General features: G+C 66.2%; 214 protein-coding genes and 1 tRNA gene (2 of these 215 running past the window's edge). 107 read left to right on the forward strand and 108 right to left on the reverse strand.

What is annotated here, in order from left to right; translation table 11 throughout:
• From ACZY0R_RS18315 to trpS, 4 genes are all read left to right on the forward strand, one after another.
• Nucleotides 1–528, forward strand: partial view of a peptidylprolyl isomerase gene (locus tag ACZY0R_RS18315; RefSeq protein ID WP_488866022.1) — the end only. Its footprint begins 963 nt before the window's first position; the window shows 528 of its 1,491 coding nt (coding positions 964–1,491); its start codon lies off the left edge, out of view; it ends in the stop codon at nt 526–528.
• 27 nt (nt 529–555) lie between these two features.
• Nucleotides 556–1,605 (forward strand): 4-hydroxythreonine-4-phosphate dehydrogenase PdxA, encoded by a 1,050-nt coding sequence (gene pdxA / locus ACZY0R_RS18320; RefSeq protein WP_045237868.1) that lies wholly within the window; start codon nt 556–558, stop codon nt 1,603–1,605.
• A gap of 20 nt (nt 1,606–1,625) precedes the next feature.
• Complete coding sequence (gene rsmA, locus ACZY0R_RS18325; protein WP_488860154.1) at nt 1,626–2,444, forward strand: 16S rRNA (adenine(1518)-N(6)/adenine(1519)-N(6))-dimethyltransferase RsmA; 819 nt, start codon at nt 1,626–1,628, stop codon at nt 2,442–2,444.
• A 153-nt stretch (nt 2,445–2,597) separates the two neighbouring features.
• Nucleotides 2,598–3,620, forward strand: coding sequence for a tryptophan--tRNA ligase (gene trpS, locus ACZY0R_RS18330; protein ID WP_045237870.1), 1,023 nt, complete (start codon nt 2,598–2,600; stop codon nt 3,618–3,620).
• Between the two features lie 85 nt (nt 3,621–3,705).
• On the opposite strand, the gene ACZY0R_RS18335 is transcribed toward trpS, so the two are convergent.
• The 15 genes from ACZY0R_RS18335 to ACZY0R_RS18405 form a co-directional block, all read right to left on the reverse strand.
• Entirely contained in the window at nt 3,706–4,575 is an 870-nt protein-coding gene (locus tag ACZY0R_RS18335) for a DMT family transporter (RefSeq protein ID WP_488866024.1), read from the reverse strand.
• A 40-nt stretch (nt 4,576–4,615) separates the two neighbouring features.
• Entirely contained in the window at nt 4,616–5,023 is a 408-nt protein-coding gene (gene gloA, locus ACZY0R_RS18340) for a lactoylglutathione lyase (protein WP_477120154.1), read from the reverse strand.
• A gap of 183 nt (nt 5,024–5,206) precedes the next feature.
• Nucleotides 5,207–6,088, reverse strand: a complete 882-nt coding sequence (locus ACZY0R_RS18345) for a M48 family metallopeptidase (RefSeq protein ID WP_488860157.1) — start codon at nt 6,086–6,088, stop codon at nt 5,207–5,209.
• Entirely contained in the window at nt 6,085–6,837 is a 753-nt protein-coding gene (locus ACZY0R_RS18350) for a lysophospholipid acyltransferase family protein (protein ID WP_045237874.1), read from the reverse strand. Before ACZY0R_RS18350 ends, ACZY0R_RS18345 begins: the two co-directional genes overlap by 4 nt.
• A gap of 17 nt (nt 6,838–6,854) precedes the next feature.
• Entirely contained in the window at nt 6,855–7,433 is a 579-nt protein-coding gene (gene gmhB / locus ACZY0R_RS18355) for a D-glycero-beta-D-manno-heptose 1,7-bisphosphate 7-phosphatase (protein WP_488860159.1), read from the reverse strand.
• Nucleotides 7,434–7,462: 29 nt separating this feature from the next.
• A complete protein-coding gene (glyS, locus tag ACZY0R_RS18360; protein ID WP_488860161.1) occupies nt 7,463–9,595 on the reverse strand; it encodes a glycine--tRNA ligase subunit beta in 2,133 nt (710 codons plus the stop codon).
• Between the two features lie 36 nt (nt 9,596–9,631).
• Nucleotides 9,632–10,279 (reverse strand): hypothetical protein, encoded by a 648-nt coding sequence (locus ACZY0R_RS18365; protein ID WP_045237877.1) that lies wholly within the window; start codon nt 10,277–10,279, stop codon nt 9,632–9,634.
• Nucleotides 10,276–11,235 carry a glycine--tRNA ligase subunit alpha gene (gene glyQ, locus ACZY0R_RS18370; RefSeq protein WP_488860163.1) on the reverse strand — a complete coding sequence of 320 codons (960 nt, stop codon included), beginning with the start codon at nt 11,233–11,235 and terminating at the stop codon, nt 10,276–10,278. The genes ACZY0R_RS18365 and glyQ overlap by 4 nt, the downstream gene beginning before the upstream one ends.
• Before the next feature lie 474 nt (nt 11,236–11,709).
• Nucleotides 11,710–13,293, reverse strand: a complete 1,584-nt coding sequence (lnt, locus tag ACZY0R_RS18375; RefSeq protein ID WP_488860165.1) for an apolipoprotein N-acyltransferase — start codon at nt 13,291–13,293, stop codon at nt 11,710–11,712.
• Nucleotides 13,290–14,162, reverse strand: coding sequence for a CorC family transporter (locus ACZY0R_RS18380; protein WP_035868036.1), 873 nt, complete (start codon nt 14,160–14,162; stop codon nt 13,290–13,292). Before ACZY0R_RS18380 ends, lnt begins: the two co-directional genes overlap by 4 nt.
• A gap of 440 nt (nt 14,163–14,602) precedes the next feature.
• Entirely contained in the window at nt 14,603–15,352 is a 750-nt protein-coding gene (gene ybeY / locus ACZY0R_RS18385) for an rRNA maturation RNase YbeY (RefSeq protein WP_488860168.1), read from the reverse strand.
• A gap of 14 nt (nt 15,353–15,366) precedes the next feature.
• Entirely contained in the window at nt 15,367–16,365 is a 999-nt protein-coding gene (locus tag ACZY0R_RS18390) for a PhoH family protein (protein WP_045237881.1), read from the reverse strand.
• Between the two features lie 69 nt (nt 16,366–16,434).
• Nucleotides 16,435–17,787 (reverse strand): tRNA (N6-isopentenyl adenosine(37)-C2)-methylthiotransferase MiaB, encoded by a 1,353-nt coding sequence (gene miaB / locus ACZY0R_RS18395; RefSeq protein WP_035868040.1) that lies wholly within the window; start codon nt 17,785–17,787, stop codon nt 16,435–16,437.
• Nucleotides 17,788–17,883: 96 nt separating this feature from the next.
• A complete protein-coding gene (locus tag ACZY0R_RS18400) occupies nt 17,884–18,258 on the reverse strand; it encodes a hypothetical protein (protein ID WP_488860171.1) in 375 nt (124 codons plus the stop codon).
• A gap of 177 nt (nt 18,259–18,435) precedes the next feature.
• Nucleotides 18,436–20,124 carry a ClcB-like voltage-gated chloride channel protein gene (locus tag ACZY0R_RS18405; protein WP_488860173.1) on the reverse strand — a complete coding sequence of 563 codons (1,689 nt, stop codon included), beginning with the start codon at nt 20,122–20,124 and terminating at the stop codon, nt 18,436–18,438.
• Nucleotides 20,125–20,436: 312 nt separating this feature from the next.
• Between ACZY0R_RS18405 and ACZY0R_RS18410 the strand changes: the two genes are divergently transcribed.
• Entirely contained in the window at nt 20,437–22,137 is a 1,701-nt protein-coding gene (locus ACZY0R_RS18410; protein ID WP_488860175.1) for a DEAD/DEAH box helicase, read from the forward strand.
• Nucleotides 22,138–22,161: 24 nt separating this feature from the next.
• Nucleotides 22,162–23,223, forward strand: a complete 1,062-nt coding sequence (locus ACZY0R_RS18415) for a serine/threonine protein kinase (RefSeq protein ID WP_488860177.1) — start codon at nt 22,162–22,164, stop codon at nt 23,221–23,223.
• 404 nt (nt 23,224–23,627) lie between these two features.
• Here ACZY0R_RS18415 and ACZY0R_RS18420 read toward each other — a convergent pair whose 3' ends face one another.
• Nucleotides 23,628–24,065 carry a universal stress protein gene (locus ACZY0R_RS18420; protein ID WP_035869485.1) on the reverse strand — a complete coding sequence of 146 codons (438 nt, stop codon included), beginning with the start codon at nt 24,063–24,065 and terminating at the stop codon, nt 23,628–23,630.
• Between the two features lie 275 nt (nt 24,066–24,340).
• Between ACZY0R_RS18420 and ACZY0R_RS18425 the strand changes: the two genes are divergently transcribed.
• Together ACZY0R_RS18425 and ACZY0R_RS18430 are read left to right on the forward strand one after the other, a co-directional pair.
• On the forward strand, nt 24,341–24,484 hold the full coding sequence (locus ACZY0R_RS18425; protein ID WP_200876788.1) for a hypothetical protein: 144 nt from the start codon (nt 24,341–24,343) through the stop codon (nt 24,482–24,484).
• 80 nt (nt 24,485–24,564) lie between these two features.
• Nucleotides 24,565–24,984, forward strand: a complete 420-nt coding sequence (locus ACZY0R_RS18430) for a carboxymuconolactone decarboxylase family protein (protein ID WP_488860180.1) — start codon at nt 24,565–24,567, stop codon at nt 24,982–24,984.
• Nucleotides 24,985–25,180: 196 nt separating this feature from the next.
• Here the strand turns inward: ACZY0R_RS18430 and ACZY0R_RS18435 are convergent, their stop codons facing one another.
• Together ACZY0R_RS18435 and ACZY0R_RS18440 are read right to left on the reverse strand one after the other, a co-directional pair.
• Entirely contained in the window at nt 25,181–25,402 is a 222-nt protein-coding gene (locus ACZY0R_RS18435; protein ID WP_488860182.1) for a hypothetical protein, read from the reverse strand.
• Between the two features lie 104 nt (nt 25,403–25,506).
• Complete coding sequence (locus ACZY0R_RS18440; protein WP_488860184.1) at nt 25,507–26,454, reverse strand: LysR substrate-binding domain-containing protein; 948 nt, start codon at nt 26,452–26,454, stop codon at nt 25,507–25,509.
• 264 nt (nt 26,455–26,718) lie between these two features.
• On the opposite strand from ACZY0R_RS18440, the gene ACZY0R_RS18445 reads away from it, so the two are divergent.
• The 3 genes from ACZY0R_RS18445 to ACZY0R_RS18455 all read left to right on the forward strand — a co-directional run bounded on the left by ACZY0R_RS18445 (nt 26,719) and on the right by ACZY0R_RS18455 (nt 30,110).
• Entirely contained in the window at nt 26,719–27,669 is a 951-nt protein-coding gene (locus ACZY0R_RS18445) for a Bug family tripartite tricarboxylate transporter substrate binding protein (protein ID WP_488866026.1), read from the forward strand.
• 103 nt (nt 27,670–27,772) lie between these two features.
• Nucleotides 27,773–29,023, forward strand: coding sequence for an aminotransferase-like domain-containing protein (locus ACZY0R_RS18450; RefSeq protein ID WP_488860186.1), 1,251 nt, complete (start codon nt 27,773–27,775; stop codon nt 29,021–29,023).
• Nucleotides 29,024–29,081: 58 nt separating this feature from the next.
• A complete protein-coding gene (locus ACZY0R_RS18455; RefSeq protein WP_488860188.1) occupies nt 29,082–30,110 on the forward strand; it encodes a DUF6352 family protein in 1,029 nt (342 codons plus the stop codon).
• 51 nt (nt 30,111–30,161) lie between these two features.
• On the opposite strand, the gene ACZY0R_RS18460 is transcribed toward ACZY0R_RS18455, so the two are convergent.
• Together ACZY0R_RS18460 and ACZY0R_RS18465 are read right to left on the reverse strand one after the other, a co-directional pair.
• A complete protein-coding gene (locus tag ACZY0R_RS18460) occupies nt 30,162–30,542 on the reverse strand; it encodes a hypothetical protein (protein WP_045237288.1) in 381 nt (126 codons plus the stop codon).
• Between the two features lie 101 nt (nt 30,543–30,643).
• Nucleotides 30,644–31,555 (reverse strand): DMT family transporter, encoded by a 912-nt coding sequence (locus ACZY0R_RS18465; protein ID WP_488860190.1) that lies wholly within the window; start codon nt 31,553–31,555, stop codon nt 30,644–30,646.
• Between the two features lie 161 nt (nt 31,556–31,716).
• Here ACZY0R_RS18465 and ACZY0R_RS18470 point away from each other — a divergent pair, with 161 nt between their 5' ends.
• Nucleotides 31,717–32,187 carry an Lrp/AsnC family transcriptional regulator gene (locus tag ACZY0R_RS18470; RefSeq protein WP_006158020.1) on the forward strand — a complete coding sequence of 157 codons (471 nt, stop codon included), beginning with the start codon at nt 31,717–31,719 and terminating at the stop codon, nt 32,185–32,187.
• A 9-nt stretch (nt 32,188–32,196) separates the two neighbouring features.
• Here ACZY0R_RS18470 and mdcH read toward each other — a convergent pair whose 3' ends face one another.
• The 7 genes from mdcH to mdcA are packed head-to-tail and all read right to left on the reverse strand — an operon-like array spanning nt 32,197 to nt 38,373.
• Nucleotides 32,197–33,135, reverse strand: coding sequence for a malonate decarboxylase subunit epsilon (mdcH, locus tag ACZY0R_RS18475; RefSeq protein WP_488866028.1), 939 nt, complete (start codon nt 33,133–33,135; stop codon nt 32,197–32,199).
• Complete coding sequence (locus ACZY0R_RS18480) at nt 33,132–33,785, reverse strand: malonate decarboxylase holo-ACP synthase (protein ID WP_488860193.1); 654 nt, start codon at nt 33,783–33,785, stop codon at nt 33,132–33,134. Before ACZY0R_RS18480 ends, mdcH begins: the two co-directional genes overlap by 4 nt.
• Before the next feature lie 32 nt (nt 33,786–33,817).
• Nucleotides 33,818–34,648 carry a biotin-independent malonate decarboxylase subunit gamma gene (mdcE, locus tag ACZY0R_RS18485; protein WP_488860195.1) on the reverse strand — a complete coding sequence of 277 codons (831 nt, stop codon included), beginning with the start codon at nt 34,646–34,648 and terminating at the stop codon, nt 33,818–33,820.
• Entirely contained in the window at nt 34,645–35,496 is an 852-nt protein-coding gene (locus tag ACZY0R_RS18490) for a biotin-independent malonate decarboxylase subunit beta (RefSeq protein WP_488860197.1), read from the reverse strand. Before ACZY0R_RS18490 ends, mdcE begins: the two co-directional genes overlap by 4 nt.
• On the reverse strand, nt 35,493–35,807 hold the full coding sequence (locus ACZY0R_RS18495; RefSeq protein ID WP_488860199.1) for a malonate decarboxylase subunit delta: 315 nt from the start codon (nt 35,805–35,807) through the stop codon (nt 35,493–35,495). The genes ACZY0R_RS18490 and ACZY0R_RS18495 overlap by 4 nt, the downstream gene beginning before the upstream one ends.
• On the reverse strand, nt 35,807–36,715 hold the full coding sequence (locus ACZY0R_RS18500; protein WP_488860201.1) for a triphosphoribosyl-dephospho-CoA synthase: 909 nt from the start codon (nt 36,713–36,715) through the stop codon (nt 35,807–35,809). Before ACZY0R_RS18500 ends, ACZY0R_RS18495 begins: the two co-directional genes overlap by 1 nt.
• Nucleotides 36,715–38,373, reverse strand: coding sequence for a malonate decarboxylase subunit alpha (gene mdcA / locus ACZY0R_RS18505; protein ID WP_488860203.1), 1,659 nt, complete (start codon nt 38,371–38,373; stop codon nt 36,715–36,717). The genes ACZY0R_RS18500 and mdcA overlap by 1 nt, the downstream gene beginning before the upstream one ends.
• A gap of 420 nt (nt 38,374–38,793) precedes the next feature.
• Here mdcA and madL point away from each other — a divergent pair, with 420 nt between their 5' ends.
• Together madL and madM are read left to right on the forward strand one after the other, a co-directional pair.
• Complete coding sequence (madL, locus tag ACZY0R_RS18510; RefSeq protein ID WP_488860205.1) at nt 38,794–39,204, forward strand: malonate transporter subunit MadL; 411 nt, start codon at nt 38,794–38,796, stop codon at nt 39,202–39,204.
• A 9-nt stretch (nt 39,205–39,213) separates the two neighbouring features.
• Nucleotides 39,214–40,002 (forward strand): malonate transporter subunit MadM, encoded by a 789-nt coding sequence (gene madM / locus ACZY0R_RS18515; protein WP_488860207.1) that lies wholly within the window; start codon nt 39,214–39,216, stop codon nt 40,000–40,002.
• On the opposite strand, the gene ACZY0R_RS18520 is transcribed toward madM, so the two are convergent.
• From ACZY0R_RS18520 to ACZY0R_RS18535, 4 genes are all read right to left on the reverse strand, one after another.
• Nucleotides 39,999–40,919 (reverse strand): LysR family transcriptional regulator, encoded by a 921-nt coding sequence (locus ACZY0R_RS18520; protein ID WP_488860209.1) that lies wholly within the window; start codon nt 40,917–40,919, stop codon nt 39,999–40,001. The two genes, madM and ACZY0R_RS18520, sit on opposite strands and share 4 nt — an antisense overlap.
• A gap of 110 nt (nt 40,920–41,029) precedes the next feature.
• On the reverse strand, nt 41,030–41,794 hold the full coding sequence (locus tag ACZY0R_RS18525) for an SDR family NAD(P)-dependent oxidoreductase (RefSeq protein ID WP_488860211.1): 765 nt from the start codon (nt 41,792–41,794) through the stop codon (nt 41,030–41,032).
• Nucleotides 41,795–41,834: 40 nt separating this feature from the next.
• Complete coding sequence (locus tag ACZY0R_RS18530; RefSeq protein ID WP_488860213.1) at nt 41,835–43,013, reverse strand: thiolase family protein; 1,179 nt, start codon at nt 43,011–43,013, stop codon at nt 41,835–41,837.
• A gap of 47 nt (nt 43,014–43,060) precedes the next feature.
• Nucleotides 43,061–43,858 (reverse strand): crotonase/enoyl-CoA hydratase family protein, encoded by a 798-nt coding sequence (locus tag ACZY0R_RS18535; RefSeq protein WP_488860215.1) that lies wholly within the window; start codon nt 43,856–43,858, stop codon nt 43,061–43,063.
• Between the two features lie 447 nt (nt 43,859–44,305).
• Here ACZY0R_RS18535 and ACZY0R_RS18540 point away from each other — a divergent pair, with 447 nt between their 5' ends.
• The 6 genes from ACZY0R_RS18540 to ACZY0R_RS18565 all read left to right on the forward strand — a co-directional run bounded on the left by ACZY0R_RS18540 (nt 44,306) and on the right by ACZY0R_RS18565 (nt 50,391).
• Nucleotides 44,306–44,767 (forward strand): MarR family winged helix-turn-helix transcriptional regulator, encoded by a 462-nt coding sequence (locus ACZY0R_RS18540; RefSeq protein WP_045237275.1) that lies wholly within the window; start codon nt 44,306–44,308, stop codon nt 44,765–44,767.
• Nucleotides 44,768–44,771: 4 nt separating this feature from the next.
• A complete protein-coding gene (locus tag ACZY0R_RS18545; RefSeq protein WP_488860217.1) occupies nt 44,772–46,835 on the forward strand; it encodes an FUSC family protein in 2,064 nt (687 codons plus the stop codon).
• 45 nt (nt 46,836–46,880) lie between these two features.
• Nucleotides 46,881–47,090 carry a DUF1656 domain-containing protein gene (locus ACZY0R_RS18550; protein ID WP_035869418.1) on the forward strand — a complete coding sequence of 70 codons (210 nt, stop codon included), beginning with the start codon at nt 46,881–46,883 and terminating at the stop codon, nt 47,088–47,090.
• Entirely contained in the window at nt 47,087–48,013 is a 927-nt protein-coding gene (locus tag ACZY0R_RS18555) for an efflux RND transporter periplasmic adaptor subunit (protein WP_488860220.1), read from the forward strand. Before ACZY0R_RS18550 ends, ACZY0R_RS18555 begins: the two co-directional genes overlap by 4 nt.
• Complete coding sequence (locus ACZY0R_RS18560; RefSeq protein ID WP_488860222.1) at nt 48,010–49,464, forward strand: efflux transporter outer membrane subunit; 1,455 nt, start codon at nt 48,010–48,012, stop codon at nt 49,462–49,464. Before ACZY0R_RS18555 ends, ACZY0R_RS18560 begins: the two co-directional genes overlap by 4 nt.
• 114 nt (nt 49,465–49,578) lie before the next feature.
• Complete coding sequence (locus tag ACZY0R_RS18565; RefSeq protein WP_441629244.1) at nt 49,579–50,391, forward strand: MetQ/NlpA family ABC transporter substrate-binding protein; 813 nt, start codon at nt 49,579–49,581, stop codon at nt 50,389–50,391.
• 118 nt (nt 50,392–50,509) lie between these two features.
• Here the strand turns inward: ACZY0R_RS18565 and tolA are convergent, their stop codons facing one another.
• Complete coding sequence (gene tolA / locus ACZY0R_RS18570) at nt 50,510–51,226, reverse strand: cell envelope integrity protein TolA (RefSeq protein WP_488860224.1); 717 nt, start codon at nt 51,224–51,226, stop codon at nt 50,510–50,512.
• Nucleotides 51,227–51,598: 372 nt separating this feature from the next.
• Here tolA and ku point away from each other — a divergent pair, with 372 nt between their 5' ends.
• From ku to ACZY0R_RS18585, 3 genes are all read left to right on the forward strand, one after another.
• Entirely contained in the window at nt 51,599–52,492 is an 894-nt protein-coding gene (gene ku / locus ACZY0R_RS18575; protein ID WP_488860226.1) for a non-homologous end joining protein Ku, read from the forward strand.
• A 7-nt stretch (nt 52,493–52,499) separates the two neighbouring features.
• Nucleotides 52,500–53,306 (forward strand): MerR family transcriptional regulator, encoded by an 807-nt coding sequence (locus ACZY0R_RS18580; protein ID WP_488860228.1) that lies wholly within the window; start codon nt 52,500–52,502, stop codon nt 53,304–53,306.
• Nucleotides 53,307–53,421: 115 nt separating this feature from the next.
• The gene (locus ACZY0R_RS18585; RefSeq protein WP_052685916.1) at nt 53,422–53,733 is read left to right on the forward strand and encodes a hypothetical protein; all 312 of its coding nucleotides are present in this window, start codon (nt 53,422–53,424) and stop codon (nt 53,731–53,733) included.
• Between the two features lie 75 nt (nt 53,734–53,808).
• On the opposite strand, the gene ACZY0R_RS18590 is transcribed toward ACZY0R_RS18585, so the two are convergent.
• From ACZY0R_RS18590 to ACZY0R_RS18635, 10 genes are all read right to left on the reverse strand, one after another.
• A complete protein-coding gene (locus tag ACZY0R_RS18590) occupies nt 53,809–54,048 on the reverse strand; it encodes a DUF2789 domain-containing protein (RefSeq protein ID WP_488860230.1) in 240 nt (79 codons plus the stop codon).
• A 151-nt stretch (nt 54,049–54,199) separates the two neighbouring features.
• Nucleotides 54,200–55,183 (reverse strand): tripartite tricarboxylate transporter substrate binding protein, encoded by a 984-nt coding sequence (locus tag ACZY0R_RS18595; protein ID WP_045237266.1) that lies wholly within the window; start codon nt 55,181–55,183, stop codon nt 54,200–54,202.
• Between the two features lie 117 nt (nt 55,184–55,300).
• Nucleotides 55,301–56,626, reverse strand: a complete 1,326-nt coding sequence (gene paaK, locus ACZY0R_RS18600; RefSeq protein ID WP_488860232.1) for a phenylacetate--CoA ligase PaaK — start codon at nt 56,624–56,626, stop codon at nt 55,301–55,303.
• A gap of 277 nt (nt 56,627–56,903) precedes the next feature.
• A complete protein-coding gene (gene paaN, locus ACZY0R_RS18605; protein ID WP_488860234.1) occupies nt 56,904–58,592 on the reverse strand; it encodes a phenylacetic acid degradation protein PaaN in 1,689 nt (562 codons plus the stop codon).
• Between the two features lie 45 nt (nt 58,593–58,637).
• Nucleotides 58,638–59,726: a 1,2-phenylacetyl-CoA epoxidase subunit PaaE gene (gene paaE / locus ACZY0R_RS18610; RefSeq protein WP_035869387.1), complete on the reverse strand. Its 1,089-nt coding sequence runs from the start codon at nt 59,724–59,726 to the stop codon at nt 58,638–58,640.
• Between the two features lie 23 nt (nt 59,727–59,749).
• Nucleotides 59,750–60,295, reverse strand: a complete 546-nt coding sequence (gene paaD, locus ACZY0R_RS18615; RefSeq protein WP_488860236.1) for a 1,2-phenylacetyl-CoA epoxidase subunit PaaD — start codon at nt 60,293–60,295, stop codon at nt 59,750–59,752.
• 6 nt (nt 60,296–60,301) lie between these two features.
• Nucleotides 60,302–61,105 carry a 1,2-phenylacetyl-CoA epoxidase subunit PaaC gene (gene paaC / locus ACZY0R_RS18620; protein ID WP_488860238.1) on the reverse strand — a complete coding sequence of 268 codons (804 nt, stop codon included), beginning with the start codon at nt 61,103–61,105 and terminating at the stop codon, nt 60,302–60,304.
• An 11-nt stretch (nt 61,106–61,116) separates the two neighbouring features.
• Nucleotides 61,117–61,401 carry a 1,2-phenylacetyl-CoA epoxidase subunit PaaB gene (paaB, locus tag ACZY0R_RS18625; protein WP_035869507.1) on the reverse strand — a complete coding sequence of 95 codons (285 nt, stop codon included), beginning with the start codon at nt 61,399–61,401 and terminating at the stop codon, nt 61,117–61,119.
• A 13-nt stretch (nt 61,402–61,414) separates the two neighbouring features.
• Nucleotides 61,415–62,419 (reverse strand): 1,2-phenylacetyl-CoA epoxidase subunit PaaA, encoded by a 1,005-nt coding sequence (gene paaA / locus ACZY0R_RS18630; protein ID WP_045237261.1) that lies wholly within the window; start codon nt 62,417–62,419, stop codon nt 61,415–61,417.
• A 222-nt stretch (nt 62,420–62,641) separates the two neighbouring features.
• Nucleotides 62,642–63,346: a TetR family transcriptional regulator gene (locus tag ACZY0R_RS18635; protein ID WP_488866030.1), complete on the reverse strand. Its 705-nt coding sequence runs from the start codon at nt 63,344–63,346 to the stop codon at nt 62,642–62,644.
• A 194-nt stretch (nt 63,347–63,540) separates the two neighbouring features.
• On the opposite strand from ACZY0R_RS18635, the gene ACZY0R_RS18640 reads away from it, so the two are divergent.
• Entirely contained in the window at nt 63,541–66,387 is a 2,847-nt protein-coding gene (locus tag ACZY0R_RS18640) for an AMP-binding protein (RefSeq protein ID WP_488860241.1), read from the forward strand.
• A gap of 178 nt (nt 66,388–66,565) precedes the next feature.
• On the opposite strand, the gene ACZY0R_RS18645 is transcribed toward ACZY0R_RS18640, so the two are convergent.
• Nucleotides 66,566–67,003, reverse strand: a complete 438-nt coding sequence (locus ACZY0R_RS18645) for a universal stress protein (RefSeq protein ID WP_488860243.1) — start codon at nt 67,001–67,003, stop codon at nt 66,566–66,568.
• Between the two features lie 239 nt (nt 67,004–67,242).
• Here ACZY0R_RS18645 and ACZY0R_RS18650 point away from each other — a divergent pair, with 239 nt between their 5' ends.
• The 6 genes from ACZY0R_RS18650 (at nt 67,243) to ACZY0R_RS18675 (ending at nt 73,661) form a co-directional block, all read left to right on the forward strand.
• Nucleotides 67,243–69,279, forward strand: a complete 2,037-nt coding sequence (locus tag ACZY0R_RS18650; protein ID WP_488866032.1) for a thioredoxin domain-containing protein — start codon at nt 67,243–67,245, stop codon at nt 69,277–69,279.
• 8 nt (nt 69,280–69,287) lie between these two features.
• Nucleotides 69,288–70,019: a protein-L-isoaspartate(D-aspartate) O-methyltransferase gene (locus ACZY0R_RS18655; RefSeq protein ID WP_488860245.1), complete on the forward strand. Its 732-nt coding sequence runs from the start codon at nt 69,288–69,290 to the stop codon at nt 70,017–70,019.
• A 16-nt stretch (nt 70,020–70,035) separates the two neighbouring features.
• The gene (locus ACZY0R_RS18660) at nt 70,036–72,537 is read left to right on the forward strand and encodes a spermine/spermidine synthase domain-containing protein (RefSeq protein ID WP_488866034.1); all 2,502 of its coding nucleotides are present in this window, start codon (nt 70,036–70,038) and stop codon (nt 72,535–72,537) included.
• A 21-nt stretch (nt 72,538–72,558) separates the two neighbouring features.
• Complete coding sequence (locus tag ACZY0R_RS18665; protein WP_488860247.1) at nt 72,559–72,894, forward strand: hypothetical protein; 336 nt, start codon at nt 72,559–72,561, stop codon at nt 72,892–72,894.
• 123 nt (nt 72,895–73,017) lie between these two features.
• On the forward strand, nt 73,018–73,260 hold the full coding sequence (locus ACZY0R_RS18670) for an antitoxin (RefSeq protein ID WP_488860249.1): 243 nt from the start codon (nt 73,018–73,020) through the stop codon (nt 73,258–73,260).
• Nucleotides 73,260–73,661, forward strand: a complete 402-nt coding sequence (locus ACZY0R_RS18675; RefSeq protein WP_488860251.1) for a type II toxin-antitoxin system VapC family toxin — start codon at nt 73,260–73,262, stop codon at nt 73,659–73,661. Before ACZY0R_RS18670 ends, ACZY0R_RS18675 begins: the two co-directional genes overlap by 1 nt.
• A gap of 483 nt (nt 73,662–74,144) precedes the next feature.
• Here the strand turns inward: ACZY0R_RS18675 and ACZY0R_RS18680 are convergent, their stop codons facing one another.
• The gene (locus ACZY0R_RS18680) at nt 74,145–78,080 is read right to left on the reverse strand and encodes an AfsR/SARP family transcriptional regulator (RefSeq protein WP_488860253.1); all 3,936 of its coding nucleotides are present in this window, start codon (nt 78,078–78,080) and stop codon (nt 74,145–74,147) included.
• A 399-nt stretch (nt 78,081–78,479) separates the two neighbouring features.
• Between ACZY0R_RS18680 and ACZY0R_RS18685 the strand changes: the two genes are divergently transcribed.
• The gene (locus ACZY0R_RS18685) at nt 78,480–79,421 is read left to right on the forward strand and encodes a hypothetical protein (protein ID WP_488860255.1); all 942 of its coding nucleotides are present in this window, start codon (nt 78,480–78,482) and stop codon (nt 79,419–79,421) included.
• Nucleotides 79,422–80,011: 590 nt separating this feature from the next.
• Here the strand turns inward: ACZY0R_RS18685 and ACZY0R_RS18690 are convergent.
• The 11 genes from ACZY0R_RS18690 to ACZY0R_RS18740 all read right to left on the reverse strand — a co-directional run bounded on the left by ACZY0R_RS18690 (nt 80,012) and on the right by ACZY0R_RS18740 (nt 90,535).
• Entirely contained in the window at nt 80,012–81,022 is a 1,011-nt protein-coding gene (locus ACZY0R_RS18690) for a CAP domain-containing protein (RefSeq protein WP_488860257.1), read from the reverse strand.
• 430 nt (nt 81,023–81,452) lie between these two features.
• Complete coding sequence (locus ACZY0R_RS18695; RefSeq protein ID WP_488860259.1) at nt 81,453–83,186, reverse strand: hypothetical protein; 1,734 nt, start codon at nt 83,184–83,186, stop codon at nt 81,453–81,455.
• Nucleotides 83,187–83,680: 494 nt separating this feature from the next.
• Nucleotides 83,681–84,367 (reverse strand): hypothetical protein, encoded by a 687-nt coding sequence (locus ACZY0R_RS18700; RefSeq protein ID WP_488860261.1) that lies wholly within the window; start codon nt 84,365–84,367, stop codon nt 83,681–83,683.
• Between the two features lie 51 nt (nt 84,368–84,418).
• Nucleotides 84,419–84,685, reverse strand: coding sequence for a hypothetical protein (locus ACZY0R_RS18705; RefSeq protein WP_488860263.1), 267 nt, complete (start codon nt 84,683–84,685; stop codon nt 84,419–84,421).
• The gene (locus tag ACZY0R_RS18710) at nt 84,672–84,812 is read right to left on the reverse strand and encodes a hypothetical protein (RefSeq protein ID WP_488860265.1); all 141 of its coding nucleotides are present in this window, start codon (nt 84,810–84,812) and stop codon (nt 84,672–84,674) included. The genes ACZY0R_RS18705 and ACZY0R_RS18710 overlap by 14 nt, the downstream gene beginning before the upstream one ends.
• A gap of 228 nt (nt 84,813–85,040) precedes the next feature.
• The gene (locus ACZY0R_RS18715) at nt 85,041–85,553 is read right to left on the reverse strand and encodes a ParA family protein (RefSeq protein WP_488860267.1); all 513 of its coding nucleotides are present in this window, start codon (nt 85,551–85,553) and stop codon (nt 85,041–85,043) included.
• 103 nt (nt 85,554–85,656) lie between these two features.
• Nucleotides 85,657–85,733 (reverse strand) — tRNA-Met (locus ACZY0R_RS18720).
• Nucleotides 85,734–85,922: 189 nt separating this feature from the next.
• Nucleotides 85,923–87,623, reverse strand: coding sequence for an MFS transporter (locus ACZY0R_RS18725; RefSeq protein WP_488860269.1), 1,701 nt, complete (start codon nt 87,621–87,623; stop codon nt 85,923–85,925).
• A 257-nt stretch (nt 87,624–87,880) separates the two neighbouring features.
• Nucleotides 87,881–88,198 carry a DUF4212 domain-containing protein gene (locus ACZY0R_RS18730; RefSeq protein ID WP_488860271.1) on the reverse strand — a complete coding sequence of 106 codons (318 nt, stop codon included), beginning with the start codon at nt 88,196–88,198 and terminating at the stop codon, nt 87,881–87,883.
• Nucleotides 88,195–89,751 carry a sensor histidine kinase gene (locus ACZY0R_RS18735; protein WP_488860273.1) on the reverse strand — a complete coding sequence of 519 codons (1,557 nt, stop codon included), beginning with the start codon at nt 89,749–89,751 and terminating at the stop codon, nt 88,195–88,197. The genes ACZY0R_RS18730 and ACZY0R_RS18735 overlap by 4 nt, the downstream gene beginning before the upstream one ends.
• A 97-nt stretch (nt 89,752–89,848) precedes the next feature.
• Entirely contained in the window at nt 89,849–90,535 is a 687-nt protein-coding gene (locus ACZY0R_RS18740) for a response regulator (protein ID WP_035869333.1), read from the reverse strand.
• Nucleotides 90,536–90,845: 310 nt separating this feature from the next.
• On the opposite strand from ACZY0R_RS18740, the gene recA reads away from it, so the two are divergent.
• The 7 genes from recA to ACZY0R_RS18775 all read left to right on the forward strand — a co-directional run bounded on the left by recA (nt 90,846) and on the right by ACZY0R_RS18775 (nt 98,665).
• Nucleotides 90,846–91,913 carry a recombinase RecA gene (gene recA / locus ACZY0R_RS18745; RefSeq protein WP_045237253.1) on the forward strand — a complete coding sequence of 356 codons (1,068 nt, stop codon included), beginning with the start codon at nt 90,846–90,848 and terminating at the stop codon, nt 91,911–91,913.
• 138 nt (nt 91,914–92,051) lie between these two features.
• Complete coding sequence (gene recX, locus ACZY0R_RS18750; RefSeq protein WP_488860275.1) at nt 92,052–92,519, forward strand: recombination regulator RecX; 468 nt, start codon at nt 92,052–92,054, stop codon at nt 92,517–92,519.
• Nucleotides 92,520–92,819: 300 nt separating this feature from the next.
• Complete coding sequence (locus ACZY0R_RS18755) at nt 92,820–93,494, forward strand: DUF2889 domain-containing protein (protein ID WP_488860277.1); 675 nt, start codon at nt 92,820–92,822, stop codon at nt 93,492–93,494.
• A gap of 68 nt (nt 93,495–93,562) precedes the next feature.
• On the forward strand, nt 93,563–94,729 hold the full coding sequence (gene sucC / locus ACZY0R_RS18760; RefSeq protein ID WP_488860279.1) for an ADP-forming succinate--CoA ligase subunit beta: 1,167 nt from the start codon (nt 93,563–93,565) through the stop codon (nt 94,727–94,729).
• Between the two features lie 81 nt (nt 94,730–94,810).
• Nucleotides 94,811–95,692, forward strand: coding sequence for a succinate--CoA ligase subunit alpha (gene sucD / locus ACZY0R_RS18765; RefSeq protein WP_045237250.1), 882 nt, complete (start codon nt 94,811–94,813; stop codon nt 95,690–95,692).
• Between the two features lie 305 nt (nt 95,693–95,997).
• Nucleotides 95,998–96,693: a TerC family protein gene (locus tag ACZY0R_RS18770; RefSeq protein ID WP_276291409.1), complete on the forward strand. Its 696-nt coding sequence runs from the start codon at nt 95,998–96,000 to the stop codon at nt 96,691–96,693.
• Nucleotides 96,694–96,817: 124 nt separating this feature from the next.
• On the forward strand, nt 96,818–98,665 hold the full coding sequence (locus ACZY0R_RS18775) for a PglL family O-oligosaccharyltransferase (RefSeq protein WP_488860282.1): 1,848 nt from the start codon (nt 96,818–96,820) through the stop codon (nt 98,663–98,665).
• Between the two features lie 77 nt (nt 98,666–98,742).
• Here ACZY0R_RS18775 and ACZY0R_RS18780 read toward each other — a convergent pair whose 3' ends face one another.
• Both ACZY0R_RS18780 and ACZY0R_RS18785 read right to left on the reverse strand, forming a co-directional pair.
• On the reverse strand, nt 98,743–99,276 hold the full coding sequence (locus tag ACZY0R_RS18780; RefSeq protein WP_045237247.1) for a YMGG-like glycine zipper-containing protein: 534 nt from the start codon (nt 99,274–99,276) through the stop codon (nt 98,743–98,745).
• An 81-nt stretch (nt 99,277–99,357) separates the two neighbouring features.
• Entirely contained in the window at nt 99,358–99,804 is a 447-nt protein-coding gene (locus ACZY0R_RS18785) for a hypothetical protein (protein ID WP_488860284.1), read from the reverse strand.
• Nucleotides 99,805–100,052: 248 nt separating this feature from the next.
• On the opposite strand from ACZY0R_RS18785, the gene ACZY0R_RS18790 reads away from it, so the two are divergent.
• Entirely contained in the window at nt 100,053–100,373 is a 321-nt protein-coding gene (locus tag ACZY0R_RS18790; protein WP_488860286.1) for a hypothetical protein, read from the forward strand.
• Nucleotides 100,374–100,475: 102 nt separating this feature from the next.
• On the opposite strand, the gene ACZY0R_RS18795 is transcribed toward ACZY0R_RS18790, so the two are convergent.
• Nucleotides 100,476–101,021, reverse strand: a complete 546-nt coding sequence (locus tag ACZY0R_RS18795; protein ID WP_488860288.1) for a Cache 3/Cache 2 fusion domain-containing protein — start codon at nt 101,019–101,021, stop codon at nt 100,476–100,478.
• 400 nt (nt 101,022–101,421) lie between these two features.
• Nucleotides 101,422–101,904 carry a cyclic pyranopterin monophosphate synthase MoaC gene (gene moaC, locus ACZY0R_RS18800; protein WP_488860290.1) on the reverse strand — a complete coding sequence of 161 codons (483 nt, stop codon included), beginning with the start codon at nt 101,902–101,904 and terminating at the stop codon, nt 101,422–101,424.
• A 345-nt stretch (nt 101,905–102,249) separates the two neighbouring features.
• Between moaC and ACZY0R_RS18805 the strand changes: the two genes are divergently transcribed.
• On the forward strand, nt 102,250–103,863 hold the full coding sequence (locus ACZY0R_RS18805; RefSeq protein WP_488866036.1) for a M48 family metallopeptidase: 1,614 nt from the start codon (nt 102,250–102,252) through the stop codon (nt 103,861–103,863).
• 37 nt (nt 103,864–103,900) lie between these two features.
• Here ACZY0R_RS18805 and ACZY0R_RS18810 read toward each other — a convergent pair whose 3' ends face one another.
• From ACZY0R_RS18810 to ACZY0R_RS18835, 6 genes are all read right to left on the reverse strand, one after another.
• Entirely contained in the window at nt 103,901–104,500 is a 600-nt protein-coding gene (locus ACZY0R_RS18810) for a DUF2946 family protein (RefSeq protein WP_488860292.1), read from the reverse strand.
• Nucleotides 104,501–104,623: 123 nt separating this feature from the next.
• Nucleotides 104,624–105,697 (reverse strand): YheT family hydrolase, encoded by a 1,074-nt coding sequence (locus ACZY0R_RS18815; protein WP_488860294.1) that lies wholly within the window; start codon nt 105,695–105,697, stop codon nt 104,624–104,626.
• Nucleotides 105,698–105,752: 55 nt separating this feature from the next.
• Nucleotides 105,753–106,193, reverse strand: coding sequence for a YybH family protein (locus ACZY0R_RS18820; RefSeq protein WP_035869293.1), 441 nt, complete (start codon nt 106,191–106,193; stop codon nt 105,753–105,755).
• 57 nt (nt 106,194–106,250) lie between these two features.
• Nucleotides 106,251–107,273 carry a lipopolysaccharide heptosyltransferase II gene (gene waaF, locus ACZY0R_RS18825; protein WP_045237241.1) on the reverse strand — a complete coding sequence of 341 codons (1,023 nt, stop codon included), beginning with the start codon at nt 107,271–107,273 and terminating at the stop codon, nt 106,251–106,253.
• A gap of 121 nt (nt 107,274–107,394) precedes the next feature.
• Nucleotides 107,395–107,589, reverse strand: a complete 195-nt coding sequence (locus ACZY0R_RS18830) for a zinc-finger domain-containing protein (RefSeq protein WP_035869287.1) — start codon at nt 107,587–107,589, stop codon at nt 107,395–107,397.
• Between the two features lie 58 nt (nt 107,590–107,647).
• Nucleotides 107,648–108,568 (reverse strand): branched-chain amino acid transaminase, encoded by a 921-nt coding sequence (locus ACZY0R_RS18835; RefSeq protein WP_488860297.1) that lies wholly within the window; start codon nt 108,566–108,568, stop codon nt 107,648–107,650.
• 1,081 nt (nt 108,569–109,649) lie between these two features.
• On the opposite strand from ACZY0R_RS18835, the gene ACZY0R_RS18840 reads away from it, so the two are divergent.
• The 4 genes from ACZY0R_RS18840 to ACZY0R_RS18855 all read left to right on the forward strand — a co-directional run bounded on the left by ACZY0R_RS18840 (nt 109,650) and on the right by ACZY0R_RS18855 (nt 115,161).
• Nucleotides 109,650–112,592 (forward strand): DEAD/DEAH box helicase, encoded by a 2,943-nt coding sequence (locus tag ACZY0R_RS18840; RefSeq protein WP_488866038.1) that lies wholly within the window; start codon nt 109,650–109,652, stop codon nt 112,590–112,592.
• A 177-nt stretch (nt 112,593–112,769) separates the two neighbouring features.
• The gene (locus ACZY0R_RS18845; protein WP_488860299.1) at nt 112,770–113,795 is read left to right on the forward strand and encodes a Bug family tripartite tricarboxylate transporter substrate binding protein; all 1,026 of its coding nucleotides are present in this window, start codon (nt 112,770–112,772) and stop codon (nt 113,793–113,795) included.
• Between the two features lie 227 nt (nt 113,796–114,022).
• Nucleotides 114,023–114,841 (forward strand): AzlC family ABC transporter permease, encoded by an 819-nt coding sequence (locus tag ACZY0R_RS18850; RefSeq protein ID WP_488860301.1) that lies wholly within the window; start codon nt 114,023–114,025, stop codon nt 114,839–114,841.
• On the forward strand, nt 114,838–115,161 hold the full coding sequence (locus ACZY0R_RS18855; protein WP_045237237.1) for an AzlD domain-containing protein: 324 nt from the start codon (nt 114,838–114,840) through the stop codon (nt 115,159–115,161). The genes ACZY0R_RS18850 and ACZY0R_RS18855 overlap by 4 nt, the downstream gene beginning before the upstream one ends.
• A gap of 40 nt (nt 115,162–115,201) precedes the next feature.
• Here the strand turns inward: ACZY0R_RS18855 and ACZY0R_RS18860 are convergent, their stop codons facing one another.
• Nucleotides 115,202–116,332, reverse strand: coding sequence for a helix-turn-helix transcriptional regulator (locus ACZY0R_RS18860; RefSeq protein ID WP_488860303.1), 1,131 nt, complete (start codon nt 116,330–116,332; stop codon nt 115,202–115,204).
• Nucleotides 116,333–116,687: 355 nt separating this feature from the next.
• Between ACZY0R_RS18860 and ACZY0R_RS18865 the strand changes: the two genes are divergently transcribed.
• The 8 genes from ACZY0R_RS18865 to ACZY0R_RS18900 all read left to right on the forward strand — a co-directional run bounded on the left by ACZY0R_RS18865 (nt 116,688) and on the right by ACZY0R_RS18900 (nt 125,629).
• A complete protein-coding gene (locus tag ACZY0R_RS18865) occupies nt 116,688–117,896 on the forward strand; it encodes a phosphoglycerate kinase (RefSeq protein WP_488860305.1) in 1,209 nt (402 codons plus the stop codon).
• Between the two features lie 32 nt (nt 117,897–117,928).
• The gene (locus ACZY0R_RS18870; protein ID WP_488860307.1) at nt 117,929–118,828 is read left to right on the forward strand and encodes a DUF4349 domain-containing protein; all 900 of its coding nucleotides are present in this window, start codon (nt 117,929–117,931) and stop codon (nt 118,826–118,828) included.
• A gap of 13 nt (nt 118,829–118,841) precedes the next feature.
• Nucleotides 118,842–120,278: a pyruvate kinase gene (pyk, locus tag ACZY0R_RS18875; RefSeq protein ID WP_488860309.1), complete on the forward strand. Its 1,437-nt coding sequence runs from the start codon at nt 118,842–118,844 to the stop codon at nt 120,276–120,278.
• Between the two features lie 124 nt (nt 120,279–120,402).
• Nucleotides 120,403–121,467, forward strand: coding sequence for a class II fructose-bisphosphate aldolase (fba, locus tag ACZY0R_RS18880; protein ID WP_045237234.1), 1,065 nt, complete (start codon nt 120,403–120,405; stop codon nt 121,465–121,467).
• A gap of 183 nt (nt 121,468–121,650) precedes the next feature.
• A complete protein-coding gene (locus tag ACZY0R_RS18885) occupies nt 121,651–122,559 on the forward strand; it encodes a phosphoribosylaminoimidazolesuccinocarboxamide synthase (RefSeq protein ID WP_488860311.1) in 909 nt (302 codons plus the stop codon).
• 167 nt (nt 122,560–122,726) lie between these two features.
• Complete coding sequence (gene purE, locus ACZY0R_RS18890) at nt 122,727–123,224, forward strand: 5-(carboxyamino)imidazole ribonucleotide mutase (protein WP_035869268.1); 498 nt, start codon at nt 122,727–122,729, stop codon at nt 123,222–123,224.
• Between the two features lie 59 nt (nt 123,225–123,283).
• Nucleotides 123,284–124,528, forward strand: coding sequence for a 5-(carboxyamino)imidazole ribonucleotide synthase (locus ACZY0R_RS18895; protein WP_488860313.1), 1,245 nt, complete (start codon nt 123,284–123,286; stop codon nt 124,526–124,528).
• A 114-nt stretch (nt 124,529–124,642) separates the two neighbouring features.
• The gene (locus ACZY0R_RS18900; RefSeq protein ID WP_488860315.1) at nt 124,643–125,629 is read left to right on the forward strand and encodes an L-threonylcarbamoyladenylate synthase; all 987 of its coding nucleotides are present in this window, start codon (nt 124,643–124,645) and stop codon (nt 125,627–125,629) included.
• A gap of 152 nt (nt 125,630–125,781) precedes the next feature.
• Here the strand turns inward: ACZY0R_RS18900 and dacB are convergent, their stop codons facing one another.
• The 5 genes from dacB to ACZY0R_RS18925 all read right to left on the reverse strand — a co-directional run bounded on the left by dacB (nt 125,782) and on the right by ACZY0R_RS18925 (nt 131,007).
• Entirely contained in the window at nt 125,782–127,326 is a 1,545-nt protein-coding gene (gene dacB / locus ACZY0R_RS18905) for a D-alanyl-D-alanine carboxypeptidase/D-alanyl-D-alanine endopeptidase (RefSeq protein ID WP_488860316.1), read from the reverse strand.
• A 36-nt stretch (nt 127,327–127,362) separates the two neighbouring features.
• Complete coding sequence (locus tag ACZY0R_RS18910) at nt 127,363–127,944, reverse strand: MarR family winged helix-turn-helix transcriptional regulator (RefSeq protein WP_082094809.1); 582 nt, start codon at nt 127,942–127,944, stop codon at nt 127,363–127,365.
• 31 nt (nt 127,945–127,975) lie between these two features.
• The gene (locus ACZY0R_RS18915) at nt 127,976–128,476 is read right to left on the reverse strand and encodes a DUF3237 domain-containing protein (RefSeq protein WP_488860319.1); all 501 of its coding nucleotides are present in this window, start codon (nt 128,474–128,476) and stop codon (nt 127,976–127,978) included.
• Nucleotides 128,473–129,627 (reverse strand): ABC transporter substrate-binding protein, encoded by a 1,155-nt coding sequence (locus tag ACZY0R_RS18920; protein WP_488866040.1) that lies wholly within the window; start codon nt 129,625–129,627, stop codon nt 128,473–128,475. The genes ACZY0R_RS18915 and ACZY0R_RS18920 overlap by 4 nt, the downstream gene beginning before the upstream one ends.
• Before the next feature lie 99 nt (nt 129,628–129,726).
• Nucleotides 129,727–131,007 (reverse strand): flavin-dependent oxidoreductase, encoded by a 1,281-nt coding sequence (locus ACZY0R_RS18925; protein ID WP_488860321.1) that lies wholly within the window; start codon nt 131,005–131,007, stop codon nt 129,727–129,729.
• A gap of 358 nt (nt 131,008–131,365) precedes the next feature.
• On the opposite strand from ACZY0R_RS18925, the gene ACZY0R_RS18930 reads away from it, so the two are divergent.
• On the forward strand, nt 131,366–131,575 hold the full coding sequence (locus ACZY0R_RS18930) for a YMGG-like glycine zipper-containing protein (protein ID WP_488860323.1): 210 nt from the start codon (nt 131,366–131,368) through the stop codon (nt 131,573–131,575).
• A 750-nt stretch (nt 131,576–132,325) separates the two neighbouring features.
• Here ACZY0R_RS18930 and ACZY0R_RS18935 read toward each other — a convergent pair.
• Nucleotides 132,326–132,790 carry a PACE efflux transporter gene (locus tag ACZY0R_RS18935; protein ID WP_488860325.1) on the reverse strand — a complete coding sequence of 155 codons (465 nt, stop codon included), beginning with the start codon at nt 132,788–132,790 and terminating at the stop codon, nt 132,326–132,328.
• Nucleotides 132,791–132,905: 115 nt separating this feature from the next.
• Here ACZY0R_RS18935 and ACZY0R_RS18940 point away from each other — a divergent pair, with 115 nt between their 5' ends.
• Nucleotides 132,906–133,808: a LysR family transcriptional regulator gene (locus ACZY0R_RS18940; protein ID WP_045237224.1), complete on the forward strand. Its 903-nt coding sequence runs from the start codon at nt 132,906–132,908 to the stop codon at nt 133,806–133,808.
• Nucleotides 133,809–133,842: 34 nt separating this feature from the next.
• Here the strand turns inward: ACZY0R_RS18940 and ACZY0R_RS18945 are convergent, their stop codons facing one another.
• Nucleotides 133,843–134,820: a tripartite tricarboxylate transporter substrate binding protein gene (locus tag ACZY0R_RS18945; RefSeq protein WP_488860326.1), complete on the reverse strand. Its 978-nt coding sequence runs from the start codon at nt 134,818–134,820 to the stop codon at nt 133,843–133,845.
• A 144-nt stretch (nt 134,821–134,964) separates the two neighbouring features.
• Between ACZY0R_RS18945 and ACZY0R_RS18950 the strand changes: the two genes are divergently transcribed.
• Nucleotides 134,965–135,663, forward strand: a complete 699-nt coding sequence (locus tag ACZY0R_RS18950; RefSeq protein WP_488860327.1) for a response regulator — start codon at nt 134,965–134,967, stop codon at nt 135,661–135,663.
• A complete protein-coding gene (locus ACZY0R_RS18955; RefSeq protein ID WP_488860328.1) occupies nt 135,656–137,083 on the forward strand; it encodes a sensor histidine kinase in 1,428 nt (475 codons plus the stop codon). The genes ACZY0R_RS18950 and ACZY0R_RS18955 overlap by 8 nt, the downstream gene beginning before the upstream one ends.
• Before the next feature lie 32 nt (nt 137,084–137,115).
• Here the strand turns inward: ACZY0R_RS18955 and ACZY0R_RS18960 are convergent, their stop codons facing one another.
• The 4 genes from ACZY0R_RS18960 to ACZY0R_RS18975 are packed head-to-tail and all read right to left on the reverse strand — an operon-like array spanning nt 137,116 to nt 146,600.
• Nucleotides 137,116–138,711 carry an efflux transporter outer membrane subunit gene (locus ACZY0R_RS18960; RefSeq protein ID WP_488860329.1) on the reverse strand — a complete coding sequence of 532 codons (1,596 nt, stop codon included), beginning with the start codon at nt 138,709–138,711 and terminating at the stop codon, nt 137,116–137,118.
• Nucleotides 138,712–142,008 (reverse strand): efflux RND transporter permease subunit, encoded by a 3,297-nt coding sequence (locus tag ACZY0R_RS18965; protein ID WP_488860330.1) that lies wholly within the window; start codon nt 142,006–142,008, stop codon nt 138,712–138,714.
• Nucleotides 142,008–145,148, reverse strand: coding sequence for an MdtB/MuxB family multidrug efflux RND transporter permease subunit (locus ACZY0R_RS18970; protein ID WP_488860331.1), 3,141 nt, complete (start codon nt 145,146–145,148; stop codon nt 142,008–142,010). Before ACZY0R_RS18970 ends, ACZY0R_RS18965 begins: the two co-directional genes overlap by 1 nt.
• 9 nt (nt 145,149–145,157) lie before the next feature.
• Complete coding sequence (locus ACZY0R_RS18975; protein WP_488860332.1) at nt 145,158–146,600, reverse strand: MdtA/MuxA family multidrug efflux RND transporter periplasmic adaptor subunit; 1,443 nt, start codon at nt 146,598–146,600, stop codon at nt 145,158–145,160.
• Nucleotides 146,601–146,919: 319 nt separating this feature from the next.
• On the opposite strand from ACZY0R_RS18975, the gene ACZY0R_RS18980 reads away from it, so the two are divergent.
• The 3 genes from ACZY0R_RS18980 to ACZY0R_RS18990 all read left to right on the forward strand — a co-directional run bounded on the left by ACZY0R_RS18980 (nt 146,920) and on the right by ACZY0R_RS18990 (nt 149,450).
• Nucleotides 146,920–147,651: a response regulator gene (locus tag ACZY0R_RS18980; protein ID WP_045242944.1), complete on the forward strand. Its 732-nt coding sequence runs from the start codon at nt 146,920–146,922 to the stop codon at nt 147,649–147,651.
• Entirely contained in the window at nt 147,648–148,925 is a 1,278-nt protein-coding gene (locus ACZY0R_RS18985; protein ID WP_488860333.1) for an ATP-binding protein, read from the forward strand. The genes ACZY0R_RS18980 and ACZY0R_RS18985 overlap by 4 nt, the downstream gene beginning before the upstream one ends.
• 231 nt (nt 148,926–149,156) lie before the next feature.
• On the forward strand, nt 149,157–149,450 hold the full coding sequence (locus ACZY0R_RS18990; protein WP_035861137.1) for a GYD domain-containing protein: 294 nt from the start codon (nt 149,157–149,159) through the stop codon (nt 149,448–149,450).
• Nucleotides 149,451–149,531: 81 nt separating this feature from the next.
• Here the strand turns inward: ACZY0R_RS18990 and plsY are convergent, their stop codons facing one another.
• The 4 genes from plsY to ACZY0R_RS19010 all read right to left on the reverse strand — a co-directional run bounded on the left by plsY (nt 149,532) and on the right by ACZY0R_RS19010 (nt 152,309).
• A complete protein-coding gene (gene plsY / locus ACZY0R_RS18995) occupies nt 149,532–150,149 on the reverse strand; it encodes a glycerol-3-phosphate 1-O-acyltransferase PlsY (protein ID WP_488860335.1) in 618 nt (205 codons plus the stop codon).
• A 204-nt stretch (nt 150,150–150,353) separates the two neighbouring features.
• Nucleotides 150,354–150,845 carry an aminoacyl-tRNA deacylase gene (locus ACZY0R_RS19000; protein ID WP_488860337.1) on the reverse strand — a complete coding sequence of 164 codons (492 nt, stop codon included), beginning with the start codon at nt 150,843–150,845 and terminating at the stop codon, nt 150,354–150,356.
• Nucleotides 150,846–150,882: 37 nt separating this feature from the next.
• A complete protein-coding gene (gene xerD / locus ACZY0R_RS19005; protein WP_488860339.1) occupies nt 150,883–151,833 on the reverse strand; it encodes a site-specific tyrosine recombinase XerD in 951 nt (316 codons plus the stop codon).
• Nucleotides 151,830–152,309, reverse strand: a complete 480-nt coding sequence (locus tag ACZY0R_RS19010) for a methylated-DNA--[protein]-cysteine S-methyltransferase (RefSeq protein WP_488860341.1) — start codon at nt 152,307–152,309, stop codon at nt 151,830–151,832. The genes xerD and ACZY0R_RS19010 overlap by 4 nt, the downstream gene beginning before the upstream one ends.
• Before the next feature lie 237 nt (nt 152,310–152,546).
• Between ACZY0R_RS19010 and ACZY0R_RS19015 the strand changes: the two genes are divergently transcribed.
• The 12 genes from ACZY0R_RS19015 to ACZY0R_RS19070 all read left to right on the forward strand — a co-directional run bounded on the left by ACZY0R_RS19015 (nt 152,547) and on the right by ACZY0R_RS19070 (nt 166,240).
• A complete protein-coding gene (locus ACZY0R_RS19015) occupies nt 152,547–153,806 on the forward strand; it encodes an ROK family protein (RefSeq protein WP_488860343.1) in 1,260 nt (419 codons plus the stop codon).
• Nucleotides 153,793–155,421 carry a sugar ABC transporter ATP-binding protein gene (locus ACZY0R_RS19020; protein ID WP_488860345.1) on the forward strand — a complete coding sequence of 543 codons (1,629 nt, stop codon included), beginning with the start codon at nt 153,793–153,795 and terminating at the stop codon, nt 155,419–155,421. The genes ACZY0R_RS19015 and ACZY0R_RS19020 overlap by 14 nt, the downstream gene beginning before the upstream one ends.
• Nucleotides 155,422–155,505: 84 nt before the next feature.
• On the forward strand, nt 155,506–156,519 hold the full coding sequence (locus tag ACZY0R_RS19025) for an ABC transporter permease subunit (protein WP_488860347.1): 1,014 nt from the start codon (nt 155,506–155,508) through the stop codon (nt 156,517–156,519).
• Nucleotides 156,520–156,558: 39 nt separating this feature from the next.
• Nucleotides 156,559–157,536 carry an ABC transporter substrate-binding protein gene (locus ACZY0R_RS19030; protein ID WP_488860349.1) on the forward strand — a complete coding sequence of 326 codons (978 nt, stop codon included), beginning with the start codon at nt 156,559–156,561 and terminating at the stop codon, nt 157,534–157,536.
• A gap of 67 nt (nt 157,537–157,603) precedes the next feature.
• Nucleotides 157,604–159,094, forward strand: coding sequence for a glucose-6-phosphate dehydrogenase (gene zwf / locus ACZY0R_RS19035; protein ID WP_488866042.1), 1,491 nt, complete (start codon nt 157,604–157,606; stop codon nt 159,092–159,094).
• A gap of 104 nt (nt 159,095–159,198) precedes the next feature.
• A complete protein-coding gene (gene pgi / locus ACZY0R_RS19040) occupies nt 159,199–160,830 on the forward strand; it encodes a glucose-6-phosphate isomerase (RefSeq protein ID WP_488866044.1) in 1,632 nt (543 codons plus the stop codon).
• Nucleotides 160,831–160,871: 41 nt separating this feature from the next.
• Complete coding sequence (locus tag ACZY0R_RS19045; protein ID WP_488860351.1) at nt 160,872–161,801, forward strand: carbohydrate kinase family protein; 930 nt, start codon at nt 160,872–160,874, stop codon at nt 161,799–161,801.
• 173 nt (nt 161,802–161,974) lie between these two features.
• Nucleotides 161,975–162,763 (forward strand): IclR family transcriptional regulator, encoded by a 789-nt coding sequence (locus tag ACZY0R_RS19050; protein WP_488860353.1) that lies wholly within the window; start codon nt 161,975–161,977, stop codon nt 162,761–162,763.
• A gap of 22 nt (nt 162,764–162,785) precedes the next feature.
• Nucleotides 162,786–163,490 (forward strand): dipeptidase PepE, encoded by a 705-nt coding sequence (gene pepE, locus ACZY0R_RS19055; protein WP_488860355.1) that lies wholly within the window; start codon nt 162,786–162,788, stop codon nt 163,488–163,490.
• A gap of 53 nt (nt 163,491–163,543) precedes the next feature.
• Nucleotides 163,544–164,467, forward strand: a complete 924-nt coding sequence (locus ACZY0R_RS19060) for a DUF1177 domain-containing protein (protein WP_488860357.1) — start codon at nt 163,544–163,546, stop codon at nt 164,465–164,467.
• Nucleotides 164,467–165,162 carry an AroM family protein gene (locus ACZY0R_RS19065; RefSeq protein ID WP_488866046.1) on the forward strand — a complete coding sequence of 232 codons (696 nt, stop codon included), beginning with the start codon at nt 164,467–164,469 and terminating at the stop codon, nt 165,160–165,162. Before ACZY0R_RS19060 ends, ACZY0R_RS19065 begins: the two co-directional genes overlap by 1 nt.
• Before the next feature lie 76 nt (nt 165,163–165,238).
• Nucleotides 165,239–166,240, forward strand: coding sequence for a Bug family tripartite tricarboxylate transporter substrate binding protein (locus tag ACZY0R_RS19070; RefSeq protein ID WP_052685877.1), 1,002 nt, complete (start codon nt 165,239–165,241; stop codon nt 166,238–166,240).
• 97 nt (nt 166,241–166,337) lie between these two features.
• Here ACZY0R_RS19070 and ACZY0R_RS19075 read toward each other — a convergent pair whose 3' ends face one another.
• Both ACZY0R_RS19075 and ACZY0R_RS19080 read right to left on the reverse strand, forming a co-directional pair.
• Nucleotides 166,338–167,306, reverse strand: coding sequence for a tripartite tricarboxylate transporter substrate binding protein BugE (locus ACZY0R_RS19075; protein WP_488860360.1), 969 nt, complete (start codon nt 167,304–167,306; stop codon nt 166,338–166,340).
• 140 nt (nt 167,307–167,446) lie between these two features.
• Entirely contained in the window at nt 167,447–168,073 is a 627-nt protein-coding gene (locus tag ACZY0R_RS19080) for a chalcone isomerase family protein (RefSeq protein ID WP_488860362.1), read from the reverse strand.
• 123 nt (nt 168,074–168,196) lie between these two features.
• On the opposite strand from ACZY0R_RS19080, the gene ACZY0R_RS19085 reads away from it, so the two are divergent.
• Nucleotides 168,197–169,090, forward strand: coding sequence for an AEC family transporter (locus ACZY0R_RS19085; protein ID WP_488860364.1), 894 nt, complete (start codon nt 168,197–168,199; stop codon nt 169,088–169,090).
• Here the strand turns inward: ACZY0R_RS19085 and queG are convergent.
• On the reverse strand, nt 169,083–170,306 hold the full coding sequence (gene queG, locus ACZY0R_RS19090) for a tRNA epoxyqueuosine(34) reductase QueG (protein WP_488860366.1): 1,224 nt from the start codon (nt 170,304–170,306) through the stop codon (nt 169,083–169,085). The two genes, ACZY0R_RS19085 and queG, sit on opposite strands and share 8 nt — an antisense overlap.
• Nucleotides 170,307–170,322: 16 nt before the next feature.
• On the opposite strand from queG, the gene tsaE reads away from it, so the two are divergent.
• Together tsaE and ACZY0R_RS19100 are read left to right on the forward strand one after the other, a co-directional pair.
• On the forward strand, nt 170,323–170,835 hold the full coding sequence (gene tsaE / locus ACZY0R_RS19095; RefSeq protein ID WP_488860368.1) for a tRNA (adenosine(37)-N6)-threonylcarbamoyltransferase complex ATPase subunit type 1 TsaE: 513 nt from the start codon (nt 170,323–170,325) through the stop codon (nt 170,833–170,835).
• Entirely contained in the window at nt 170,829–172,328 is a 1,500-nt protein-coding gene (locus tag ACZY0R_RS19100; RefSeq protein ID WP_488860370.1) for an N-acetylmuramoyl-L-alanine amidase, read from the forward strand. The genes tsaE and ACZY0R_RS19100 overlap by 7 nt, the downstream gene beginning before the upstream one ends.
• A gap of 77 nt (nt 172,329–172,405) precedes the next feature.
• Here ACZY0R_RS19100 and ACZY0R_RS19105 read toward each other — a convergent pair whose 3' ends face one another.
• Nucleotides 172,406–173,428 (reverse strand): bile acid:sodium symporter family protein, encoded by a 1,023-nt coding sequence (locus ACZY0R_RS19105; protein WP_488860372.1) that lies wholly within the window; start codon nt 173,426–173,428, stop codon nt 172,406–172,408.
• Between the two features lie 95 nt (nt 173,429–173,523).
• Between ACZY0R_RS19105 and ACZY0R_RS19110 the strand changes: the two genes are divergently transcribed.
• Complete coding sequence (locus tag ACZY0R_RS19110; RefSeq protein ID WP_035860810.1) at nt 173,524–174,429, forward strand: LysR family transcriptional regulator; 906 nt, start codon at nt 173,524–173,526, stop codon at nt 174,427–174,429.
• Nucleotides 174,430–174,448: 19 nt separating this feature from the next.
• Here ACZY0R_RS19110 and ACZY0R_RS19115 read toward each other — a convergent pair whose 3' ends face one another.
• Nucleotides 174,449–175,207, reverse strand: coding sequence for a class I SAM-dependent methyltransferase (locus ACZY0R_RS19115; RefSeq protein ID WP_488860374.1), 759 nt, complete (start codon nt 175,205–175,207; stop codon nt 174,449–174,451).
• 193 nt (nt 175,208–175,400) lie between these two features.
• Here ACZY0R_RS19115 and ACZY0R_RS19120 point away from each other — a divergent pair, with 193 nt between their 5' ends.
• Entirely contained in the window at nt 175,401–176,243 is an 843-nt protein-coding gene (locus tag ACZY0R_RS19120; RefSeq protein WP_488860376.1) for an MmyB family transcriptional regulator, read from the forward strand.
• 23 nt (nt 176,244–176,266) lie between these two features.
• Here the strand turns inward: ACZY0R_RS19120 and ACZY0R_RS19125 are convergent, their stop codons facing one another.
• Nucleotides 176,267–177,382, reverse strand: coding sequence for a porin (locus ACZY0R_RS19125; protein ID WP_045236640.1), 1,116 nt, complete (start codon nt 177,380–177,382; stop codon nt 176,267–176,269).
• 598 nt (nt 177,383–177,980) lie between these two features.
• Here ACZY0R_RS19125 and ACZY0R_RS19130 point away from each other — a divergent pair.
• The 9 genes from ACZY0R_RS19130 to ACZY0R_RS19170 are packed head-to-tail and all read left to right on the forward strand — an operon-like array spanning nt 177,981 to nt 186,814.
• Nucleotides 177,981–179,024 (forward strand): ABC transporter substrate-binding protein, encoded by a 1,044-nt coding sequence (locus ACZY0R_RS19130; RefSeq protein WP_488860379.1) that lies wholly within the window; start codon nt 177,981–177,983, stop codon nt 179,022–179,024.
• 4 nt (nt 179,025–179,028) lie between these two features.
• On the forward strand, nt 179,029–179,856 hold the full coding sequence (locus ACZY0R_RS19135; protein ID WP_488860381.1) for an ABC transporter ATP-binding protein: 828 nt from the start codon (nt 179,029–179,031) through the stop codon (nt 179,854–179,856).
• A complete protein-coding gene (locus ACZY0R_RS19140) occupies nt 179,856–180,695 on the forward strand; it encodes an ABC transporter permease (RefSeq protein WP_045236643.1) in 840 nt (279 codons plus the stop codon). Before ACZY0R_RS19135 ends, ACZY0R_RS19140 begins: the two co-directional genes overlap by 1 nt.
• Nucleotides 180,696–180,729: 34 nt before the next feature.
• Nucleotides 180,730–182,115 (forward strand): FAD-dependent oxidoreductase, encoded by a 1,386-nt coding sequence (locus tag ACZY0R_RS19145; RefSeq protein WP_488860383.1) that lies wholly within the window; start codon nt 180,730–180,732, stop codon nt 182,113–182,115.
• Nucleotides 182,112–183,287 (forward strand): CaiB/BaiF CoA transferase family protein, encoded by a 1,176-nt coding sequence (locus ACZY0R_RS19150; RefSeq protein ID WP_488860385.1) that lies wholly within the window; start codon nt 182,112–182,114, stop codon nt 183,285–183,287. The genes ACZY0R_RS19145 and ACZY0R_RS19150 overlap by 4 nt, the downstream gene beginning before the upstream one ends.
• Nucleotides 183,284–184,057, forward strand: a complete 774-nt coding sequence (locus ACZY0R_RS19155; protein WP_488860387.1) for an enoyl-CoA hydratase-related protein — start codon at nt 183,284–183,286, stop codon at nt 184,055–184,057. The genes ACZY0R_RS19150 and ACZY0R_RS19155 overlap by 4 nt, the downstream gene beginning before the upstream one ends.
• Nucleotides 184,057–184,392, forward strand: a complete 336-nt coding sequence (gene fdxA / locus ACZY0R_RS19160) for a ferredoxin (protein WP_488860389.1) — start codon at nt 184,057–184,059, stop codon at nt 184,390–184,392. The genes ACZY0R_RS19155 and fdxA overlap by 1 nt, the downstream gene beginning before the upstream one ends.
• Before the next feature lie 45 nt (nt 184,393–184,437).
• Entirely contained in the window at nt 184,438–185,352 is a 915-nt protein-coding gene (locus ACZY0R_RS19165) for a LysR family transcriptional regulator (RefSeq protein ID WP_488860391.1), read from the forward strand.
• A 31-nt stretch (nt 185,353–185,383) separates the two neighbouring features.
• Complete coding sequence (locus tag ACZY0R_RS19170; RefSeq protein ID WP_488866048.1) at nt 185,384–186,814, forward strand: aldehyde dehydrogenase family protein; 1,431 nt, start codon at nt 185,384–185,386, stop codon at nt 186,812–186,814.
• A gap of 47 nt (nt 186,815–186,861) precedes the next feature.
• Here ACZY0R_RS19170 and ACZY0R_RS19175 read toward each other — a convergent pair whose 3' ends face one another.
• The 7 genes from ACZY0R_RS19175 to ACZY0R_RS19205 all read right to left on the reverse strand — a co-directional run bounded on the left by ACZY0R_RS19175 (nt 186,862) and on the right by ACZY0R_RS19205 (nt 192,162).
• Nucleotides 186,862–187,620, reverse strand: coding sequence for a 3-hydroxyacyl-CoA dehydrogenase (locus ACZY0R_RS19175; protein ID WP_488860393.1), 759 nt, complete (start codon nt 187,618–187,620; stop codon nt 186,862–186,864).
• Nucleotides 187,621–187,806: 186 nt separating this feature from the next.
• Nucleotides 187,807–188,472 carry an adenylate kinase gene (gene adk, locus ACZY0R_RS19180; protein WP_488860395.1) on the reverse strand — a complete coding sequence of 222 codons (666 nt, stop codon included), beginning with the start codon at nt 188,470–188,472 and terminating at the stop codon, nt 187,807–187,809.
• Nucleotides 188,473–188,828: 356 nt separating this feature from the next.
• On the reverse strand, nt 188,829–189,638 hold the full coding sequence (gene kdsB / locus ACZY0R_RS19185) for a 3-deoxy-manno-octulosonate cytidylyltransferase (protein WP_488860397.1): 810 nt from the start codon (nt 189,636–189,638) through the stop codon (nt 188,829–188,831).
• Nucleotides 189,639–189,650: 12 nt separating this feature from the next.
• A complete protein-coding gene (locus tag ACZY0R_RS19190; protein ID WP_043344047.1) occupies nt 189,651–189,839 on the reverse strand; it encodes a Trm112 family protein in 189 nt (62 codons plus the stop codon).
• Entirely contained in the window at nt 189,820–190,929 is a 1,110-nt protein-coding gene (gene lpxK, locus ACZY0R_RS19195; protein ID WP_488860399.1) for a tetraacyldisaccharide 4'-kinase, read from the reverse strand. The genes ACZY0R_RS19190 and lpxK overlap by 20 nt, the downstream gene beginning before the upstream one ends.
• Before the next feature lie 177 nt (nt 190,930–191,106).
• Nucleotides 191,107–191,535, reverse strand: coding sequence for an ExbD/TolR family protein (locus ACZY0R_RS19200; protein WP_488860401.1), 429 nt, complete (start codon nt 191,533–191,535; stop codon nt 191,107–191,109).
• 6 nt (nt 191,536–191,541) lie between these two features.
• Nucleotides 191,542–192,162 carry a MotA/TolQ/ExbB proton channel family protein gene (locus ACZY0R_RS19205; RefSeq protein ID WP_488860403.1) on the reverse strand — a complete coding sequence of 207 codons (621 nt, stop codon included), beginning with the start codon at nt 192,160–192,162 and terminating at the stop codon, nt 191,542–191,544.
• A gap of 1,053 nt (nt 192,163–193,215) precedes the next feature.
• Here ACZY0R_RS19205 and xseA point away from each other — a divergent pair.
• Nucleotides 193,216–194,601, forward strand: a complete 1,386-nt coding sequence (gene xseA / locus ACZY0R_RS19210; protein WP_488860405.1) for an exodeoxyribonuclease VII large subunit — start codon at nt 193,216–193,218, stop codon at nt 194,599–194,601.
• Nucleotides 194,602–194,755: 154 nt separating this feature from the next.
• On the forward strand, nt 194,756–195,337 hold the full coding sequence (gene sodB, locus ACZY0R_RS19215; protein ID WP_006157940.1) for a superoxide dismutase [Fe]: 582 nt from the start codon (nt 194,756–194,758) through the stop codon (nt 195,335–195,337).
• A 148-nt stretch (nt 195,338–195,485) separates the two neighbouring features.
• On the opposite strand, the gene ACZY0R_RS19220 is transcribed toward sodB, so the two are convergent.
• Nucleotides 195,486–196,403, reverse strand: coding sequence for a LysR family transcriptional regulator (locus ACZY0R_RS19220; protein ID WP_045236655.1), 918 nt, complete (start codon nt 196,401–196,403; stop codon nt 195,486–195,488).
• A gap of 165 nt (nt 196,404–196,568) precedes the next feature.
• On the opposite strand from ACZY0R_RS19220, the gene ACZY0R_RS19225 reads away from it, so the two are divergent.
• The 3 genes from ACZY0R_RS19225 (at nt 196,569) to ACZY0R_RS19235 (ending at nt 199,736) form a co-directional block, all read left to right on the forward strand.
• Complete coding sequence (locus ACZY0R_RS19225) at nt 196,569–197,558, forward strand: alpha/beta fold hydrolase (RefSeq protein WP_488860408.1); 990 nt, start codon at nt 196,569–196,571, stop codon at nt 197,556–197,558.
• 39 nt (nt 197,559–197,597) lie between these two features.
• Nucleotides 197,598–198,581: a glutathione S-transferase family protein gene (locus ACZY0R_RS19230; RefSeq protein WP_488860410.1), complete on the forward strand. Its 984-nt coding sequence runs from the start codon at nt 197,598–197,600 to the stop codon at nt 198,579–198,581.
• A gap of 117 nt (nt 198,582–198,698) precedes the next feature.
• Entirely contained in the window at nt 198,699–199,736 is a 1,038-nt protein-coding gene (locus ACZY0R_RS19235; protein WP_488860412.1) for an alpha/beta fold hydrolase, read from the forward strand.
• Between the two features lie 138 nt (nt 199,737–199,874).
• On the opposite strand, the gene ligD is transcribed toward ACZY0R_RS19235, so the two are convergent.
• On the reverse strand, nt 199,875–202,475 hold the full coding sequence (gene ligD, locus ACZY0R_RS19240; RefSeq protein ID WP_488860414.1) for a DNA ligase D: 2,601 nt from the start codon (nt 202,473–202,475) through the stop codon (nt 199,875–199,877).
• Nucleotides 202,476–202,802: 327 nt separating this feature from the next.
• Here ligD and ACZY0R_RS19245 point away from each other — a divergent pair, with 327 nt between their 5' ends.
• Nucleotides 202,803–203,147 carry a hypothetical protein gene (locus ACZY0R_RS19245; protein WP_488860416.1) on the forward strand — a complete coding sequence of 115 codons (345 nt, stop codon included), beginning with the start codon at nt 202,803–202,805 and terminating at the stop codon, nt 203,145–203,147.
• Nucleotides 203,148–203,315: 168 nt separating this feature from the next.
• Nucleotides 203,316–203,510, forward strand: coding sequence for a hypothetical protein (locus tag ACZY0R_RS19250; RefSeq protein WP_488860418.1), 195 nt, complete (start codon nt 203,316–203,318; stop codon nt 203,508–203,510).
• A gap of 35 nt (nt 203,511–203,545) precedes the next feature.
• On the opposite strand, the gene ACZY0R_RS19255 is transcribed toward ACZY0R_RS19250, so the two are convergent.
• Both ACZY0R_RS19255 and ACZY0R_RS19260 read right to left on the reverse strand, forming a co-directional pair.
• Nucleotides 203,546–204,424: a lipid A biosynthesis lauroyl acyltransferase gene (locus ACZY0R_RS19255; RefSeq protein WP_488860420.1), complete on the reverse strand. Its 879-nt coding sequence runs from the start codon at nt 204,422–204,424 to the stop codon at nt 203,546–203,548.
• 158 nt (nt 204,425–204,582) lie between these two features.
• Nucleotides 204,583–204,822 carry a hypothetical protein gene (locus ACZY0R_RS19260; protein ID WP_045236662.1) on the reverse strand — a complete coding sequence of 80 codons (240 nt, stop codon included), beginning with the start codon at nt 204,820–204,822 and terminating at the stop codon, nt 204,583–204,585.
• A 308-nt stretch (nt 204,823–205,130) separates the two neighbouring features.
• On the opposite strand from ACZY0R_RS19260, the gene ACZY0R_RS19265 reads away from it, so the two are divergent.
• The 6 genes from ACZY0R_RS19265 to ACZY0R_RS19290 all read left to right on the forward strand — a co-directional run bounded on the left by ACZY0R_RS19265 (nt 205,131) and on the right by ACZY0R_RS19290 (nt 207,962).
• Nucleotides 205,131–205,334: a cold-shock protein gene (locus ACZY0R_RS19265; RefSeq protein ID WP_006157950.1), complete on the forward strand. Its 204-nt coding sequence runs from the start codon at nt 205,131–205,133 to the stop codon at nt 205,332–205,334.
• Between the two features lie 98 nt (nt 205,335–205,432).
• Complete coding sequence (locus tag ACZY0R_RS19270) at nt 205,433–206,284, forward strand: trypsin-like peptidase domain-containing protein (RefSeq protein ID WP_488866050.1); 852 nt, start codon at nt 205,433–205,435, stop codon at nt 206,282–206,284.
• A 60-nt stretch (nt 206,285–206,344) separates the two neighbouring features.
• Nucleotides 206,345–206,629, forward strand: a complete 285-nt coding sequence (locus ACZY0R_RS19275) for a hypothetical protein (RefSeq protein ID WP_035860860.1) — start codon at nt 206,345–206,347, stop codon at nt 206,627–206,629.
• A gap of 117 nt (nt 206,630–206,746) precedes the next feature.
• Nucleotides 206,747–207,070: a hypothetical protein gene (locus ACZY0R_RS19280; RefSeq protein WP_488860423.1), complete on the forward strand. Its 324-nt coding sequence runs from the start codon at nt 206,747–206,749 to the stop codon at nt 207,068–207,070.
• Between the two features lie 99 nt (nt 207,071–207,169).
• The gene (locus ACZY0R_RS19285) at nt 207,170–207,454 is read left to right on the forward strand and encodes a hypothetical protein (RefSeq protein ID WP_035860866.1); all 285 of its coding nucleotides are present in this window, start codon (nt 207,170–207,172) and stop codon (nt 207,452–207,454) included.
• A 133-nt stretch (nt 207,455–207,587) separates the two neighbouring features.
• The gene (locus tag ACZY0R_RS19290) at nt 207,588–207,962 is read left to right on the forward strand and encodes a hypothetical protein (RefSeq protein WP_045236664.1); all 375 of its coding nucleotides are present in this window, start codon (nt 207,588–207,590) and stop codon (nt 207,960–207,962) included.
• A 63-nt stretch (nt 207,963–208,025) separates the two neighbouring features.
• Here the strand turns inward: ACZY0R_RS19290 and ACZY0R_RS19295 are convergent, their stop codons facing one another.
• From ACZY0R_RS19295 to ACZY0R_RS19305, 3 genes are all read right to left on the reverse strand, one after another.
• On the reverse strand, nt 208,026–208,280 hold the full coding sequence (locus ACZY0R_RS19295; protein WP_035860870.1) for a hypothetical protein: 255 nt from the start codon (nt 208,278–208,280) through the stop codon (nt 208,026–208,028).
• A gap of 80 nt (nt 208,281–208,360) precedes the next feature.
• Entirely contained in the window at nt 208,361–208,582 is a 222-nt protein-coding gene (infA, locus tag ACZY0R_RS19300) for a translation initiation factor IF-1 (RefSeq protein WP_006157957.1), read from the reverse strand.
• A 73-nt stretch (nt 208,583–208,655) separates the two neighbouring features.
• The gene (locus ACZY0R_RS19305) at nt 208,656–208,883 is read right to left on the reverse strand and encodes an isochorismatase (protein WP_488866052.1); all 228 of its coding nucleotides are present in this window, start codon (nt 208,881–208,883) and stop codon (nt 208,656–208,658) included.
• A gap of 557 nt (nt 208,884–209,440) precedes the next feature.
• Here ACZY0R_RS19305 and ACZY0R_RS19310 point away from each other — a divergent pair.
• Nucleotides 209,441–209,641 carry a hypothetical protein gene (locus ACZY0R_RS19310; protein WP_045236665.1) on the forward strand — a complete coding sequence of 67 codons (201 nt, stop codon included), beginning with the start codon at nt 209,441–209,443 and terminating at the stop codon, nt 209,639–209,641.
• A 58-nt stretch (nt 209,642–209,699) separates the two neighbouring features.
• Here ACZY0R_RS19310 and ACZY0R_RS19315 read toward each other — a convergent pair whose 3' ends face one another.
• Nucleotides 209,700–209,942: a hypothetical protein gene (locus ACZY0R_RS19315; RefSeq protein ID WP_045236666.1), complete on the reverse strand. Its 243-nt coding sequence runs from the start codon at nt 209,940–209,942 to the stop codon at nt 209,700–209,702.
• A gap of 218 nt (nt 209,943–210,160) precedes the next feature.
• Nucleotides 210,161–210,430 carry a hypothetical protein gene (locus ACZY0R_RS19320; RefSeq protein WP_035860875.1) on the reverse strand — a complete coding sequence of 90 codons (270 nt, stop codon included), beginning with the start codon at nt 210,428–210,430 and terminating at the stop codon, nt 210,161–210,163.
• A 239-nt stretch (nt 210,431–210,669) separates the two neighbouring features.
• Between ACZY0R_RS19320 and ACZY0R_RS19325 the strand changes: the two genes are divergently transcribed.
• Both ACZY0R_RS19325 and ACZY0R_RS19330 read left to right on the forward strand, forming a co-directional pair.
• Nucleotides 210,670–210,807 carry a hypothetical protein gene (locus ACZY0R_RS19325; RefSeq protein ID WP_200876690.1) on the forward strand — a complete coding sequence of 46 codons (138 nt, stop codon included), beginning with the start codon at nt 210,670–210,672 and terminating at the stop codon, nt 210,805–210,807.
• A gap of 177 nt (nt 210,808–210,984) precedes the next feature.
• A complete protein-coding gene (locus ACZY0R_RS19330; RefSeq protein ID WP_035860877.1) occupies nt 210,985–211,206 on the forward strand; it encodes a hypothetical protein in 222 nt (73 codons plus the stop codon).
• Nucleotides 211,207–211,573: 367 nt separating this feature from the next.
• On the opposite strand, the gene ACZY0R_RS19335 is transcribed toward ACZY0R_RS19330, so the two are convergent.
• From ACZY0R_RS19335 to ACZY0R_RS19350, 4 genes are all read right to left on the reverse strand, one after another.
• Nucleotides 211,574–213,076, reverse strand: a complete 1,503-nt coding sequence (locus ACZY0R_RS19335; RefSeq protein ID WP_488860428.1) for a tripartite tricarboxylate transporter permease — start codon at nt 213,074–213,076, stop codon at nt 211,574–211,576.
• A 399-nt stretch (nt 213,077–213,475) separates the two neighbouring features.
• Nucleotides 213,476–213,742, reverse strand: coding sequence for a hypothetical protein (locus ACZY0R_RS19340; protein ID WP_045236668.1), 267 nt, complete (start codon nt 213,740–213,742; stop codon nt 213,476–213,478).
• A gap of 64 nt (nt 213,743–213,806) precedes the next feature.
• On the reverse strand, nt 213,807–214,580 hold the full coding sequence (locus ACZY0R_RS19345; RefSeq protein ID WP_488860430.1) for a molybdopterin-dependent oxidoreductase: 774 nt from the start codon (nt 214,578–214,580) through the stop codon (nt 213,807–213,809).
• 57 nt (nt 214,581–214,637) lie between these two features.
• Nucleotides 214,638–215,276, reverse strand: coding sequence for a cytochrome b/b6 domain-containing protein (locus ACZY0R_RS19350; RefSeq protein WP_045236670.1), 639 nt, complete (start codon nt 215,274–215,276; stop codon nt 214,638–214,640).
• A 401-nt stretch (nt 215,277–215,677) separates the two neighbouring features.
• Here ACZY0R_RS19350 and hisN point away from each other — a divergent pair, with 401 nt between their 5' ends.
• The 4 genes from hisN (at nt 215,678) to ppk2 (ending at nt 219,994) form a co-directional block, all read left to right on the forward strand.
• A complete protein-coding gene (hisN, locus tag ACZY0R_RS19355; RefSeq protein WP_488860432.1) occupies nt 215,678–216,469 on the forward strand; it encodes a histidinol-phosphatase in 792 nt (263 codons plus the stop codon).
• A 132-nt stretch (nt 216,470–216,601) separates the two neighbouring features.
• On the forward strand, nt 216,602–217,855 hold the full coding sequence (locus ACZY0R_RS19360) for an Hsp70 family protein (protein ID WP_488860434.1): 1,254 nt from the start codon (nt 216,602–216,604) through the stop codon (nt 217,853–217,855).
• A 118-nt stretch (nt 217,856–217,973) separates the two neighbouring features.
• Nucleotides 217,974–218,993: a transporter gene (locus ACZY0R_RS19365; RefSeq protein ID WP_488860436.1), complete on the forward strand. Its 1,020-nt coding sequence runs from the start codon at nt 217,974–217,976 to the stop codon at nt 218,991–218,993.
• Nucleotides 218,994–219,076: 83 nt separating this feature from the next.
• Complete coding sequence (ppk2, locus tag ACZY0R_RS19370; protein ID WP_045236673.1) at nt 219,077–219,994, forward strand: polyphosphate kinase 2; 918 nt, start codon at nt 219,077–219,079, stop codon at nt 219,992–219,994.
• Between the two features lie 97 nt (nt 219,995–220,091).
• On the opposite strand, the gene ACZY0R_RS19375 is transcribed toward ppk2, so the two are convergent.
• On the reverse strand, nt 220,092–220,472 hold the full coding sequence (locus ACZY0R_RS19375; protein ID WP_488860438.1) for a DUF1289 domain-containing protein: 381 nt from the start codon (nt 220,470–220,472) through the stop codon (nt 220,092–220,094).
• Here ACZY0R_RS19375 and ACZY0R_RS19380 point away from each other — a divergent pair.
• Both ACZY0R_RS19380 and ACZY0R_RS19385 read left to right on the forward strand, forming a co-directional pair.
• Nucleotides 220,454–221,767: a cation:proton antiporter gene (locus ACZY0R_RS19380; protein WP_488860440.1), complete on the forward strand. Its 1,314-nt coding sequence runs from the start codon at nt 220,454–220,456 to the stop codon at nt 221,765–221,767. The genes ACZY0R_RS19375 and ACZY0R_RS19380 overlap by 19 nt on opposite strands.
• A gap of 188 nt (nt 221,768–221,955) precedes the next feature.
• Nucleotides 221,956–223,192 carry the 5' portion of a M30 family zinc metallopeptidase gene (locus ACZY0R_RS19385; RefSeq protein WP_488860442.1) on the forward strand. Its footprint extends 461 nt past the window's final position, so 1,237 of the gene's 1,698 nt are visible here — the first part of the coding sequence; its start codon is at nt 221,956–221,958; its stop codon lies beyond the right edge, outside the window.

Here is a 223,192-nt window from a genome sequence, read left to right on the forward strand (position 1 = left end):
GCCAATGGCTTCCACGTGCTCAAGCTGCTGGCCAAGCGCGCCGCGCCGGCGGCATCGTCGAGCCCGGCCGCCGCCGACAAGATTACCCAGACCCAGGTACGCCATATCCTGATCCGCACCGGCCCCAACATGCCGGAGGCCGAAGCGCGCCGCCAGCTGGTCACGGTGCGGGACCGCATTACCCACGGCGGAGACTTTGGCGAAGCGGCCAAGCGATTCTCCCAGGACGGATCGGCGTCGAACGGCGGCGATCTCGGCTGGGTATCGCCGGGCGAACTGGTGCCGGAGTTCGAGCAGGCCATGAACCGGCTGCGCCCGGGCGAGGTGTCTGAACCCGTGGTCAGCCAGTTTGGTGTCCACCTGATCCTGGTGGTCAATCGGCGCGAGACCGAAGTTTCGCCGGAGAAGCAGCGCGATTTCGCCCGCGCCGAGGTACGCGAGCAGAAGCTGCGCGCGGCCTATGAAGACTGGCAGCGCCAGTTGCGCCAGGCCGCCTACGTGGAATACCGCGTTAACCGCCAGCGCTAAACACGCTAAACAGAAAGCATCGCCGCCATGTCAGAGCCGCTCGCGCTAGCCATCACCACCGGGGAACCCGCCGGCATCGGTCCCGACATCACCGTGGGTGCCTTGCTGCAACTTGCGGGCGAGCATCCGCAAGTGCGCTTTCACGTGCTGGGCGACGCGCGCCTGCTGGCTGCGCGCGCCGCGGCGCTGGGCGTGGCGCAGGCCTGGGCGCGCAGGCTGGCGGACGGCAGCGTGGTGAGCGAAGACATCGCACTGGACGTGCCGTGCGAAGCCGGCCGGCTCGATGCGCGCAACGGGGCCTACGTGCTGGCCTTGCTCGATGCTGCCATCGACGGCTGCACCGGTGGCGCGCACGGCACGCCGCGCTATGCCGGCATGGTGACAGCGCCGGTGCAGAAGAGCACCATCAACGATGGCGGCGTGCCCTTCACCGGCCACACGGAATACCTTGCCGAACGCGCCGGCGTGCCGCGCGTGGTGATGATGCTGGCCGGCCCGCAGCCCGCGCATGCCAACGCGATGCTGCGAGTGGCGCTGGCCACCACCCACCTGCCATTGCGCGCGGTGCCCGATGCGCTGACGGTGGCCATGCTGGTGGAGACGCTGACCATCGTCGACGCCGACCTGCGCCGCCATTTCGGCATTGTCCGCCCGCGCATCCTGGTGACAGGCCTGAACCCCCACGCCGGCGAAAGCGGCCACATGGGCCATGAGGAGATCGACGTGATCATCCCCGCGCTGGCCCACGCCGTCGACGCGGGCATCGACGCACGCGGCCCATACCCCGCCGACACGCTGTTCCAGCCCCGCCACCTCGACGGGGCCGACTGCGTGCTGGCGATGTACCACGACCAGGGCCTGGCGCCGCTCAAGTACGGTACCTTCGGCCACGGCGTGAATATCACGCTGGGCTTGCCTTTTATCCGCACATCGGTCGACCATGGCACTGCGCTCGACCTGGCCGCGAGTGGCCGGGCAGAGCACGGCAGCATGATCGAGGCGATCCGCAGCGCCATCGCCATGGCCGGCCACGCCAACGGCCGGCCGCGCGGCGCGCCGCTGGCGGCAACACGCTGACGCCCGAGCGAGACCTAACTATGCGTTCCAACGTACACCAGGGCCATGTGGCCCGCAAACGATTCGGACAGAACTTCCTGGTCGATGACGGCATCATTCACGGCATCGTCAGTGCCATCGACCCGCAGCATGGCGATATCCTGGTCGAGATCGGCCCCGGTCTCGGCGCGCTGACCCAGCCGCTGCTGGAGCGCCTGCCGCAGATGCAGGTGGTCGAGCTCGACCGCGACCTGGTGGAGCGCCTGCGGCGCCGCTACGGCGATCGCCTGGTGATCCATGCGGGCGATGCGCTGGCCTTCGATTTCGGCAAGCTGTGCGAAGCCGGCAGGCCGCTGCGCATCGTCGGCAACCTGCCGTACAACATCTCCAGCCCGCTGCTGTTCCATCTGGCCGAGTTCGCCGACCAGGTGCGCGACCAGCACTTCATGCTGCAAAAGGAAGTGGTCGAGCGCATGGTGGCCGTGCCCGGCAGCAAGGCCTTCGGGCGGCTGTCGATCATGCTCCAGGTGCGCTATCACATGGAGCATGTGCTCGACGTGCCGCCGGCGTCGTTCAATCCGCCGCCCAAGGTCGACTCCGCCGTGGTGCGCATGATTCCCTGGCCGCGGCAAGCCGACGGCCTGTTGCGCTCGCCTTATCCCGCCTGCAACCTGACGGTGCTGGGCGATGTGGTGGCCGCGGCTTTCTCCCAGCGGCGCAAGGTCCTGCGCAATACGCTGTCGATGCTGCGCGACCAGGTCGATTTCGACGCGCTTGGCTTCGACCTGGCCCGGCGCGCGGAGGAAGTCCCCGTCGCTGAATACGTTGGACTGGCACGGCAACTCGAGGCCACACCCTGATGATGCGTGCGCCCATGCCCCATAGGTGGCGCTGCTGAAGGCAGCGGCACGTCGTCATCCCCCGATCCCGACTCTAGCCGCCGCAGCCCGGTCGGCAGGCCTGTGCCCCCGCTGACCGGTGCCCGCGGCGCTTCTCTTACCGAAGGAAATGCCATGACTAGCGAAACGCAGGCGCCCCAGCGCAAGGTCATCCTCACCGGCGACCGCCCCACCGGCCAGCTTCACCTTGGCCACTACGTTGGCTCGCTCAAGAGCCGCGTGGCGCTGCAGGACACCCACAAGCAATATCTGCTGCTGGCCGACACCCAGGCCATGACCGACAACGCGCACGATCCGGAAAAGGTGCGGCGCAACGTGCTGGAGGTGGCGCTCGACTACCTGGCGGTCGGCATCGACCCGGCCAAGACCACCATCACGGTGCAATCGCACCTGCCGGCGCTGGCCGAACTCACCCTGATGTACCTGAACTTCGTCACGGTGGCCCGGCTGGAGCGCAATCCCACCATCAAGGAAGAGATCCAGGCACGCGGCTTCGGACGCGATATCCCTGCTGGCTTCCTGTGCTACCCGGCCTCGCAAGCGGCCGACATCACCGGCTTCAAGGCCCAGGTGGTGCCGGTGGGCGAGGACCAGGCGCCGCTGATCGAGCAGACCAACGAGATCGTGCGCCGCATCAACCACCAGGTTGGCCGCGAGGTCCTGCCCGAAGCCGCCGCGCTGATCCCGCGCTTCGGCCGCCTGCCCGGCGTCGACGGCAAGGCCAAGATGAGCAAGTCGCAAGGCAATGCGATCCCGCTCGCGGCCACGCCTGAGCAGATCAAGGAAGCGGTCATGCGCATGTACACCGATCCTAACCACCTCAAGGTGTCGGATCCGGGGCAGGTCGAGGGTAATATGGTGTTCACCTACCTCGATGCGTTCGACGAGGCGGTCGATGAAGTGGCCGAACTGAAGGAACACTATCGGCGCGGCGGACTGGGCGATATGGTGCTCAAGCGCCGGCTGGAGGGCGTGCTGCAGGCACTGCTGGCGCCGATCCGCGAGCGCCGCGAGGCACTGGCAAAGGATCCGCAGCACGTGTTCGATATCCTGAAGCACGGCACGGAGCAGGCCCGTGTCGTTACCCAGGCGACGCTGGACGAAGTGCGCGAGGCGCTCGGCATGTTCAGCTTCTAGCCCTGGCGCATCCGAGCGGGAGTAGTAAAAGAGCCGGCACATGCCGGCTCTTTTGCATCTTTTACGGTAAGCCGGGCGCGTTCGCTCAGGCCCGCCGGTTGACCAGCACGATGCCGGCCAGCACCAGCACCGCCGCCACGGCAAACCGCATGCCCACGGTATCGTGCATCAATACCACGCCGAATGCCACGCCGAACAGCGGCGTGAGGAACGAAAACACCGATAACCGCGACGCCAGATATTGGCGCAGCAACCAGAACCACGCCAGGTAGCTGGCAAAGGCAATTAGCACCGACTGGTAGAACAGGCTTGCCAGCACCAGGCCGTCAACGCGCGCGTGCAGGTGCTGGCCGGCGGCAAGCGCCATGGCCAGCAGCATCACCGCCGACACGGCCAGTTGATAGAGCAGCGTCTTGCTGGCCGGCGCCGATGCCAGACGGCTGGCACGTACCACCACCGTGGTGGCTGCCCACAGGAGTCCGGCAAGGATGCCCAGCGCATCGCCCAGCAGCGTGCTGCCGCCATGCGCGGCAGGCGCGGCGATGCCATCGGCAAAAGCCAGCGCCATGCCGCAGAAGGCCAGCCCCACGCCTATCCACTGCCCGCGCCGAAGCCGTTCCCCGGCGACGGTCATGTGCAGGCCGAGCGCGGTGAAGATCGGCGCGGTATAGAGGAACACCGCCATGCGCGAAGCGGTGGTGTGGCCAAGGCCAACGAAGATGCAGAAAAACTCAGCGCCGAACAACAGGCCGGCCAACAATCCCGCGCCCAGCGTGCCGTCGCGCTGCCACAGCGGCGTGCGGCGCCAGGCGGCGAAGCCGAACACCAGCAAAGCCGCCAACGCTGAGCGCACGCCAGCCTGGAGCACCGCGCCCATCAATGGCGCTGTCACTTTGATCACCACTTGCTGCAGCCCCCATGCCAGGCATAGCACGACCATCAGGGTGATGGCCATGCCGTCGAGCGGGCGCCGGGTGAGCGGTTGGGCGCTCACTTCAGGGGCGGCTGGCGTCGCGCGTGGAATTGCGCTCGATCAGTTCGATCTTGTAGCCGTCCGGGTCTTCGACGAAGGCGATCACCGTGGTGCCGCCCTTGACCGGGCCGGCCTCGCGCACGACATTGCCGCCGGCGGCGCGGATGCGCTCGCAGGTGGCCACCGCGTTGTCGGTCTCCAGCGCGATATGGCCATAGGCGGTGCCCATTTCGTACTTGTCGACGCCGTAGTTATAGGTCAGCTCAAGCACGGCCGTTTCGGATTCCGGGCCATAGCCGACGAAGGCGAGGCGGTACTTGTATTCGGTGTTGTCGCTTTCGCGCAGCAGTTGCATGCCGAGGATGCGGGTGTAGAAGTCGATCGAGCGTTGCAGGTCGCCGACGCGGAGCATGGTGTGGAGGAGTCGCATTTTGGGAGAGATATGATTTTTCTTGAATGGGGCGGATATTCTAAACGGGATGCGCAAGGCGGGTATGCCACTAGCGCGGATCGCCATTTTTCCGTTTTAAATCAAGGGCCTGATCCTCGCATTGCAGGGCTGCGCCTGCACCGTGCCGCTCGCCTGGCGGAGTGCCAGGCCAGGACGCTGGCCTCAGAACGTCGGCAGCAATTCCGGCGGATGCGCCCTCAATTGCGCCCGGGCATCCCGGAATTCCGGAAAGATCGATGCCACCGTATCCCAGAACCTGGGGCTATGGTTCATCTCCTTGAGATGCGCCAGCTCATGCGCCGCCACGTAGTCGATCATCGACAGCGGAAAATGCATCAGCCGCCAGTTCATCCGGATCTTGCCGTCGGCGGTGCAACTGCCCCAGCGCGTCGCGGCCGATGTCAGCGAAAACGCGCTGTGCCGCACGCCGAGTTTCTCGGCGTAGATATCGAGCCGCTGCGCCAGCAGCCGCTTGGCCTGGTGCTGAAGCCACCCCTGCACGCGATCCTTGATCTGCTGTTCATCGGCATGCACAGGCAGCGCAAGATGAAGAATGCGGGTGTCGGCGTCGAACACCAGTACGCCGGTGGGCGATTCGAGTTGCAGCGTGATGGGCTTGCCCAGGAAGGGCAGGCTCGCGCCTTCGCGCCATTGCACGGTGGGCAGCACGCGCCGGGCTTCGCGATGCTGCCATTCGCCCAGTTTGTTGAAGATCCAGCGCTGTTTTTCGAAGATGGCGGACTCGATGTCGGCCAGCGTCACCCAACGCGGCGCCGTGATGGACAGGCCGCGGTCGTCCACGGTGAAACCGATGGTACGGCGCGACGAGCGCTTGAGCGTGTAGTGCACGCTGTGTTCGCCCACCAGCAGCCGCCGCGCATTGGGCTGCGGCTGCGGCCACGGTTGCGAGGCTGGCGGGACAGGTTGCGCCGGCGTAAGCCCCGGTGCCATACCCGGTGCCATGTCGGCGCCGGCCAGCGCGTCTGACAGCGGCAGCTCCATCTGGGAGCCGGGGGCATCGGGGGACGGGCGCAGCAATTTCATGCGGGCGTTTTGCTCCGGTAGCTCTCGGCATCGATTCTACGCATATCTCGTTCGATCCACGCCTCGACCTCTTGGTTGACCTGGTCCGCGGTCTTGTTGGCCGAGGAAATCGGCGCGCCGACGGAGACCGTGATCATCCCGGGATATTTCAGGAACGAGTTGCGCGGCCACAGTCGCCCGGAGTTGACGGCCATCGGAATCACCCACGCGCCGGTTTCCACCGCGAGGCGGGCGCCGCCGCTCTTGTAGCGGGTCCTCTCCAGGCCGGACGGCGTGCGCGTGCCTTCCGGGAACATGATGATCCAGGCGCCTTCGGACAGCCGCTCCCGGCCCTGCCGCACGGCCGAGGCGAAGGCGCGCGTGCCTTCCTTGCGGTTGATATGCACCATCTTGAGCATGCCCAGCGCCCAGCCGAAGAAGGGCACCAGCAGCAGTTCGCGCTTGAACACGAAGCACATCGGCTTGGGCAGCGTGGCCAGGTAAGCCACCGTCTCCCACGCCGACTGGTGCTTGGACAGCACCACGACCGGCTTGTCGAGCATGCCGTCGAAATGCTCGCGGCCTTCGTAGCGGTAGCGAATGCCGCATATCACGGCGGCCGCGGCGGTTACCAGGCGCGGCCAGCCGCGCACGAAGCGGTAGCGGCGGTCGGCGTTCATGAAGGGAAAGACGATGAAGCACGCGCAGGCATAGGGCGGCGTCACTATCAGAAGGAACAACGCGAACAGCAGGGAGCGGAGAAAAATCATCGGTGCGGGAATTGGGTTCAGGAACCGGCCTGGCGCGGAGCGCCATCGCCGGTGAGCAGCCAGCGCGCGAAAGCGCGCAGGTCGTCGTGGATCAGCGTGCCGGGCGGCAGGCCGCCCTTTTTCTCGGTCTTGGCGCCTTTGCCGGTCAGCACCAGGTGCGGGGCGCAACCCACCGCCAGCCCCGCCTCGAGATCGCGCAGCGAGTCGCCTACCAGCGGCACGCCCTTGAGCTCTACGCCAAAGCGTTCGGCCAGTTGCTCAAGCATCCCGGCCTTGGGCTTGCGGCAATCGCAGCCGTCCGCCGCCGTATGCGGGCAGAAGAAGACCGCGTCGACGCGTCCGCCGAGATTGGCCAGCGCCTTGTGCATTTTCTCGTGCATGGCGTTGAGCGCGCTCATCTCGAACAGGCCACGGCCGATACCGGACTGGTTGCTGGCGATCACCACGCGATAGCCGGCCTGATTGAGCGCGGCGATCGCTTCCAGGCTGCCATCGATGGGGATCCATTCGTCCGGCGTCTTGATGAACTGGTCGCTGTCGAGGTTGACGACCCCGTCGCGATCGAGCACGACAAGCTTGGGCGGTGTCTGCGGCATGATGGCCTCCCGTTATGGTGCCCGGCCGCTCAGGCGGCCAGCTTGGAGATGTCGGCCACGCGATTGGCCAGCACGTGCAACGAGGCCAGCAGCGCCAGCCGGTTGGCACGCAGTTGCGCGTCTTCGGCCATCACCATGACGTCGGTGAAGAACTGGTCGACCGCCGCGCGCAGTTGCGCGAGGTCGCGCAGCGCGGTGGCGAAGTCGCCGTTGGCGAAGGCGGCGTCCACCTGCGGGCGCACGCTTTCCACCGCCTTGTGCAGCGCGCTCTCTGCGGCTTCCTGCAGCAGTGCCGGCTGCACCGTGCCAATGGGGTCGGTGTTCTTGCGCAGGATATTGGTGATGCGCTTGTTGGCCGCGGCCAGCGCTTCGGCCTCGGGCAGCGCGGCAAAGGTGCGCACCGCTTCCAGGCGGGCCAGGATGTCGTCCAGGCGCTGCGGGCGCAGGCTTACCACGGCTTCCACCTCATTGGTGGTGTAGCCCTTGTCCTTCAGGTAGCCGCGCAGGCGGTCGTACAGGAAGTCGGCGATCGCGGCTTGCGCGGGCTTGACCGCGGCGATGCCGGCGAAAGCCTGCTGGGTGAGTACCAGCAGTGCGTCGATCGACAGCGGCAGCGGCGTCTCGACCAGCATGCGCAGGATGCCGAGCGCGTGGCGCCGCAGTGCGAACGGATCCTTCTCGCCGGTGGGCGACAGGCCGATGCCCCAGATGCCGACCAGCGTCTCCAGTTTGTCGGCCAGCGCGACAGCCAGGCTCACAGGGCCGGCGGGCAGGGCGTCGCCGGCAAAACGCGGGCGATAGTGCTCGGAGCAGGCCAGCGCCACGGATTCGGCTTCGTCGTCGTGACGCGCGTAGTACGTGCCCATGGTGCCCTGCAGCTCCGGGAACTCGCCGACCATGTCGGTCAGCAGGTCGGCCTTGGCCAGTTCGGCGCCGCGCATGGCGGCCGCTTTTTCCACGGCAATGCCGGCGGCGCCCATCGCGTCGGCGATGTGGCCGGCGATCTGCTGCAGGCGCTGCACGCGGTCGAGCTGCGAGCCGATCTTGTTGTGGTAGACCACATTGGCCAGTTGCGGCACGCGCGAGGCCAGGCTCTTCTTGCGGTCCTGGTCGAAGAAGAACTTGGCGTCGGCCAGGCGCGGGCGCACCACGCGCTCATTGCCGCTGATGATGGACTCCGGCGTGTCCGTGGCCAGGTTGGAAACCACCAGGAAGCGGTTGCGCAGGTGGCCTTCTGCATCGGTCAGCGCGAAGTACTTCTGGTTGGTCTGCATGGTCAGGATCAGGCATTCCTGCGGCACTTCGAGGAAGACCTCCTCGAAATGGCAAGGATAGACCACCGGCCATTCCACCAGCGAATTGACTTCGTCGAGCAGGGCATCGGGCATGACGACCTGGTCCGCGCCGGCCTGCTCCAGCAGCGCGTTGCGAATGCGTTCACGGCGCTCGGTGTAGCTGGCCAGCACGCGGCCTTGCGATTCCAGCACGGCGGCATAGTCGCCGGCCCGGGCAATCTCGATCTCGCCGCCGGACAGGAAACGGTGGCCCTGGGTGGTCCTGCCTGCCTGGAGCCCCAATGCACTGACCGGCACCACTTCGGTGCCGAGAAGGGCCACCAGACGGTGCGCGGGGCGCACGAAATGCACGGTACTGCCGTCCGGACGCTGGTAGCTCATCACCTTGGGGATGGGCAGCCTGGCGATGGTGTCGTCCAGTGCCGCCTGCAGGCCCGCAACCAGTTCGGCGCCGCGCGCGGTGTAGCGGTAGAAGAAGGCATCGGCCTTGCCGTCGGAGGCGCGCTCCAGGGTTTGCCAGTCGATCGCTTCGACGCCCACCGATTTGGCCAGCGCCGCCAGCTTCTTGGCCAGCGGCGCCGTCGGCTCGCCGTTGGCGTCCAGCGCCACCGTCAGCGGCAGCACTTTTTCGCGCTGCTCGCGGTCGGGCGCGCTGCGGCGCACCCCGGTGACCTGCGCGGCCAGCCGGCGCGGCGTGGCGAAAGAGGTGACGGCGGCGCCGTCATCCAGCAGGCCACGCTCGGACAGGCCGGCGAACAGGCCCTGCGCGAAGGCGTCGCCCAGGCGCGCCAGCGCCTTGGGCGGCAGCTCTTCGGTGAACAGCTCGATCAGCAGCGTATCGTTCGAATCGGTCAGGGTTTGCGACATGAATCGTTTCCAACAAGTTGTGGCACGCGCTGCGCCTTAGCAGCGCGGTGCAATAGTAGGTTCTACGCCGGACAACAGCCACAGGCCGTTTTGCTGGCGGAATTGCAGCGTGGTCGCTACGCACTGGCTGTCCGTGCTGCCGCCGCTGCTTGCGCTGCTGCCGCGGGTGCCGGGGGCGGGACGCGGTGCGAAGAAGCGGGCATCGAGCCGGCGCAGGCGCTTGTCGTAGCGGATCTCGTCGATGCGGCCACTTACCCAGAAATCGATCTTGGGCGGCAGCTGCGCGGCCGAGTAGTACGTCTTGATCTGGCGGCGCACACGGCCGTTCACCGTCTCGGTCTCGGTCCACGTGAGCGGGTAACGGATCGCGCTTTCATAGGCGCGCAGCGGCACGCGGTGCCAGCCCAGATCCTTGGAGCCCGACAGGTCGCACGAGAACGTGCGCACCAGCTGGGTCCACTGGTCCAGCGAGTTGTTCGGGCCGAAGGCGCCGTGCCAGTGCCGGTCGATGGCCTGCTGCAGTGCCTGCGGATTGGCTTCGCAGATATTGGACAGGTCGGCCGGCAGGTACAGCGCCTGCGGGCTCGGCACGGGCGCCGAGGCCTGGGCGGCGCCGGACGCTCCCAGGGCCAGCATCGCCAGGGCAGCGCATCCGCGCAGCGCGCTGCGCGCTGCGCGGGTCATGCGGCGGCCTCGCGTTCGCACATCGGAAAGCCGAGCGACTCGCGCGAGTCGTAGTAGGCCTGGGCCACCAGCCGCGACAGGTTGCGGATGCGGCCGATATAGGCCGCGCGCTCGGTGACCGAGATCGCGCCGCGTGCGTCCAGCAGGTTGAAGGTGTGGGCGGCCTTGAGCAGTTGCTCGTAGGCGGGCAGCGGCAGGCGCCTGGCGGCATCGGCCGGCGCGGCCTGCCCGGCGTCCTGCTTCGCCTCGGCGGCACCCATCAGGCGCTTGGCTTCCGCTTCGTGTTCGGCGAAGTGGCGGAACAGGATCTCGGTGTTGCTTTGCTCGAAATTGTAGGTGGATTGCTCCACTTCGTTCTGGTGATAGACGTCGCCATAGGTCAGGCGGCGCGTCTTGCCGTTTTCTTCCCACTCGGTCCACACCAGGTCATAGATGTTCTCGACTTTCTGCAGGTACATCGCCAGGCGCTCGATGCCGTAGGTGATCTCGCCGGTGATGGGCTTGCAGTCGATGCCGCCCACTTGCTGGAAATAGGTGAACTGCGTCACTTCCATGCCGTTGAGCCAGACTTCCCAGCCCAGGCCCCATGCGCCCAGCGTGGGATTTTCCCAGTCGTCCTCGACGAAGCGGATGTCGTTCTGCTTCAGGTCCAGGCCCAGCGCTTCCAGCGAGCCGAGGTATAGCTCGAGGATGTTCTCGGGCGCGGGCTTGAGCACGACCTGGTACTGGTAATAGTGCTGCAGGCGGTTGGGGTTCTCGCCATAGCGCCCGTCCTTGGGGCGGCGCGACGGCTGCACATAGGCGGCGCGCCAAGGCTCCGGCCCGATCGCGCGCAGGAAGGTATGCACGTGCGAGGTGCCGGCGCCGACCTCCAGATCGATGGGTTGCAAGAGTGCGCAGCCCTGCCGGTCCCAGTAGGCCTGCAGGGTGAGGATCATTTGTTGGAAGGTCAGCATAAGCGAAGACTAGTAAGGGCCTGCACACAGGCCAGCAAGCAAGCAAGGGCGGGCGCCGGGCGGCAAAGTTGCCACGGCGCCTCACGAAGATCGTGCCAAACCCCGAATTCTATCGGTTTTTTTCGGGCTGCCCGCCATCGGCACGACCCTTGCATGAGTCACGGCATCCAATCCCGCCAGCGGGGCTGGCATGTGGTGTCGGCGTTTTGCAACGAATCGGGTAAACACCGAAGCCCGCTAAAGCTCTACCGGATACTGGCCGTTAGTGTTTTTGTATACAGTATTAAGTAGAGTTGTGCATAACAGCCGCAACCGTCCGAATCAATTCATCAGGGGGACACCGGTCATGTCGCTACTTTCTCGGAAGCCTTATCTCGTCGCCATCGCAGTGATGATAGCCGTCGCCTTGCTGTCGGCAGTGGCTGGCGTGGCAGCCTGACGCGCCTGCTGGCCTGTCTGCCGGCCCGGCCGCCGTCAGCGATGCTGGCGGCGGCGCCAGGCCGCCAGGGCCAGCACCAGCAGGCAGGCTGCCAGCGCCGGACTATTTCCCCAGCGCACATAAGGGGTGAACCCCTGTGTGCCCTGCACATTGGCGGTGAGCGTGCCGACCGTGAAGGCCGGCAAGCGTGCGGCCACCACGCCGTCCGGCGTCACCACGGCAGTCATCCCGGTATTGGTCGAACGCAGCATCGGCCGGCGCATTTCGAGCGCGCGCATGCGCGAGATCTGCAGATGCTGGTCCAGCGCAATGGTGTCGCCGAACCAGGCCAGGTTGGTCACATTGACCAGGATATTGGCCGGCACCGGCTGGCTGCGCAGCGTCTCGGCGATTTCCTCGCCGAACAGATCCTCGTAGCAGATATTAGGTGCCACCATGATGCCGCGCACCGGCAGCGGCGCCTGGTCCAGTCCGCCGCGGCGGAAGTCCCCGAGCGGCATCTTCATCATGTCCACGAACCAGTGGAAACCCAAGGGAATGAACTCGCCGAACGGTACCAAGTGGTGCTTGTTGTAGCGATACAGCCGTTCGGTCAGCGGACCCAGGCCGAAGACGCTGTTGGTGAAATCGACCGGCGAATCGGCGCCGGCGGCGCCAAACAGCACGGAGGTGCCGCTGGCCACGGTGAAGTCGCGCACCGCGATGGCAATATCGACGGGCAGGTCCTGCAGGATCACCGGGAAGGCGGTCTCGGGCGTGACCACGAGATCGGCCGGGGCGGCGGTGATCAGGTCGCGGTATAGCTCGATGGAGCGCTGCACGCCGGCCGGTTCGAACTTGATGTCCTGTGCCACATTGCCCTGCAGCAGCCGCACGGCAATGGGCTTGCCGGCCGGGGTAGTCCAGGCGACCGGCACCAGCGCGGCGCCGCCCAGCGGCAGCGCCACGGCTCCCGCCAGGGCGAGCGCGCCGGTGCGCTTGCCGCCCGGGCCGGCGCTGCCGAAGCCGCGCACCGCTGCCACCAGCAATGCAGCCACCGTGGCCGCCAGCGCGCCGATGCCGTAGACCCCGATCAGCGGCGCGAAGCCGGCCAGCGGGCCATCGGTATGGGCGTAGCCGCTCGACAGCCAGGGAAAGCCGGTGAACATCACGCCGCGCAGCCATTCGGACAGCCCCCAGGCCGCGCCGAAGGCGAGCGGCGCCAGCAGCGTCAGGGAGGCCGTGCGCGCCATCAGCCAGTGCCATGCGGCGGCGGCCAGCGCCGGAAAGAGCGCGATGAAGCCGGCAAGCAGCAGCACGGCAAGCAGCGCCATCCAGGCCGGCATCTCGCCATAGACGTGCATGCTGATATAGAGCCACCACACGCCGGAAAGGAACCAGCCCAGGCCAAAGGCGTAGCCGGTCGCGGCCGCGCCGCGGGTGCGGGGCGCGTCAGCGACCAGCGCCACCAGCCCAGCCAGCGACAGCAATTGCAGCCACCACCAGGTATGGGGCGCGTAGGCCTGGGTATGGGCGACGCCCAGGACGGCGGCCAGCAGCAGTCGGGGCAGGCTCACGCCGCGCGCGTTGTCGCGCCCGGCGCTGGCGGCGCCGGGCCATGCCTGGAGCAGGCGCTTCATGCGCCGTCCACTTCGGGCGGGTTGAGCGGGGCCTCGCGGCGCACCAGCAGCAGGTGAGCCTGGCGGGCGTCGGCGCGCAGGACTTCGAAGCGCATCGGGGGCAGTATCACCACTTCGCCGCGATGCGGCACGTGGCCGAGGTGGTTGCTCAGCAAGCCGCCCACGGTGTCGACGTCGTGATCGGAGAAGTGCGTGCCGAAGGTTTCGTTGAACTGCTCGATCTCGGTCAGGCCATGCACGCGCCAGCCGCCATCGGGCAGTTGCACGATCTTGTCATGGTCCTCGTCAAGGTCGAACTCGTCCTCGATGTCGCCCACGATCTGTTCCAGCACGTCCTCGATGGTGACCAGGCCGGCGACGCCGCCATACTCGTCCACCACCATCGCGATGTGGTTGCGGTTGATGCGGAAGTCGCGCAACAGGATATTGAGGCGCTTGGACTCGGGGATGAATACAGCCGGGCGCAGGGTCTCGCGCAGGTCGAACTCCTCGTCGGTGTAGTACCGCAAGAGGTCCTTGGCCAGCAGGATGCCGATGATGTTGTCGCGGCTGCCTTCGTAGACAGGAAAGCGCGAGTGCGCCGTCTGCCGCATGAAGGGGATGAAGCTCTCCGGCGCGTCGGCGATATTGACGGTGTCCATCTGGCCGCGCGGCACCATGATGTCGCGCGCGGTGAGTTCGGAAACCTGGAACACGCCCTCGATCATGGAGAGGGAGTCGGCGTCGATCAGGTTGCGCGCATGCGCATCCTGAAGCACCTCGAGCAATTCAGCGCGGGTATCGGGCTCGGGAGAGATGAAATCCGAGAGCCGTTCGAGCAGGGATCGGGGACGGTCGGCTGACTTCGAACTGGGGTAAGGGTCGTTCATGGCGCGGCGAGCGCGAGGTGGATATCGCTTGAAGGATACACTAAAAGGGTTTGGGATCTGTGACGGGAGGTGTTGGGGCGGAGTTTTTTGGCGGCGTTTGAAACTGCGACTTCAGCTTCAACTGCTTAACTTCAAGGTCAAAAGCAACTGCAGTTTCACCACCCCTGCGGGGCGGCGACCTACTTTTTTGTCTTGCCAAAAAAGTAGGCAAAAAAGGCGCGCCGGATGGGGCGACCCCCCCTCGTCGGCAGACAAAAAGAGCGGCCGGGGGCCAAACTCACATCGCCTTAAGGCGATGCTCAAACATGGCCCCCTCTTTTCCGCTCTTTTTGCCTGCCGACGAGGCGCCCCATACGGCCTGGTACACCTTGACGGCTCGCTTCGCATCGCGGGTGGGTGATTCCCGCCTTGGGGGCGGGAATCACGGCTACACCTGTCTTCTAGACTTTGTTTTTGACGTTGCCGTCGGCCAGGTACGGGTCCGCGAAGCCCAGGGCTTGCAGCGTTTCCGTCTCGATTGCTTCCATTTCCTCAGCCTCGGCGTCCTCTTCGTGCTCATAGCCCTGTGCATGCAGCACGCCGTGCACGATCAGATGCGCATAGTGCGCCTCAAGCGGCTTCTTCTGCTCGCGCGCTTCCTGCTCCACCACCGGGCAGCACAGCACGATATCGCCGCTGACCGGATCGGACTCATGCTCGGCATAGGCAAACGTCAGGACATTGGTCGCGTAATCCTTGCCCCGGTAGCTGCGGTTCAGGCCGCGGCCTTCTTCCTCGCCGACAAAGCGGATGGTCAGCGTGGCATCGGCGTACAGCGCCGACTTGGCCCAGGTCTGCACCTTGCGCTGCGTCGGCAGGCCGCGCCGTCCCTTGACAGCTTCGCCGTACTGCAGCGCGAGTTCCAGCGACGGCGGCGTGGCCGGGGTGCCGGTGGTGGTGACCACGGGCGTGGCGGTGACGGCCACGGATAGCGCGTCGTGGTTGTCCGGGCGCACCAGCAGGCCGGCCTGCTGGCGGTCGTCGGTGTGCTCGGCCAGCAGCGCGAGCACGCCGTCGGCGGCTTGCGAGAGGTCCACGGTGATGCTGCGGCCGTCAGGCAGCTGCACGCGCACGGCGTGCGCCTGGGTCTTGCGCGCGCGGCCGTCGGCGTCGAACAGGATCAGGCTGGCGGGGGAGGAGTTTGCGTTCACGATGTTGCGTTCAGTTAAGCGTCTCGGTGTTGAGCGTGATATTCGTCATAGGCATCGACGATGCGGGCCACCAGCGGATGGCGCACCACGTCGAGGCTGGTAAAGCGGGTCATGGCCACGCCGCGCACCTCGCGCAGCACGTGCTGCGCTTCCACCAGGCCGCTCTTCTGGCCGCGCGGCAGGTCGATCTGGGTGGTGTCGCCGGTGATCACCGCCTTGGAGCCGAAGCCGATCCGGGTCAGGAACATCTTCATCTGCTCGGGCGTGGTGTTCTGCGCTTCGTCCAGGATGATGAAGGCGTGGTTCAGCGTGCGCCCGCGCATATAGGCCAGCGGCGCGATCTCGATCATCTGGCGCTCGAACATCTTCTGCGTGCGGTCGAAGCCGAGCAGATCGTACAGGGCGTCGTACAGCGGGCGCAGGTAGGGGTCGATCTTCTGCGCCAGGTCGCCGGGCAGGAAGCCCAGGCGCTCGCCGGCTTCCACCGCCGGGCGCGTCAGCACGATGCGCTTGACCGAGTCGCGTTCCAGGGCGTCCACCGCGCACGCCACGGCCAGGTAGGTCTTGCCGGTGCCGGCCGGGCCGATGCCCAGCGTGAGGTCATGCGAGAGCACATTGCGCAGGTAGTCGCGCTGCATTGGCGTGCGCCCGTGCAGGCCCGTGCGGCGCGTGTGCAGTACGGGCGATTCGTCCTCGAAGGCGTCGGCCTCGGCGGCGCCGGCGCCGTCCGGCACATAGGCGCCGTGCGCGGCGACCTGGCGCGCTTCGACCAGGCCGAGCTGCACGTCGTCGATCGACAGCGCTGTGCGGGCCTGGTTATAGAAGCGCTCCAGCGCGGCGGCAGCGTCGCGCGCGTAGGTGCCTCGCACCGTCATGCGGTGGCCGCGGCGCAGGATGGTGACGTCGAGCGCCTGCTCGATCTGGCGCAGGTTCTCGTCAAGCGGCCCGCACAGGTTCTGCAGGCGGGGGTTGTCGTCCTTGGGGGCGACGAATTCGGCTGAGGGAATTTTCATCTGGGAACGAGTGGCGGCTTCTTGCGTTGCACCCGCCGGCGGCGGCCGGCAGGCGCAACCCGGCCTGGATTACTGGCGCACTACGATTTCGCCGCGCAGCGAGTGCGGGAAGGCTTCGGTGATGGCCACGTCCACCATCTCGCCGACCATGCGGTCGCGGCGGTCCTGGGGCACGCCCGGCAGCGCGAAATTCACCACGCGGTTGTTCTCGGTGCGGCCGTGCAGCTCGGTCGGGTCCTTGCGCGCCGGGCCTTCCACCAGGATGCGCTGGACCGAGCCAACCATGCCTTTGCTGATGCGCTGCACGTTTTCCTCGATAGTGGCTTGCAGGTGCTGCAGGCGCCGCAGCTTGACCTCGTGCGGCGTGTCGTCGGCTAGGTTGGCCGCCGGCGTGCCGGGGCGCGGGCTGAAGATAAAGGAGAAGGAGGTGTCGTAGCCGATCTCCTCGATCATCGCCATCAGCTTGTCGAAGTCCGCCTCGGTCTCGCCGGGGAAGCCGATGATGAAGTCCGACGACAGCGACATGTCCGGGCGCAGCGCGCGCAGCTTGCGGATGATGCTCTTGTACTCCAGCACGCTGTAGCCGCGCTTCATGGCCATCAGGATGCGGTCGGACGCATGTTGCACCGGCAGGTGCAGGTGGTTGACCAGCTTCGGGCAGCGCTCGTACAGCTCGATCAGTCGCGGCGTGAATTCCTTCGGGTGGCTGGTGGTGTAGCGGATCCGCTCGATGCCGGGGATCTCGGCCACGTACTCGATCAGCAGCGCGAAGTCGGCGATCTCGCTGGTGTCGCCCATGGCGCCGCGGTACGCGTTGACGTTCTGCCCCAGCAGCGTGACTTCGCGCACGCCTTGCCCGGCCAGCCCGGCGACCTCGGCCAGCACGTCCTCGAACGGGCGCGAGACTTCCTCGCCGCGGGTGTAAGGCACCACGCAGTAGCTGCAGTACTTGGAGCAGCCTTCCATGATCGAGACAAAGGCGCTCGGGCCTTCGACCCGCGCCGGCGGCAGGTGGTCGAACTTCTCGATCTCGGGGAAGGAGATGTCCACCTGCGAATGGCCGGTCTGGCGGCTGCGGTCGATCATGGCGGGCAGGCGGTGCAGCGTCTGCGGGCCGAACACCACATCGACATAAGGCGCGCGCTTGACGATGGCGGCGCCTTCCTGGCTCGCCACGCAACCGCCCACGCCGATCACCAGATCGGGCTTGAGCGCCTTGAGCGCCTTCATGCGGCCGAGTTCGGAGAACACCTTCTCCTGCGCTTTTTCGCGCACCGAGCAGGTGTTGAAGAGGATCACGTCCGCATCTTCGGGGTTGTCTGTCTTTTCCAGGCCTTCGGCGGCGTGGAGCACGTCGACCATCTTGTCCGAGTCGTACTCGTTCATCTGACAGCCGTAGGTTTTGACGAAGACTTTTTTCATGGTGCCGATCTCAGTGGTTGACCTGGGGGCATCAGGGTTTTATGGGGACTCAACAAATCCGGGAGCCACGGCACGTTGCCGCGGCCCGGACGACGATCATTGCGCGGTTTTCTGTTCCTGCTCGCTCAGCACCCAGGCCGTCAGCAACTGGCCGTAGAGGTCGAGCTTGAACCGCACCGGCAGCTTCTGGCCGGCCACCGCCGCGATGGGCAGCAACTGGTTGTCGGTGCCGAACAGCCGCAGGCCGGGCGCCACGCCAACGGTCTTGCCGTCCAGCGTTGCCGATTGCGGCGCGCCGGGCGACGGCGCGGCGAGCACCAGCCTGGCTTTCGCCGCGTCGGCCGGGATCACCCGCAACGGCTGCTGCGCCTGTGCCGTTGCCGGCAGCAGCACGGCGCATGTGGCGAGCGATGCGGCAAGCAGGGTTGCCCGCAGGAACAGGGCAGGGCGCGCGGCACGATTGGCTGACATGGAGGCTCCGGCGAAAAACGGTTCGGGAAACGAAGGCGATGCGGGTTGTCCGCGGCAAGCGGCGCACCAGCCAAGTCTACGCGCACCGTGCCGCCGCGCCTGGCGGACGGGCGCGGCGTGCGTGGCGCAGGCCGGGCAACCCGATATTCTACCCGGTCGCCCGCCGCCCGCGCTGGCCTAGAACAGTCCGGATGCTTCCTGCAGCACACGCCGCTTTGAGACCGTCCCCATCAGTTCGCGCCCGCCGTTATCGCGGATCACCGGGATGCGGTTGAGTGCGTGATGGGTGAACAGGCTCAATGCTTCGGGCAGGCGCGACTCCGGTGTGAGCGTGGGGAAATCGCGTTCGCACAGCGTAAGCAGGTCGGCATCCGGCTGCTCGCGCAGCGCGCGCTGCACGGCGTGGATCGACAGCGCGCCCAGCAGGTAGCCATTGGGCGCCACCATATACAGGTAGCGCGTGCCGGTCTCGGCGAACTTGTCGCTGGCTTGTTCCAGCGTCGCGTCCGGGCCGATCATGGTGTCGGTGGGCTCGCACAGCCCGGCCAGCGTAAGCGCCCGCGCGCGGTCCGCAGCGGCCGAGGCTTGCGTACGCTCGGCCACCACGCTGTACAAGGACAAGGTCTGGCAGCGTGAGGCGGTGTAGTAGGCCGCCGCCGCGCCGATCATGCCGGGCAGCAACAACGCTGGCGCCAGCGTCATCTCGAACACCATCAGCACCGACATCAGCGGCGCCTGGCTGGTGGCGGCCAGGAAGGCGCACATGCCCACCAGCGGCAGCAGCGGCGCGCCGCTGCCCCCCGGCACGGCGGGCGCCAGCAATTGCCCGAGCGCGGCACCCACGAACAGCGAAGGGGTGAACACGCCGCCCACCGCGCCAGAGCCCATGCTGAGCACGGTGGCCAGCAGCTTGGCCAGCAGCACGGCCGCCAGCGACACGCTCAGGGGATGCGCCATCAGGATCGACTGGATGGTGTAGTAGCCATTGCCCACCACCTCGGGCACCCAGATCGCCAGCACGCCCACCAGGGCGCCGCCCAGCGCCAGGCGCGGCACCATGCCGCCCGGCAAGCGGGCGAAGGCGCCCTTGGCCAGACTGGAGGCGCGCATGAAGAGGGCGCCCGCGACGCCGGCCAGCACGCCCAGCAGCACGGCGGCGAGCAGCATCGGCGCGTGCAGCATGTCGGACGGCACGTTCAGGCCCGGGTACAGCGGTTGCAGGCCGCCGTGCAGCTGGCTGACCACGGTGCCCGCCACCGAGGCCAGGAACAGCGGCATCAGGCGCTGCACCGCCACCGCGCCGAACACCACCTCGGCGACAAAGACCGCGGCCGACAGCGGCGTGTGATACACGGAGGCCAGCCCCGCGGCCGCGGCGCAGGCCGTGAGCATGCGCCGCAGGTTGGTGTCGCCATCGGGACCGGCTCTGCCGCGCGCCGACGGAAACAGCGAGCCGCACAGCGCGGCAAGCTGGATCATCGCGCCCTCTTTACCGACCGAGCTGCCGGTGACGATGGAGCAGAACGACGACAGCGCGCGCAGCAATGTGATGCGTACCGGCAGCCGCCCCGTGCCGCTGGCGACTGCTTCCATATAGTCGGAAACGCCGGGCTGTGCCGCATTGAGCCTGGCCGCGGCGGTCAGCAGCAAGCCCGCGACCACGCCACCGAGGGCCGGGATCAGCACCCGCCAGGCCAGCGCCAGCCCGGCAAACACGGTGACGATATCCGCATGCGTGCCAAACATCACATAGCCGCTGGCGTCCAGCGCTTCCTTGAACAGGGTGGTGACGATGGCAGCGGCGATCCCTACCGGGATGGCTGTAAAGAGAGTGACTTCCTGGTCTTCGATGAACCTGAACCGCATCGTGACGTCATCCGGGGGGGAGGATGGAGCCGGGCCGGGCGTGCCCGTGCCCGCGGGGGGGCACGGCCAGGCGGGACCAGGGCGTGGCTGGCCGCCATGATAGCGCAGCGCCACCCGGACCCATCGGGCCCATCGGGGCGCCTGGCGCGCGGGATAGCGCCAGGCTGGTACACTAGCGGCCTTTCCTCCTAAAGAAGCGGGGGCAGTCGCCTCGTTTCGCCGGTCGCTCTTTTCCGGTTTTCGGTTTTCTCACTCACGTCGCCCCCGCGATTGGCGCACCACATGCGCAAAGGGCGGCCGAAGCGTCAATTCATGTCTTTTTCCGATCTTGGCTTGTCCGACAAGCTTATGCGTGCCGTGGCCGAACAGGGCTATACCACGCCGACTCCGATTCAAGCGCAGGCGATTCCCGCCATCCTCAAGGGGGGCGACCTGCTTGCCGGCGCGCAGACCGGCACCGGCAAGACGGCCGGCTTCACGCTGCCGCTGCTGCAACTGCTGTCCGAATCCCCGGCTGCCCGCGAACCCGCGCGCGGACAGCGCCTGCCGGTGCGTGCGCTGGTCCTGACCCCCACCCGCGAACTGGCGGCCCAGGTCGAGGAAAGCGTCCGTAACTACGGCAAGTACCTCAAGCTGCGTTCGATGGTGATGTTCGGCGGCGTGGGCATCAACCCGCAGATCGAACAACTCAAGCGCGGTGTCGATATCGTGGTGGCCACGCCTGGCCGCCTGCTCGACCATCTGTCGCAACGCACCATCGACCTCTCGCACGTGGAAATGCTGGTGCTGGACGAAGCCGATCGCATGCTGGACATGGGCTTTATCCACGACATCCGCAAGATCCTCAACGTCCTGCCGCCGAAGCGCCAGAACCTGCTGTTCTCGGCCACCTTCTCCGACGAGATCCGTGGCCTGGCCGACCGTCTGCTCGACAATCCCGCTTCCATCGAAGTCGCGCGCCGCAACACCACGGCCGAGACCGTGGCGCAGCGCGTCTACCCGGTGGACCGCGAGCGCAAGCGCGAACTGCTGGCCCACCTGGTGCGCGAGAATGACTGGCACCAGGTGCTGGTGTTCACCCGCACCAAGCACGGCGCCAACCGCCTGGCCGAGCAGCTCGACAAGGAAGGCCTGTCGGCGCTGGCGATCCACGGCAACAAGAGCCAGTCGGCCCGCACGCGCGCGCTGACCGAGTTCAAGGCCGGCACGCTGCGCCTGCTGGTGGCCACCGATATCGCCGCGCGCGGCATCGACATCGACCAGCTGCCGCACGTGGTCAACTACGACCTGCCCAACGTGCCCGAAGACTACGTGCACCGTATCGGCCGCACCGGCCGCGCCGGCGCCGAGGGCGAGGCGATCTCGCTGGTCTGCGTGGATGAAACCGCCTTGCTGCGCGACATCGAGCGGCTGATCAAGCGCCAGATCGAACAAACCATCCTGCCGGGCTTCGAGGTCGATCCGAGCATCCCGGCCGAACCGATCCAGAAGGGCCGTCAGGCCCGCGGCCAGGGCCAGGGCCAGGGCCAGGGCCAGGGCAATGGCGGAGGCCGCGGCCGTGGCGCGCCTGCCGGCGGTGGCCAGCCGCGCGGCCGGGCACCGGCGGCGGAAGCCGGCGAGCGTCAGCAACGTCCGGCCCGCGCCCCGCAAGGCCGCGGCCCGGCGCCTGCCGATGGCGAACGCCGCGCGCCGCAGGCCCAGGGCCAGCGCGCTGGCCAGGGCAGCGGCCGTCCGGCCGCGGCCGGGCAAGGCAGCCCGCGCAACGGCCAGGTGAACGGCAACCGCGCCGCCGGCAACGGCAATCGCAATGGTGATGTCGACGGCAACCGCGCCGGCGGCAATGGCAGCCGCAGCCGCGCTAGCGACGTCAACGGCAATCGCGCCGGCGGCAGTGCCAATGGCAACAGCCACGCAGCGCAGTCGCGCACCGGACAGGATGCCGCCCCGCGCGGCCGCCGTCCGGCGCCGCAAGCCGCGTTGCTGGGCGGCCAGCGCGCCAAGCCCACGCGCTGATCAGCATCGAGGCGGCCGCACGCAATGTCCAGCCCTGGTCATGACCTTCCGGTTCCCGGCGATGGCGATGCGCTCGCCGATGACGGTGGTGTCCCGTATGCCACCCTCACGCCGGACCTGATGCTCGACGCCATGGAGGCCGCCGGTTTCGAACCCGACGGCCGCCTGCTGGCGCTCAATAGTTACGAGAACCGGGTCTGCCAGGTCGGGATCGAGGGCGGCGCGCCGGTGGTGGTCAAGTTCTACCGGCCTGGCCGCTGGAGCGACGCCGCCATCCTGGAAGAGCATGCCTTCGTGCAGCAACTGGCCGACGCGGAGATTCCGGCGGTGCCGGCCATCGCGCGCGACGGCACCACGCTGCTGGCGCATGGCGGCTTTCGCTTCGCAGTGTTTCCCCGCTGTGGCGGGCGCGAGCCGGAGCTGGACCGGGCCGATACGCTGACTTGGCTCGGGCGCTTTATCGGCCGCATCCATGCGGTCGGCGCCACGCGCCCTTACCAGGCGCGGCCCACGATCGACGTGGAGAGCTTTGGCGTGGCCCCGCGCGACTGGCTGCTGGCGCAGGACTGCATTCCGGTGGAACTGCGCCCGGCCTGGCAGGCCGTCGCCGATCTGGCCATCGAGGGGGTGCGCCGTTGCTATGAGCGCGCCGGCGATGTGTCGCTGCTGCGCCTGCATGGCGATTGCCATCGCGGCAATGTGTTGTGGATCGAAGAGTCCCAGGCTGGCTCGCGCCCGCCCGGGCCGCATTTCGTCGACTTCGACGACAGCCGCATGGGGCCGGCGGTGCAGGATCTGTGGATGCTGCTGGAGGGCGATCGTGCCGCCATGCAGGGGCAGATGGCGGATATCCTGGCCGGGTACGAGGATTTCGCGGAGTTTCAGCCGCGGGAGCTTTATCTGGTTGAGGCGTTGCGGACGCTGCGGTTACTGCATTACAGCGCTTGGCTGGCCAGCCGGTGGCGGGATCCTGCTTTTCCGGCGGCGTTTCCTTGGTTTGGGAGTGCGCGGTATTGGCAGGACAGGATTCTGGAGTTGCGGGAGCAGGTGGCTTTGATGGATGAGGCGCCGCTTTGGCCGGTATGAGGGGGGTTTGGGGTTTGACCGCTTAACTTCAACGGCTTAAAGCCTTAAAGGCTTAAAGTCAAAGGCAGTTTCACCACCCCTGCGGGGCGGCGACCTACTTTTTTGTCTTGCCAAAAAAGTAGGCAAAAAAGGCGCGCCGGATGGGGCGACACCCCCTCGTCGGCAGGCAAAAAGAGCGGCCGGGACCCAAACTCGCATCGCCTTAAGGCGATACTCAGACATGGGTCCCTCTTTTCCGCTCTTTTTGCCTGCCGACGAGGCGCCCCATACGGCCTGGTACACCTTCACGGCTCGCTTCGCATCGCGGGACGGTGTGGCCCGCCCATCGGGCGCTCCACACGGCTACACCGAATCCTTGATCGGGCGGTGGCGTTTCTGTCCTCGACCCTTCGGCCTTTCGGGCCTTACTTCTTTCCCGGTGCTTTCACCAGCACTACCGGGCACGGCGCGTGCGCCAGCACGCGTCCCGCTACCGAGCCAATCACCGCATCGAAGAATGAGCCGCGTCCGTGCGTGCCCATGACGATGGCGCGCGCGTCCACGCTGGCGGCATAGCCGACGATGCGTTCCGGCGCGAAGCCGTGCAGTGCGTGCTGCTCGAAGGCGATGCCCGCGGCGGCGAGGATGTCCGCTACGGATTTCATGGCTTTCTCGCTTTCTTCCTGGTGCCAGGCGTCGATGGTGTCCTTGCTGACGAAGGCGCGCACCTGGCCGGTGACTTCGGGCGTCACATGGACCACGTGCACGGTAAAGCCGCTTTGCAGCAGCTTGCCTTCGACGATAAAGCGGGCGGCTGCGTCGGCAAAGGGCGAACCGTCGGTGGCGAGCACGATGTTGGTCATGGCGGCTATCTCCTGGTATGGCTGCAATCGTTGTTGGAAAGGGCGGCGCCTGCATGTGTGTTGGGGGCGGCCACTGCGACCATCATGGCACCCGCGTGCCGGCCTTGCCAGGATCCAGATCAAATTGCGTGCATCTTTCCGCGCTTTGGCGATGTCGTCCCTTGCCGCTTTGACGGCTTCTTTGCACCGCGCCACGGGCATCTAAGCGCCTTTTTGATGTGCCGGAGCCTACCCTGCAGACAGGAAAGCTCTGCCGGTTCTTCCGGCTTGCCGCCATGTGGATCTACTATCGGCTGGCAATCGGCGCGCTGGCCATGCTCGCGCTGATCGTGCTCTTTGCCAGGGAATTCGGGCTGGCCAGTGCCATCGCGCGCCGCGAGGAGGGTTTTGCGCGGGAGCCCGACGAGCAAGGGCCCTGAGGGAGAGCCGGCGCGTGGACAAGTTGCCGGCCGCGGTTCAGACTGCCGGTGCACATGCCCACGGCAAAGGAGAACAGCAAATGACGCAAGCCAAGCAAGATCCCACCGCGTATACGCAGACACCGGCTTTCGAAGCCGGCCGGGAGGTACGTTCGGAGGTCATGGGGGCGCAATACGTGCAGCGCGCTTTCGAGGCCGCGCAACAGCAGGGCGATGTCGGCCTGCAGCAACTGGTGACGGAATTCGCCTGGGGCACGGTGTGGACGCGCGACGGGCTCGACCGCAAGCAGCGCAGCCTGGCCACGGTGTCGATGCTGATCGCGCTCAACCGGCCGCAGGAGCTCACCGGGCATTTGCGCGGGGCGCTGGCCAATGGCGTGACGCCGCAGGAATTGCGCGAACTGGTGGTGCACAGCGCGGTGTACTGCGGTTTTCCGGCGGCGCTCGATGCGGGCCGAAAGCTGACGGATGTACTGGAGGCGGCTGGCGCGAAGCAATGACGGGCGGATGGCGGCGATTGCCTGCCGCGCTTGTCAGCGCTGCAGTGCCTGCGCCGCGAAGCTCACGAGGTAGCCGCTGCCCAGGCAGGCGGCAATCCATCCGGCGAGGATCAGGGCAGTGTCTTTGATGGTCATGATGCGTTCCTGCTGTCTGTCAGTGCGTCCCGGACGGGGCGGTGCGCACCGCCGTCGCCCTTCATACCGCGAAGCCGAATGGATAGTCCTGGAATACCGTGCGGGCGCCGTCGCTGAAGGCGTCGACCTTGCGCGCGCCGTCGGTGTAGGCATCGGTGGCGCGGTGCACGTAGCCGTAGTCGTCCCCGGCGTGCGTGCCGGCGGCAAAGGCGGAGTTCAGCGAGAGCAGGGCGGTGCCGGCGATGGCGGCAGCGAGGAGCAGGCGGGCGGTGGTGATTTTCATGATCTATTTGTCTTGTTGAAATCGGGAGAACATGTTGCGTCTCCATGTGACAAAGGATAGATCTGGCACTGATCTGGCGCGAGGCCCTGTATCGTATTTGATGTTCAAATTTTTTGATTAATCGTCGCTTGCTGTTCCGGGCGTTCTGCCTGGCGGGCCGCAAAATCCTGCGCCGCGGCCAGCAGCCACGTACGCAGGCGCGACATGGCGTCGCTCACGGGCCGCGAGTCGGGCACGACGAGGTAGTAGGCGCGCTGCGAGCGCATGGCTTGCGCCACCGGCATCACCAGCAGGCCCAGCGCCAGGTATTCCTCCACCAGGAAACGCGGCACCAGGCCGACGCCCAGCCTGGCGCGGGCGGCGCTGATCACCATGCTATGGTGGTCGTAGCGCGTGCCGCGCATGGCGTTGACGTCACCGACGCCTGCCGCTTCCATCCAGTTCTTCCAGTCGAGCCGCCGCGTCGAGAGATGCAGCAGCGGCGCCTGCGCGATCCGCTCTGCGCTGACCGGCGCCTCGCCGGCGAAGAAGTCCGGATGGCAGATCGGCACGGATTCCTCGTCGAACAGGGGATCGGCGCGCCCGCCAGGGTAGTTGGCCTCGCCGTAGTGGATGGCGGCGTCATAGGGCGTGCCATCGAACAGGAACACATCCGCCTGCGCGCTGAAATTGACCACCACCTGCGGATGCTGCGCATAGAACGCGGGCAGCCGGGGAATCAGCCATTCCACCGCCAGCGTCGGCACGCACGCCAGTTCCACGATGCCGCCCACACCCTCGTGCGCCATGATGTCCAGCGTATCGCGCTGCAGCTTCTGCAGGCTTTCCCGCACCTGGTCGCCGTACAGGGAACCGGCCGGGGTCAGGCTGACGCGCTGGTTGGCGCGATGGAACAGCGCCACGCCGAGCTGGCCCTCCAGCGTGGCGATCTGGCGCGAGACGGCGCTCTCGCTCAGGCATAGCTCCGCCGCGGCGCGGCGCAGGTTCTGGTGGCGGGCGGCGGCTTCGAAGGCGCGCAGGCTGCTCAGGCTGGGAATGCGGGAGGCGCTCATGGTCTCAATGCTTTGGTGGGAATCCCCTGGCGGGAATGGGTACTGCAACCTGATGCAAAAAAGTCATCATCCTATGCGCAAATCTCGCTTGATGTAAAAAAGTTGATGACTAAAAATGCCGATCTCCGGGAGCCCAGCATCCTGGGTTCCCGCGTCCCCCGCCCCCCGAGAGACGGACCACGAGACGGGACATCACAACCATAAGGAAACGAGGAGACCGGCATGAATCGACTGCTTCGCATCATCAGCCATTGCGGCATTGCAATGGGCCTGCTCGCGGCGGCTACGGCCAGCGCGGAAGAATTCCCCAACAAGCCGGTGCGAATCATCGTGCCGTACCCGGCCGGCGGCACCACCGACATGGTGGCGCGCATGATCGGCGACCAGCTCACCGCGATGTGGAAGCAGCCGGTGCTGGTGGACAACCGTCCGGGCGCGGGCGGCATCGTCGGCACCGGCGTGGCGGCCAAGTCGCCGGCCGACGGCTATACGCTGCTGATGGGTTCGGTCGGCGAGTTCGGCATCAATCCCACGCTGTACAAGAAGCTGCCCTATGACGCCGCGGCGGACTTCACGCCGGTATCGCTGGTCGCCAAGGTGCCCAATGTGGTGGTGCTTTCGCCGGCGTTCGCCGAGCGCGCCCGCGTGCAGACGCTGGCGGAGTTCATCACTTACCTGAAGGCCAATCCCGGCAAGGTAAACATGGCTTCGGCAGGTAACGGCACCTCGACCCACCTGGCCGGCGAGTTGTTCCAGCGCATGACCGGCACGCAGATGAGCCACGTTGCCTACAAGGGCAGCAGCCCGGCGCTGGCCGACCTGATGGGCGGCAGCGTTGACGTGATGTTTGACAACCTGCCGGCGTCGATCCAGTTCGTCCGCTCGGGCAAGCTCAAGGCGCTGGCCGTGACCTCCGCCGGCCGTTCGGCGGCGCTGCCCAATGTGCCTACCGTGGCGGCGGCCGGTCCGGTCGAGGGCTTCGACGCCAGCCCGTGGTTCGGGCTGTTCGCCCCCAAGGGCCTGCCCGCCGCGCTGGCGCAGAAGATCAGCCGCGACCTGGCACGCGCCACCAGCGATCCCGCCATCCAGGCCAAGCTGCGCGAGCAGGGCGCCGAACTGGCGCCGAACACGCCCGAGGCGTTCGCCGAACTGGTCCGCAACGACCGCCGCAAGTGGGGCGAGATCGTCAAGCTGTCCGGCGCCACGGTCGACTGAGCGCGGCTCACGCCGGGCCCCGCGCATGCTGCCGCGCGGGGCTGGCCAGATTTCTCGCCGTACGCCGCGCAGCCCCGCCTTTGCCTCTCTCCGCCTGCATTCCATGAGCACGCCAGTCCATCCGTACGCCTTCGCGCCCGCCATGCGGGAGCCGCAGGGCTCGCCCATCCGCGAACTGTTTCCCTACATGAGCCTGCCGGGCATGATCTCCTTCGCCGGCGGCTATCCCTCCCCGGCCAGCTTCGATGCCGGCGCGCTGCAGGACGCCGCGGCCAGGGTCATGGCCAGCGACCCGGCACAATGCCTGCAATACGGGCCGACCGAAGGCATGCCAGCGCTGCGTCGCGAGTTGTCGGCATTGATGGCCGGGCGCGGCGCCCCCCTGCCGCCCGAACAGATCGCGGTGACATCGGGCTCGCAGCAAGGGTTCGAGCTGCTGGTGCAGGCCTTCGTCGCGCCCGGTACGCCGGTGTGGGTGGAGACGCCGACCTATCCCGCCGCCGTGCAGGCGCTGCGGCTGGCCGGCGCCGCGGTGCGCGGCATCCCGTCCGACCAGGGCGGGCTGTGCGTGCAGACCCTTGCCGCCATGCTGGCTGACTGCCGTGAAGAGGAGCGGCCACGGCTGCTTTACCTGGTGCCCACTTTTGCCAACCCGAGCGGCCGCACGCTGGCGCTGGAGCGCCGCCGCGCGCTGCTGGCGCTCGCCGCGCAGCATCGCATCGTGGTGGTGGAGGACGATCCATACGGCAGCCTGCGTTTCGACGGCGAACCGCTGCCATCGCTGTTGTCGCTGGCCGCGCAGGACCCCGCGCTGACGCCCTGGGTGATCTACCTCGGCAGTTTTTCCAAGACCATGGCGCCCGGGCTCCGGCTGGGCTGGATGGCGGGGCCCGCCGAGATCCTGCGGCGTGCCGTGATCGCCAAGCAAGTGTCCGATCTCTGCACGTCGCCGTGGCTGCAACTGGCGCTGGCAACCTGCCTCGCCGACGGCCTGCTGGCCCGGCAGACCGCGCGCATCATCGACCTGTACCGCCACAAGCGCGACCTGATGGTGCGGGCGCTGGCCGATGCCTTTGGCCCCGCGCTGCGCGGCGAAACCCCGCAGGGCGGCATGTTCCTGTGGTGCGAGATCGAAGGCGTGGCCGATGCGGCGAGCCTGCTGCCGCATGCCATCGCAGCGCGGGTGATGTATGTGCCGGGCGCCAGCTTCAGCGTGGACGGGCAGCGCTCGGGCGCGCTGCGGCTGTCGTTCGCCACGGCTTCGGATGAGCAGATCGTGCAAGGCGTGGAGCGGCTGGCGCAAGCGGTGCGCGCCAGCCAGGGCGGCGCGGCGGCGACGGCCGCGGCGGGCTGAGCCGGTTCCGCCTATGGGATACTGGGGCGATCTTCCAGCCCCGGTATCCCTGCTCACCATGCCCGCTTCCTGGCCCCGCGACGCCTGGCCCCATTCCGGTTTCGACCCCGCCGCCCGCGACAGCGACGGCAAGCTGCTCCCCGGCGATCACTTGCTTCGTACGTGGTGGTGCCGTCCCGAAGTGGTACCGGTGGAGGCGTCGTGCGACGCCGAGCGCGCGCTGCACGCCGCGCTGATCGCGGATCCCCGGCGGCCGGTGGCCGCAGGCGAGATCGCCGCGCTGGAGGACGCCGATGCCCGCGAGAACTACGGCGTGGTGCTGGCCATGCGCGAGCGCCTGCTAGCGGCGCCCACCGTCGAGGCGGCTTACCTGGAAATCTTTCGCCAAGGCAACGTGACAGTACCGCCGGTCTTTATCGACCAGCTCGCGCACCTGATCGTGCGCGGCATCCTGCATGACAACCCCGACCCGATGGAATGGCGCGCGGCGGAACTGTTCTCCCGCGCGCAGAAGGTGTCGTTGCAGGAGGGCGCGGTCATGCTGGCCGATGCCGAAACGGTCGAACTGCACGCATCGGGGAGCGTCTACGGCGAACTGGGGCGCGTGCTGGCGCAGGCGCAGATCCCGGCGCGCAAGGTCGAACTGGATGTGCTGGATCGAGACAACGCCCAGGCTTACTGGACCCGCAATGAACGCCACGACACCGTGATCCGCTTCGCCAGCGGCAGCGCGGCGCTGGGCGCGTTCGGCCGCGTGATAGCACGGTGGGTGCGGCATTTCTTCGGGGTGGAGGTGACGGTGATGCCCTTGAGCGCGATCGAGGATCGCCGCTGGGCCTGGCACATCGGGCTGGACGCGCAGGCCACGCAGATCCTCAACGACCTGTACCGGGGGGTGGAACTGGAACCGGAGCGGCAACGGCGCATCCTGTCGCTGTTCCGGCTGGATTTTGCCGATCCGTCCGTGGTCAGGCCGGACGTTGCCGGCCGCCCGGTCTATCTGGCCGCGGCGATGAACGAGGCCGGCGTCTTCAGGATGAAGCCGCAGAATCTGCTGCTGAATCTGCCGCTGGCCTCGGTGTCGTAGGCACTTGCCGCAATAGCAGCAGTGCCAGCAGAAGCAGCCATGTCCTCGCCATCAGCGGCGCCAGTCGCGATCACGGTCGCGCCATTCGTGCTCATGCTCATGGCGCTCGCGTTCGCGCCAGCGCTGCTCGCGCCATTCGCGTTCACGCCATTCGCGCTCGCCGCGGCCATAGTATCTGGGACCGTAGTAGCCAGGCCCCGCCACCACGACCGGCTGCGGCGCGACATATACCGGGGCCGCTTCGTAGACCGGCGCGGCGCGGTAGACCGGGGCCGGCTGGTAGACGGGAGCCGGCTGATAGACCGGGGCAGGGGCGACGAACACCGGGCCGGGCAGGCCGATGCCGATGTCCACGTCCACGCGCGCGAAGGCCGCGCTTGAAGCAAGGCCCGCGACAGCGGCAAAGGCGCAAAGGGTGGCAAGTTTCCGCACGGGTGACTCCGGTTAGTAGTTGCCGCCACTGTAATGCGGCGCGCCGTTGTCAGGTATTAGCGGGCCAATACAACTGTGTCTTCTTGTAACTCCGGTGGAAATCAAGCGCTGCGCCATGGCAGGCGCCGCCCCAGCCAGGGCGCCAGTGCGGAGGTTGCGACGCCCAGCGCGATCAGCGCGAGCCCGGCCGAAAGATCCGCCGAGATGCGCTCCTGGAACGCCACCGCCGACACCACCAGCCCGATTACCGGCACGCACAGCATGGCGATCGAGGTCGCGGCGGGCGGCAGGGTCTGCGTCATGTTGAGCACCACGATAAAGGTCAGCGCGGTGGCCAGCGGCCCGGTGTAGAACAGCAGCGGCCAGATCTCGGGCATCGACAGGAAGTGCGGCGCGCCGTCGGGCAGCAGCGCCAGCAGCACCAGCGGCACCGAGGCCACCGCGGTCTCCCACGGGATCATGTCGGCGCCCAGCCGCACCGCGCGGTTGGCGCGCAACTGGATGATGCTGAGCGACCAGGCCAGCGACGAGCCGAGCAGCATCACCAGGCCCACGGCGGTATGCAGCTGCCAGTCGCGCAGCGCCGGCGCGATCATCAGCGCGATACCGGCATAGCTCAGGCCGGTGGCGATCCATTGCGGGCGCGACAGCCGCTCCTTGAGCACCAGCGACGACAGCGGAATCACCCAGACCGAGGTGGCATAGGCAATCACCGAGGCGCGGCCCGGCGGCACGTACTGCAGCGCCCACAGCGCCAGCGCGGTGAAGGCCGCCATCTGCAGCAGGCCCACGCCGATCACCATCGGCCACTCCTGCCGCGTCGGCAGCCGCAGCCGGCGCAGGGCGCCCAGCACCAGGAAGCTGATCGCGGCGGCCGAGACAAAGCGCGCGGCGGCAAACCACAGCGGGCTGACGTGGGTCAGGCCCAGCTTCATGACCGGCCAGTTGCCGCCCCAGATCGCCACGGCGCAGGCGAGGGGAATAAACCGGCGCCATCCTTGTTGTGCTTGCATGCTTCTACTCGATTCCGTGACCAGATTGCCCCGCCGCCGCGGATGGGTGGGGGAGGCTGGAAAGTCTACGGTCTATTGCGCCGCAGCAAAAACCGAAGTCAACTGCAAATCCCGGTTGCTGCGGCATAGAATGCTGCTATTCGAAAAAGTGGGGGCGCAACGTGCTGGACATTGACCTGGACGCCACGGATATCCGGATTCTCAACGAGCTGCAGCGAGACGCCAGCCTGACCAATGTGGAGCTGGCCAGCCGCGTCAGCCTGTCGCCCTCGCCGTGCCTGGCGCGGGTCAAGCAGCTGGAAAAACAGGGCGTGATCTCGCGCCGGGTGACGCTGCTGGATGCGCGCCGGCTCGGCCTGAAGGTGGTGGTGTTCATCCAGATCTCGCTGGACAAGCAGCGCCGCGAAACGCTCGATGCCTTCGAGCGGCGCATCACCACCTTGCCGCAGGTGATGGAGTGCTACCTGATGTCGGGCGATGCCGATTACCTGCTGCGCGTGGTGGTCGCCGACGTGGAAGCGCTGGAGCGGCTGATCATCGACCAGATCACGCGCATCCCCGGTGTGTCCAGCATCCGTTCGAGTTTTGCGCTCAAGCAGGTGCTGTACAGCACGGCATTGCCGCTGGGCTGAAGCGCTGGCTCAGGAGGACGCCCGCAGGGCTTCGCGTGCCGTGAGCGCCACCACGCTGTCGATGCGCGTGTCGGCACAGGCCACGGCGATGCCGTCGGACAGCAGGGGCGCGGCCAGCCGCGTCAGCACATTGCCGGGCGGCATCTCCACCGCAAGGCGCACGCCGCATTCGCGCGCCAGCAGCATGGTCTCGTGCCAGCGAACGGGCACGGCGAGGTTGCGCGCCAGGTCGGCGCCGATGCGGGCGGGGTCGCGCAGCTCGCGCGCCGCGCTGGCGCTGAAGTAGCGCAGGCGCGGCCGGTTGAGGCGCACGTCGGCGAAGGCATGAACGAGCGCGTCCGCCGCGCCGTCGAGCAGGGCGCAGTGCGAAGGCACGCTGATGGCGATGGGTTTGGCCGCATGCGCGCCGCTGTCCATCGCCAGCTCCGCGACGCGCGCCATGGCCGGTGCGGCACCCGCGATCACGAACTGGGCGGGCGCATTGAGGTTGGCCAGGTAGACCGGCGACGCTGGCCCGTGCACGTGCGCGATCGTGCGCTCCAGCGGGCCGAGTTCTATGCCCAGGATCGCCGTCATGCCATAGCCGTCCGGATACGCCTGCTCCATCAGCTGGCCGCGCAGCGCAACCAGCCTGAGCGCATCGGCATAGTCCAGCACACCCGCGCACACCGCGGCCGGATAGGCGCCGATCGACAGGCCGGCCACGGCATCGGGTTTGGCTCCCTCGGCAAGCAGGCAGCGCGCCATGGCCACGCCGGCGATAAGCAGGCTGAGCTGCACGGCCACGGTGGAGGCGAGTTCGGCGGCACTGTCGAGCGCGAGCGCATCGCGCCCGAGTGCGTCGCCGGCTTCGTCGAGCGCGCCGCGCACGGTCGGATGAGCGGGCAGCGCGTGCAGCATGCCGGGACGCTGGGCGCCCTGGCCGGGGAAGGTGAACAGCGTGCTCATGGCGTGCCCATGCAAATCCGGGGGTGCCATGGATCTTCGCTCATGACGGGACCGTTTGCCGTCTTGAGCAGCACGCGGCCGCCCGTGCGTGCGCGTTCGCGCAGCGCGAAGGCGCCGAAGGGCGTGGATACCTGGATGTCGATGCGGGTATCGGTAGCGTCGAGCAGGGCGGTGAGCGCCCGTTCGGTGCCGGTGGCAAGCGGCACGGTGGCGGTGACGAGTAGATCGAGATCGCTGCCGGCATGCAGCACATCGATGCCCGAGGCGAGCGTGAAACCGGCTCCGCCCGTCACGCCCCAGTTCACCTGCGCATCGTCCAGCAGCGGCGCCACGCGAGCGAGCGCGGCCAGCGCCGGCAATTCCCGGCGGCGCGGATGGTCCCGCCAGCGCGCCTGCCGCGCGATCATGCCCGGCGTCACCACGCGCGCCACCTGCGTATCGGGCAGCCACGCCGCGTGGCGCTGCGCGCGCGTGGTGCCGCGCAGCCCGACCGGGACGCGGGCACCGTCAAGGCGGTCGCGCCGCACGACAAGCGGCGCGCGCGCCAGCCATTCGACCGTCGCCCAGGCAGGCAGCGCATTGGCACCGGCGAAGGCCTGCGGGTCGGTGAGCCACAGCAGGTCGTGCGGCAGCAGCGTGCGTGCGGTCATGTCGTTGCCCTGCGTTGCGGCATGCCCTGGCATCAGTCCTGCCACTGCTGCGCGAGTACTTCGCGCACGCGGCCGGAGGCCTGCCGGTTTTGCCCGCCGAGGCGGCTGCGCAGATCGGGCTGCGGGTCGGCCTGGATATCGGCCAGCGCCGCCAGCAGCGCGCCATGCACGGCGTCGAGATCGGCAGCATCCGGCTGCGCGGCGTGTTTCACGCCGATCCTCTTCCACAGCAGCCCCAGCGTGGCGTAGTTGCCGATGTCGTACGCCATCGGCGGCACGCTGGCGGCAAAGCTCTCCAGGTCCTCCACGCTGCGCATGGTGATGCGGGCGGCGGCCTGCTTGCCCATCGCGTGCACTTCCACGCCGGCATCGTCCAGCGCGATCAGGCGATTGGCCTGGTAGCCGTGCGCCAGGAAGGCCCCGGACATGGCGCGCCCGACCAGCAGCGCGATCACGGGATGCCCTTGCAGCCGCGCCGTGGCGTAGGCGCCGGCCGCGCCGGCCAGGGCCTGGTGGATGCCGAAGGCTTCCTCGCGCCGGCCATAGGCCTGGCTGGGTGTATCGACGATGGCGACGATGGGCCGCCTGATCGTGGCGTCGCGGTCGGCCTGCACGACTTCATGCACCGCCTGCGCGAGCGACCAGCCTTCGAGCAGGCCCACCTCGCCGCCGCGCACGCGCGGGTAGGCGTTGGCGGCGTCGGGCACCACCGCGATAAAGCGTGCCGGCCGGCCGCCAAGCTCCGCGTCGGCAACCTGCACGGTGGCGGGATAGCCGGGGCGGCGCGGGGCGTTGCGGGTCAGCGCCGCGAGCCAGGTTTCGCCTCGGCCTTGGGTGCTTGCTGTACTCGTGCTTGTACTCATGACTTTGCTCCGGGTGCGTAGATGGCGCGGACGGTCTCCGGCTCCGGCTGTCGTGCCGGATCGTATTCGGCCAGGCATTGCAGGTAGTGCGCGTGGCGTTCGCTGCGGTGCGCGGCCGGCACGCCGCCTGCCAATAGCGCTTGCACGGCGGCACGGATGGCATCGCTGTCGTCTTCGACGTAGCGGTCGGCCAGGCCGGTGGCGATGCGCTGCTCGCCGCCGGTAAAGCTCCAGATAAAAGGCCGGTCGCGCGAATCGTATTCAGCGACGCCCGCTTCCTGCTCGATCACCTGTGGGCCGTTGAGGCCCAGCCGCGCTTCGCGCGTCACCACCAGGTAGCTGCACAGCCCCGCCGCGATCGACATGCCGCCGAAGCAGCCCACCGTCCCGGCGATCACACCCACCACCGGCTGGTAGCGGCGCAGGTCGACAATGGCCGCGTGGATGTCGGCGATGGCGGCCAGTCCCAGGTTGGCTTCCTGCAGCCGCACGCCGCCGGTCTCGAACAAAATCACGGCGCGCGTGGGCACGCCGCGGCGGTTGTCCTGCGCGGCAAGTTCCAGCGCGCCGGCGATCTTGGCGCCGCCCACTTCGCCCAGGCTGCCGCCCTGGAACGCGCCCTCGATGGCGAGGACCACGGCGGGTTGTCCGCCGATGCGGCCCTTGGCCACCACAACGCCGTCATCGGCCTGCGGCACTACGCCCTGGCGTTCCAGCCACGGCGAGACCAGTCGATCGAACGGGCCCGCCAGTTCGCGGAAGCTGCCGGGATCGAGCAGCGCATGTGCCCGTGCGCGTGCGCCCAGCTCGACAAAGCTCTCGCGCGTCAGTAGCGATGCGTGGTTCATGATGGCTCCCCGCCATCGGCGCCGAGCGCTTCGAAGGCTTCCGCCAGCCGCATGCCCACCACCCCCGGCGTGGCGCCGAAATCGTGGATGCGGATGCGCATGGCGGCGCGCGGCCCGGCGCTGAACACGCGCGAGAGCTGCGCGTCCCAGACCTTGCCGTAGCCGTCCACCGAGGTGGTGACATGGATGGTGGTGGTGCCGGATGTACCGGGCTCGACCATCACTTCAAGGTCGCCGGAGCCAACCACGCCTACCAGCACGCGCTGGCTTGCCGGCGCACCGGCGGGATATTCGAACTGGAGCTGTTCCATTAGTTGTCTCCTTGCACGGGGCAATGGACCGGGGGCGTCGCGGACGGCAACCGGTCCAGGAAAAAAGTAGCGGCGAGCAGATCGGCCGCGCCGCCGGGCGAGGCGTTGCAGGCCAGCATGCCGGCTTCCAGGCGGCGCAGCAGGCGGCGTCCGGCGAGCGTGGCGATGCCGCCCGCCGCGAGCACCTGGCTGGCGCCTTCCTGCATCAGCGCGAGCCCTTCGCGGCCGGCGCGGGCCAGCACGCAGGTATCGTCGAGGCGGCGCATGATCGCCAGCAGCGCGTTGACGCGCGCGCTGGGCTCCGCGTCGCCGCGCGCGCGGCTGCGCTGCAGCTCAGGCAGGCCGGCGCGCAGCACATGCGGGAAGCCAGCCTGCGCCTGGCCGCGCGCGCCGCTGACGCCGTAGTCGATGCACGCGCGTTCGCCCTTGTTGCCGGTGCGCGCGGGGCGATGGCGGTCGGGCAGGCGCGCGATGGCGCCGGCGGTGCGTGCTACGGCATGCGCACTGCGCTTATCCCGGTGCAGGCCAGCCGCGCCCACCAGCAGGCCCAGGCTCCATATCGCGCCGCGATGCGTGTTGATGCCGCCGGTGGCGCGCAACATCGCGGCCTCGGCGTCCCGGCCGAGCGCGCCCAGCCGCTCGCGTAGCGCCACGCCGGGCCGCGCGGCGCGCATGCCCGCCGCCGCCATCTCGGCGAAGGCGGGGTGCAGCGCGCGCGCCGAGATGCGCATCAGGTCCAGGTTGAGATCGGCATGCGCGCCATTGCCGCGGCTATCGACCAGCCCGGGCTTGGGCGACAGCGCGGCCTCGTCGATCAGCGCGCTCACGGCGAGATCCGCCAGCGCAATCGCTTCCGGTTCGAAGGCGCCATCGATGCCCGGCCCGGCAAGCCATGCGGGGCTCGCCATCACCAGCTCCGGAACCGTGCGGGCGGCTCGTACAGCCCGCCCGACCAGTCGACCAGGTCGGCCATGCTCTTTGCCGCGAGCAGCGAACGGGTCGCCTGGCTGCGTTGCACGCCGAGGTCCTCCGGCAGCGCAATCAGGCCGTCGCTGCGCATGCGGCGCGTGGTGCCGGGGTCGTGCCGCAGGCCGACCGGCGTCACGCCGGCGACCGCTGCCAGCATGGCGCGGCGTTCTTCCAGCGAGCGCGCCTTGTAGAGATACGCGATGCCTTCCTCGGTCAGCACATGGGTCACGTCGTCGCCGTAGATCATCACCGGCGCCAGCGGCATGCCGCTGTCCTTCGCCACCTGCACCGCGTCGAGCGATTCGACGAAGGTCGGCTTGCCGCCGGCCTGGAAGGTTTCCACCATCTGCACCACCAGCTTGCGGCCGCGCGCCAGCGGATCGTCGGTCTCGATCAGGTCCAGCCAGGCGGGCGTGGGGTGACGCCGCCCGCCGGGGTTGTGGCCCATGTTTGGCGCGCCGCCAAAGCCGGACAAGCGGCCGCGCGTGACTGTGGAGGAATGGCCGTCGCCGTCGATCTGCAGCGTGGAGCCGATGAACAGGTCCACCGCGTACTGCCCGGCAAGCTGGCAGAAGGCGCGGTTGGAGCGCATCGATCCATCGGCGCCGGTGAAGAACACATCGGGCCGAGCGGCCACGTAGTTCTCCATGCCGAGTTCGCTGCCGAAGCTGTGCACGCTTTCCACCCAGCCGGATTCGATGGCGGGAATCAGCGTGGGGTGCGGGTTCAGCGTCCAGTACTTGCAAATCTTGCCCTTGAGTCCGAGCGACTCGCCGTAGGTAGGCAGGATCAGTTCGATGGCCGCGGTATTGAAGCCGATGCCGTGGTTGAGCGATTGCACCTGGTGGCGCTCGTACACGCCGCGGATCGCCATCATCGCCATCAGCACGTGCACCGGCTTGATCAGGCGCGGATCGCGCGTGAACAGCGGCTCGCAGAAGAAGGGCTTGTCCGCCTGCACCACGTAGTCGATCCACGAGCCGGGGATATCCACGCGGGGCAGGCCGGCGGGGTCGTCCACGATCTCGTTGACCTGGGCCACCACGATGCCGTCGCGGAAGGTGGCGGCCTCCACCAGCGCGGGCGTGTCCTCGGTGCTGGCGCCGGTGTAGAGGTTGCCGTCGCGGTCGGCCTTGTAGCCGGCGATCAGCACGATGTTCGGCGTCAGGTCCACATAGAGCCGCGCGTACAGCTCAATGTACGTGTGGATGGCGCCGACTTCCAGTTGCCCGTCTTCCAGGAACTGCGAGATGCGCAGGCTCTGCGCGCCGGCAAAGGCAAAGTCCAGCTTCCTGGCGATACCGCGCTCGAACAGGTCGAGGTGTTCCACCCGGCTCACGCTCGGGATGATCATGTGCAGTCCGTGCACCTTGGCCGGGTCCACCCCGGCCAGCGAGCGCGAGAGGAAATCGGCCTGCTTCTGGTTGTTGCCCTCTAGCACCACGCGGTCGCCCGGCGCGGTGATGGCTTCGAGAAAAGGGATGATGTCGGCGGTGGGCACGACGCGGCCGCTGGCAAAGGCGGCGCCGCGCTCGAGGCGGCGGCGCTTCTCCGTGCGGCGGGTGTCCCACTGTCTGTCCGTGGCTGGGTTCGGCATCGCGTCTCCGGTGTGCATTGATGCGGGTGATGGCATCAAGATACGTACGGCGTGCGGCACAAGCAATGACGCTGCCCGCGGCATCGTTACTCTAGGTGTAAGTGTTGGCGGCACGACATGCAAGCCGTTCACTCTCACTGCGTGCGCACCGCGCGCCGCCGCGCGGCGGGCAAAGGCCTGCCCGGTCACTGCGGGCATCCACATCTGCTGGCGCGACGTTAATCCCATGCTAACGATTCACTGCCCGGGTTGATTGATGCGCTGCGGCGGCTCGCCTAGATTGCATCCATACCGGACGGATGTGCGCGCGCAAGCCCGCTCCCGGCACCGGCGGACCCGCCGCCCATAGAGCGGGCCAACCCACAAACCTAGAACCAGCCTGCGCGCAAGCACGCGGACAGGCCATCAGGAGACAGCACCATGATCATCTACGGAACCGCCTTGCTGGCGCTCTGCCATCTCGTCGGCCTGTTCCTTGGCGAGTTGCTTGGCATGGCGATCGGCGTCAAGGCCAACGTGGGCGGCGTCGGCATCGCGATGCTGCTGCTGATTTCGATACGGCTCTACCTGCACGGGCGCGGCCTCTTGCCCAAGGAGACCGAAGCGGGTGTCGGCTTCTGGGGCGCGATGTATATCCCCGTGGTGGTGGCGATGGCTGCGCAGCAGAACGTGGTGGCCGCGCTGCGCGGCGGGCCGGTAGCCCTGATCGCGGCAATCGGCGCGGTGGTGGTGTCGGCCTGCTGCATCGCCGTGCTCAGCCGCACCGGCAACCACGCGCCCTTGCCGCCGCTGCCGTCACCTGAAGCCACCCCCAGCCACGCTTCGCACTGAGAGGCCGCCATGTCCATTTCCACCGCACAATCCATTCCCCACCTGCTGGATACCATTCTGCTGCAAAACGGCCTGGTCACCGCCTTCGCTGCCGTCGGCATCGTCATGTGGTTGTCCTCGCGGCTGTCGCGCTGGCTGACCTTCGGGCGTGTCCATGCCTCCGCCATTGCCATCGTGATAGGCCTGCTGCTGGCCTACTACGGCGGCATCGCCACCGGCAAGGAGAAGGGCCTGGCCGACATCTCGCTGTTCTCCGGCATCGGCCTGATGGGCGGCGCCATGCTGCGCGATTTCGCCATCGTCGCCACCGCGTTCGAAGTGCAGGCCACCGAGGCGCGCAAGGCGGGGTTGGTAGGCGCCATATCCCTGCTGCTCGGCACCATCCTGCCGTTTATCGTGGGCGCCGCGGTGGCGCGCGCGTTCGGCTACAGCGACGCGGTCAGCATGACGACCATCGGCGCCGGGGCGGTGACGTATATCGTGGGGCCGGTGACCGGCGTCGCACTGGGCGCCAGCTCCGACGTGATCGCGCTGAGCATTGCCACGGGGCTGATCAAGGCCATCATCGTGATGGTGGGCACGCCCATGGCGGCTGGCTTCCTGGGGCTGAACAACCCGCGCGCGGCGATGGTGTTCGGCGGGCTGGCGGGTACTGTCAGCGGTGTATCGGCGGGGCTGGCGGCGACGGATCGCAGGCTGGTGCCTTATGGCGCGCTGGTGGCGACGTTCCACACCGGGCTGGGGTGCTTGCTGGGGCCGTCGTTGTTGTTTCTGGCAACCAAGGCGGTGGTGGGTTAGTCCGGCTGCGGCGCCCGCATCGCCAACCTGCACACCGCCGCCAGCGCCAGCAGGTTCGGATCCCGCTCGCGCCGCCGCAAGAAGCTCAGCCCGATGGTCTGGCGCAGCCGGTATTGCGAGGACAGCGGGATCAGCGTCACCTTGTGCGGGAACACGTCGCGCACGCGGCCGGGAAGCAGGGCGTAGCCCACGCCGCCGCTGACCAGGTTCATCAGCGAGAAGATGTCGCCCACCTTCATCACCACATTGGGCGTGAAGTCGGCAATGCGGAAGGCCTCCATGAAGCCTTGGTAGGTGATGAAACCTTCGCTGAGGCTGACGAAGGATTCGTCCCGGCATTGGCGCAGGTCGATGGATGCCTGCCGCGCGTAGGGCGAATCGGCCGGCGCGGCGAAGTAAATGTCGTCTTCGAACAAGGGAATGGACTCGATCTCCGGATCCGGCTCTGGCATGGCCATCAGCGCCGCGTCGATGGCGCCTTGCTTGAGCTTGAAGAGCAGGTCCGCGTTGGAACCCAGCACGAGTTCCGCCTGCAGTTCCGGCCGCCTGACCTTGATGCCGATCACCACGTCCGGCACGGTGCGGATGGTCAGCGAATAGAGCGAGCCGATTTTCATGTGATCGGCCGAGTACCCGGCGGCCTGGCGCGTGGCGCGGATGCCGTCGGCCATGGTCTTGATCACATCGTCGGCCACATCCGCCAGCACATGCGCGGCCTCGGTCGGCAGCAGGTTGCGCCCTTCGTGGCGGAACAGGGCGCAGCGCATGCCTTCTTCCAGCGAGTGCAGCGCGCGATGCACGCTGACGGTGCTCACGTCCAGCGCCTCGGCGGCTTTGGCGAGGTTGCCGGTCTCCATATAGGCAAGCAGGACTTCCAGCTTGCGGAAGGTGATTTCTTCGTTGATCCGGTTTCGCATAGGAGGCGCGGCGTTCGTGCGGGCGGTGGCGGTGACCGGAGCATGATAACCAGATTCGAAGCCGCGCGGCCCCGTGGACAGCACCGGGGCCTCGCAAGCGGCGCTTTGGTTCAGCGCGGCGTCATGCGGATCGCGCCGTCCAGGCGAATGGTCTCCCCGTTCAGCATGGCGTTCTCCAGGATATGCAGCGCGGTCGAGGCGAACTCATCCGGCATGCCCAGCCGCGCCGGGTGCGGCACCGACGCGCCGAGCGAGGCGCGCACGTTCTCCGGCAGGCGCGCCAGCAGCGGCGTATCGAACAGGCCGGGCGCGATCGTGCAGACGCGGATCATGCGCTGTGCCAGGTCGCGCGCCGCCACCAGCGTCATGCCGACGATGCCGGCCTTGGCCGAGGCGTAGGGGATCTGCCCGATCTGCCCTTCGTAGGCGGCTACCGACGCCGTCAGCACGCAGGCGCCACGCTCGCCGTCGACCGGTTCGTTGCGGGCCATGCGCGCCGCCGCAAGACGCAGCGTGTTGAAGGTGCCGACCAGGTTGATGCGCACGATCGACTCGTACTTTTCCAGCGAGCCGGGCTGGCCGTCCTTCTCGACCAGGCGCACCGGGCCGCCCACGCCGGCGCAATGGATCAGCGCGCGCATGGTGCCGAGCGCGTCCGCCGCGTCGAACACGCGGGTCATCTGCGCGGTATCGCAGACATCGGCCTGGACAAAGCGGGCCAGCTCGCCGAGTTCCCGCACGGCGGCGGCGCCATTCTCTTCGGACAGGTCGGCGATCACCACGGCCACGCCGCGCTCGGTGAGGCGGCGGGCGCAGGCGAGGCCCAGCCCCGAGGCGCCCCCGGTGACGACGGCGGACATATTGGCAAGTTTCATCTGGTCTCCTCGTTCTTGGTATGGATGCACAGGTGCCGGCTCAGAGCCGTTCGATGATGGTGGCGTTGGCCATGCCGCCGGCCTCGCACATCGACTGCAGGCCGTAGCGCTCGCCGCTGTCTTCCAGCGCGTGCAGCATGGTGGTCATCAGGCGCGCGCCCGAGGCGCCCAGCGGATGGCCAAGCGCGATCGCGCCGCCGCGCGGGTTCAGGCGCGCGGGATCGGCGCCGAGCGCGCGCTGCCAGGCCAGCGGCACGCAGGCAAAGGCTTCGTTGATCTCGTAGTGGGAAATCGCATCGAGGCCAAGGCCGCTCTTTTCCAGCGCGCGCTTGCTTGACGGGATCGGAGCGGTCAGCATGGTCAGCGGGCTGTCGCCGCACGCATCAAAGGCCACGAAACGCGCCCGCGCATTCAAGCCCAGGCGCGAGGCGGTGCGCTCGCTCATCAGCAGGATGGCACAGGCGCCGTCGCTGATCTGCGAGGCATTGCCGGCGGTCACGTGCCAGCCGATCTGCGGGAAGCGCTGGCCCAGCGCCTCGTCGCGAAACGACGGCGCCAGCGTGGCAAGGCGCTCGGCCGTGGTGGCGGGGCGGATGGTTTCATCGTGCTGGACCAGGCCGGCGGCGGTGCGGATCGGCAGGATCTCGCGGCGGAAGGCGCCAGCTTCTTGCGTCTGGTGTGCGCGCTGGTGTGATTGCGCGGCGTAGTTGTCGAGGTCGCCGCGCGACAGTTCCCACTGCGCCGCGACCAGCTCCGCCGCCACGCCCTGCGACACCAGCCCGGGCGCGTAGCGCGCCTCGAAGGACGGCCCGTAGGGGTTCTGCCCGATGCGGCCGGAGCCCATCGGCACGCGGCTCATCGATTCGATGCCGCAGGCGATCACGATATCGTAGGCGCCCGCCATGATGCCTTGCGCGGCAAAATGCACGGCCTGCTGGCTGGAGCCGCATTTGCGGTCGATGGTGGTGGAAGGCACATGCTCGGGAAAGCCGGCCGCCAGCCACGCGACGCGGCCCGGCGTGGCGGACTGCTCGCCCACCTGGCTGACGCAGCCGGTGATGACGTCTTCCACCAGCCCTGGGTCCAGCTTGTTGCGTTCCACCAGCCCGGCCAGCACCTGCGCCAGTAACTCCGTGGGGTGCAACTCGGTAAAGGCCGAGCCGGGCTTGGACCGGCCCATGGGGGAACGGATGGCGTCTACGATGACGGCTTGCTGCATGGCGGTGCTCCGGATGTGTGGTGGATGGAAGTTGGTGTGGTGCCGGATCAGCTGCCGGTGAACGCCGGCTTGCGCTTGTCCAGGAAGGCGGAGACCGCTTCCCGATGGTCCGAGGTCTGGTGCGACAGCGCCTGGAAGCCGGCTGACAATTCCAGCAGTGTATCCAGCCGCGTGTGCAGCGCTTCGCGCAGCAGGCGCTTGGCCAGCCGTACCGCATGCGGCGGATTGGCGGCGATGCGCTCCGCCAGTTCATTGGCCGTGGGCAGCAACTGCTCCGCCGGCACGACGCGCGAAACGAGATTCCACTCCAGCGCCTGGCGCGCATCGATGACCTGCCCGGTAAAGGTCAACTCCGCCGCTCGCGACAGCCCGATCACGCGTGGCAGCAGCCACGCGCCGCCATCGCCCGGAATGATCCCCAGTTTGACGAAGCTCTCGGCAAACTGCGCCTGCTCCGAGGCAATGCGCATATCGCACATGCACGCCAGGTCGAGGCCCGCGCCCATGGCCGCGCCATTGACGGCGGCAATCACCGGCACCTCCAGGTTGAACAGCGCCAGCGGCAGCCGCTGGATGCCCAGGCGATAGTCCTGGCGAATCTCCATGCCTGGCACCTGGCCGGAGGCCTGGCGCTCCATGTCGCGGATATTGCCGCCCGATGAGAACGCGGTGCCGGCGCCGGTGATGATCACCGCGCGCACGCTGGTGTCGCGGTGGATGCGGTCGATGGCATCCAGGAAGTCGGCCACCGCGGTATTGCCGGTGAGCGGGTTGCGCCGGTCGGGCTCGTTCATGGTCAGGGTCACGATGTGGCCCTGTTGTTCGTAGCGCAGGAAGCTGGTCATGCGGAGTCTCCTAGTTGGCGTGTCAGGGGTGTCAGGCGTGCCTGGTTGGCCTTGCTCTGGTCACGAATGTCATGGCATTGGGAATGCCGGCGCGATCGGTGCCGGTGTCGGGTGGGAACGACACCACCAGCCTGATGGGCCGCTGCGGGTTGCCGGCGCGCGCGGCGCCGGTTCCCAGCACGAGTGCGCTGGCGGCGGACAGGGTGCATCGGGTCTCCTCTTGTACCCCGGCTCCGGGGCCGGGTTTATCCCAAAAGGCTAAGGGAGCGTGCCGCTGGGTGTCCAATATTCATTTCAGCGGCAGTGATATCCCACGGATATCGGTGGCAGCATGCGTGCACCGCCACCTGGCAGCTCATGTGATGCATTCTTCGCGTGACGCAATACGATATTGCTTCGCATGGTGATCATTTGCATCCTAACTATATGGCTGCTATCATTTAGTCCATGCCTCCTATCGACGCCCTCCGTTTCGCCTTTACCGGGCAGCTCATGCTGGCCGGCCGCCAATGGCGCCAGATCTCACAGGGCGCCGTCACTGCCTACGGCATTTCCGCCGCGGCCGCCGGGCCCTTGTTGTTTATCCGCCGCCTTGGCGGCGGTGTGCGCCAGGTCAGGCTGGCCGACTATGTGGGGCTCGAAGGCGCATCGCTGGTGCGCTTGCTCGACCAGCTCTGCGCCGCCGGCTTGGTGCGCCGGGAAGTCGACGCGAACGACCGCCGGGCCAATACGCTCTGGCTGACCGACGCCGGTGACGCGCTGGCCGAAAAAATCGAGATCGAACTCAAGCAAGTGCGCGCCACGGTTTTCGCCGACATCAGCGAACAGGATTTCGAGGGCGCCATGCGCGTTCTCGACGCACTTGCACGCGCCGCCGAGTCCGCGCCCAATACCGCTTCCGGGTCCTGAGAACATGTTGAGCTGGCCAACCGGAAGAGACTGGATCTTTTCCTTTAAAGCCTTTGCAGCGGCCATGCTGGCGCTGTTCATCGCGCTGTACCTCGGTCTGCCGCGCCCCTACTGGGCGATGGCTTCCGTGTATATCGTGGCGCATCCGCTCACCGGCGCGACCCGCTCCAAAGCGCTGTACCGCGTGCTCGGCACGCTGCTGGGCGCGGCCGCGGCGGTTGCCATGGTGCCGCCGCTGGTCAATGCGCCGGTCTTGCTGATGGCCGCGGTTGCGTTGTGGATCGGGGTCCTGCTCTATATCGCCCTGCTGCACCGTACGCCGCGCAGCTATGTGTTCATGCTGGCGGCCTATACGCTGCCCATGGTGGCGTTGCCTGCCGTGGGCGATCCCGGCAGCGTGTTCGACATCGCGGTGGCGCGCGCCGAGGAAATCTGCCTGGGCATCCTGTGCGCGAGCATCGTCGGCTCGACCGTCTTCCCGGCCAAGGTGGCCACGGTGCTCGGCCAGAGATCCGCGCAATGGCTGGCCGATGCCGCGTTGTGGGCCACCGATATGCTGTCCGCGCTGCCGGCCGCCAAGGTCTCGCGCCATCACAGCCGGCACAGGCTGGCCGCCGACATCCTCGCGCTCGACCAGTTGATCAGCCAGCTTTCTTACGACGCCGAAAGCGCCGCGCGCGTGAAGCACGCGCAGGAGTTGCGCGGCCGCATGACCATGCTACTGCCCGTGCTGTCGTCGCTGGCCTCTGTGGTGGAGGCGCTCCACCAGCACGCGGCGGGCGTGCCCCGCCGACTGTCGCAGAACATGGCGCTGGTCTCGGCGTGGATCAGGGAGGGCGCGCGAGCGCCGCTGCCCGCGTTGCAGTTGTCTGCTGCCGCGCCTGTCGATGACGCGGGTCTCGATGCCGGCAGCGCCGGCCCGGACTGGCACGCCGCGCTGGCCGCCACCGCCGAAGGCCGTTTGCTCGAACTGATGGAGCTATGGCAGGACTGCGTCTCGCTGCAGCGCCGCATCGGCGAGGCCGCGCCGCAGGGCGACTGGACGCCAGTGTTCCAGCGCTGGGGCGTGGGCGCGGCGCGGCACTACGATCACGGCATGCTGCTGTTCTCCACCGCCACGACCGCCCTGGCCATCTTCTGCATGGGCCTGGTCTGGATCTGGACGGGCTGGGCGGACGGCGCCGGCGCCGTCGCGCTGGGCGCGGTGTCCTGCTGCTTCTTTGCCGCGATGGACGAGCCGGCGCCGATGATCCGCTCCTTCTTCCGCTGGAACGTGGTCTGCCTGGTGCTGGCAACGGTCTACCTGTTCGTGGTCCTGCCCAACGCGCATGACTTCGAGATGCTGGTGCTGATGTTCGCGGCGCCTTACCTGCTCATCGGCCTGATGATGGCGCAGCCGCGGCTTGCGCTGATCGCCATGCCGCTGGCGGTGGTCACGGCCAACGATATTGGCCTGCAGGGCGCATACAACGCCGACTTCAATGCCTTCTTCAACGGCAACGTGGCGGGTATCGCGGGCATCCTGTTCGCATTGGTGTGGACCCTGGTGGCCCGCCCCTTCGGCACCAGGGCGGCGGTGCGCCGGCTGGTGCGCGCGAGCTGGGGCGACATTGCCCGCAATGCCACCGGCCGCGAACCCGGCGAGCACGCCAACCTGCGCGCCCGCATGCTGGACCGGCTGGCGCAGATCGTGCCGCGGCTGGCCGCCAGCGAGGATGAAACCACCAGCGACGGCTTCACCGAAGTGCGCGTCGAACTCAGCACGCTGGCGCTGCAGCGCGAGCTGCCCGCGCTGGCGCCGGAACACCAGCGCGCCGTGCGGCGCGTGCTGCAGGGCGTGGCCAGCTACTACCAGGCACGCCTGGATGCCAGGGCCGAAGTCCCGCCGCAGGTGCTGCGCGACAGGATGGGCAACGCGATCCGCAAAGTGGCCTCGCGCGCCGACCAGGCCTCGCGCGAGGCGTTTGCGGCGCTGGTGGAAATGCACGTCGCCTTGTTTTCGGCAGCGCCCCTGGCCATGAGCCCGGCCGTGGCCCAGGCCGCAAGCCCGGCCGGAATCGAGAAATGAGCATGGAATCGATCAATAAAGCGAGCAATACAGCGAGCAAGAGCTATGAGCGGTGAAGTCGACGTCTATGGTGTGTTTGTCCCGAGCCTGCTGGCGTGGATGCTGGTGGCTTTCCTGATCACCGCCTGCACGCGCGCCGTGCTGGCGCGTGTGGGTTTTTACCGGCTGGTCTGGCACCGGTCGCTGTTCAATCTGGCTTTATACGGGATCGTCCTGGGTGGCACCGTCTACCTGGCCTATCGGCTGCAGTCATGAAACTCAATCTTCGTACGCTTGGACCCATCGTCCTCACCCTTGTCGTCACCGCGGTCGCGGTCGTCGTCGTCAAACACCTGTGGGACTACTACACGGTCGCGCCATGGACGCGCGACGGCCATATCCGCGCCGACGTGGTGCAGATCGCGCCTGACGTGTCCGGCCTGGTGACCAAGGTCCTGGTCAAGGACAACCAGCGCGTGCAGCGCGGCCAGCCGCTGTTCGAGATCGACCGCGACCGCTTCGCGCTGGCGCTGCAGCAGGCGCAGGCCACGGTGGCCGCGCAAAGCGCCACGCTTGCCCAGGCCCGCCGCGAGGCGCGGCGCAGCCAGACGCTGTCCGAGGTGGTTTCCAAGGAAGTGGTGGAAGAAGGCCTGGCCAAGGTCCAGCAAGGCGAAGCCGCGCTGGCGCAGGCACAGGCGGCGGTCAACATCGCCAGGCTCAACCTGGAGCGCACCATCGTGCTCAGCCCGGTGGATGGCTACCTGAACGACCGGCTGCCGCGCCTTGGCGACTACGTCAACACGGGCCGCCCGGTGCTGTCGATGGTCGATGCGAATTCCTTCCACGTGGAAGGCTATTTCGAGGAAACCAAGCTGCACGGCATCCATATCGGCAATCCGGTGGAGATCCGCATCATGGGCGAATCCGGCGTGCTGCATGGCCATGTGCAAAGCATTGCCGCCGGCATCGAGGACCGGGACCGCAGCAACGGGTCCAACCTGCTGCCGAACGTGAACCCGACCTTCAACTGGGTCCGCCTCGCGCAACGCATCCCGGTGCGCATCGTGCTGGACAATCCGCCCGCCGACCTGCGGCTGGTAGCGGGCCGCACCGCCACCGTATCGGTGCGCGAGCTGGCCGGCAAGGACAAGATCGCGGCCTCGGGCCAGGGTGCCGCAACCCACGGAGCCGTGCAGTGAACGCCTTGCGCCTAGCCTTGCTGCCGGCCCTGGTGCCGCTGCTGTTCGCCTGCACCACCGTCGGCCCCGACTACCACGTGCCGGAAAATGCGACCGTAAACGCGCCCGCCGCCAATGGCCCCTTGCTCGGCACGGACAACCCGGCCGTGTCGATCGGCGCCGTGCCCGACGGCTGGTGGCGCCTGTACGACGACCCCAAGCTCGACAAGCTGGTGCAGGAAGCGCTGACCGCCAATACGGATCTGCGCGTCGCCGCCGCCAATCTCAAGCGCGCCATCGCGGTCTATCACGAGGTGGAGGCGGAGAACCTGCCCGAGGCCCATTTCCTGGCCGGTGCGCAGCGTGGGCAGATCGCCGGAGAGCCGCTGCTCAAGGAAGAGAAGATTCCGGTGATGAACTTCGGCGACGTCGGCCTTAACGTCTCCTACCTGATCGACTTCTTCGGCAAGCTCGCACGCGCGGACGAAGCGGCGCTGGCCGGCGCGCAGGCCAGCCAGGCTGCGCTCGACCAGGCGCGTGTGGGCGTGGTCGCGGAGACGGTGCGGGCCTATGTGCAAGGCTGCGCCGCCACGCATGAACTGGAAGTCGCCGAGCACCAGCTCGAGTTGCAGCGCCGCGGCGTCGAGCTGGCGCGCAAGATGGTCGACGCGGGGCGCGGCCAGCCGGTCGACCTGTTGCGCTCCCAGGCCCAGGCCGACACGCTGCGCGCTGCATTGCCACGCTTCAAGGCCGAGCAGGAAGGCGCGGCGTACCGCCTGGCGGTGATGCTGGGCAAGCCGCCCACCGCGGCGTCGCTGACGGAGTACGCCTGCCATGAAGAACCCAGGCTGAGCCAGGCCTTGCCCGTGGGCGACGGCGCCGCGCTGCTCAAGCGCCGGCCCGACGTGCGCCAGGCCGAGCGCGAACTCGCATCGGCCACGGCAAAGATCGGCGTCGCCACGGCGGATCTCTATCCGTCCATCCGTATCGGCGCTTCCGCTGGCTTTACCGGCATCCTGGACCATCTTGGCCAGGCGCCGACCGCGCATTGGGGCTTTGGCCCGCTGATCACCTGGAACATTCCGACCAGCGGCACCCGCGCGCGCATCCATGGCACCGAAGCCGGCGCCGAGGCGGCGCTCGCACGCTTCGACGGCGTGGTGCTCAAGGCACTGCGCGAAACGCAGTCCGCGCTGAGCAGCTACACGCGTGAGCTGGAGCGCACCGCGGCCCTGCGCGATGCCCGCGACAAGGCCGACGAGGTGGCGCGGCAAAACCGCCAGCTCTACCAGGCCGGCCGCTCGCCGTACCTGTCCAGCCTCGATGCGGACCGTACGCTGGCCAGCACCGAAGCCTCGCTGGCCGCGTCGGAAAGCCAGGTCGCGCTGGATCAGATCAACCTGTTTCTCGCGCTTGGCGGCGGCTGGCAGGATGCGCCGAAAGTGAAGACGCAGGCGATGGGCGGGGATTGAGCGCACGGCGAGCGCCCGTTTACACTCTCATGCCCGGCATATTGCCTGGCCGAACCCGCCGGATCAGCCGAACCAGTACAAAGCGTACAAAGAGTACAAAGGAATAGCAGCACCATGTTTTATCCCTCGATCCAGAAAACCCTGTCCATCGCGATCGCCACGCTTGGCATCGTGGCCTCGGGCGCCGCGCCGGCGCAGGAACAGACCTTGCGCGTCGGCACGGTCAGCGGTCCGGATGCGCAGGTCTGGCAAGTGGTCCAGAAAGTCGCCAAGCGCGAAGGGCTGAATATCAAGGTCGTGGAGTTCAACGACTATGTGCAGCCCAATGCCGCGCTCGACGCCGGCGACCTCGACGCCAACAGCTTCCAGCACCAGCCCTATCTCGACAGCCAGGTCAAGCAGCGCGGCTACAAGATGGTCAGCGTGGGCTACACGTACATCTCGCCGCTGGGCATCTACTCGCAAAAGCTGAAGTCGCCCAAGGACCTGCCGCAAGGCGCCAGGGTGGCCGTTCCCAACGATCCCTCCAACGAGAACCGCGCGCTGCTGCTGCTGGCTGCGCAAGGCGTGATCAAGCTCAAGAGCGGGGTGGGCACCAATGGCGTCAACGCGACGCCGCTGGACGTCAGCGACAACCCGAAGAAGCTGAAGATCGTCGAACTCGACGCGGCGCAACTGGCGCGTGCGCTGCCCGATGTGGCGGCGGCCGTGATCAACACCAACTACGCGCTGGCCGCCGGCCTGCAGCCGACCCGCAACGCCATCGCGCTGGAAGACATCCACAGCCCGTACGCGAACATCATCGCGGTGCGCACCCAGGACAAGGACAAGCCGTGGGTGAAGAAGCTGGTGGCTGCCTACCAGTCGGAAGAGGTGAAGCAGTTCATGAAGAACGAGTTCAAGGGCGCGATGGTGCCTTCGTTCTGAGTGCGCGGGCGATGCGGGGGCTTCCTTAGTCCCGCGCTGGCTTGCCAGGACAAAACCCCCTCCGGATCCTGCGATCCGGAGGGGGTTTTTCGTTGGGCCTTGCAGTCTGGCTGCCTGCCTATTCCCTCGGCATAAAGGTGATGATGACCTTGGCGGGCGCCAGGCCGTTCTCGTCGCGCGGCAGCGGATCGGATCGCTCCACCGCGCGCAGCACCGCGTTGTCCCAGCCGGCATTGCCGCTGGACTTGGTCAGGCGGGCCGACAGCAACGAGCCATCCGGCGCCAGTTGCACCGTAACCACCGCGGCCGGGTTGCCGGCCACCTCTTCGGCGAAGATGATGTTCGGCTTGACGCGGCGCCGCACGCGGTCCGCGTAGCCGGGCGACGCAGCGCCGCCCGCGCCGGCGCCGGTGCCCGCACGGTTGCCCACGCCACCGGTGGTGGGGGCGCTGTTGGCCATGGCTTTCAGCCGTGCCAGTTCGCTCTGGCGCTGTTGCTTGAGGGCCGCCTGACGCTCGCGCTGCTCGGCCTGTCTGGCTTCTTCCGCCGCCGCGGCCTGGCGGCGCTTCTCCGCCTGCAGCGCGATATCGGCGTTATCCTCTGGCGCCGGCTTGACCACGGTTTCGGGATTCGGCTGGACCACCGGCTGGGGTTGCGCAATGTCGGGAACACTGTCCCACAATTCGGCTTCCACGCCCGCTGGCGTGCGGCTTTGCCAGTGCACGCCGTAGTAGAGCAGGATGCCCAGCAGCAGATGCATGAACAGAGCCAGCAGGAAACATTTCAGCGTTCCCCGCTCCTGTACCAGTTGATACGGATAGGCGTTGGGCTTCATGGTGCGGGCTGGCCAGAGGCCGCCGGTGTTCCAAGCGGTGTTTCTCTGGCATCACTCTGCGATCAATATGAAAGGAGTCTTCGCGATGGTTTGTGCACGAACCCGCGCATAGGATCCTCTGCATGGAGCTTAGGTCGGCATTGGCTGCCTAGGCAAGCGCGATTCCGTGGGGCTGCTGCCGCCACTGCCGGACTCCGTCCATTGCAGAATCTACATATCCAGGCCGCTGAGCTTGCACGTCGAGACATCGTGTCCACGCCACAAAAAGTGGCGAGTCTGCCGCCACGTGCATTCGTGCTTTCAACCCTTTGCCGGGCACGGTCTAAGCTATATGCGAAAGATCCCGCTCCCGTCCTCGCAGGGTGATCCATCATGGCCGCTCGTTCCATCGCTTCCCTTTCCCTCAGCTTCGGGCTGGTCTCGATTCCGGTCAAGGTGTACACCGCGACGGAAAGCCAATCCGGGGTGAGCTTCAACCTGCTGCACAAAGGGTGCGGATCGCGCCTGAAACAGCAGTACATCTGCCTGCGCGAAGATGTGGTGGTGGAGCGCTCCGAGATGGTGAAGGGGTACGAGTTCGAGAAGGATCACTATGTGGTCTTCGAGCCGGAAGAGCTGGATGCGCTGGAGGCGGAGGCCCGCCATACGATCGACATCGTGGCGTTCGTGCCGGCCGGCGCGATCGATCCGATCTACTTCGACAATGCCTATTACCTCGGCCCGGACAAGCGCGGAGCGAAGCCATATGCCTTGCTGACCGAAGCGATGCGCCGGACCGGCACCTGCGCGCTGGCCCGATGGGCGTGGAAAGGCAAGCAGTACATGGTCCAGGTGCGGCCCGGCGACGATGGCCTGATCCTGCAGCAGTTGCTCTATGCCGACGAAGTACGTCCCATGGCCGACCTGCATGTGGAGAAGGCGGATGTACAGCCCGCGGAGCTGGCGCTGGCGCAGCAACTGATCGAGCAGAATTCGGTGGGCAGCTACGACCCCGCCGCCTACGCGGACGAAGAAAAGGCGCGGGTCCTCGCGGCCATCGACAAGAAGATCGCCGGCAAGAAGATCACCGTGACGGAACAACGCGAAGCCACGCAGGGCGCGGAAGTCATCGACCTGATGGCAGCGTTGCGCGCCAGTGTGCAGCAGCGCAAACGCGCAGCCGGGAAAGCGGCCGCGGCGCCGGATGCGTCGAAGGCACGCAAGACCGCGCGCCGCGCCACCGCGCCCGCGCCGGCACCCGCGCGCCGCGCGGCAGGCAAGAAGTGACCGGCAGATGACGCTATATACGTTGCGCGAGGTCCAGGCCATGCTCGGCATCCCGCGCTCGGTTGCCGCCAGGCTGATAGCGGATGGCGTGGTCACGCCAAGCCGCGGTGCGCGCCGCGAATACCTCTTCACCTTCCAGGACATGGTGATGCTGCGGACCGCGAACTCATTGCGCGAGGCGCAGATCCCGAGCCGCCGCATCTCGCGCGCGCTTTCGAAACTGAAGGCCTCCAGAGGACAGGAGGCACCGCTGACCGGCGTGCGGATTCGCGCGATCGGCAACGAGGTGGCGACCCGCGACACCGTCAGGCAGTGGCGGGCGGAATCGGGCCAGCTGCTGATGGATTTCGAGCCGGATGAGGCTGGCGCTGCCGCCGTCCATTCCCTGCATCAAGCCCCTTCCGCCGAAGCGAGCATCTGGTTCCAGACCGGTTGCAAGCTGGAAGCCGAGGCGCCTGGCGAAGCGGAGCAGGCATATCGCCGTGCGCTCTCAGCCGATGGGAGCTATCTCGAACCCTATCTCAACCTGGGGTGCATGCTCTGTGCCGCCGGCCACTTCGGAGAGGCGATCGCGCTCTACCGCTGCGGGCTTGCGCATCTGCCGGACGAACCGCTGATGCACTTCAACCTGGCCGTCGCGCTGGAAGACGATGGGCTGCAGGCAGAGGCGCTGGCCAGCTATGGGCACTGCATCGAACTCGCCCCGGAGTTCGCGGATGCCCACTTTAATGCAGCGCGGCTGTATGAAACCTTGGGGGACGATATGCGTGCGATCCGGCATTTCAATGCATACCGGAAGCTGCAGCCGCGGTGAATGCCCGCCGCGCGTGGCGCCGGCGGCGCTCGCCATCGGATGCTTCCGCACGGTTCCCCGCTTTGAAAAAGCGGCGGCCATTTTGTAGGATTAACGCAAAGGAGGGGCTGGGACCATGAATCACGAAGACATGGCGAGCGCACCATACCCGGCAGGGCAACCGGTCGTCGGCGACGTGGTTGCGGTTGGCGCCATCCGCCCGCAGGCGGGCGACCTTGTGACAGTGCGAAGCCGGATCGATCCCCAGGTGGAATTCAATACGCGCCTGACGCTCTCGGTGCCCGACGGCACCTGGAAGGCTGTGGTCTTCAGTATCGAGCGAGCCGGCCAGCGGCTTGCGGAATTCGGCGGAGTCAGGCTGGAGGACGAGGTCGAGATCTCGATGGATCACTTCGCCTCCGTGCTCAGGTGCATGCCTGCGCATTGAGAGGCCGCCAGCGCCGCACTGCCACGGGCCGTACGCATCCTTCAGGGTAGATTCGCCCCGCGTGCCGGGATGTTGTCATTTCGAGGATCGCAGGGCCACATTCAGCTGGTCAACCACTTCCGCCCAATCGGCGTCCTCCAGGATTTCGTCCTGCAGCAGCGCCGCCTGGGCGGGCGTCCAGAACGGTGCGTCCGCGAGCGGCACGTCGTCGGCTAACGGGGAATGCGTGGCGATGAAGATCCGGATCTCCGCTTCGCTGGCCGGCAATCCCAGTTGCGCGAACAGTTCGGAAAAGTGATGAAAGCCCTGGTCCATGATGGTTGCCCCTTCTGCTCAAGAGATCGATATCCGTGCAACTCGGAGAGTGCATTGCCACCATGCTATGCGACAACGCAGCTTTTGTGCGCAACATCGAACGGTACAGTCTACTGGCGGGCAACGGGCGGCGGCACCGCTCGACTCCGCCTTAATCCAGCTTGATCTTCAGATCCCGGATGAGCTTGTGCCAGCGAGCGGTCTCGCTGCGCAGCAGATCGGCAAACTGCGCCGGCGTACTGCCCACGGGTTCCACCCCGAACTCCACCAGCCGCTTGTTGACTGCCGGCTCCCTGATGGCAGCCACGACCTGTTTGTTCAGGATGGCGATCACCTCGGGAGGCGTGGCCGACGGCGCTACCATTCCGACGAGCGCGGCGGCCTCCACGTTCTTGTAACCTGCCTCTGCGAAGGTCGGCACATCGGGCAACTGCGGCAGGCGGGTGGGATTGGCCACGGCCAGTGCCTTGACCTTGCCGCCCTTGATGAAACCGGCGCCCGAGGCAAGATCCACCATCATGGCCGGGACCTGCCCGCCGGCAACGTCGGCCAGCGCAGGCGCCGCGCCGCGATACGGCGCGTGGACCATGGTCAGGCCAGCTTCCACCTTGAGCAGCTCCATCGCCAGATGATGGGGGCTGCCTGCACCCGCGGAAGCATAGTCGATGCCGCCCGGCTTGGCCTTCGCCGCGGCAATGAACTCTTGCACGTTGTTTGCACGTATCCCCGGACCCACCACCAGGATCATCGGGAAGCGGCCAAGCAGCGTAACCGGCGCCAGGTCTTTTAGCGGATTGTAGGAAAGGGACTTGTACAGCGCGGGGTTGAACACCAGCGTGCCGTTGTCCGCCGACAGCACTGTGTAGCCATCCGCCGGCGCGCGAGCGGTTTCCGCCGCGGCGATGGCGGTGTTGCCGCCGGGTTTGTTGTCCACCACGACCGGCTGGCCCAGGCGGGTCGAAAGCGGCTGCCCGATGGAGCGCGCCAGGAAGTCCGAACCGCCTCCGGCGGGGTAGGGCACGATCCAGCGCACGGGCTTGCTCGGGAAGGCGGGTTCCGCGGCAGCCGTTGCCGCGGTCCAGGGCAGGGCAGCCAGGCCGAGGCCAACTGCCATCAATTTGCGGATGGTGATCATCTTGTCTCCTGTTTTGAATTTTGCTTGCGGCGTTGTCTTCCGCTTTTTTGCTTTCTTTTTTATCTGCCGGGCCGCCTGCCGCCGTTCATCCGGCGCGGGCGGCACCGCTGCCCGGACTCAGGCGCCAACTTGGCGCAGGTCAAGTACGCGCTGGGCCTTGCCGGTGGCCGTTGTCTTGATCTCACCGGCGTTCAGCACGCGCACCGCCGTGGAAACGCCCACCATGGTCTTCACCCGGTGCTGCAGTTCGCGTTCCAGCTGCGCACGGTCGCTGTCGGTGAGCGCGTCGCAGACCCCGGCGCGCGCTTCGACCGAGACGGACAGGGAGTCCATATGCCCTTCGCGGGTGATGCACAACTGGTAGTTGCCGCTCAGGCGGCCGATGCCCAGGATCAGCTCCTCGATCTGGCTCGGGAACACGTTGACGCCGCGGATGATCAGCATGTCGTCCGAACGCCCGGTGATCTTCGCCAGCCGGCGCATCGAGCGCGATGTCGGCGGCAGCAGCGTGGTCAGGTCGCGCGTGCGGTAGCGGATCATGGGCATGGCCTCCTTCGACAGCGAGGTAAATACCAGCTCGCCCTGGCTGCCGTCGGGCAGCACTTCGCCCGAAACAGGGTCGATGATCTCGGGATAGAAGTGATCTTCCCAGATGACCGGTCCATCCTTGCTTTCAATGCACTCGCACGCAACGCCGGGGCCCATGATTTCCGAGAGCCCGTAGATATCGATGGCCTGGATGCCCGCGCGCGTCTCGATCTCGGCGCGCATGCCCTGCGTCCACGGCTCGGCGCCGAAGATGCCGATCTTCAGCGATGACTTCGCCGGATCCATGCCCTGGCGCGCCATCTCGTCGAGCAGGTTAAGCATGTAGGAGGGCGTGACGAGAATGATCGACGGCTCAAAGTCGCGGATCAGCTGGACCTGCTTCTCGGTCTGTCCGCCGGACATCGGCACGACCATGCAGCCGAGGCGCTCCGCGCCGTAATGGATGCCCAGGCCGCCGGTGAACAGTCCGTAGCCGAATGCGTTGTGCAGCGTATCGCCGCGGCGGCCGCCCGCCGCGCGGATGGAGCGGGCCGTTACGTTGGCCCAGGTGTCGATGTCCTTCGCGGTGTAGCCCACCACGGTCGGCTTGCCGGTAGTGCCGCTAGATGCATGCACGCGCACGACCTCGTCCCTGGGGACGGCAAACAGCCCGAACGGATAGTTGTCGCGCAGGTCTTTCTTCGAGGTGGTGGGGAATTTCGCCAGGTCGGACAACTGGCGCAGATCGTCCGGGTGCACGCCGGCGGCGTCGAAGGCGCTGCGGTAGTGCGGCACGTTGTCATACGCATGGCGCAGCGACCATTTGAGCCGTGAGAGTTGCAGCGCCTGGAGCTCATCGCGGCTGGCGAGTTCGATGGGCTCGAGTTCGCCCGGTTGGGGAATTGGCTGGACCACGGTTGTCTCCTGAGGGTGAAGCGACTGAATAGGATTGAACGGTGGCGGGATTGGGGGCGCCACACGACGGCTCGGCAACCCGGCTATGCGCGGCAACGGTCTTCGCCGTGGTGCCGTGCCAGGTCGTCAAGCATCCGGGATTCCATAGCGGCGCCCACCCGGCCGACGCTTGCGCGCCGGCCGGCCAGATAGCGGGCACCCTGGCTTGACTGCGGATGACGATGCGAAGCCACCTGAACGCCCGGGACGGGCGCATCCGCGGCTTCGTCAGCGACGCTTACGAGGGCTCACGTTGCGGGACATGCCGGCGGCTCTGCACGACGCGGAAGCGGTTGGCGACAAACGCGGTATCGGCAAGGCTGGCGTTGGCCGCGGGGTTTGCGCCCGTTGCGTGGAAGTCCGAGAAGGCCGCGGACTGGTTCACGAAGACGCCGCCCGTCAGGTTGACGGACAAGGCGACACCTCCGTCCACGGCGGCCTCCCCGGCGGCATCGAGCACCGCCTCGTCCGTGCTGTAGACGGACAGCGTCAGGGCACCGCGCGTGCGGGCGATGCGCGCCGCGAGTGCCAGCGACTGCGCGCTGGAGTCGGTCGCGATCACAAACGCGATCGGGCCAAACCATTCCTGCGTGAAGGTAGCTTCGTCGCGGCTGGCGTCGAGCTGCAGCAGGATCGGGGTTGCGATCGTTGCGTCGGGGAATTCGGGATGCACGAGGCGCTGGCTGGCGAGCAGCGGCGTGCCGAGCGCGGCGACCTGGTCGATCCGGGCGAGCACGCCCTGGTTCTGGATCGCGCCGGTGAGTTCGACGGCACGGGCCGCATCGGCAGTCAGCTTCTGCACGGCGCCGGCGATGGCCCGGGCGACCTCTTCAAACGGGACGGTGCCTTCGGCAGTCTTGATGCCGCCGCGCGGCACATAGATGTTCTGCGGCGCGGTGCACATCTGGCCGGAATACAGCGCGAGAGAAAACGCGATGTTGCGGGCCACCGCCTTGAGTTCGTTCGCCGAATCGATCACGATCTGGTTGACGCCGGCCTTCTCCGTGTAGACCTGGGCCTGCGGCGCATGTGTCTCGAGCCAGTCGCCATTGGCGGTGCTGCCGGTGAAATCGATCAGCCGTATCTCGTCGCGCGTGGCCAGCGACTGTACAAGCGGGCCGTCGTTGGGCGCGGTCGCCAGCAAGGTCACGACGTTGGGGTCGAAGCCGGCGTCCTGCAGCACTTGCCGCGCGATACGCACGGTGATGGCGAGCGGCAGGATCGCAGCCGGATGTGGCTTGACGATGACGGCATTGCCGGTTGCAAGGTCGGCGAACATGCCCGGATAGCTGTTCCAGGTGGGAAACGTGCAGCAGCCAATCACCAGGCCGATGCCGCGCGGCACGACGGTGAAGCGCTTTTCCATGGCGAGCGGCGGATTCTTGCCCTGCGGCTTTTCCCAGTAGGCCGTCTCCGGAATGCCGCGCATCGCGTCCCACGCGTAGGCGATGGCCTCGAGCGCGCGATCCTGCGCGTGCGGGCCGCCAGCCTGGAACGCCATCATGAACGCCTGCCCGGTGGTGTGCATGACGCTGTGCGCGATCTCGAAGCTGGCCTGATTCAGCCGCGCCAGGATTTCCAGGCTCACGCCCACCCAGGCTTTCGGACCCGCCTTGCGGTACTGTGCCTGCGCCTTCTGTGCCGCCGCGATCAGCGCGTCCGGATCCGCTTTGGGATAGCCGATATGCAATACCTGGCCGAATGGCGAGCGCTCTTCGCCGACCGTGCCGTTGCTGCCGGGTTGATCGAGTGTGAAGGGCTGGCCAAGCTGTGCCTTGAATGCCGCTTCGCCGTCGGCGGCGGCCGTTTCACCATAGGCGCGCGGGCTGGGCGTCTCGTTGAAGGGGCTCCAGTAGCCGCGCGTCCGGATGGCTTCCAGGGCGCGCTCGAGCGTCTTTTCGTGTTTGCTGAAGAGGGAATGATTCATTGCGGGGGGCGTATTTTTTAGAGGTTGCAGGACTTCGATTACCGTTTACCGTTCGTCGTAGCTGACGACAACCCGATCCGACACCGGATGGCATTGGCAGGTGAGGACGAAGCCATCGTCGATTTCATGTTGTTCGAGCGTGTAGTTCTTTTCCATCTTCACTTCGCCTTCGAGGACTTTCGCGCGGCACGTGCAGCACACACCGCCCTTGCAGGCATAGGGCAGGGCAAGGCCCGCTTTCAGGCCGACATCGAGCACGCTGACCCCCACATAAGGCAGCCGCAGCTTGCGCCGCTTGCCGTCGATGATCACTTCCAGGTCCGCCGCGGGCATGTCGTCGGTGATTTCGATGGGCGGCACGCCCGCTTGCGGCAGCGGTGTGCCGAAGCGTTCGACGTGCACCTTCTCCGGCGCCACGCCGGCTGCCTTGAGCGCGGCTTCGGCGGCGTCCATCATCGGGCCGGGGCCGCAGATGAACGCCTCATCGATTTCGTCGGCCGGCGTGAGCGTTTCCAGGAATGCCCGGCATTTCTCCTGATCCAGCACGCCGTTGAACAGTTCGACTTCCTGCAAATCATCGGACAACACGTGATACAGCGAGAACCGGCTCATATAGCGGTTCTTCAGGTCTTCCAGTTCCTCGGCGAACATGATCGCGTCGACGCTGCGGTTGCCGTACACCAGCGTGAACCGGCTGGTCGGCTCCGTCTCAAGCGTGGTCTTGATGATCGCGAGCACGGGCGTGATGCCCGAGCCGCCCGAGAACGCCACGTAGGTTCGCGACAGGTCGGCGTTCAGGTGCGTGAAGAAGCGGCCATCGGGTGTCATCACCTCGATCTCATGGCCAGGCTGCAGCGTGTCGAACGCGAAGTTCGAAAAGCGCCCGCCGCGCACGCGCTTGATGCCGATGCGCAGTTCGCCATCGCGGTCGTAGTCGGTGACGCCCACGCAGATCGAATACGAGCGCCGGGTCTCCTCGCCATCGAGGTGCGCCTTCAGCGTGACGAATTGTCCTTGCGTGAAGCGGTACGCGTCGCGCAGGTCCTCGGGCACCTCGAAGGAGACGGTCACGGCATCGGCGGTTTCGGGCCGTACCTCGCGGATACGCAAAGGATGGAATTGTGGAGTCGCCATAATGTCGGTCCAGGTCAGTACGGTCAGTACGGTTTGAAGTAATCGAACGGCTCGCGGCAATCGATGCAGCGGTACAGCGCCTTGCATGCCGTCGAGCCGAACTGCGCGAGGAGTTCGGTGTGCACCGAGCCGCATTGCGGGCAGGCTGGCTTGTCCGGGGCAGCTGCGCGAGGCACGAAGCGGATGGTCTTTTCTTGCGGGGCATCGCCGCTGCCGCAGTTGCCGGCAGGTGGCGCGATGCCGTAGCGGCGCAGCTTGTCGCGCGCTTCGCTGGTCATCCAGTCGGTGCTCCACGCAGGGGCAAGCACGGTGACGATGCGATGGGGGACGATCCCGGCGGCGTCCAGCGCCTGCCCGATATCCTCGGCAATCTGCGACATCGCCGGGCACCCCGAATAGGTTGGCGTGATGACGACTTCGACGGCGTCGTCGGCGCCGCGGCGCACGTCGCGCAGGATGCCCAGCTCGCGAATCGATACCACGGGGATCTCCGGGTCCGGTACCGCCTCAAGTACGGTCCAGGCGCGTTCCAGCGTGGTGTCGGCATGCATCAATGTGGCTGCGGTCATCGCGATCTACCAGGTAGCGCCGGGATGCTGGCGTGCCAGGGACTGCATTTCGGCAAGCAGGAAGCCCATGTGTTCCGAATGTTCGCCGTGCTTGCCGGTCGTAACGTGTTTCACCGGGGACGGCAGCTTGAGGGTCGCCTGGGCAATGACCTGCTCAACGTCTGCCTGCCATGCGGGTTCGAGGCCCGCCACCAGGGGGCCGACGCCGGCCTCGGCCATCGCGATCTCCACCGCATCGGTTGCAAAGAACTCCCGCGTGTATGGCATCAGGTAATCCAGTGCCGCCTGTGCGCGCCGGTGCGACTCCGCCGTGCCGTCGCCGAAACGGATCAGCCACTCGCTGGCATGGCTGAGGTGATAGCGCGTCTCCTTCAGCGATTTCGCGGCGATGGCCGCCAGTTGCGCGTCGGTGGACGATTGCAATGCCGTCCACAGATGGGCCATCAGCGCGGAGTAGAGGAAGTTGCGCACTATCGTGACGGCATAGTCGCGCTCGGTGCGTGCGGTGCCGGCGAGCGGCCCGAAGTGCGGCAGCTCCACCATCGTGTAGTTGGCGAACTCGCGCTCGGAGCGGAAGTAGGCGTAGCTGTCTTCGGTTTTCTTCGCGCCGCTCAGCGCTTCGTCGAGCGTAGCCGCGTGCGAGTACAGCAGCCGCGCCTGGCCGATCAGGTCGAGGCTGGTATTCGCCAGCGCGATGTCCTCCTCGAGCGCCGGGCCATGGCTGCACCACTCGCTGTTGCGCTGGCCGAGGATCAGCGCGTTATCGGCCAGGCGCAGCACGTACGACAAATGTTGGGGCGTGTTCATCATTGCGTCTCGTCTTACATGTGGTCGATTTCGGCAGGCAGCACGAAGAAGGTCGGATGGCGATAGATCTTGTCGCCGGCCGGCTCGAAGAAAGACTCCTTGTCGGCAGGATCGGACGCCGTGATTGCCGCCGACGGCACCACCCAGATGCTCACGCCTTCCTGCCGGCGCGTATAGACGTCGCGCGCCATGCGCAGTGCCGCGCTTGCATCGGATGCGTGCAGGCTGCCGCAGTGCTTGTGGTCCAGGCCCTGCTTGCTGCGCACGAACACTTCCCAGATCGGCCATTCCTTGTTCATCTTCATCTCCTGTTCAAGCGGCTTGCTTGTGAGCCCGCGCGGCCTGTTTTTCGGCATACGCCAGCGCGGCTTCGCGCACCCACGCACCATCGTTGTGCGCCTTCACCCGGGTGGCGAGGCGCTCCTTGTTGCAAGGCCCGTCGCCGTTCACGACGCGCCAGAATTCTTCCCAGTCGATCGCACCGTAGTCGTGCGCCTTGCGCTCTTCATTCCACTTCAGGTCCGGATCGGGCAGCGTCACGCCGAGGATGCGGGCTTGTTCGACGGTCGCATCGACGAACTTCTGGCGCAGGTCATCATTCGAGATCCGCTTGATGCCCCATTGGAACGACTGGCCGCTGTGGATGGAGTCCTTGTCGCTCGGGCCGAACATCATCAGCACCGGCCACCACCAGCGGTCCACCGCCTGCTGCACCATGTCCTTTTGCGCCTGGGTGCCCTTCATCATCGACAGCAGGGCGTCGAAGCCCTGGCGCTGGTGGAAGGACTCCTCCTTGCAGATGCGGATCATGGCGCGGGCGTACGGGCCGTAGGTGCAACGGCACAGCGGGATCTGGTTCATGATCGCCGCGCCATCCACCAGCCAGCCGATCACGCCCACGTCCGCCCAGGTCGGCGTGGGGTAATTGAAGATGCTCGAGTACTTGGCTTTGCCGGCGTGCAGGGCGTCGACCAGTTGGTCGCGCGACACGCCCATCGTTTCGGCTGCGCTATACAGATACAGGCCATGCCCACCCTCGTCCTGCACCTTGGCGAGCAGGATCGCCTTGCGCTTCAGGCTCGGGGCCCGGCTGATCCAGTTGCCCTCGGGCTGCATGCCGATGATTTCCGAGTGCGCGTGCTGGGAAATCTGCCGGATCAGCGTCTTGCGATACGCATCTGGCATCCAGTCCTGCGCCTCGATCTTGCCGTCAGCCGCCATCAGGGCGTCGAAATGCGCTTGCTGCGGCGAGGTATCGGCCGGCGCAGTGCCGGGCGGTTGCGCGTTGCCCGGGAGATCGAGAGATTGGGTGTACATGGAGATTTCCTGTGAGGCGATGCCGCAGTATATTTATAAACCGACCGGTCGGTCGATGAATTGTTTGGATGACTTTAATCAAGCGATAGTTTTGAGGGGTGAGTGTGGAGGGTTAGCTACGCGGCGTAGAGCGGGTGTGCGCGAGGCTGCCTGCAGCGGGGTTGATCCGTCGTTGGCATTGCCGGATTTGACGGTTTTCGTTCGCTGCGGCTGGACCACCCGCTAGGAGCGGGGAAACGACCTCCAGGGCGCATGTGGACCGGTCGGAGTTTGCCGAATGGTCATCGCAATTGGGCGGGCGCCCCCCGCGCCGCCGGGCGTGCGCAAGGCCAGCCGCTCGGCAAGCCGTAGTTGCCGGTCCAGCCAGGCCTGCGTGCGGCTGGCCTCCGGTGACGGGTCGTGTAGCCAGACGCCAAATGTGGAGAGAAAGATCCCGGTCAGCACGACCTCTTCCGCCTCCCGGCGCAAGCCGGCCGCCGGCAGGCAGCCGGCCTCCCGGATCCATTGCACGGTGCGGCTGATATGCAGCAGGCCTTGCGCCTGCAGATGCAAGTGCTCCGGCTGCAGCTTGTAGCGCAGCATCTCTGCGGTGAGCCGCCGATGCGGCGCCAGGGCCTCCAGCCAGGCGAGGATGGCTAGCGAGAGGCGCTCGCGCGTGGACAGGCCATGCCAGCCTTCGCGCTGGGTTGCGCAAACCAGCGCGAAGTCGGCCCGGCCGAACCAGGCCTCTGCCAGGTCGTCCTTCTGCCGGTAGTGCCGGTAAATGTCGGCCAGACCGATCTCCATGGACGCGGCAATCTCATGGAGATGCAATGCATCCCATCCGCCGCGCTCGGCGAGTATCAGCGCGACCTCCAGAATCCTGTCGGCCAGATCGGCGTGCTCCTTCATGGCTCGCACTTCCTTGAGAATCCGTAACTGCGCCACTTCCAAGGATAGCGAGCCGGCGCCGGAGTGGCCAAGCGCGCCGGGTCCGGCCCTGCCCGCCTCGACAAAGCTGGCAGGCGGTCTATCTTAAGGGTGTGTCACTCTGTGCCGCTATCCGAGCACCCTGTACGCCACATTTGCCGCATTCCCTCAGTAGCGGCGGGCGCGCCGCCGGCTTGGACGGAACGGCTGCCATGCGCATGGGACCAAATTCACCCTCCCGGGAAAGCTACGACAACGCGCTGCTCGACATTGTCCGGGAGATGTCGTCGGCAGTGCAGCAGCAGGGGACCGCCGAGATGCCGGTCTCGCTGGACAGCACGCTCGAAGGCGACCTGGGCTTCGATAGCCTGACGCGCGTCGAACTCCTCACCCGCGTCGAGCAGCGGTTTGGCGTCAGCCTGCCCGAGCAAGTCCTGGCCCAGGCCGACACGCCGCGCGCCCTGCTGCGTGCCTTGATGGCCGCCAAGGATCTGCCCCCTGGCACGGGCGGATCGCTCCCGCGGCGTGCCCGCCCGCTGCCGGCGGCCCAGGCTCCGGAGAGTGCCGTCACCTTGACCGATGTGCTCGGCTGGCATCTGCGCCGCCATCCGGCCCGCACTCATATTATCCTGCAGGACGGCAGCAGCGACGACATCCCGATCAGCTTTGCCCAACTGCACCAGCGCGCGACGGCCATGGCCACGGGGCTGGCCGAACGGGGTCTGCGTCCGGGCACGGCCGTGGCCATCATGCTGCCCACCAGCCCTGAGTACTTCTACAGTTTCTGCGCCGTGCTAATTGCCGGTGGCATCCCCGTTCCGCTCTATCCGCCGGCGCGGCTGGCGCAGATCGGCGATCATCTGCAGCGCCATGCCGGCATCCTGGCCAATGCCCAGGCACCCATCCTGGTCACCGTCGCGCAAGCCAAGCCGCTGGCCGCACTGCTCAAGGCCAGCACCGGTACGCTGCACGACGTGGTGACGCCGACGGAACTGGAGGCTTGCACGGGCGGCGGCGCGCCGGTGCACGCGATCGTGCGTGCGCACGATATCGCCCTGCTGCAGTACACCTCTGGCAGCACCGGCTCGCCCAAGGGCGTCGTCCTGACCCACGCCAACCTGCTGGCCAACCTGCGGGCCATGGGGCAGGCCCTGGGCGTTGGCTCCCAGGATGTCTTCGTCAGCTGGCTGCCGCTGTACCACGATATGGGGCTGATCGGGGCGTGGCTGGGCAGCCTCTACTACGCCTATCCCCTGGTCGTGATGTCGCCGCTGGCTTTCCTTGCGCGGCCAGAGCGCTGGCTCTGGGCGATCCACAAGTATCGGGGCACGCTGTCGGGCGGCCCCAACTTTGCCTATGAACTCTGTCTGCGCAAGCTGGCCGATGCGGCGCTGGCCGGACTTGACCTGGGTAGTTGGCGCTTCGCCTTCAATGGTGCCGAGCCGGTAAGCGTGCAGACCATGCGCGCCTTTGCGCAGCGCTTTGTACGCTACGGCCTGCGCCCGGAGGCCATTTCCCCCGTGTATGGGCTGGCGGAGGCCTCGCTGGGCCTGAGCTTTCCCCCGTTGGACCGCGGCCTGCTGGTCGATCGCATCGGCCGGACCGAATTCATGCGCGCCGCCAGGGCAGTCGCCGCGGCGGAGCAGGATAGCGATGTGCTGGAGTTCCCCGCCTGCGGCCGGCCGCTCCCCGGCCATGAAGTGCGCATCGTCGATGCCAGCGGGCGCGAGTTGGCCGAGCGCCACGAGGGGCTGCTGCAGTTCCGCGGCCCGTCGGCTACCAGCGGGTATTTCCGCAATCCGGAGCAGACGCGCCTGCTCTTTGATCACGACTGGGTGAACACCGGGGATTACGCCTATGTCGCCGGCAATGATGTCTTCATCACCGGCCGCGCCAAGGAGATGATCGTGCGCGGCGGCCGCAATATCTACCCGTACGAGCTCGAGCAGGCGATCGGCGCCATCGCGGGCATGCGCAAGGGCTGTGTCGCCGTTTTCGGTTGCCCGGACCCCAGCAGCGGCACGGAACGCATCGTGGTGATGGCCGAAACCGCCGTGAAGGATCTACATGCGCGCCGGATGCTGCACGGGCAGGTGCTGAAGACGGCCATCGACGTGCTGGGCCTGCCTCCCGACCACATTGCCCTGGTCTCGCCGCACAGCATCCTGAAGACCTCGAGTGGCAAGATCCGCCGCGCCGCCTGTCGGGAGCGCTTCGAGCAAGGCCGGCTCGGCCGGGGGCAGGGCGCTCCCTGGCTGCAGATTGCCCGCTTCGGATGGCAGGCGATGCTTCCCCAACTGCGGCGCATCCGGCAGACCGGCGCAGGCCTGGCCTATGCCTGCTACGCCTGGGCCTTGTTCGCCGCGCTGACCCCGGCGACCTGGCTGGCCTCGGTTGCACTGCATCGGCCGCAACTGGGCTGGGCCGTTAGCCACCGTGCCGCAAGGCTGCTGCTCAGGCTGAGCGCGATACCCTGGTTCGTGGACGAGGCCGAGCGCCTGCCGCGCGACCAGCCGTGCATCCTGGTATCGAACCACGCCAGCTACCTGGACGGTATCGTCCTGGTGGCGGCCCTGCCCAGGCCGATCTGCTTCGTGGCCAAGCGCGAGCTTCAATCCCAGCGCATACCCGGCGCCTACCTGGCCAGCATCGGCGCGGATTTCATCGACCGCCTTGATCCGCGGCGAGAGCACGAGGACGTGGAGCGGATCGTGGCGGCGGTGCGCGCCGGGCACTCTGTCCTGTTTTTCCCGGAGGGCACGTTTGGGCGCACGCCCGGCCTGCAAAGCTTCCGTACGGGCGCATTCCTGGCCGCCGCGCACGCCGGCGCGCCGGTGGTGCCGGTCGCCATCCGGGGTACGCGCTCCGTACTGCGGGACGGACAATGGCTGCCGCGGCGCGGACCGATCGGCGTGGTCATCGGCAGCCCGCTGTGGCCGGATGGCGACGACTGGCCCGCCGCCGTGCGCCTGCGCAATACCGCGCGCACAGAGATCCTGCACTATTGCGGCGAGCCGGATGGCTTGCGCGCGACACACCGGGGTTCCAGGCGGGTATAGAACCATAGCCCATGCCCGGCGATCGCCATCTTGCGCCAGGCCATGCTGCTGGCTCGCTCAAGGCTCGGCGCGAACACCTTGGCTTGCCTGCGTTCAAACGAACCGAGCAGCGCGCTGGTGAAGTTCCACTCGGACGTGTCCGGCTCGCGCACGTGGGGCCAACGCGAAAACGCTGGTGTCAGCGGTACACCAGCACGGGGATCTTGCTGTGGGTCAGCACCTTCTGTGTTTCGCTGCCGAGCAGCACACCCTGCACGCCGCGCCTTCCATGAGACGCCATCACGATCAGGTCACACCCCCTGTCTTCGGCAGTCTTGATGATGGCTTCGTACGGGTGATCGTCGACCAGAAAGGTCGTCGCACAAGTCACACCAGCCTCGGCTGCCTCCAGCGCGACCCTTTCAAGATACTTCTTTGCCGCTTCCCCAATCTCTTCCGCGAACAGCTCCCGGCTGTCCGTCAGCATTTCGGTGTGATAGGCGAACAGGTGGTACTTGGGCCCGACTCGCAGCGCAGTGATCCGCGCTTCCATTTCCTGCGCCAACAGGAGCGCATTGTGGAATGCGGCGTCGGACAGGGGGGAACCGTCAACCGCCAGCAGAAGGTGCGTAAACATACTGCTCTCCTTATCCCCCCGCTTCGGGGCTCATGGAGCCGGTTGCGTTTTCGCGCCGGAAGGCGTGCGATGGCAAGGCGACAATCGAAAGCGCAAGGCCCCATTGGTTGCCTCCAGTCGCCCGCCACCTGAAGTGAGTATAGGTGCCGAAGGCCTCACGTCAAACGGCCCAAACACGCGCTTGCAGGACGCCTTGCTCTGCGCCACAGTTGTTCTATCGGATCAGGCTGGAGACGATGATGAGAAACCGGCTCGCCACAGAAACCTCTCCTTACCTCCGACAACACGCGGACAATCCAGTCGACTGGTATCCCTGGAGCGAAGCGGCCTTTTGCCGTGCGCGCGACGAAGACAAGCCGGTTCTGCTTTCCGTCGGCTACGCCGCGTGCCACTGGTGCCACGTCATGGCACACGAATCATTCGAGAACTCCCGGATCGCCGGCCTGATGAATGAACGTTTCATCAGCATCAAGGTAGATCGGCAGGAGCGTCCCGACATCGACGACGTTTACCAGAAAGTCCCCCTGATGATGGGGCAGGGCGGCGGCTGGCCGCTGACGGTGTTCCTGACCCCGCAAGGCGAACCGTTCTTCGGCGGCACCTACTTCCCGCCGGATGACCGCTACGGCCGGCCAGGGTTCGTGCGGCTGCTGCTGAGCCTGAGCGATGCCTGGACGCATCGCCGCGACGAGCTGCACGACATGGTCAAACAGTTTCAGTCGGAGTTCAGACGGCTCGACCAGGCGGACCTGCGCCGTGAAGCCGCTGAAGTCGAGGACCTGCCCGCAGAGACAGCTCGCGCCCTGGCACGAGGCACCGACCCGGTCCATGGTGGATTTGGCGGCGCCCCCAAGTTTCCCAACGCGAGCGGCTACGACCTCGTGCTGCGGATCTATCACCGTACCGGTGAACCCGCGCTGCTTGAAGCGCTGGAGCGCACGCTCGACAGCATGGCGGCGGGGGGCATCCATGACCAGCTCGGTGGCGGCTTTGCGCGCTACAGCGTTGACGAACGCTGGGGCGTGCCCCACTTCGAAAAGATGCTCTATGACAACGGCCAGCTCGTCGCGCTCTACGCCAACGCCTATCGCCTGACTGGCAAGCAATCCTGGCGCCGTGTCTTCGAGAACACCATCGCGTACATTCTGCGCGACATGACGCATCCCGATGGCGGCTTTTACGCTGGCGAAGATGCCGACAGCGAAGGGGCGGAAGGCCGGTTTTATGTCTGGACGCCGGCCGAGGTGAAGGCGGTCCTGGGCGACTCCGAGGGCGCGCGGGCTTGCCTGGCCTACGGCGTGACCGATCGCGGGAACTTCGAACACGGTACATCGGTGCTCCACCGTGCTGCCGCGCTGGACGCATTGGACGAGGCGCGCCTCGAAGACTGGCGCGAGCGGCTCCTGGCGGCGCGCACCCAACGCGCGCGCCCTGGCCGTGACGACAACATTCTCACGGGCTGGAACGGCCTCATGATCCAGGGACTCTGTGCGGCTTACCAGGCGACGGGCGCCGTTGCGTACCTCGCTGCCGCGAGGCGTGCCGCCAGCGCTATCGAGGAAAAACTCACCATGCCGGACGGTGGAGTGTACCGGGCCTGGAAGGACGGGGTAGCCAAGGTGCCTGGGTTCCTCGAAGACTATGCCTTCCTGGCAAACGCGCTGATCGACCTCTACGAGTCCTGCTTCGACAAGCGTTACCTGGATCGCGCGGTCGAACTCGTGGCGCTCATCCTCGACAAGTTCCGCGAGGACGGACTGTATTTCACGCCCCGCGATGGCGAGCCATTGGTGCATAGGCCCCGGGCGCCGCACGACAGCGCCTGGCCGTCAGGCATATCAACCAGCGTGTTCGCCTTCCTGCGCCTGCATGCGCTCACCGGCCTCGATTTCTATCGTGACATCGCCGAGCAAGAATTCGACAGATACCGGGCCGCCGCCGCCGCGGCCCCGGCCGGCTTCCCACACCTGCTGGCCGCCCGGGATTTCGCGCAGCGCGGCCCGTTCGAGATCATTCTTGCTGGCGACAAGGCGGCGGCAGCGGCTCTCGTGGAAAGCGTTCACCGCGCGTACCTGCCGGCACGCGTCCTGGCATTTGCCGAAGACGTCCCGATCGGCCAGGGGCGGCACCCCGTCAAGGGCCGGCCGGCAGCCTACGTGTGCCGGCATCGCACCTGTGCAACGCCGGTTACGAGTGGCAAGGCGCTGCTCGAACGCTGCGCGGAAGGCGCAGGCGCGAAGCACCCCGTGCGTGCGCAAGCAGGGAGGCCATTGTGAAACCAGCGATGCTCCTGCTGCACATCCTGATTCCGGCAATCGCGCTGGCGGTGGCGTCCGCCGGCGTCCGCGCCGCCGACGATTTTGCGTCGCTCCGGACCCTGATGGTCAAGGAAATCGCAGCGTTATCGGTTCATACCGGCGCCGAAACGGGCAGGCATGCCTTTGATGCGCGCGTCATGGCGGCCATGGAGAAGGTGCCCCGCCACCAGTTTGTTCCGCCGGAGCAGGAGGGCAACGCATATGAGAACCGCCCGCTGCCCATTGGCTATGGCCAGACCATCTCGCAGCCTTACATCGTTGCCCTGATGACCGACCTCATGAGGGTCAAGCCCACCGACGTCGTGCTGGAAATCGGCACCGGCTCCGGCTACCAGGCGGCGATCCTCGCAGAGCTGGCGCGAGCGGTCTATACGATCGAAATCATCGAGCCGCTGGGGGCACAGGCGCAGGAACGCTTGAAACGCCTCGCATACACGCAAGTGAAGACCAAGGTGGGCGACGGCTACTACGGCTGGGAGGACAACGCACTCTATGACGCCATCATCGTCACCGCAGCTGCAAGTCATGTTCCGCCCCCGCTCATCCGGCAATTGAAACCCGGCGGCAGGATGGTGATCCCGGTGGGCGCCCAGTTCCTGACCCAGTACTTGCTACTGATCGAGAAAGCGGGGGACGGCACGATTTCCACCAAACAGATCTTGCCTGTCAGGTTCGTGCCGTTGGTCGGTGGGCGCTGATGTCGTCCACGCCATCATGCTCTCCCCGCCGCTCTTCGCCCTTTCCCTGCTTTCCGCATCCGCGCTTGGCTACGAAATCCTGCTGATGCGCCTGCTCTCCATCATCCAATGGCACCACTTCGCCTACATGATGATCAGTGTCGCCCTGCTGGGCTACGGCGCGGCCGGTGCGATCGTGGCCCTGATGCAGCGCACGATCACGCCGAGGTTTGCAGCGGTGTTCGTGACCGGCGCACTGCTGTTCGGCGTTTCTGCGATCGCTTGTTTCGCGCTCGCCCAGCGCGTCGCATTCAATCCTCTGGAAATCTTGTGGGAACCGCGGCAGGCGCTGCGTTTGCTGTTGATTTATCTGCTCCTGTTCGTTCCCTTTTTCTGCGCTGCGACGTGTGTCTGTCTCACCTTCACGCGGTTCCATCATCAGGTCCACCGCATCTACAGCTTTGACATTCTGGGAGCCGGGATAGGCTGCGTTGCCATCATCGTTGCCCTATTTGGCTTGACGCCTGTGAATGCGCTCCGCCTTGTGGGCAGCGCGGGTCTGGCGGCGGCCGCGCTGGCAAGCATCGAGTGCCATTGGCATCGGCGCTGGTTGCCGGTACTGCTTGTGGCCGCAGCGGCCATTGTGCCGGCTAGCCTGCCAGGCGACTGGATCGCGCTGCGGCCCTCCGAGTACAAGGAGTTGAGTCAGACCCTGCGCATCAAGGGCGCACGGGTGGCCGCCGAAAGCTCAAGCCCATTGGGTTTCATCACGGTGGTGGAAAACGCTTCGATCCCTTTCCGGCACGCACCCGGGCTGAGCCTCAACGCGGCCCTGGAACCGCCGCCACAGCTGGGCGTGTTTACGGATGGCGACGGGCTCTCCGCGCTCAATCGCTATGACGGGCGGCGAGAGCCACTTAGCTATCTGGACTACCTCACCTCCGCGCTTCCCTATCACCTGCTGGAGCGCCCCCGGGTCCTGATACTTGGAAGCGGCGCCGGGGCCGATGTGTTGCAGGCGATTTACCACCAGGCGCGCGCCATCGATGCGGTAGAGTTGAATCCGCAGGTGATCGACCTGGTGCAGGACCGCTTTGCCGGTTTCTCCGGCAAGCCCTACAGCGCGCCCAACGTCCGTGTCTTCGTGGGCGAAGCGCGCGGCTTCATGGCTGGTCGCGGCGAACACTACGACCTTATCCAGGTCGCGCTGCTGGATTCGTTTGGTGCCTCGTCGGCCGGCCTCTACGCGCTTTCCGAGAGCTATCCGTACACGGTGGAAGCGTTCCAGGACTACCTCCGCCATCTCAATCCCGGTGGCCTGCTGGCAATCACGCGCTGGGTCACGCTACCGCCGCGCGATATCCCCAAATTATTCGGCACCGCGCTGATCGCGATGGAACGCAACGGCGTGTCGCAGCCGTCGCGCCGGCTCGCGCTGATTCGTGGCTGGAAGACGGCCACGCTGGTGGTCAAGAACGGGGACATCAGCGGTGCGGAAATCGCCGCGTTGCACGAATTCTGCCGTGCCCGTTCGTTCGACGTCGACTACTACTCCGGCATGGCGGCCGCGGAGGCAAACCGGTACAACCTGCTCGAGGAACCGTATTTCTTCGACGCGGCGCAAGCCTTGCAGGGCACCGATCGCGACGGATTCTGGGCGCGCTACAAGTTCGATGTCCGGCCCGCCACCGACGATAAGCCGTACTTCTTCCACTTCTTCAAATGGCGCTCGCTACCCGAACTCCTCGCCCTGAAGGCGCAAGGAAGCCTGCCATTGCTGGAGTGGGGCTATCCCGTGCTGGTCGCGACGCTGCTTCAGGCCGTACTCGCAACCCTGGTATTGATCGTCCTTCCGCTCTGGGTGATAAGACGCCGTCCCGGGCTGGTTCATGAGCCGTCGCCGCCGGCGACATCCCTTGCCGGCGATGGCACAGAAGCAAAGGGCCTGTCGGGCCGGCGCGTCGTGCTCTACTTCCTGGCGGTCGGCGCCGCCTTCATGTTCGTCGAGATCGCGTTTATTCAGAAGTTCATCCTGTTTTTGAGTCACCCGCTCTATGCGGTGGCGGTGGTGTTATGCGCCTTCCTGTCGTTTGCCGGACTGGGAAGCCGATACTCACAGCGCCTGCAAGCAGGTGGCCCGCCTTCACGCGGCCCCACGCCGGATCCGAGCCGGAGGACGGGGCGGTGGTACCCGCTCGGGTGGATCGTTTGCGCGATCTGTCTTATCTCGCTGCTCTACCTGGCGATCCTGCCAACCTTGTTTCGGCTGCTGATATCCCTCCCGGACCCGGCCAGGATCGCCATCTCCGCATTGCTGGTCGCGCCGCTCGCGTTCGCGATGGGAATGCCGTTTCCGCTGGGACTCGGGCGCGTTGCCTCCCGCGTTGAATCGCTCGTGCCATGGGCCTGGGGCATCAACGCCTGTGCTTCGGTGGTGGCCGCAGTCCTGGCCACGCTGTTAGCGATCCATCTTGGCTTTACCGCGGTGGTGCTGATAGCGCTTTTGCTGTATCTCGCCGCGGCATTCATTTGTCCATGATCTCCGGGCGTCGCATTCGCCGTGCGGTTCGCCGCGCGGCCGAAAGCGAAGACCCAATTGCTCAGTCGACATCGGTGGCGAAAACCTCTGCGACCACGGAGCGCAGCCATTTCGATTGGGGTCGTCTACCTGCTGCACCTGCTGCTGCAACGTGCCGAGCAACAGAGGCCCGGCAGCCTTGATGAACTGCTCCGCGGCGTACAGGCTGATCGCGCCGGGCTGTCGCCTAATATAGCTGGCCAGGACGAGACGCTGCGTGTCTTTGACGAAGCCCTGCGGATGCTTGGCCTTGCCAACGACCAGATGAAGGACGTTGGTCGCGCGGCAGCTAGCGGCTCGCCGGCATGTGATGAATAGGGCTACCCGCGGGCGGTTCTTTTGCCTGCGCGTCCTTGCCGATAACTGTTGTTGAGCGCAATGAATCGGCTTGCGTGACGATTGAAAGCGGCATATGCTTTGGCATATGCTAGGAGATCAATCGTGACCACCACTACCGAAGGCCGGCATGTCCGGCTGTTCCGCAATGGCCGCAACCAGGCCATCCGGATCCCGCGCGAGTTCGAGCTGCCGGGCGAGGAGGCCATCTTGCGTAAGGAAGGGAACAACCTGGTGATCGAGCCCATACCGACGACACCGCTGCGCGCGTTGCTGGCCCAATGGGCGCCGCTGGAGGAAGCCTGGCCGGACATCGACAATTTGCCTGCCGAAGCCGTGGACCTGTGATGCCAGTCTATCTGCTCGACACCAACATCGTTTCCGATGCCATTCGTAACACCCGAGGGACCTGTGCTGCCCGCATCGGCGCGGTCGATCCCGATTCGTTGTGCACGTCAATCATCGTGGCGGCTGAGTTGCGCTTCGGCGTGGCTAAGAAGGGCTCCGCAGTGTTGGCGCAGCGCGTCGACCAGGCCCTAAGCGGCCTGCGCGTGCTGCCGCTCGATGGCGACGCCGACTGGCGCTATGGGCAACTCCGCGCCGACCTGGAGCGCCGGGGGCAACTGATCGGCGCCAACGACATGCTGATCGCGGCGCATGCGATGGCCCTGGACGCTGTGCTGGTGACGGACAACACCGCGGAATTCTCGCGCGTCAATGGGCTGCAGTGCGAAAACTGGATCGCTTGAGCAGAAAACGCCCCCACGGGGGAGCAGAGAATAGCGCCAGTTGGGGCCAGGAACGTGTAAAGGAACGGCATGCGCCTGCAGCTTGTAATCAGCCCTTCGCACTTTGTTGACCGCTTTGGTCGCCGGGTTCTGACCGATGGTGGCCAGCCAGGCATGGACGGCAAGGAAGGCCTCGGCTCCACCACAGAGCAATCTCGCAATCGCGTTTTCCCAGCCTCTTAGCCGCAGCAATGCGACCAAATCTGGGGGAGAGAAAAATGCGGTCGAGATCGATCGGCTGGAGGCGCTTTATCGCCAGGTGTCCGCAGACGGCGCGACAGAGAGGCGAGCGGAGTTCATCGGGCGTGCTACGCAGCCGTACCATGACCACTAAGTCAATCGATTCTGCCAGATAATTGGCCGCTCTGAACCGCGGACCAGCCGCTCACGTTGCGTGGCTTCCCCTTAAGAGTCAACGCGCTCGCAGCGGCAAGCAGCCTTGCGCTAGCGATTCTTCAGATCAGCCAGGAGCGCTTGCGCCGTGCGAATATCAGTGAGTTCACTTCCTTCCCTTATGCTTTCGCAGGCGGGCTGCAGCACGGCGTATGCATTTTCAATGTCACCCGTTGCTGCCAACTGGCGTGCAAGGCTGATCGCCGCCCGAAGCCCGGGAAAACTGGCGCCCTGCCTTTGCGCAACCGCAATCGCCTCGCGAAGGGACGCGAGTGCTTCTTCTTGTCGCACGGGGCGCTGAGCTGCGAGCAATTCGCCTTTCAGACGCAGCATTTCCGAGAGCTGGAAGCGTCCGCCGTGCTGATTGACAGCGGCGAGCGCCCGATCGATCTCGACGAGCCCTGCCTCTGGTTTGCCCGCGCGGCCAAGTGCTTCGCCAAGCAGCGCATTGAAGTACGGCAGCCCCATTTCGGCACCCGTTGCACTGATTGCCGAAATGCCCTCCCGCATCCGTTCTATGCCCTCGTCGAGATCGCCCAGCTGCGCCAGCGCCCAACCCAGTTGAAATGTCCCTTGCGACAGCAGCAAGGGCAACACGTACTCCTCGCAAATTGCAATTTCCCGCGCCGCCCACTCTCTCGCCAGCTCCGGCTCGCCACGCAGGAGATGCGCGAAGCTACACGTCCAGTATGCCAATGCCGTCGTCAGTGGATGACCAAGTTCATGCGCGAGTTCCAGCGCCTCGTCGCAAATCGACAGCGATTTGTCCGGGTATCCGCGCAGGCACTGCACCAACGCGGTGAAGCATCGGCAGCAGACACCAGGATCATGTCCAGAGTATTTGAATGTCAGCGCGTGGTCTCGCTCGCGCTCGTAAAGGGCCATTCCGCTTGTGCTATGAAACTCTGCAGTAGCGTATTCACCCATGAAAAAACTATTCGTCCAGAAAAGATGATGCGTCTCGATTTGCATCCCGTGGTCATGCGAACCCGCCGTCAGGGCTGTGCAACGGTTGCCGAGTTCGCGGGCGATTTCCGACTCGCCACGGATCATCCGATACTGTCCTTCGCCCCGTAGCACGGTGAACAGTTCGCTCTCGTCTCCAAGCTCCTCGCAGAGCGCCCTCGCCTGCGTATACGCGTCAAGCACTTCTTTCGCCGCCCAGCCCTTCGCCGCCATCATGGTCACGCCCAGGACCTTTTGATAATCGAGTTCGTGCCTGAGCAGGGCAGGGGTTCGAGGCAATGTCCGGATGATCTCGAGCCCCCTGTTCAGGTGCTCAACCGCCTGCTGATACGCGGACCGCTGAAGCGCCTTGCGCGCGGACTGGTACAGATAATGAACTGCCTTGTCCCACAGTTCGCCAGCAAGCGCGTGATGCGCGAGGCGTTCGATATGCTCGTCGAGACGTTGCGCGTGAAGTCGCTCGATGACATCCACAAGCTGTACGTGCACTGAGCGTCGCCGCTCTTTGAGTACGCTTGCATAAGCGACACGATGCGTGAGCGCATGCTTGAAGGTGTATTGCTGATGCGGCAACAACCGGGTCTGATAGACGAATTCAGCCGCCTGCAGATCAGCCAGCAGATCGAGCACCTGTTCGCGGTCGAGATCGGCTATCGGCTGCAGAAGATCGACCGGAAACTCCTGACCGATAACGGCCGCCATCTGCAGCAGGATCTTCTGCTGCGCGGACAGGCGATCGATCCGCGAAGCAAGGACCGCATGCACGGTCGATGGAATATCGACCGTGTCGATGGCTCGAACCATCTGGTAGGCACCCATCTGGCCGACCAGTGCGCCCGCATCTGCCAGCGCACGAACAGACTCTTCCAGGAAAAGAGGCGTGCCTCCCGTGCACTCGATCAGGCGCCGGCGAAGCGCTGAAAGCCCGCCGTCGTCGCCGAGCAGCGACCGCAGCAGCAGTTCCGCGCTTTCGGCGCCGAGACTGTCCACGTGCAGTTGGGAAAAATAGCTCTTGCCAAACCAAGTGTGCCGATACTCGGGTCGATGGGTCACGAGAAGCAACACGCGCGACGCACCGATGAAGTCGACGAGATGATCGAGCACAGCCTGGGTGCCGTTATCGATCCAGTGCAGATCCTCGACAACGAGTATCAATGGACGGCGCTCACTCGCGCAGATCACAAGAGAGGCAACCGCTTCGAGCGTGCGCTTGCGCCTTTGCGGCGGACTCGCCATCTCCCATTGCGGATCGTCCGGCGGCAAGTCCAGCACTGCAGCCATCGCGGGACGCGTCGACGCGAGTGCCGGGTCGACCGCGTCGACGCCGCGACGAAGCTTGTCGGCTGCCTCGGCCAGTGTGTCGCGCTCGCCGATGCCGAACCATGTCCGCAGCAGATTGGCGAGCGGAAGATAGATCGCCCTCGTGTCGTGTGAGGTCGTGCCGGTCTCGAATATTGTCCAACCGGCCGCTTGTTCCGAGTTGACAAACTCGTGCACGAGGCGAGACTTTCCCACGCCCGGTTCTCCGACGATCGCGCATACCTGGCCTGCGCTGCGTCCGGCACGCTCGAGCATCCCCTGCAAACTGGCCATCTCCGCGTCGCGGCCGACAAAACGTGTGAGGCCGCGTACGGTGCGAGCGTTCCAGCGAAAACGCAACGCGGACTTCGTACGCAGCATGAAAATTCCGACGGGAGGCGTCGTGCCAGGAAGCGGCCTCGCGCGAGGATCCGAGAGTTCGATGAAGCCTTCGGCACACCGCACCGTGTCGGCGCTCACGCCGATCTCTCCGGCAGAGAGCGCGGCATCGATCCGATTTGCAAGCTGCGGTACGGAGCCAAGCGCGTCATAGTGTTGCGACCGGTCGTTTTCAATCGTCCGGACGACGGCCTCGCCAGAATGTATGCCGATGCGTACGTCGAGAGGCCGGTCATTGAGCGCCGAAATGCCTTCGCGCATCGCGAGCGCCGCATAACAGGCTTGGACCGCATGGTCTTCATGTGCGGCAGGCGCCCCAAACAGTGCCATCACACCATCGCTTCTGAACTGGGTGACCAAGCCGCCGAATCGCTGAACAGAGTCGACCATTGCTTTCAGCACAGGGTCGATGCGCTCAAGTGCCATTTCGGGATCCAAGTCGCTAATCGGCTCGCGCACGCGCGCGCAGAGCACACTTAGCTGTTTACGCTCCGCCGGCAATACCGTCGCATTGTCTGCTTCGTACTCAGCGCGCCACGCGCTCCCGGACTGCTCAGCCGGCTCCCCGACAGACACAGCTCGACCTGCAGGCCCTGAATCCTGCTGGATTCGGGCTGCCAGGCGTTGCGTGCCCTCTCCGGGGGCAAAACCAAGTTCGGTATTGAGTACACGGACGCATTCCTGATATTGGCGAACGGCAGCGTCCCGGCGTCCCGTCCTCGCATACAGCCTCATAAGCACCGCATGGGCCCATTCGAGTAATGGGTCCAAAGCCAGTACGCTGCTTGCCGCCGCAATTGCACGATCAAATTCGCCAGACTGCTCATAATGGCTGACGAGTTCGGCGAACACTTCCACAGCGCGCTCATGAAACCAGCGTCGCTCGACCATCATCCACTGCTCGAAGGGCTCTTCACGCAGGCCAAAACCATCGAGTAGTGCTCCCCGATAGAGCGCGACAGCCTTTGCCAGTGAATCCGGAGACCGCTCAGTCGCGAGGTGCGTGAATTGCAGCGCGTCGACTTCCACGAGATGTGCGTCGAGCCATATGGCATCCGGCTCCGCTTTCAACAGTGGCGGCGCGTTCGGCAGAATCCTGCGCAAGCTCGACAGTGTCTGCCGCAAACTGGCTCTTGCCTGCTCTTCAGCGCTGCGCTCCCAGAACACGCTTGCCAGTTGCTCTCGCGAGCGCAGCATGCCTGGCGACAAGGCAAGGTAGGCCAGGATGGCCTTGCTCTTCTTGGTGGGAAAGTCCAGCGGCACATGCTGCCCAGCAAGCCGGATGTGCAAGCCTCCGAGGATTTCGATCTTGAGCCGGGTCATGTCGTGCGTGAGGTGATGCGTCGCCCTCAAACAGTTTACTCCGCGCTGCACGACATTCAGGCATCCCATGCAGACTGCCCGCCCGCCTGTCCTTCATGAGTCTCTTTTTTTTTGACGGCGTTTTTACGCGGCCTCGCACGCTGTTCACGGATCGATGACGTCCGCCAACGATAGTTGGATCGTGACGATGCCGTACGCCCAACCTGGCTGACTCGTTCGAGGGGCTGGGAAATCCCGGGCGGCACCGGCACAGTACGCCAGGCGGCAACTCACGCACCCTAGAGCCTCCGAACCGCCGCCCGGCTGCCGAACACGTGCGGGGCGAGAGGACAGTCGTCGCTCGCGGCGGCCACGGGACGTGTGAGGTATCCGTGAATCGCAATTGAAGGAGATGTTTCAATGGAAATCATGACTGATGGGCATAAGCTCAACACCAACCGCTACGCCAAGTGCGTCGCTGCGTCCAAGCGCGTCCGCTGGGATATCGACCGTGACGTGATTCGCGGCCGATGCTTCGATTTCACGAAGAAGTTTCTCCCGGACGCACTATCGAAGGTCGATTCTCTCGCCTTTCTTGGTCCCGACGAGCAGCGCCTGCTCAGTCAGATTCAGGGCCGCACTTACGCAAACATGTTTGGCCTCGTCGAACGCTTCATTGCAGCGAAGGTACTGGAGATGAGCGGCCCATACCGCCTCGGCGACCAAAGCGCGTTCGAAGCGCTCGTTCGGTTCACCGATGAAGAAATCAAGCATCAGGAACTGTTTCGCCGCATCGAACGCATGTGCGCCGAAGGCATGCCAGCCGGTTACACGTTTTTGCCGGAAGCAAACAGCGTGGCGTCGTTCGTACTCGCGAAGTCCACATGGGCAGTGCTCGCTCTAACCTGTCACATCGAACTCTTCGTGCTCGCGCACTATCGGGGCAGCATCGACGAGGACCCGAATTCGTCTGAACTATGGAAGGATGTCTTTCTCTATCACTGGCGCGAGGAATCACAGCATGCGATTCTCGATGAAATCGAATGGCAACGCGAAGATGCGAGGCTTTCGCCTGAAGAACGTGACGCAGGTGTCAACGATCTGATCGAACTGATCGCCGCCGTCGACGGCATGGTGCAAACACAGGCTCGCGCGGACGCTGATTACTTTGCGATGATCTGCGGACGATCGCTGCCGATGGCTGACAAAGTATCCGTGCGCATGAGCCTGCTTGCAGCATACAGGTGGCAATACATCATTTCCGGAGTGCAGGAACCCCGCTTCAGTCAGATTCTCAGCGGCATGATCACCGGGAACCAGGTGTCTCGAATCGGAACTGCGATGGCACCAATCATGAGTTAGCGCGCGACAGCGCCGGCTGCAAACTTTCCCGTTCGCGGCCGGTAAGTATCAACATGCGCTTTGCGACGAAATGGCGGAGTCGCGGCTATGGGGGGGACAAGTTGCCGAACGCCACAATCTTGGGACATCGAAACAGTGAGCTAACGAACTACAACGGCGACAGCTTCGGCACATGGGAAGCGGCCAACGTCATCGACGCAAGCTGGATGAGCAAGTGAGCGCGAGGCTGAACTACCTGCCGCTGCCACGGCAGTATCCCTAGCTGCCACCGTCGCTCGCCTACATAGTTCGCTTGCTCAAAAAGGGACGCTCCGAACCGAAAGTCGAGCGATGAGGACGTCCGTAGTGACCTATAACGCGACGATGGTCATTCAGGGAGAATGACTGCTGCCGGAGTGGATCGGGTCGCTCGAGTGATAATTTTTGCACACGCATAAATGTCAGGAACTGGCCGGCAAGCGACGACCGCAATCGCCGGGCGACCTGTCGTACCGGGTATGAAAATCACGGGGTAGTCCACAAAACCCCCAAAGAAGACAGGGGGCAAAGTTTGATGCATTCTCGGCCTGCCTAGACGCGGAAGAGGCTGGTCAGTATGCCGTAAAACTCCAGGACTTGTTGATCGCCACATCATTTCGCGAGCCGACGAAAGTCGCTGTGTATGTGCCGGCAGCGATGGGCTGCGTGGGGAGCAGGAACACTACCCCTCGAAACAAGCTCGCGTCCTCGATAGCCGAAGCAACCGAGCCAGCCTTGGATTCGGCAGGCACCAGGATGCGAGCCGGTACGCGACTGCCGCCAGGCCCCGTCAGGATGAAGTTCGAGACCGTCAGCACGTCAGATGGCTTTTCAACGTTGACGCGGAACATGATCGGGGGACCGGCTCTGGCCAGATCGGGCGCTGGATTCGGGATCTCGTCGCCAGGAATGAACAAGCCGTGGACGTTGGCATTGTCGGCTGGGTAGTGGGCGCCAGTGCCGGGAGGCAGCTGTTGGCCGCCCCACTGGGCGAGGCCGTAGCCGCCGGTTCCGGCTGCGGTCACCACACCAAAGTTCGTCACGCAGTAATTGTCATGCATGGCGAGGCCGATGGTCTCCTGATTGCTGGTAATCCCTTGCAAGTGGTAGACCGAGTTCGCCATCGAGGCAAGACAGCGGCCAATCTCGCCGTTGTAAGCATTCTGTCCAACCCATTGCTTGTGCCAGCCGCCCACGGTGAGTACTTGCTGGTACGGATCGGGACTGGTGAAACCAGGATTCCCGGGGATCTCCGTGTGGCTCATCACCGCGTTGAGCTTCATATACTCCAGGTGGTTCTCGGCCGCGGCGTCCAGGGCGGCGTCTTGCCGCAACGCGCCTACACCCATTGCGATGCGCAGGGAGTTGAGCGCATTGAAGAATTCGAGGCGCGGGTCGGTTCTGGAGTAAGTGGATGTGAGCGCAATCACAATCGAAGCAGAAGAAGACGGTTCCTTCCTGATGGTCGGTGTGCGTGGCAGGTTTGAAGCAATCGTTGGAGGGGTGGCGCCAGCGCTACCAATGCTGGCGCAGACCGCGACGAAGGTAGACATCGCGGCAATTGCGAAGAGGCTCTGTTTCACGTTTTTCCGGTTATTTTAGGTCTGTACAAGCGGGGCTAAGGATCCGCGGGTGACCCTGGCAAGTCCGCTTCCAGAGGCTTAACGTGATATCGGGAAGATTCGTGCACAGGAGCATGCGCGCCTGGTGCGGCAAGCTGGGGGAGTGGGTAGGGCGCGCCGTCGGCGCCCATGCAGATGCAAGAACCTAGAGACTGTCCGGGTGCCCACGGAGAGGGATCTGAGTATTAGTGTTTGACCCTGCAATTGGGTGGCGGCACAGGAAAAGCAGCTTATCGCCAACCTGCGGGGAGAACGAAGGTCGCAGATCGACCCGTTGCAGTCCCTCAAGCTTACGCTTGCGAACGTCTGGAAGGGCAATGAGTCCAGTCGGTCAGCGCTCTACTCACGGTATCAGTTCCTTTCCGGTCATTGAAGCAGCCACGCGGCCCTCTCAGGCCTGCCTGAGCAGGTTCACGGACGCCGCCACGGTGGCGGAGCCCGCGGCGAGTTGCGCACAGAGGTCAAGCAGCGACCCCAGCCGCGTCATGCCGTCCGGACCCGGACGTGGCCGGGGAACGATGTCGAGGTCGATCACCGGGCGGCCAAGGCTGTCGAGGTCTTCGTCCTGGTGGCCACCCCCGCCGCCGGAAAAGTCGAATCCGGGGATCGGCGCGCCCAGGCTGTCCAGCTCCTCTCCCGTACTTCCGACCGTGCCGCCTGCCGCCACGACGGCCCTGAGTGCACCGAGCCAGCGTCCGTAGCGTGCATTCGTATCGCCCAGGCTGTCGATCCCTTCCTCGCCGCGCCACGCACGTCCGACTAGGGCGAGCAGCGTGTCCCGGTCCATCCCCGCCAGGCGGCCGTCCGGATTGCCCTCCTGGTCCCCGTCGTCCCCGTCGCCCGCTGGCAGGCCGGTCTGGGCATCCGCATCCGGGTCGGGATGGTCGTCGTCGTCGGGGGGGGGGGCGGAGTCGTTGGCGTTGTCCGCCACATTGCTATTAGCGTTGTCGTTGTCACCGCCGTCGCCGGAGTCATCCGAGTTCTCCGAGCCATCGGCATTGCCGGCGGTGGGGCCGGCCACGATCTTGCCGCCCTTGACGGTCTTCGGCTCGCCGTTCGTGATCTTGCCGTCCTTGTCCACCGAGTCCATCTGCTCCGTGCCGTCGCCGTTCTTGTCGACGGTACGCGTCTTGATGGTGTAGCTCCCGTCCGCATGCCTGGCCACTTCAGTCGTGGAGGTGTTTCCATTGACGTCGGTCGAACTAGCGGCGGACCCGGTGTCGCCGTTGGACGACCAGTCCGTCCTGTCCATGGACGACGAACCGTCGGGCTTCTCGTGCCTGCTGATGGTGTATTCCGTGCTTGTGCCGTCGGGATTGGACTCGGTGCCAAACTCCACCGAGCTGTGCCCGTCGTCGTGCTGCCCCATCGGATTTTCCTTGTCGTCGTTGACGTCGATCTTGATCCACGACTTCGCCGGATTGATCCCTTCGTCCGACACGCCCCTGGTGCTGCTTCCCGTTTCGTGGCCGCGTCCCGGAGTCGGCTCGTACGTGCGGACGATGTGGACGTGCGCGCCGTCGCGCTGGGTGTAGTCCTTGACCTCCACCACCGTATCGTCCGCGCCCTTGTAGGTCCGGGACGAGGTGCCTTGCGAGTCGGGCCCGGTCCATTGCATCGTCTGCTGGCCACCGCCTTTCACGCTGGCATCGCCCAGGGCCTTGCCGTCGCTGCGGAAGAAGGCGCCGTGCAGCCGGCCCCGCTTGCGTTGCCAATCGGCCGTCCAGAGTTCCTTGCCATCCGGCGCGGTCGCCACGGCGCGGAAGCTGCCGTTGCTGTGTCGGATATAGCGCGTGGTGCGGCCCGGCCGGACGTCCTCGCGCGTCCATCTGCCCGGTCCCACAGCAGGCGCCGACCAGACATCGGTGCGGGTGATGCGGGGGCTGTCGAGTCGCCGCTCCCACTCGACATTGCCGCGTGAATCGCCACGCAGCCGGGACCTGCGCATGACCACGCCGCCGGCCTCCACGTGGCGCCGGATAACCGTTTCCTCGAAGCCGTCCGGGCCGATATCGATCGTGTGCAGGGCGCCTCGTCCGTCATGCTCGACGAGGCTGGCTGTGCCGTCCGCGCCGGCAGAGGCCAGCGTGTAGGCGCCGGAGGTCCACATCCTGAGTCGAACCATTTTTTGCTCCATGTTCCGCTCCCTCGCCTGCCACTGACATTTGAATATACTGGCCCGCCGGCCTTATCCCAAGGCGGTGTTCGCCAATCGACGGTTCTGGAACCGACGGTCCCCGCCAGAGAGTGATCGGCCGTTCATCGGCCGTCTCCGTCATTGACGGTTCAAGATCGGCTGACTCAAACTGCCCGGGAAGAGCCGTCCGCCGTCTTGTCGGCCAACGGCGGCTTATCGGCCTTCTCGGCCATTCGGGCACTCTATGCTATGCCGAACGGCCGAAACGGGTAGGAGGCCGTTGGCGCACTGCTTGCCGAATGATCGAAACGGCCGAAATCCGTTCGTTCACGCGTAGTCTGGCGACGTCTGCTCCTAGCCGGATTGCTCACCTAACACGCTCACTATCAGACTCCATCCAACTCAGCAGGAGTCTGACATGGAGCGCATATCTACCCACGAACCGTGGAACAAGGGCAAGTTGATTGGCCAGAAGCCGCCTCTCAAGCGGTCTCGCGGCCATGGGCCTGCAATTCACCCAGGGTCATCTCCGGGAATTGCTCAAGCAGGCGCAGCATGCTGGTCATGCGCTCGGGGTCCACGCCGAGCCAAGGCGCGAGTCGCACCGCCGAGAGAGCGAGCAGCTGCGCCACGTCGATGGCCGTGCCTTGCTCAAGCGTGACGGCCAGATCCTGCTGAGCCGGTAAGAATACTTCGGAGACGAACTTGCTGTCATCGGCAACAAAGCGCGATGCCAGGCGTTTTTGCAGCGTAAAGCCCGGCTGGATCTGACGCACGCTCAGGCCGGTAAGAAAGGGGTCGAGGGCAGGGAGAACTGTGGCGGCGAACGTATAGTGACCGAGTGTTGTGCGATTGGTAGGCAGGCCAAGTTCCTTGAGCCGGCTCTCCAGTTCCCTGACTGAGATGATTGAACCAGTATCCGCTTGTAAGGCATCACGCAGGTCCAGGATGCCGGTAGCCTTGTCCCAGAAAGACATCTCGCCCCTGACGTCGTTCTCGATCAGGTGGCTGGCCAGCACATCGCTCTCGCTCTTCCATGTCCAGTAGAAACACATCACCGTCCCAAAGCGCGGATCCTCGGTTTCGTGCCACAACTCCTGCGTCGCGCGCAGCCGTGTGTTGCCGGCCTTGCCTAGCATGTAGCGCAGCGTATTGGGGCGCCGGGTCACGATCAGCGGGTTCTCCAGGCCTTTGGCACGGATGGACGCCTTGATGTTCTCTTACTCGGGGTTCGGCGTGGTGCGTGGATTCCGGTCATAAAAGTCGATCTCCATGACCGGGAGATCGATGGTGCTGGCGTCGGTCATCGCATACGGCGAGAGGCCTGTCACGGCCGGCGGTGGATTGGGGACCTGCAGGCTGTCGTGGACCATGGTCTTGAGGCGCTGGCGCACGTCGTCCTTGGAGACGGCCTTGAGGCCTTGCTTCTCGGCGAGTTCGACCGCGCTCATGCTGCGCGGCACGGGGATAGCCTTAGCCTTGCTCATGGCCGCTCTCCTCGACAGTCGGGGCGGCCGGCGCGGCGGTGACCGCAAAGCCACCGGCGTAGACGTCCTTCAGGCTGGGAATGAGTTCCCAAACCAGCTCGTGCATGACCTGTGAGGCGCTCTTCATGGTCCCCGGGTGGCGGGTCTCATGACGATGGACGGGGATACGCTTGGTGGAGGCCTCGGTGTAGGCCTTGGCGAGGGGGACGGGGGTATTGAGCAGGGTGACGCGCCCGCCCATGGGGATGAAGTCGTCGCGCAGGGCCTGGGCGACGTGCCTGGCATCGGCCGTGCGGCTTTGCTTGTAGAGGACGGCCCTGACAGGCCCCAGACGGAACCCGAACTCGGTGCCGACTTACAGGCGCTCGAGCAATTCCATGGTGCCGGTGGTGAACTCGCGGGCAGCGAGAGTCTCAGGGACCACAGGCAGAATGATCTGGGAGGCGGCCAGGGCGGCGTTGTTCTGAAGGTGGCCGGCACCACCCTGGGTGTCGATGATGACGACGTCGTCGTTGTCGTCGGACATGATGGGGGAGGCGAGGGCGCGTGAGAGCCGGAACATGCCGTCGGCGCGGGTAGCCAGCTTGTGCTGGATGGCGCCTTCGGGGTCATCGCTGAGTATGATGTCCAGGCCGTCGATCTCGGTGTGGGAGATGCATTCCTGGGTGATGGCCCCGTGGTCGATGACGTAGGTGAGGCCTTTGGGGGCTTGGTGAGAGAGGGGGTAGTACTTGGAGAGGGAGGGCTGGATATCGGCGTCGATGAGGAGGACGCGCAGGCCCATATCGGCAAGCAGGCCGCCGAGGGAGGCGGCGAGCGTGGTCTTGCCGACCCCGCCATTGGTGGACAACATGCAGAGCTTGATCATTTTTGGCGCTCCAAAAGTGGAAACTTCGGGAGGGCCAAAAGCAAAACCCCTTCAGGTCTGAGACCTGAAGGGGCTAGCAAGTACTGATTTCCTACAGAAATACTGGTGGCGAATCAGGGATTCGAACCCCGGACCTGCGGATTATGATTCCGTCGCTCTAACCGACTGAGCTAATTCGCCAACGAAGACCGCAATTATACATGCGGATTTGGACCTGTCAACACCCTCTCCTAAAAAACTTTGAGGGGGTGCAAGGCGCCTTCGCCGCGCCCACAAAAAAACCGGCGGACCTTGCGGCCCGCGCCCGCCGGGTGGAGCGACTGATTACCGGATCAGTCGTGCATGAGCTTGTCGCCCCGGATGCCAGGATCAGTCGTTGGCGTAGATGTTCACATCCTTGGTTTCGCGGATGAACAGCGAGCCGATGACCAGGGTGACGCCAGCGATGATGATCGGGTACCAGAGCCCGTAGTAGATGTTGCCGTTCTGGGCCACCAGGGCAAAAGAGATGGTGGGCAGCAGGCCGCCGAACCAGCCATTGCCGATGTGATACGGCAGCGACATCGAGGTGTAGCGGATCCGGGTCGGGAACATTTCCACCAGCATGGCCGCGATCGGGCCGTACACCATGGTCACGTAGATCACCAGGATGACGAGGATCACTAGCACCATGATGGTGTTCATCTGCGCGGGGTCCGCCTTGGTCGGGTAGCCGGCCGAGGCCATCGATTCGCCCACCTGCTTCTTGAACGCGGCGATCTGTTTCTTGCTGGCGTCGTCGAAGCTGTGGCCCGCCGGTACCAGCGCGGCGTTGAAGGAGGCAATCTCCTTGTCGCCGATCTTCACCGATGCCACCGTGCCGGCCGGGGCTTCCACGACTTCATAGCTGGCCGAGGCTTGTGCCAGGGTCCGCTTGACGATGTCGCAGGAGCTGCGGAAATCGATTTCGCGGGCGATCGGGCTGCCCTGGAAGGAGCATTGCTTCGGATCGGCGGTCACCACGATCTGGGCGCTTTGCTGCGCGCGCTCCAGCGCGGGGTTGGCGTAATGGGTGAGGGCCTTGAACAGCGGGAAGTAGGTCAGCATCGCCAGCGCGCAGCCGGCCAGGATGATCCACTTGCGGCCAACCTTGTCCGACAGCGAGCCGAAGAAGATGAAGAAGGGCGTGCCGATCACCAGGGCGCCCGCGATCAGCAGGTTGGCGGTGGTGGCGTCGACCTTCAGCACCTGGGTCAGGAAGAACAGCGAGTAGAACTGGCCCGTGTACCAGACCACGGCCTGGCCGGCGGTCAGGCCCACCAGCGCCAGGATCACGATCTTCAGGTTGCGCCACTGGCCGAACGATTCGGTCAGCGGTGCCTTGGAGGTCTTGCCCTCGGCCTTCATTTTCTGGAAGGCGGGCGATTCGCTCATCGACAGGCGGATATACACCGATACGCCGAGCAGCAGGATCGAAACCAGGAACGGAATGCGCCAGCCCCATACGTCAAAGTTCGGGCCGGTCAGGTTGCGGCACACCAGGATCACGATCAGCGACAGGAACAGGCCGAGCGTGGCCGTGGTCTGGATCCAGGCCGTGTACGCGCCGCGCTTGCCGTGCGGCGCGTGCTCGGCCACATAGGTGGCGGCACCGCCGTACTCGCCGCCGAGCGCGAGGCCCTGCAGCATGCGCAGCCCGATCAGGATGATCGGGGCGGCCCAGCCAATGGTGTTGAAGCCAGGCAGCAGGCCCACGATGAAGGTCGAGACCCCCATGATCAGGATGGTCACCAGGAAGGTGTACTTGCGCCCGATCATGTCACCCAGGCGGCCGAACACCAGCGCGCCGAACGGGCGCACGATAAAGCCAGCGGCAAAGGCGAGCAGTGCGAAGATGAAGGCCGCGGTCGGATCCAGCCCGGCGAAGAACTGCTTGGCGATGATGGCCGCCAGCGAACCGTAAAGGTAAAAGTCGTACCACTCGAACACCGTGCCGAGCGAGGAGGCAAAAATCACCTTCCTCTCTTCGGCGGTCATCGCCGAGCTCTGGGCGCTGCTTGCGGGCACCGCCACGTTCTGTGCATTAGCCATTGTCTCCTCCGTTTGTGATCGGAATCTTTCGGGGCTGCATGCGCGCTCTAGCTCTAGCACGCACGATTACCTCCGAAGTTGCAATGGATTGTGGGTGGTGAAACTTACTGCGTTCTGACAATTTCCGCGCCGTACACCGCAAAGTGCTCGGGGTATACGCTAGGCAAAAAACGGGCGTGGCATTGCTGCGCCGCGACGCGCGCGGCTGCGGAAAATCGCACCGAAACCAGTGTTAAGGGGTGCGCCTGTATTTCTTGCTATGCAGCATCGTCATGCTGCCGGGCGGGCGCGCCACCGTTGTCGGCATCTTCGTCATTGTCGCGGTTCATGCGCCAGGCATAGAGCGCTGCCATCAGGACGTAGACGAGCAGCGCCCCCTGTGCGCCGACCCAGAAGGAGAAGGGCCAGCCGAAGAAATCGAAGCGCAGGTCGCGGGCGAACCAGGCCACGCCGAAGGTGACCACGAACCAGATCGACAGCAGCACGGCGATCCAGCGCAGGTTGCGATGCCAGGCGCGCCGTTCGGACTGGTCGGCCTGGTCGCGCCCGCCGCGTGTGTGATCGGGATCGTTCATGCTGGCTCCAGGGTGGAGGGCCGGCGCAGCGTAATGCGGAAGCAGGCGCCGGCCAGGCGCGGCTCCGTCTGGTAGACGTGATCGAGAATGCTGACGTCGCCGCCATGCTGCTGCACGATCTCTCGCACGATGGCCAGGCCCAGGCCACTGCCCTGGGTCTTGGTGCCGAGTACGCGGTAGAACCGCTCCATCACGCGCTCGCGTTCGGACACCGGGATGCCGGGCCCGGTGTCTTCCACTTCGAGATACGCGAAAGGCTCGAATGCATCGGCGCTGACCCGCACGGTAGCGTGGCCATCCGCGGGCGTGTAGCGGATGGCGTTGTCGATCAGGTTGTTGAGCATCTCCGTCAGCATCAGGCGGTTGCCTTGCACCATCACGGGGTGGTCGTCGGCATCCACGCCCAGATCGATGCGGCGCGCCCAGGCCTGCGGCAACCAGTCTTTGACCACTTCGCGCGCCAGGGCCGCCAGGTCAAGCGGCGCCATGTTGCCCGCGCCGGCCAGGTTTTCCATGCGCGCCAGCGACAGCAGCTGCGTCACCATGTGGGCGGCGCGCTCCGAGCTGCCGGCGATCTGCGCCAGCGATTTGCGCAGTTCCTCCGGCGACTGTTCGCGCTGCGCCAGTTCCGCCTGCATGCGCAGCCCGGCCAGCGGCGTTTTCATCTGGTGGGCGGCATCGGCGATAAAGCGCTTTTGCGTCTGCACGGAAACGTCGAGCCGCGCCAGCAGGTCGTTGAACGAGGCCACCAGCGGCGTGATTTCCTGCGGCGCGGCGTGTTCGTCGATGGGGCTGGTGTCGCCGGGATTGCGTGCGCGGATGCGCTGCTGGATCGCGGTCAGCGGGGCCAGCCCGCGCGTCAGGCCGAACCACACCAGCACCACCGCCAGCGGCAGGATCACGAACTGCGGCAGGATCACGCCCTTGATGATTTCGTTGGCCAGGCGCGCGCGCTTGTCGAGGGTTTCGCCAACCTGCACCAATACCGGCTGCGCGTCGCCGCCCTGCTTGAGATCGACATAGGTGTAGGCCACGCGCACGTCGTTGCCCGCGATGCGGTCGTCGCGCAGCGAGACCAGCCCGGCATGGCCGCGGTCGTCTTCGCCTGGCAGCGGCATGTCGTTGTCGCCGGCGACGAATTCGCCATGCGTGCCCACCACCTGGTAGTAGATATTGTCGGTTTCATCGGCGCGCAGGATCTCGCGCGCGGACAGCGGCAGTTGCAGCGTGACGCGCCCGTTGACCTCGCGCACCTGCTGCGAGAGCACGATTGCGCTGGCCTCCAGCGAGCGGTCGAAAGGGCCGTTGGCGATCGATTTTGCCACCAGGTAGGTCACGGCAATGCTCATCGGCCACAGCAGGAGCAGCGGCGCCAGCATCCAGTCCAGGATCTCGCCGAACAGCGAGCGCGGCGACGGGTGGCCGGCGCTGTCTTCAAGGTGTGGCAGGGCCTCGGCCAGCGCTTCGTCGCTGACGATCTCGTCAGGCGCGGAGGGAGGAGGGGCGGCGCGCGCGGGCCGCTGGCGCCGCCGGGGCAGTCGCAGCAGGCTCATTGGGAAAAGGTGTGGCAGGGCCTGGCGGCGTGGCCGGCAGGCAATGAAGCAAGGATGGCGCGGGTTCTGTTGCTGATTCCGATTCTAATGGCGACTCCTAGTCGTGCGCCACGGCGGCCTGGAATTTCTCCAGGCAGTAGCCCAGCCCGCGTACCGTGGCAATGCGGATGCCACCCACCTCGATCTTCTTGCGCAGCCGGTGCACATAGACTTCGATGGCGTTGTTGCTGACCTCCTCGCCCCATTCGCACAGGTGGTCGACCAACTGCTCCTTCGACACCAGCCGCCCGGTGCGGGTGAGCAGGATCTCAAGCAATCCCACTTCGCGCGCCGAGAGATCCAGCATCTGATCGTTCAGGTAGGCGATGCGGCCGACCTGGTCGAAGGCGAGCGGGCCGTGGTGGGTCAGCGTGGCGCCGCCGCCCGTGCCGCGCCGCACCAGCGCGCGCACCCTCGCTTCCAGTTCCGACAGGGCGAAGGGCTTGGCCATGTAGTCGTCGGCGCCCAGGTCCAGGCCCTTGACACGCTCGTCGACGCCATCGGCCGCGGTCAGGATCAGCACCGGCAGCATGGCGCCGCGCGTGCGCAGCCGCTTGAGCACCTCCAGCCCGGGCATGCGCGGCAGGCCGAGATCGAGGATCAGCAGGTCGAAGGTCTGGGTCGACAGTGCGGAATCGGCTTCGACCCCGCTGGCCACATGGTCGACGGCATAGCCCGAGTGACGTAGCGAGCGCGTCAGGCCGTCTGCCAGCACATCGTCATCTTCGGCGATCAGAATACGCATGGTTGTCTCCACCCTGGCCCGGCTGTGTCGCCCCTTTCCATCAAATGACGCGGGCGGGACTTGCCAAGCATACTGTTTTTTTATACAGTACCCGCTTATGCCGGTCGCATTCGATTTGTCTTCGATGCAAACCGGGCTTTACCGAATTTGTACTGGTTTTTTACCGAACGTTCGCCCCAATGTTTGCCCCTGCTGCCAGGTTCATCGTCATCAGGAGTTCGCGGCGCGGCGCGGGCTGGGCGGTTGCCCGCAAAAAGCGGGTGGCGCGCCACATGCGGCCTATTTATACACCATTGACGGAAGGACGACCATGGATGACGGCAAGAAGGCGAGTGCTGGCGTAAGCGCCGAAAAGCAGAAGGCGCTGGCGGCCGCGCTGGCCCAGATCGAGAAGCAGTTCGGCAAGGGCTCGATCATGAAAATGGGCGATGCCGAAGTCGAGCAGGATATCCAGGTCGTGTCCACCGGCTCGCTGGGCCTGGACATCGCGCTGGGTGTCGGCGGCCTGCCGCGCGGCCGCGTGGTGGAAATCTACGGTCCGGAATCCTCGGGCAAGACCACCCTGACGCTGCAGGTCGTGGCCGAGATGCAGAAGCTGGGCGGTACCTGCGCCTTTATCGACGCCGAGCATGCGCTCGACGTCAACTACGCCAGCAAGCTGGGCGTGGCGGTTGGCGATCTGCTGATCTCCCAGCCGGACACCGGCGAGCAGGCCCTGGAAATCACCGATGCGCTGGTGCGCTCGGGCTCGGTCGACCTGATCGTGATCGACTCGGTGGCGGCCCTGGTGCCCAAGGCCGAAATCGAAGGCGAGATGGGCGATTCGCTGCCCGGCCTGCAGGCCCGCCTGATGAGCCAGGCGCTGCGCAAGCTGACCGGCACCATCAAGCGCACCAACTGCCTGGTGATCTTCATCAACCAGATCCGCATGAAGATCGGCGTGATGTTCGGTTCGCCCGAAACCACCACCGGCGGCAATGCGCTGAAGTTCTACGCCTCGGTGCGCCTGGATATCCGCCGCATCGGCTCGATCAAGAAGGGCGACGAGGTGATCGGCAACGAAACCAAGGTCAAGGTGGTCAAGAACAAGGTCTCGCCGCCGTTCCGCGAAGCCTTCTTCGACATCCTCTATGGCCAGGGCATCTCGCGCCAGGGCGAAATCATCGACCTGGGCGTGGACGCCAAGATCGTCGAGAAGTCCGGCGCCTGGTACAGCTACAAGGGCGAGAAGATCGGCCAGGGCAAGGACAACGCGCGTGAATACCTGCGCGAAAATCCCGATATCGCCGACGAGATCGAAAACAAGGTGCGCGAATCGCTGGGCGTGGTGCTGATGAACGGTACGCCGGCCGCCGCCGTGGCCACCGCCGAAGACTGAGCTTCGCCGGCCGGGGCGCTCCCGGCCGCGAACCCCGCCCGGGGCGGCACGCGCAGCGACGCGCGCCGCCCCGGTTTGCGTTTTTGAAGCGCATTTTCGTAGCTCGATGTCGAGCTCACACTACCGAGCTCCGTCTTCATGGCCACCCGTCCCCCACTTTCCCTGAAGGCCCGCGCCGTGGGCTTCCTGTCGCGGCGCGAGCACAGCCGGGCGGAACTGGCACGCAAGCTGGCCCCGCACGCCGACTCGCCCGAAGCCCTGGAGCAACTGCTGGATGCGCTGGAGCGCGAGAACTGGCTGTCCAACGAGCGCTTCGTCGATAGCCTGGTGCACCGGCGCGCCAGCCGCTATGGCGCCGCCCGCGTCATGCAGGAAGCCCGCACCCACCAGCTCGGCGGCGAACAGCTCGCCGACCTGCAGGAGCGCCTGCGCGGCTCCGAACTGGAGCGCGGCCGTGCCGTCTGGCAGAAGCGTTTCGGCACGCCACCCGCCACGCCCGAGGAAAAGGCCAAACAGATCCGCTTTCTGGTGGCGCGCGGTTTTTCCCGCTCGGTGGTGAGCCAGGTGATCAAGGGGGCGGATGAGTGGCTGGACGGCAGCGACTGATGCCGCCGGCGGACCTGTCGGATCGCGGTCCGAAGTGATGCCGCGATGGCGTCTTGCACTGGCGCGGTGCGCATACCTGTATTGCCAGTAGGCGTATTCCGCGCTGACCGCATGTGATCCGGGCACCGGTTCAGTCCCGCGCATCCGCGCATATTTGCGCTCCACAGCGCTTGCCCGTCACTCGACAATTCCCGGCAACAGCCCGGGGTGCAGTTTGTTCCCGGCCAAAGTTGGCCGGCATGTTAAAATCCTGCGGTTTTCCGGCCCAGCCGTCCTTTTCTCCCGCTCCTGCCTGGTGTTATGCCGCTTTCCCCGCCCGTCAATCGCGCCCTGCGCCACCGTCGTGCCATCACGGCCGAGGCCTATCTTAGGGACGATGGCCTATGGGATATCGAAGCGCGCCTGACCGACACCAAGCCCCGCGAGATCCCGCTTGCCGGTGGCGGCGTGCGCCCGTTGGGCGAGCCGCTGCATGATTTGTGGCTGCGCATCACCATTGACCTGCGCATGAACGTCGTGGACGTCGATGCCTGTTCAGACTGGGTACCGTATCCCGGCCAGTGCGACACCATCGGCCCGGCCTATCGCAAGCTGATCGGCCTGAACCTGATGAAGGGTTTCCGCAAGGCGGTGAAAGAGCGCTTGTCCGGCGTGTCGGGCTGCACGCACCTGACCGAACTGGCCGGCGTGCTGCCGACCACCGCGATCCAGGCCTTTGCCGGCGACGTGTTCAATATCCGTGACGCCGGCACCGAAGACACCAATCCCGAACCGCCTTACCAGTTGCACGGCTGCCATGCCCTGCATTTCGAAGGTGAGGTGGTGCGCCAGTTTTACCCGCGCTGGTATGGTCACCAGCCAAAGCCGAGGATCAAGACCGAAGGGTCGCAGATCCCGGCGGCGCAACCTTCGGAGGCGCTCGCCGCCACCGATGGCGGCGCCACGTCCCGCAGGCCTACCGGCACCTCCGGCTAAGCCAGGCCGGCCTGCTATCCGCCGAGATTCCATCTCCACTTTTTACGCCTACCCGAAAGGAAACACGCATGAATATCCATGAGTACCAAGGCAAGGAAATCCTGCGCAAATACAATGTGCCGGTTCCGCGCGGCATCCCCGCGTTCTCGGTCGATGAGGCCCTGAAGGCTGCTGAACAACTGGGCGGCCCGGTATGGGTCGTCAAAGCGCAGATCCACGCGGGCGGCCGCGGCAAGGGTGGCGGCGTGAAGGTGGCCAAGAGCATCGACGAGGTCAAGACCTACGCCACCAACATCCTGGGCATGACCCTGGTCACGCACCAGACCGGCCCGGAAGGCAAGAAGGTGAACCGCCTGCTGATCGAAGAAGGCGCGGACATCAAGAAGGAGCTGTACGTCAGCCTGGTCGTCGACCGTGTTTCGCAAAAGGTGGCCCTGATGGCCTCCAGCGAAGGCGGCATGGACATCGAGGAAGTCGCTGCCCACAGCCCGGAAAAGATCCACACGCTGATCATCGACCCGTCCGCCGGCCTGCTGGACGCTGACGCCGACGATATCGCCCGCAAGATCGGCGTGCCCGACGCAAGCGTTCCCCAAGCCCGCCAAGCCCTGCAAGGCCTGTACAAGGCGTTCTGGGACACCGACGCATCGCTGGCCGAAATCAACCCGCTGATCCTGACCGGCGACGGCAAGGTGATCGCACTGGACGCCAAGTTCAACTTCGACTCCAACGCCCTGTTCCGTCACCCGGAAATCGTCGCGTACCGTGACCTGGACGAAGAAGACGCGAACGAAATCGAAGCTTCGAAGTTCGACCTGGCCTACATCTCGCTGGACGGCAACATCGGCTGCCTGGTGAACGGCGCCGGCCTGGCCATGGCCACCATGGACACCATCAAGCTGTTCGGCGGCGAGCCGGCCAACTTCCTCGACGTGGGCGGCGGTGCCACCACCGAGAAGGTGACCGAAGCCTTCAAGCTGATGCTCAAGAACCCGAACCTGAAGGCCATCCTGGTCAACATCTTCGGCGGCATCATGCGTTGCGACGTGATCGCCGAAGGCGTGATCGCTGCATCCAAGGCCGTGTCGCTGTCCGTGCCGCTGGTCGTGCGCATGAAGGGTACCAACGAAGAGATCGGCAAGAAGATGCTGGCCGACTCGGGCCTGCCCATCATCGCGGCCGACACCATGGAAGAAGCCGCCCAGAAGGTCGTGGCTGCTGCCGCGGGCAAGTAAGCCAGACGCGAACACGAACGCCAGCAGCGCGCCGGGGCCAGGCCTTCGCGCGCTGCTTTGAGCCAAGCAAAGGATTACAGCATGTCGATTCTGATCAATAAAGACACCAAGGTCATCACCCAGGGCATCACCGGCAAGACCGGCCAGTTCCACACCCGTGGCTGCCGCGACTACGCCAACGGCAAGAACTGCTTCGTTGCCGGCGTGAACCCGAAGAAAGCCGGCGAAGACTTCGAAGGCATTCCCATCTACGCCAGCGTCAAGGATGCCAAGGCATCGACCGGCGCCACCGTTTCCGTGATCTACGTGCCGCCCGCCGGCGCCGCTGCCGCGATCTGGGAAGCCGTTGACGCCGACCTGGACCTGGTGGTCTGCATCACCGAAGGCATCCCCGTGCGCGACATGATGGAGCTCAAGGACAAGATGGTGAAGGGCAACAAGAAGACCTTGCTGCTCGGACCCAACTGCCCGGGCCTGATCACGCCTGACGAAATCAAGATCGGCATCATGCCGGGCCACATCCACCGCAAGGGCCGCATCGGCGTGGTGTCGCGCTCGGGCACGCTGACCTATGAAGCAGTGGGTCAGCTGACCGCGCTGGGCATGGGCCAGTCGTCGGCAGTGGGCATTGGTGGCGACCCCATCAACGGCCTGAAGCACATCGACGTCATGAAGATGTTCAACGACGATCCCGAAACGGACGCCGTGGTCATGATCGGCGAAATCGGTGGTCCGGACGAAGCCAATGCGGCTTACTGGATCAAGGAAAACATGAAGAAGCCGGTGGTTGGCTTTATCGCTGGCGTGACCGCGCCTCCGGGCAAGCGCATGGGCCACGCCGGCGCGCTGATCTCGGGCGGTGCCGACACGGCGCAAGCCAAGCTGGAAATCATGGAAGCCTGCGGTATCAAGGTCACCAAGAATCCGTCGGAAATGGCTCGCCTGCTCAAGTCGATCCTGTAATAGCGAACAGCAGCTTTTCCGCCTGCGGGCGGGAGAGATTGCCGGAGCCGGTGCGGCTGCATGACTGCAACCGCACATCGGATCTCGATGCCCCCGCCTCCGTGCGGGGGCATCTCATTCTGGAGCGCCAGTCACCTAGGGTATCTCCGGAGGCGCGCGACATGCCGATTGAAACCGAATCGAAAGCTTGATACGGTAAATCTTCATGTCTGAAGACTCAGACATCCGAAATTCCGTGAGCACCGGTGATAATCGGTACGCATGTGGCGTTCGAATCATAATTTAGAAACTCGAGGAGCTTTACCGTGGAACTGCTGTCCTCCACCGCGTTCTGGATCGCGTTGGGATCCATCATCCTGACCAACATCGTGCTCTCCGGCGACAACGCCGTGGTGATCGCACTGGCCTCCCGCAACCTGCCGCCCGCCCAGCAGAAGAAGGCCATCTTCTGGGGCAGCGCCGCTGCCATCATCATGCGTGTGGTGCTGACGGTGGCCGCGGTCAAGCTGCTGAGCCTGCCTTACCTGAAGATCGTCGGCGCCTTGCTGCTGGTCTACATCGGCGTGCAGCTGCTGACCGGCGAAGACGACGAGGACGGCCACGACGCCAAGGACAATATCTGGTCCGCGATCCGCACCATCCTGATCGCCGACCTGGTGATGTCGCTCGACAACGTGGTGGCCGTGGCCGCCGCAGCGCAGAAGGGACCGGAAGGCAGCCAGCTGATGCTGCTGATCGTTGGCCTGGGCCTGTCGATTCCCCTGATCGTGTTCGGCAGCACCATCCTGCTCAAGGTCATGGACCGCTTCCCCATCATCATCGTGCTGGGTGCGGCGCTGCTGGGCTACCTGGCAGGCGAGATGCTGGTGAGCGATCCGGTGGACGCTGCGTGGTTCGAGATGCATGTGCCGCATGCACACCTGGTGTTCGGCGCCATCGGCGCGGCGCTGGTGGTGGTGGTGGGCAAGCTGCTGCAGAAACGGTCGGTACAACCGGCCTGACGGGCGAAAGTCCGCCGGCAGACTGCCTGTCCAAATAGAAAAAGCGCCTTTGGGCGCTTTTTCTTTGCCTGCTCCCCGAGCTATCATCCGCCTTTTGCCAACGTGGCATAACAAGGCGCTCCGCATGCTGCCCTCCCGGTCAGCCATACCCCTCAGCTTCCTCGCCGTCGCACTGATTGCGCCGCTACTGGTCTCCCGTCACACGCTCCCGCTTGCCACTTTCTACGGCGAATGGGCCTCGGCATTATTGTTCGCGCTGGCCGTCATCGCGCTTGCTGCCGCGGCAAACCGGCAAGCCTCGGGGCTCGCCTATCGAGACGTTCCCGCTCAATTCCCCTGGATCGCCGCCTTTCCTCTTTGGCTGATCGCCACTGGCGTCACGCAAGGGCTGACCGGCATGAGCGACCTGTCGGGCAGCCGGCTGATCACCGAAATCGTGCTCGCGCTTGCCGCCGCGGTGATATGGGCAGCCTGGCGGCAAGGCCGGACAGCGTCCCCGCTGGAGCGCCAGGCGATGACCGATGTGCTCGCGATTGCCTGGCTGGTGGCCGGATTGCTCGGCACGCTGGCGCAGTGGGTCCAGGTCTTCGGCCTGGAGCCCGACACGTTCGGGATGGTTTCCACCTACTTCTACGACGACAACCGACGCCTGTGGGGCAACCTCAACCAGCCCAATCACCAGGCCACGGTTGATGGCCTGGCGCTTGCGGCGGCCGTGTGGCTGGCCGCGCGCGGCTGGCTGCGGCCACCAGCCTGGCTGGCGGCGGTGCTGTTGCTGGAGAGCGGTATCGTGTTGTCCGGATCGCGCACCGGTGTCCTCCATGTCGGGCTCGCCTCGGCCTACGCATTGCTCGCCGCATGGATGGCGCACGGGGCAGGGCGGGCCGGGCCGGGTGCGATGCAACGTCCGCGCTACGCCGGCCGCAACCCCATGAGCCGGCCAGCCGGGCTTACCTTCGCCGCGGTGGCGATGGTGGTGGTGCTGGTGATCCTGCAGCCGCTGATGAAGAGTGCGGGACAGGTCTTCGACTGGCGCCTGTTCGATACGCTGGCGCAGTTGCAGGGAGCGGACCAGGTGTCGGCGCGCGGGGCGCTGTGGTCCCATGCCTGGGCGATGTTCCGCGCGCATCCCTGGCTGGGGGTGAGCTGGGGCGAGTTCGGCTGGGCGCAGTTCCAGCAGTTGGCGCAAGTCGGCGTGACGGTGGAAATGTCCCTGCATGCGCACAATGCGCTGCTGGACCTGCTGGCGAAGACGGGCCTGGTCGGCACCGCCGGCGTCGTGCTCTCATTGCTGGCCTGGCTATGGCGCGTAGCGCACCGGCGGCTGTGGCTTGGCGACGGGCCGGACCGGGCGCAGACGGTGGTGGTGCTCACGTGGCTGGCGATGCTATGCGCGCATTCGATGCTGGAATACCCGCTGCACTACCTGTATTTCATGCTGCCGTTCTGCTTCATGCTGGGCTGGCTGGAGCCCTCGGGGTTCGGCCGCGTGCGCGCGCCGCGCTGGCTTGCAGTGCTGGCCGTTGGGGCGTTCATCGGCGTCACGGCCGCCATCCTTGCCACCATGTGGCAGGACTACCGGCGTGCCGAGGCACGCGAATATGCGCGCGCCGAAAACCGGGAAGCGCTGCCGATGCCGCATTTCTGGTTTCGCCAGGCGGCCGCGGCGGACGCGACCGAGGATGCCAGGATCACGCCGGAGAATGTAGCGCAGCTGCTGGCGCCCCATATCGCCGCCGTCCACCTGCTGCCCACGCCTACGCTGATTGCCCGCACCGCCTGGCTGCTGGCCTTGAGCGGCGATCCCGTCCAGGGCCGCGCATGGCTGGAGCGCTTGCATTTCTACTTTGCTGGCGACGAGGCAAACCAGTTCGCCGAACTGGCCCGCTTCTGCACCGAAGTCGACGCGGCGGCGCGGCCACGCGATTTCTGCGACTGGGTGAAGGCGCGCAATAAGGGCAAGCCGGAATAAACGCTCCACGTCAGGCGGATCGCGGCGCGCGGGGTCTGCCTACGCGGCTGCAGCACCACGGGCCGGGGCTCGCAGGGTTACTGCGGCGGGTAGTAGCCCGGAGGGGGCGGCGGATAGTAGTAAGTCGGCGCGGCAGGCCGCGGGGCCGCCGCCATATTGCCGTAGACCGGCACCCGATGACCGCTGGCGTACATGCACTGCACATAGGCAGCGTCGTACTGGCGCTGGCTGCCGTAGCCGGCGTATTGGGCATTGCTCGCGCCGATCGCCGCGCCGGTGAGCAGGCCGACGCCTGCACCCACTGCCGCGCCGGAGCCGCCATTGAACGCCGCACCCGCTGCCGCACCCAGCGCGGTGCCGACCGCGGCGCTGCCGACCGCGCTGTTGGTTGCCGCCTGGTTGGCGGTCACGCCACCCACCTGGCCGAAGGCGAACTGGCGGCAGGCATAGTCGTCGGCCCGGAACTGGTCGAAGTTCTTGCCGGTGCCTGGCAGCACCATCACGCTGGGACCGCTGGGCATCACGGCACAGCCGGCCAGAACAAGCGCCGCCAGCGGCAGGCTCAGCAAGATCGGGAGTCCAGGCAAGCTGGGGCGGTCAAAGGCATTCATCTCGGCACCTCGGTACCTCGGTCATCGAAACATTGCGCACAGCGGTACTGCTCGCCGCAGGTTGAAAACGCGCTCCAGGCGCTAAGCGGGTGGCTCCGCCGGAACCTTCTGCCAGCCGCCGGGGCAGGCCTTGATATACGGGTAGTAGCCATCCGGCCTGGCGCAGTGATACCAATACGCCTGCTGCTGGGGCGCCGGTGCCGCGACAGCGCCGCTGTTCAATTCCAGCGTGCCGTCCTGGCCCTGCTCTATGTATTGCGGTGGCGAAGTCGGCACTCCCACTGCCGCCGGCGGATAGTAGTAGCCAGGGGGGTAATAGTAGGGGTAGTAGGGGTAGCCCCAGCCATATCCATACCCAAAGCCGGGACCGACATAGATCCCCACGCTCCCATGCCAGCCACCGCCCCCGTGCCAGCCTCCACCGCCATGTCCGCCCCCGCCCCCGCCGTGGCCGCCTGCCAGGGCCGTCCCGCCCGAACCCAGTGCCGCCAACACCAGCAAAAGCTGGCCAACCCTACGCCCGTTCATGTTGCTCACCCTGGATCGACGCGGAACGATGTCCCGCGGGGGCTGCACCTGCACCCCCTTAACTGCATTGAATACCAATTTGACGCATGTGGCGCGGTGCCCCCTGCTGGCGAAATGCGGCGTTACGCTTGTTACAGCGGAAGGGGCCACGGCGTAAGCGTGTGTCGTGGCGGATAAGAGAGTCGGGGGGCGGTGATGTGGATCGGATACTTGCAGGCGCGCGCCAGAGATCCGGCGGGATCCCATCTTTGATTGCCGTGGGCCACTGCCCTGCAAGTGCAGAGGGGGAGAAATCCCTGGATGAAGTCGAAACCAAGAACGTAACGGGCTCCTGCGGTGCGTCAATCGTTCGTGTCTTGGGGATAACGGATGTTGTTGGTGATTTTCATGGCATCGAACTGGACGCCGGGAAAATCATTGTTCGATCGTGTCTGTCCAAGGAGATGGTTCTTGGATTTGATAACGGTATTTTGTCTGACCAAAATGGCGTCGCGTGGGCCCCGACAAAATCTGGAAATAGACCTGGGAATTTGGCTGAAAGCTTAGTGGATAACGCTTTTTCGGAGTAGTGTTCATACCATTGCCGGTAGTGTCGTCTACAGTGAACTGGCTTTCGGGGCCCCGCGTCGCCGGCGTGGCGACGCGGGGTATAAGGTAGAGCCTACGCAGACTCACTGCGCCTTGAGATAACCTACATAGTAGATGCCGATGACTCTGCCAAGGGGATCCTGTATTGGCTCATAGCCTGTGATATAGGACTTTCCGAGAATGTCGGCATCGCCATAGTACGCGCCACCGCCGCGAATTGCCGCGATAGCCTTGCCGTTGGGATCGAGTACGGTGCCAATGGCACGCGACCCATCGTCTTTCTGCACATTCGTTGCCACACGGATGAATTCCTCACCGCTCTTCACGAATAGCGTTGCGGTACCGCCCACCGTGTTTTTCACATCGTCAACCACGGTAAAATTATTGTTCATTTTGTTGGCGCCAAAATACAACGCCGGCGCGGGCTTTCCGGCAACGGCTTCTTCTCCTTTGATCGCCGGTGCGCCCATATTGAGCGCTTTCATCTTCAACAGCACCATGCCATACCTGACGTTGTCCACCGATTGCGCATGACCCATGGTGGGGAGAAAAATCGAGAATGCAATTCCATGTGCTGCCAGGACAACCCAGCGCAAAATGAAATTCATCCGCTTTACATTCGGCATCATGTCATCTCCGAACAGGATTGCCGATGCAACGGGGCGGCAACATCCCCGGGACAGGATCGATTGCCCATTCATCCGTTTGGAGTATAGGTTGCCGTGATTTGCTTACTAGCACGATGGCAAATAGCACTCCTGGAAACCATTACTTGGCGACAGCGGGAAATTCAACGAATTGGGGGCGATAAAAGTCGTTGCTTCCGGTGGAAATCCGTTGCGCGAAACCCGGCCCTGCCGCTTGTTCCCGATGCCGCATCGATCCCATCTCCCGTGTCCATTTGGAGAGAATTTGGGCAAAATCGATTCTGCGTCACCCCATGGCAGCCGTTGCTGTCAAGGCAATGAGGCAATTGGTCAGCGGGGCGGGCGATGACGTGCGTCAGGCTAAGGCTTGTCAAACAATCGCTTAACTGTCGCCGGCCACCCAGTCCCCGGACTTCCCCCCATGCTTCTCCAGCAGCTTCACATCCCCCATCACCATCCCCCGGTCCACCGCCTTGCACATGTCATAGATGGTCAACAGTGCCACCTGCACGCCGGTCAGCGCTTCCATCTCCACGCCGGTCTGGCCGTGCGTCTCGGTACGCACGGTGCAGCGGATGGTGCCGCTGGTTTCGTCCAGCGCATAGTCCACAGCTACCTTGGTGAGCGAGATCGGATGGCATAGCGGGATCAGGTCGGCGGTGCGCTTGGTGGCCATGATGGCGGCCACGCGGGCAATGCCGAGCACATCGCCCTTCTTGGCGGTGCCGTCCCGCACTAGCGCGAATGTGGCGGGCAGCATGGTGATGGTGCCGGTGGCCACGGCCACGCGGTGGCTATGGGCCTTGGCGCCGACGTCTACCATATGGGCTTGTCCGGCGGAATCGAAATGGGTTAGCTGGCTCATGGCGTGGACCTGCGGAGTCGAGAGGAAAGCGTGGCGGAGGCGTCTGCCGCATTTGCCGCGCTGGCCGGGGCAGGGCGTGGCAAGACCGGGCGATGCCCGATGGGAATGGCCTCCGGAGGCCGCTATCATAGCAATATGCGCAAGAACCAAACGCTCGCCGGAGCGCTCTCCTCGCCCGCCCGACAGGCGCGCCTCAAGTCTCGCATGGGCCCTGTGCGCCATACCGATGCCGATCCCGCCGCCGCACCCTTGCGCGTGCCCGCGAAACCGGGGCGCATCGTGCGCCGTTCGCTGGCGGCGCTGGTGGTGCTGACGATGGCGTTTCCCGCCTGGCCCCAGCAGCGCATGCTGCTGAACGATCCCGCGCGCACCGCCGCAGCCGCCACCACAGGGGCGGATAGCGGTGGCAGCGACCAGGTCTACGACAACCTGAACCGCAGCGTCAAGGCGGGCCAGAAGTCCGATTTCGGGCTGCGCAGCAACAACACGGTGGTGGAGACCAACGGCGCGCAGTTGCCCGACCTGGGAGACCCGTCCACGGCGTCGCTGACGCCGGATATGGAAAAGCGCCTGGGCGATCGCATCATGCGTGATATCCGGCGCGATCCGGACTATGTGTCGGATCCGCTGCTGGCCGATTACCTGAACATGCTTGGCTATCGCCTGGTTCAGGCGGCGCGCCGGCAGAACATCTCCGGCTCCAACGGTGCCGGCACCTTCGCGACCGGCTTCGAGCTGTTCGCGGTGCGCGACCGCACCATCAATGCCTTTGCGCTGCCCGGCGGCTACATCGGCGTGCACACCGGCCTGCTGGTGCAGTCGGATACCGAGTCCGAGCTGGCTTCGGTGCTCGGCCACGAAATCGGCCACGTGATGCAGCGGCATATCGCGCGCGGCATCACCACGCAGGACCAGTCGATGTGGATCGCACTGGCATCGATGGTGCTTGCGGGACTGGCGGCCACCAAGAGCGGCGATGCGGCCGCGGCGCTGGCCATGGGCGGGCAGGCGGCCGCCATCTCCAACCAGTTGTCCTTCTCGCGCGGAGCGGAGCGGGAGGCCGACCGGGTCGGGTTCCAGATCATGACCGCCGCCGGCTTCGATCCGCAGGGCATGCCTGACTTCTTCAAGCGGCTGCAGCGGGTGATGGGGATCTCGGAGAATTCGGTGCCGGCTTACGTGCGCACCCACCCGCTTACCTCGGAGCGGATCGCCGACATGCAGGACCGCGTGAGCCATGTGGCGGTGCGCAAGGTGCCGAACACCCCGGAGTACGAGTTCGCGCGCATGCGTGCCCGCATCATCCAGGAAACCACGCCTAGCGACCTGCAGAACGTGCGTGCCGCGCTGCAGACGCAACTGGCGGCAGCCTCGCCGGTGCGCTTGCCGGCACTGTATTACGGGATGGCTTTCGCCGAGCAGCGGCTGGGCCGCAACGCTGCCGCGGAGCAGTCCCTGGCCGAAGCCCGCCGGCTGTACGGCAATATTCCCGGCGCCACTTCCGGCAGCGCCATGCTCGATGTGATGGCGATCGAGCTGGCGCGCGCGCAGGGCCGGCAGCAGGATGCGCTGAATCAGGCCATGGTATCGATGAAGGCGTTTCCGCTGTCGCACGCGGTGGCGCTGAGCTACGCGGCGACCTTGCTCGGCGCCGGCCGGACGGACCAGGCGGTGACCTTCCTGCGCGAACGCACGCGCGAAGAGGTTGCGCGTTCCGAGTGGTGGGACATGCTGGCGCGGGCCTATGCCGCGCAGGGCCGGCGTGTGCAGCAGCACCAGGCGCTGGCGGAGAAGTACGCGGTCGATGGCGCCTACCAGGCCGCCATCGAGCAGTTGCAGATCGCGCGCAAGGCGGGCGATGGCGATTTCTACACGCTGTCGGAGGTCGACGCGCGCCTGCACCAGCTGGAGCGCCAGTTCCGCGAGGAGAAGCAGGACAGCAAGGGCATGCCTAACTGACGGCCACGCCCGCTACTGCTGTTCCCGCCGCCGCCGCTCAGGCGGCCTGCTCGCCCGCGGGCGGCAGCGGCTGGCGCACGAAGCCGTAGCGCGTCGGCACCTCGTCTTCGACAATCGGTTCGATCGCCACGTCGGCGCCGTTGAAATGAAACACGCCGAGATTGCCGCCGCAAGCCTCGCCGTGCCAGGTGCAGGCGCTGCTGAAGGCATCGAGGTCATGGTCGTGCAGCAGCGCGACCTGCGGCTTGCCCGCATCCCCGCTTTCTCCTTCCACCTCGCCGACCAGCAGCACATTGCCATGCTCGTCCGCATGGCAGGCGCGCAGCGCGAAGGTGTGCTGCGATGTGGTCCGCAACTGGCCCTGATGCAGCCGCGCGATCCACGGCGCGTAGGCCAGCGACACGAACACGCGCTGCGGGCCGTTCTGGAAGTACCAGGCGCCGCGCTCGTCGCGCTGGTAGTTGCGCTCGATAAACGCGATCAGCGCTTCGTGCCGGATTGGGTCGCCGGACAGGCCGTGCTGCTGGGCGTACTCGTTGCGCATGCGCCATTGCCCGCGCCGGTCCAGCGCCAGCCAGCCGTAGCAGTTGGGGACGTTGGGCCAGCGGGCCATTGCTTGCTTGACTGTGTCATCCATCGTCGCTGTCTCCTTGCGGGGCCGTTCATGCCGTCCATGAAGGGCATCCCGCTCGCATTCATTCAGGTGGCTGCCGGGGTTTGCCATCCGTTCGCAAGGGGTGCGCGGGGCTGCGCCGGCGCGCTAAGCCACGGCGTCGAAAAACCGCAGGATGCGCGCTGGCAGCCACTCGATATGCCCCGCATAGGGCAGTACCGGCAACACGCGCAGCTTATCTTCGCGCGGCGTCATGAAACCGACGTGACCACCGTGCTCTGGCTGCTCCAGCCAGACCTGCGGGCTGACGTCCGCCGGGCCCGGCAGGTGGCGCGCCGGCAGGAAGGGATCGTTGCGCGCGTTGAGCACCAGCGTGGGCACGGCGATGCCGTCGAGCACGGGCTTGCTGGAGGCGCGCGCCCAGTAATCGTCGGTGTCGCGAAAGCCGTGCAGCGGCGCCGTGACGATATTGTCGAAGGCGTACAGGTCGCGGCTGGCGAGCATGGCTTCCCGGTCGAACAGGCCGGGATACTGCTTTAGCTTGGCCAGGGACTTGCGCTTGAGGGTTTGCAGGAACATGCGCGTGTATAGCATGTTGAAGCCCTGCGACAGCGCCGCGCCACCGCCGGCCAGGTCCAGCGGCGCCGACACCGACGCCGCGGCGCTGATGAAGGCCGCGCCGCTGCCCTGTTCGCCGAGCAGGCGCAGCAGGGCATTGCCGCCCAGCGAGATGCCGACCACCAGCAGCTTGCGCCCATGCGCGCAATACTGCCTGTGCAGCCGTTCCAGGATCCAGTGGATCTCTTCCGAGTCGCCAGAGTGATAGAAGCGCGGCGCCAGGTTCAGCTCGCCCGAGCAGCCGCGAAAGTGCGGGATCACGCCCTGCCAGCCGCGCGCGGCCAGCGCATGCATCATGGCCTGCGCGTAGTGGCTGCCAGAGTCGCCTTCCAGGCCGTGGAACATCACCAGCAGCGGGGTATCGGGCGTCACCGGGTGCGTGGTCCAGTCGAGGTCGACGAAGTCGTCGTCGGGAGCGGTCCAGCGCTCGCGCTTGAAGGCCACGCGCGCAGGGCGCTGCGTGAAGCGCGCCGGGATGATGGTCTGGGCGTGGCCGCCGGAGAGCCACCACGGCATGCGGCGGCCGCCGCCGAACGAGGAGGCGGCCGGAGCGGGTGACACCGTCCCGGGGGGGCTGTGGTGCGATGACGGAAGCTGGCTCATGCCTGGATGCTTGGAGCTGGCGGGCTGCCGGGCCGTGGCGCCGCGCCGGATCCCGCTAGTGAAGGGCCTGGCCCGGCGCCGTGCTGACGGTGGCGACCTGGCTGGCGTTGGCCGGGCTGCAATGTATATGCGCCAGCCGCCAGCCCTCGTGGTTCTGCATCAGCACATAGGTGGTGTGCACGTAGAGGTCGGCTTCGATGCGGTCGTCGCCGAAGCGCAGGGCTTCGGTCACGTCGAAGATGGCGACACCCATCGAGGTATGGCTGCTGGTCTCGATCACGTCGATCAGCACCGGCTGCAAGGCCAGCAACTGCGCGAAGGCCTGGCGCAAATGCTCGTGGCCGATCAGGCGCTGGCCGTCGGGCATCACGCACGTCACCGAGTCTTCATCCAGCCACAGGCGCAGGGCGCCGTCCGCATCGCGCAGCTTCATCGCCTCGCGAAAGGCTTCTACGATGTCTTCGGCGGAATCGAACAGGCGGGCAAAACGAGGCATGGTGGACTGGGCTCAGGGATTCGTTGGCCGGATGATTACGAACGGCGGGTCAGCGCTTCAGGCCCGGTGCAGGAGCTTGCGCAGCTCCACAAACACCATTTCGGGCTCGATGTCCTTCAGGCACCGCAAGTGTCCGAGGGGGCACTCACGTTTGAAGCACGGACTGCATTCGAGCTGCAGCCACATGATACTCGCAGCCTGCGACAGCGGGGGAGTGTGGCGTGGGTCACTGGAGCCGAACACCGCCACCTGCGGCCGGTTCAGCGCAGCGGTGACGTGCATCAGGCCGGAGTCGTTGCATACGGCGCCTTCGGCCATCGCCAGCAGGTCGACGGCGTCGTCGAGCGAGGTCTGGCCGCAGAGATTACGCACGAACGGCGCGCCTTTGACGATCTCGTCGGCGATCTCGGCATCCTTGGGCGAGCCAAGCGTGATGATCTGCGCATACGGGAACGAGCGCTTGAGCATCTGCGCCAGTTCCGCGAAGTGCGCCGCCGGCCAGCGCTTGGCCGGGCCGAATTCCGCACCCGGGCAGAAGGCGATCAGGCGTGTCTGCGGCGCAATGCCAAAGCGCTCCGCGGTCTTGGCCATGCGCACCGGGTCGATGCGCAGGCGCGGCTCGGGCAGGTCTTCGGGCAGGCGCGCTCCTGGCTTGAGCGCCAGCCGCGCGTAATGCTCGACCATGGGCGGGCGGTGGTCGCGCGGCGGGTTGCCGTGGCGGATATTGAGCAGGCCGAAGCGCGCTTCGCCGCGATAGCCCACGCGCAGCGGGATGCCGGCCAGCCAGGGAATCAGGGCCGACTTGAGCGAATTGGGCAGCACGTAGGCCGCGTCGTAGCCTTCGTTCTTGAGCTGCTGGGCGAACATCAGCCGCGCCGAGAGTTGCAGCTTGCCGTGCGCCAGTTCGCTGGGGAATACCTGGTGGATCTCGGGCATGCGTGCCAGCACCGGCGCCACCCATTTAGGGGCGAGTGCGTCGATCTGCAGGCGCGGATGGCGCGCTTTCATCAGCGCGAAGAGCGGCTGCGCCATCAGGGCGTCGCCGATCCAGTTGGGGGCGATGACGAGGGCTTTTTTCATGAATGGGGCGCTGCCGGAAGAATGAGCGCGGCGCGGTCTGTGCGCGCCACGCACGCCAACGCTCCGGCGCGCCGCTTGGCGGGCCGGAGCATCGGGGTGGTGCGGTGAGACGCGAGACGTGTCAGTGGTGACCCTTGATGACGGTGCCTGGCTTGAGCTTGTAGACGGTACCGCAGTACGGGCATTTCACCTCGCCGGTGTCGGTCACGTCGAGGAAGACGCGCGGATGATAATTCCAGGCGGGCGTATTGCCGGTGGGGCAGTGCAGCGGAAGATCTTCTGCGCCGATTTCGATTACGGATGCGGTTTGCGTCATGGTGTTGCGGGGATGGACTTGGTCTTTTGTCAGGACTGGGTAGGTGGCTGGCCGGTGCTCAGACCAGGGTCAGCCAGTGCTTGTATTGTTCGCTGGTGCCACCGACGGCGGCGAAGAAGGCATCCTGGATGCGCTTGGTCACCGGGCCGCGCCGGCCTTCGCCGATGACGCGGCCGTCGAGTTCGCGGATCGGCGTGACTTCGGCGGCGGTGCCGGTGAAGAACGCTTCGTCCGAGCAGTACACCTCGTCGCGCGTGATGCGCTTCTCGCGCACCTCGATGCCGAGATCGTGGGCGATGGTGAGGATGGCGTCGCGGGTGATGCCGTCCAGGCACGAGGCCAGGTCAGGTGTATAGATCACGCCGTTGCGCACCACGAACACGTTCTCGCCCGAGCCTTCGCTCACATAGCCTTCGGTATCCAGCAGCAGGGCTTCGTCGTAGCCCAGGCTGGTGGCTTCCTGGTTGGCCAGGATCGAGTTGATGTAATAGCCGCTGGCCTTGGCCCGCACCAGCGAGACATTGACGTGATGGCGGGTGAAGGAGGAGGTCTTGACGCGGATGCCGCGCTCCATGCCTTCCTCGCCTAGGTAGGCGCCCCAGGGCCATGCGGCGATCGCCACGTGGATGGTGTTGCCCCGGGCCGAGACGCCGAGCTTTTCCGAGCCGATCCAGACCAGCGGGCGGATGTAGCAGGATTCGAGCTGGTTGGCTTTCACCACCTCGAGTTGCGCCGCGGCCAGCGTGGCCTCGTCGAACGGCATCTGCATCTGGAAGATCTTGGCCGAGTTGAACAGGCGGCGGGTGTGCTCCTTGAGGCGGAAGATCGCGGTCCCGGCCGGCGTCTTGTAGGCGCGTACGCCCTCGAACACGCCCATGCCGTAGTGCAGGGTATGGGTCAGCACGTGGATCTTGGCGTCGCGCCACTCGATCAGCTTGCCGTCCATCCAGATTTTTCCGTCGCGATCCGCCATCGACATGGTTCTTCTCCGTGAGCGCCGTCAGCAATGCAAAGGAGGCATTGTAAACCCCGGGACCCCTTGTGCCAACGCGGGCGCGGGCCCGCGGGGGTCTAAAATCGTCACATTGCGTATGCCGCCACCGCCGCCCGTGCCCCTTTCTCCATCACCACCACCCACCGCCTCTGATTCCGACCCGCTTGCCGGTTTGCGCGCCGAGCGCCTGTGCGGGATGCTGTTCTCCGGGGCGCCGGAGGCGGAGATCGACGAATTGCTGGCCTCGTGGGAGCCGGGTCCCGGCCTGCCCAGGCTGCTGGTGTCCGCGGCGCTGGGCGGTGGCGGGCCGGCGGCGCTGGCACAGGTGGTATCGCCCTGGCGCTGGCGCATGCTGCACGCGGTGCTGAATGCGCTGTATGCGGACTGGGAGCCGGCCCTGCGGCCCTATCTGGACTACCTGGCCGATGCGCAGGCGCGCGGCAACGGCGAATTCGCCACGGTGCCGGGGCGGCTGCGCGGGGTGCTGGCCGAAGGCTTGCTGTATGGCGGCGAGCGCCAGCGCGCGCTGGCGGTGCTGGCCACGGTGCCCGGCAGCGGCCAGGCACTGGCGCTGCATGCCTTTACGCATGCCGGGGACGGCGACTGGGCGGGGGCCCAGGCCGGTTTCGAAGCCGCGTTCAAGAGCCTGCGATCCGAGCGCGGCCAGCGTACCGGCTTGCTGTCGCCCGCGCTGGCGCCGTACTACCCGCTGTCCTTGCTCGCCCAGCGCACGCCCGCGCACCTCGAGCAGGCACGCAAGTTCTGCCAGGCGGAAGCCGGCTCGCGCACCCCGGCGCCGACCGGGCGCTGGGGGCTGTGGTGTCACGCGCTCGCGGTGCATCGCGGTGACGCCCGCCTGGACGAAGCCGCATTTGAATTGCGCCCGGAAGTCCCGCCGCTCGCACAATTCTGGCGGGTGATGCTGCGCGCCTGGCTGGGCGATGTGGCGCAAGCCAGCGGACGCCGCCAGCCGGCGGCTGCCCGCGCCGAAGCCATCGACGGCCTGCGTGCCCGTCTGCAAGCCTGTGGCCTGCCCTGGTTAGGGCAGCAACTCGATGCCGCCCGGATGCTGGAGGCCGGCGAGCCGGTGCCGGACGCTTTCTTCGCCGGCCAGCGCCAGGAGAGCTGGCGGCTGGCGCTCGAGGCGCTGCAGGCCCTCGCGGGCGAGGCGCGCGCGCCCGACGGCGCCAGTGCCAGCCGCATCTTGTGGGCGCTCAGCCTGGACGCCGACGGCGCGCTCGGCACCATCGAGCCGCTGGAGCAACTGCGCGGTCCGCGCGGCTGGAACAAGCCGCGCCCGCTGCCGCTGGCCCGGCTCGCCGAGGACGACCGCCTGGAGCCCTGGGATGCCCGCGTAGCCCGGGCGGTCCGCCGTGACCAGTCCTACCACCGGCGCTACGTACTCGATCGCGCCGCGGCCATGCTCGCCTTGGTCGGGCATCCTGGCGTCGTGCTGGCGCAAGCGCCCGAGCAGACGCTGGAAGTGGTGGAAGGGGCGCCCACGCTGGAAGTCGTGCGCCAGGGCGGGCGCTATACGCTGCGGGTCTCGCCGCCGGTGCGCGAGGCGCCGGCGCTGGACAGCTTCCTGCCCGCCGGCAGCCGCGCGGATGCCGAGGCCTTGCGCCAGATCACCGTGCTGCGCGAAGGCTCGCAGCGCCTGCGCGTGATCCGGCTGACGCCCGCGCAGCAAGGCGCGGCGCAACTGATCGCCGACGGGCTGGCGGTGCCAGCCGAAGCACATGCCCAGCTCGACGCCACGCTGCGCGCGCTGTCCGGCCATTTCCAGGTGCACTCTGACCACGACGGCAGCGCCCGCGAACTCGAGACCGAGAGCCGCCTGCGCGCCGAGCTATCGCCGCTGGGCGAGGGCCTGGCCCTGCGCCTGGTGGTGACGCCGCTCGGTCCGCTCGGGCCAAGGCTGGCGCCGGGCAGCGGGCGCGAACGGCTGATGGCGGCGGTCAAGGGGGAGAGCCTCGCCACGGTGCGCGATCTCAAGTCCGAGCTGACCCACGTGGCCGAAGTCTTCGACGCGTTGCCTTTCCTGGTGCCGCGCTCGCCCGAGAGCGGCGAATACGACTGGACCCTGGCCGACCCGGAGGAAGCGCTGTCGGTGGTCGAGCAACTGCCCGGGCTGCCTGGCGTGCTGGCGGTGGAGTGGCCCAGGGGCAAGGAAATACGCGTGGTGGGCGCCGACATCCCGCAATTGGCGGTGCATATCGAAACCGGGAGCGAATGGTTCAAGCTGGTCGGCGAGCTGAGCGTGGCCGAGGGGCTGGTGCTGCAGCTCGGCCAGCTGCTGGCGTGGGCCGGCAGCCATGCGGGGCGCTTCATGCCAATGGGCCAGGGCGTCTACGTAGCGCTCACGCGCAGCCTGCGCGCACGGTTGCGCGACCTCGCGAGCGTGGCGCACAGCGTGCCTGACGGCATCAAGGTGCCGCTGATGGCGGCGCCCTGGCTGGACGACGTGCTGGCCGGCGCGGGCATCGATCCCGACGCGCATTTCCGCCAGCGCGTGGCGCGCTTGCGCCGGGCGCGCGATGGCGATGCGCGGCTGCCGGCCAACCTTGCCGCCGAGTTGCGGCCTTACCAGGAGGACGGCTTCCGCTGGGCCATGTCGCTGGCCGAAGCCGGCTTCGGCGCCTGCCTGGCCGACGACATGGGGCTGGGCAAGACCCTGCAGGCGCTGGCGGTGATGCTGGCGCGGGCGGACGGCGGCGCCGCGCTGGTTATCGCGCCGACCTCGGTCTGCGGCAACTGGGCCGAGGAGGCACGGCGCTTCGCGCCGACGCTGCGCGTGCACATCTATGCCGAGGGCGAGCGCGCGGCCTTGCTGGAACAGGCCGGCCCGCATGACATGGTGATCGTCTCGTACACCTTGTTGCTGCAGGCGCGGGAAGCGTTCTGCAAGCGGGAATGGCACACGGTGGTGGCCGATGAGGCGCAGGCCTTCAAGAACGCCGCCACCAAGCGCTCGCAGGCGATGTTCGAGCTGCGCTCCGGCTTCCGCATGGCGCTGTCGGGCACGCCGGTGGAAAACCGCTTGGCCGAGTTGTGGTCGATCATGCGCTTCTGCAACCCGGGCCTGCTTGGCTCGCTGGTCCGCTTCAATGAACACTTCGCCGTGCCGATCGAGCGCAACGGCATGCGCGAGGCGGCCCAGCGGCTGCGCCGCATGATTGCGCCGTTCGTGCTGCGCCGGACCAAGGCGCAGGTGCTGGACGAACTGCCGCCGCGCACCGAACTGGTCTTGCGCATCGAGCCGGAGCTGGTGGAGGCGGCTCACTATGAAGCGCTGCGCCGGCAGGCGCTGGCCGAAGCCGAGGCGGCGGTCAGCGGCCCGAAGGCGCGCCGGACCGCCGCCGGCCAGCCCGGCGCCGAAGCGCGCATCCATGTGCTGGCGCAACTGATGCGGTTGCGCCGCGCCGCCTGCGACGCGCGCCTGGTCACGCCCGAGCTGGATCTGGGGCAGGAGGGCGCCAAGGTGCGCGCGTTCGTGCAACTGGCCGGCGAACTGGCCGCCAACGGCCACAAGACGCTGGTGTTCAGCCAGTTCGTCGACTTCCTGCAGTTGTTGCGCCGGGGACTGGACGAGGCCGGGCTGGCCTGGCAGTACCTGGACGGCGCCACGCCGGCAGCCGAGCGCACCCGGCGCGTCGCGGCTTTCCAGGCGGGGCAGGGCGATGTCTTCCTGATCAGCCTGAAGGCCGGTGGTTTCGGCCTCAACCTGACCGCGGCGGACTACGTGATCATCGCCGACCCGTGGTGGAACCCGGCCGCCGAGGACCAGGCCATGGGCCGCGCCCACCGCATCGGGCAGCAGCGTCCGGTGACGGTGTACCGGCTGATCAGCGCGGGCACCATCGAGGAGCGCATCCTTGCGTTGCACCACGGCAAGCGGGCGCTGGCCGACGGCATCCTGGAGGCCGGGGAGGGCGGCGGAGATGGTTTGATCGGCGCGGCGGCCGCGCTGCCGGACATCGACGAACTGGTGGGGCTGCTGCGCAGCTAGGGGAATTCTTGCCTATCGCGATTCCGCTCCATGTCTGCTTATACCAACATGGCATACCTTCAAGCGAACTCCATCGTTGGTAATGCGGCGGATCGTTGGTATCTTGCTGTTTTGGGCCGGGGCGCCAGACCCCGGCCGGCAGCCCCGACCCGCATTCATTTTTCCGACGGTACCCCCATGCTCCGCATTGCATCCCGCCGCATTTCCCTTGTTTCCCGTCCGGTTTCGCGCCTGGCAGCCGGTCTGGGCGCCCTGGCCGCGCTTTGCACGCTGGCCGCGCCGGCCCGTGCCCAGGACCCGGCGTGGCCCGCCCAGCCGATTACCATCCTGATGGGCTTTACCGCCGGTTCGGGCGTGGACATGGTCGGCCGCACCCTGCAGGAATCGCTGCAGAAGTCGCTCAAGACCACCATCATTTATGACTACCGCCCCGGCGCGGGCGGCAACGTGGCCTCCGAAGTGGTCGCGCACGCCAAGCCCGACGGCTACACGCTGCTGCTCGGCACCGCCGCCACCCACGGCATCAACCCGGCCCTGTACAAGAGCCTGCCGTTCGACGCCGAGGCCGATTTCACGCCCGTGGCACCGCTGGTGGAAGTGTCCAATGTCCTGACAGTCAACCCGTCCGTGATCGACGTGAAGTCGGTGAAGGAATTCATCGAGAAGGTCAAGGCCAGTCCGGGCAAGTACAACTACGCGTCCACCGGCAACGGTACTGGCACTCACCTGGCCTTCGCCGAGTTCAACGCGCGCGCCGGCCTGGACATGGTCCATGTGCCGTACAAGGGCGGCCCCGATGCGCTGCAGGCCGTGCTCAAGGGCGAGGTCTGCTGCATTTTCAACCAGGTACAGAGTGTGTTGCCGCAATACAGGGCGGGGAAGGTCCGGCTCCTGGGCGTGACCACCAAGAACCGCGTGGCGGTGATCCCGGAGGTGCCAACGATTGCCGAGAGCGGCCTGGCCGGGTTTAACAGCACTATCTGGTTTGGCTTCTTCGGACCGAGGGGACTGGACCCCAGGATCAGCAAGAAGATCAATGACGCGGCCCAGGTCGCGCTGGAAACGCCGGCGATCCGGCAGAAACTGGTCGAGGCCGGCAATTCGCCGCGGATCGAGACGGTCGAACAGTTCCGGTCCACCGTGAAGGCGGATCGCCAGAAATGGGCCGGCGTGGTGAAGAGCGTGGGCGCCTCGATCGACTGAATCCCGCACGGCCGTCCCCACTTGCAGGGCCCCCGCATGCGGGGGCTTTTTGTTTGCAGGCAGCCCAGCCAAACGCAACGGCGAATCTGTTAAGCGGTTGCTTACGAGTGGCCGGGGCTGGCCCTATAATGGGGCCTTGCCCGCACGCCCCGCCCTTCGGGCAACTCACATGCCCCAGGCTTCCCACTGTGGCGGAGCCGGCGCCGCTTCCCCCCATACCTTAGAACATGACATTCCGACCGCCCCAGGCCCTGCTGCGTCCCTGGCATCGTATCGCCCCGGCCGAGCGGGCCGGCTTTATCGAGGGCGCGCGCTATTTCGCCCCGTCCCTGCCCGCGGTGTTCTCCTGGGGGCTGGTGACCGGCGTGGCCATGAGCAAATCGGTGATGAACGTGCCCGAGGCGATCGGCATGTCGCTGCTGGTCTACGCGGGCTCGGCCCAGTTGTCGGTGCTGCCGCTGTTCGCGGCGGGTTTGCCGCTGTGGACGGTCTGGCTGACCGCCGCCATTGTCAACCTGCGATTTGTCATCTTCAGTGCGGGACTGCAGCCGCATTTCAGTTACCTGCCGCTGTGGCGCCGCACCCTGCTGGGATCCTTCAACGGCGACCTGCATTTCGTCTACTTCATGCAGCGCTATGCCACGCCGGGCCACGAGCCGGGCAAGGAGGGCTATTTCTGGGGCATGGCGCTGACCAACTTCGCCATGTGGCAGGTCTCGTCCATCATCGGCATCGTGCTGGCCAGCGCGTTCCCGGATAGCTGGGGCCTTGGGCTGGCCGGTACCCTCACGCTGATCCCGGTCATGGTCTCCACCATCAACTCGCGTTCCACGATGCTGGCGGTGGCGGTGGCTTCGACCCTGGCGCTGCTGTGCTTCCATCTGCCTTACCGGCTGGGCCTGGTGGCGGCAGTGGTGGGCGCCATCGCGGCCGGCATGGCCAGCGACGAACTGGCGGCCCGGGCGACCTTGCGCGGTATCCGCCGCCGCAAGCTGGAGCATGCGGCGGCGCAGGTGCCTCCCCAGTCTGCGGAGGAGCGTTCATGAGCCATCTCGAGATCTGGGTCGCGCTTGCGGGCATGGCGGTGGTGACCATCGTCACCCGCGCGCTGTTCCTGATGGCGGGCGAGCGCGTGACGGTGCCCGACCGCATCCAGCGCGCGCTGCGCTACGCGCCGGCGGCGGCGCTGGCGGCCATCATCCTGCCCGACCTGATGACGTGGCACGGGCATTTCACCATTGCACCGGGCAACTACAAGCTGGTGGCCGGGGCAGTCGCCCTGGTGTTCTACCTGCTGACGCGGCGCATGGTGGGCATGATCGCGGCAGGCATGGCCGTCTATACAGCGCTCCGATTGCTCGGTTGAGCGTCGGGCGCGGATTCCGGAGCAGGGGCTTCCGTGCCGGCTAACCCGGGTTGGCGGACCCGGCATCCGCGCCGGGCCCGAGCGCGCTACTCAACTGGGTCAGCATCCTTGCCAGCCGGGCCTGCGTGGTGGCGCCGGTCTTGAGGAATACCGCCTTGAGCTGGCTGCGCGCGGTCTCGTGCCGCACTCGCAGGCGCTCGCTGGCTTCGGGCAGGCCGATACCGGTGGCCAGCAGGGTGGCCAGGCGGATCTCGGCCGGGGTCAGGCCGTAGATCTCGCGCAGCAGGTGCGGGAGTTGCACTGGCGCATACGCGTCTTCATGGATCACCACCAGCGCACTGGGCTTTTGCCAGGGCAGCGCAAAGATGTGGGACGGCGGCAGCGGCATCACGATCAGCTGCGCGCTGCCACCATCGGCATGGCGTGCCATCGCGGCCTGTGCCGGCACCGTGCTTTGGAGCGAGCAGGCCGTGGCTATCATGTCCGGCAGCGAGCGCGACAGCTGCCACTCGCCGGTCTTGCCGGCGGGGTCGAGCCGCCGCACCCAGCGCTCGCCGATGCTGTTGCTCAGCAAGACGCGGCGCTCGGGCGAGAAGGCGATCACGCCAAACGACAGCCGTTCCAGGATTTGCGCCGATAGCTGCGCCAGCGTGGACAGCTCGACGGTACGGTCGCGCATGGCTATGGCGCTGCGCATATGGGGCAGCGCCCAGTCCAGCGCGCTGACGTCCGCCGCCGTGAACATGCCCTGCGAGAACGCGCGCTGCAGGGAGAAATACACTTCATAGTGCGGCTTTCGCTCCACCAGGCAGGCCGCATAGGAGCACAGGCCGAAGCGGTGGAAGAAGTCGCGGTAGAACGGGCTGCGCTGCATCGCGCCCTCGCCGAAATCGCGCACGTCGATGTACCACTCGCCGGGGCTCAGGTTGTGGGCGAACAGCTTGCCCGGGTCGATTTCGTGGAACTCCTTCTCGTAGGCGCTGAACAACTCCTGTACCGGTCGCACCATTTCGTTGACCGTCATCAGGTCGCGATCCGTGTCGCGCACGATCATCGATGCATGCGCGCTGCCGACGATGCCGCTCATGGTGTACAAGCTCTGCTGCCACGCCTGCGCGTCAAGAATCCCTTCGTACAAGCCACGGATTGCCCCGTGCATGTCTTCGTTCATGATTAACCCCCCTGCCTTCGCGACAACGGCATCTGCCGTGTGGCGCCGGCGCCGCTCATCGCTGGGCGTGCTCGGCTCCCGTGCCTTGGGTCCCGTCTGTAGCGGGCCTCCGGCTATGTTTTTGCGTGCATATTTTGTGCATGCATCGCTCGCTTCGACATGAGCGTACGAGACCCAGGCCGATTGGCGCACCCTTCCTTCAGGGGGTGCGTTGCAAGAGCGCGGCACGTTGGTCGTCGCATGTGGCTAATGCGGCACCCACAGGAGGGCGCATCATGGTTCCAATCACGCAAAATGGCCCTTGCGATCAGGTAAAATGCCGATTTTCCCCGATTTTCGCTCTCCAGCCACCGCCATGACCTCTGTCCTGCGTCTTTCCGATCTCATCTCCGAAGGCAAAATTGCCGGCAAGCGTGTTTTTATCCGCGCCGACCTGAACGTGCCGCAGGATGACGCCGGCAATATCACCGAAGACACCCGTATCCGCGCCTCGGTGCCCGCCATCGAGGCTTGCCTCAAGGCCGGCGCTGCCGTCATGGTGACGTCGCACCTGGGCCGCCCCACCGAAGGCGAGTTCAAGCCCGAGGATTCGCTTGCCCCCGTAGCCGCGCGCCTGGGCGAACTGCTCGGCAAGCACGTCAAGCTCGTGCAGAACTGGGTCGACGGCACCGGCGAAGTCAGCCAGGTCAAGCCCGGTGAAGTGGTGCTGCTGGAAAACTGCCGCATCAACAAGGGCGAGAAGAAGAACAGCGACGAACTGGCGCAGAAGATGGCCAGGCTGTGCGACGTCTATGTGAACGACGCCTTCGGCACCGCGCACCGCGCGGAGGCCACCACCCACGGCATTGCCAGGTACGCCCCCATCGCCTGCGCCGGCCCGCTTCTGGCCGCCGAGATCGATGCGCTGGGCAAGGCCCTGGGCCAGCCTGCGCGCCCGCTGGTGGCGATCGTCGCCGGTTCCAAGGTGTCCACCAAGCTGACCATCCTCAAGACGCTGGCCAGCAAGGTCGACAACCTGATCGTCGGCGGCGGCATTGCCAATACCTTCATGCTGGCGGCCGGCCTCAAGATCGGCAAGTCGCTGGCCGAGCCGGACCTGGTAGCCGACGCCCGCACCATCATCGACCTGATGGCCGCGCGCGGCGCTTCGGTGCCGATTCCCGTGGACGTGGTGTGCGCCAAGGAATTCAGCACCACCGCCACGGCTACCGTCAAGGATGCGAAGGAAGTGGCCGACGACGACATGATCCTCGACATTGGCCCCAAGACCGCGCAGATGCTGGCCGAGCAGCTCAAGGCCGCCGGCACCATCGTGTGGAACGGCCCGGTCGGCGTGTTCGAATTCGACCAGTTCAGCAACGGCACGCAGGTGCTGGCGCATGCCATTGCCGAGTCCAAGGCCTTCTCGATCGCCGGTGGCGGCGACACGCTGGCGGCCATCGCCAAATATGGCATCGCTGACCGCGTGGGCTATATCTCCACCGGCGGTGGCGCTTTCCTGGAATTCCTGGAGGGCAAAAAGCTGCCCGCCTTCGAGGTGCTGGAACAGCGCGCCGCGGGCTGAGGGTGACGGCTCTGCGGGGGATTGGCGGGGACATGGGCGGCAGGCGCGGCCTGGCAGCGATGCTGCTGGCCGCGATGCTGCTGGCCCTGGCCGCCTGCGGCCGCCCGGGCGGCGCGCCCGACGGGCGCACCCTGGCTGCCGCGCCGGCCGCGGGCATGGCCGCGGCGGAAATGGCGCGCGGGCAGGGTGGACAGGGAGAGCAGCAGGAAGCGTTGCGCCGCTACCTCGCGCTCAAGTACGCATTGACGGTGGAGAACACCGCCGATGCCCTGGAGGCCGGCTGGAAGAGCGTGGTGCAACGTTGCCAGGCGCTGGGCTGCGAGTTGCTGGAGGCGGGTTTCACGCGCAGCCGCGATGGCGCATCGCCGCGTGGCGAGCTGCGCGCGCGCATCGCGCCGAAATCCTTGCCGGACCTGCTGAAAGCGGCGGAGCAAGGCGGCACGGTGGTATCCAACGCCGTGTCGAGCGAAGACAAGACCGACCAGGTGATCGATGCCGAGGCCCGCATCAAGAACACCACCGAGCTGCGCGACCGCCTGCGTGCCATGCTGCAGAACGCGCGCGGCCCGCTGCGCGACGTGATCGAGCTGGAGCGCGAACTGGCGCGCGTGCAGGGCGAACTGGATACCATCCACGGCCTGCGCAAGATGCTGGCGGCGCAAACCGACCGCAACGAGGTCCGTATCGACTTCGTTGCGCGCGAGAGCTTTGTCAGCCAACGAAAGGTATCGCCGCTGCGCGACGCTTTAAACGATATCGCCGAGTTGTTCCTCGGCAGCCTGGCCATGCTGATCCGCGTGGCCGCCGGCGCGCTGCCGTGGTTGCTGGTTGGCGTGCCGCTGCTGTGGCTGGCGCTGGCCTGGCGCCGGCGCCGCGTGGCGCGCAGGAAGCAAGCCGTGCCGGCGTCGCCGGACGGCGCTGGCCCTCGATAAGGAAGAATTGCCAATGACCCGCTCGACCAAGATTGTCGCCACCATCGGTCCCGCCTCCAGCACGCTGGAAATGCTCACGCGCATGATCGCGGCAGGGGTCGACGTGGTGCGCCTGAACTTCTCCCACGGCGTAGCCGCGGACCATATCGAGCGCGCCCGCCTGGTGCGCGAGGCGGCCCGGGCCTGCGGCCGGGAAGTCGCCATCATGGCCGACCTGCAAGGGCCGAAGATCCGCGTCGGCAAGTTCGAGAACGGCAAGATCACGCTGCAGCCGGGCGACGCTTTCATCCTTGATTCCACCTGCACCCTGGGCAACCAGGAGCGGGCGGGCCTGGATTATGAAGACCTGCCGCGCGACGTGGGCCCGGGCGACCTGCTGCTGCTCAACGACGGCCTGATCGTGCTGGTGGTGGACCGCGTGCTCGGCCACGAGATCTTCACCACCGTCCGGATCGGCGGCGAGCTGTCCAACAACAAGGGCATCAACCGCCAGGGCGGCGGCCTGTCGGCGCCGGCGCTGACCGCCAAGGACATGGAAGACATCAAGACCGCCATGGCGCTGGGCGCGGACTATGTCGCGGTGAGCTTTCCAAAGAACGCCACCGATATGGAAATGGCCCGCCAGCTCGCCGCCGTGGCCGGCCAGCCGCACCAGCACAAGGCTCGCATGATCGCCAAGATCGAGCGCGCCGAGGCGATCCGCCCGGGCGTGCTGGAAGAGATCCTGCAGGCCTCCGACGGCATCATGGTGGCCCGCGGCGACCTGGCCGTGGAAGTGGGCAACGCGGCCGTGCCGGCGCTGCAAAAGCGCATGATCCGGCTGGCGCGCGAGGCCAACAAGCTGACCATCACCGCTACCCAGATGATGGAGAGCATGATCGTCAACCCGGTGCCGACGCGCGCCGAGGTGTCGGACGTGGCCAACGCCGTGCTGGACGGCACTGACGCCGTGATGCTGTCGGCCGAGACCGCCGCCGGCCGCTATCCGGTGGAAACTGTGGAAGCCATGGCCGCGGTCTGCGTCGAGGCGGAGAAGTCCGAGGTGGTCCAGCTCGACACCGATTTCCTCAACCAGACCTTTGGCCGCATCGACCAGTCGATCGCCATGGGCGCGCTGTTCACCGCCTATCATTTGCAGGTGAAGGCCATCGCCGCGCTGACCGATTCCGGTGCCACGGCGCTGTGGATGAGCCGGCACCGCATCCATGTGCCGATCTACGCGATGACGCCCAACACGGCCTCGCAGCGCAAGATGCAGCTCTACCGCAATGTGGTGCCGTTGCCGCTGGAAGCCAGCGCCGACCGCGATACCGCGCTGGAGCAGGCCGAGGAACTCTTGCTGTCGCGCGGCGTTGTGCAGCGCGGCGATTTTATCGTGCTGACCATTGGCGAGCCGATGGGCCAGCCGGGCGGCACCAATACGCTGAAGATTGTCCGCGTCGGCGCCTGAGTGTGCCGCGCCGGACAGAACGCCGGCCGCCGTGCGCGCAGGATCAGCCGAACACGCATAGCCAATATGCGAAGACGAATAAACGAATACCGAGACACCCCATTCTTTCTTTAGGAGTTTTGACATGCCACTCGTATCGATGCGCCAGCTGCTCGACCACGCCGCCGAAAACGGCTACGGTCTGCCCGCTTTCAACGTGAACAACCTGGAACAGGTTCAGGCCATCATGCAGGCCGCCGACGAGGTCAATGCGCCGGTGATCATGCAAGCCTCCGCGGGTGCGCGCAAGTATGCCGGCGAGCACTTCCTGCGCCACCTGATCGAAGCCGCCGTGGAAGCCTACCCGCATATCCCGGTGGTGATGCACCAGGATCACGGGCAGTCGCCGGTGATCTGCCAGGCCGCGATCGACCTGGGCTTCTCCTCCGTGATGATGGACGGCTCGCTGCGTGAAGACGGCAAGACCCCGGCCGACTACGAATACAACGTCGACGTAACCCGCAAGGTGGTGCAGATGTCGCACGCCATCGGCGTGACCGTCGAAGGTGAACTTGGCTGCCTGGGCTCGCTCGAAACCGGCGAAGCCGGCGAGGAAGACGGCATCGGCGCCGAAGGCAAGCTGGATCACTCCATGCTGCTGACCGACCCGGAACAGGCCGCCGACTTCGTCAAGGCCACCCAGCTCGACGCCCTGGCCATCGCCATCGGCACCTCGCACGGCGCCTACAAGTTCACCCGCAAGCCCACCGGCGACATCCTGGCGATCAACCGCATCAAGGAAATCCACGCCCGCATCCCCAACACCCACCTGGTGATGCACGGCTCGTCCTCGGTGCCCCAGGAACTGCTGGCCGAAATCCGCCAGTTCGGCGGCGACATGAAGGAAACCTACGGCGTGCCGGTCGAGGAAATTCAGGAAGCCATCAAGTTCGGCGTGCGCAAGATCAATATCGACACCGATATCCGCCTTGCCATGACCGGCGCGATCCGCCGCTTCTTTGCCGAGAACCCCAGCAAGTTCGATCCGCGCGAGTACCTGAAGCCGGCCCGCGAAGCCGCCAAGCTGGTTTGCAAGGCACGCTACATCGCCTTCGGCTGCGAAGGCCAGGCATCCAAGATCAAGCCGGTCTCGCTGGACGCCGTTGCGCAGAAGTACAAGTCGGGCGAACTCGCCCAGGTCGTGCAGTAAGCTGAACCCCGTGCCGTCCCCGCCCTGATCCCGTAACAAGGAGAGGCGCGGGGACGACGCTTTTCAGGCCCCGGCGCATGTTGCCGGGGCCCGAGAGGCGCTAACAAAATGATGCGCAGGATCACTCAGGATCACTCAGGATCACGCTGGATCATTCTGTTAGTGCCTCCTATCGGAACCACCATGTCGAACGCTCTCTATCAGTCCTCCATCACTTCGCTGCCGCTGCTTGGTCACGGCAAGGTCCGCGACAACTACGCCGTCGGCGACGACAAGCTGCTGATTGTCACCACCGACCGCCTGTCGGCCTTCGACGTCATCCTGGGCGAGCCGATCCCGGCCAAGGGCCGCGTGCTCAACCAGATGGCCAACTTCTGGTTCAAGAAGCTGGCCCACATCGTGCCGAACCACGAGACCGGCGTCACCGCCGAGAGCGTCGTGAGCCCGGCCGAGGTCGAGCAGGTGCAAGGCCGCGCCGTGGTGGTCAAGCGCCTCAAGCCGATCCTGGTGGAAGCGGTGGTGCGCGGCTACCTGGCCGGCAGCGGCTGGAAGGATTACCAGGCTACCGGCAGCGTCTGCGGCATCGAACTGCCCGCCGGCCTGCAGAACGCGCAGAAGCTGCCCGAGCCGATCTTCACCCCGGCCGCCAAGGCCGAGATGGGCGAGCACGACGAGAACATCTCCTTCGCCGAAACCGAAGCCCGCATCGGCACCGACCTGGCCCGCCAGATGCGTGACATCTCGATCCGCCTGTACAAGGAAGCGGCCGACTATGCCGCCACGCGCGGCATTATCATTGCCGACACCAAGTTCGAGTTCGGCCTGGACGAGAATGGCACGCTGACGCTGATGGACGAAGTGCTGACCGCGGATTCCTCGCGCTTCTGGCCGGCGGACTCGTACCAGGTCGGCACCAACCCGCCGTCCTTCGACAAGCAGTTCGTGCGCGACTGGCTGGAATCGGTGCGCATCGACGGCAAGCCGTGGCCCAAGACCGCGCCGGCACCGGCGTTGCCGGCCGACGTGATCGAGAAGACCGCCGCCAAGTACCGCGAGGCGCTGACGCGCCTGACCGGCGAGGAACTGCAGTAATTTTCGGGGTGGTGTGGGCGCTGGCCGGAGCCGGCAGGTGCGCCAAAGCCGCCTGAAATGCCCAATGCTGTTTACCCCCTCTCCCCTCAGGGGGGAGGGGAGCAAACCGCTGCAAAGCTAGGGTTGGCGCGTTCATCAGGCGCCAGATGGATTTTTAAGGATTTAACGTGAGCAATACAGCCAAGCCGCTGGTCGGCGTTGTGATGGGCAGCAGTTCCGACTGGGATGTGATGCAGAACGCGGTCGCCATGCTGAAGGATTTTGGCGTGGCCTTCGAAGCACGCGTGGTATCCGCCCACCGCATGGCCGACGATATGTTCGAATACGCCGCCACGGCGCGCGAACGCGGCCTGCGCGCCATCATCGCCGGTGCCGGCGGTGCCGCGCACCTGCCCGGCATGATCGCCGCCAAGACCATCGTGCCGGTATTCGGCGTGCCCGTGCCGTCGCGCTACCTGCGCGGCGAGGACTCGCTGCTGTCGATCGTGCAGATGCCCAAGGGCGTGCCCGTCGCCACCTTCGCCATCGGCGAGGCCGGCGCCGCCAATGCCGCGCTGCACGCCATCGCCACGCTGGCCACCACCGACGACGCGCTGGCCGCGGCGCTGGAAGCGTTCCGTGCCAGGCAGACCGAAGCTGCGCGCGCGATGACGCTGCCGGTATAACTCGCAAGCACCACCAGACCAGCCGACTAGCTTAAGCCCCGAATCCGGAAAGACGCGCAATGCCCACCGATATCCATCCCCACCTGGTCGAAGCCCACACGCCGGAGTCGCGTGCCGAGTTCGGCATCGACAACCCCAGCGCGCCGGTGCTGCCCGGCGCCTGGCTCGGCATGCTGGGCGGCGGCCAGCTCGGCCGCATGTTCACCCATGCCGCCCAGGCGATGGGCTACAAGGTCTGCGTGCTCGATCCGGACCAGGACAGCCCGGCCGGCACCATCGCCGAGAAGCATATCTGCGCGGCCTATACCGACGAAGCCGCGCTGGCCGAGATGGCTAGGCTGTGCCCGGCGGTGAGCACCGAATTCGAGAACGTGCCGTCGCTCTCGCTGGACCGGCTCGAACAACTGGGCGCCTTTGTGGCGCCGCGCGGCTACTGCGTGTCGATCGCGCAGAACCGCATCGGCGAGAAGAAGTTCTTCGCCTCCTGCGCCGAGCGCACCGGCGTGCCCACCGCGCCGCACTGGGTGATCCAGCACGACGCCGACGTCGACCAGTTGCCCGAAGACCTGCTGCCGGGCATCCTGAAGACCGCACGCATGGGGTACGACGGCAAGGGCCAGGCCCGCGTCAAGAGCCGTGAAGACGTGCGCGCGGCCTGGCGCGCCATGCAGCACGTGCCCTGCGTGCTGGAGAAGATGCTGCCGCTGGCCTACGAGGTCTCGGTGCTGGCCGCGCGTGCCGCCGACGGCAGCACCGCCACCTGGCCGCTGGCCGAAAACGTGCACCGCGACGGCATCCTCTTCTCCACCGTGATGCCCGCCACCAGCGTGTCCGACGAGATCGCCGCGCGGGCCCGCGCCGCCGCCGCCACCATCGCCACCGAGATGGGTTATGTGGGCGTGCTGTGCATCGAGTTCTTCGTGCTGACTGACGGCTCGCTGGTTGCCAACGAAATGGCGCCGCGCCCGCACAACTCGGGCCATATCACCATGGACGCCTGCGAAACCAGCCAGTTCGAGCAGCAGGTGCGCGCCATGGCCCGCCTGCCGCTGGGCAGCACGCGCCAGCATTCGGCGGGCAAGATGCTCAACCTGCTGGGCGATGTGTGGTTCGAGTTTGGTCTGGAGCGCACGCCGGCCTGGGACGAAGTCATGGCGCAGTCCGGCGCCAAGCTGCACCTGTATGGCAAGAACGATGCGCGCCCCTCGCGCAAGATGGGCCATGTGAACTGCGTGGGCGGCGAAGCTGCCGATGCGGGCCGTGCGTTCGACGCTGCCATGAAGGCGCTGCACATCGCGTCGTGAGCGCTTGCCTGGCCGGGTGCGCTGTCGGCGTGCCCGCCGGGTTCTCCCGCTTTCGCAGTCTTGTTGTTTCGTAGTTTTGAAGTTTCGTAGTGACGCCCACCCCAGAGATCCCCGATGTCGCGCATGCCCACGTCCGCCGAACTTGACCAAGCGGTCCAACTGCTGGAAGCCGGCGAGCTGGTCGCCTTTCCCACCGAGACCGTCTACGGCCTCGGCGCTGACGCGGAAAACCCCCAGGCCATCGCCCGTATCTACGCGGCCAAGGGCCGGCCGTCCAACCATCCGATCATCGTGCACGTGGTGGACGGCGGCGATATCAGCTACTGGGTCGACGACGTGCCGCCGGCCGCGCAGCAACTGATCGACGCCTTCTGGCCCGGCCCGCTCACGCTGATCCTCAAGCGCGCCAGTCATATCCCGGCAGCGGTGGCCGGCGGGCAGGACAGCATCGGCCTGCGTTGCCCCTCGCACCCCGTCGCTCAGGCGCTGCTCGCACGCTTCAAGCGCGGGCGAGGGGGCATTGCCGCGCCGTCGGCCAACAAGTTCGGCCAGGTCAGCCCGACCACCGCGCAGCATGTGCGGGATGAGTTTGGCGACGCCGTCTTTGTGCTCGAAGGCGATGGGGTGGAGGTCGGCATCGAATCGACCATCGTGGATCTTTCGCGGCTGGAGCAGGGCATTGGCCCCGTATTGCTGCGACCTGGCGCGATTACGGCGGCGATGATGGCTCAGGTGCTGGGCGTGACGCCCTTGCCGCCGGATGCCGCTGCGCCGCGGGCTTCGGGGACGCTTAAGGCGCACTATGCGCCGCATACTTCGCTGGCGTTGTCTTCCGCTGCCGATTTGCCGGCCCAGTTAGCGGATTTGCCTGCTGATGCCAAAGTGGCATGGGTGGGGGCCGAGGCGGCTGCCGATCCGCGGTGCGTTTGGGTGCAGGCGCCTGCCGGTGCTGAGGCTTATGCTCGAGAGCTTTATCGGTTGTTGCGGAGGTTGGATCGGGAGGGGTATTCGAGATTGGTGTTTGAAGCTTTGCCGGATGGGTATGAGTGGGATGGGGTTAGGGATCGGTTGCAGCGGGCTGCTGCTGCGTTTGGGGAGTGAGGGGGGGCTCTTGGGCCCTTGGTTTTGGCGGTGTTGGTTGTTGGGTCCAACAACCAACGCCGCATAAACCAACCCCCAAACCCGCAATCAAAAACCAACGGTTCTGCAGCAAGCACGCCGCCAAGGCCACCCGGCCCCAAAAAGCCAACCCCTTACGGCGCCCCCTGATAAACCCACTGCAACAACGCATCATGCGCATCCCGCGCCTGCGATGCATTCGCATGGTTGATATAACTCACCACCACATACCGATCCCCGTTCAGGGCATCCACATACCCCGCCAGCGCCCGGACATCGTTCAACGTCCCCGTCTTCATATACGCATTGCCGGCCGCCCCGGCCCTCGTCAGCCGGTTCCGCAACGTGCCGTCCACCCCGAGGATGGGCAGCGAATCGATCAACACCGGCCCAACCTCGCTGGCAAGCGCCTGCTGCAACAACCGCGACATATCGTACGCGCTGATCCGTTCTTCGCGCGACAGCCCTGAACCGTTGTCCAATACCAGGTCCGGCATGGTCAGCCCCTGGCGCGCCAGCCAGCGTTGCACCACTTTCTCCGAGCGTGCGGTGCTGGCAGGCCCGCTGCGATCCATCTCGGCGCCGATGGTCAGGTAGAGCTGGCGGGCCATCACGTTGTTCGAGAACTTGTTGATGTCGCGCACGATATCGGAGAGCGGCTGGCCGTAGTGGCGTGCGAGCAGGAAGGCGCCGCGCGGGGGGCGGCCCATGCGCAGCGCCGGCTGGTGGGTGAAGCGGCCGCCGGCGAGTTGCCATTCGGCGACGAAGCCGCCCCAGGCGAATTCGTTGTGCGAGAGGGTGGCGATATTGACGATGTGTTCGCCACAGTCGGCGGCGTAGCTGCCGTCGAAGGAGGCCAGCACGGTGCCGTCGGGCTGTTGCGTGACGGAGGGCCGGGCGCGTGCCGACCAGTCGCCGCATTTTCCGTTGGACAGCGCGAGGTGGTTGTCCAGCTTGAGCTGCGCCAGCGCGGGCGTGACCGATACCGCTACCGACTGGCTGGCCGGGTCGGGCGTAATGGTGAACGACAGCGTCTTGAAGGCATACAGCAGCGCGTCGGGGCTGACGTTGTAGGCGCGCTGGGTCTCGCCGTCGATGGTTGCGCCGCTGTCGAGCGCGGAATCGAAGTAGCTGCGGTCCAGCACCAGGTCGCCATTGATGGTGGTGGCGCCCGCGGCGCGGGCCTTGGCGACCAGCTTGGCCATTTCTTCCGGCACGAGCTTGGGGTCGCCCTGGCCGCGCAGGTAGACGTTGCCGTTGATGGTGCCGTCGGCGCCTGGCTGGCCGTCGCCGTAGAGCGAGGTTTGCCACCGGTAGCCGGGGCCGAGCAGCTGCAGGCCGGCAAAGGTGGTGACCAGCTTCATGGTCGAGGCCGGGTTCATCGGCTTCTGCGCGTTCCAGCTCGCGCGGGGCGCCGGCGCGCCGACCTTGATCACATAAAAGCTGGCGGCCGAGGCCGGCACGTGCGCGCGCTTGAGCGCGCCCGTCACGCTGGCCGGCAGGCCCGATCGCGGCTCCGCCTGTTCTGTCGGCGTGGTAGCGGCGTGGACGGCCTTGGCCTTGTGGACGGCGGTCTTGGCGGTGGCGGAGGGCAGGCCACCGATGCATAGCAGGCCGGCGACGCAAAGCGGCAACAGGCGGTGAAGGAATGGGGAGGGGCGTTTCGGCATGGTGCCCATGTTAACGCATGGGCATGAGCGCGGATGACGCGAAGTTCAGATTTCCGTGAGGCTCGCGGGTGGTGCCGGCTGGGCCATGCCGGTGGGACAGGGCGGCGCCAGCTTGCCGAGCAGCGCGCGCAGCGTATCCTGCTCCTGCGCCGATAGCGCGGCCGCAACGCGCGCATCGTGCGCACACACGGCGGTGGTGGCGGACACCAGCGTGCGGCGGCCCGCTGGTGTCAGCACCAGGCTGTAGGCCCGGCGATCGTGTGGCGCGGGACGGCGTGCAACCAGCTTCATGTCTTCCAGCGCATCGACCAGCAGCACCGCGCCGGAGCGCGCGATGCCCAGGATGCTGGCCAGTTCGGTCAGCTTGAGATGCGGGTTGCGCGAGATGATCACCAGCGCGGAGAAACGCGGCGGCGTGATGTGCCACTGCGCCAGCGACTGGACGAAGTCCTCGTAGATGCGGATCTGCGCGCGGCGGATGGCGTAGCCGACCAGGCTGTCCAGCACGCCGTAGTCGATGTTGGGGATATGTGGGTCGAAGCCGCCGATGGTGTCGGCCGCCTGGCTGGCGCCGGCGGGATCGGGGGCGTCGCGGCTGCGGCGCGGGCGCGCCTTTGCTGTGGTCATGGTGCCTTGGCGTCGGTCGAATGGAACTGAATCAGATGACGCGAAAATACCGCATTTCCACCCGGTCGGGATAGCGGGCGCCGGTGGCGATGAACAGGTGCTGCATGAGCCAGTCGTAACCGGGCGATGCCGTTTCGAAGCGCGGCGCGGTGCGGAAGTAGATCAGGCGCGGATCGATCACCTCGCCGGCGCCGAGCCGCGCGATCAGTTCGCCGGGGCCGCTGCGCAAGCCGGCGTTGACGATGTAGATGCGCGCGCCGTCGGTGGTCTCCAGCACGTAGCGCGCTTCGATATCGGCCACGACGATGCCGTTGCCCGTGTCATGCCGTACCAGCTGGAAGTCAGCGCCGCCAGGCAGGATGCGCCCTTGCAGGCGCGGTCCGCTGACCGCGCCGTCCAGGATGGGGATCACCCGGCGGTTGCCCAGCGCGCTCGCGCCCACCTCGGTGGCCGGCGCCAGCCGGAAGCTGAAGTCGGCCACATGTTCCAGCGTGGGGGCGGGCAGTGCGTCACTAACCAAGGGCGCGGTCATTTCAGCAGCTTCCAGTTGCCGTTGTCGATGGTCAGCAGCACGCGGCCGCGCGCGTCGAAGCCGAAATGATCCTGCGCCGTGTAGTTCAGCACCCCGTGCGAGACCACGATATTGCGCTCGCTCTCCAGCGCCGTCTTGAGTGCCTTGCGGAATTCCGGCGTGCCCGGCTTCGCCTGCTTGAGCGCCACCGGCACGATGCGCTGCAGCACCAGGCCGGCATCGTAAGGGTGCGCGCCGAACTGGGTGCGGCTCTCGGGGCCGTACTGCTTTTCATAGCGCCCCACATAGTCCAGCCCGGGCTTTTTCGCCGCGGCGTTGTCCGCCAGTTGCTCGGCCACGATCACCGGACCGGCCGGGAGGATGGAGCCGTTGACGGCCTTGCCGCCGATGCGGATCAGGTCCTTGGTGGCGGCGCCGTGCGTGTGGTAGACCGGGCCCGCGTAGCCGCGCTCGCGCAAAGTGGTGTGCGGCAGGGCGGCGCCGGTGCCGGCGCCCGCGATCAGCACCGCGTCGGGATGGGCGGCGATCAGCTTGAGCGTTTGCGCGGTCACGCTGGCATCCGAGCGCGCATAGCGTTCGGTGGCGACGAGGAGGATGCCGCGCGCGGCGGCTGCGGCGGTGAACTCCTTGAGCCAGGTCTCGCCGTAGGCGTCGGCAAAGCCGATGAAGGCAATGGTCTTGACGCCCCTGGCGTGCGCCGCTCCCGCCACGGCTTCGGCCATCAGCCTGACCGGCTGCGCCAGGCGATAGGTCCATTCGCCGCGGCCGGGCTTGAGTTCGATGGGCGAGAACGCCAGCTGCACGGTCTGGCTCTCGTCCGCGACTTCGGCGATCGCGATCGACGGCGCCACCGCCGACGAACCGAGGATGATGTCGACCTTGTCTTCGCTGACAAAGCGCCGCGCCACCTTGGTGGCCTGGGTGGGGTCGGAGCCGTCGTCCAGCACCACGTAGCGGATCTTCTCGCCGCCGATGCTCTCCGGCAGCAGGGGCATGCTGTTCTTCTGCGGGATGCCGAGCGAAGCCGAGGGGCCCGTCGACGAGATGCTGACGCCGACCGTCACTTCGGCCAGCGCGGGCGCGGCGGCAAGCGTGGCGGCAAGGGTTGCGGCCACGGCCAGCGCGAGGCGGACAGCGGTAGCGGGGCGGATAGGGCTGGGGCGCGGCAAGATGTCTCCTTTTTCTCTTTGGAATGACGCCGGCTTCTCAGGGCCGGTCGTCGGGCTTGATGCGAGGGACGAAGCAGTGGGCTAGCGCGCAGGTACCTGCAGCGACTGCCGGTCGAAGCCGGCGAGCTGCTTGTAGCGCAGTGCGATGGCTTCGAGTTCCGCGCGCGGTATCACGGCGTCGATATCGCTGAAGCCTTGCGGCGCGCGCTGCTCGGCTAGCTGCATGACCTGCTCGGGCCCGTTCAGGCGGTTGCGCAGCACGATGGCGGCGGTGCGCGGCAGCCGCTCCGCCTCGTACTCGCGCAGCGCGTAGCCGGCGCCGGACGCATCACGCGGCGCGCCGTTGGCCAGCAGGCTGTCCATCAGATAGCGCGCATCCAGGATGGCCTGGGCGCTGCCGTTGGAGCCGATCGGGTACATCGGGTGGGCGGCGTCGCCCAGCAGGGTCACCTGGTCGAAGGTCCAGCGCGGCAGCGGGTCCTTGTCGACCATGGGGAATTCGTAGATGGCTTCGGCGCCGTCGATCAGCGCGGGAATATCGATCCAGTCCCAGCGCCAGTTCGCAAAGGCCGCGCTGAACACGGACTTGTCGACCTGCTTGTTCCAGTCGCTGCGCGGTGGTGTGTCCGAGACGTGGTCGGGCACGCGCAGCTCGGCGATCCAGTTGACCAGCGAGCGCCCCTGGCGGCGCAGCGGTTCGGAGATCGGGTAGGCCACGAACTTCTGGTCCTGGTGGCCCGCCATGAACATCGAGCTGCCGTCCAGGTACGGCGGCGCTTCGGTGACGGCACGCCACAGCGTGCGGCGCGAGAAGCGCGGCGCGTCGCCCTGCGGATAGAAGTGCCGGCGCACCGCGGAGTGGATGCCGTCGGCGCCCACCAGCACATCGGCCCGGGCCGTGACTTCGGCGTTGTCGCTGCGACGGCGCAGCGTGAACGCCACCGGCTCGCCGGCGCGCGCACCGGTGCTCACCACCGATTCGAATGTATGCCCGGTGTGCACGCGATCGGCGCCCAGGCGTTCCACCGCGGTGCGGTAGAGCAGCATCTGGAATTCGCCGCGATGAACGGAAAACTGGGGCAGGTCGTAGCCCGCCGCGCGCCCGCGCGGTTCGTGCCAGACGCGCTGGCCCAGCTTGTTGTAGTAAGACAGTGACGAGGTCTGTACCGCCAGTTCGGCCAGCGCATCGAGCAGCCCCAGTTCGGCCAGCTCGCGCACGGCGTGCGGCAGCAGGTTGATGCCCACGCCGAGCGGGCGCAGCGCTTCGCTGGCTTCCCAGACCTCTGCCTCGATGCCATGCCGGTGGCAAAGCAGTGCCAGCGTCAGGCCGCCGATGCCGCCGCCGGCTATCGCGATCTTCATGATGTCGTCTCCACAGCTTGTTATGGATTGCCCGCGCCGGGTGGGCCCCTCATGCAGGGTCGGCGGCAAGCAGCAATATTGTTATGTAGTATAACTAAATGAATGGGCGCATCAAGCTCTGAAGCGTGCGGAGAAACCCGCAATACCGGGCATGCCGGAGGAAATTGCTGCACGGCGCGCGCAGACGGCCGGAGCGGCGCCAGCGGAAGCCTGTGTGGAAGCTTGTGGGATTCCTCTGACAAGAGGTTAGGCCCCTTGCCGGTCGCGCGTGACTTACCCGGCATCCATACTGGAAGCAACTGCCGCAATGCATGGGTGCATTGCCAGGCGCAAAGCTAATCCATCAAGGAGCCCCATCATGCGTACCGTGACCCTGTCCCTCCTGCTTGCCACCGTGCTTAGCGTAGCGGGCTGTGCCGACATGACTCCCAAGCAGCGCAATACGGCGATTGGCGCCGGCGTCGGCGGCGTCGCGGGTGCGGCGCTGATTGGTGGACCGGCGGCCACCATCGGTGGCGCGGCCCTGGGTGGCGTGGTTGGTAATGTGGCGACCCCCGACCGGAGGTAAACACGACTAGCAGCCGGCCGGTCTACGATCCAGACCGTTGCAATCGGGATAGGGGCGGTCAGGTAATCTGACCGGTCCCCTCCCACACCACCTGGCATGCGGGTCCGCACCAGGCGGTTGGAATGGTTGAGGTCGTCAGGCTTGTGTTGCTCCCGACCCGACGCCCAGGCTTGCCTTTGTCCGGTTCGGCGGAACTGATTCCTCGCTGCCGGGGCCTGTCGGGCTTCACCCTATCCACCCTACCGACGAGCTTCGCTCTCGCGAACATCTGAGGCGCTTCACTTCCGATAACCAGAGGGCTCCCCCTCCCATTCCTTCGGCCCTTCGCCGGCAGCTTTAGCTTTCCCAGCCACGCCGCCCAACTACTTTGGCCTCTGCTGACTCCTCGCTCCGACTCGACGTCGTTGCCCTTTCAGGCATGAGGCGAGGCCTCCCCAGGTAAGAACGCACTCCTTCACCGCACAGCCGCTGCATTTACGCCACTTCGCCTTGGTCACAAGAGCTTCGCGGTTTCTTGCCCGCTCGCCCTGCTCGGCAGCGCCTTCTATGCAGTTCTTGTCCATCGGCTCGCGATTTACGCTCCACGCTTCCTCCCCACACTCGGTCGCCCTCATGCGGTTGCGCTTCACTTCATTCGCCGTGACCAGCTTATGGCGGGACTTACACCCGCAGGAGTGCGCCCATGCTGGGCGCACAAAAAAAAAAGCGGATGCCGGTGGCATCCGCTTTTTGCATTCGGAGGGGCGCTGCTCAGGCGGATTCCCCGACAGCCTTTGTTTTCGTCCTGGTCCGGGCGCCGGCGCCAACGCCAACGGGGAACACTGCGTCATAAGCCCAGTTGTAGATGAAGGCATAGACCACGTAGAACGCCGCCACCGCGATATCCATGATGAAGGCATCGAGCAAGCTCATGTCCAGGTACCAGGCCACCATCGGCAGGAACACCACCAGCAGGCCCAGTTCGAACAGGATGGCATGCAGCACGCGCATGGCCACCGGCTTGCGCAACTGTCCGGTGAACCGGAGCATGGCCTTGTCGAAAAGCAGGTTGTAAAGATAATTCCAGCCGGCGGCGATCACCGATGCCACCACCGCGATGATGCCCATCTGGTGCAGGGTGAAGCCAAATAGCCAGCTGCCCACCGGCGCGAAGATCAGCAGGCCGATCAGTTCAAAGCCGATGGTGTGACGGATTCTGTCCTTGGTGCTGCGCATGATACTTCCTGTCTGGCGTCAATGCAGGCCATTCTATCTATAATCGTGGGATAGCCAAGTTGGTATCCATCGCTAAAAACGATGGATGTGACGGCGTCGCGCCATCAGGAATCCCATGAGCCTTTCCCTGGAACAATTGCAGGCCTTCGCGGCCGCCGCCGAATGCGGTTCTTTTTCCGCCGCCGCGCGCCGCCTGGGCAAAGCCCAGTCGGTGGTCAGCGCGGCCGTGGCCAACCTGGAAATCGATCTCGGCAATCAGTTGTTCGACCGTGCCGGGCGCTATCCGACCCTGACCGCCGCGGGCGAACGCCTGCTGGCCGAGGCGCGGGTGATCCTGGAGCGTTGCGAGCATTTCCGCGGTGTGGCCAAGAGCCTGGGCGAAGGCGTCGAGAGCCGCCTGGTGCTGGCGGTGGATGAGCTGTATCCGGAGGAAACCCTGGGCGTGCTGCTCGAGGAGTTCTCGGCGCGCTTTCCGGCGGTGGAACTGGAGCTGCTGTTTCCCTTGATGGAGGATGTCAGCCGGCTGGTGCTGGCCGGCTCCGCCGACCTGGGCCTGATGTGGCGCCAGGAGGTGTTGCCGCCGGAGCTGGGTTTCCGTGCGCTGGGCTGGGTGCCGATGCAGATCATCTGCGCGCCCGACCATGCGCTCGCGGACCAGCGCGTGGGCTGGGAGGAACTGAAACGCTACCGGCAACTGATGGTGGCGACCCGCAGCGATAGCGAGGAAAAAATGCGGCTGCGCGTGGCCGCCGAAGTCTGGTGGGTGGAGAGCCAGTGGGTTATCGTCGAGCTGGTCAAGCGCCGGCTGGGCTGGGCCTTCGTGCCCTGGCACGTGGCGGCCAATTCGCCGGCCGCGGCGCAACTGGTGTCGCCGGTGCTGGAGTTCGACGACCAGGACTGGCCGGTGGCGATGGAGCTGGTGTGGCACAAGCAGCGGCCGCTCGGCAAGGCCGCTACGTGGCTCAAGGAACGGGTGAGCAAGCAGCCGCTGCCGCGTCCGGAGAAGCGGCCGGCATAGGGCTGCTACTCCGGAGGCTCGCGCACGTCGCCGCCTAGCGGACCAGGCCGAACTCCTTCGCCAGCGTGCCGTAGCGTTGCACGGTGTCCTTCACATAGGCGTCGAGCGATGCCGCGCCGCCCAGATCGGCGGGGAACAAGCCCTGCTCCGAGCGCAGCCGGGCGAATGCCGGGCTTGCCTGCAGGCGCTCGAAGCGGACAGCCCAGCGCTGGTAGTCGGCCTGCGCGACCTTCGGGCCCATGTAGAAGCCGCGCAGGATGGGCCAGGTGATGTCGTAGCCTTGCTCGCGCGCCGTCGGCACGCTGGCAAGCCTGCCCGGCAGGCGCCGCTCGGCCAGCACGGCGAGGATGCGGATCCCGCCCGCGCCGAGTTGCATCGCGGCTTCCGAGACGTCGCCCGACACTGCCTGCACGTGCCCGCCCAGTAGTGCCGTGAAGGCCTCGCCGCCGCCTTCGAAGCCCACGAAGCGCATGCGCTTGTAGCCAACGCCGGCCTGCCTGGCCACCAGCGCGGCCTTCATCCAGTCCTGGTTGCCGATGGTGCCGCCGGCGCCGAACAGCACCTGGTCGGGATCCGACTTCAGCGCGGCCACCAGGTCCTTCAAGGTCTTGTAAGGCGAATCGGCGCGCACCGCGATCATGCCGTAGTCGGTCCCGAGCGCGCCGACCCAGCGCACGTCGGCCACGCCATACTTGCCGAACTTGCCTTCGGCCAGCGCCAGCAGCGAGCCGCCGGAGAAGGCGACGATGGTATCGGGCTCGGCGGGGCGCTGCGCCACGATGCTGTTGTAGGCCACGGCGCCGATGCCACCCGGCACGTAGACCAGCCGCATCGGTTGCCCGGTCAGTCCGGCTTCCAGCAGGGCTCGCTGCGCCAGCTTGCAGGTCAGGTCGAAGCCGCCGCCGGGCTTGGCGGGCACGATGCACTCCGGCGCGGGGGACGCATGCGCGCAAATCGCCGCCAGGGCGAGCGCGGCGCAGGCGAGACGCAGGGCGGCCGGGACGATGCTCATGGATTCTCCTAGGGTGAGGCCGGACGACGGGATAGAACGACAACGCGGCAGACAGCTTACCGGGAAATCCCGGGCAAATCCGCTGGCTGCCGGTGAGAAAATCAGGCATAACGGAGTGCCAGAAGCGCAGGAGAAGAACCTTCCATGAGAGTACTGCTGGTCGAAGACCACGACGAACTGGCCACCTGGGTGATGCAGGCGCTGCGCGCCTTGCATTTCACCGTGGAGCGCGCCGCCGACGCGGCCAGCGCCGAATCCCTGCTGTTCAGCACGCACGCGGGCGGCACCAGTGCCGGCAGCGACTACGCGCTGGTGCTGCTGGACCTCACGCTGCCCGACCGCGACGGCCTCGACCTGCTCGCCCGCCTGCGCGGCCGCGGTTGCCGCGTGCCGGTGATGATCCTGACCGCGCGCGGCGAAGTGGGCGACCGGGTCAAGGGCCTTGACCTGGGCGCCGACGACTACATGGCCAAGCCCTTCGATCTCGCCGAGTTCGAGGCGCGCGTGAAGGCCCTGCTGCGCCGCGCGCGCCAGACCGAGGCGCCGCTGGTGGTTTGCGGCGGCCTGGGCTTCGATACGGTGTCGCGCCATTTCCAGGTGGGCGGCGTGCCGCTCGCGCTGACGCCGCGCGAGCACGCGGTGCTGGAGATCCTGATGACGCCGCCCGGCAAGACCGTCAGCAAGGACCGGATCTACGCCGGCATCTTCACGCTGGCCGACGAGACCCAGCCCGACGTGATCGAGGTCTATGTGCATCGCCTGCGCCGCAAGCTCGAAGGCTCCGGCGCGGCCATCGTGACCTTGCGCGGGCTGGGCTACGTGCTGGAGCCCAGCGTTGGCTGAGCAGCGCAGGCGTCCCGCCAGCCTGCGCGCGCGGCTGCTGTGGTGGCTGATACCGCCCATGCTGTTGCTGCAGGCGGTGTACGGCGTGGTGGCGTATTCGAATGCGCTGGCGTCAGCCGACCTGGCCTACGACCGCACGCTGCTGGCCTCTGCGCGCAATATCTCCGAGCGCATCACGCTGACGCCCGAAGGCGTGCGCGTGGACGTGCCCTATATCTCGCTCGATACCTTCGAGGTGGGCATGAACGCCACCATGTTCTATCGCGTGAGCGGGGTGGATGGCGAGTTCGTCTCCGGCTACGACGACCTGCCGCCGTTCGACGCCAGCCAGCCCCGCACCAAGCTTTATCCCGCGCTGGTGAGTTTCTACGACCGCACTTACCGCGGCCAGCCGATCCGCATCGCCGCGCTGCGCCAGCCGGTGATGGACGCGAGCGGCACGCACGGCGGCATGGCGCTGATCGAAGTCGGCGAGACCCTCGACTCGCGCCAGGCGCTGACGCGCAACATCCTGTTCGATGTGCTGTGGGGCCAGCTGATGCTGGTGCTGGCGGTGGTGCTCGTGATCTGGCTGTTCACGCGGCGCGCGCTGGCGCCGCTCGATGCGCTGCGCGCCGAGGTGGCGCAGCGCCAGCCCGGCGCCACCACGCCGCTGCCTCTCGATAGCGCGCCGCGCGAAACGGCGCCGCTGGTGGAGGCGATGAACGGCTATATGGCGCGGCTGGAACAGGTGCTGGCCGCGCAGCGCCGCTTTATCGCCGACGCGGCACATCAGTTGCGCACGCCGCTCGCGGTGCTGCACACGCAGGCGCAACTGGCGGCGCGTGAGCACGATCCCGCCGAGCAGCGGCGCATCGCGCAGGGCCTGGCCGACAGCACCGCGCGCATGGCCGCGCTGGCCGACCGCCTGCTGTCGATGGCGCGCGCCGCGCACGGCGGCGCGGAGACACCGCGCGTGCTGGACCTGGCGGCGCTGGTGAGGGAAGTCTGCCTCGAACTCACGCCCGCCGCCCGCGCGCGGCGCATCGATCTGGGTTTCGAGGGCGAGGGCGCGCTGCCGGTGCTTGGCACCGACCTGCTGCACGAACTGGTCACCAACCTGGTCGACAACGCGCTGCGCTACACGCCATCGGGCGGCGTCGTCACGGCGCGCGTCCATCGCGCTGGCAAAGCGGTGGTGCTGGAGGTGGAAGACGATGGCCCCGGCATTCCGCTGCAGGAACGCGCGGCGGTACTGGAGCCGTTCTGTCGCGGCAACGCCGCCGGTTTGAGAGCCGCAGGGGAGGCGAACCCGGGCGGCTCCGGGCTCGGTCTCACCATCGTGCGCGACATTGCCGCCGCGCACGGCGCCACGCTGGCGCTGCTGGAGGCCGAGGGCGGCAATGGCCTGCTGGTGCGGGTGCGTTTTCCGCCGGCATAGGGCGGCGGAACGCCACCGGATGCCAGCGACGGCTACCGCCGCGCGGCCACGCTGGCGGCGGAGCGCGCCGGTGCGATCGCCGGTACCGGCGCTGCGCCTTGCGTCCCGGCGGGCGGCGGCATGCCGCCAGGGGCCGGCGCGGCTGGCACGGTACCTGGCGCAGCCGGCGCCGCGTTCGACGCATTGTCCGTCTCGATATGCCACCCGCCGCCCAGTGCCTTGATCAGCACCGCGCTGGTCGTGTACTGGCGGCCTACGATGGTCAGCGCGGTGCGCTCCGCCGTGTAGGCGGTGGTCTGCGCCGTTAGCACGTCCAGCAGGCTGGCGGTGCCGGCGCGGTAGCGGTTGTTGACCAGGGCCAGCGCGTCGCGCGCCGAACGCAGCGCGTCGTTCTGCACCACGGATTCCTGCTCGAGCAGGCGCGCGGCGGCGAGGCCATCCTCGACCTCCTGGAAGGCGGAGAGCACCGTCTGGCGGTAGTTGGCCACGCTCTGGTCGTAGGCGGCAACCGCCTGCGCCTTGGCGGCGCTGCGCAGGCCGCCGTCGAACAGCGTGCCGGCCAGCGCGGGGCCGATCGACCACACGCGGTCCGGCAGCGCCAGCCAGCGCGCCAGCGTGCTGGCGGAAAGACCGCCGGTGGCGGATAGCGTCAGCGTCGGGTAGTAAGCCGCCTGGGCCACCCCGATCTGCGCATTGGCAGCGGCCATGCGGCGCTCGGCCGCGCCGATATCGGGCCGGCGTTCCAGCAGCGCCGACGGCACCGCGATGGGCACGCGCGGCACGGCGGCGGCGTAGTCCTGCGGCGTGATGGCAAGGTCTGCCGGTGGCTTGCCTGTCAGGACGGCGATGGCGTGCTCCAGCTGCGCGCGCGTGATCTGGATATCGATCTGCTGCGCCTGCGCGCTCTTGAGCTGGGTCTCGGATTGCAGCACGTCGGAGCGCTGGGCGGTGCCGGCTGCGTACTGGTTGCGCACCAGCTGCAGCGATTTCTCGTAGTCGACCACCGTGCGGTCCAGCAAGGCCTTCTGCTGGTCGGCGATGCGCAGCAGGAAATAGCTCTGCGCCAGCGTGGACTGGGTTGACAGCAATATCGAAGCCAGGTCGGACTGGCTGGCCTGCGCGCTGGCTTCGCTGCTTTCCACCTGCCTGCGTACGCGGCCCCACACATCGATTTCCCAGCTGGCCGACAGCGTGGCCCTCTGCCCGTTGGCGACCTGGCCGTTGCTGCCGCGCGTGCGGTCGAGCCCGGCCGATGCGTTCACGGTCGGGAAGTAGCCCGCGCGCGCCGATTGCAGCGCCGCCAGCGCTTGCTGGTACTGCGCCTCGGACGCCTTGATGTTCTGGTTGGAGACCTGCACCTGCGCCATCAGCTTGTCGAGCTCCGGATCGGCGAACACCGCCCACCAGTTGCTGCGCTCGCTAGTGTCCTGCGGTTCGGCCGGCTTCCACTCGCCCCATTGCGAGGCGTCGGCTGGCGCCTCCTTGAAGGCCGGCGTGGACGGCGCATCGGGGCGCTTGTAGTCGGGCCCCACGGCGCAGCCGGCCAGCAGCAGGGCGCACGCCACCGTCATCGCGGTCGCCGGGAAGGAAAGGGTAGGGAGGCGGAGAAAAGCGTTCATGGATCGCATTCAGGGTTCGAGGCTGGCCGTGGCCGCAGGCACGGCCGAACGGCGCTGGCGCCAGGCTTTCACCTTCAGGCGCCAGCGGTCCAGCGTCAGGTAGACCACGGGCGTCGTGTACAGCGTGAGCAACTGGCTGACCACCAGCCCGCCGACGATGGAGATGCCCAGCGGCGCGCGCAGTTCGGCGCCGTCGCCACGGCCGATCGCCAGCGGTATGGCGCCCAGCAAGGCCGCCATCGTGGTCATCAGGATGGGGCGGAAGCGCAGCAGGCAGGCGCGGTAGATGGCATCGCGCGGCGACAGGCCCTCGCGCCGCTCGGCATCGATGGCGAAGTCGATCATCATGATGGCGTTCTTCTTGACGATGCCGATCAGCAGGATCACGCCGATCAGCGCGATGATGCTGAAGTCCGTGCCCGAGGCCAGCAGCGCCAGCAGCGCGCCGACGCCCGCCGATGGCAGGGTGGACAGGATGGTGAGCGGATGCACGTAGCTCTCGTACAGCATGCCGAGCACGATGTAGATGGTGATCAGCGCGGCCAGGATCAGCAGCGGCTGGCTCTTGAGCGAGTCCTGGAAGGCCTTGGCACCGCCCTGGAAGTTGGCCTGCAGCGTCTCCGGCACGCCGATGCGCGCCATCGCATCCTTGACCATGTCCGTGGCCTGCGATAGCGCGACGCCCTCGGCCAGGTTGAAGGAGATGGTGGAGGCCGCGAATTGGCCCTGGTGATTGACGCCCAGCGGCGTGCTGGTGGGTGCGAACCGCGCGAAGGCCGACAGCGGCACCCGCTTGCCGCCGCCGGTGACCACGTAGATATCGTTGAGCGCATGCGGGCCCTGCAGGTACTCGGGGCTGAGTTCCATCACCACCCGGTACTGGTTGAGCGGGTGGTAGATGGTGGACACCAGCCGCTGGCCGAAGGCGTCGTTGAGCACGGCATCGATCTGCTGGGCGGTGACGCCGAGCTTCGACGCGGTGTCGCGGTCGATGATGACCGAGGTCTGCAGGCCCTTGTCGTTGGTGTCGGTATCGACATCCTCCAGCCCCTTGAGGTTGGAGATGGCCGCGCGCACCTTGGGCTCCCACTCGCGCAGCACGTCGAGATCGTCCGACTGCAGCGTGAACTGGTAAGCCGAACTGCTTTGCCGGCCGCCGATGCGGATGTCCTGCACCGAGGTCAGGAACAGGCTGGCACCGGGCTCCTTGGCCAGCTTGACGCGCAGCCGGGCGACGATGGCGTCGGCCGAATCGCGCTCCGAAATCGGCTTGAGCGTGACGAACATCTGGCCGGTATTGCGCTGCGAGCCGCCGGTGAAACCCGTCACGTTGACCACCGCCGGGTCGGACTGCACGATCTTGATGAAGTTATCGAGCTTGGGCCGCATGGCCTGGAACGAAGTGGCCTGGTCGGCCCGGATAAAACCGATCAGGCGCCCGGTGTCCTGCTGCGGGAAGAAGCCCTTGGGCACGATCGTGTAGAGCCAGACATTGAGGCCGATGGTGGCCAGCAACACCAGCCACACCAGCGCGCTGTGGCGCAGCGACACGGCCAGGGTGCGCGCGTACAGGTCGTGCATCCAGGTGAACACGCGTTCGCTGGCGCGGTAGAAGCGGCCCTGCTGTTCCGGTTTCACCGACTTGAGCAGGCGCGCGCACATCATCGGCGTGGCGGTCAGCGACACCACCAGCGATACCAGGATCGCCACCGACAAGGTGATGGCGAACTCTTGGAACAGGCGTCCGACGATGCCGCCCATCATCAGCAGCGGGATAAACACCGCGATCAGCGACAGGCTCATCGACAGCACGGTGAAGCCCACCTCGCGCGAACCCCTGAGCGCGGCTTCGAGCGGCTTCATGCCCTCCTCGATATGCCGCGAAATGTTCTCCAGCACCACGATGGCGTCATCGACCACGAAGCCGGTGGCGATGGTCAGTGCCATCAGCGACAGGTTGTTGAGCGAGAAGCCGGCCAGGTACATCACCGAGAAGGTGCCGATCAGCGACACCGGCACCGCCACGCTGGGAATCAGCGTGGCGCGCGCATTGCGCAGGAACAGGAACACCACCATGATCACCAGCGCCACCGAGATCATCAGCGTGTGCTCCACTTCGCGCAGCGAACCGCGGATGGTGGGGGTGCGGTCCATCATCACTTCCATCTTGATGGCGGACGGGATCATCTGCTGCAGCGACGGCAGCACCTCGTTGACCCGGTCCACGGTCTCGATGATGTTGGCGCCGGGCGAACGGTTGAGCACCAGCAGCACCGAGGGCTGGCCGTTGGCGGAGCCGGCGTTGCGCACGTCCTGCACCGAGTCGGTCACCTTGGCCACGTCCGACAGCCGCACCGGCACGGCGAAGGAGTTCGGGCCGCCGCTGCTGGTGTTGCCGCCGGTGGCGCCGGTGCTGATGGTGGTGGTGCCGCTGCTGGTGGTCAGCGTGGTGGTGGTAACGCCGTTGACGGTCTTGGTGCTGACGCCGCCGCCCGCGGTGGCGTTGGCGGTGCTGGCGATCAGCGCGCCCGCCGAGGCCGAGGAAAATGTGCCCGGCGTGGCGTAGCGCACGATCAGCGGCATATAGTCCGCCGCCTTCATGGCCTGGTCGTTGGCGTAGACCTGCCAGTTGGTGGTGGCGTTTTCCAGCGAGCCAAGCGGACGGTTGGCGTTGGTGGCGCTGATGGTGTTGCGCACGTCCTCCAGCGAGATGCCGTACTTGTTGAGCGCGGTGGGGTTGAGCTCCACCCGCACCGCCGGCAGCGAAGAGCCGCCGATGGTGACTTGCCCGACGCCCTCGATCTGCGACATCTTCTGCGCCAGGATGGTCGAGGCCGCATCGTAGAGCTGGCCGCGCGTCATGGTGGGCGAGGTCAGCGCGATGATCATGATCGGCGCGTCGGCCGGGTTGACCTTGCGGTAGGTCGGGTTGCTCGGCAGGCTGGTGGGCAGCGTGGCGCGCGAGGCGTTGATGGCAGCCTGCACGTCGCGCGCGGCGCCGTCGATGTTGCGCGACAGCTCGAACTGCAGCGTGACGCGGGTCGAGCCCAGCGAGCTGCTGGAGGTGATCTCGGTGACGCCGGCGATGGCGCCCAGCGCGCGCTCCAGCGGCGTGGCCACGGTGGCGGCCATGGTCTCGGGACTGGCGCCGGGCAGCGAGGCGGACACCGAGATGGTGGGGAAGTCCACCTGCGGCAGCGGCGACACCGGCAGCAGCCGCAGCGCCGCCAGCCCCGCCAGCAGGATGCCGATGGTCAGCAGCGCGGTGGCGACCGGCCGATGGATAAAGGTAGCCGACAGGTTCATCACGGCCTCGGCTCGGCGGCGGGGCCGCCGGTCTGATCGCCATCGCCGGTGTCGCCATAACGGCGCCGGCGCCAGTCCTTGAGGCGCATTGCCAGGCTGTCGAACGCCAGGTAGATCACCGGCGTGGTGAACAGCGTCAGCACCTGGCTGACCAGCAAGCCGCCCACCATCGTGATGCCCAGCGGGCGGCGCAGCTCGGACCCGATGCCGGTGCCGAGCATCAGCGGCAGCGCGGCCAGCAATGCCGCCATGGTGGTCATCAGGATCGGGCGGAAACGCAGCAGGCAGGCCTGGAAGATCGCCTCGCGCGGCGCCATGCCGCCCTCGCGCTCCGCTTCCAGCGCGAAGTCGATCATCATGATGGCGTTCTTCTTGACGATACCGATCAGCAGGATGATGCCGATGATCGCGATGATGCCCAGGTCCTGGCCCGAGACCAGCAGCGCCAGCAGCGCGCCCACGCCGGCCGAGGGCAGGGTGGAGAGGATGGTGACCGGATGGATGGTGCTCTCGTAGAGCACGCCCAGCACGATGTACATCGTGATCACCGCCGCCAGGATCAGCCACAGCGTGTTGGACAGCGAGGCACGGAATGCCAGCGCTGCGCCCTGGAAGTCGGTCTGCATGGAGATCGGCAGGCCGATTTCGTGCTCCACCTTGGTGATCTTGTCCACTGCCGCGCCGAGCGATTCGCCGGGGGACAGGTTGAACGAGATGGTGGCGGAGGGGAACTGGCCCTGATGGTTGATCACCAGCGGGCCGGTGCGCTCGCTGATGCGCGCGAATGCGCCAAGCGGCACTTGCCCGCCCGAGGACGAGGGCAGGCGCAGCTCCGCCAGTGACTGCGGATCGGTGCGGAACTCGGGCATGGCTTCCAACACCACGCGGTACTGGCTCGACTGGGTGAAGATGGTCGACACCAGCCGCTGGCCGAATGCGCTGTACAGCGCGCTGTCGATCACCGCGGTGGTGATGCCGAAGCGCGCCGCGGCGTCGCGGTCGATATCCACGTAGGCGCGCAGGCCGTTGTTCTGCTGGTCGCTGGCCACGTCGCGCAGTTCGGGCTCCTGTTTCAGGCGCTCCACCAGCCTGGGCACCCAGGTGGCCAGCGTGACGGGGTCCGGGTCCTGCACGGTGAACTGGTACTGGGTGCGGGACACGCGGTCCTCGATGGTCAGGTCCTGCACCGGCTGGGTGTAGAGCGAGACGCCGCCGAGCTTGTCGACCGCGGCCTGCAGCCGGCGCGTCACGTCCTCGATGGAATCGCGGCGCTGGTCCTTGGGCTTCAGGTTGATCAAGAGGCGCCCGGCGTTGAGCGTGGTGTTGGTGCCGTCCACGCCGATGAAGGAGGACAGGCTTTCCACCGCGGGATCTTCCAGCACCACCTTCGCCACCGCCTGCTGTTTCAGTGCCATGGCGGGGAAGGACGTAGTCTGGGAAGCCTCGGTAATGCCCTGGATCACGCCGGTGTCCTGCACCGGGAAGAAGCCCTTGGGCACCAGCATGTACAGCAGCACGGTCAGCACCAGGGTGCCGACGGCGACCAGCAGCGTGAGTTTCTGGCGGTCCAGCACCCAGTCCAGGGCGCGCCCGTAGCTGGCGATCACGTTGTCGAAGAAGCGCCCGGTGGCCCGGTGGAAACGCGAGAGTTTCTCTTCGGGCACATGGTGCAGCAGGCGCGCGCACATCATCGGCGTGAGCGTCAGCGAGACTACCGCCGAGATCAGGATCGACACTGCCAGCGTGATGGCGAACTCGCGAAACAGCCGCCCCACCACGTCGCCCATGAACAGCAGCGGGATCAGCACGGCCACCAGCGAGAAGGTCAGCGAGATGATGGTGAAGCCAATCTGCCTGGACCCCTTGAGCGCCGCCTCCATGGGCGAATCGCCCTTCTCGATGTAGCGCATGATGTTCTCGATCATCACGATCGCATCGTCCACCACGAAGCCGGTGGCGATGGTCAGCGCCATCAGCGTCAGGTTGTTGATCGAGAAGCCCGCCAGGTACATCATCCCGAAGGTGCCCACCAGCGACAGCGGCACCGCCACGCCGGGGATGATGGTGGCCGGCACGTTGCGCAGGAAGACGAAGATCACCATCACCACCAGAGCGACCGCCAGCAGCAGTTCGAACTCCACGTCGCGCACCGAGGCGCGGATGGTGGTGGTGCGGTCGGTCAGCAGCTGCACCTTGACCGAGGCCGGCAGCGAGCTCTGCAGTTGCGGCAGCAGCCCCTTGATGCGGTCCACTACCTCGATCACATTGGCGCCGGGCTGGCGCTGGATGCTCAGCACGATGGCCGGCTTGTCGTTGGCCCAGGCGGCCAGCCGGCTGTTCTCGGGGCCGTCGACGATATTGGCCACGTCGGTGATGCGGATCGGCGCGCCGTTCTGGTAGCCCACGATGATCTGGCGGTACTCGTCGGCGGACTTGAGCTGGTCGTTGGCGTCGATGGTGGAGGCGCGCGCGGGGCCGTCGAAGCTGCCCTTGGCGCCGTTGACGTTGGCGCTGCCGATGGCCGTGCGCAGGTCGTCGATCGACATGCCGAGCGCGGCCAGCGCGGTCGGGTTGGCCTGGATACGCACCGCCGGGCGCTGCCCGCCGCTGATGCTGACCAGCCCCACCCCCTGCAACTGCGAAATCTTCTGCGCCACGCGCGTATCCACCATGTCCTGCAGCTTGGGCAGCGGCATGGTGTCCGAGGTCATGGCCAGCGTCATGATCGGCGCGTCGGCCGGGTTGACCTTGCTGTAGACCGGTGGCATCGGCAGGTCCGCCGGCAGCAGGTTGCCGCCGGCGTTGATGGCCGCCTGGACTTCTTGCTCGGCCACGTCCAGCGACAGCGTCAGATCGAACTGCAGTGTGATCACCGAGGCGCCGCCCGAGGACGACGACGACATCTGCTTGAGGCCCGGCATCTGGCCGAACTGGCGTTCCAGCGGGGCCGTGATCGACGACGTCATCACGTCCGGGCTGGCGCCCGGGTAGAGCGTGGTGACCTGGATGGTCGGGTAATCGACCTCCGGCAGCGCCGACAGCGGCAGCAGCCTGAAGGCCACCAGCCCGGACAGCAGGATGGCGACCATCAGCAACGCGGTGGCGACCGGCCGCTCGATGAAGAGGCGTGAGGGGTTCATGCTGAGTCCTTACTGCGGCCGCTGGGGCGCCGCGCCCGCCGGGGCGCCATCGCCGCCGGGAGCCGGGGCGCTTGCGCCATCGCGGTGGCGCCGTCCTTCGGCATGGGCGCCGGAGGCACCCGCCGCGCCGGAAGCCCCGCTGCCGCTGGCACCGCCCGGGCCACCATCGCGGCGGCGTCCGCGCCCGCGTGGCGCGCTGGCCGGCACCAGCGCGGCAGCGCGCGCTGCCGGGTCCACGGTTTCCACCGTCATGCCTTCCTTGAGCCGGTCCGCGCCGTCGATCACCACGCGCTGGCCGGGCTGCACGCCCTTGGTCACGACGGTGCGCTCGCCGTCGGACGGCCCCAGCGTGACCACCTGGACCTTGACCTTGCTGCTCTCGTCCACCACATACACGAAGGTGCCTTGCTGGCCGCGTTGGATGGCCGCCACCGGCACCACGGTGGCATTCTCGATGGTGTCCACGTGCGTGCGCATGTTGACGAACTGGTTAGGGAACAGCAGGCCGTCGGTATTCTGGAAGATCGCCTTGAGCTTGACCGTGCCGGTGGTGGTGTCGATCTGGTTGTCGGTGGTCAGCAGCGTGCCCTCGGCCAGGCGGTTGCGCGCCTGGCGGTCCCAGGCCTGGACCGGAATGGTCTCGCCGGCATGCAGGCGCTTGAGTACCGAAGGCAGGTTGTCTTCGGGGATGGTGTAGAGCACAGCGATCGGCTGGATCTGGGTGATCAGGGCGATGCCGTTGGTGTCGCTGGTGCTGACGATATTGCCCGGATCGACCTGCCGCAGGCCGATGCGGCCCGAAGCCGGCGCCACGATGCGGGTGTAGCCCAGTTGCAGGCGGGCGCTGTCCACGTTGGCCTGGTCGGTCTTGACCACGCCTTCGTACTGGCGCACCAGGGCATCCTGGGTGTCGACCTGCTGGCTGGAGATCGAGTCCTGCCCAAGCAGGGTGCGGTAGCGCTTCTGGTCCAGGCGGGCGTTTTCGAGCAGGGCGCGGTCGCGCGCCAGCGTGCCCACGGCCTGGTCCAGCGTGGCCTGGAACGGGCGCGGGTCGATCTCGGCAAGGACATCGCCGGCCTTGACCATCTGGCCCTCCTTGAACAGCACCTTGAGCAGCGGACCCGACACCTGGGCCCGCACGGTCACGTTGGCCACCGGCGTGACGTTGCCCAGGCCGTTGAGGATGACGTCCATATTACGTTGGGCCACGGTGCTGACCACCACCGGCGAGCGCTGGCCGCCGGGGCCGCCGGGACCGCCGCGGCCGCCCGGACCAACGGCTGCGCCGGGCGCCCCAGGGGCGCTGGCGGCGGGGGCACGGTGCTTGTACCAGTACCAGCCGCCGCCGGCCAATAGCAGGATCAGCGCGGCGACGATCAGTTTGCGGCGGCGCGTGGCGGCCTTGGGCGGCGGTGGCAGCTTAGCCTGTTGATGTTCTTCGGGTTTGGCCATGACCGGATCCTGGGAGCGACGCGAAAAAGAGAGCGCGTTCGGACAAATTTCGGGGTAAGAGAGGCAGCAGTATGCCGTAATGCCATCGGCACGTGCCGCAGGCAGCACGCGGCTTGTAGTGGCCGGGCGGCATCGGGGCGGGTCCGTTTGATCCGGCGACCGCCGGCAACGGCAAACATAAGCGAAGCATAATGCGCCTTGATGCCCTTGATGTTTCAACGCCGGCATCCATTCTTACAGACCATTACCAGCGGCTCGGGTGTAATGCCCTGAAACAATTCGCCCGGATTGCCGCGCCCAGCCTAGCTATCATCTGCCTATGCGAGCCAATCAGCCTACCCAGATACTGGTCGTCGACGACGATCCCGAACTCCGCGACCTGCTGCGCGAGTATTTAAGCCAGCAGGGTTTCGCCGTGTCCGTGCTGCACGATGGCGAAGGTTTGCAGGCGCGCCTGGAGCGAGAGCGGCCGGCCCTGATCGTGCTCGACCTGATGATGCCGAAGGTGGATGGCCTGACGGCGCTGCGCAACCTGCGTGCCAAGAATGACGACATTCCCGTGATCCTGCTGACCGCGCGCAGCGACGAGATCGACCGCATCGTCGGGCTGGAGATTGGCGCCGACGATTATCTCGGCAAGCCGTTTTCGCCGCGCGAGCTGCTGGCCCGCATCAATGCCGTGCTGCGCCGCAAGCTGGCGCGCCCGGCCGCCGCGCCGGAGGACCGCGAGGGCATGGCCTTCGGGCACTTCCGCGTCAACTTCCGCCAGCGCGCGCTGGCGCGCGCCGGCGAGCAGGTGGCGATCAGCGATACCGAATTCGCGCTGCTCAAGTTGCTGCTGATGCATCCGCTGGAGGTGCTATCGCGCGAGCGCATCGTGGAACTGATGTACGGCACCGCCAGCGGCATCAGCGATCGCGGCATCGACGTGCAGATCTGGCGTCTGCGCCGCCTGCTCGACGAGGACGCCCAGCGTCCCCGCTACATCCAGACCGTGCGGGGGCGAGGCTATACCTTCGTGCCTGACGAAGCAGACGACATACCGCAATGAAGCTGCGCATCGATACGCTGTTCGGACGCATCGCGCTGCTGATCGCAGCCGTGCTGGTGCTGAGCCATTTTTCCTGGCTTGCCATCCTGCGCATGGATCGCCGCCAGCAGCAGATGGATTACTCCGTCGAACAGATGATGTTCCAGTTCGAGAGCATCCAGCGCGCGCTTGCGGCGCAGCCGCCGGTCAAGCTGCCGAGCCTGGTGGAAGTGGCTAGCGAGGCCAGCGCGGCGGAGCATACCGTGGCGGCCAAGGGCAGGGCGCGCCGGCTGGTCGAGAAGTTCGCGCAGCGCATGCCGGCCGGTACCCAGGTGCGGCTCGAAGAAGAAGAGACGTCGCGCATCTGGATCAAGCTACCCCAGCGGCAGGACTGGATCGCGATGCCGGTGCTGTGGGTGGTCAACCCGCCGCCCGACAATCGCCTGCTGCCCGGCGTGATCCTGGTGGTCGGGGTGGCCATGGCGGTGGCCTTGCTGATCGCCTGGCAGATCCAGCGCCCGGTGCGCGACATGGCCGCGGCCGCCGAGCAGCTGTCGCGCCAGCACACCGTCGAGCCGCTGCGCGAACGCGGCCCGCACGAGTTGCGCCAGCTGATCGTGCGTTTCAATCGCATGATGGCCGACCTGACCCGTATCGACCAGGAGCGCAACACCATGCTGGCCGGTATCGCCCACGACCTCAAGACGCCGCTGGCGCGGCTGCGGCTGCGCGCCGAGATGCTGGCCGATCCCAAGGCGGCGGCCGGCGTGACGCGCGACGTCGAATCCATGTCGGCCATCGTCGAACAGTTCCTCACCTTTGCCCAGAGCGGCGAGCCTGCCGCCCGGCCGGTGCCGGTGGATCGCCGCATCGGCGAACTGGCCGCTTCGCTGGCGGAGCAGGACAAGTCGGTGGAAGTGTCGCTGATGGCAGGCGACGGATTCCGCATGATCGCCACCCAGCTCGACCGCATCGTTGGCAACCTGATCGACAACGCGTATGCCTATGGCGCTCCGCCGGTGCTGCTCAGTACCTCGCGCCAGGCCGATGGCTGGCACATGGTGGTGGAAGACCACGGCGAAGGCATTCCGCCGGAGGCGATGGACAAAGTGACGCTGCCTTTCGTGCGGCTGGATCCGGCGCGCGGCGGCAATGCGCATTCGGGCCTGGGCCTGGCCATCGTGGACCGGCTGGTGCGCCAGGCGGGCGGCCGGCTCGTGCTGGAAAACCGTGCCGAGGGCGGGTTGCGGGTGGAAATGGTGTTTCCGTTCGCGGCGCTGGCACAGGCGGCCTGAACGCCGCTTCAAATGCAGCTTCGGCGCCGCGCCGGATACTGGCCGCGGCGTCCCGGAGCGTCTCAATCCTGGAACACTTTCGGATAATTTCTCCCGCCGCGGGCGCTTCAGCCTGGTGTCATGACCACGCGGGCCAGATGATGTCTCGCATGGTACGCAGATTGCAGCACGTATTTGCTCTGTGCGCTTTGGCGACGCGTAGTGCCATTCCAGTTGATCAGGAGACGCATCATGGCAACTTTCGTAGCACTCTTAAACTTTACCGACCAGGGAATCCGTACCGTAAAAGACACAACCAAGCGTGCCGCTGCCGTTCGCGAATTAGCGAAGAAAAACGGCATCGACATGAAAGATATCTACTGGACGCTCGGGCAATATGATCTTGTAGTGACCTTTACGGCGCCAGACGAAGCTACCATGACCGCGTTCGGCCTGTCCCTGGGCATGGCGGGCAATGTGCGCACCCAGACGCTGCGTGCCTTCTCCGCGGACGAGATGAACGACATCCTCAGCAAGATGCCGTAAGCGCATTCCCTCTTTCCGCCTCGCCAAAAAGAAAGCCCGCTTCGCGCGGGCTTTCTTTTTGGCTTTGGAGGCTTTCCGCCTTCAGGCGCCGGGCACCTTCTTCTTTTCACCGATGCGGCTTTCCTTGCCCGCCAGCAGCTTGCCGATATTCTGGCGATGGCGAACCACCAGCAATACGCTGATCGCAAAGACCGCGCCGGCGATCACGTCCACGCCCTGCATCAGCACATAGAAGAAGGGCGCGAAGATCGCCGACACCAGCGCCGCCAGCGACGAATAGCGGAAGAAGAAAGCCACGATCAGCCAGGTGGCCAGCGTGCCGGCACCCAGCAGCGGGTCGATGGCGAACAGGATGCCGGCTGCGGTAGCCACGCCCTTGCCGCCGGCGAACCGGAAGAAGACCGGGAACAGGTGGCCCAGGAAGACCGCCACGGCCACCAGCGAGATGCCGGTGTCGTCGAGGCCGTAGGCCGGGCCGAAACGCTCCGCCAGCCAGACCGCCAGCCAGCCTTTCAAGGCGTCGCCGATCAGCGTCAGGACGGCGGCCTTCTTGTTGCCGCTGCGCAGGACGTTGGTGGCGCCAGGATTGCCGGAGCCGTAGGTGTGCGGGTCAGGCAGGTTCATGGCCTTGCTGACCACGACGGCGAAGGAAATGGAGCCGATCAGGTAGGCGGCGAGGGTGAAGATTAGGTTGGCCATTTGGGGGAACCGGGTATTTGAGGCTGGCGGGATTGTAGCGTGGAAGGGGGGTGGGGGGGCGGGCTATGACGGCGTGCAAAACCGTTGGCTTTTGATTTTGGTGGTGTTGGTTGTTGGACGCTGTTGGGTCCAACAACCAACACCGCCAACCCCAACCCAGCAATCAAAAACCAACGGTTTTGCCCCCAACCCCCAACCAGCCCCTCAATCCACCAACGCACACTCCACCACCTCCGCCCCCACCAACCCCGTCAACACCTGCGGATCAATACTGACCAGATACCCCCTACGCCCGCCATTAATATAGATCCGCCCCATCGCCAGCACCCCAGCTTCCACATACACCGGCATCCGCTTGCGCGTCCCAAACGGCGAAGTACCCCCCACCATATACCCGCTATGCCGCTGCGCCACCTCCGGCTTGCACGGCTGCACGCTCTTGCGCCCCGTCTGCCGAGCCAGGTTTTTCGTCGACACCGAACAATCCCCGTGCATCAGCACGATCATAGGCTGCGCCTTCTCGTCCTCCATCACCAGCGTCTTGATCACGGCGTGTTCATCCACGCCAAGCTGGCGCGCCGATTCCCCGGTGCCCCCATGCTCGACATAGTCATAGGCATGTTCGCCAAAGGCAACGCCATGCTGTTTGAGGAACTGGGTAGCGGGGGTTTCCGAAACGTGTTTGGACTTGCTCATGATGGAATGACTGTTCGCAATGACCGCGCGAAAAAACCTACCCGCGCGGATGATGCTGCTGATGCAGATCCCGCAAGCGCTCGCGCGCCACATGCGTATAGATCTGCGTAGTGGAAATATCGGCATGCCCCAGCAGCAACTGCACCACGCGCAGGTCTGCGCCGTGGTTGAGCAGGTGGGTGGCAAAGGCATGCCGCAACGTATGCGGGGACAACGGCGCGTAGATCTCGGCGTCGCGCGCGTGGCGCTTGATCAGGTGCCAGAAGGCCTGCCGCGTCATGCCCTCGCCGCGCTGGGTGACGAACAGCGCGTCGCAGGCGCGCTCGCCCAGCAGCGTGGGCCGGCCTTCGGCGAGGTAGCGGCGTAGCCAGTCGCCGGCTTCGGTGCCGAAGGGAACCAGCCGTTCCTTGTTGCCCTTGCCGCCGACCACGCGCGCCACGCCTTCGTTGAGGCCGACTTCGATGGTCTTCATCTGCGTGAGTTCGGACACGCGCAACCCGCTGGCATACATCAGTTCCAGCATGGTGCGGTCGCGCAGGCCGAGCGGGGTGGCGGTGTCCGGCGCTTCAAGCAGGGCTTCGACCTGGGCTTCGCTCAGCGTCTTGGGAAAGCGCGGCGGCTGCTTGGCCGGGCGCAGCAGCAGGCAGGGATCGGCCGTGATCATGTGCTCGCGCACCGCCCACTGGTAAAACCGCCTGAACACGGTGAGCCGCCGGTTGGCCGACGATGCGCGCGTCTCGAGGTGGCGCGATGCGAAGTAGCCATTGAGGGCGGTATCGTCCACCCCCAGCAGGGTGGACGTAGCCGTGGCATGCAGCCAGCGCGACAGCAGCGTCAGGTCGCGCCGGTAGGCGTCGATGGTGTTGCGCGCCAGCCCGTCTTCCAGCCACAGCGCATCGCAGAAACGATGGACCATGTCTAGGTCGGCAAGCAGCTCGGGGCTGTCCTGGGCTTCGGTGCCGCCTTCGACGGGGGCGATATCGTTCATGCCAGCATCACCCCTTCGTGGATCAGCAACCAGCGTTTGATGTCAAGGAAGAAGCCATCGCCCTGGTGGTTGGCAAAGCCGCCGATGCCCCTGGCGCCGACCACGCGGTGGCAGGGAATCACCACCGGGAAGTAATTGGCCCCACACGCCTGCCCGACCGCGCGCGGCGCGCTGCCGATCTGCCGCGCCACGGCGCCATAGGTGGTGACCTTGCCGCGCGGCACGCTCGCGATGGCTTGCCATACCCGGCGCTGGAAGTCGCTGCCGGCCGGCGCCAGCGGGATATCGAAGGGAGCATCCGGATCGGCGTAGTAGGCCTCGAGTTGCCGCGCCAGCCGTTGCGCGACCGCATTGGCGGGCTCGATGAGCTTCATGCTCTTGGGCAGGTAGACGATCTCGCGGATGGTTTCGCCGTCGGTACGCACGCCGATCTTGCCGAAAGGCGCGGGAAGGATGGCGTCGAAGATGGAGTCCATGGCAGGGTGCGGAAGGCGCGAGCCTGGATTTTAGAGCATGGCGGAGCCGGTGGGATGCCCGGTGGCGTGCGAGGCGCTCGGGCGGTGCTTTGGTGGTGGCATGCAACCGCTTGCCTGCGGGTTTCCCCTTCCTTGAGTTCTGTCTCTCCCTATTATTTAATTCAAACTGAATTAATTAATGCAGCGGCGAATCCTTCCTGTGACCCAGGCGGCGCCCAGAACAACAGCGGAGACGATATGAACAGTGCCAAGGCCGGCCGCGGCGTGAATTCCGCCAGCCTGCGGCTGTACAACGAGCGCGCGCTGCTGCTGGCGCTGCGCCGGGCCGGGGAGGCGTCCAAGGCCGATCTCGCCCGCATGGCCCAGCTCACCAACACGGCGGTGGGCAGCATCGTGCAGACGCTGACCGAGGATGGCCTGATCGAAGTGGCCGGCCGCCGGCAGGACGGGCAGCGCGGCCAGCCGGCCAGCCTGATCCGCCTGCAGCCGAAGGGGGCGTTCGGCATCGGCGTGCGGCTGGACCGCGCCAGCATCGAGTGCGTGATGGTGGATTTCGGCGGCGAGATCCTCGCCACCCGTGCCCACCAGATGATCCTGCCGCACCCGGATCAGGCGCTCGAGATCGTGCGCGGCGATGTGGCCGCGCTGCGCGCGCAGCTGACGCCGGCCGAACGCAAGCGCCTGCTCGGCATCGGCGTGGCCCAGCCCTACAACCTCGGCGCCTGGCTGCGCGAACTGGATCTGCAGGACGAGGCTTCGCAAGCCACCTTCCGCGCCTGGGATGCCGTGGACTTCGCCGCCGAACTGGCGGACGCCACGGCCATGCCGGTGTTCGGCGAGAACGACGGCACCGCCGCTGCAGTGGCAGAACTGTTCTACGGCCGCCACCACGCGCAGAGTTTCCTCTATGTCTTCCTCGGCCCGGCCATCGGCGGCGGCGTGGCGCTCAACGGCGACTGCGTGCGCGGGGTGTCGGGCAATGCCGGCGATATCGGCATGATGCCGGTCCAGCCGAGCACGCTGGCCTCGGCGCCGCGCACCGTCAAGCGGCGCGACATCCTGCTGGCACGCGCTTCGCTCAATGCGCTGACCCGGCACCTGCGCCATCACGGCGTGACCATTGACGGCCACGCGGATCTGGAAGCGCAGGTGCGCAACCAGCATCCGGCGGTGGGGGAGTGGCTGGACGACTGCATCGACGCGCTCGCGCCGGCCATGCAGTCCGCGCTGGCGGTGCTCGACGTGCCGCTGATCATCCTTGACGCCGACATCGATGCCGGCCTGGTGGCGGCGCTGATCGGGCGCCTGCAGGCCGAACTGGACGAGGGCGCGCCGGAGGCGCGGCGCCCGCCGCGCGTGGTGCGTGGTTGCTTCGGCGCCAACGCCGGCGCGGTGGGTGCCGCCTCGCTGCCAATGTTCATGAACTTCTCGCCGCGGGCTGAAATGCTCAGGGGCGCATCCGCCATGATTCCGGAGGCCAACCATGCCATCGTCTGACCCGTCCGATTTTTCCGGCGCGTGCGCCAGGCCGCCCTTGCTGGCGCTGCGCAATATCTGCAAGACCTTCCCCGGCGTGCGCGCGCTGCGCAATGTCGAGCTGACAGCCTATGCCGGCGAGGTCCATGCCCTGATGGGTGAGAACGGTGCCGGCAAGTCGACCCTGATGAAGATCCTGTCCGGTGCCTACACCGCGGACTCCGGCGGCGAATGCCATATCGACGGGCAGCGGGTGGAGATCGACGGGCCCCAGTCCGCGCGCGATCTCGGCGTGGCGGTGATCTACCAGGAGCTGAGCCTGGCGCCCAACCTGAGCGTGGCGGAGAACATCTACCTTGGCCGCGCACTGCAACGGCGCGGGCTGGTGGCGCGCGGCGAAATGGCGCGCGCCTGCGAACCGACGCTGGCCCGGCTCGGCGCGGATTTCTCGCCCGTTGCCTGTGTCTCCAGCCTGTCGATCGCGCAACGCCAACTGGTGGAGATTGCGCGTGCCGTGCACTTCGAAGCGCGCATCCTGGTGATGGACGAACCCACCACGCCGCTGTCCACGCACGAGACGGACCGCCTGTTCGCGCTGATCCGCCAGTTGCGCGGCGAAGGCATGGCGATCCTCTATATCAGCCACCGCATGGCCGAGATCGACGAGCTGGCCGATCGCGTGACGGTGCTGCGCGATGGCTGCTTCGTCGGCACGCTGGACCGCGATCACCTGTCGCAGGCGGCGCTGGTCAAGATGATGGTGGGGCGCGACCTGTCGGGCTTCTATACCAAGACGCATGGCCAGTCGCGCCAGGGCGAGGTGATGCTGTCGGTGCGCGACGTCGCGGACGGGCGGCGCGTCAAGGGCTGCAGCTTCGAGTTGCGTGCCGGCGAGGTGCTGGGACTGGCGGGCCTGGTCGGCGCGGGCCGCACGGAACTGGCGCGGCTGGTGTTCGGCGCCGATGCGCGTACGCGCGGTGAGGTGCGCATTGCAAGCCCGGCCGGGATGGTCACGCTGCCACCCGGCGGCCCGCGCCAGGCCATCGATGCCGGCATTGCCTACCTGACCGAGGACCGCAAGCTGCAAGGCCTGTTTCTCGACCAGAGCGTGCACGAGAACATCAACCTTATCGTGGCCGCGCGCGATGCCCTCGGGCTCGGGCGCCTGAACCGGCCGGCCGCGCGCCGGCGGACCACGGAGGCCATCGACACGCTCGGCATCCGCGTCGCGCATGCGCAGGTCAATGTGGGGGCGCTGTCGGGCGGCAATCAGCAGAAGGTGATGCTGTCGCGGCTGCTGGAAACCCAGCCGCGCGTGCTGATCCTCGATGAGCCCACCCGTGGCGTGGATATCGGCGCCAAGTCGGAAATCTACCGCCTGGTCAACGCGCTGGCCGAGAGCGGCGTGGCGATCCTGATGATTTCCAGCGAGCTGCCAGAAGTGGTGGGCCTGTGCGATCGCGTTCTGGTCATGCGCGAAGGCGCACTGGCCGGCGAGGTCCGCCCCGCCAGCAGCGCCGCCGAGACCCAGGAGCGCATCATCGCGCTGGCCACGGGCGCGGCGCAGCCGGCGGCCGGCTGGGTTGGCACGCCATTGGCCGCAGCCGGCAACGCAACAAGCAGCATGCTGCACTGAGACAGGGCGGAGCCTCTCCGCCACCCGCGAGAGATATTGACGCCGCCCGGCAGATTCCCGCAGCCGCCGGCGCAGGAGACAACCATGCACGAATCCATCACCCGTCCCGTTCCTTCCACCGGTCCGGCCGCGCCGTCGGCGTCCCTCGGCCGCATCACCACGCAGGAGCGCCTGCGCGCGCTCGGCATGCTGCCGGTGCTGGTGCTGCTGTGCATCGGCTTCACGGTGCTCACCGAGAACTTCGCCGGCTGGCAGAACCTGTCGATCATCGCGCAGCAAGCTTCGATCAATATGGTGCTGGCCGCGGGCATGACCTTCGTGATCCTGACCGGCGGCATCGACTTGTCGGTGGGGTCGGTCCTGTCGATCTCGGCGGTGGTAGCGATGCTGGCATCGCTGTCGCCGCAGCTAGGCATGCTGAGCGTGCCGGCCGCGTTGCTGTGCGGCTTGCTGTTCGGCATCGTCAACGGGGCCCTAGTCGCTTTCACGAAACTGCCGCCGTTCATTGTTACGCTCGGCACGCTGACCGCCGTGCGCGGGCTGGCGCGGCTGGTCGGCAACGACAGCACGATCTACAACCCGGATATCGGCTTCGCCTTCATCGGCAATGCAGAGGTGCTGGGCGTGCCCTGGCTGGTGATCATCGCCTTCGCCGTGGTGGCGGTGTCGTGGTTCGTGCTGCGCCGTACCGTGCTGGGCCTGCAGATCTACGCGGTGGGCGGCAATGCGGAAGCGGCGCGGCTGTCCGGCATCAAGGTGTGGGTGGTGTTGCTGTTCGTCTATGCGGTCTCGGGTTTGCTGTCCGGCCTCGGCGGCGTGATGTCCGCCTCGCGGCTGTACGCAGCCAACGGACTGCAACTGGGCCAGTCGTATGAGCTCGACGCGATCGCGGCGGTCATCCTTGGCGGCACCAGCTTCGTCGGCGGCACCGGCTCGATCGTCGGTACGCTGGTGGGGGCGCTGATCATCGCGGTGCTGTCCAACGGGCTGGTGCTGCTGGGTGTGTCCGATATCTGGCAGTACATCATCAAGGGCCTGGTGATCATCGGCGCGGTGGCGCTCGACCGCTACCGCCGCAAGGGCTCGGCACGTACCTGATGCGCTTGCGCTGAACACACCGGCTACTGGAGACACGACATGTCCAAGCATTACCTGGCGGTACTCGCGCTGGCGGCAATGAGCGTACTGTGCACCGGCGCGGCGGCGCAGGGCGCGCCGGACCCGGCATCGGCGCCCGCGGCCGCGCAAAAGCCGTTGAAGAAAGTCGGCGTCACGCTCGGCTCGCTCGGCAACCCGTACTTCGTGGCGCTGGCGCACGGCGCCGAAGCCGCGGCCAAAAAGATCAACCCGGACGCCAAGGTCACGGTGCTGTCCGCCGACTACGACCTCAACAAGCAGTTCTCGCATATCGACAGTTTCATCGTGTCGAAGGTGGACCTGATCCTGATCAACGCGGCCGATGCGCGTGCCATCGAACCGGCGGTGAAGAAGGCGCGCAAGGCCGGCATCGTGGTGGTGGCGGTGGACGTGGCGGCGGCGGGCGCCGACGCCACGGTGCAGACCGACAACACCCGGGCCGGCGAGCTTGCCTGCGGCTTCCTCGCCGAGCGGCTGGGCGGGCGCGGCAACCTGATCATCCAGAACGGCCCGCCGGTGTCCGCCGTGCTGGATCGCGTGAAGGGCTGCAAGACCGTGCTGGGCAAGCACCCCGGCATCCATGTGCTCTCCGACGACCAGGATGCCAAGGGCTCGCGCGAGGGCGGCCTGAACGTCATGCAGCTTTACCTGACCCGTTTCCCCAGGGTCGATGCGGTGTTCACCATCAACGACCCGCAGGCGGTCGGCGCCGACCTGGCCGCGCGCCAGCTGAACCGGCGCGGCATCCTGATCGCCTCGGTCGACGGCGCGCCTGATATCGAGGCCGCGCTCAAGGCCAACACGCTGGTCGAGGCCTCGGCCAGCCAGGATCCCTGGGCCATCTCGCGCACCGCGGTGGAGATCGGCGTGGGGCTGATGAACGGCAAGCCGCCCGCAAGCCGCACCGTGTTGCTGCCGCCTACATTGGTTACGCGCGCCAATGTGAACGACTACAAGGGCTGGTCCGCGCCGCGCTAGCGTGGCCAGGGGACACGCCAACCCGCTTCAAACCGATGAATCGAATAACCAACCGACTGGTGACATGATGCAAAGCAATGCTGTAGGCGCAGTACCCGAATTCGACTTCGTGCTGTTCGGCGGCACCGGGGACCTGGCCACGCGCAAGCTGCTGCCGGCGCTGTTCGACGCGCACTGCGTGGGCTCCCTGCACCCGCGCGGGCGCATCCTCGCGCTGGGCAGCCAGCCGCTCGGCCAGGAAGCCTACCTGGCCATGCTGGAGGCCAAGGTGCGTCCCGCGCTGCCGGCGGCCGCGGCCTCCGAGACATGGCGCTCGTTTGCCGAGCGCATCCTCTACCTGCAGGTGGATGCCAATGCGCCGGAGGGCTTTGATTCCCTGGCCGAACTGGTGCGCGCGCGCGCCGCGCCGGTGGTGGTGTTCTACCTGGCCACGGGGCCGCACCTGTTCGTGCCGATCTGCGACCAGCTGGCCCGCACCGGGCTGAATCACGCCGGCGTGCGTATCGTGCTGGAGAAACCGCTGGGCCATGACCTGGCCTCGTCCGACGCGATCAACTCCGCGGTGGCGCGCCATTTTGCCGAAGACCAGATCTATCGCATCGATCATTACCTGGGCAAGGAATCGGTGCAGAACCTGATGGCGATGCGCTTTGGCAATGTCCTGTTCGAGCCGCTGTGGCGGCGCGAATGGGTGCGCGATGTGCAGATCACCATCGCTGAGGAAATCGGCGTGGAAAAGCGCGGCGCCTTCTACGACGGCATCGGAGCGCTGCGCGACATGGTGCAGAACCACCTGCTGCAACTGCTGTGCATGGTGGCGATGGAGCCGCCCTCCAGCCTGTCCGAGGACGCCATCCGCGACGAGAAGCTGAAGATCCTGAAGGCGCTCAAGCCGATCGCGCTGAACGAGGTGGCCGAGAAAGTGGTGCGTGGACAGTACTGCCGCGGCGCGGCGAGCGGCGATGCGGTGCCGGGCTACGTGAACGAGCCGGCCGTCTCGCCCGACAGCCAGACCGAAACCTTCGTCGCCATCAAGGCGGAGATCGCCAACTGGCGCTGGGCCGGCGTGCCGTTTTACCTGCGCACCGGCAAGCGCATGCAGTCGCGCGTGGCCGAGATCGTGATCCAGTTCCGCGACGTGCCGTATTCCCTGTTCCCGCGCCCGCTCGACCACGAGCCCGGCAACCGGCTGGTGATCACGCTGCAGCCGGAGGAAAGCATCCGCCTGCATTTCCTGGTCAAGCATCCTGGCGACACCCAGGCGCTGCAGCCCGCCACGCTGGATCTGCAACGCATGTTGCCGCGCGGGCAGGGCGGTCGCCATGAGCGCAAGACCGGGGCTTACGAGCGCCTGCTGCTCGACGTGATCCGTGGCCGCCTCGGGCTGTTCGTGCGGCGTGACGAACAGGCACAGGCCTGGCGCTGGGTCGCGCCCATCCAGCAGGCATGGGCGCAGAGCAATCTCGCGCCCAAGCTCTACACCGCGGGCACCTGGGGGCCGGCCGCGTCGAGCGCGCTGCCTTCGCGCGATGGCGCGGTCTGGCATGAAGAGCTGTGAAGTCAGTTTGAGGCGTACCGCCGCACTGGCGATGGCCAATTGCCTATGGCCTATGGCCTGTTGCCCGTGCGGCGGCGAGTACAGGAGTTGAACCGATGTCCGATATGTCCCCTCACCTGCCCAGCTGGCAACGGCTGCAGGCACATGCGCAAGTCATCCGCGATGCCCACCTGCGCGACTGGTTCGACGGCGAGCAGGGCGAAGCCCGCGGTGCCCGCTTCGTGGCCGAGGCGGCCGGCCTGACGCTGGACTATGCCAAGAACCGCGTCACCGACACCACGATGGCGCTGCTGTTCGAACTCGCCAGCGAGGCGGGCGTAGCCGCGCGGCGCGATGCGATGTACCGCGGCGAAGCGGTCAATACCACCGAGCGCCGCGCCGCGCTGCACATGGCGCTGCGCGCGTGGCCGGAGGATGGCTTCCATGCGCAGGGCGTGCCGGTGGCCGGCGACGTGGCCGCGGTGCTGGCGCAGATGGAACGCTTTGCCGGCGCGGTGCGCGGCGGCACATGGCGCGGCTGGAATGGCCACGTGATAACCGATGTGGTCAACATCGGCATCGGCGGCTCGGACCTGGGTCCGCGCATGGTCTGCCGGGCGCTCGCGCATCTGGATAGCGGAGGGCCGCGCATGCATTTCGTCGCCAACGTGGACGGCAGCGATCTCGCCGCGGTGCTCGCGCGGCTGGATGCCGCCAGCACGCTGGTGGTGGTTTGCTCCAAGACCTTCACCACGCTCGAGACCATGGCAAACGCGCAGACCGCGCGCGCCTGGTGCCTGCGCCACGGCGTGCCGCAGGCGCAGCTGGCCAGCCATTTCGTCGCCGTTTCCACCAACCGGGAGGCCGTGGTGGCGTTCGGCATCGATCCCGACAATATGTTCCCGTTCTGGGACTGGGTGGGCGGGCGCTTCTCGCTGTGGTCGGCGGTGGGCCTGTCGATTGCGCTGGCGGTCGGTTTCGACCGCTTCCGCCAGTTGCTCGACGGCGCCCGCGCCATGGACCGGCATTTCGCCGAGGCCGACGCGCCGCGGAACATGCCGATGATCCTCGGCCTGCTCGATGTCTGGTATCGCAGCTTCCTGGGCACCGGCAGCCGCTGCGTGGCGCCGTACTGCGAGCCGCTCGAATTGCTGCCGGCCTTCCTGCAGCAGCTTGAGATGGAGAGCAACGGCAAGTCCGTGCAGCTCGACGGCGCCGCCGCCGCGCAAGGCACCGCGCCCGTGGTGTGGGGCACCACCGGCACCAACGGCCAGCATGCCTACTTCCAGATGGTGCACCAGGGTTCGCACTGGATGCCGGTGGATTTCATCGCCGCGCTCGAACCGGCGCACCCGATGCCCGGCCACCACGGCAAGCTGCTTGCCAACTGCTTCGCGCAGGGCGAGGCGCTGCTGCGCGGCCGCACCGCCGACGAAGTCAGGGCGCTGGGCGTGCGGGACGAGGCGCTGGTGCCGCACATGGTGTTCGAAGGCAACCGGCCCAGCAATACGTTGCTGCTGCAGCGGCTCGATCCCTGGCACCTGGGCGCGCTGATTGCGCTCTCGGAGCACCGTACCTTCGTGCAGGGCGTGCTGTGGAACATCAACTCGTTCGACCAGTGGGGCGTGGAACTCGGCAAGCAACTGGCTGCGCCGATCGCCTGCGAGCTCGACGGCGGACCGGTGCGGCCCCACGATGCTTCCACCGCCGGCCTGATCCGGCGCGCGCTGGCGGTGGCGTCGGCGTGGCAACGCTGAGGCGCGGCGCGCGGCGGCTATCCAACACAGTAGAGGATGCAATGACAACGACACCATGGCCTGCGTACGTCGTCTTCGGCGAAGCGTTGACCGATATGGTCCACCAGGGCGGCCGGGACTGGCTCGGCCTGCCCGGCGGCTCATGCTGGAACGTAGCCCGGGTGGGCGCGCGGCAGGGCATTCCCACCGCGTTCGCCGGCGCGATCAGTTGCGACACGCTGGGCGACCAGCTCGCCCTGGCCAGCGAGGACGCCGGCCTTGACCTGCGTTTCCTGCAGCGCGTCGAACGCTCGCCGCTGCTGGCCTTCGTCGGCGCGCAGCACCCGCCGCAGTACTTCTTCGTGGGCGACGACAGCGCCGATCTCTACTTCGATCCCGCGCGTCTGCCGCAGGGCTGGCGCCAGGCCGCGCGCACGGTGCACTTCGGCTCGCTCAGCCTGGCGCGCCAGCCGTTGGCCGCGCGCCTGTGCGAAGAAGCCACGCAGGCAGCGGCAGCGGGCAAGCGCATCGCCTTCGACCCCAATTTCCGCACGCCCATGCGCGCGCCGGCGTACCAGGCGGTCTTTGCGCATCTCGCCGGGCTGGCGGACTACATCAAGGTCTCGGACGAGGACCTGCGCGGCCTGTATCCGGCGCTCGACGAACACGCCGCGCTGGCCGCGCTCAGGGCGCTGGCCCCGCGCGCGAGCGTGCTGCTGACGCGCGGCGCCGATGGCATGACGCTGCTGCATGGGGATGAGGTTTGCGAACAGCCGGTCTTTGCCGTCGATGTGGTCGACACCGTGGGCTGCGGCGATGCCGCCATGGGAGGGTGGATGGCGGGATTGCTGCTGGATCCTGAGGCGACGCTTGCGCAGCAGGCGCGATGGGCGGCGGCTAGCGCGGCGGTGGCGGCTACGCGGGCGGGGGCGTATTCGCCCACGGTTGCGGAGGTGGAGGCGCTGCTGGGCAAGATGGCCGTTCCAGCCTGACGGGGCCGGAACGACAGCCATACGGCGCGGCATCTGTTGAATCTTTCTTTCAATACCGCTAGAATTTTTCCGTACAACCATTTAACGGAACCGAGGTTCCGAAAAACGGAACCAAAAATTCTAGCCGGCCGCACCGCCGGGTGACGGGTGCGGCCCGAAGGAAAAGATCCCGCATGAGCATTCTTGAAGGCGTCGAAAGCGTGCTGGGCCTGTTCGAACAGGGCCGCCACGAGATTGTCTTTAACGACATCACCGACGAACTCGGCCTGGCCAAGAGTTCCGCGTCGCGCCTGCTCGCCCAAATGGTGAAATACCGCCTGCTGGAGATGCATCCGGCCACGCGGCGCTATCGCCCTGGCGTACTGCTGATCCGCGCGGCGCAAGCGGCCACCCAGGCACATCCCTTCGACGAGCAATGCCGCGACCTGCTGGCCGCGCTCTCGGAATCCACCGGTTTTACCGCCTACCTTTCCATGCTCGACGGCACCGACACCGTGGTGCTGCAGCGCTTGAACGGCAGCAATCCCGTCCAGGTGCTGTCCCCGCCCGGTACGCGCCGCTCCGCCTTCACCACGGCGATGGGGCGCGTGCTGCTGTCGCGCCTGTCCGGCGAGGCATTCAGCGAGCGCTACGGCAAGTCGGCCGGCAAGAAGCTGTCGGATGCCCCCGCCGGTTGCCCCGCGACGGTGGGGGAATTGCGTGAGCGTGTGGCGGCCGCGCGCGCCGAGCGCAGCGCGATCGCCATCAACGAAGGGATGCCGGGCATCGGCGCGGTTGCCACCACGATTGCCGATCCGGCGTCGGGTGACTTGCGCGGCCTGTGCTTGTCCTTTACCGCCATGCAGGTCGGCCAGGCGCAGGCGCAGGCGCTGCGCGACGCGCTGGTGGAGGCGGTAGCTGCCCTCGGCCAGCGCATTGGCGATCCGCTGTGGCTCGAAACGTCGGCGCCCACATATGAATAACGCAGAAGATCCCCGAACTCCCATGGAATTACTGTTACTGAGCAATTCAAGCAGCGACGAGGGTTACCTCGTCCATGCACACGGCGCGATCGCCGAACTGGCCGGCGGACGCCGGCAGGCATGCTTCATTCCTTTCGCGGGCGTGACGCGCGAATGGGACGACTACGAGGCCCTGGTGCGCGATGCGCTGTCGCCGCTGGGCCTGGCCACGCACTCGCTGCATCGCGCGGCCGATGCGGGGGCCGCCATTGCCGCCATCGAAACGGCCGAGCTGATCGTGGTCGGCGGTGGCAATACCTTCCGCCTGCTGCAATGCCTGCGCGAGCGCGGGCTGCTCGCCGCGATCTCCGCGCGGGTTGCGGCCGGGCACGCCCGCTATCTGGGCTGGAGCGCGGGATCCAATCTGGCTTGCCCGAGCATTTGCACCACCAATGACATGCCGGTGGTCTATCCGGGCGGCTTCGACGCGCTCGGGCTGGTGCCGTTCCAGATCAATCCGCACTACTTCAATCTCACCGTGCCTGGTTTCCGCGGGGAAACGCGCGACCAGCGCCTGGCGGAGTTCACCACGCTGGCGCCACATATGCCCGTGCTGGGCTTGCCGGAGGGCAACTGGCTGCGCGTTTCCGGCGAGCGGTTCGACATGGGCGGGCCGCACCAGGCGCGCTGGTTCAAGGGGCCGTCCACCTGGGACGTTGCGCCGGGCGCACTGGTGCTTCCAGAGTAAGCAGGGCAGGTCCATTTGGAAATGAGCGCGCGAGTCGCGGGAGGTCAGGCAGGATGTCGATGAAGCAGGTTATTGAGTCGATCGAGTTGCTCTCGGCGGCAACGGTCGACGGCGAGACGGTCGCCGCGCTGCTGCGCGCGCGCGGCGTGGCCGATGTCACTGTCACGCGCGTGGAAGAGGGCGGGCTGTACACGGATTTCCTCGCCTGCACGCTGCCTGGCCGGGACCCGGGCCTGCCCGCGCTTGGCCTGGTCGGGCGGCTCGGGGGCGTGGGTGCGCGCCCGGCCGTGACCGGGCTGGTCTCGGATGCCGATGGTGCCATCGTTGCGATTGCCACCGCGCTCAAGCTGGCCGACATGGCTGCCACCGGCGACGTGCTGGCCGGGCCGGTGCGGATTCACACCCATATCTGCCCGCACGCGGCCACGCGGCCGCATCATCCGGTGCCGATGATGAAATCGCCTTTCGCGATGCGCAGGATGATGTCACATGAGGTGCATGCCGGGATGGCCGCCATCCTGTCGGTGGACACCACGCGGGGCAACCGCTTCGTCAACCGCCGCGGCGTGGCGCTCACGCCGGTGGCCAAGGAGGGCTGGCTGCTGCGCCTGCCGGAGCGCATGCTGGACGTGATGGGCTGGGTCAGCGGCGAACTGCCGGCCGTGCTGCCGCTGACCACGCAGGACATCACGCCGTACGAAAACGGCCTCTGGCACGTCAACTCCATCATGCAGCCGGGCATCGTCACCACCGCGCCCGTGATCGGCGTGGCGCTGACCGCGCAGACCACGGTGCCAGGCTGCGCCACCGGCGTGACCAACGCCTTCGACCTCGACGTGGCCACGCGCTTCTGCATCGAAGTGGCCAAACTGTTCGGCCCGGGCAACTGCGCCTTCTACGATGAAGCCGAGTGGGCCGAATTGCTGCGCCGCTACGGCTCGCTGGCTCATCTGCAAACGGTGGGGCGTGAAGCATGATGCCGGCCCGCCGTGAACCGCGCGTGGGGTTCGTCACCATCGGGCAGTCGCCGCGCGTGGATGTGGTGCCGCAGATGATGGCCGACCTTCGCATGCCGGTGGCGGCGGAGGAGTTCGGCATTCTCGACGCGCTGGACGCCGCCGGCATCGCGGCAATGGCGCCGGGCGCCGGCGAGTATCGCTTTGCCACCCGCATGCGCGACGGCAGCCAGGCGGTGATCGGCAAGCCCGTTGCGCAAGCGCGCCTCGCGCGGCTGCTGCAATCGCTGGACGACGGCCGCTTCGATGTGCTGGTGCCGCTATGCACCGGCACGGCGCTGCCACCGCTGAACACGCTGGTGGTGGAACCCCAGCAGGTGGTGGATCACCTCACCGTGGCGCTTGCGTCCGGTTGCAAGCGTCTTGGCATCGTGCTGCCGCTGGAAGCGCAGGTGAAGGACTTCCACCTGAGGGTGCCTTGCGAACTGCGCGTGACCCACGCCTCGCCCTATCTCGATGCCATGAGCGGACGCTTCGCGCAGGCCGGCGAAGCCCTGCGCGGCTGCGACCTGATCGTCATGCATTGCATGGGCTTTACCGAGGCGATGCGCCTTGAGGTGGCGCGGCATGCGCAGGCACCGGTATTGCTGTCGAACCGCATGGTGGCCACCGTGCTGGCGCAGGTGCTCGATCGCACTGATGCCGCGCGGGCATAAGCCGACTAACCGGGGTGCGGGCAACCCGGCAGACCTGTTACCCATTGCCCATGACATAGCTGGAGCGCGACTCAAGATGGAAAAGCTGGTGAAACGCATGCGGCCGCTGCTACGCGGCTTGCTGACGGTGGGCGTAGGCATGGCCGCGGTATCGACGGTATCGGTTGCGCAGGCGCAGGAGTGGAAGCCAGCCAGGCCGGTACGGCTGCTGGTCGGCTTTGCGCCGGGCGGCTCGGCGGACCTGCTGGCGCGGCTGGTGCAGGCGCCGCTGTCGGACAGCCTGGGGGTTCCCGTGGTGGTGGAGAACGTGCCCGGCGCCGGTGGCAATATCGCCGCCGACAAGGTTGCGAAGTCCCCGGCGGATGGCTACACCATCGGCATGGGTGCCGCTGGCGCGATGGCCGTGAGCCATCTGCTCAATCCCAAGGGAACGCCCTACAAGGTGGAGGATTTCACGCCCATCGTGATGCTCGCCACGCAACCCAATGTGGTGATCGTCGCACCCACCTTGCCGGTGCGGAACATGGCCGACTTCGTCGCCTACGTGAAGCGGACCCCGTCGGCCACCTTCGGCACGTCGGGCGTCGGCACGTCCAATCACCTGATCGCCGAGACCATGCTGCACCGGCTCGGGATCGACATGGTCCATGCGCCGTACAAGGGCGCCACCCCGGTCATCACCGACCTGATGGGCGGGCATATCGCCATGACCGTGGACAATATCACCACGGCAGCCAGCCTGGTCCAGGCTGGCAAGGTCAAGGCGCTGGCCGTCACCGGCAGCACGCGCTCCGCGTTGTTGCCCGGCGTGCCGACGCTGGCGGAAAGCGGGCTCAAGGGCTTCGACATGCCCACCTGGCAGGGCATTTTCGGCCCCAGGGACCTGCCAAAGCCGGTCGTGGAGCGCTTCAACAAGGAACTGGTGAAAGCGCTGGCGCGGCCGGAGGTGAAGAAGAAACTGGCGGAGTTCGGCTCCGAACCGGTGGGCGATACGCCTGAGCACTTCGCCAGCTTCCTGGCGCAGGACCGCAAGATGTGGGCGGGGGTGATCAAGTCCGCCAACGTCACGCTCGAATAAGCGGCACCGGGGCGCAAATGCCCGCCAAATAAAAAGGCCCCCATATCGGGGGCCAACGATGCGCTGAAGCCTGGCGTTCATGCAGGCAGGAGCGGTATCACTGCTCCAGCTTGATGTTCTGCACCTTGACCAGGTGTTTCATCTTTTCGAATTCCTTCTTAATCTCGGCCGAGTGCTCCGCCGGGGTGTTGCCCGAGGGTTCGGCGCCGGCGGCGCGCAGGCGCTGCTGGAAGTCCTTGTCCTGCAGTGCCTTGACGGCGGCTTCATTGAGCTTCTTGATGACGTCGTCAGGCGTGCCGGCCGGGGCCACCAGCCCGTACCAGGCCGGGTCGTTCGGCTCCTTCAGGCCCAGTTCGCCGAAGGTCGGCACGTTCGGCAGCGCGTCGATCCGCTTGTTCCATGCCACCACGATCGGGCGCAGCTTGCCGGCCTTGATGTAAGGCATCGAGGAGGGCAGGTTGTCGACAATGATGGGCACCTGGCCGGCCAGCACGTCGTTCAGTGCCGGGCCCGCGCCGCGGTAGGGGATATGGACCATGAAGGTCTTGGTCGAGACCTTGAACTGCTCGCCCAACATGTGGCCGAAGGCGCAGGTGCCGGATGTGGCGTACGAATACTTGCCCGGATTGGCCTTCAGCGCAGCCAGGAACTCCTTGTAGTCCTTGGCCGGGAAATTCGGGTTGACCGCGATCACGTTGGCTACGTTGGCCAGGTTGGTGATGGGCTTGAAGTCCTTGATCGGGTCATACGACAGCTTGGGATTGCAAGCCGGGTTGACCGCCATGGTGGACACGGTGGAGATGCCGATGGTGTAGCCGTCGGGCGCGGCCTTGGCGATGGCGTCGGCGCCGATCGAGCCGCCGCCGCCGGCGCGGTTTTCCACCACCACGGGCTGGCCCAGGATGCGGCTCATCTGGTCGGCCGCGCCACGGCCCACGATATCCGTGGTGCCGCCGGGCGCGAACGGGATAATCAGCCGGATCGGCTTGCTCGGGAAGCTTTGTGCCTGCGCCAGGGTGGCGGCGGCTGCCAGGCCCAGGGCCAGTGCGATTTTGCTGGATTGCATGAGATCGTGTCTCCCGTCAAAAGACCGGGCGGGGATATCCCGCCCTAGGTAAAGAACGCCGGCCAGGCATCCGCGGTGGCGGAGCGGCGAGGCCGGCGGCGTGAGTTCTGGCGGGCGGGCTCTTTAGCCGCCCTTGGCGGTCAGCCGCCCAGGAGTCCGCGCTTGAGTTCCCGGTCGACCGGATGCTCACCAAGGAAAATGCGCAGCACCGCCTGGTAGAAATCCTCGCCCGGGATCGGCTTGCCGCGCGGCGTGCCGTTGATGGCGACCATGGTGCCGCCATCGGGCGAGAAGTCGAAATTGATCACGTCGCCCTTGCGGGCCGTGCCCATCTGCTCCATGGTCTGCCTGAGCTGGAGCATGCGGTCGGATAGCCGCTGCAGCTGGATCTCGCTGTGGTTTTCGCGAAGCCCGTCGTTCAGCGCCTTGATAAAGGTATCGGGTGCGACTTCGCGCAGCGGCCGGATCTGCAGGCGCTTGGGACCGTGGCCGCCCAGCACCACAGTGGCGTTGCGCGCCTTTTCCGGCAGGTAAAGCGCGGCCACATAGCCCTTGAGAATGAACGCCGAGCGCAGCCCGGTGCCATTGAGCTGCAGTTCCTTGCCGCCGACCCGGATTGCATCGTCGATGCGCATCCCCTCGACAACGTTGGCGCGCGCGTGCCCCGGCGGCATGGCCAGGGCCGCGCCCACGCAGAGTGTGAGCGCCAGCTGGCTGGCGCGGCGGCGCAGCGATGCACGCGCGGACGGGGTACGACGGGAAAACATGGAAGCTGGACGGTACGACGGAACGTGCCATATTCGTCGATTTCTGAAACAATACCAATTGGTATCTGCCCTAGTCTGCACTTGGCGTGACGCGGCGGCCATCACAATAAATAAAACGAGACGATGTCTTCTGCTCTCCTGCTGGTGCCTGATTTCAGCCTGATCCTGATAGGCTGGCTGCTGGTGCGCTACACCGCGTTCGATCGGGCCTTCTGGTCGGGCGTGGAGCGCCTGGTGTACTTCGTGCTGTTCCCCGCACTGCTGCTGCAGTCCACCAACAGCGCCAAGTTCGATTTCTCCTCCACCTCGGCCATGCTAGGCCTGGCGCTGCTGACCACGGCATTCGGCATGGTGGGCGGCTATGCCGTCAAATGGGTGCTGCGGCCCGAACCGCTGGATTTCGCTTCCGGGCTGCAGACCGCATTCCGCTTCAATTCGTATATCGGGCTGGCGCTGGCCGCGCGCCTGGGCGGCAGCGAGGGGCTGGCCATGATGGCGGTGATCGTGGGCTGCACGGTGCCGCTGTGCAATGTGGCCGCGGTCTGGGCGCTGGCCCGCCACGGCGAAACCCGGCTGTGGCGCGAACTGGCGCGCAACCCGCTGATCCTGGCCACCGCGGGCGGCCTGCTGACCAACCTGATCGGCCTGCACCCGCCGGAAGTGGTGGCGATGACGCTGAACCGGCTCGGCTCCGCATCGACCGCGCTGGGGCTGATGACGGTAGGGGCCGGCCTGCAGATGAGCGGCGCCACGGGCGCGATGGGGCCGGTGGCGTGGTGGAGCGGGGTCAAGCTGCTGGCCATGCCTTGCTTTGCCTGGGCGGTGGGGCGGATGTTGCCGCTGACCGGGTTGCAGTCGCAGATCGTGGTGCTGTTTGCCTCGCTGCCGACCGCGTCGAGCGCTTATATCCTGGCCGTACGCATGGGCGGCAACGGGCCGATGGTGGCGGCGACGATTTCGGTCATGACCGTGCTGGCCATCGTCACCACGCCGTTCTGGCTGTCTCTGGTCAGCTAGCGCGGGCCTCGGCGGCGCGATCCTGCGCCAGCGCCCAGTCGATATGCTCGCGCACCAGCGGGCTGGCCTCAGGCTGGCGCGCCACCAGCGCGGCGCGTATGCGGGCGGCCAGCGCTGCGTCGCCGCTGGCACTTGCCGCGCGCAGGCTGTTGCCCAGCCCCACTGCCAGGTTGCGCAGCCAGCGTTCGTGGCCGATGCGGCGGATCGGGCTGCCTTCCAGCCGCTGGTTGAATTCCGCCTCGGTCCAGCCGAACAGCTCGGCCATGTCGGGCGCGTCGAAGCCATTGCGCACGTCGAAGTCGGGCAGCGTGGCGCGGTGGGCGAACTTGTTCCAGGGGCAGGCCAGCTGGCAGTCGTCGCAGCCATACACGCGGTTGCCCATCGGCGCGCGCAGCGCCTCGGGGATGGCGCCCTTGTGCTCGATGGTCAGGTAGGAGATGCAGCGGCGCGCGTCGATCCGGTAAGGCTCCAGGATGGCCTGGGTCGGGCAGATATCGATGCAGCGGCGGCAATTGCCGCAGTGGCCAGGCTCCGGCGCGTCGGCGGGGAAGGGCACATCGACCAGGATCTCGCCGAGGAAGAACATCGAGCCGCCTTCGCGGTCGAGCAGCAGCGTGTGCTTGCCGCGCCAGCCCAGCCCGCCCTGGGCGGCCAGCGCCACCTCCATGACCGGCGCCGAATCGGTGAACACGCGATAGCCGAACGGTCCGATGGCGGTCTCGATGCGGCTGGCGAGCTGCTGCAGGCGGTTGCGCAGCACCTTGTGATAGTCGCGGCCCCGCGCATAGAGCGAGATCACGGCGGTGGCGGGGTCATCGAGCCGGGCGAGTTCGTGTGCGCGCCAGTCGTCGCGGCCCGCGGCCGGCAAATAAGGCATGCGCGCCACGATGGCACGTACCGTGCCGGGCACCAGTTCGGCGGGCCGGGCGCGCCGCAGGCCGTGGTTCGCCATATAATCCATGTCGCCGTGGTAGCCCTGCGCCAGCCACGCCATCAATCCTGCCTCAGCCCGGCTGAGATCCACTTCGGCGATGCTGACCGCGTCGAAGCCAAGCTCCGCGCCCCAGGCCCGGATCGAGCGCGCCAGGTCCGCCAGCCCCGCGGCGTCCGTGCCCGGACGTGCAAGGGACGGCCCGGTGCCAGGCTCGCCCCGAGGGTCGGAGCCGCTGGCAGGAGGGGGCGAGGCGGCTGGCGCCTGGGCTGCTCGGTCGATCATTCCCGAATTGTACGCAATGCCCCTGCTCCAACAACGCACACTCAACCTGCTCGACGAAGCGGCCACCGCCCGGCTGGGCGCGGCGCTGGCCGATGCCGTGCGCAAGCTGCCGCCGCAGACCGTGCACCTGCAGCTCTCGGGCGACCTCGGCGCTGGCAAGACCACGCTGTCGCGCGCCATCCTGCGCGCGCTTGGCCATGCGGGCAAGGTGCGCAGCCCTACCTACACGCTGTGCGAACCCTACTCGGTCACGCGCGCCGATGGCTCGCCGCTGACTGCCTATCACTTCGACCTGTACCGTTTCGCCGATCCGGAGGAATGGGCCGACGCCGGTTTTCGCGATTGTTTTGCCGAACCGGCCGTTAACCTGGTGGAATGGCCGGAGAAGGCCGGCCGCCTGCTTGGGGAACCTGACCTGCACCTGTTGCTCCAATCGGACACAAGCGACGCCGACGACGCGGCCGAACGCCGTATCGTTACGCTTAGTGCCTATACTCAGACTGGACTTATCCTGCTTTGCGCATGCTGATCAAGCGACTCGCCACCGACCGCCCCGACGATATCCAGCTGGCCCGCCGTAAATGGTTGGCGCAGTGCCTCAAGGCGAGTGCCGGCACCGTGGTGCTGACAATGGCCGGACCGCAGATCGCCTTTGGCGCCGGCATTGTCGCGGTGCGGGTCTGGCCTGCCGAGGAATACACCCGCGTCACCATCGAATCCGATGCGCCGCTGGCCGCCGTCCACCAGATGGTCCACGGTCCCGACCGCCTGGTGGTGGACATCGATGGCCTGGATCTGTCGCCGACCCTGCGCGAGCTGGTGGCCAAGATCACCTCCAACGATCCCTATATCCAGACCGTGCGCGTGGGACAAAACCGCCCGCGCGTGGTGCGGCTGGTGTTCGACCTGAAGGAAGACGTCTCGCCGCAGGTGTTTACGCTGGCGCCGATCGGCAGCTACCGCAACCGCCTGGTGTTCGACCTGTATCCGGTCAACCCGCCCGACCCCCTGTGGAAGCTGGTGCGCGATACCGAAGACAAGCAGCGCCGCTTTGCCGCCACGCAGCCGCCGGCCGGCGCGGACGGCGTCTCCGGCGCGCCTGCCACCAGCGAGGAGGACGTTATCGGCGCGCTGGTGCGCAAGTTCGACGACAAGGGCGACAACCCGGTGCCCGCCTTGCCGCCGATGGCCGCCACCCGGCCCAAGCCGCCGGCACCGTCAGTTGCGCCATCCGTCCCGCCGCTGGCACAGAACAATCCGCCTCCGTCCCTGCCGGCCAACAACCCGCCGGCGGACCGTCCCTTCAAGATGCGCCGCCTGCTGACGGTGGCGATCGATCCCGGCCACGGCGGCGAGGATCCCGGCGCAACCGGCGCGTCCGGCTCGCGCGAGAAAGACGTGGTGCTTCAGATCGCGCACCGCCTGCGTGCCAAGATCGATGCGCAGCCCAATATGCGCGCCATGATGACGCGCGACGCGGACTTCTTCGTGCCGCTCAATGTGCGCGTGCAGAAGGCGCGCCGGGTGCAGGCCGACCTATTCGTGTCGATCCATGCCGATGCCTTCCTGTCGCCGGAAGCCAAGGGCGCCTCGGTGTTCGCGCTGTCCGAGCGCGGCGCATCGAGCAGCGCCGCGCGCTGGATGGCCAACAAGGAAAACGCCTCCGACCTGATCGGCGGCGCCAATATGGGCAACAAGGATGCCCAGGTGGCGCGCGTGCTGCTGGACCTGTCCACCACCGCGCAGATCAACGACAGCCTGCAGGTGGGCAAGGCCGTGCTGGCGGAGATCGGCGGCATCAACCGGCTGCACAAGGGCAGCGTGGAGCAGGCGGGCTTTGCCGTGCTGAAGGCGCCGGATATTCCCTCGATCCTGGTCGAGACGGCGTTCATCAGCAATCCGGAGGAAGAGCGCAAGCTCAACGACGAGAGCCACCAGGAGCAACTGGCCAATGCCATCCTGCGCGGCATCCGGAATTATTTCGCGCGCAATCCGCCGCTCTCGAAGAATCCGTCGGTGTAAGGGGGAAAGGGCGGGGCAAAAAACAAAACGGCCGGCAATCACTTTGCCGGCCGTTTTTCATCGGAGTGGGGTGAAACTCAGGCGCGGGCGGCAGCGCCTTCAGGCAGCGCGTCGCGGCTGGCGTAGCGCGAGGCGATCACCGAGCATACGATCAGCTGCAACTGGTGATAGACCATCAGCGGCAGCACCAGCAGGCCCAGCGCCGGGTGGCCGGCAAACAGGATCTTGGCCATCGGGATGCCGTTGGCCAGGCTTTTCTTGGAGCCGCAGAACACCGCGGTGATCTCGTCTTCCACCGAGAAGCCGAGGCGGCGCGCGGTAAAGGTGGTGGTGGCCAGGATCACCACCAGCAGCACGGCGGCGAGCGCCATCACGGCACCGATGGTTTCCCAGCTGTATTTGTGCCACAGGCCGGCGGCCGTGGCGTCGCAGAACGAGGAATAGACGATCAGCACGATCACGCCGCGGTCGATCTTGCTGGTGATCTGCTTCTTCTTGGCCAGCCAGCTGCCGATCAGCGGGCGGGCCAGCTGGCCCAGCGCGAACGGCAGCAGCAGTTGCAGCGCCACGCCGGTCAGCGCCTTGCCCAGCGGCATCGAAGAACCGCTGGCGCTGATCACCAGGCCCATCAGCAGCGGCGTGACGGCCATGCCGATCAGGCCGGAGATGGTGGCATTGAAGATCGCGCCAGGCACGTTGCCGCGCGCCATCGAGGTCATCGCCACCGAGGAGGAAACAGTCGACGGCAGCGCGCACAGGTAGAACACGCCCAGCAGCAGTTCGGCGGGCAGCGCGTTGCGCAGGCCGAACATCAGCGCCAGCCCGACCACCGGGAAGACGACATAGGTGAAGCTCTGCACGAAGGCATGCAGGCGCCAGTGGCGCGCGCCCGCCACCAGCTTGTCGCGCGAGAGGGCGGCGCCGTGCAGGAAGAAGACCAGGGCCACGCCCAGGTTGGTCACCATGCCAAGGTGCAGCGGGCCGTCGCCGGCGCCGAGTTCCGGTGCCAGCAGCGCGATGCCGATGGCGGTGAGCATGATCAATACGAATCCGTCGATCAGGTCGTAGATTTTCTTGAGGGGTGAGAGGATGGCGGACATGACTGCAAGGTTGGATTAGGGTTTCGCCTAGTATTGGACGCCAGCGAAGCCTAGAATGCAAATTCATTTATCGCATCCATTCATCTCATAGACGCATGAATTACACCCTGCGCCAGTTGCGCGTCTTTCTTGCCGTGGTCGGGCATGGCAGTTTCAGCCGTGCCGCGGATGCTGTCGGCCTGACCCAGCCCGCGGTCAGCCGCGGCGTGGCGGAGCTTGAGGAAGCACTTGGGGTACGTTTGCTCGACCGCACCACGCGGGAGGTGGTGGTGACCGATGCGGGGCAGGCGCTGGCGCCGGCGATCGAACGCCTGCTTGGCCAGCTGGACGACACGCTGGAAGAAACGCGGCAACTCGGCGAGCGCTATCGCGGCCGCGTCGTGATTGCCAGTGCGCCCACGATTTCGGCCCGCCTGATGCCGCTCTATGTGTCGGCCTGCGCGCGCCAGTATCCGGATATCCGCCTCAGCATTCGCGATAATGTGCAGGCCGACGGCCTGGAGCAGATCCGGGCGGGGGCGGTGGATTTCGGCGTGCTGATCGATCCGCAAGCACCCGAAGGGCTGACCATCGCGCCGCTGGCCACCGATCCGTTCTGTTTCGTGTGCCGGCGCGATCACCCGTTGGCGGACGCCGACTCCGTGCCGTGGTCGGCGCTCGATGGCATGCCGCTGGTGCTGCTCGATTTCGCCTCGGGCAGCCGGCCCCTGATCGACCGTATCTTCGCCAGTCACGGCATATCGCCCAACGTGGTGCAGGAGCTGGGGCATTCGGCCAGCGTGTTCGGCATGGTCGAGGCCGGCATCGGCGCCTCGGTGTTGCCCTCGTTCTCGCTGCCGCTGCCCGCCGCGTCGCCGCTGGTCTGGCGGCCGCTGACGCCGCGCGAGGAACGCCGCATCGTCATGGTCTGCCGGGAAGACCGCTCCCTGTCGCCATCGGCGGCGGCCGTCTGGCAGATGGTGCGGAGCCTGCCGCTGCCGGCCGAGCCCGCCATGCCGTAGCCTCCGGCGGCCGGCAGGCTTAGCTGCGCGAGGCCGTCAGCATCACCGCTTCCAGCGCAAAGCTGCCATCCTGCTTGACCAGGTAGTGGTCACGTACTTCCGCCGGCGCCAGTTGCCACAGGTGCTGGATCGCGGCCACCGCCACGGGAGGCGTGCGCATGCGCTGCACCCAGGTGGCGAACTCAAGCTCGATGCGCCAGACCGGGGACACGCTGGCGCTGAAGCCCGCTGCCTCCAGCATGGCTTGCCAGGCGGGCCCGGTGTAGTCGCGGATATGGGAAGGATCGCGCAGCAGTTCCACCGATTGCAGCCAGGTGTCGAGCAGCGGGTCTTCCGAGCCGGCAATGTCGATCAGCACGACCTTGCCGCCCGGCTTGAGCACGCGATGCATCTCCGCCAGCGCTGCCGGCACGTTGCGCCAGTGGTGGGCGCTCATGCGCGAGATCACCGCATCGAAGCTGGCATCGCCGAAGGGCAGCGATTCCGCCGCGCCCTGACGGGTGCGGATGTTGGCCAGGCCCTTGTCGCGGGCTGCGCCTTCCACCACCGCCAGCATTTCGGCTGACAGATCGTAAGCCGTCACTTCGGCTGCAACACTCGCCGCCGCGAAGCTCGCGTGGCCGGCCCCGCAACCCAGATCCAGCACCCGCGCCGCCGGCAGGCTTGCCAGTTCCTGCGCAAGCTGCTGCAGGTCGGCGCCCTGGGCGTGGACCGCGCTGGTGAGGTAGGCGCTGGCGGTGGCGCCGAACTGGGCGGCAACGAGTTCTTGTTGTTGCATGAGGCTCTCCTGGCGGCGATGGCCGCTGGTGAATTCTAGTGAAGGGATTTGCAGGGATTCGGTGCTTGCCCGCTTAACGGGTTCGACGTACTGTAGCAGGCTGTTCTCCCGGTACAAGTCAGGCTTTTATCCTGGTATAAAACGCACCAGTTTCCAACCTGGCGGGTTGCTTCCTGCCTGTTCCGCCCAGTCCATGATCAATCACGACACACCAGCCGGATCGTCCAGCCAGTCCCCCGGCGCGCCCGATGCCGCCAGCGCACGCGAAATCACGCGCGAGGCCGTGCTGGGCCGCTTCCTGCGCGCGCATCGCGAGCGCGTGGCCCCGGAAGACGTCGGGCTGGCGCCGGGCCGCCGGCGCCGCACGCCGGGCTTGCGGCGCGAGGAACTGGCGCAGCTGTCGGGCCTCAGCGCCACCTGGGTCACGTGGCTGGAGCAGGGCAGGCCCGTGGCGCTGTCGGCGCGCGCGCTCGCGAGCCTGGCCAGCGCCCTGCGGTTGTCGCGCGCGGAGCGGGCCTATCTGTTCGAGCTGGCCGGCCGGCGCGATCCGATGCAGGCGCAGGACGAACACGTGCCGGCCACGGTACTGGCCAGCGTGGAAGTCATCGCCGGGCCGGCCTATCTGCTGGACCGGCAGTGGAACGCGCTGGCTTGGAATGCCGCCGCGGCCGACCTGTTTATCGGCTGGCTCGATCCCGCCAGCGCCGAGCGCAATTTGCTGCGCAGCATGTTCCTGTCGCCGGGCTTGCAGGCGCTGGTGGAAGACTGGCCGCACCGGGCGGCACGGCTGGTGGCTGAATTCCGCGCGCACAGCATCCGCCATGCCGAAGACCCGCCGACGCGGGCGCTGGTGGAAGGCTTGCTTGCCGAGAGCCAGGTGTTCCGCGCGGACTGGCTGTCGCAGGACGTGGAAGAACGCCAGGGCGGCCGCCGCGGCTTTCGCCATCCGCGGCGCGGGCTGCTGCATTTCGAGCAACTCACGCTGGTGCCGGCTGCCGCGCCGGGGTTGACGCTGGTGATGCTGATGCCTGCCTGAGGGCCAGGCAGTGCGCAAGCGCCTTAGAACTTATGCCGGATCCCCGCCACGGCCGACACCTGGGTCTTGGTCGAGGACGGGGAGAGTGTGTAGATCTGGGCATACGTGGCGTCGCCTGCCGCGTGCTGGTAGATGCCGACCAGGAACAGGTCGGTGCGCTTGCTGAGGAAATAGTCTGCGCCGAGGTTGACCTGGTGCCATTTCGGGCTGTTGTCCATCGGGCGGTAGTCGCCCCACGTATAAATATAGGCCGCCCCCACCATCAGGTTTGGCGTGATGTAGTCGGTAATGGAGAGTTCACCGTTGTTGACCGTCAGGCTCGTATTGTCGAGATAGTTGAAACGCACGTTGGTGTACAGCACCGAGACGCCCACCGGACCGAACTGATAGGCGCCCCCCGCGCCCATGATCCGCTGCCGGTCAACCTTGGCCCCGGTCGCGAGGCTGGTGAGGAAGGGGGACGTGAAGCCGTAATCGCCAACTACCGCACCCGACTGGTTACTCGGGCTGTTCGGCGTGTTCAGCTCCTCATACGCCACGCCCAGCGAAAGATCGTTGCGCTTGAACGATATGCCGAAGCTATACGCATTGTTCGAGTGGAAGTCGCCAGGTTTCTCGCCAAGGCTGAACATGCCGGCAAACTGCAGGCCGCCGTATGAAGGGCTCTTGTAGGCGATCGTATTGTTGACGCGGAACGTGTTGAACACGTTGTCGCTGTCGCCAATGTGGGTGCCAAAGGCAGCGAACTGCGTCGCCGATTCATACGGCCACAGCGTTGCCGCCGAGAGATCGTATTGCCGGCCCAGCGTGACCGTGCCCAGATCCTGCGACGACAACCCGACAAAGGCTTGCCGGCCGAACATGCGCCCGCCCTGTGACGCGGTGCCGGTGTCGATGGCGAAGCCGCTTTCCAGGGTGAAGATAGCCTTGTTGCCATTGCCCAGTTCTTCCTCGCCCCTGATGCCCCAGCGCGGCGTCTGCATCGGACCATTGGCCAGCTGAAAGTTGGAATGGCCGTTCTGATTGTTGGCATACACAATGCCGGTCGAGATCAGCCCGTACAGATTGACCCCGCTCTCCGCGTGGGATGCCGGGCAGGCCAGCAATACCGTCGTAGCGACGATGGCACTTCGCTTCATAGTGATCTTCATGTCATTGGAAATAAAAGTAAAAAAGCGGTGCTCCCGCGCGCACCGCGGGTGCGCAGGGACCCGGAAGAAAGAGGGGCTGGATAGGAAGAGGTGCGGGCGACGCAGTCGCTAGGAAACGACCCGGGTCATGTCCGCGGGAGCGGGAGGCGCGCTGCGATGGCTAGCCGGCCAGGATGCTCGCCGGAACCGGCGTGGCGAGCCAAGGCACGCGGACCAGTTCCAGCGCGAAATAAACCGATTGAATTGCCTGTGTAACGGCGATGCATGCCTGCTCCCTGATTGATCTCTTTGTCGGCGAGATTTGAGTCGATTGTCGGTTCAGGAAAACCGCGGCGGGAAGCACAGATTTTGGCTACCGCCGAGCGAATTTTTCGCTCGACTCATGAACTGGCGTCCTTTTTTTTGCACCGCAATAAAGCATCGCCAGCACCCACGTTGGGCACACCGCACCTGTGTGGTGCGATCTAATTTCGGCATCGCCAATGCTCTAAAAACGGTTCTTGTTAGAGCACTCTCGCGTCAGCAAAATACAGCGGTCATGAGATTTGACCGCTTGCGGACAGGTCCGAATAACGAGAGGAGAACCATGGAAATCAATAAGTTACGGTTAGACGACCCGAGCCGCAGGCGCGTGCTGCAAGCGTCTCTACTGGCGGCCGGGCTGTCGGCCACCGGCACTCTGCTGTCGGTCAAATCCTTCGCCGCCGACCGCGCGGCGGTCAACATGCAATTGGGCTGGATACCCGGCGGCAACCAGGTGGGCGAGGTCGTGGCGAAGCGGCTTGGCTACTACGAGCAGGAGGGCATCGATTTCAAGATCCTGCCGGGCGGCCCCAACGTCGACGGGGTGGCCATCGTGGCCTCGGGGCGCGGCGAGGCCGGACAGATATCTTCCAGCCCGTCCGTCATGCTGGCGGTGTCGGAAGGACTGCCGGTCAAGTGTTTTGCCGCAGGCTTGCAGCAGCACCCCTACGCATTCTTCTCACTCAAGAAGGCGCCGATCCGCACGCCGCAGGACATGATCGGCAAGCGCATCGGCATTCAAGCCACCGGACTCGTGTTGCTCAAGGCGCTGCTGGTCAAGCACAAGATCGCCGAGAGCCAGGTCAATATCGTGCCGATCGGCACCGACATGATGCCTTTGCTGAGCGGACGGGTTGACGCCGTCGCGGGCTGGCAGACCAACGTGTCCGCGCTGAAGGCGCTCGGCGCGGACCGTGTCGACCTGAGCCTCTGGGACTCCGGTGTTCACCTCTACGCGCTGCCCTACTACGCGCATACCGACACGCTGCGCAAGCATCCGGAGGTGTTGCAGCGCTTTCTGCGAGCGACCGCGCGCGGCTGGCTCTATGCAAACAAGAACCGGGACCAGGCCATTGACTTGCTGCTCAAGGAATTCCCGAGCCTGAACCATGCGGACGAGCGCGCATCGATCGACGTCCTGATGGGCTATGCCCTCAACAATGCGAGCAGCACGCAAGGGTGGGGCAGCATGGACCCCGCCGTATGGCAGGAGCAGATTTCCATGTACGCGCAGCTCGGGCAGTTCCGCGCGCGCGCCCCCAAGGTGGAGGATGTCATGACGCTGGACATCCTGCAGGCCACGAAGACATCACGACTGGTGGTGTAAATCCATGCAAGCCACGCTACTCAATCCACGCCCGGACGCACGCGCAGGCGTCTCCGCGGCCGGCGGCACCGGACTCTCGATCAGTTGCCGCGATATCAACGTCCGCTTCTTCACCGACCGCCGCAGCACGACGGCCATCGAGGGCCTCAGCCTCGATGTGGCGACGGGGGAATTCCTCACGCTGCTCGGACCCTCCGGCTGCGGCAAGTCCACCTTCCTGCGCGTGGTGGCGGATCTGGTCCAGCCCAGCCGCGGCAACATCCGTGTACTCAACGAATCCCCGGCGGTCGCGCGGGCCCGCCGCGACATTGGCTTCGTCTTCCAGGATGCGGCGCTGCTGCCCTGGCGCACGGCTTTGCAGAACGTCGAGTTGCCGCTTGAAGTCGCCAACGGCAAGGCGCGCGCGGGCAAGGCAACGCCGCGCGAACTGCTGGAACTGGTCGGCCTGAAAGGGCGCGAGGACGCGCTGCCACACGAAATGTCCGGCGGCATGCGCCAGCGCGTTGCGATCGCCCGCGCCCTCGTCAGCGATCCGAAGGTGCTGCTGATGGACGAGCCGTTCGGTGCGCTGGATGAAATCACGCGCGACCGGCTTAACGAGGAATTGCGGCGGGTCTGGAGGGAGATGGGACTGACGATCCTGTTCGTCACCCACAGCATCCACGAAGCCGCATTCCTCGGCCAGCGCGTGCTCCTGCTGGCGGCCAATCCCGGCCGGGTCAAGGAAATCGTCCCTGTGGCGCTGCCAGAAGACCGCACCCTGGACATTCGCGAAAGCCCCGAGTTCGTAACACTATCCGCGCACCTGCGCCGCGTGCTGGAGACTTGCTGATGAGCACTTCGGAAATGAAGCTGAACTTGCCCGCAGTCGGTGCCGATGCCGAAGCGGACGCCTATTTCGCCAGCCGCAGGCGGCGCATCTGGCGCGCCCGCGTCTTGCCGGCGCTCGGGATCGCGGGGCTGTTGTTCACCTGGTGGGCCGTGGTGGCGGGATTTGACATCAAGCCCTTCATCGCGCCATCGCCTGGCCTGGTGTTGCAAACGTTCTTCGACAAGCGCGACGTTCTGCTGCAGAACCTGATCCCCACCGCCATCGAGGCGGCTGGCGGCTTCCTGCTGGGCAACCTGCTCGCGATCCTGCTGGCGACGGTGTTCGTTCACAACAAGACGCTGCAGGATATCTTCTACCCGGTCGCGGTCATGATCAATTCGATCCCGGTGGTGGCCAAGGCGCCGATCCTGGTGCTGATCATGGGCAACGGGATCGAGCCGAAGATCACCATCGCCGCCATCGTGTGCTTTTTTCCCACGCTGGTGAACATGGTGCGGGGGCTGGAGGCCGTCAATCCTCAATCGCTGGAGCTGATGCGGGTGCTCTCGGCCAGCAAGCGCGAGATCTTCTTCAAGCTGCGCCTGCTCAATTCGCTGCCTTATCTCTTCTCCGCGCTGCGCATCGCCGCGTCGATGTCGGTGATCGGCGCGGTGGTCGGCGAATGGATCGGGGCCACCGTAGGCATCGGCGCCATGATCATCCAGGCCACTTACGCCTTCGACTCCGCCTTGCTCTACGCGGCAATCATCATGTGCGCAGGCATGTCCGGCACCTTCTTCCTGGTGATCGCATTGGTCGAACGCTGGCTCATCACATGGCAGCCTGAAAGCGCGCATTGAGCGCCGCACGACAACAACTATTCCGAGGATGCAAATGAACAAGATCAATGATTGGGTGCAGCAGCCCGCACGCGATGTGCGCGTCGCGGCCCAGGCGAACGTCGTCGTGGTGGGCGGCGGCCCGGCAGGCCTGTCGGCCGCGCTTGCCGCGGCGAGGAACGGCGCTGAAACCATTCTGCTCGAGCGCTACAACCATCTCGGCGGCCTCGCCTCGGGCGGCATGGTGCTGGTGCTGGACGATATGTGGGACAGCCACCTGCAGGAGATTTCGGTGCGCGGCAACTGCATGACCATGATCGAACGCATGGCGGCACTGGGCCTGGCCAGATTCCCTCGTGCGAACGAGTGGGGCGAAGATCCTGCCGCTTATCGGCGCTGGGGCCGCTGGGGCACGTTCGATTTCCACAGCCAGAAGACGCCGCACCCGGTGTGCTTCGCCGCGGCCTTCGACCCGGACGCCTACAAGCGCGTCGCGCTCGACATGGTGCAGGAGGCCGGCGTCAAGCTGCGGCTGCACTCGTGGTTCTCGCAGACGCTGGTGGAAGACGGCCAGGTCAAGGGCGTGATCTGCGAAACGAAGAGCGGGCGTGAAGCCATCCTCGCCGACGTCGTGATCGACGCCACCGGCGACCTCGATGTCGCGGCCTCCGCGGGCGCGCCGCATGCCGGCGGCAGCTACATCACCACCACGGTGTTCCGCCTGGGCGGCGTGGACACCGAGGCGGCCGAGCGTTTCGAGCACGAAGAGCCGGAGGCCTACGCGCAGCTCGACCGCCAGATCAAGCGCATCCTCGGTGGCTCGTGGGGCCTGTGGTGGCTCAAGACGCCGCTGCCCGGCGTGGTGTGGTGCAACTGTCCGCACATGGCGGGCATCGACGGCCTCAAGGCGGAAGACCTGACGCGCGCCGAGATCCAGGGGCGCCAGCATATCCACGCGGTGGTCGAGTTCGTGCGCGAGAAGCTGCCCGGCTTCGAGCAATGCTACGTCATCGACGTTGCACCGCAGACGGGTGTGCGGCAGACCCGCCTGCTCGAGGGCGAGTACGTGATGTCCAAGGAGGACGTGGCGCAGCGTGTGCGTTTCGACGACAGCATCGCACGCGGACGTGACTACTACATGCCGTACCGCGCGCTGCTGCCCAAGCAGGTGGACAACCTGCTGGTGGCTGGCCGTCACTACTCGGCCACCTCGCAGGCACAGAAGATCTCCCGCGAGATCCCGCCTTGCATGGCGATGGGCGAAGCCGCCGGCGTCGCCGCCGCGCTGGCGCTCAGCGCCAACGTCTCCGTGCGCGACGTCGATGTGCTGGCAGTGCAGAAGACCTTGCGCGCCCAGGGCGCGGACCCTGGCGACCAGACCGGCCGCAACGCAGACATTCCCGCTCTGGCGGCCTATGTGCAGCAGGCGGCGGCAGCATGAAAATGGAGAACAACAACATGGCGCAAGACCTGCCGCTGAGCGGCATCCGGGTCATCGATTTCACCCAGGTCATGATGGGCCCGGTTTGCACGCAGACGCTGGCCGACTACGGCGCCGACGTCATCAAGGTGGAGCGCAAGGGTTCGGGCGATCTCAGCCGTTCCACCTTCGAGCCGGTTGCCGGCGCCGACAACCCGATCTTTTGCAGCCTGAACCGCAACAAACGAAGCATTGCGCTTGATTTGCGTGACCCGGAGCAGTTGGCGCACGTGAAGACCCTCATCGCAGGTGCCGATGTCGTCGTCAATAATTTCCGTGCGGGCGTGATGGATCGCATGGGCTTGAGCTACGAGGCATGCCACGCGTTGAACCCGCGCATCATCTACGCGGTCGGCACCGGCTTCGGCGAGTCCGGGCCGTATGCGCACAAGGGCGGGCAGGACGTGCTGGCCCAGGCCATCACCGGCGTGATGGCGCGCCGGGCCGACGATTCGGTGCCGGTCTCGGTCTACCCGACCGCACTGGCCGACTACTCCGCCGGCATGCATATGGTGCAGGGCGTGCTGCTGGCCTTGCTGGACCGCGCCCGCACCGGCGAGGGGCAGAAGATCAGCGTGTCGCTGTACAACTCCATGCTGGCCATGCAGATGCAGGAAGCGGCCATGATCATGATGGACGATTCCGAGGTCAACTGGGCGGCCATGCCCTTGTCCGGCGTGTTCGATACGCAGACGGGGCCGCTGGTGATGGTGGGCGCGTTCAAGCAGAACCCGCTGCGCGACATTTGCGCGGCACTTGGGATCGAGGACATGTCCGCCGATCCGCGCTACTGCGACCTGACCCAGCAATTCAGCAACAAGGCCGGGCTGCAAGCGGTGCTGCGAGAGCGTTTTTCCGCCAATACGCGCGACCACTGGCTCTCCCGCCTGGAAGCGCAGGATATTCTCTGCGCGCCGGTGCGAGACCTGCGCGAGGCACTGGTGGATCCGCAGACCTTGCACAACCAGCTGCTGCTGGAAGGCGCGGGCGAGGGCCGGCAAGTGAAGTTCGTCGGCAGCCCCATCAGCATGTCGCGCGCCCGGGTCAGCCTGCGCCGCGCGCCGCCGCGGCTCGGACAGCATAACGATGATGTGCTGCGTGAACTGGCGGGCATGCAGGGGGAGGCAGTATGAGCGTCCATCTGCGAGTCGAGAATTTTGTCGCCACGGTGACGTTGTCGCGGCCCGAGGTGATGAACGCGGTCGATCTGGTCACCGAGGCCGAACTGCAGCGCATCTGGACGGAACTGGAGCGCCGCGACGATGTGCGCGTCATCGTCCTGACGGGGGAGGGCGACCGTGCCTTCTGCGTGGGCGCGGATATGAAGAATCCCTCCACCACCGGCCTGGAATACTGGGGCGCCGCGCGTCCGGGCGGCTTCGGCGGCATCGCGCTGCGCGAGTCGCTCAACGTGCCCATCATCGCCCGCGTCAACGGCTTCGCGCTCGGCGGTGGCTTCGAGATGGTGCTGGGCTGCGACATCGTGGTCGCGTGCGAAGAGGCCAGCTTCGGCTTGCCTGAAGCGCTGGTGGGGCGCATGCCGCTCGACGGCGGCATGACCCTGCTGCAGCGTCAGATCCCATACCGCAAGGCCATGGCCATGCTGTTGACAGGGCGCCGCATGCCGGCCCGCGAAGCCGCCGAGATCGGCCTGATCAACGAAGTGGTGCCGCGCGCGCAACTGGACGCGGCCGTGCAGGTCTGGATCGACGCGCTGCTGGCGTGCGCGCCGCTGTCGCAGCAAGCCATCAAGCAGGTGGTGCGCCGCACGTCGACGCTCTCGCCGAGCGACGCGCAGGCATTGCGCCTGCCCGCCCTGGTCAGCGCGCTGCAGTCCGAGGACGCGCACGAAGGTGTACTGGCCTTCCAGCAGAAGCGCAAGCCGCGGTGGAGCGGGCGCTGATGGCCTACGTCATTGCCTCCGGCTGTATCGATGTCAAGGACGGCGCGTGCGTGAAATGCTGCCCCGTCGATTGCATCTACGAGGGCGGCCGCACGCTCTATATCCACCCCGATGAGTGCATCAGCTGCGGCATCTGCGTTTCTGTATGCCCGACCGAAGCCATCCATGACGAAGCGGAACTGCCGCCGGCGGAGGCGGCATTTGCTGCCGTGAACAGGGAGTTCTTCGCGACGCACGTGAGCGGCGTCGGTTCGCCGGGCGGCGCCGACTATATAGGGCCGCTGGCCTGCGACCATCCCGTGGTCGCGGGGTATCCTGTGCGCTGCGAACCGTAGCGCAGTCCGTCGGACGGCCGGTTCCATGAATCGATCGGAAAGAGCATGCACGCCAGCATTCTGAAGTATTTCGTCGAGGTCGCGCGGTGCGGGTCGATCCGCAAGGCGGCGCAGAACCTCTATGTCGCCTCCAGCGCCGTCAACCGGCAGATCCTCAAGCTCGAGGCCGAGATGGGCACCGAGCTGTTCGATCGGCTGCCCAACGGGATTCGGCTGAACGCGTCGGGCGAGCGGATGCTGCAGCACATCCGTGCGACGCTCAATGATTTCCACCTGATGCGCAGTGAACTCGATGAACTCAAGGACGAGCGCCGGGGTCACGTGTCGGTTGCGGCGATGGATTCATTGTTCGTCGATTTCCTCCCCGCCGCGGTGGAGGACTATTCCGAGCTGTATCCGGCGGTGACGTACTCCATCGCCGCCGTCATGCCCTGGGATGTCGCGCCAAAGGTGCTGGGTGGCGAATTCGATGTTGGTGTCACCTTCGTCGCCAAGTTGCCCGCGGGCCTGAATGTCGTGGCCCAGGTCGCGTTGCCGCCAGGCGTGGTGATGGCCTCCTCCCATCCGCTTGCGAAGAAGGAGCGGATCGGCTTTGCCGACTGCCGCAACCATGCCTTCCTGCGCCTGGAAGGACGCTCGCCGATCCAGGGCGTGATCTCTCCTAAGTTCATGGAATTCTGGGATCTGCTGACCCCCAGTGTTACCTGTAATTCCACGCTCCTGCTCAAGCGCCTCGTCGCCTCCGGGCGGGGCATTTCCTTCTTCTCCAAACTCGCCTTCATCGAAGAGATCGCCAGCGGCGAAGTGGTCTGGCGCCCGTTCGACGAACCCAATATCAACGCGCTGACGGTTGGCATCATCACGCCATCCCAGCGCGTGCTGTCCAATGTCACTCTGGAATTCGTCAAGGGGATCGTGCACCGCCTCAAGCAGGTAGAACTCGCGCTGTTAGACATATAGGCACACAGACACATAGACACCCGACATGACCCTGCATAAGAACTACATCGACGGCCAATGGCTCGACGGCGCGTCCAACGCCGCGAACGTCAATCCGTCCGACACCACCGACATCGTCGGCCGCTACGCCCAGGCCGATGCCGCGCAAGCCGCCGCGGCCATCGCCGCCGCCCATGCCGCCGCGCCGCGCTGGGCCGCCAGCACGCCACAACAGCGCGCCGATGCGCTCGACAAGATCGGTTCCGAAATCCTGGCGCGGCGCGAAGATCTCGGCCTGCTGTTGTCGCGGGAGGAGGGCAAGACCCTGCCGGAAGGCATCGGCGAGGTCGTCCGCGCCGGCAATATCTTCAAGTTCTTTGCCGGAGAGGCCTTGCGCCTGCGCGGCGACAAGCTGGCCTCGGTACGGCCCGGCGTTGAAATCGAAGTCACGCGTGAGCCGGTTGGGGTCGTAGGCATCATCGCGCCATGGAATTTCCCGATGGCCATTCCCGCCTGGAAGATCGCGCCCGCCCTGGCGTACGGCAACGCGGTCGTGTTCAAGCCCGCCGAACTCGTCCCGGGCTGCGCCTGGGCGCTGGCGGAGATCATCAGCCGCGCGGGGTTGCCGGCGGGGGCATTCAACCTGGTAATCGGGCGCGGTTCGCAGGTGGGGCAGGCTATGCTCGATGACCGGCGCATCACCGCGATTTCCTTCACCGGCTCCGTGGCCACTGGCGGGCGGGTGGCGCAGGCGGCGGCGCAACGGCAGGCCAAGGTCCAACTCGAAATGGGCGGCAAGAACCCGATGGTAGTGCTGAATGACGCCGATCTCGACCTCGCGGTGGAGTGCGCGGTGCAAAGCGCATTCTTCTCCACTGGCCAGCGCTGCACTGCATCGAGCCGGCTGATCGTGGAGGAGGGCGTCTATGGCCGCTTCGTTGAGCGGATGCGCGAACGCACGGTCGGGCTCAAGATCGGTCATGCCCTTGAGGCCGGCACCGATATCGGCCCGGTGGCCAGCGGCGACCAGCTTGAACAGGACCTGCGCTACCTGGCCATCGGGCAGGAGGAAGGTGCCCGGCTGGTATGCGGCGGGGAACAGGTGACACGCGCCACGCCAGGCTTCTACCTCACGCCGGCCATCTTCGCCGATTGCAGCAACGACATGCGGATCTGCCGCGAGGAGATCTTCGGGCCGGTTGCCGCCGTGATCCCAGCCAGGAACTACGAACATGCGCTGGCACTGGCCAACGACACCGAGTTTGGCCTCGCCAGCGGCATCTGCTCGACGTCGCTAAAGCACGTGCAGCACTTCAAGCGGCATGCGCAAGCAGGCATGGTCATGGTCAACGTGCCGACCGCCGGCGTCGACTATCACGTTCCATTCGGGGGCAGCAAGGGCTCCAGCCTGGGGCCGCGTGAGCAGGGCACCTACGCGGCGGAGTTCTACACCACCGTGAAGACGGCTTACGTGGCAGGCTGAGCGATGAAGCTGGCGGCGGCTGGCCGCCAGCACGGCCGCGGACGGCCTTACTTCGGCTGCATGCGGATGGCACCGTCGAGCCGGATCACCTCGCCGTTGAGCATGGTGTTGCCGACGATGGCGCCGACCATCTTCGCGTACTCCGCCGGGCGGCCGAGGCGCGACGGGAACGGCACCATTTTGCCAAGGGCGTCCTGCACCTCTTGCGGCATGCCCAGCAGCATCGGCGTCTCGAAGATGCCCGGCGCGATCGTCATGCAGCGCACGCCATCGCGCGACAGGTCGCGGGCAATCGCCAGGGTCATGGCGACCACGCCGCCCTTGGAGGCGGCGTAGGCGGCCTGGCCGATCTGGCCGTCGAACGCCGCCACCGAGGCGGTGTTGATGATCACGCCGCGCTCGCCTTCGGCGTCGGGCGTGTTGCGCACCATGGCCGCGGCAGCGAGCCGGATCATGTTGAAGGTGCCGATCAGGTTGACGCGGATGGTCTTGTCGAAGGCGTCCAGCGGATGCGGGCCGTTCTTGCCGACCGTCTTGTTGGCGGTGGCGATGCCGGCGCAATTGACCAGGCCGGCCAGGCGGCCCAGCGCGGTGGCGGCGTCCACGACGGCTTGCCCGTCGGCTTCGCTGCTGACGTCGCAGCGCACGAAGCGTCCGCCCAGTTCGGCTGCCAGCGCGGTGCCGGCGGCCTCGTTGAGGTCGGCGATCACCACCTTGCCGCCGGCGGCCGCCAGCATGCGGGCGCTGCCCTCGCCGAGCCCGGAGGCGCCACCAGTGACGATAAATACGTTGTCGCGGATTTCCATGCTTGTCTTCCTCGCTTGAACTTGAGTGTGTGGTTCTTTGATTTTCTGGTGCTGCGGATACGGCATGGTGACATAACGTTTACGTAAACGTCAATTCTGGCTCAAAGGACGGCCATCATTGCCCAGAAACAAAAAAGCGACCCGTAGGTCGCTTTTTTGTTTCATGCAGCGCTTGCGGCGCGCAGATTATTTCAGTGCGTCGAACACGCGCGCGGTGATGTCTTCCACGCTGCCAACGCCCGCGATCTTGCGGTACTGCGGCGGCGAAACCCTGGCCGACGCATCGCCATCGGCGGCCCACCTGGAGTAGTAGTCCACCAGCGGACGGGTCTGCTGGGAGTAGACGTCGAGGCGCTTCTTGACGGTCTCTTCCTTGTCGTCGTCGCGCTGGATCAGCGGTTCGCCGGTGATATCGTCCAGGCCTTCGGTCTTGGGAGGGTTGTACTTGACGTGATAAGTACGGCCCGACGCCACGTGGGCGCGGCGCCCGCTCATGCGTTCGATGATGGCGTCGAACGGCACGTCGATTTCCAGCACGTAGTCGATCGCCACGCCCGCTTCCTTCATGGCTTCGGCCTGCGGAATGGTGCGCGGGAAGCCGTCGAACAGATAGCCGCCCTTGCAATCGGCCGCCTGCAGGCGGTCCTTGACCAGGCCGATGATGATGTCGTCCGACACCAGTCCACCCGCATCCATCACCTTCTTGGCTTCCACGCCTAGCGGCGTGCCGGCCTTCACCGCGGCGCGCAGCATGTCGCCGGTGGAGATTTGGGGGATGCCGAACTTTTCGCAGATGAACTGGGCTTGCGTGCCTTTGCCGGCGCCAGGTGCGCCCAACAGGATCAAACGCATTACGGGTCCTCAGAGTTTTGAATCTGGTATGGCAGGGGGAATGGAAGGAGGGTAACGCCGAAACTTGACGCGAGGCTTACCGCGCCATCAGGTCGGCGCGCCCCGGATCGGAGTCTGGTCTGTTGACGGTCGGCACGCTTTAGCCACTACCTCTGGCGGCGGGCGGGTACCGAACGGGCTCACTCTTCATCTCCCCACCGAGCCTTGGCCGGGCGCCCGGGCGCCCGACGGCTCTGTATCGCCGAGCATTATGCCATGAGGCGGCGCAAAATCGGCTTGCCGCTGCGGTGACATCTGTCATGACTTATGTTGTGGCTTGCGGGATGGCCGTGGTGCCAGGCGGCCACCCCAAATGCTCAAGGTCCTTCTTGTGCCATGGCCTGCGCCCACAGCGCCCGCACGCGTTCCAGGTCGGCCTGCGTATCGACGCCCGGCGCGGGCGCGGCCGCGGTCTCCAGCACGCCGATCCGCTCGCCATGCCACATCGCGCGCAACTGCTCCAGCGCTTCCGTCTGCTCCACAGGCGACAACGCCAGCGTTGGGAAGCGCCGCAGGAATCCCGCACGGTAGGCATAAAGGCCGATGTGGCGCAGCACCGGCATGGCGGGCAACGCCACCTGCGCGGTGGCGGCCGCCGCGGCGGGCACGCCGGCCCAGGCGTCGCGCGCCCAGGGGATCGGCGCGCGGGAGAAATACAGCGCGCGGCCGCCGGCATCGCACACCACTTTCACCACGTTGGGATTGAAGACGTCGGCGATATCGCCGATCGGATGGGCGGCGGTGGCGATGGCGCAATCGGCGTGGTGCGCCAGATGCAGCGCCACCTCGTCGATCAGGCCCGGTTCGATCAAGGGTTCGTCACCCTGGACATTGACCACGATGGCGTCATCCGCCAGGCCCAGCAGCGTGGCCACTTCGGCCAGGCGGTCGGTGCCCGAGGGATGGTCGGCGCGCGTGAGCACAGCCTCGATGCCGTGCGTCGCGCAGGCCGACGCCACTTCGGGCGCATCGGTGGCGACGACCGTGCGCTGCGCCGAAGAGGCATGAGCCCGCTCGGCCACGCGCACGATCATGGGTTTGCCCCCGATATCGGCCAGCGGCTTGTTGGGCAGCCGGGTCGAGGCCAGGCGGGCGGGGATGACGACAGTGAAAGCTGGCAGCGACATGATGCGACCCGCTTATTCCGGCGAGACCAGCCTGCCGGGCACGGTCTGGCGTGCTTCATCGGCGAGCATGATGGGAATGCCATCGCGGATCGGATAGGCCAGTTTGTCGACCTGGCAGATCAGTTCCTGGGCGGCGCGGTCGTGTTCCAGCTTGCTCTTGCACAGCGGGCAGACCAGGATTTCAAGCAGCCGGTTGTCCATCTTGCGTTTCCTTGGTGTGGCCGGCGGCGATCGCGGCGCCCTGCGCGGCGGGCGCGGCCTGGGCGTGCGCGGCGACAGCGCGGCGAATTTTGTCGATCAGGCCCGCGTCGATCACGGGCGTGGTGGGGACGACCCAGATCCGCGGGTCGAGCGGGTCACTGAGGCGCTCGCATTTTACGGCATCCTTCTCGGTGATCAGGATGGCGTCGGCTGCGCGCGCGACGGGATCGCCGGCAAAGGGGTCTTCGGCGAAGTCGTAGTGGTCCGGCAGCGGCATGGTGTCGGGCGCCAGGCCGGCGGCCCGCAGGCTGGCGAAGAACCGTTCGGGGTTGCCGATGCCGGCGGCGGCGAGCACACGCTGCCCGGCAAACGCGGACAAGGGCCTGGCCATGGCCGGGTCGGCCAGTTGCCAGGCGTCGTCGAGCACCAGGCGCATGCCATAGACATCCGGCTTGTCCGGGCTGGCGTGGAAGTCGGGGTCATTGATCAGGGTGGCGTCGCGCCGGCGCGAGAGCGATTCGCGCAGCGGGCCCGCCGGCAGCAGCAGGCCGTTGCCGCCCATGCGCGTATCGAACATCACGATCTCGAAATCGCGCTGCAGCTTGTAGTGCTGCAGGCCATCGTCGAGCAGCAGCACGTTGACGCCGGGATGCGACACCAGCATGGTCTGCGCGCACAGCGCGCGGTCGGGGAAGACCCAGACCGGCACATCGGTGGCGCGGGCGATCAGCAGCGGCTCATCGCCCACGTCCTTGGCCTGCGAGGTTGGCTTGACCCGGCGCGGGTGCTTGAGCGTGACACCGTAGCCACGCGAAACCACGCCCGGACGCAGGCCGGCCTCGGCCAGCGCATGAGCCAGCGCGATGACCGCCGGCGTCTTTCCGGTACCGCCCACCGTCACATTGCCCACAACGATCACCGGCATCGGCAGCCGCGTCGAACGGTACCAGCCACGCCGATATGCCAGCCGCCGCCAGGCACTGATCAGGCCGAACAGCCACGACAGCGGCAGCATCAGCCAGGCGAACCAGCCGCGGCGCTGCCATTGGGCGGTCACGAAGTCGGCAAGGGCGTGGCGGGGAGCGGGCATGGGCGTGGTTGGCTGGGCTGGGCGGTAGTGTTGCGTTGTGAAGGGCGGGAGGCGAGCGCGCGGCGAACCGGCGCCCTGGGCGGGCCGCACCGGCGTGCTACCTAGCCATTATGGGCACCTTGCGGCGCCCCCCGCAAGCCGCGGCTTGCGGGAATCGGGTATTGGGTATCGGGCCGGTCAGTGCGTCTGCGAGCTTTGCGTGGCGAAGGTCAGGCGGGGCAGCCCGGCCAGGCGGGCGGCTTCCATGACATTGATCACGGACTGGTGCGTGGCCTGCGCATCGGCATTGACGATCAGCACCGGCGGCTGGCCGTCGGCCGGACCGGCAACCTCGCGCAGGCGCTGGGCCAGGCTGGTCACGTCCTGCTGGTCCATGACCTGCTTGTTGATCGAATAGACACCCTTGGCCGACACGGACACCACGATCTCGCCGGGGCGCTGCTGCGCCTTTTCGGCGTCGGCGGTCGGCAACTGGATCTGCAACTCGGTATAGCGCGAGTATGTGGTCGTGATCATCAGGAAGATCAGGATCACGAGCAGGACGTCGATCAACGGGATGAGGTTGATCTCCGGTTCTTCGCGCCGCTGGCGGGATCGGAATTGCATGGCGGGTCAGGCGCGGCGCTGCGGCAGGATGGCGTCCAGGAAGGCGGTGGCGCGGAACTCCAGTTCGGCCACGTAATCGTCCACGCGGCGGCGGAAGTAGCGCCAGAAGATCAATGCCGGGATCGCGATGATCAGGCCGAATGCCGTGTTATAGAGCGCCACCGAGATGCCGTGGGCCAGTTGTTCGGGGCTGGCGCCGGACCCGCCCTGGCTGCCGAAGATCTCGATCATGCCGATCACGGTGCCCAGCAGGCCCATCAGCGGCGCCACCGAGGCGATGGTGCCGAGGGCGTTTAGGTAGCGCTCCAGCTCGTGCGCCACCGCGCGGCCGGCCTCTTCCACCACTTCCTTGGCGGCATCGCGCGAGGTATGGGGCTGCAGCACCACATGGCGCAGCCCGGCGGCCAGCACGCGGCCCAGCGGGGAATTCTGTTCCAACGAATTGACCACCTCCGGCGTGGCACGGCGTTGCTGCGCCACCGACAGGGCTTCGTCGTACAGCTTGGACGGCAGCACCTTGCTGCGCTTGAGGCTCAGGAAACGTTCGACGATCAGCGCGAGAGCGATGACCGAAGCCAGCAACAAGGGCCAGATCGGCCAGCCGGCCGCTTGAATGATAGAAAACACGTGGGACCCCGATTCGACAGCTTGTCTCTCATGCCAGCCGCCGCGGCCGTTCGCGTGCTGGCTGTGTTCGAAAAAATCAGGCGCCACTCTAACCCGCAGCACCGGGCGCGGCAAGACGCAGCACGGTGTTGTATCGGAAGCGCATCGCTTGCGGTGGTGCCCGGGGCGTCGACTGGCGGGATGTCCACATGGAACAGGGACAGTGCTGTGGATGAATTGTGGACAGTGGGCTGACAAAGAGGTCAAGCTACTGATTTTAAATGATAAATTGTTTATCGCTTAAAAAATGAGCAGCCAGCGAGTGGCGAAGACATCCTCCGGCCGGCCGGGAAACGGCTAATGCTCAGGCGCCGGCTATCCACATTAAAACAGGACAGTGCTGTGGACCGGTTGTGGACAGAAGCCTGAAAGGACACCTAACTCATTGATTTAAAAGGGGGGTAAAGGGGCTGCTTAAATAATGTGCAGAGCACGCCAGATGGGGCCGCCAGAGAGCTTCCCGCGTCCGGAAAGGGAAAAATCCGACCAAGTCTCCCCCTTTCCACATTCCTCCGGGACAGTCTTGTGGACGGGTTGTGGAAAACTATCTGAGAAGCGGTGTAACTCGTTGATTGGAAAGCGCTTCATTGTTGTTGATTAAAAAATGGGCAGTGCTTGTTTGACGGGGCCATATCGGCAGCCCGGCCGAGTTCCGGGGTGTCGGAACGTGGAGCCTCGAAAAAGCGCTGCAAAAGGCGCGCTTAGCCAATCGGTGACACTGTGTAAGTGACTTGTAATGGGTTATCCACAAGCAGGAGACTTCCAGCAAGGTTGTCCAGAAAAAATGTGGATAACTTTGTGAACAAGCCGGGGGTGCTGCTGGTAAGTCGTTGACGCATAAGGGGTTTGCTTACATTGCCTAAAAAATAAGACGGCGGAAAGGGCATAAGAATCAAAGGCTTGTGTCAAGTCATGCGGTCTGGCGGGGTGGCTGCATTGCGAATGCAGGGAGGCTTGACAGACAGGTTATGCTGTGGACATGTCCATTCCACGCCGCTTGCCCGGCCGTGCGCCATGTCAGAACCGCTGAACTTTTCGCGTGAACCGCAGCCTATGGCGCCTCCCGGCGCACGCGAAGCGATCCCTGTCGGGGAGCTCAACCACGCTATCGCCCAGGTGCTGGAACGCAACTTTCCACTTACCTGGGTCCGGGGCGAAATCTCCAACTTCACACGCGCCGCGAGCGGCCACTGGTACTTCTCGCTCAAGGATGCGCGCGCCCAGATCCGCTGCGTGATGTTCCGCGGCCGCAACCAGCATGTCGGCTTCATGCCGCGCGAGGGCGAGGCGGTCGAGGTCAGGGCGCTGGTGTCCATGTACGAGGCACGCGGCGAATTGCAGCTCGGCGTGGAGGCCATGCGCCGCGCGGGTCTTGGCAATCTCTATGAAGCATTCCTGCGGTTGAAGGAAAAGCTGTCGCAGGCTGGGCTCTTCGCGCCCGAGCGCAAGCGGCCCGTGCCGGCCCATCCGCGCACCATCGGCGTGATCACCTCGCTGCAGGCCGCCGCGTTGCGCGACGTGCTCAGCACGCTGCGCCGGCGCGCACCGCATGTGCCGGTCGTGGTTTACCCTGTGCCGGTCCAGGGTGCCGGCGCGGCGGCCAGGATCGCCGCCATGATCGATACCGCCAGCGAGCGCGACGAATGCGACGTGCTGATCCTGTGCCGCGGCGGCGGCAGCATCGAGGATCTCTGGTCGTTCAACGAGGAAAGCGTGGCACAGGCGATCGCCCGCTGCGCCGTGCCCGTGGTATCCGGGGTTGGCCATGAAACAGACTTCACCATTGCAGATTTCGTGGCCGACGTGCGCGCACCGACGCCTACCGGTGCGGCCGAGCTGGTCAGCCCGGACCGCGCCCACATGCTGATGCAGGCCAACCGCGCGCGCGATGCGCTGGCCCAGGGCATGCAGCGCCAGCTCGACCGGCGCGCGCAGAACCTGGACTGGCTGGCCCGCCGGCTGCGCAGCCCGCAGGCCCAGTTGCAGGAGCGCCGCCTGCAGGTCGACAACCTGATGCGCCACCTGCGTTCCGCGCTGCGCGATACGGTGGCGGCCCAGCGGCACCGGCAGCAGGTGCTCGCCATGCGCTGGGCGGCCGGGCGTCCCGACCTTGCGCTGGCCCAGGCCGAACTGCGCCGCGCCGCCCTGCGGCTGCGCGACGCCACGCAGCGCCAGCACGAGCGCGCCGTCCAGCAGCTCCAGCGCGCCGCCGGCGCGCTGGAGCTGCTGGCGCCGCAGCGCACCCTGGAGCGGGGCTACGCCGTGCTGATGGACCAGCGCGGCCGCGCCTTGCGCTCGCCGGCCGAGTTGCATGCGGGCTCCACGATCGAAATCCATCTGGCCGAAGGCGTGGCCGACGCCGGCATCGCCAGCGTGCAGCCCCGGCTGGCCGAGCTGTAGGTGTGGCGGCGCGTCGGCGGGCCGCCGACAGCGCTTGCATATCGATCAAACTAATATGATCGAAGGGGCTTTGTTTGCCGCGTTTGCGCGGGTATGGCAAGTCCCCTACAATCGACAATTCCTGATCTTCAACCCCACAGAAAGAGACAGAACAATGGAACATACTCTCCCCCCGCTGCCCTACGCTCATGATGCGCTCGCCCCGCACATCTCCAAGGAGACCCTGGAGTTCCACCACGACAAGCATCACCAGACCTACGTCACCAACCTGAACAACCTGATCAAGGGCACCGAGTTCGAAAACTCGACGCTCGAAGAGATCGTCAAGAAGTCTTCCGGCGGCATCTTCAACAACGCCGCCCAGGTGTGGAACCACACCTTCTACTGGGATTCGCTCAAGCCCAACGGCGGCGGCCAGCCCACCGGCGCCCTGGCCGATGCCATCAACGCCAAGTTCGGCTCCTTCGACAAGTTCAAGGAAGAATTCACCAAGACCGCGGTTGGTACCTTTGGTTCGGGCTGGGCCTGGCTGGTGAAGAAGGCCGACGGTTCGCTGGACCTGGTCTCGACCTCCAACGCCGCCACCCCGCTGACCACCGATGCCAAGCCGCTGCTGACCTGCGACGTGTGGGAGCACGCTTACTACATCGACTACCGCAATGCCCGTCCGAAGTACGTCGAGGCATTCTGGAATGTGGTGAACTGGGACTTCGCCAGCAAGAATTTCGCCGGTTGATTTCGCGCTGCCGCCGAGCGGCGGCGGCTTGCGCACCGGACAACTCCGCTGCGTGAACCGCGCCACGGAACGGCAAGCAGAAAAAGGGCCCATCGGGGCCCTTTTCTATTGTTGCGCCGCGATATTTGCGTTCAGCCGTCCCGCCGGCTCAGGCGAACAGGTCCATGCCTTGCACAAGGCGCTTCGCCAGGCGCGGCTGCTTCAACTGATCCAGCCACCATTGCAGCGCGCGGCCCTCATGGTCGCCCCGCCAGGCCACGTAAAGCGTATTGGGCTCGCGCGGATCGGCCGTGCGTTTTTCCACCAGTTCGCCACGCTTGAGCAGCGACGCCACCCGGTACCGCGGCAGCCAGCCGACACCGAGCCCTTCGCGCTGCGCCAGAATCTTGGCGCGCATGCTCGGCACCGCCAGCGAGGCCTGCCCGCCGACCAGGCCGTAGGCGCGTCCCGCCGTGCCGCGCGATGAATCGGCTACCACCACCGCGCGGTGTGCCGAGATGCGTTCCCGCGTGAGCGGTCCTTCCACGCTGGCGAGCGGATGGCGTGGCGCCACGGCGAATACCCACTCCACCACGCCCAGTTCGAACCAGCGCAGTCCTGGAATGGCGGGCGGCTCGTTGGTCGCTCCCACGATCACATCCGCGCGGCCATCGCGCAGCGCTTCCCAGGTGCCGCTAAGGACTTCGTGGGTCAGGCGAATCGCCACGCCGGACTGCAACGCGTCGAAGCTGCGGATCACGGGCATCAGCAATTCGAACTCCAGCACCTCGTCGGTGACGATCCACAGGCGGTCTTCCCAGCCGCTGGCGACCTGCCGCACGCGCTGCGTCATGCGGGCTACGTCCTGCATCAGCCTTGCGGCCTCATCGGCCAGCAGGTGTCCGGCCGGTGTCAGTTGCAGCCGGTAGCGCCGGCGGTCGAACAACAGGGCGTCAAAGCGGCCCTCGAGTTGCCGCGCGGCATGTGAGATGGTCGATGGCGCTTTGCCAAGGCGGGCTGCCGCGCGGGACAGGCTGCCGCCTTCCCTGATGGCTTCCAGTAACGCCAGTTCATCTTCCGACAACATGTTCAATTCCGTCGAACGAGTTCATCGGGAAAATCGTACGGCAAAACGGCGCCGCCGGGGCACTATTCATGCACAGCATCTCATCGCATTCCCGAAACCCCTTTTGTTTGCGGTGCCATCGGCCGGGCAACCAGTCCTGCGGTGGCCCTGTCACCGGAGAACGTCATGACGCTCATCCACCGCATGGCACGCCAAATCAGCGTCGCGGTACTCATGTCCGGCGTAGCCGCGCTCACATTCGCTGCGTTCGCCTTCGTCGCGCCCGCCAGCGCGGCGGAGCGCGCCGGCAGCAGCGCGGTCCGGCCACATACGATCCACGCAAACGGCGTCGCGTTGCACTATCTTGAAACCGGGCAAGGCAGCGGCACGCCCGTCGTGCTGCTGCACGGCTACGCGGAAACCAGCCATATGTGGCTGCCGCTGATGACGCGGCTCGGCGATGAGCGTGTCGTGATCGCACCGGACCTGCGCGGCGCCGGCGCGTCGGAAGTCACGCCGTCGGGCTATGAGAAGAAGAACCTCGCGCAGGATATTCACGCAATGGTCCAGGCGCTTGGCTACCGCAAGGTCAACATCGTCGGCCACGATATCGGCCTGATGGTGGCCTACGCCTACGCGGCGCAGTACCCGGACGAAGTGGAGAGCGTGACGCTGATGGATGCGTTCCTGCCCGGCGTGGGCGACTGGCAGAAGATCTGGCTGCTGCGCGACAAGTGGCACTTCAATTTCTACGGCGATACGCCGGAGAAGCTGGTGAAGGGACGCGAGCGCACGTACTTCGAGCACTTCTGGAACGACTTCGCCGCCGACCCGGCGCACTCGGTGCCGGAAGCCAACCGGCAGCTCTACGCCGCGGCCTACGCCCGGCCTGGCCGGATGCGCGCGGGCTTCGAATTCTTCCATGCGTTCCCGCGGGATGCGGAGGATTTCGCAGCCCTGGCGAAGCAGCCGCTGCCGATGCCCATGCTGGTGCTGGTCGGCGAGAAGGCATCGGGTAATTTCCTGATCGACCAGGCACGCCTTGTCGCCACCCATGTGCAAGGCGTGATCGTCAAGGGCTCGGGACACTGGCTGATGGAAGAAGCGCCGGGGCAGACCATCCCGGCCATCGTGAGCTTCATTAACGCACCGTCGCAAGCGGTTAGCGCCGACTGAAAAAATCTGACGCATCATCGCGTCATCAGGAGTATCGAAATGGGACTGCTCGTCAACGGAAAATGGCAAGACCGCTGGTATGACACCGCATCCACCGGGGGCCGCTTCGTCCGCAAGGACGCGGCCTTCCGCAACTGGGTAACGCCCGACGGCGCGGCCGGCCCGAGCGGCGTTGGCGGCTTCAGGGCCGAATTCGGCCGCTATCATCTCTACGTGAGCCTGGCATGCCCGTGGGCACACCGCACGCTGATCATGCGTGCCCTGAAAGGGCTCGAAGGCATGATCAGCGTCTCCACCGTCCACTGGCTGATGCGGGGCGAGGGCTGGACCTTCGCCGAGGGCCCGGGCGTGGTCCCCGACACGGTCAACGACGCGCGCCTGCTGCACCAGGTCTATACCGCGGCCGCCCCGGACTACACCGGGCGCGTTACCGTGCCCGTGCTGTGGGACACGACGCGATCGACCATCGTCAGCAACGAGTCGTCGGAGATCATCCGGATGTTCAACGCGGCCTTCGATCACCTGGGCGCCAGGGACGGCGACTACTATCCGGAGGCATTGCGCAGCGAGATCGACGAGGTCAATGCGAGGGTGTACGACACCGTGAACAACGGCGTCTACAAATCCGGATTCGCCACCACGCAAGCCGCCTATGAAGAGGCGGTCGCGCCGCTGTTCGAGACGCTCGACTGGCTTGAGCAACGCCTGGGGGCGCGACGCTTCCTGACCGGCGATGCTCTCACGGAGGCTGATATCCGCCTGTTTACAACACTGGTCCGCTTTGATGCGGTCTATGTCGGCCACTTCAAATGCAACCTGCGCCGCATTGCCGACTACACGAACCTCGCGGCTTACACGCGGGATATCTACCAGCTTCCCGGCATTGCGGAGACGGTCAATATCGAGCACATCAAGCGGCACTATTACGAGAGCCATCTCTCGATCAATCCTTCCGGCGTAGTGCCGGCGGGTCCCATGCTTGATTTCGCCTCGCCGCCGGACCGGGCACGGCTGGCATCATAGCCATTCAGCGCGTGCGGCATCTGTTGCACGGCGCTTTCGTTCATACTTCGGGAGCTTGCCCGCGTGCGCGGGTGCCTGCGCTTTCCGATCTTCTCTTTGCCAGCGAGTCCAACCGCCATGATGCTCCATCGCCAATTCTTGTTCGCCGTGCTCATCGCCGCCACCGTCGCCGCGTCCCCGGCCGTGCTGGCCGCCGCGGCTGACGATGGGCCGGCATACGGGCCCGAACTGCAAGGTTTTGACTACCCGGCCCCGGTCCGGCAGTTCGCGTTCACCTCGCAGGGCGAGGCGATGCATATGGCCTACATGGACATCAAGCCGGAGCACGCCAACGGCCGCACCGCGGTTTTGCTGCACGGAAAGAATTTCTGCGCGGCGACCTGGGACGGCACCATCAAGGTACTCAGCGCGGCCGGCTATCGCGTTATCGCGCCTGACCAGATCGGTTTTTGCAAGTCCAGCAAGCCGGCGCGCTATCAGTACTCCTTCCAGCAGCTCGCGCGCAATACCCACGCCTTGCTCGAATCGGTCGGCGTCGGCCAGGCCACGGTCATCGGCCATTCGACTGGCGGCATGCTGGCCATGCGCTACGCGCTGATGTACCCGCAGCAAACGGAGCAGCTTGCGCTGGTCAACCCGATCGGCCTCGAAGACTGGAAGGCGAAGGGCGTGCCTTCGCTGTCGGTCGACCAATGGTACGCACGTGAGCTGGCCACTAGTGCCGACAAGATTCGCGGCTACGAGCAGGCAACCTACTATGTGGGCACGTGGCGTCCCGAGTACGAGCCGTGGGTGCAGATGCTGGCGGGCATGAACCGCGGTCCGGGCAAGCAGCAGGTGGCCTGGAATTCCGCGCTGATCTACGACATGATCTTTACGCAGCCCGTCGTGTACGAGCTGGGCGCGCTCAAGACGCAGACCCTTCTGCTAATCGGCGACAAGGACACAACGGCGATCGCCAAGGACGCCGCACCGCCCGAAGTCCGCGCGAAAGTCGGCAACTATCCGGCGCTGGCGCAGCTCACCCTGAAGGCGCTGCCGAATGCGAAACTGGTCGAGTTTCCGGAGCTGGGCCACGCGCCGCAGATGCAGGATCCCCAGGCCTTCCACAAGGCGCTGCTCGATGGTCTTTCGGCATTGCCCGCGAGCCGGTAGCGCGAACCGCGGGTGAGTGCCGGCAAGTCGCCGGCAGGTAAAGTGCCTCGGCCTGCTTGCGGCACGCGGGCTATGCCTGCTCAAACCATGGAGCGTTCACCGGCATGCTGGCCGCCAGGCAGGGACCGGCAAGGCCGCTCAGGGCATCATCAGCTTGATCGGCTTGGTCAGTGTTTGCCTGGTGGTGGCATAGCCGGCCCAGGGATCCTCTTGCTGCGCGCGGATGCGTTCGTGCAGATTGGTGACGGTCCACTGCGCGCTGGATTCGATGCTATCCAGCTCGGCCCAGTCCAGGGGCACGGAAACGCCAAGCCCGGGACGCGCCCGCGCGGAGAAGGCGGCCGCCGTGGTGGCGCCGAAGCCGTTGCGCAGGTAGTCGATAAAGGTCTTGCCGACGCGATTGCGGGGCCCGCTCCTGGCCACGAAGCGTTCCGGCACGATGCTGGCCATATGCAACACGACTTGCCTGGCGAATGCCTTGACGGTCTCCCAGTCGTGGCGCGCGGAGATCGGCACTACTACGTGGAGGCCCTTGCCACCGCTGGTCTTCAGGAAGCTGCGCAGGCCCAGCTCATCCAGCACGGTCTTCATCATCGCGGCGCCTTCGCGTACGTGGTTCCACGGCACCCCTTCGCCGGGATCCAGGTCGAAGACCACCCGGTCCGGCCTGGCGAGCGCGCGCTTGTTGGCATTCCATGTATGGAACTCGATCACGTTGAACCGGGCTGCCGCGACGATGCCCGCTTCCGTGGCAATTTCAAGCAAGGGCGGATGGTCCGGCCATAGCGCGGGATCGAGCGTGTTGATGCCGGGCATGCGCAATGCATCCCCGTGCTTCTGGAAGAACAGCTCGCCGCCGATGCCGCTGGGGCCGCGCACCAGCGCCACGGGCCGTCCGCGCAGATGCGGCAGCAGCAGCGGGGCGATGGCCTCGTAGTACCCCACGAGGTCGCCTTTGGTCAATCCGGTCGAGGCATCGATGACGCGCCCGGCATGGCTGATCCGCACGCGCGGTGCGGCAGATGGTTCGGGCGTTGCCTTGGCTGTCCCGGTGGAGCGTGTTGCAGGCTTGTTGTTGTGCTTCCGCTTGTCATCCGGCCCGATCTGCGCAGCGCGTTCCACCGAGACCGCGGCGCCCGGCTTGTCGGTGCGCAGGCCGTGGAATACGGCATGGCGCACACGGCCTTCCTGCGTCCAGCTGCCGAAGGAAATCTCGGCCACGAGCTTTGGTTTCACCCAATGCGATGGCATCCTGCCTGCCGGCTCGCCCTCGCAAGCGGATTCCAGCGGCGAGGCGTCCTGCCGCAGGGCAACGAGCTTGCGCGCAAGGCTGGACAACGTATCCGCATCGAAGCCAGTCCCGACCTTGCCGGCATAGCGCAGCCGCCCGCGCTCGTCATGCACGCCGAGCAGAAGCGCGCCGATCCCCTGGCGGGAGCCGGCGGGATCGGTATAGCCGACTACCACGAACTCCTGGCGCTGCGTGCACTTCAGCTTGATCCAGGAGCGCGAGCGGGCCGACACGTAGGGCGCATCGGCACGCTTGCCGATCACGCCTTCGAGCCGGAGCTTGCAGGCAGCCGGCAGCAACTCGGCGGCGCAGGCCTCGAAGCTCTCGCTAAAGCGCAGGTGATCGGAAGGCCTGGCTGTCAGCGCGCGGCGCAACATGTCCCTGCGCACGGATAGCGGCACCTTGCGCAGGTCGAAGCCGTTGCAATACGGCAGGTCGAACAGGAAGTACCGGATTTCGTCGAGTTGCGCGTTTTCAAATGCATTCTGCAGGGCCTGGAAATCGGTCCTGCCGTGCTTGTCGGCGATCACGATCTCGCCGTCGAGCCAGCCGGACTGCAGGCCAAGGCCTGCGACAGCCTGCGCCAGTCCGCGCAGCTTGCCGGTCCAGTCGTTGCCGTTGCGCGTAAACAGGCGCACCTTCTTGCCATCGACTCGGGCGAGCAAGCGGTAGCCGTCGAACTTGATCTCATATAGCCATTCGTCATCGGCCGCCGGTGGTTTGTCGACCAGAGTCGCCAGTTGCGGTGCCAGCAAGAGAGGCAGGGCGGCCGACCTGGCGGCGGGCGGCATATCGTCGGGACCCGGGGAGGCCGTGGCCTGGCTGACGGCGCTTGCGGCCTTGCGTTCCGCGTGTTGCGCCGATTTCCCCGCTGGCTTCGCGCTGGCTTTGCGCTTGCCGGGCAGCACACTGTCGGGTAGTGCTTCCACGATGTCGAATGACGACGCCGCGCGCGCTTCTTCGTCGCGCTCCTTGATCAGCAGCCAGGCGGGCTTGTCCGCATCCTGGTCGCGCCTTGCGTGCATGCGCACCAGCGTCCAGTGCCCGTGCAGTTTTTCTCCATGCAGGGAGAACTTCAGCTTGCCTTCGCGGTATCCCGCATGCGGGTCGCCGGTGGGCACCCAGGTGCCGCGATCCCACACGATGACCGTACCCGCGCCGTATTGCCCCGGAGGAATCACGCCCTCGAAGGAGCCATAGTCGAGCGGGTGGTCCTCGACCTGCACAGCCATGCGTTTGTCGGCAGGGTCCAGGCTTGGTCCCCTGGGCACCGCCCAGCTTTTCAGCGTACCGTCGAGTTCCAGTCGAAAGTCGTAGTGCAGGCGCCGGGCCGCGTGTTTTTGCACGACGAAGGACAGCCTGGCGGCAGGCTTGACCTTTGTCCCCCTGGGCTCGCTGGTGACGCTGAAGTCACGTTTCTGGCGGTATTTTTCCAATGGTCCTGGCATCTCGTACACCTTGGAAGGTAGGTCAGCGATAGTCCGCGCAAGGCGGCCGGGGGAGCGGGGGGAATCAGCCCGACCGGCAGGGTTGTGCGCAATGCGTCGCAGCAATCGTGCCCGGCACACCTGAAGATGTTAGCCAAGGGAATGAATCCTGCATGGAGACGGGGCACTTGCGCTTGTGCCGCGCCCAAGGCGCGCGAGCGGTCCCGCCTGCCGGGCCGCTGGCAGGCACCTACCGGACAAGGATCCCCCAATTTGTATTTTCTACGATCCCCGCGGGCCACGATTTGCAATATATGCCGCGCTGCCGCCGCTTTGATAATGTCCACGATGGGAAGGAAGCCATCGGCCCGCCAGGCATGGCAGGTAGCGCTCGGCCTTGCCGCCGTCGCACTCGGTCTGTGGGCAGGCGTCGCCTGCGCCGAGGTGGCCGAGCCGGCGTCTTCCGTGGAGGCGGCGCATTGCGGGGATCTGATCGCGATCGTGCGGGATAGCCTGGATAGGGAGGCGGCGGTGTCTTGTGCCCGTTCCGGCGCTTCATCGTGCAGCGAGCGCAAGCGTCCCCTGCTTGCCATCACGACGTATATCCAGCAGCGCACTGCCGCCGGCAGCGACGATTGCGAGACATTGCTCGAGGTGAATCGCCGGCTGCGCGCGTTGCCCGCAAGGCACTGACAAATCCTGTCCACGACAAGCTGTTGCGCGGCGGCCCGGGCGGTGCCGCATTGCCATGGCGGCTGGCCAGATGCCGGCAGAGGGCGTGGCGGTGCTACCATTCGCGCTGCTTGCCAGCGTGGGCATCATGCCCAGGCGGCGGACTTCGACTTTTGCAGGGGAATCTGGATGGATCCGACAGTAGTGATCAGCACCTTCGAGCGCATTGCCAATGACGAGACGGTCGAGCTATCGGTGGACGACGCCGTGGCTGGACTGGCAGCGCTGCTCGCCAGCGAGACGTTTTCCGACGCGGCGCGGGCGCTGCTGGAAAAGGTGGGCGCCACGCTCTATCGCGTGAGCGTGGACGGCCACCAGGACTAAACGGCGGCCGCTCGCACGGGTGGAGCGGTGCCGTCTCAATAGACGGGCGCCTCGCCATCCGGGCGGTGCTTGAAGCGGCGGTGCACCCAGTAGTATTGCTCCGGCATGGCGCGCACCTGGGTTTCCAGGAATGCGTTCATGCGCAGCGCGTCGGCCTTCTCGTCCCCCGAGGGATAGCCCGCCATCGCATCGAATATCTTCAGCTTGTAGCCGCGGTAGCCGGGCAGGACCGAGGTTGTGAACGGCACGACACGCGCACCGCTAAGCGCGGCGAGGCGGGATACCGAGGTAAGCGTGCAGGCCTGGACGTTGAAGAACGGCACGAATACCGAGTCGCGCAAGCCAAAATCCATGTCCGCGGCGAGCATCAGCGGCGTGCCTGATTTAAGTGCCCGCAGTGCCTGCCGCACGCTGCCGTTGCGCGGGATCATCTCGGTGCCGAACCTGCCGCGCTGCTGCCTCGCCAGGTGTTCCAGCAAGGGGTTGGACATCTTGGAGTAGAGCGAGGCCACCGGGTGCCTGGTCGAGTAGAACATGCAGCCGGCCTCGATCGCCACGAAATGGAACCCCAGGAAAATGGTCGGTCCGGCGTCGGCATTGCCGAGTTCGATGGCGGAGTCCAGTTCGACGAGGTCGTTCAGCCTGCCGGCGTCGCCATACCATTGCACGCCGCGCTCCAGATAGCTCCGGATCACATGACTGAAATGTGCCTCGCCCAAAGCATGCCGGTGCGACTCGCTTGCATCCGGAAAGCACAGCCGCAGGTTGGTCTGCACGACGCTGCGGCGCCGGCTCGGAATGCGATAGAGCAGGGCGCCAAGGCCCATGCCGATGCGTGCGCACACGCAGTAGGGTAGGGCGGCGAGCAAACGCAGCAGGCTGATGGTGAAAAAAAGTCCGATGCGCTGGATCATCCGGGTCCTGAAAGATTACCGCGCCGCGTGCTTCGCGCCGCCGTAGCGCGGTTTGCGCGGGCGTGCGGCATGGTCTCAGTGAGATAGCGGCAGTGAGTGGTGAGGGCCAGCGGGAGCAGTGTGCCGACGATGATGGGAAATGGCCCTGCCGGCCTATGTCACTGCAGGTCCTGCGCCAGCGTTTGTTGCAGGGCGAGTTGCCAGCCCTGCGTATCGACGTTCTTTTCGTCGCGGTAGATCCAGCTGGTGGTGCAAGTCTGGCACACGAAAGTGCTGATGGTGCTCGCGGGGCGGCGTGGCACCTTGATGCGCTGCGTGTCGGTGATCCTGAGCATGGCATGCCCCGGCGAACCACCTCGGTTGGCTTCGATGGCGAGGCAGGCTGGGCAAGGCGACATGCGGAATCCGGCAGCGGTAGGTGGGTGACTGTAGCACGTTCATGCGGCCACAAACCGTCACGGGCGAGGGTGCCTGGACGCTAAATCGGGCCCACCCGCCATCCTTGGCGCACTTTCTTTGACGCCACGTTGACATGCCCCTTCCATGCCTGTATAAATGTTGATGCAGGATCTTTCAAGCGGTTACTCAGATGTTATGGATCGTCCCTCCAAGCGGCGATTCGTTTGCTCCATGTTCCTTCCTTGATCGTCATGCCTGGTGAGCAATAGGCTCATCCAGAACTTTTAAGGTTTAAAGGATATCCAGCATGGAAACCGGTACCGTCAAGTGGTTCAACGACTCCAAGGGCTTCGGCTTCATCACCCCTGACGCAGGCGGCAACGACCTGTTCGCGCATTTCTCGGAAATTCAAGGCGGCGGTTTCAAGTCGCTGCAAGAAGGCCAGAAGGTGCGTTACGTTGCAGGCGTTGGCCAAAAGGGCCCCGCAGCGACCAAGATCGAGCCGATCTGATCGAGCCGAATCGAATCGCCTAGAAAAAGCCCCGCCTAGCGGGGCTTTTTTTTACCGACCGGGAATCAGCGAGGCGCCTGCGCCAAATCATCATGCCTGTGGTCGAATCCATCCTTCTTGCTGCCGTCCGGGTCTCGTCTTTCGACGGCCAGCAACCGCTCACCAATGCGAGTGGCTTTTTTTTCGAGCGCGACGGGCGACTCTTCGTAGTGACCAGCCGCCATGTGCTGCTCGACGAGCCGAGCAAACATCACCCCGACCGCATCGAGATCGAACTGCATAGCCAGCCGGAGAACATGGCCGACTCGATCGGCTTTTCGATTCCGCTGTACCGCGATGGCCTTGCGGTCTGGCGGGAAGGCGAGGATGGTGGCGGCCCGGTCGATGTCGGGGTGGTGGAACTGGAGCGCAAGGCGCTGCCGCCGAAGCTTGTCTACAGGGCTTTCACGCCGGAGCACCTGGCGCGGCCGTCGGACCACGTCGAGGTGGGCGATTCGCTGTTGATCGTGGGATTCCCGCTGGGTTTTCATGATGCGCTTCATCATTTGCCGGTGGCGCGCCAGGCGGTGGTCGCATCCGCTTACGGATTGCGTTTCCAGGGCCAGGGGTTTTTCCTCACGGATGCAAGGACCCATCGCGGCACGAGCGGTGCGCTGGTGGTCTCGCGCATGCGCGATGGCCGGGGTGAGAAGCTGGACCTGCCGTGGATGCTGCTGGGTATTCACTCTGCCCGCTTCGACGTGGGTTCGCGCGACCTGGCGGAGGACGAGGTGCTCGGACTGAATTCGGCCTGGTATGCGGACATGCTGCTGACCCTGACCGAGCCGGCGAAGGCGGCGCCAGCAAGGACGGCTCCGGGCGCGGCCGCGCCTATTGCCGCCACGCCAACCACGCCGTCCGCCGGGTCGTCTTCCCCGGCGCCTTCCACATCTCCAGAGCCGCCAAAATAAAGGTGATGATGCTGCGCCTATAGGAGTAGAGTGGGGATCAATGGAACTGCGGAGCGCATCATGGACGCCAATCCGATTGCCAGCTACAAAGGGTTCGATTTGTACCCGCTCGTGTTCAAGCATGCGGTGGTGCGCACCTGGCCGGAGCGCAGGCCCGACAGGACCTTCGATGCCGCCGTTGTGATCTGCCGCGAAGGTGGTGAACCCGAGGGCGAGAAAGCCCGTACTTTCCGCCTGGATACAGTGCCTTGGGACAATATCGGTGCCGCGCGCCGTGGTGTCGTCCGATACGCCGAGGACATCATCAACGGCGCGATCCCCGGGCAATCCGTCGTATCGCTCTGACGCCTGTCGCGATATGCGGCAGGGTCCGCTGTGGTGCGAGGGTGGAGCGGGTTCGCCCGCCGCGGCTGTATCACCCGTCGGCCAGGCGATGGGCCGCCTATCCACCTGGCCGGTGCCATGATTGATCTCGTTGCCTTCGTGAAGCCCGTGCTTGATGAGATCACCGGGCAAGATGTCAGGACCTGGATGACAGGACAGCGCGTAGTCACCGCGAACTGGCAGATCCCTGATGCCAGAAGCCTTGCCTGGTCCGACAGGACGCTTGAAATCGAGATGGCGCAGGAAGTCGCGGAACAGCTGAGCAGTGCCGACCAGCGCGCCTTATATCAACTGCAACGCAGCCTTGACCGGTTTTTGCGCGCACGCCTTGGTGTCCATTGCAAGCAGGACAGGCCAGGGAAAGCGATCGCGATTGTCGTCGATCGCCTGATAGCTCCCTAGCTTGCCCCGCGTGGTCGCGCAATGGGTCCCGGCATTGTCCAGTGTGTGCGAATCTTTACGAGGCCCGCATCGGCGGCATCCAGCCGCCTGGAGCACTACATGAACAATACGCCTTCCGCCAGCTACAAGGGATTCGACCTCTATCCCCTGGTGTACAAGATTCAACCCGCGCAATCGTGGCCCAGGACCAAGCCTGACCGCAGCTTCACTGCGTCAGTGGTCATTTGCATCGAGGGTCATCGGCCCGGCAGCGAACGCACTCGCGTGTTTCGCCTCGAAAGCACGCCGTGGGAGAATATCGGTACGGCGCGCAGGGGGGCCGTGAAGTTCGGCGAAGATATTATCAACGGGCTGATACCCGGTGAGTCGGTGACCACGCTGTAAGGGTTGTGCCGGAGATGATTCCGGCACAACGGTGCGGCGTTGCCCAGTGCGACGTCCGGAGCGATGCCAGTGGCGCGGGTCTACCTGTCAAATATTGCCGTGCGCATCGCGCCGGCCCGAGAGCGCATACGTCATGAACAAGGTTGCGACACCATCCAATTTCCTCTGCACGCTACCGGGGCAAGGCAAAGGCATCGCCTACCACGTGGCTGTCAGCTTTCTGGACTCCAGCCACCCGACAGGCGTTCGTTTCACCAGCTTCGTCGGCGACGGCAGGCGTTCGTTCGGGGTTCAGGCCAGGGAGGCAGCCCTGTCCGGCACGGCCGTCGACAGCTTCGAGGCGTTGTGCCGGCTGGCGATCGGGCAGGCGATTCGTGACAATTTGTATGACAAGGCCGGCGAGGGAGACTTCGTGCTGGACCTGGACGCGGAACCCTGGGAGGGCGAATTGCGCCCGGTCGGCTCTCGCGTTGGTGCCAGCGTCCCACGCATGCGTTTTCCCGGCTGAGCTTCCGCCGCTCGCGGCGAAGGCACGGGCGCGTTGCGCGCCGTGGCCAGGCGTAATCGGAGCTTAGACCCCGAACGCCGGACTGCCAAAGCGTGCCAGCAGCGTTTCGATCAGTGCCATATCTTCCGTGCGCGGCGTCCTGTCTTCGGTTGCGCGCGACGGGCCACAGTAGGTGGCGGCCACATGCCTGCGTACGGTAAGCACTTCATCGGCCGGGCGTTCCACCGTGACCTCGGGTCCCGGCACGTGGCGGTAGCTTCCGCCTACCCAGCCGCCCGGCGTCAGGTGCATCTCTTCCCATTCTTCGCTGATCGACATGTTTCTTCCTTTCATAAGAGAGTTGGGAGGGGGCCGCGGGTCTACAGCCTGACGGCGCGGCAGCGTGTCTGGCCTTGGTATCAATACTTGTGACGGTAGTTGATGCGGCCCTTGGTCAGGTCGTAGGGCGACATTTCCAGCGTCACGCGATCGCCGGCCAGGATACGAATGCGATTCTTCTTCAGGCGGCCGGACGAATATGCCCACACCTGGAAACCATTTTCCAGAATGACGCGGAAGCGGTTGTCCGGCAATACTTCCGATACTTGTCCACCAAATTCCACCAGTTCTTCTTTAGCCAAGGATGATCCTTTTGCAGCAAGTGCTGCTGCACATTAGGTTTAGACGCATGCGGGTTGCTTTTATGTGGCCGGCTTATTGCAGGCGCATGCCGGCAGCGACGCTCTCGGCCGCGCGTCGGGCGGCCTGTTTTGCCTGGGCTTCGGTGCCATGCGTGGCATGGCGCATCGAAACGTTGGCGACGATGCATTCGGAGCCGTTCTTGTATTCGGCGATCAGGTAGGTCGCAAACCACACGCCTGGCTCTTGTTGGATTGGGTACACCGATACGGTGTACGGATTGCTGCGGTTGCTGCGGTTGATGCCTTGATTGATGCTTTGATTCAAAGTGCTGCCCTTGTGCGGGCGGACGATCTGAGGCGACGTTGAGCGCATCTCATGGTGCGCCGCGTGCTCTCTTGGGGCGATCGGTCGCCGTGATTGAGTTGCCAGCCGCGTCAGGCCCTGCGCTGTTGCGCGAGGAAGGTGGCTGGTGATGAGTGGACCGTGCTTGCGCAGGCTGATGCGCCAGGTACATGCGCACAGGTTGCGGAGCGGACATGCCGCCGGGTCGGAAGGGTGATGGGCGGTTGCCGCCCTGAACGAATCGGGTGTACGCCCGACAGGCCGCCGTTAATGTTCTGATGATGTACGGCGACCGGCACGTTGGCGCCGATGACTAGATGCGGTCGGCAAACGGCCAAGATGGTCAATGATACCATTTTCCGTCTATCGGCGCTTGCGTCCGGATTTGGGCGTACGATAGGCAAGGTGTTGCGCGTGGCGCCGCTTGCGGCACTTTCGTGGCGACGCGCCGCCAATCGTATCCCAGGGATGCCGGGGCCGGGCGCCGGGCAGGCCGCAACAGCGCGAGGTGGACGATGCCGGAGAGTTTTTTCTATAGGGGGCACTACGTCAACTTCGAGCTGACGCAGCGCACCTTTGGTCAATGGCACTGGATCTACACCCTGGACACGCACGGCCGCTTCGAAAACCAGGGCAGCGCATTCGGCACGCGCGAACTGGCCAGGGCCGATGCGCTGGAAAATGCCAAGGCACGGATCGAGCGCCTGGTCGAATAATGTCCTGAATCCCGATTGCAACGCATCCCGGATTCAGCGCGCCAGACGCTCGCCCGCCTTATTTTCCTTCGTTGGGAATGTTGTACTGCTCGCGCAGCGCGGTCGTGAAAGGCCGGATCTTCTGCAGGCAGGCGGCGCTGTCGCCGCCTTCCATGGTCGAGAGGTCCCAGTTGCATCCGCCTGCATCCGGCGCATGCCAGCATACGTCGCCAAAGCAGGCACCGTTGCATTCCGTCCATTTTTGCTGCTCTGCGCGGATCATCGCGCGCAACTCCGCCTTGTTCTTGATTTGTCTTTCCATAGTCGTCTCCTGTGTTTTCGTGGGGAAGTGTTGCCGGGCGTGGCTGCGGCTGTGCCGGTCAGGGCGGCCGCGCGATGGACTGCAATTCCGGGCGAATCGAGGGGCCGGGGTGAAGGCCGTGCGTGGATGCCGGCGGATGCCGCGTCGTGGGAAGACGCCGGTGGGGCGTCGCTGGAGCGCGCGGGCATCGGACGGGAGAAACAAGCGCGGGGGCGGGATTACTTGCGTTTGACGAAGGTGGACATATCGTCGATGACGGTCCTGGCATAAGACACGGCCAGGTCGATGGCATCGTGCGGCGTTTGCGCGATATGCTGAAGCAGCGGGGGCACCAGCCTGAGCGAACCGCTGTCACCGCTGACCTGGGTGATGGTCACTGTCGCGAGAAATTTCGCCCGCGCGAGTTCGGCATCAGGGCTGTCGTCGAACGAGCGACGCACATTGGCCGAAACCTTGAACCCCTTGTAGATCGCATGATTTTGAGACATGTTGATCTCCTTTCTTCAACGAGCATACGCTGTTTGCCCGGTGGTGTCCGATTTACTTTTCCGCATAATGGAAGGCGATGCGGTTATCGCGCGATAGCCGATAGCGATAGCGAATGGCGATTTTCGTGGTGCGAAACGCTTCCCGCTGCGCGTGATAATTCCCTGAGTGCGGGAGTAAGCGGGTATGCTGGATCTGCCGCCTGGCAAGCAATGCAGTAACTCACTCGTGGAGCATCACCATGGCCAAAGGTCAATTACGCGGCAATCGCGAAACCAAGAAGCCCAAGCAACCCAAGAAGCCGGTCGCCCCTGCCGCCCCGTTCGGTGCAGTCCAGTCGCGTGTCGGCAATGATGGTGCAACGGGCAAGAAGAAGTAATCGAGGCAGGATTGAAGCGGTGCGTCAGGCCGGACCTTGCCATTCCTGCCCCTTGGCAGGAGGCCCGGGTGTCGCCGCTATGCGCGCGCCCAGCGCCTGGCATCGCTTGATGATGCGACGTTCGCTAGTCAGCCTTCAGGGCGTTCAAAATAGCGGGAGTGCAAGATGAGGCGTGACATGTCCTTCGCGGACCGGGTGCTGTCAGCACTACGGTCCGACAGCCAGGCGATGATGACGGATCTTCAACTCGCCAAGGCGCTGGGCAATGCCGAGGCATCCAAGCTAAGTCACCATTTGCTGCTGCTTCAGGATTCAGGCCTGGTGGCCAAGACGGCCACCTCCGGATGGCGCCTGACCTGGGCGGGACACGACCGCGCGGAAGCGCACAGCGCGTCGTAGCGGGAACATGACCGGCCATCCGGCCGGCCCGAGAGCATATTACGCGCGATAACACGACAAGGCCCGCAGCCATGGCGGCACGGGCCTGAAAACGCTATCGCATCGCTGATGCTATTTCTTGTCGGCGGGTTGCTCGGTTCGCGGATCGAACTGGCCGGGCTGGGAGGTCCGGCCTTTCTCGCCGGGTTGCTGGAAGTGCGTCTTCCAGGGCGTGGCCGGCGTTTTCCGCTGACCAGGCGGCCTGGGACAATAATTCATGAAGTACCCCCCTCGGTGACCGACAGTGCCGGACCGGCACCTCCTCAGTGTAGGCGCGTGGCTGTGCTTTCCCTAGCACTGTTACCGGTGAGGCACCCGCCAGCGCGTGTCATTCCTCCTGGAATGCTTCCTCGCGCTTGGCCTTGATCGACGGCAGCGCCACAATGCAGACCAGTAGCGCCGCGGCAATCAGCAAGCCCAGCGACAGCGGACGGGTCACGAATACCGTGAACTCGCCACGTGAAAGCAATAGCGCCCTGCGGAAATTCTCCTCCATCATCGGCCCCAGCACGAACCCCAGCAGCAGTGGCGCCGGCTCGCACTTGAGCTTGATGAACAGGTAGCCGATCACACCGAAGCCAGCCGCCGTAAATACGTCGAAGGTCTGGTTGTTGACCGAGTACACGCCGATGCAGCAGAACACCAGGATGGCCGGGTACAGGAAGCGGTAAGGGACCTGCAACAGCTTGACCCAGATCCCGATCAGCGGCAGGTTCAGGATGATCAGCATCAGGTTGCCGATCCACATCGAGGCGATCAGGCCCCAGAACAGCGCGGGGTTGCTGGTCATGACCTGCGGGCCCGGCTGGATGTTGTGGATGGTCATCGCACCCACCATCAGCGCCATCACCGCGTTGGGCGGAATGCCCAGCGTCAGCAGCGGGATGAAGGAGGTTTGCGCAGCGGCGTTGTTGGCCGATTCCGGACCTGCCACGCCTTCGATGGCGCCCTTGCCGAACTCATGCGAGTACTTCGAGGTCTTCTTTTCCAGCGAGTAGGCCGCAAACGACGCCAGCGCCGCACCACCGCCCGGCAGGATGCCCAGCGCGGAGCCCAGGAAGGTGCCGCGCAACACGGCAGGCGCCATGCGTCTGAAGTCGGCCTTGGTCGGCCACAGGTTGGTGACGTGATCGGTGAAGGTCTCGCGGTGCTCCTTCTGTTCCAGGTTGGCGATGATCTCCGCGAAGCCAAACATGCCCATGGCCAGCGCGACGAAGTCGACGCCATCGGTCAGTTCAGGAATGTCGAAGGAGAAGCGCGCCGCGCCCGAATTCACGTCGGTACCGACCAGGCCCAGCAGCAGCCCAAGCACGATCATGGCTACCGCCTTGGGTAGCGAGCCCGAGGCCAGCACCACGGCGCCAATCAGGCCCAGCACCATCAGAGAGAAGTACTCCGCGGGCCCGAACTTGAACGCCAGTTCCGACAGCGGCGTAGCGAATGCGGCAAGGATCAGGGTAGCCACGCAGCCGGCAAAGAACGAGCCCAGGCCGGCGGTGGCCAGCGCCACGCCAGCTCGCCCTCGCCGTGCCATCTGGTAGCCGTCGATGGTGGTCACCACGGACGACGATTCGCCCGGCAGGTTGACCAGGATGGCGGTGGTGGAGCCACCGTACTGCGCGCCGTAATAAATACCGGCCAGCATGATCAGCGCGGCCACCGGCGGCAGCGTGTAGGTCACCGGCAGCAGCATGGCGATGGTGGCCAGCGGCCCGATGCCGGGCAGCACGCCGATCAGCGTTCCCAGCAGGCAGCCGAGGAAGCAGTAGCCAAGATTTTGCAGTGTCAGCGCCGTGGAGAACCCAAGGGCCAGGTGTTCGAATAGTTCCATGAGGCTGTCTCCCTTGCCTGCAGTGAAACCCGGGCGGAGCATCCGCCGTAAGGCGGAGGCCGCGGACCAGGCCGCGCGCTGTGTTTTGAATTTGCGCGCGAATCGGAGGACGCCGGCGCAGCGGGTCGCTGTGCAGGTTTCCGCCGCAGATCGTCATCGACAGCAAGTGCGCGCATGTCGGGCGCGCCTCAATGGCTTACCAAGCACGGTAGGCTTGCGTGCTTTCATCCGGCTTTCAGCGGAGGGCGCTGCGGGTATGTCCTGATGCATTCCGATGTGCAGCGAGTGGCGCTTGCGGTTCGCGCGTGCCGGAAACACCGACGCCCCGCGCAAAAGACGGGGCGTCGTCACATTGCCGGCCGCCAGCCAGCCCGGCTGGCAAGCAGGCTGCCTTTCCGCTTACTGCTTCATTGCATCCTTGCCCATGGCATCCTTGCTCATGCTGTCCTTACTCATGCTGTCCTTGCCCGTCTTGTCCTTGCTCATCTTGTCGCTGCTCTTCTTCGTCTTGTCCTTGCTCATCGCGTCCTTGTTCATGGTGTCCTTTGCCATGCTGCTGTCGTTGGCCATGGGCGCGGCATCCTTCTTCATGGCGTCCTGGGCGAAAGCGTGACCCGCAAACAGCATGGCGGTTGAGAGCAGTGCGGTTGCGAACAGTTTGTTCATGGTGTTCTCCTTGGGTTGATAGCCAGTGTGCAAGCCGGCACCATGCCGGCCAATTTCAAGCGGATCAGGATCCGCCGAACCAGTTGTATCCCTGGTCTTCCCAGTAACCGCCGGGATACGTGTTGGTGACGTACAGCGCCATGATGTGCTTGGGGTTCTTGTAGCCAAGCTTGGTCGGCATGCGCAGCTTCATCGGAAAGCCGTACTTGGGCGGCAGTGTCTGCCCGTCGTAGGTAAAGGTCAGCAGCGTCTGCGGGTGCAGCGCGGTGGGCATGTCGATGCTGGTGAAGTAATCGTCGGCGCAGCGAAAGCCCACATACTTTGCGCTGGTGTCGGCGCTCACGCGATGCAGGAACTCGGAGAAGGGCGTGCCGCCCCACTTGCCGATGGCGCTCCAGCCTTCCACGCAGATATGCCGGGTGACCTGCGAGGTTTGCGGCAGCGCGTAGAGCTGGTCGAGCGTCCAGGACGCCTTGCGTGCCACCAGGCCGCCCACTTCCAGGCGGAAATCGCTGGCGTCGACCTCGGGCACTTCATCTTCGCCGTAGAAAGCATTGAACGGGAAGGGGCGCGTGATGCGGGATTCGTCGTAGGTAGGCGCGAGACGGCCGGGATCGAACAGCCAGCCTTGCACGCGATCGTTGAAGCGCGATACCGCGGTAAGGAAGCGTTCCACCGAGGCATCGTCGGTCAGGCTGCAGCCGGTCAGCATCGACAGGCCGCCCAGCGTGACGGCGCGCTTGGCGAACAGGCGGCGCGAGGGCATATCGAGTTCGCGCACGGCATCGCGCAGGATCAGGTTCCGGTCGAGCGTGACGATGGGTTTGGGTTTGTTCATGGCAATTCTCCGCGAGGCGGCTCTCTGGATTTGGCGGGATGGCGGGCGGGATGGCGTTCAGCGGCCGCGCAGCATGATCAGCAAGGTGCGCGGCACCAGCGCAACCATGGCCACATGCACGGCGGTGAACAGCACGATGGCGCTCATGCACACGAAATGGACCCAGCGCGCGGCGTCGTAGCCGCCCATCAGGTCACGCAGTAGCGGGAATTGCACCGATTTCCAGATCGCCAGGCCGGACAGCACCGTCAGCACGATGACCAGCACCACGCCGAGATACATGGCCTTCTGGGCCGCGTTGTATTCGGCCAGGTCCGGGTGCGCCAGCCTGCCACGCAGCGCCGCGGCCACATCGCGCAATGCCTCGCGCACCGACAGCGGCAGGAAGCGGCGGCGGAATCGTCCGGTAATGGCGTTCATCAGCAGGTAGAACAACCCGTTGGCGACCAGCAGCCACATGGCCGCGAAGTGCCATTGCAGCGCGCCGCCAAGCCATCCGCCGAGCGTGATGCCCTTGGGGAAGTGCAGGCCGAACAGCGGCGATGCGTTATAGATGCGCCAGCCGCTCATCACCATGATGATGATGGCTATGGCGTTGAGCCAGTGGGTCAGGCGCACCCATGCCGGCTGGATGGAGGCGGACGCATGTCCGTGGCGGCCGGGCGCGGGCCGCGATAGCTGGGAGGCAGTATCCACCGTCGTTCTCCAATGTTCCCGTGGCGGCAGCGAGTGCTGATGCAAACGGTTTGTGTGCCTTTGTCGACGGTGGCGGCACGAACTTACACGCGAAACGGAAAATCTTTCTGGCACGCGGGCGCGTCGGCAATGGGTATCCCCAAAGTCACTCAGCTGGCTCGGCGAAAGGAGGAACGGACTGTCGGGCGACGCATGGGCGGCTACCCTAGCTTCACAGTAGCACCGCGCCGGCGGGACACCAAAGGTAATCCCTGCCTGGCCACCCCAGCCTGGGCAGTCCGGCCACGGGTGCCGCTACAATGCTGGCGGGCAGCGCGCCCAACGCAACGCTGCGCGTGCTGGCTTCGGCCGCGCCGCGCCATCCGTCTCCCAGCCACCACCCACGGATCCAGGATCTCCGCATGCCTCTGACCGCCGAGCAGCTTATCGAATACATGGACTTCGCCACGGGCCTTGCGCAGGCGGCGGGCAACGCCAGCCTGCCGTACTTCCGTAGCGCGCCTGCGGTGGAGGACAAGGGCGGCCGCCGCTTCGATCCGGTCACCGAGGCCGACAAGGCCGCCGAGCGCGCCATGCGCGACCTGATCCGGGCACGGTATCCGGAGCACGGCATCCTGGGCGAGGAAGAAGACCGCGTGGCCGGCAGTTCGCCACTGACCTGGGTGCTCGACCCCATTGACGGCACCCGTGCCTTTATCACCGGGCTGCCGCTGTGGGGCACGCTGATCGCGCTCAACGATGGCCAGCGTCCGGTGCTCGGCATCATGGACCAGCCGTTCACGCGCGAGCGCTTCAGCGGCGACGGCCGGCAGGCCTGGCTTAACGGCCAGCCTCTGCGTACGCGGCCTTGCGCCGACCTGTCGCAGGCCAAGGTGATGTGCACCACGCCGGAAATGTTCGACGATGCAGCGCAGTTCGTCGCATTTCGCCGCGTGGCCGATGCCGCCAGGATGCAGCGCTATGGCGGTGACTGCTACGCGTATTGCATGGTCGCCGCGGGCCATGTGGATGCCGTGGTGGAAGCCGGCCTGAAGGCCTACGATGTGCAGGCGCTGATTCCCATCGTGGAAGGCGCCGGCGGCGTCGTGACGAGCTGGACCGGTGGCGACGCACAGCAGGGCGGCACCGTGGTGGCCTGCGGCGACCGGCAATTGCACCAGCAGATACTGGCGCTGCTGAATGCGCCTGCCTGATCACGTCGAAGGCCGCGGGTGAGGATGCCGGGCTTGCTATCATGCTGGCCGCGACGTCCGGCGCGGGAAAAGTCACCCCGGCCAGCCATCCCGGCCCGGACTTAACTATGCAGTAGGGAAGAAACCAGAAACATGATGTCAAACGCTTGCGGCCTCGATTTCGGCACGTCCAATTCCACGGTGGGCTGGTGCCGGCCGGGACAACCCACGCTGTTGCCGCTGGAAGATGGCAGGTTCACGCTGCCTTCGGTGATCTTCTTTCATTCGGAGGATCCGCTGGTCAGCTACGGCCGGGCCGCGCTCGGCGATTACCTGGCAGGCTATGAAGGCCGGCTGATGCGCTCGCTGAAAAGCCTGCTGGGCACTTCGATGATGGAAGACAGCACCGAAGTCATGGGCCAGGCCATGCCTTTCCGCAAGCTGCTGTCGCATTTCATCGGCGAACTCAAGCAGCGCGCGGAAACCTCGGCCGGCGCGAGTTTCGACAAGGTCGTGCTGGGGCGCCCCGTGTTCTTCATCGACGAAGACCCGAAGGCCGACCAGCTTGCCGAACAGACGCTGCGCGAAATCGCCGCGGACGCCGGCTTCAAGGACATCGAGTTCCAGTACGAGCCGATTGCCGCAGCCTTCGACTACGAAGCCACGATCTCCCGCGAGGAACTGGTGCTGGTGGCCGACATCGGCGGCGGCACCTCGGACTTCTCGCTGGTCCGCCTGTCGCCCGAGCGCGCCGGCAAGACCGACCGGCGCGGCGATATCCTGGCTAATGGCGGCGTGCACATCGGCGGCACGGATTTCGACAAGAGCCTCAGCCTGGCGAGCGTGATGCCGTTCCTGGGGCTGGGCAGCGAACTGCGCAACGGCAAAGCGATGCCTTCGGGGCAGTATTTCGACCTGGCCAGCTGGCACACCATCAACCTGGTGTACACGCGCAAGGCGTGGTCGCACGTGATGGACAACTATCGCGACGCGGCCGACAAGGTAAAGCTCGACCGCCTGATCAGCCTGATCAAGCAGCGCGCCGGCCACTGGTTGGCGATCCAGGTGGAAGCAGCCAAGATTGCCTTGTCGGGCGAAGCGCAGACGCAACTCGACCTGGGACGTATCGCGCCGGGAGAAACCATGGCGATCACCCGGGCGGACTTTGACCAGTCCATCGGCAGGCTGGTTGGCAAGACCGAGGTAACGGTGCAAGCGTTGCTGCGCGATGCGGGCGTGCAGGCGGACGCGATCGACACGGTGTTGTTTACCGGCGGCTCGAGCAGCGTGCCCTTGCTGCGCGAGCGGCTGTCCGAACTGATCCCGGGGGCGCAGCGGATCGAGGGCGATTTGTTCGGCGGCATTGGCTCCGGCCTCGCGCTGGATGCGCGCCGCAAGTTCGGCTAAGCGCCTCGCGTCCGGCAGTGACTCATTGAAGGCCGGCGCCGCGCGCCGGCCTTCATGCGTTCATCCCCTCGTGCTAATGTCCCATCTTCGCGAATACGCGCTATCGAAGAGGCACCACATGCATGCGGGTATCGTCGAAGCCAGCTACGGCTCCGATCCGGTCGGCCTGGTCAGCGGCTTCCGCTTCCTGCCCGGCGAGCCGGGCCAGCCCATGGATTCCGCCGCCGCGGCCATGTGGCTCAAGCAGCCCCCGTCGGGCGACGAGTTTCTCTGGCTGCACTTCAACCTGTCGCACACCGCCTGCGAACGTTGGCTGAAGAGCCAGCTCGACCTGCCAGAAGGGTTTTTCGAAGCACTGCGCGAAGGCTCGCGTTCCACCCGCATCGAGCGGCTCGACGTGGCGCTCCTTGCGGTGGTCAACGACGTGATCTACAACTTCGGCGTGAGTTCCACCGACATCTCCACGCTATGGGCCTGCGCCGACCGCCGCATCCTGGTGACGGCGCGCATGAAGCCCCTGCGCTCCGTCGACCAGTTGCGCGCCTCGGTGCGGCAGGGCGAGCTGTTCCACACGCCGCTGGCGCTGCTGGTGCATTTGCTGCGCGACCAGGCCGATGTGCTGGTGCGCATCGTGCGCGAAACCAGCGGCACCGTGGACCAGGTCGAAGACCGCCTGCTCTCGCAGCGCCTGCATGGCAACCGCGCCGAACTCGGCTCCATGCGGCGCGGACTGGTGCGCCTGCAGCGGCTGCTCGCGCCCGAGCCCGGCGCGCTGTTCCGCCTGCTCAACCGTCCGCCGGCGTGGCTGCAGGAGCAGGATATCCAGGACCTGCGCGACTCGACGGAAGAGTTCTCGCTGGTGCTCAACGACCTGGCCGCGCTGGTCGAGCGCATCAAGCTGTTGCAGGAAGAAATCGCGGCCAAGCTCAACGAGCAGACGAATCGCACGCTGTTCACGCTGACGCTGGTCACCGTGCTGGCGTTGCCGATCAATATCGTGGCGGGTTTCTTCGGCATGAATGTGGGCGGCATTCCGCTGGCCGATCATCCGCACGGCTTCTGGGTGCTGGTGGTGCTGGTAGCCAGTTTCACCGTGCTGGCCGGCCGCTGGGCTTTCCGCAAGCAGGGGGATTACTAGCGTCCCGGGGAGGGATTTCATGCGGGCGTCATAACCTGCTGCTAGCCTGCCCGTCACCGCGTTGTTGCGAACAGGAGTGAGCGATGAGACCAGACGAGAACGAGCTGATTCGGCGCATCCACCGCGAGGTGGCCGATCACTATGACGAAGAGCTCGAACTGGAGCTGGAAGACCACCATGTCGATACGCTGTTCGGCGAGGGCGGCGGCGGGCTGGACGATGAAGAGCGCGCCGCGCGCCGACAGTATTTCCGCGAACTGTTCCGCCTGCAGGGCGAACTGGTCAAGCTGCAGAGCTGGGTGGTGGAGACCGGCCACAAGGTCGTGATCCTGTTCGAGGGGCGCGACGCGGCGGGCAAGGGGGGTGTGATCAAGCGCATCACCCAGCGGCTCAACCCGCGCGTGGCCCGCGTGGCCGCGCTGCCCGCGCCCAACGATCGCGAACGCACGCAGTGGTATTTCCAGCGCTATGTCTCGCACTTGCCCGCGGCGGGCGAGATCGTGCTGTTCGACCGCAGCTGGTACAACCGCGCCGGCGTCGAGCGCGTGATGGGTTTCTGCACCGACGACCAGTACGAAGAGTTCTTCCGATCGGTGCCGGAGTTCGAGCGCATGCTGGTGCGCTCGGGCATCCAGGTCATCAAGTACTGGTTCTCGATCTCGGACGAGGAGCAGCACCTGCGCTTCCTGAGCCGCATCCACGATCCGCTCAAGCAGTGGAAGCTCAGCCCGATGGATCTAGAATCCCGCCGGCGCTGGGAGGACTACACCCGTGCCAAGGAAGTCATGCTGGAGCGCACGCATATTGACGAGGCGCCGTGGTGGGTGGTGCAGGCGGTCGACAAGAAGAAGGCGCGCCTTAACTGCATCCATCACCTGCTGCGGCAGATGCCTTACGAGGAGCGCGCGCAGCCGCCCGTGGTGCTGCCGCAGCGCGAGCGGCACGAGGACTACATGCGCCAGCCGGTGCCGGACACCATGATCGTGCCGGAAGTCTATTGATCATCCGGGCAGGGCCGCGCCAGCATTGCCCTGCCAGATCCCCGGCCCCCGGCGCCCGGTCCCCGGGCGCCGCCGAAGCCTGCGCTTCCGCCTCGCCTCAGTCTGTCTTCTTCGCGTGCCGCAACTCGGCCTCGCGCCGCGGCCTGGCTTCGATGATCTTCCGCCGCCGCTTCTTCTTGAGTTCCTTCCACGCCTTGCATTCCGCGTGCGTGCGCAGGCAGCCCTTGCATGGGCAAGGCTTCCTCGCAGGTGATTTTTTCGAGCGCTGCCGGCCATTCTTGCATATACCTTGCATAGACGTACGGTGTCCCCTTGTTGTAGCGCGCCGCGGGGCCTGGCGCCACGGGCTTGCCGCATGCACATGAGTGGGGCGCAGCAATATGGACGCCGCGCCAGCGTGCCCGCGCAGACCTGCGGCCGGCGTCCTTTCGTGAACGCGCTTGCCATGGGAGATATCGCTTGTTCGGCACCTGGGCATGGATCATCGGCGCGCTACTTGTCGCCATCGGGCTGATCGGCTCGGTGGTGAAGCGCCTGCCCATTTCGTTCTCCGCGCTTTACCTGCTGTTCGGCATGTTGCTGGGCCCGTTCGGCTTCGGCCTGATCCATTTCGACATCACCCGTCGCGAGCATATGGCGGTGCTGGAGATCATTACGGAAATCGCCCTGCTGGTCTCGCTGTTCGCGGTGGGCTTGCGCTTGCGCGCGCATCCGCGCGATCGCATCTGGCGCCTTCCGCTGCGGCTGGCCACGCTGGGCATGCTGCTCACCATTGCCATGCTGGCTGTCATCGGGGTCTGGGCAATGGGGCTGCCGCCCGGCGTGGCATTGCTGCTGGCGGCCATCCTGGCGCCCACCGATCCGGTGCTGGCTTCGGATGTGCAGGTCGACGACACGCAGGACCGTGACCGGACGCGGTTCAGCCTGAGCGGGGAGGGCGGGCTGAACGATGGCGCCGCCTTTCCCTTCGTCATGCTGGCGCTTGGGTTGCCGGGCGCGCACGAACCGGGCGCTGCCTGGCTGCGCTGGCTATGGCTCGACCTGCTGTGGGCCACGCTGGCGGGACTGGCGGTGGGCTGGGGGCTGGGCTGGCTGTGTAGCCGCGTGGTGCTGGCGCTGCGCAAGCGCCTCGGCGGCGCGCTGGGGATGGAGAGCTTCTTCACCATCGGCCTGATCGGGCTGGCTTACGGCGCCGCGCTGGCGGTGCATGGCTACGGCTTCCTGGCGGTGTTCGCCGCCGGCATCGCCATGCGTCATGTCGAGCACGAGGAGAACCAGGACGTCGCGCCCGACGAAGTGCTGGGCGCAATGACGCCTGCCGAACATGAGCGGGCGGCCGTGCACCAGGACAAGGCCGCCGCTTACCTGGCGCATACCGTCAGCGAGTTCTCGCTGGACCTGGAGCGGCTCGCCGAGCTTAGCGTGATGGTGGTGGTGGGCGCCTTGCTTTCCACGCGGCTGCTGCGCGGGGAATACCTGGCCCTGGGGCTCGCGCTGATCCTGGCCGTGCGTCCGCTTGCCGTTGCGATATCCACCATCGGGGTCGCGCTGCAGCCAGCGCAGCGGCGGCTCATTGCCTGGTTCGGCGTGCGCGGCATCGGCTCGGTCTATTACCTCGCCTTTGCCCTGGCGCACGGCGCCGATCCCCGCTACGCGGCCCTGCTGGCCGACGCCACGCTGTGCGTGGTGGTGCTGTCGGTGGCCCTGCATGGTTCATCGGCGACGCCGCTGATGGCCATGTACCGGCGCTGGCGCGGTGCCGCCAAGGCCTGAAGCCGCCGGCTTCGCGGCCACCTCCTGCACGATTGCGCGGTCTGCGCCGTACCCATGCCAGGACGGTTTGCACGCTCGGCAATGACGCCGGTTCCTAAAGCTCTTGTCCCCGGATGCCGATATTTGTTCTGGCCCCGGCATCGTCTGCCGGTGCCGGCAGCCAAAGAACAAAAATCGGAGTTTTCAGTATGACGGGAACCACTTTCCGCCCCCGCGCAGGCTTGCTCGCAGCATGGCTTGCCGCCGCCACGGTCGCCGCCTGCGGCGGCGGTGGCGATGCACCCGCTACCAGCCAGACGGCTGCGCCGGCCAGCAGCGCACCCGTTGTGCCCGTTGTGCCCTCTGTGCCCGCGGTGCCGGTCATGCCGGCCCTCGCTCCGGCATGCAACGGCTGCAGCGCCGCGGACGGCAGCAATTACTCGGGCTCGGGTGTCGGCGTCTGGTCGGCCTCCAATACCACCGGCGCCGCCGCCGATCTGCCGATTTCCATCGGTGGCGTGAGCGGAAAATCGGTGACGCTGCTCTACACCAATGGCGCGGCCGAGCAAGCCATGCCGGCGCTGTCGCTGTCGGTCATCCAGTCCGAACTGGCCAATCTCTCGATCCAGTCGGCCGAGTCGTTGTCGTCCACGCAGGACGAGCGCACGCGGCGCGATATCGCCGAGTTCAATCGCGCCGGCTGGGCGGCACTGGCCGGCGGCAAGCGCGTTGCCAGCCTGTCCGTGATGGCGCCGCCGCCGCCGCGCGCTTCCGTACAAGGCGACACCAAGAGCTGGTATCACACCGACGGCACGCGCCGCCTGGCTACGCTGACCCGGCAACTGCCGGCAGGCGATGGGACGGTCGTCAACATCTGGGTGGAAAACGCCGAAACGTCCAATATCGGCAGCACAATCGTCGACGAACTGCTCAGCAGTTTCATCGGCGCCGGCGGCATCTACGATATGCTGACCCAGGTCGGCGGCCCGCTGTGGGGCGCGCACAGCTACAACAACCTCATTGCCGCTAGTGGCCAGCCGATCGATATCGTCATCCTTAACTTTGACAAGAACGGCAGGCCGGGCGGTACCGTGGGCTATTTCTGGGGACTGCATAACCTGACGGCTGCCTCGGATGCGCGCAGCAACGAATCGCTGTCGCTCTATCTTGACTCCGAGACGCTCCAGCTGGCCGGCGCAGCAGGCATGAAGGCAATGAAGATGACCATGGCGCATGAGGGAATGCATATGCAGAACTTCTATCGCCGCGGTGTCAAGGCCGGCCAGAAGTATGCATTCGATACCTGGCTGGAAGAAATGTCCGCGATGATGATGGAGGACTTCGCCAGCTACAGCATCGATCCCGGCTATAACGCGATCCGTGACGTGCGCTTCCTCGACTACGTGTCGCAAGGCAATGGCAACTTCAACTGCAATCTGCTGCAGT

The organism is Cupriavidus sp. F041 (assembly GCF_057814235.1).

Coding starts and splice junctions, on each gene's coding strand:
- pdxA (WP_045237868.1), top strand. CDS start 556: ATGTCAGAGCCGCTCGCGCTAGCCATCACCACCGGGGAACCCGCCGGC.
- rsmA (WP_488860154.1), top strand. CDS start 1,626: ATGCGTTCCAACGTACACCAGGGCCATGTGGCCCGCAAACGATTCGGA.
- trpS (WP_045237870.1), top strand. CDS start 2,598: ATGACTAGCGAAACGCAGGCGCCCCAGCGCAAGGTCATCCTCACCGGC.
- ACZY0R_RS18335 (WP_488866024.1), bottom strand. CDS start 4,575: ATGGCCATCACCCTGATGGTCGTGCTATGCCTGGCATGGGGGCTGCAG.
- gloA (WP_477120154.1), bottom strand. CDS start 5,023: ATGCGACTCCTCCACACCATGCTCCGCGTCGGCGACCTGCAACGCTCG.
- ACZY0R_RS18345 (WP_488860157.1), bottom strand. CDS start 6,088: ATGAAATTGCTGCGCCCGTCCCCCGATGCCCCCGGCTCCCAGATGGAG.
- ACZY0R_RS18350 (WP_045237874.1), bottom strand. CDS start 6,837: ATGATTTTTCTCCGCTCCCTGCTGTTCGCGTTGTTCCTTCTGATAGTG.
- gmhB (WP_488860159.1), bottom strand. CDS start 7,433: ATGCCGCAGACACCGCCCAAGCTTGTCGTGCTCGATCGCGACGGGGTC.
- glyS (WP_488860161.1), bottom strand. CDS start 9,595: ATGTCGCAAACCCTGACCGATTCGAACGATACGCTGCTGATCGAGCTG.
- ACZY0R_RS18365 (WP_045237877.1), bottom strand. CDS start 10,279: ATGACCCGCGCAGCGCGCAGCGCGCTGCGCGGATGCGCTGCCCTGGCG.
- glyQ (WP_488860163.1), bottom strand. CDS start 11,235: ATGCTGACCTTCCAACAAATGATCCTCACCCTGCAGGCCTACTGGGAC.
- lnt (WP_488860165.1), bottom strand. CDS start 13,293: ATGAAGCGCCTGCTCCAGGCATGGCCCGGCGCCGCCAGCGCCGGGCGC.
- ACZY0R_RS18380 (WP_035868036.1), bottom strand. CDS start 14,162: ATGAACGACCCTTACCCCAGTTCGAAGTCAGCCGACCGTCCCCGATCC.
- ACZY0R_RS18390 (WP_045237881.1), bottom strand. CDS start 16,365: ATGAAAATTCCCTCAGCCGAATTCGTCGCCCCCAAGGACGACAACCCC.
- miaB (WP_035868040.1), bottom strand. CDS start 17,787: ATGAAAAAAGTCTTCGTCAAAACCTACGGCTGTCAGATGAACGAGTAC.
- ACZY0R_RS18400 (WP_488860171.1), bottom strand. CDS start 18,258: ATGTCAGCCAATCGTGCCGCGCGCCCTGCCCTGTTCCTGCGGGCAACC.
- ACZY0R_RS18405 (WP_488860173.1), bottom strand. CDS start 20,124: ATGCGGTTCAGGTTCATCGAAGACCAGGAAGTCACTCTCTTTACAGCC.
- ACZY0R_RS18410 (WP_488860175.1), top strand. CDS start 20,437: ATGTCTTTTTCCGATCTTGGCTTGTCCGACAAGCTTATGCGTGCCGTG.
- ACZY0R_RS18415 (WP_488860177.1), top strand. CDS start 22,162: ATGTCCAGCCCTGGTCATGACCTTCCGGTTCCCGGCGATGGCGATGCG.
- ACZY0R_RS18420 (WP_035869485.1), bottom strand. CDS start 24,065: ATGACCAACATCGTGCTCGCCACCGACGGTTCGCCCTTTGCCGACGCA.
- ACZY0R_RS18425 (WP_200876788.1), top strand. CDS start 24,341: ATGTGGATCTACTATCGGCTGGCAATCGGCGCGCTGGCCATGCTCGCG.
- ACZY0R_RS18430 (WP_488860180.1), top strand. CDS start 24,565: ATGACGCAAGCCAAGCAAGATCCCACCGCGTATACGCAGACACCGGCT.
- ACZY0R_RS18435 (WP_488860182.1), bottom strand. CDS start 25,402: ATGAAAATCACCACCGCCCGCCTGCTCCTCGCTGCCGCCATCGCCGGC.
- ACZY0R_RS18440 (WP_488860184.1), bottom strand. CDS start 26,454: ATGAGCGCCTCCCGCATTCCCAGCCTGAGCAGCCTGCGCGCCTTCGAA.
- ACZY0R_RS18445 (WP_488866026.1), top strand. CDS start 26,719: ATGGGCCTGCTCGCGGCGGCTACGGCCAGCGCGGAAGAATTCCCCAAC.
- ACZY0R_RS18450 (WP_488860186.1), top strand. CDS start 27,773: ATGAGCACGCCAGTCCATCCGTACGCCTTCGCGCCCGCCATGCGGGAG.
- ACZY0R_RS18455 (WP_488860188.1), top strand. CDS start 29,082: ATGCCCGCTTCCTGGCCCCGCGACGCCTGGCCCCATTCCGGTTTCGAC.
- ACZY0R_RS18465 (WP_488860190.1), bottom strand. CDS start 31,555: ATGCAAGCACAACAAGGATGGCGCCGGTTTATTCCCCTCGCCTGCGCC.
- mdcH (WP_488866028.1), bottom strand. CDS start 33,135: ATGAGCACGCTGTTCACCTTCCCCGGCCAGGGCGCCCAGCGTCCCGGC.
- ACZY0R_RS18480 (WP_488860193.1), bottom strand. CDS start 33,785: ATGACCGCACGCACGCTGCTGCCGCACGACCTGCTGTGGCTCACCGAC.
- mdcE (WP_488860195.1), bottom strand. CDS start 34,648: ATGAGTACAAGCACGAGTACAGCAAGCACCCAAGGCCGAGGCGAAACC.
- ACZY0R_RS18490 (WP_488860197.1), bottom strand. CDS start 35,496: ATGAACCACGCATCGCTACTGACGCGCGAGAGCTTTGTCGAGCTGGGC.
- ACZY0R_RS18495 (WP_488860199.1), bottom strand. CDS start 35,807: ATGGAACAGCTCCAGTTCGAATATCCCGCCGGTGCGCCGGCAAGCCAG.
- ACZY0R_RS18500 (WP_488860201.1), bottom strand. CDS start 36,715: ATGGCGAGCCCCGCATGGCTTGCCGGGCCGGGCATCGATGGCGCCTTC.
- mdcA (WP_488860203.1), bottom strand. CDS start 38,373: ATGCCGAACCCAGCCACGGACAGACAGTGGGACACCCGCCGCACGGAG.
- madL (WP_488860205.1), top strand. CDS start 38,794: ATGATCATCTACGGAACCGCCTTGCTGGCGCTCTGCCATCTCGTCGGC.
- madM (WP_488860207.1), top strand. CDS start 39,214: ATGTCCATTTCCACCGCACAATCCATTCCCCACCTGCTGGATACCATT.
- ACZY0R_RS18520 (WP_488860209.1), bottom strand. CDS start 40,919: ATGCGAAACCGGATCAACGAAGAAATCACCTTCCGCAAGCTGGAAGTC.
- ACZY0R_RS18525 (WP_488860211.1), bottom strand. CDS start 41,794: ATGAAACTTGCCAATATGTCCGCCGTCGTCACCGGGGGCGCCTCGGGG.
- ACZY0R_RS18530 (WP_488860213.1), bottom strand. CDS start 43,013: ATGCAGCAAGCCGTCATCGTAGACGCCATCCGTTCCCCCATGGGCCGG.
- ACZY0R_RS18535 (WP_488860215.1), bottom strand. CDS start 43,858: ATGACCAGCTTCCTGCGCTACGAACAACAGGGCCACATCGTGACCCTG.
- ACZY0R_RS18540 (WP_045237275.1), top strand. CDS start 44,306: ATGCCTCCTATCGACGCCCTCCGTTTCGCCTTTACCGGGCAGCTCATG.
- ACZY0R_RS18545 (WP_488860217.1), top strand. CDS start 44,772: ATGTTGAGCTGGCCAACCGGAAGAGACTGGATCTTTTCCTTTAAAGCC.
- ACZY0R_RS18550 (WP_035869418.1), top strand. CDS start 46,881: ATGAGCGGTGAAGTCGACGTCTATGGTGTGTTTGTCCCGAGCCTGCTG.
- ACZY0R_RS18555 (WP_488860220.1), top strand. CDS start 47,087: ATGAAACTCAATCTTCGTACGCTTGGACCCATCGTCCTCACCCTTGTC.
- ACZY0R_RS18565 (WP_441629244.1), top strand. CDS start 49,579: ATGTTTTATCCCTCGATCCAGAAAACCCTGTCCATCGCGATCGCCACG.
- tolA (WP_488860224.1), bottom strand. CDS start 51,226: ATGAAGCCCAACGCCTATCCGTATCAACTGGTACAGGAGCGGGGAACG.
- ku (WP_488860226.1), top strand. CDS start 51,599: ATGGCCGCTCGTTCCATCGCTTCCCTTTCCCTCAGCTTCGGGCTGGTC.
- ACZY0R_RS18580 (WP_488860228.1), top strand. CDS start 52,500: ATGACGCTATATACGTTGCGCGAGGTCCAGGCCATGCTCGGCATCCCG.
- ACZY0R_RS18585 (WP_052685916.1), top strand. CDS start 53,422: ATGAATCACGAAGACATGGCGAGCGCACCATACCCGGCAGGGCAACCG.
- ACZY0R_RS18590 (WP_488860230.1), bottom strand. CDS start 54,048: ATGGACCAGGGCTTTCATCACTTTTCCGAACTGTTCGCGCAACTGGGA.
- ACZY0R_RS18595 (WP_045237266.1), bottom strand. CDS start 55,183: ATGATCACCATCCGCAAATTGATGGCAGTTGGCCTCGGCCTGGCTGCC.
- paaN (WP_488860234.1), bottom strand. CDS start 58,592: ATGAATCATTCCCTCTTCAGCAAACACGAAAAGACGCTCGAGCGCGCC.
- paaE (WP_035869387.1), bottom strand. CDS start 59,726: ATGGCGACTCCACAATTCCATCCTTTGCGTATCCGCGAGGTACGGCCC.
- paaD (WP_488860236.1), bottom strand. CDS start 60,295: ATGACCGCAGCCACATTGATGCATGCCGACACCACGCTGGAACGCGCC.
- paaC (WP_488860238.1), bottom strand. CDS start 61,105: ATGATGAACACGCCCCAACATTTGTCGTACGTGCTGCGCCTGGCCGAT.
- paaB (WP_035869507.1), bottom strand. CDS start 61,401: ATGAACAAGGAATGGCCGATCTGGGAAGTGTTCGTGCGCAGCAAGCAG.
- paaA (WP_045237261.1), bottom strand. CDS start 62,419: ATGTACACCCAATCTCTCGATCTCCCGGGCAACGCGCAACCGCCCGGC.
- ACZY0R_RS18640 (WP_488860241.1), top strand. CDS start 63,541: ATGCGCATGGGACCAAATTCACCCTCCCGGGAAAGCTACGACAACGCG.
- ACZY0R_RS18645 (WP_488860243.1), bottom strand. CDS start 67,003: ATGTTTACGCACCTTCTGCTGGCGGTTGACGGTTCCCCCCTGTCCGAC.
- ACZY0R_RS18650 (WP_488866032.1), top strand. CDS start 67,243: ATGAGAAACCGGCTCGCCACAGAAACCTCTCCTTACCTCCGACAACAC.
- ACZY0R_RS18655 (WP_488860245.1), top strand. CDS start 69,288: ATGCTCCTGCTGCACATCCTGATTCCGGCAATCGCGCTGGCGGTGGCG.
- ACZY0R_RS18660 (WP_488866034.1), top strand. CDS start 70,036: ATGCTCTCCCCGCCGCTCTTCGCCCTTTCCCTGCTTTCCGCATCCGCG.
- ACZY0R_RS18675 (WP_488860251.1), top strand. CDS start 73,260: ATGCCAGTCTATCTGCTCGACACCAACATCGTTTCCGATGCCATTCGT.
- ACZY0R_RS18680 (WP_488860253.1), bottom strand. CDS start 78,080: ATGACCCGGCTCAAGATCGAAATCCTCGGAGGCTTGCACATCCGGCTT.
- ACZY0R_RS18685 (WP_488860255.1), top strand. CDS start 78,480: ATGGAAATCATGACTGATGGGCATAAGCTCAACACCAACCGCTACGCC.
- ACZY0R_RS18695 (WP_488860259.1), bottom strand. CDS start 83,186: ATGGTTCGACTCAGGATGTGGACCTCCGGCGCCTACACGCTGGCCTCT.
- ACZY0R_RS18705 (WP_488860263.1), bottom strand. CDS start 84,685: ATGAGCAAGGCTAAGGCTATCCCCGTGCCGCGCAGCATGAGCGCGGTC.
- ACZY0R_RS18710 (WP_488860265.1), bottom strand. CDS start 84,812: ATGAAGAGCGCCTCACAGGTCATGCACGAGCTGGTTTGGGAACTCATT.
- ACZY0R_RS18715 (WP_488860267.1), bottom strand. CDS start 85,553: ATGATCAAGCTCTGCATGTTGTCCACCAATGGCGGGGTCGGCAAGACC.
- ACZY0R_RS18725 (WP_488860269.1), bottom strand. CDS start 87,623: ATGGCTAATGCACAGAACGTGGCGGTGCCCGCAAGCAGCGCCCAGAGC.
- ACZY0R_RS18730 (WP_488860271.1), bottom strand. CDS start 88,198: ATGAACGATCCCGATCACACACGCGGCGGGCGCGACCAGGCCGACCAG.
- ACZY0R_RS18735 (WP_488860273.1), bottom strand. CDS start 89,751: ATGAGCCTGCTGCGACTGCCCCGGCGGCGCCAGCGGCCCGCGCGCGCC.
- ACZY0R_RS18740 (WP_035869333.1), bottom strand. CDS start 90,535: ATGCGTATTCTGATCGCCGAAGATGACGATGTGCTGGCAGACGGCCTG.
- recA (WP_045237253.1), top strand. CDS start 90,846: ATGGATGACGGCAAGAAGGCGAGTGCTGGCGTAAGCGCCGAAAAGCAG.
- recX (WP_488860275.1), top strand. CDS start 92,052: ATGGCCACCCGTCCCCCACTTTCCCTGAAGGCCCGCGCCGTGGGCTTC.
- ACZY0R_RS18755 (WP_488860277.1), top strand. CDS start 92,820: ATGCCGCTTTCCCCGCCCGTCAATCGCGCCCTGCGCCACCGTCGTGCC.
- sucC (WP_488860279.1), top strand. CDS start 93,563: ATGAATATCCATGAGTACCAAGGCAAGGAAATCCTGCGCAAATACAAT.
- sucD (WP_045237250.1), top strand. CDS start 94,811: ATGTCGATTCTGATCAATAAAGACACCAAGGTCATCACCCAGGGCATC.
- ACZY0R_RS18775 (WP_488860282.1), top strand. CDS start 96,818: ATGCTGCCCTCCCGGTCAGCCATACCCCTCAGCTTCCTCGCCGTCGCA.
- ACZY0R_RS18780 (WP_045237247.1), bottom strand. CDS start 99,276: ATGAATGCCTTTGACCGCCCCAGCTTGCCTGGACTCCCGATCTTGCTG.
- ACZY0R_RS18785 (WP_488860284.1), bottom strand. CDS start 99,804: ATGAACGGGCGTAGGGTTGGCCAGCTTTTGCTGGTGTTGGCGGCACTG.
- ACZY0R_RS18795 (WP_488860288.1), bottom strand. CDS start 101,021: ATGATGCCGAATGTAAAGCGGATGAATTTCATTTTGCGCTGGGTTGTC.
- moaC (WP_488860290.1), bottom strand. CDS start 101,904: ATGAGCCAGCTAACCCATTTCGATTCCGCCGGACAAGCCCATATGGTA.
- ACZY0R_RS18805 (WP_488866036.1), top strand. CDS start 102,250: ATGCTGCTGAACGATCCCGCGCGCACCGCCGCAGCCGCCACCACAGGG.
- ACZY0R_RS18810 (WP_488860292.1), bottom strand. CDS start 104,500: ATGGATGACACAGTCAAGCAAGCAATGGCCCGCTGGCCCAACGTCCCC.
- ACZY0R_RS18815 (WP_488860294.1), bottom strand. CDS start 105,697: ATGAGCCAGCTTCCGTCATCGCACCACAGCCCCCCCGGGACGGTGTCA.
- ACZY0R_RS18820 (WP_035869293.1), bottom strand. CDS start 106,193: ATGCCTCGTTTTGCCCGCCTGTTCGATTCCGCCGAAGACATCGTAGAA.
- waaF (WP_045237241.1), bottom strand. CDS start 107,273: ATGAAAAAAGCCCTCGTCATCGCCCCCAACTGGATCGGCGACGCCCTG.
- ACZY0R_RS18830 (WP_035869287.1), bottom strand. CDS start 107,589: ATGACGCAAACCGCATCCGTAATCGAAATCGGCGCAGAAGATCTTCCG.
- ACZY0R_RS18835 (WP_488860297.1), bottom strand. CDS start 108,568: ATGTCGATGGCGGATCGCGACGGAAAAATCTGGATGGACGGCAAGCTG.
- ACZY0R_RS18840 (WP_488866038.1), top strand. CDS start 109,650: ATGCTGGAGGCCGGCGAGCCGGTGCCGGACGCTTTCTTCGCCGGCCAG.
- ACZY0R_RS18845 (WP_488860299.1), top strand. CDS start 112,770: ATGCTCCGCATTGCATCCCGCCGCATTTCCCTTGTTTCCCGTCCGGTT.
- ACZY0R_RS18850 (WP_488860301.1), top strand. CDS start 114,023: ATGACATTCCGACCGCCCCAGGCCCTGCTGCGTCCCTGGCATCGTATC.
- ACZY0R_RS18855 (WP_045237237.1), top strand. CDS start 114,838: ATGAGCCATCTCGAGATCTGGGTCGCGCTTGCGGGCATGGCGGTGGTG.
- ACZY0R_RS18860 (WP_488860303.1), bottom strand. CDS start 116,332: ATGAACGAAGACATGCACGGGGCAATCCGTGGCTTGTACGAAGGGATT.
- ACZY0R_RS18865 (WP_488860305.1), top strand. CDS start 116,688: ATGACCTCTGTCCTGCGTCTTTCCGATCTCATCTCCGAAGGCAAAATT.
- ACZY0R_RS18870 (WP_488860307.1), top strand. CDS start 117,929: ATGGGCGGCAGGCGCGGCCTGGCAGCGATGCTGCTGGCCGCGATGCTG.
- pyk (WP_488860309.1), top strand. CDS start 118,842: ATGACCCGCTCGACCAAGATTGTCGCCACCATCGGTCCCGCCTCCAGC.
- fba (WP_045237234.1), top strand. CDS start 120,403: ATGCCACTCGTATCGATGCGCCAGCTGCTCGACCACGCCGCCGAAAAC.
- ACZY0R_RS18885 (WP_488860311.1), top strand. CDS start 121,651: ATGTCGAACGCTCTCTATCAGTCCTCCATCACTTCGCTGCCGCTGCTT.
- ACZY0R_RS18895 (WP_488860313.1), top strand. CDS start 123,284: ATGCCCACCGATATCCATCCCCACCTGGTCGAAGCCCACACGCCGGAG.
- ACZY0R_RS18900 (WP_488860315.1), top strand. CDS start 124,643: ATGTCGCGCATGCCCACGTCCGCCGAACTTGACCAAGCGGTCCAACTG.
- dacB (WP_488860316.1), bottom strand. CDS start 127,326: ATGGGCACCATGCCGAAACGCCCCTCCCCATTCCTTCACCGCCTGTTG.
- ACZY0R_RS18910 (WP_082094809.1), bottom strand. CDS start 127,944: ATGACCACAGCAAAGGCGCGCCCGCGCCGCAGCCGCGACGCCCCCGAT.
- ACZY0R_RS18915 (WP_488860319.1), bottom strand. CDS start 128,476: ATGACCGCGCCCTTGGTTAGTGACGCACTGCCCGCCCCCACGCTGGAA.
- ACZY0R_RS18925 (WP_488860321.1), bottom strand. CDS start 131,007: ATGAAGATCGCGATAGCCGGCGGCGGCATCGGCGGCCTGACGCTGGCA.
- ACZY0R_RS18930 (WP_488860323.1), top strand. CDS start 131,366: ATGCGTACCGTGACCCTGTCCCTCCTGCTTGCCACCGTGCTTAGCGTA.
- ACZY0R_RS18935 (WP_488860325.1), bottom strand. CDS start 132,790: ATGCGCAGCACCAAGGACAGAATCCGTCACACCATCGGCTTTGAACTG.
- ACZY0R_RS18940 (WP_045237224.1), top strand. CDS start 132,906: ATGAGCCTTTCCCTGGAACAATTGCAGGCCTTCGCGGCCGCCGCCGAA.
- ACZY0R_RS18945 (WP_488860326.1), bottom strand. CDS start 134,820: ATGAGCATCGTCCCGGCCGCCCTGCGTCTCGCCTGCGCCGCGCTCGCC.
- ACZY0R_RS18950 (WP_488860327.1), top strand. CDS start 134,965: ATGAGAGTACTGCTGGTCGAAGACCACGACGAACTGGCCACCTGGGTG.
- ACZY0R_RS18960 (WP_488860329.1), bottom strand. CDS start 138,711: ATGCGATCCATGAACGCTTTTCTCCGCCTCCCTACCCTTTCCTTCCCG.
- ACZY0R_RS18965 (WP_488860330.1), bottom strand. CDS start 142,008: ATGAACCTGTCGGCTACCTTTATCCATCGGCCGGTCGCCACCGCGCTG.
- ACZY0R_RS18970 (WP_488860331.1), bottom strand. CDS start 145,148: ATGAACCCCTCACGCCTCTTCATCGAGCGGCCGGTCGCCACCGCGTTG.
- ACZY0R_RS18975 (WP_488860332.1), bottom strand. CDS start 146,600: ATGGCCAAACCCGAAGAACATCAACAGGCTAAGCTGCCACCGCCGCCC.
- ACZY0R_RS18980 (WP_045242944.1), top strand. CDS start 146,920: ATGCGAGCCAATCAGCCTACCCAGATACTGGTCGTCGACGACGATCCC.
- ACZY0R_RS18985 (WP_488860333.1), top strand. CDS start 147,648: ATGAAGCTGCGCATCGATACGCTGTTCGGACGCATCGCGCTGCTGATC.
- ACZY0R_RS18990 (WP_035861137.1), top strand. CDS start 149,157: ATGGCAACTTTCGTAGCACTCTTAAACTTTACCGACCAGGGAATCCGT.
- plsY (WP_488860335.1), bottom strand. CDS start 150,149: ATGGCCAACCTAATCTTCACCCTCGCCGCCTACCTGATCGGCTCCATT.
- ACZY0R_RS19000 (WP_488860337.1), bottom strand. CDS start 150,845: ATGAGCAAGTCCAAACACGTTTCGGAAACCCCCGCTACCCAGTTCCTC.
- xerD (WP_488860339.1), bottom strand. CDS start 151,833: ATGAACGATATCGCCCCCGTCGAAGGCGGCACCGAAGCCCAGGACAGC.
- ACZY0R_RS19010 (WP_488860341.1), bottom strand. CDS start 152,309: ATGGACTCCATCTTCGACGCCATCCTTCCCGCGCCTTTCGGCAAGATC.
- ACZY0R_RS19015 (WP_488860343.1), top strand. CDS start 152,547: ATGAACAGTGCCAAGGCCGGCCGCGGCGTGAATTCCGCCAGCCTGCGG.
- ACZY0R_RS19020 (WP_488860345.1), top strand. CDS start 153,793: ATGCCATCGTCTGACCCGTCCGATTTTTCCGGCGCGTGCGCCAGGCCG.
- ACZY0R_RS19025 (WP_488860347.1), top strand. CDS start 155,506: ATGCACGAATCCATCACCCGTCCCGTTCCTTCCACCGGTCCGGCCGCG.
- ACZY0R_RS19030 (WP_488860349.1), top strand. CDS start 156,559: ATGTCCAAGCATTACCTGGCGGTACTCGCGCTGGCGGCAATGAGCGTA.
- zwf (WP_488866042.1), top strand. CDS start 157,604: ATGCAAAGCAATGCTGTAGGCGCAGTACCCGAATTCGACTTCGTGCTG.
- pgi (WP_488866044.1), top strand. CDS start 159,199: ATGTCCCCTCACCTGCCCAGCTGGCAACGGCTGCAGGCACATGCGCAA.
- ACZY0R_RS19045 (WP_488860351.1), top strand. CDS start 160,872: ATGACAACGACACCATGGCCTGCGTACGTCGTCTTCGGCGAAGCGTTG.
- ACZY0R_RS19050 (WP_488860353.1), top strand. CDS start 161,975: ATGAGCATTCTTGAAGGCGTCGAAAGCGTGCTGGGCCTGTTCGAACAG.
- pepE (WP_488860355.1), top strand. CDS start 162,786: ATGGAATTACTGTTACTGAGCAATTCAAGCAGCGACGAGGGTTACCTC.
- ACZY0R_RS19060 (WP_488860357.1), top strand. CDS start 163,544: ATGTCGATGAAGCAGGTTATTGAGTCGATCGAGTTGCTCTCGGCGGCA.
- ACZY0R_RS19065 (WP_488866046.1), top strand. CDS start 164,467: ATGCCGGCCCGCCGTGAACCGCGCGTGGGGTTCGTCACCATCGGGCAG.
- ACZY0R_RS19070 (WP_052685877.1), top strand. CDS start 165,239: ATGGAAAAGCTGGTGAAACGCATGCGGCCGCTGCTACGCGGCTTGCTG.
- ACZY0R_RS19075 (WP_488860360.1), bottom strand. CDS start 167,306: ATGCAATCCAGCAAAATCGCACTGGCCCTGGGCCTGGCAGCCGCCGCC.
- ACZY0R_RS19080 (WP_488860362.1), bottom strand. CDS start 168,073: ATGTTTTCCCGTCGTACCCCGTCCGCGCGTGCATCGCTGCGCCGCCGC.
- ACZY0R_RS19085 (WP_488860364.1), top strand. CDS start 168,197: ATGTCTTCTGCTCTCCTGCTGGTGCCTGATTTCAGCCTGATCCTGATA.
- queG (WP_488860366.1), bottom strand. CDS start 170,306: ATGATCGACCGAGCAGCCCAGGCGCCAGCCGCCTCGCCCCCTCCTGCC.
- tsaE (WP_488860368.1), top strand. CDS start 170,323: ATGCCCCTGCTCCAACAACGCACACTCAACCTGCTCGACGAAGCGGCC.
- ACZY0R_RS19100 (WP_488860370.1), top strand. CDS start 170,829: ATGCTGATCAAGCGACTCGCCACCGACCGCCCCGACGATATCCAGCTG.
- ACZY0R_RS19105 (WP_488860372.1), bottom strand. CDS start 173,428: ATGTCCGCCATCCTCTCACCCCTCAAGAAAATCTACGACCTGATCGAC.
- ACZY0R_RS19110 (WP_035860810.1), top strand. CDS start 173,524: ATGAATTACACCCTGCGCCAGTTGCGCGTCTTTCTTGCCGTGGTCGGG.
- ACZY0R_RS19115 (WP_488860374.1), bottom strand. CDS start 175,207: ATGCAACAACAAGAACTCGTTGCCGCCCAGTTCGGCGCCACCGCCAGC.
- ACZY0R_RS19120 (WP_488860376.1), top strand. CDS start 175,401: ATGATCAATCACGACACACCAGCCGGATCGTCCAGCCAGTCCCCCGGC.
- ACZY0R_RS19125 (WP_045236640.1), bottom strand. CDS start 177,382: ATGAAGCGAAGTGCCATCGTCGCTACGACGGTATTGCTGGCCTGCCCG.
- ACZY0R_RS19130 (WP_488860379.1), top strand. CDS start 177,981: ATGGAAATCAATAAGTTACGGTTAGACGACCCGAGCCGCAGGCGCGTG.
- ACZY0R_RS19135 (WP_488860381.1), top strand. CDS start 179,029: ATGCAAGCCACGCTACTCAATCCACGCCCGGACGCACGCGCAGGCGTC.
- ACZY0R_RS19140 (WP_045236643.1), top strand. CDS start 179,856: ATGAGCACTTCGGAAATGAAGCTGAACTTGCCCGCAGTCGGTGCCGAT.
- ACZY0R_RS19145 (WP_488860383.1), top strand. CDS start 180,730: ATGAACAAGATCAATGATTGGGTGCAGCAGCCCGCACGCGATGTGCGC.
- ACZY0R_RS19150 (WP_488860385.1), top strand. CDS start 182,112: ATGAAAATGGAGAACAACAACATGGCGCAAGACCTGCCGCTGAGCGGC.
- ACZY0R_RS19155 (WP_488860387.1), top strand. CDS start 183,284: ATGAGCGTCCATCTGCGAGTCGAGAATTTTGTCGCCACGGTGACGTTG.
- fdxA (WP_488860389.1), top strand. CDS start 184,057: ATGGCCTACGTCATTGCCTCCGGCTGTATCGATGTCAAGGACGGCGCG.
- ACZY0R_RS19165 (WP_488860391.1), top strand. CDS start 184,438: ATGCACGCCAGCATTCTGAAGTATTTCGTCGAGGTCGCGCGGTGCGGG.
- ACZY0R_RS19175 (WP_488860393.1), bottom strand. CDS start 187,620: ATGGAAATCCGCGACAACGTATTTATCGTCACTGGTGGCGCCTCCGGG.
- adk (WP_488860395.1), bottom strand. CDS start 188,472: ATGCGTTTGATCCTGTTGGGCGCACCTGGCGCCGGCAAAGGCACGCAA.
- kdsB (WP_488860397.1), bottom strand. CDS start 189,638: ATGTCGCTGCCAGCTTTCACTGTCGTCATCCCCGCCCGCCTGGCCTCG.
- ACZY0R_RS19190 (WP_043344047.1), bottom strand. CDS start 189,839: ATGGACAACCGGCTGCTTGAAATCCTGGTCTGCCCGCTGTGCAAGAGC.
- lpxK (WP_488860399.1), bottom strand. CDS start 190,929: ATGCCCGCTCCCCGCCACGCCCTTGCCGACTTCGTGACCGCCCAATGG.
- ACZY0R_RS19200 (WP_488860401.1), bottom strand. CDS start 191,535: ATGCAATTCCGATCCCGCCAGCGGCGCGAAGAACCGGAGATCAACCTC.
- xseA (WP_488860405.1), top strand. CDS start 193,216: ATGTCAGAACCGCTGAACTTTTCGCGTGAACCGCAGCCTATGGCGCCT.
- sodB (WP_006157940.1), top strand. CDS start 194,756: ATGGAACATACTCTCCCCCCGCTGCCCTACGCTCATGATGCGCTCGCC.
- ACZY0R_RS19220 (WP_045236655.1), bottom strand. CDS start 196,403: ATGTTGTCGGAAGATGAACTGGCGTTACTGGAAGCCATCAGGGAAGGC.
- ACZY0R_RS19225 (WP_488860408.1), top strand. CDS start 196,569: ATGACGCTCATCCACCGCATGGCACGCCAAATCAGCGTCGCGGTACTC.
- ACZY0R_RS19230 (WP_488860410.1), top strand. CDS start 197,598: ATGGGACTGCTCGTCAACGGAAAATGGCAAGACCGCTGGTATGACACC.
- ACZY0R_RS19235 (WP_488860412.1), top strand. CDS start 198,699: ATGATGCTCCATCGCCAATTCTTGTTCGCCGTGCTCATCGCCGCCACC.
- ligD (WP_488860414.1), bottom strand. CDS start 202,475: ATGCCAGGACCATTGGAAAAATACCGCCAGAAACGTGACTTCAGCGTC.
- ACZY0R_RS19245 (WP_488860416.1), top strand. CDS start 202,803: ATGGGAAGGAAGCCATCGGCCCGCCAGGCATGGCAGGTAGCGCTCGGC.
- ACZY0R_RS19250 (WP_488860418.1), top strand. CDS start 203,316: ATGGATCCGACAGTAGTGATCAGCACCTTCGAGCGCATTGCCAATGAC.
- ACZY0R_RS19255 (WP_488860420.1), bottom strand. CDS start 204,424: ATGATCCAGCGCATCGGACTTTTTTTCACCATCAGCCTGCTGCGTTTG.
- ACZY0R_RS19260 (WP_045236662.1), bottom strand. CDS start 204,822: ATGTCGCCTTGCCCAGCCTGCCTCGCCATCGAAGCCAACCGAGGTGGT.
- ACZY0R_RS19265 (WP_006157950.1), top strand. CDS start 205,131: ATGGAAACCGGTACCGTCAAGTGGTTCAACGACTCCAAGGGCTTCGGC.
- ACZY0R_RS19275 (WP_035860860.1), top strand. CDS start 206,345: ATGGACGCCAATCCGATTGCCAGCTACAAAGGGTTCGATTTGTACCCG.
- ACZY0R_RS19280 (WP_488860423.1), top strand. CDS start 206,747: ATGATTGATCTCGTTGCCTTCGTGAAGCCCGTGCTTGATGAGATCACC.
- ACZY0R_RS19285 (WP_035860866.1), top strand. CDS start 207,170: ATGAACAATACGCCTTCCGCCAGCTACAAGGGATTCGACCTCTATCCC.
- ACZY0R_RS19290 (WP_045236664.1), top strand. CDS start 207,588: ATGAACAAGGTTGCGACACCATCCAATTTCCTCTGCACGCTACCGGGG.
- ACZY0R_RS19295 (WP_035860870.1), bottom strand. CDS start 208,280: ATGTCGATCAGCGAAGAATGGGAAGAGATGCACCTGACGCCGGGCGGC.
- ACZY0R_RS19310 (WP_045236665.1), top strand. CDS start 209,441: ATGCCGGAGAGTTTTTTCTATAGGGGGCACTACGTCAACTTCGAGCTG.
- ACZY0R_RS19315 (WP_045236666.1), bottom strand. CDS start 209,942: ATGGAAAGACAAATCAAGAACAAGGCGGAGTTGCGCGCGATGATCCGC.
- ACZY0R_RS19320 (WP_035860875.1), bottom strand. CDS start 210,430: ATGTCTCAAAATCATGCGATCTACAAGGGGTTCAAGGTTTCGGCCAAT.
- ACZY0R_RS19325 (WP_200876690.1), top strand. CDS start 210,670: ATGGCCAAAGGTCAATTACGCGGCAATCGCGAAACCAAGAAGCCCAAG.
- ACZY0R_RS19330 (WP_035860877.1), top strand. CDS start 210,985: ATGTCCTTCGCGGACCGGGTGCTGTCAGCACTACGGTCCGACAGCCAG.
- ACZY0R_RS19335 (WP_488860428.1), bottom strand. CDS start 213,076: ATGGAACTATTCGAACACCTGGCCCTTGGGTTCTCCACGGCGCTGACA.
- ACZY0R_RS19340 (WP_045236668.1), bottom strand. CDS start 213,742: ATGAACAAACTGTTCGCAACCGCACTGCTCTCAACCGCCATGCTGTTT.
- ACZY0R_RS19345 (WP_488860430.1), bottom strand. CDS start 214,580: ATGAACAAACCCAAACCCATCGTCACGCTCGACCGGAACCTGATCCTG.
- hisN (WP_488860432.1), top strand. CDS start 215,678: ATGCCTCTGACCGCCGAGCAGCTTATCGAATACATGGACTTCGCCACG.
- ACZY0R_RS19360 (WP_488860434.1), top strand. CDS start 216,602: ATGATGTCAAACGCTTGCGGCCTCGATTTCGGCACGTCCAATTCCACG.
- ACZY0R_RS19365 (WP_488860436.1), top strand. CDS start 217,974: ATGCATGCGGGTATCGTCGAAGCCAGCTACGGCTCCGATCCGGTCGGC.
- ppk2 (WP_045236673.1), top strand. CDS start 219,077: ATGAGACCAGACGAGAACGAGCTGATTCGGCGCATCCACCGCGAGGTG.
- ACZY0R_RS19375 (WP_488860438.1), bottom strand. CDS start 220,472: ATGCCCAGGTGCCGAACAAGCGATATCTCCCATGGCAAGCGCGTTCAC.